Origin of the sequence: Streptomonospora salina, assembly GCF_014204715.1 — a bacterium.
Classification (GTDB): Bacteria; Actinomycetota; Actinomycetes; order Streptosporangiales; family Streptosporangiaceae; genus Streptomonospora; species Streptomonospora salina.
The window spans coordinates 2,412,711-2,640,649 of the sequence record NZ_JACHLY010000001.1; the positions used below are offsets into that span (position 1 = coordinate 2,412,711).

The following is a 227,939-nucleotide window of genomic DNA, read 5'->3' on the forward strand; positions in this document are numbered from 1 at the left end:
GTCAGGGTGGCGGCGCGCAGGATGTCGTCGGTGCGCGGTCCCCAGGAGTGGGCGTAGATGCGGCGGAAGATGCCGACCACGGAGTCGGCGATGAAGTCGGGGTCGCCGCCGTGCAGCAGGTTGAGGCGGGGCGGGACGGCGTTGTCGTCGGGATCGAACAGCACCACCTTGTCCGCGGCCTCTGCGGGCAGGCGGGCGAGGACGTCGGTGACGAGGTCGCCGCGCGGGTCGATGACCAGTGCGGCCCGGCCCGCGTGGGCGTCCTGCAGCACCTGGTTGGCGATCAGGGTGGATTTTCCCGAGCCGGTTTTACCGAGGATGTGGGTGTGCTGGCGGGCCTCGGGCGCCCCGAGCGCGATGGGGCGTGGGCTCCCGGCGTCGGCGTCGCCGAGCACCCGGGTGGCCTCGCCGCCGGTGGGAACCGCCGGGGTGGGGGCGATGCGCCGGGCTCCGGCCCGGGGCAGGCCCGGCACCGCGGTGTCGGTGGGCAGGTGGGCCAGCGCCGCGAGTTCGTCGGTGCTGAGCAGGTAGCCGCGGGAGAGGTAGCGGCGCCCCAGCCACACGGCCGGGGCCGTCATGCGGCGGCGCTTCAGATGGTTGGTTCCCGAGGTGAGGGTGGCGAAGGCGGCGGCGGTTCCGTGGGCGCGCCCGCGCAGCGCTTCGGCGGCCGGCGGGCCGTCGGTGTCGGTGGTCAGGTGGTAGCTGACCTGGCAGGCCAGGCGGGGAGCATTGGCTTTGGCCAGAATCTGGCGGATGTTGTCGCCCGCGTCCGGCGAGGTGGCGCTGTTGCGGCCGCGGGTGGGGGCGAGGGCGTCGGCGAGCAGGTCGGTTGTGCTGGCGCCGCGGATGCGGGCGGCCGTCTGGCGGGCGCGGTGGGCGCGGGTCCCGCTGGCGGGGCGGGCGCAGACGCGCACGCACACGCGCTGGCCGGGTTCCAGGTCGCCCAGCGCGCCGAGGAGGCCGCGCATCGGGTCGTCACTGAACCGGGTGCGCAGGGGGTAGGCGTCGTTGCGGGCCAGGGTGAGCCATCCGCCGGTGTGCTGGGCGCCGGGGCGCACGGCCGGGGCGGGAGCACGGGTGCGGGTGGTGGCGCCGGGCCAGCTCGCGGCGACGGCGCGTTCGACCACGCCGGGCGGGACGGTGCCGGGCACCCAGATCTGGATGCCGATACCGGCGGCTGAGGCGGTGTATTCCCAGGCCAGGTGGGGTTGCAGGAAGATCCGTTGCCATCGGGGTTTGAGCAGGCCCAGGGTGTGGGTCCAGAACGCCTGGGCGCCTTCCAGAGTGGCTTCGGGAGGCGGGAGCACGTCGATGACGCGGGCGCCGGGCTCCTGGCAGCGATAGCGCAGAACCCGTGCGGCGAACACGCCCAGGACGTAGAGCACGGCACCGGCCGCAGTCGCAGCGCTCAGCAGCGGGGCCGCGGCCAGGAGAGCGGCGGTGTCGGGCGGGGTCACCATCCGCGCTGCTCGGCCGCGTCGTCGCTGTCCTCGCCGGCGTGCTCGTCGCCCCGGGCTGTGTCGGGATCGGTGGTCGTCCTCGGGCCGTCGCCGGGCGGCTCGATGGCGCCGGTGCCGTCTGCCGCGGACCGATGTGCCCCCGTAGCGTGGTCGTCGGCGCTGGTTGCGACCTCGGCCGGGGCGCTGGTCACCAACTCGTCCTCGGCAGGGGAGGCCAGGGCGCACACCCCGGCGCGGCGCTCCCCCGACAGCAGCAGGGCCTGTCCCCGCGATGCGGTGCTGACGATCTGGCGCTCGCCGTGGGAGAGGCCGAAGGCTTCGGCGAGTGCGTCGAGGTTCTGCGGGGCCTGGCGCAGCAGGAGGCTGGTGGCGGCGTTGGCGACGATCGCCCGCCCCAGGTCGGTGGCGAGCACGTCGCCCACGTCCTGGGTGATGAGCGTGAGTCCGCACCAGCGTTTGCGGCCGGCTTTGGCGAGTTTGTAGAGGTAGCGGGCGCCGATCGGGTTCTGCAGCAGCACCCACCCCTCGTCGACGGTGATGGTGCGCGGGCGCGCTTCTTCGGTGTCGATGCGGTTCCAGATGCGGTCCAGGGCCAGCAGCATGCCCACGGTGCGCACCTCTTCGGGGAGGTGGCGCAGGGTGTAGACGGTGAGGTGGGTGGAGGTGGGTGCGGTGGTGGGCCCGTCGAACAGGGTGGCGGCGGGGCCGGTGACGTAGCGCCCCAGTTTCACTGCGAGGTGCGTCCCGGCCTGTTCGTCGTCCTCGCCGAGGGCGGTGACCACCTCGGCCAGCAGTGGGGCGGGCCGGTTCCAGGTGGCGGGGTCGCGGGTGATGCCCGCGCGGGCGTAGGCGGTGACGACCGCGCGGTCCAGGGCGGCGGCCTCCTGCGGGCCGAGGTCGCCGACCATGGCGGCGATCAGGGTGTGGGCGAACAGGCACCGGTGGGACAGCGCCCGCTCGTCGCCCGGCGGAAGGTCGAAGGGGTTGATGCGGCCCTCGGGTGTGCCCAGGGGGATGCGGGTGCCGCCCACGGCGGAGCACAGCCGGGTGTATTCGTCCTCGGGGTCGATGACCGCGGCCTCGATCCCCACCAGCAGCGAGCGCAGCAGTTCGAGTTTGGCGGTGTAGCTCTTGCCGGCGCCGCTGCGGGCGAGCACCACCATGTTGTGGTTGTCCAGGTCCGGGGAGAAGCGGTCCCAGTGCACCAGGGTGCCGGAGTGGATGTTCTCGCCGTAGACCACCGAGGTGGAGGCGAGTTCGGCTTCCAGGTCCGGGGAGGCGAAGGGCAGTGCGGCGGCGATGGCGTCGGTGTCCATGGTGCGGGCCTGGGCCAGGGCGTCGGTGGCCAGCGGCAAGGTGGAGAGCCATCCGTGCAGGGGGCGGAAGGTGGCCGGGTGGGTGTCCACGAGCAGCCCGGCGGCCAGGGCCCGCAGGTTGGCGACCTCGGCCTCCAGGTGTTCGACGGTGCGGGCGTGCACGGTGAGGTAGAAGGACACGCGGAACAGGCGCGCCTGCCCGGTGGCCACGCGGGTGGCCAGCTCGGTGGCGTCGTGGGCGGCCGCGGCCTGGTGCGGGTCTTCGACCCGGCCTCCTTCGGCGTCCAGGCGCCCGGCCGATTCCAGGCGGGCGCGGCGGCGCCGCAGCCGGGTGGCGGCCAGCGGAGCGGGCACCGGGTCGATGTGCAGGGCGACGTCGACGCGGCCGGGGTAGGACAGCAGCGGTTGGGCCCAGCCGGGTCCGGCCTCGCGGGGGTAGCCGGTGACCACCAGGGTCTGGCAGCAGGCGCCCTCGATGTCCAGGCGGCGCGGATGCAGGCGGACGGACGGTCCGTCGAGCGCGCGTGAGCTGCCTTCGCGATGTGGTGCGGTGGGACGCACGGGTCCTCCTGAGTGGTGGGTGAAGACGCGGATCCGGGGCGATACGGCGGCCTGCGTGTCCCGTCCCGCCTCACGGGGGCGGACAGGTCTCCGCTTCGTCGCCGTCGGGCTCGCGGGGACGCGCGGGCGCGTCACGCCAGGGCTCCATGGCCTCGCCCAGCAGCCACCGGGTCCATCCGCCGTCCAGGCGGCGGGCGGTGACGCCGATGCCGCCGAGCTGGGTGGCGACCTCCTCGGCGATACGCACCACCGGCGCCGGGCCCTCGGCCGCGCCGGGGCGGGCGGTGACCACCAGCACCATTTGGCGCCGGGTCAGATCACACCGGGAGCGCAGGGTGTCGAGGAAGTCGGCGTGGGCGCGGGCGGCCTCGGCCAGCGCCGGATGCGCCAGTCCGGCCGCGTTGTCGCGCAGCATCGTCGTGTAGGGGGCCAGGTCCAGGCTGCGGCCCTGCAGCAGGATCTGCACCGGGTGGGTGAGCGAGTCGAGGACGGCGGCGAAGGCGCCGATGGCCGCGTCCTGCTCCTCCTGCGAGGCCAGGTGGACGTTGACCGTGGTGCAGGCGATGAGAACCGCCTCGCGCCCGTCGAGGGAAACCACGCCGTCGGCGCTGATGGCCGAGGCCGGCAGCCGCAACGGCGCCAACCGGGGATCCCGGCGCGTGCGGGGCGCCCACGCCGGCAGGCGCCCTGCGATTCCGGATCGGGCGCCGGTGCGGCGCTTGGGCACCCGAGCCCAGGAGGCCGCGGCCAGGGCGAAGGCGTCCAGCCCCATTCCGTCGCGCTGTCCCAGGGCCAGCACCAGCGCCACGGCGGCGAGCGGCACCGCCGCCCCGGCCAGTGCCCACACCGGCACGGTCTCCTTCAGACCGAGGAACCCGCCCCACAGCACCAGTACGGCGGGGGCGACGATGAGCAGTTGGCGTCCGGTCAGCCCGAAGGCCACCGGTTCGGGGCGGTCGATGTCAGCAGGGATACAGGCGCGCCAGCGCGCCGCCGGGGTTTCCGAAGCCACCGCGTGAACCTCCTATTTCCTGCGGCGAGGCAGTCCGGGCAGGGGCAGGCCGCGCTGGACCCAGCGCTTCTTCGGGTTGGCGAACAGGGACAGCTGGCCGCGCACCCGCCGCTGGGGTATCGGCTCTCGCGCATCCAGCAGCTCGCCCACCCGCGGGGCGGTGCGGCGGCCGGGCGCCCGCTCGGGCGGCGGCGTGGGCAGCACCCCTTGGCGCCACCGGCGCTGGGGCGGCGCGGACCCCGTTTCCGGCGGCGTGGCCGGAGGCTGCGGGCGGAAGAGGTGCTTCTGCTCGGTGCGCGGGCGCCGCGGGAAGCCGCCGTCGCCCACCGCGGCGCGCGCCGGATTGTCCGGGTGCGGGCGCGCAGGCGGCGGGCCGGGCAGCGGACGCGGCCCCGGAAGCCGGCGCGGGCCGGCCTCAGGCGGCTGGGGCGGGAGCGGGCGCGGGCCGGGGCCGTCGCTGCCGGGCCCGGGCGGGGGCAGTTCGCGGCGCCCGCCGGACAGTTCCCCGGCCGGACGTGCGGGCCGGTCGCGGTACCACCACGCGTCGGGCTGCACCGGCGCCACCGTGCCCGCGCTGCGGCCGGGCCCGCTGTCGGATGCGGCCGAAGCCATCGTGGACGGGCGGCGGGCGGGCACCACCGTGCCCGGCGACGGCCGCCGCGGCGGCGCGGCGGAGGCGGAGAACGGCTCGCTCTTGGACAGCCGCAGGCCCCGCAGGCTCCGGTAGAGCACCATCATCGCCACGACCTTGGCGGCGCCCATGATCGGCGAGGCGCCCGGGTGCGGCGACCACACCAGCTTCATCACCCAGAACGGGATGCGGATCTGGACGTAGACCAGCACCAGGAACATGATCAGGTCGTAGAGGAGGTTGTTCTCGCCCTCGGGCACCTGTTCGCCTGGGGAGACGGTGCCGTTGACGTGGCCGAAGAGGGCGAACTGGCCCTCGAAGAACAGCCGCATCATCGCGATGAAGGCCAGCGACTGCAGCACCGGCATGGCGCACAGCCCGGCCATGCTGCGCCACCACAGCGCGGCCAGCCGGTTGGTCTGGGGCAGGGCGTGGAATGCCAGCAGCAGCGGGGCGGCGATCACCAGCACGATCGACATCACCACGCGCACGACGTCGGTGACGACCCAGACGACGAGCATCACCACCAGCGCCACCAGCAGCAGGACGGTGAAGACCACGCCCTCGGCCAGAACCCATTCGGCGCGGTCGCGCAGGTTGGCCACGGCTTCCCCGGTGTCGATGCCCATGGCGCCGACGGCTTCGGCGGTGCCGTTGGCGGCGCGGAACAGTTCCCGGGCGATCCACAGGCTGGAGTTGGCGGCCACGCCGGCGAAGGCGAGCCGCCCCAGGATCTCGCCGAGACCGTAGCGGGTCTGGGCGGTCTCGCGTGCCATGAGCACGGCGCCGCCCGCGGCCACCAGCAGCACGAACAGCAGGTTGGTGGTCACCAGGACGCCCGACCACAGCCCTTCGACGCCGTGGCCGGGCTGGGGGACGCGGAAGGCGATGCCGGCGATCCAGCCGAACAGCGGGTTGAGCGCGCCGGCGACGAGGTCGCCGAACCACGCGGTCACGTGGCAGGAGACCTCCATCATCCCGCACTCGCCGCCCGCTGCCCCGCCTTCCGGATCCGGGCCGGCAGGGGTATCGGGCGCCGCGGGTTCCTCGGGTTGGAGGTCGGGATCGGGTTCGGGAGGCGCCGGGCCCGGTGCGGGCTCCGGCGGCCCGGACGGCTGCGGCTGGGGTTCGGGCGCATCGGGCGGCGGGGCGCCCGGCGACGGTTCGGGCGGGCGCGGCCGCGCAGGCACGGCGGCCATGGTCAGTTCCCGCCCTGGACGATGTAGTCCAGCACCGCCATCAGCACCGTGGCCAGGATCGCCACCGCGTATCCGATGCCCGCGCCGCTCATCGCGCGCTTGGCCGCCTCCACCTGGGACGGGTCTCCCCCGGCCAGCATCCACCGCAGCCCGGCAATGGTCAGAAACAGGGTGCCCACGGCCGAGGCCAGGGCGACGATGACGTTGCGCAGGCGGTTGACGACCTCGCGGACCTCGGCGGTGGAGGCCTCGGCCCCCTGGGCCCAGGCGGCCGTGTCCCACCCGAGCAGGGCGGCCGCGGCCAGCACCGCGGTCCCGGCCGCCGCGGCCGCCCCCGTGGCCACGGCTTGCCACCGTTCCCGCCACGCGCCTGGGTTCCTGGTTTCGGCCACGCTGGCCCTCCCCGCACCGTCGACTCCGGTTGGTGGGAGCCGGGCGCACCAGGGGCGGGCGGGGCGGGCGGGCTTCCCCCTCTCTCTGCGTGTTCGCAAGCCCGCTGCCCGGTTCCTCTGTGCGTCAGGGCGAGTGACGAGAGAACCCCGCCCGCCACCCGGGTGCGCCCGGACTCACCCCCTAAAGAGCCAGGGCCCAGCCCGGATTGGACACCGCCCGCACACGCAGCCGTGACGTCGCGGTCGCATCCGCGGAGCGGTTGGCCCCGGTGGGTGCGGGGCCGGGGGCGAGATCCCCGGCGGCCAGCGCACGCAGGAGCCGCTCCTCGGCGCGCGAGCGGCGCTTGGCCAGTGCCCAATACCCGCCCTCCTGCTGCGCAGCCAAGGTGCGCAGGGAGGTCTCCTCCAGCCGACTCGCTCCGATCAGTTCGGCCTCGGCCCCGGTGAGCACCCCGCGCTCCACCGCCCGCTCCAGCACCGCATCCGGATGCCCGCCCCCGCCGCGGTCGGTGACGGCGGCGGGGGCCGTCTCGTCGCCGGCGTCGTCGACCGGCACCAGGGCCAGGTGGTTTCGGCGGGCGCGCAGCCCGGCGCGCTGGGCGCGGCAGCGCAGGTACCAGGCGAGGTTGGCGTAGTCGGTGTTGATCGCCCGCACCGCGGCGAGGAACCCCGCGAGGATCTCGGCGTCGACCTCCTCGACCCCCTCGGCGCTCAGCCCACGCGAGCAGCGCCGCGCTACCGCCTTCAGCGCGGGCATGGCCAGCCCGACGGCGCCGCACATCCAGTCCTGCGACATCCGCGCGCGGGCGATCACCGCCCGCCACACCGCGTCCTTGCTCGCCCGGTCGGTGCCCGGCGCCAGCAGCAGGTCACGGGCCGAGAGCAGGTCCAAGGGCCAGCGCGCCCCGTCCAACACGGCCCCGGCCGGATTCTCGGCGTCGGGCGGCGCGACGTCGCCGCGCTCCAGCTCCAGCGGGTCGGGCACCAGCCGCACGAACTCGCGCTCGGCCACCTGCAACGCAGCTGCGGAATGCATCAGCGGTCTCCCCCTTCGGTGAGGCGTCCATGACGCCCACCACCGAAAGAGCCGCCGTGATCACACCCCGCTCAGACCGCGATCCCCCGGCACTCACACCGCGCTCCCGCCGCACTCGCAGCCAAGAAATTTCGCGCCGCCACACGGTGGCGGGTGCGGCCCGAACCGGACCGCACCCGCCCGCAATCACCGCCATTGAATGCACGGTTAACTGGAAAAACGCTTCCGTCTCAGCGGTATTCAGGTTCCGGCGCCACCTCCAGCACCCGCGTTCATCACCGGCGACTCGTCCCCGGCACCGAAAAAAATCTTCGCCGCGCTGCACCGCCTGCCCACTCAGGCGCGCTCAGCGGCGGTGATCACCGCTGCTCCACTTCCGCCGCCAGCCGCCGAGCCGCACCCACGGCGTCCTCCGCCGACCACCACACCGCCCGCCCGTCCGCGTCACGCCAGGTGAAGGCCCCGGCCACCACCCACACCGTCACCCCGGCCGGAAGCGACAACACCGACATCTTCACGTCTGCCGAGCCGTAGACCCGCCGCATCCCCAGCCGCCGCAGCTCCCCGAACAACGCCTGGACCGCCGCCCCCGCATCCCACCCGGCCCGAGCCCGCCCCGCGGGCGCCGCCTGGGGCCCGGGCCGATCGGCGGGCGCCGCCCCGGCCCCCGCGCGGCTCCCGGCCGCCGTCGCCGCTGTGGGGCGTTCAGCGGCCCGCTGCCCGCAAAACGCCCGCCGGGGCGCCCCCGACCCGCGCGGTACCGGCCGCATGAGCCCCAACGGGCCCGTGTCACCAACCGCCCCCGTCGTGGTTACCGCCATGAGTCCACCTCCCGATCCGGCGCCGCCGTCTGCGGCGCGACCAGGACCATGAACGCGTTACTCCAGGTCAGCCAGCAACACAATCACGAAAAGAACCTTTTCCCACGCGGGCCCCACAGACCTGGGCCGCCAGGCGGTCCGCGAGCACTCGATGCCGCCCTTGGCGAAGCCCTTGTGGTTGTTGCGATCCTCGGCCGCCGCTCACGGCGACCGCCACGGATGCGCGAGATCAGCGTCCAGGGCTGGATGGCCGTTGCGATCCTCGGCCGCCGCTCACGGCGACCGCCACCTTCGGCGTGTCGGTGGTGCGCGCGAAGGGCCGGGTGTTGCGATCCTCGGCCGCCGCTCACGGCGACCGCCACCTTCGGCGTGTCGGTGGTGCGCGCGAAGGGCCGGGTGTTGCGATCCTCGGCCGCCGCTCACGGCGACCGCCACCACCCCGAGGCCACGCACTTCCTCGGAGACGTCCAGTTGCGATCCTCGGCCGCCGCTCACGGCGACCGCCACCGCCGAGCACCACCGCTACCGGGCGCTGGTCGTGGAGTTGCGATCCTCGGCCGCCGCTCACGGCGACCGCCACGACGCCACCGGCCAGATCCGCTGGTGCGACACCCACGTTGCGATCCTCGGCCGCCGCTCACGGCGACCGCCACCTCGCCGACCCCGAGGTCGCCGCCGCGCTCGACGCGTTGCGATCCTCGGCCGCCGCTCACGGCGACCGCCACGTCCAGGATGCGCTGGTTGGGCGGGGTCTGTGACACGTTGCGATCCTCGGCCGCCGCTCACGGCGACCGCCACATCGGGGTGAGGTCGGACACCAGCCCGCCGCCGGGGTTGCGATCCTCGGCCGCCGCTCACGGCGACCGCCACAGCGCCTGAGCAGGCGAAACGCTCATACGATCCCCGCGGAACAGCGCAACGAGAACAGACATACTCACCCACTCAGGCAGGAACCTACCTCGGAACCTCCCCGGAAAACCATGAGAGCTTCCGGTTCCGAAGCCCGCCACACGGCCGACCACAACGCCCCCAGACTACTGGCCGCCCCGCTCCCCTTCCTGCCACACATCTTCAACACGGTTCCGATTCCATAGCCCACCATCAGCAGGCTGACGGTAGAGGCGCTCCGAGATCGGTGACCGGGGTGTCGATCCGCCGGATCCGAACCGGCGCGGTCTGGGCATAGGACGACAACGCCAACGACAGCTTCGGCTCGTCAGCCGTCCCACGTGGGCACCGGTATGCGTGCAGGTAATCCAGGAACGCGCGCCCCGCTCGCACCCGCCCTTCCAGCAGCGCGAGGTTTCCGCTCCCGTGACGGGTTTCCAGTTCCTGAGCCGTTGGGCCGTCGGGCTTTTCCACCACCCGCAGCACATAGCCGTTGTCGCACACCAGCACACCGCGCCGGGCGGCTTGGTCGCGCGTGTACGGGCGCGCGATCACCGCCGTCTCGGCTGCCGACCCGCGCAGCAAGCGCACCGGGTTCGCGTCGGGGTAGAGGTTGTCGGAGTACAGGACATAGAGGGCGCCAGGGCGACCGAGGTGGTCGTCGGCGTTGAGGACGGAGGTGATGTCGCTGTAGGGACCATGCTGGGCGATGAGGTCCACGCTGATCCGAGTGGACGTCCGGGTCGGGCGCGCGGCGCCGGTCATGCGGTCGTAGGCGTCGGGCATGTTCAGCACGCGGCTCGCCCAGGCCGCGAAGGGAGAGTAGTAGGGGTGGTGCACCATCGCGGCCTGCACGTTGCCCAACTCGGCGACTTCCTCCAGCAGGAGGACGATTCCCGGCCTCCCCTCGACTGGGAAATACTCTTTGGGAAGATAGCGGGACCAATCGGATCTCCTGGTCCCCAGACCGCCGGCAGCGATCGCGGCGAAATACGGTTCATCCTCAGTTGATTCCATTCATTCATCTCCGTTCGCTAGGGTGCCGGTATGGATACACGAGTGACGGGCCTCCTCGTGGAGGACGGGCACGTACTACTCCTCGACCAGGACACGGATGGCCCTCGGAGGTGGAGCCTGCCCGGAGGGCGGGTCGAGGAAGGCGAAGCGCTTGCCGATGCCCTTGTTCGCGAGATGCGGGAGGAAACAGGCGTCGACGTCGAGGTCCAGCGTCTCCTCTATGTGTGCGACCACATCGTTCCGGAGAAGGGCGTCCACGTCGTGCATATGACATTCGAGGTGCATCGGGTGGGCGGAACCCTCGGCGATATCTCCACGGGAATCGACACCCGCCCGATTCGCGGTGTGGAATTCGTGAAGACGGGAGAGTTGCCGCAGCTCGGGTTCAGTGAGCGCTTCGCCCGGCTGGTCGAGGACGGTTTCCCCGGTGCCGGGTCCTATATGGGGCCGAAGGTGGCCATCGGTCTATGACGTAGGGGCCAGAAGCGCGACGGCCTCGCGGTCGAGGTCGGCCACCCGGCGTGGCTCTTCGCTCATGCGGGTGAGCCACCGGTTCACCCGATCGGCGATCTCCTCCGGCGAACGGCGACGGCCGGTCGCGGAGTCACGGACCAGCCGCACTCCCACGCCGCGGGAGGCGCCCATCAGGTGGCGCGAGCGCCTCCTCGTGATCTCCTGGCGGGACGCGGGTGTGTTCCATGCCGCTCCGTGCAGGTACCGCGTCACCGGCGCCTGCTTCCCCGCGTCTGCGGGCCCGTCGCAGCACCACACCTGGAGATTGCCGGCTCGGTGGTGGACGGCCTCGGGCCCCAGATCCGGCTCATGGACACGGTCGACGTCGCCGACCCGGTACTCGGCGTTGCCGACGCGGGCGCCCGCGGTGAACGCATCCAACTCTCCGCTCGTCGGCAGTCGCGCCCCTTCCCACAGGGCGTAGGCGGCCGCGCCGATCCAGGTGACCCAATAGGCGGGATGGTGCTCGTAACCCGAGCTCACTCGCCACCCCTCAGGAAAGGGACGCAACCGTCCGCCCCGACCGTGCGGCATCGGGATCGCTAGCAGGTGCACGCCGTGGAGGGTGTTGGCCAGGCCGGCCTCGGCGAGGGCGTTGAGGAACGCCGCCATTTCGGCGTTGGATACCAGGAGGTTGCGCCACTGGAGACCTTCGGCCGTCGGCCTCAGGTAGGACGGATCGTTCCGTGGGCGACGCGCACACGGAGGCGCCGTCGGGGGCGGGGGTTCGGCGGTGGCGGTGGCAGCGAGCGTGTAGGCGTCGTTTCCGGCCAGCCACCGCTCCACCGTCGTGGAGGTCGCGGGTGAGGCGATGGTGCGGACGAGCTGCAGGCAGCGCGTTGTCTCCGAGGCCACCAGGTCGGCGGTTTCGCGCGTCAGATGGGCGATGATCCGGTTCTTGCTCTGGGTGGTGGCGAACGTGCGGTCGGCGGAAGGCGGCTCGCTCGAAACGGCCGGGAGGGCGGTTCCGGCGTCGGGAACCAGCCGGGTCAGGGGTTCCGTGGCGGTACGGCGATCGGCGACCGCGGCTTCGTAGGACACGTGCGCGTGCTCGCGGTCGCCGAGGGCCTCGGCCAGCAGCGCCGCGTTCAGCACGGCCAAGCAGGTGAGGGCGACCGGCGTCGGTGGGGCCTCGTCAGCCAGGAGCGCTGCCCAGCGGCCGTGCTCGTACTGACGCGTCATCGCCGCGACGCGGCCGTAGGTGTCTGCGTAATCCCACCGCTTCCACAGCGCCCCGCGGATGAAGGAGCTGGCCACGCCGACGGGTGCGCGGGTGAGCACCACGACGGGAGCGTCGGGGAACAGCTGCAGAAACGGTGCAGCGGTGAAGTACAGGTTCGTCTCCTTGATCACATGCTGGCCGCCGTAGTACGTGCTGTGCTGGAACGCGGTGACCCGGTAGGAGGCGAGCGGGCCGGTGGCACTCGCTTCGGGTCCCGGGGCCGTGGCCATGGGGGAGAGTCGGTGGTCTCGCCCGAGTTGCTGGCGCACGGGTTCGTTGTGCTGGATCGTGGCGTGGCGCAGGGAGTCGAGGGCCCAGTTGGATCCCACGCGCTCCGAGGTTCCGAGCACGAGGATCGGCGGTCGTTTGGCTGTGGCCATGGCTCATGCCTCCTGGGGCGGTGCGGGGGTGCGAGGGGCTGCGCCCGGCGGTCGGGCGAACCACAAGGCCAGCCGGCGCGGAACGAGTCGGTGCTGGAGGTGAGCCTCGGTGCGGAGCTGCTGCGCGGCCTCACTGACATCCGGGGCCATGGCGTCTCACCCGTCGCGGCGAGGTTCGCGGTCGAACAGCGCCCAGACCGTGGTGGGAAGACCGGTCGTGCCGTAGTAGCCCCAGGCGCAGCTGATGGCCTGGATCAGGGCCAGTCCGCGTCCGGCCTCGTCGATGTCGTCGACGGAGGAGGCGCAGGGCTGTGGCCGGGTGGGAGGTTGTTCCGGCCGCTGTCCGTGGTCGGTGACGGCCAGGTGGACCGACTGGGGCAGCAGGGTGATGTCGATCCGCACCCGCCCGCCGGGCAGCCCCGAGACCGTGTGTTTGATCGCGTTCGAGTGGAGCTCCGACAGCGCCAGCATCATCGGGTGTGCGCGATCGTAGGCGCGGCCGGTCACCCGCCACGCCCAGCTTCGGGCCCCTGCGACCTGCTCCGGTTCCCAACCGAAGGACGCGCTGTGCACACCCGGGTCGCTGGAGGGGATCCGGCGCGGCAGCGACAACACGGTCGCGGCCGGCTCCGCTGCCACCGGGGGTGTGTCGTGCTCGACTGGCTGCGCCCGCGTGCGTCCTGCCCTCACCTGCATCACGTCCCTCTCGCGCCGACTGCGACGCGTCACGGCGGTGTCTCGGTGCGCAACACCATGGAGGCTTCCGGACAGGGCCGCTAGGCAGGTCACCACATCGTCACGATGCGGTCATGCCGGTGGAGATTGGAAGCACCATCGCGTTGGATCGGTCGTGTTGGTAGACCTCGCGGTGGACTTGGAGCTCGGATGGACCGCACCCCCAACCCCGCGTGGCGGCGCCTGGGCACAGCGATCAGGAAGGCACGCAAGGACGCCAGAATGACGCAGGTCGAGGTGGGACAGGCGATGCGCGTCGTGCCGTCGACCGTCTCGGCCTGGGAGTGCGGCACCCGCGGTCTGCAAGAAGCTGGCGCGCGCGAACTCGACCGGATCTTCGGCACGTCTGGTGTTGTTCTGCGTGCATGGAACACGGCGAACACCCCGACAGCCGTGCCCGAGTGGTACGAAGAGGTCGGTCAACTGGAGCGGATGATGTCCGAGCTCCGGGAGTACCAGAGTCACGTGATTCCGGGGCTCATCCAAACACCGGAGTACGCGCGGGCCACCAACAAGGACACCGCGCCCTGGGTGGCGTCGGCGGAGCTGGACGAGATGGTGACGTCGCGGATGAAGCGCCAGGCAATCCTGGAAAAGGACCCGCAACCGCTGATCTACGTCGTGCTCGAGGCGACCGCCATCACCCGGGTGATTGGGAGCCGCACGATCCTGTGTGGTCAACTGGAACGCGTGCTTGGCCTGATCGAGACCGAAGTGGTGCGGCTCCAGGTCGTCCCCTCCAACCCGGGGTGCCATCCCGGCGCCTCCGGAGCCTTCCGCATCTACTCGTTCGCGACCCGGCCCATGGCGGCATCGGCGGAGCACCAGCAGGGCGAGATCTTCATGGACGACCCTGTCAAGGTGCAGCACTGCCTTGCCATCTTCAGCGCTGTCCAGGCGGAGGCCATGTCTCCTCGGCAGAGTGCCGACTTCATCAGGAAGGTCAAGGAAGAACTCGATGACACCGCAGCATGACCCCCAGTGGCACAAGAGCAGCTACAGCACCGCCCAGGGAAGCTGTGTCGAGGTCGCCGAAGGCGCCGACGTCCTTATGCGCGACACGCAGCACCCGGAACTGGGCCATATCGGCTTCACGGCAGAATCCTGGGCGCAGTTCCTTCATGAACTCAAGGTGCGGCGAGACTAAGCAATCCCGGCTCATAGGCTCCACCGGCACCGAGCCCCTGAACGCGGATGATTCAGGGGCTCCCGGGCACTGAACGCCGTTGGCTACCCGCCTCGATCGGCCGGCGCGGACGGCGACCGCCACCTGGCTCATCTTGCGGGGCCGCTTGGGCGGGTAGCGGTTGCGATCCTCGGCCGCCGCTCACGGCGACCGCCACCTCGCCCTTGGGCGCGGGGGTGACGACCGGGCCGAAGTGTTGCGATCCTCGGCCGCCGCTCACGGCGACCGCCACATGGTGGTGGCGTGCGCCCCCATGATCCGGCGGGAGTTGCGATCCTCGGCCGCCGCTCACGGCGACCGCCACAGCGCCCGACCTGGGAAAACACCCGAAGGCCATGCGCCCAACCAAGCATGGGAACCGGACAGGAAAACCCAAGACACCCCAAACATCCTTAGGAACCTCCCCGGCATCCCATGAGCACTTCCGGTTCCCAACTACAGCACCAGCGCATCATCATGCGGCAGCCGGCGGGCCCTCCCCAAGATCGTCACCGACTTGAACGACCCCCGATCCATCCGATACACGCGGATACTGTCGTCCTCATCATCGATGATGCGCTGGAACGCATTGTTCAACCGCACCCAGTCGGCATCACTGCACACCACCTCGAAAACCGACTTCTGCACCCGCATCCCATACCCCTCGCACAGCTTCGCGACCTGCCGCAGGCGCTGGGCTCCCTCCGGGGTTGTAGTGGCGACGTCGTAGGTGACCAGCAGTTCCATCTCACACCGTCCAGGGCAGGTATCCGGGCAGTTCCTCGCGCAAGGTCCGCGCCATCAGCCGGGACTGGACGAACGGCACCAGCCCGTGAGCCACACGCCGTCCCAAGACCGGGTGGGGCCGCTCTTTCTGCCGGTGCTGCTGCCATGCGGTCAGCACCGTCTTGCGCCCGTCTTCGGTCAGCTGCACCGCACCGCCCTCCAGCTGCTCGAAGTCGTCCGCGCTTACCTGGCGCCGGTTGATCAGCGTCAGCGCCAACCGGTCCGCGATGGCCGGGCGGAACTCCTCCATCAGATCCAGCGCGAGTGCGGGCTTGCCCGGCCGAATGCCGTGCAGGAACCCGACGTAGGGGTCCAGCCCCACCTGTTCGCAGGCGCCGTGCACGCTCGAGCGGACCAGCCCGTAGAGGAACGACAGCAGCGCGTTGACGCCGTCGGTGGGCGGGCGTTTGATGCGCCCGGGAAACGACAGCCCGGAGTCCTTGCGGATCATCATCGCCAGCGCTTCGAAGTAGGACCGCGCGGCCGCACCCTCGACACCCATGAGGACGTCGAGGTCCTCGGCCGCACCGGCGGCGGCCAGCGAATCTTCCAGATCCGCGGCGATGCCGCGCAGCGCGTCCTTGGTATCGCCCGCATCGCGGGCGCCTTTGAGGACGACCTGCCGGCAGTTCTGGATCTTCCCGGCGACACACGCGCGTGCGATCGGCAGCCGCACCACCGGGTCGGCGTGGGCCAGGTGCTGGGCGTGGCGCAGCAGCACGTTGCCGCGGGTGGGCCCGTCCAATCGGCAGCGGAAGCGGCCGCCCCGGCTCATCCACACCACGGCGCGCCCGTCATCGGCGCAGCGCGACAGCAGCGGCGCGGAGACGCTGATGTTGCCCAGCAGCACGATCGACTCCAGCCGCAGCAGCGGCAGGGTGCGGCGCGGTCCCCCGCCGTCGGGAAGAGCGATGCGTACGGCGTCGCCGTCCAGATGCAGGGAGGCGCCCGGTGTCTGCACGTAGAGCGTGTTGAGGAGTTCAGTCATCCCAGTCCGTCTCGTGGGAAGGGGTGTACAGCTCGGCGAGCAGCCGGTTGTAGCGGCGGGTGCCGGCAAGGACCTTGGGCATGCACCCGGTGTTCATCGAGCAGCGGCGGCACCGCTGATCGGCCGCCGGGGCGGGCAACTCCTCGCGGGCCATGACGGCGCGCACGGCCTCGGCTGTGGCACACACCCGCTCGCGCAGGGAGGCGTCAACGGCCAAGGTGTGGCGGCGGCGGTCGGCCATCGCATAGATCGCGGCGGTGGGCACGGCGGTGTCCATGCGCTGCTCCAGGCACATCGCCTGCGCGGCGACCTGGACATCGGCGGGACCGCCCGGCGTGTAGGAACCGGACTTGTGCTCGACGGGCAGCACGGTGCCGTCGGGGTGGACTTCGACGACGTCGCACACCCCGGTCAGTCCGAGTTCGTCGTGCCAGACGGGCAGCGCCCGCAGGGTGCGCACCTGCGGGCGCTTGTCATGTCCGGGGTCGTGGATGCGGTGGTGGGCCAGGGTGCCGCGCACGGTGGCGGCGTCGTCGGCGTAGGCGTCTTCGAGCAGGATGAGGCCGGCCTGGCGGGGGCAGTAGGCGTAGTGCTCCAGCGCCGACAGCGGCACCGGCCACGGGTCCTCGGCACCCACTGCTGTCACCCCACCAGGGTGGTCAGGCTGGTTCCGTCCGGGAGGCCCGCCTCGTCGACCGCGACCTTGTAGTTCCCGAACGAGCGGATCGGGCCGCCGTGCTCGGGGTCGGTCCAGGTGACATTGAGGCGGTCGAAGAGGGTGTGGGCCGGCGCCTTGCCGAAGGCGTCGTCGTGGGTGAACACATACAGCCCGCGCAGAGCCATCTCCCCGCGGGAGGCGGCGCGGTCGTGCTCGAACATCATGGTCATGGCCCGCCAGAACGCCTCCAGATCGGCGGAGGTGACACCGGTGCGGCCCGCCAGCGGGGCGCTGAAGTGGCCGAATCCCCGGTAGAGGCCGTAGGGCACGGTGTGCTTGGCGCCCATCTCGGTCGTCTCGCCCTGCTCGGTGTCGGCCGTGCGGGTCTGGGTGATGCGGGTGATGCCGTGCTCCTGGTCCAGCACCCGGTGCAGGGAGCGGGAGAAGGTGAGTTGCAGCGGGCCCTGCACGCGCCCGGCGGGTTTGTCGCCGGTGCTCATCACGGCGCCGAACATGCGCACGTCGAAGAAGGTCTCGCACATCCAGTCGCGGGCGCGGGGCTGGTTGCCGGCGGTCTGCTTCTTGTCCGTCTTGTCGCCCTGCAAGCCAAGGGCGGTGTAGGCGCGTTCGTGCTGGGAGTTCAGCGATACCCCGGCTTCGACGTAGATGTCGTAGCCGGGCTCTCCGTCTTTGAGCAGGGCGATGGTGTTGCGGATCTTGCGTTTGATGGCCACGTCGGTGACGAGGCCGTGGCCGGTGTCGGGGTCGGTGCGGGGTGCGCCGCCGGCGTCGGGGTCGCCGTTGGGGTTGCCGTCGCACACGTCGAAGAGGAAGACGAAGTCGTGCTTGCGGGCGGGGTCGAGGTGGGCGGGGGTGGTCATGACTGGTCCTCCTGGGGGGAGCCGTTGGCGTGGGCGCGGCGCTGGCGCTGGTCGTGGGCGTGCTGCTGGTAGTAGCCCAGGCTGAACAGGGACTGGCCCTCTTGGTCGAGGACGTCGGGCAGCGGCCCGTCCAGCAGGTCGTGCAGGTCGCAGATGGTGCGGAAGTAGGCGGTCTGGGCGCCTTTGTCCTTGGGGCGGCCGCTGGTGCGCAGGCGGCGGAGGTGGGCTTGGGACTTGTCCAGCAGGGGTTCCATGCGGGCGCGGGGGGTGGCTTTGGCGGCCGAGAGCATCTTGTCGGCGATGGTGCTGTTGGGTCCTTCGCCGGTTTCGGGGTTGCGCAGGGCGCGGTACTGCAGGGACTCCAGTACCGCGAACAGGCGCCCGGCCACATAGGCCGACTCTGTGCGTTCCTCGTCGAGCACCGGGGGCACCTTTCCGTGTTCGGTGGCGAATGTGCGGTTGTAGGCCAGGCGCAGCAGGGCGGCGCGGGCGTGGTCGATGCGGCCGTCGGCGCCGATGCGCTGGTGGAGGTGGGTCAGCAGCGCGAACGGCGGAGGTGTGGTGTGCAGGGCCGCGCCCAGTAGGCGCCGGTGGGCGTCTTGGGGTTCGGTGTCCTTGGTGTAGCGCCATCCCTCGTTGGTGTCCTGGCCCCGGCCCAGGCAGCGCGCCATCAGCCACACGGGCACCGGACGCGGGGCGTCGCTGCGCCAGGGCTGGATCTCGTGGTCGCGGAACCAGGCGGCCACACGCTGCAGTGCCTGTTCGAGGGCGATGTCGATCCACTCGCGCACCACGACCCGGCTCTGGTTGGCCGCGAGTGTGGCGGCGTAGAACCGGTTGGCCTCGATGTCCTCGGCGCTGCGGCCGCGCCGGGGTTTCTCGAGTTCGGCGAAGACGGCGGCCACGTCTTGGGGTTCGGCGTTGAGCAGCACGTCCATCAGCGGCAGCTCGACCGGGTCTTTGAGCCACCACACGATGACCGAGTCGGGCATGCGGTAGCGGTGGGAGCGCTCGGCCAGCAGGGCGTTGAGCACGGCGGTGGAACGGGCGCCGCACTCCTCGCACAGGGGGATGTCGGCGAGCTGGATGCGGCCGCCGCGGCCCTGGGCGGAGGTGTTGACCGAGACCAGTTGGGCGTCGCGCCCGCGGCCGGTGGCCACCGGGATGAGCCCGGCCTTGACCGGTTCGGGCAGTGAGTCCAGCAGCGGGCGCTCGTGTCCGCAGGACAGGCACCTCCCGCTGCCGGCGCGTCCGCTTTTGCGGGCGGTGACGGTGGCGCGCCAGGCTTCCTGGGCGGCTGCGCCCAGGTGGGGCCAGTCGTGGCCGTGGACGCTGACGGCGACCACGTCGGAGGGTTTGGCGCCGTCGGGTAGGGCCACGGTGCGGTGGCGGCCCTGGTCGAAGCAGGCCAGTACCGCGCGGGCGGCGGGATCGTCTCCGGCGTCGCGGGCCCAGGCGCGCAGCAGGTCGATGTAGGCGTCGTTGCGGCGCAGCGCCTCTTCCTGGGCTTTGGGGGTGGTGTTTTTGGCGGCGGCGACGACGTATTCGAGGGTGTCGACCAGCAGCATGGGCGGGGGTTTGGCGCCGGAGCGGTAGACGTAGGGGGCGTTGAGCACGATGCCGTTGCGGTGCTCGGCATCGGCCAGGTCGTTCAGCTGCGGGCGGCCGTCGGCGCCGCGCAGCACGGGCTCGCCGTCGGTGTCGATGGTGAGGCACCAGCGCACAGTGCGGGGCCGGTAGTTGGTCGGGGGCAGGTCCGCCATGTGGGGAGCGTGGTCGGCCAGGGCTTTGAGTAGCACGTCGTTACCCCCGTCCGCCGGTGCGCGCGGCCGGGGAGCCGGGCAGTTCGGCGCCCTGTTCGGGGACGTGGACCACGCCCTCGACCATGGAGGCGTGGAACCAGCGGTAGGTTTCGCGTTTGCCGGAGTAGTCGATGCTGTGCAGCATCACGCCCAGGTCCTCGCTGTCGGAGATGGGCGCACGGTCGCCGGGTTTGGCGAAGGCGGCGGAGAACTCGCGCGTGCCCAGGAACGGCTGGGAGAAGCAGGCGCCGCGCTCGACGCGGCGGCGGAACTGGTCGCGGTACTTGGCCGGGTGGGCGTCGGCGTGGGGGTTCAGGCGGATGTCGGTGACAATCCGGTAGGCCACGTCCCGCAGGCCTTTCATGTGGCGCTGGTCGCGGTTGGCTTCGGCGTCGAACCGGGTGGCCGGGTCGGTCATGGCGCGGCGCACCCAGTCGCCCGAGGTGGTCTGGTCGACCTCGTTGCGGCGCACGGAGAACCATTGGACGGGTTTGAGGACTTCGATGCGCTCGATGCGGTAGGTGAACTCCGGCTTCCAGAAGATCGCCTCCAGCAGCCCTTTGGCCGCCGAAGGCGTCATGACGGGGTAGCTCAGCCGTTCGGTCTTGAACTCGGGGCGGGTGAAGCAGGCGAAGGGGCCCTCCACCTCCACCGCCAGCGGCGGTGTCCCTGCGGGGGGTGTGGTCAAAACTGGCTCTCCTTGGTGTCGGCGATTTCGATGCCGCGCTGCTTGTCGTAGTCGCCGATCCACTCGTACAGGTCGCCGACGACAGGAACCATGAGTCCGGCGGCTTTGCCGGTGACGTAGCCCCGGGGCAGGGTCGCCATGTAGGGGCGCAGTTCGCGCATCAGGTGCCCGGCCGGTGCTCCTTCGCGCAGGGCGCGCAGGATGCCGCCGATGCGTTTGCGCTCTTGGGCGTAGCGGTCCGGCACGCAGACCACGGGCACGGTCACGTCGCGGATCATCTCGAACAGCTCGGCCACGCGGGGGAAGTCGCCGTCCTGGCGGGCTTTCTGGATCTGCCGGCCCTTGGTCTCGACGTTGGTCTGCTTGAACCGCTCGACGTAGTACTCGTGGAGCGCCTCAGGGTCGTCCGGCCAGGCGAGTCCGTCGCCGAAGAACATGCGGGTGATCCCCAGCAGGGGTCCGTAGATGAACTCGCCGCCGCTGGACTGGCCGTCGCCGTCGTCGTGGGCGAGTTCGAAGATCGTGACGGTGCCGCGCTCGCGTCGGCCCGACCGGTTGCAGCGGCCGGCGGCCTGCTGCAGCGCCTCGGCGGGGGCATAGGCGCGAAAAACGTCGGGGAAGTCCAGGTCGACCCCGGCCTCCACCAGTTGGGTGGAGACTACCGCGACCGGGGTTGCGGTGCGGTTGAGTTCGGCGATCTCGGCGATGGTCTCCCTGCGGTGGCGGGCGACCATGCGCGTGGACAGGTGCCGCACCGGCTCGTCGCCGTCGCGGTGCTCCTGGACCAGGGTGTGGATCCGTTGCGCCTGGGTGGTGGTGTTGCAGACGGTCAGCACCGCGGGCTTGCCGGCCACGGTGCGGGCCAACTGGTCGGCGGTGGGGGCCGGATCCGTCCACCAGCGGTAGTTCACCCGGGCCAGGCGGTTATAAAGCGGCTTGGGCTCGGCGATCACCTCGCGGGCGGCAATGTCCTTCAGCGGCGACAGCTCGAAGAACGCCGGCTGGGTGGCCGAGGCCAGCAGCACCGTGACCCCGAAGTGGTCGGTGAGCGTGCGCAGCATCGACAGGATCGGCACGAGCATGGCGTCGGGCAGGGATTGGACCTCGTCCAGCACGATCACCGAGCCCGCCAGCCGGTGCAGGCGCCGCATCGCCTCGGGGCGGCGGTCGAACAGGGACTCGAACAAGCGCACTGTGGTCGTCACGACGAAGGGGGCGTCCCAGTTCTCCGCGGCCAGCTTGGCCCACCGGCGCCCCGCGGCGGCTTCGGCGTCCAGGTCGATTCCGCTGTGGTGCTCCAGAACCGCAGGCGGTTCTCCCTCGGCTTCCAGCAGGCCGCGGTAGACGTCGGCGTTCTGCTCGGTCACCGTCATGAACGGCACCGCCACGATCACCCGGCCCAACCCGTGACGGCGGGCGTGGTTCAACGCGAACCCGCCAGCGGCGATCGTTTTGCCCGACCCGGTGGGCGCGGGCAGCCGGTACATGCCCTGCGGGCCGTCGGCTGCGGAGACGGCCCGCTCGTAGACGTAGGCCCGGTCGCCGTCCACGGGGGACGGCGACCGGTCGGCAAGCAGTTCTTGGCGGGCCTTCTCGAAGCGATCGGCCAAGTCGAGGGCCGCTACCGGATGATCCGGGCGGGCGAGACCGTCTATGTGCTCGGCGGTGTCGAGCCGGTCGGCATCGACCACCGCGCTGAAGACCATGCGCACCAGCACGTCCAGCACCAGCGGGTCCTGGGCGTAGGCGTCCCGGACCCAACCGGGCAGGCCGGGCCCGTCGAGGATCTCGGGCATCACCTGGGCGACTCGGTCGATGGCCTCCTGCACCGAGGCCGCATGCTCTCCGTCGCCACGGGCCGCCTGCAGCTCTTCCTTCAGGCCAGGTCGGGAGACCAGCCCCCCGTGGTGGCCGAACACCACACCGGCCAGCGGACCGAGGCCCGCTTGCTGGGCCAGCAGGGTGCCCGCGTGCTTGTGCGGAATCCCCACACGGCCGTTGGTCGGCTCAGCACGAAGAAGCCCGTCCTGCCAGGCGCAGGTCCCTTTGCCGACGTCGTGAACACGGCCGAGGTAGCCGGCGGCCTCCCCCGCACCGAACCGGTCGCCGTACCGGTGGGCCCGCAGCTCGGTTCCGCGGAGATGATCGACGAGCAGGTGGCGCTGCCCGTCGCCGTTGGCGCTGTGGCCGAGAAGGTCCATGAGCCCGCTCTGAATCGCTCGTGTGTTCGATCGACCGGAACAGTAGCTCAGGCCGCAGGCAGCCGCTGGTGTTTACTCAAACTCGCCTACAACCTGGGAATTTGCGGGCGACCCCACCCATAGTGAAGCCGCCCGCCCATGCGCTATCGCGCCTCTGCACTCATCAGAGTTCCGATCCTCTGCGGCACCTGCACCCTGAGGATGGTCCGTGGCGCCGCAGCCCTTGGGGCGACAGTAGCAGGACTACCTCTTCTCTGAAGAGTGATGCGAAGAACGGCTGTTGGCGCTAGAGTCTCGGAGTCACCCCACCGGGCTCCATCCCTTGCACGGCGGGGCATCAGGACGGCCGTAGGGGCCAGCCAGAAACGGCGACGGCCCCCCGCTGCAACGGGAGGCCGTCCTTACCTCGAAACAACAACCACATAGGAGGTTGCAGGTGAGATGGAGTCTAGCCATTCCGCCTGGATCAGGACACGATCCCTGGGACGCCGGTCTCGTGGCAGGGGAGACCAAGCCCGTCATCGCTGACTTGGCGCTCGCCCATCCGATGTCCGGCAACTGGTTAGGTCTTACCGGCTACGCCGTCTTCGTGACCGTGTTGGTCTTCTTCGGTGTAGTGATGCCGGCGGTCTGGTCGCGCAAGGCCACGCGCCGTAGCGCGGCCCTGCGCGTCCTCGACCGCCTGCTGCCGCTGTTCCGCCGCTGATGGTTCTCCGCTTCTCGCCGCACTACTGCAGGGCGGCGAGAAGCGGAACTCTGCTGCCGCGGACAGCTATCACCACTGCTTGCGTAACCTGTCCGCGGTGGTCGTAGATGTGGTGCGATCCTCCCGCCGCGGACGGCGACCGCCACCAGCAGCGGGCCCGCGAGGTCTACGCCCAGAACCCGTTGCGACCCTCGGCCGCCGCTTACGGCGACCGACACAGCGCCTGAACAGGCGAAACGCCAATACGATCCCCACTGCACAGGCCAACGGGAACGGACATACTCACCCACTCAGGAAGGAACCTACTTCGGAACCTCCCCGGAAATCCATGAGAGCTTCCGGTTCCGAAGCCCGCCACACAACGGGCCGCGCCGACACCTCAGCCTACCGACCGGCCCACCCACCTCCCCGCCCCACGCATGGATCCCCGCCGACGACCCCGCAAGCGATCGGACGGCCCTGCAGGCCCCGGGGCGCCGGCAACACCGCCGGCCCGGAGAACCTTCGAGAACCTCAGAGGTTCTTCCCCCGATTCCCTCCGCATCCGCGCCGCCCCGAAGGAGGGGCGCCCCATGGCAATCATCGAAAAGCGCCGCCTGAACAGCGGCAACACCCGGTACTGGGTCAAACGGCGCGCTCGGGAGGATTCGAACTCCCAACCTTCTGACCCGCGGCCGCCGCGGACGACCGGCAACCGCCCACGCCGGGCTCGATGTGGCCGGACGGGTGATCAGCGCCGATGCTCTGCACACCCAGAGGCCCACCGCCGAGCATCCGGTCGGGCGCGGCGCGGACTATCTGCTGACCGTCAAGGCCAACCAGCCCACACTGTTCGCCCGAGTCAAGGCGCTTCCGTGGGCGCAGGCGCCGGTGTTGGAGGCCACCCGCGAGCGCGCGCACGGCAGAACGGAGGTGCGTACCGCCACGGTGCTCACCGCGCCGCGGATCGCGTTCCCCCACGCTGCGCAGGTGGTGCGGGTGCACCGGTGGGTGCGCACCGCCTCCACGGGCCGGGTGAGACGCAGCTATGCCTACCTGGTCACGAGCCTGTCGGCCGAGTGCGTCACGGCCGGGGAGTTGGCGCACTCGGTGCGCGGCCACTGGCGTATCGAGGCCCGCCACTACATCCGCGACGTGAGCTTCGGTGAGGACGCCTCGCGGGTGCGCACGGGCAACGCACCGCAGAACATGGCGCTGCTGCGCGATCTCGCGATCGGCCTGCTGAGCGGGCTGGGGTTCGCGAGTGTCCCCGCGTCCTACCGGTGGGTGGGCTACGACTGCTTCACCCGCCCGCTCGACCTCCTCGGGATCGCGTGACCAGTACCTACGCCAGCCGGTTCAGAGAATGAAATCGCCCTGGTCGCGAGGGGGCGCTGTTTCCGGGCGGCAGAGGCGGCGGGGCGATAGCGCGATTCCAGCGATGGCGGACGTGGCAGATTGGAACCGCAACGGAGTCCCTTGAAAGTCAGAGATGTAGGAGCCCCTGTTCTTCTAGTGGCTCCGTTGTTGCGTTTTCGGGCATTTCCTGCACCGCTATGATGCTGTGACCAGCGTTGCCCTCACCTATCCCGAATTTGAAACCACCCTGGCAACAACCTGAGCAAAGTCACCGTTCCCTGCCAAACGCCTCGAAATCCCAAAAGAGAAGCCAATGAGACCAGTTAGCCTAGAACCCCATTAATCAAGGATTTGTCGCACGGGATCAAATTGGCCAAGTCCTCGTTTGTCGAACTCCACCAGCATCCTGCTATATCTCTCTTCATGGTCTTCAAGACTTGGATTCTGCCCACCCGAAATTTGACTCCAGTCGGGAATGTGCTTCCACCCTAGCGCAGGACTGGGCTGCGGGTTCATCCAATACTCTGATGTAATTACGCGACACCTTCCATCACCTTTATCATATTGCAAAGCTTCACTGCACTTGTCCGACGCTTCTCCCGATCCAAGAATAATAGAAGGTGAGTCAAAAAGGTTTGCAATAACACGTAGCTTATCAACCTCCCCCTGGATTAGTTGGCGCCCGCTACGCTTTACTTCGACGGGCACAACACGACCATCCGAAAAGAGCAATACAATATCGGCCTCACCTATCAGCTTTCCATTATCGTAAAAGTTTACTCCTGGATGAGCACCCACAAGCTCCCCGTTCCCCGCCTGATAGATTGCAACGATCCAGCGCATTATTAATGAGTGGTAGATCGAGTCATCATCGATCGAACGGCGCAGCGGCTCTGCCAATGAATAGTGAAACGCGAGTCCGGTAGGACCGAATGGCCTGCTTACTGACCTGCCACATATCATGCAAGTGACAGGAAGCGGCGTTTGCTCCAGGTACCAGCGCATTTCGTATCGACAATGTTCACATTTAATCTTCCCAAGGCGTCTTATCATATTGCTCGTCTCAGCCCAACGGAGCCAAGCTTCTGCTGTATTTTTATCACCTAACGCCTGACAGATCTGGCTGTATGTGAATGTTCCGGATGTTTCAGAGTCGTGGGATACATTAACCTCTCCGATCAGCTGCTTCAATTCCTCCATTGCACTGTTGGGATCTTCCTGAGCGTTCGCCACAGCTTGTGCTTGCTGGAGCGACCTTTTTTTCCACCAACTCATCGAAGTACTAGCAGCAGTGTCCGTGAGCAATTTTAAGATCTGTCGATGGCACAACCACCGCAACCCGCCGGGCCCTCCAGCTAGCCTAATTAGCGCGAGAGCATTGCGCCCGTTATCTGACTCCTCAACCTTTATCCCATGTTGGTTCGCTACAGCTTCCAGCATGGTCCATTTGTGTGGCCATACGACTCTGGTAACCTCGTCCTTGATTGCCGACACGATTACTCCGGATCCACCGTATCGGTACAAGTTTCTTGGGTTTCTCAATACCACCGAAGACGGAATCGGGTGATTCTCTATTCGGACGTTGAGCTCCAGAGGTACGCTCCGCTGCCTACTTACTCGCAGCCATTCCCTGTCTTCCTCAGTGCGTGTCGCGACCAGGGATTGGCCATTCTCTAATGTTAGCGCGGCAACAGAGTCCCGTGATGCTGGCGAACTCTCGATAAGAGCTTCGTCGGCAGGACGAAAATCGACGCTAACGCCACGGCTGTGGATTTCTCTAGCAAGATTTCCAAGCTCATCGCTAGAAATGCTCCAGGAGGATACAGCCAACTCAGGAAGAAAATGTTCCATTTCCGTTGTAGCCTGATTGATTAACCCTGCCACCTCATCCACGTCTACGCGTCCATCACACCCCCTCACGTATGGGATTCCAATGGGGAATCCCGGAGGCCAGCCGAGGACTCCTCTCAAATTCCAGAGTAGACATGCGTCATGAATGTTGTGCTCTTCATATAGAACGATCCAATCCAGCGTATTTTGTCGTGCCCATATAGCACGTTCCCTCAACCAGCCATCTAGGGCGTTTATCCTCCTAGACCGAGAATGTCGAGCTAGTCCTAAAAGGCTCAAATCGATGGGTGATGGTTCCCGGAGACGGCGTGCCAGATCTACAATACCTGGATCTTTCACCACCTCACGGGAGACGCCTATGCAGTCATCGAATGAAAGGTCTTCTCTAAGAGAGAATATGGAGAGTGTTTTTGAGTCCGGCTTCGCAGGCAACCGGCCGCAAGAAACGAGATAGGAAAGGGACCATCGGTCGTCCTGAGTAGTCGATGAAGTGATTGAACTGAGGCGTTCGGGGCCGCGTGATGCAGCTACAGCCAGGGCTGGATACTTAATTGTCCTGGTCGTTAGAGGAAGCCTTGTGTCCTCGCTCAAGGACTCTAATGAAGCGTGAGAGTCGCTCGCTAAAGAGACGTGCTTAGGGCGTATGAGGGTTTCCAATTCGCTTTGACAGAGAATTCTTCGATACGAACTAGGGACATATCCGTCTTCACAATCGAATGGCACAAATATGTCACTGACTCCGCCCCATGCTTGGCTTAAGTATTCAATCAAAGACTCCAAGTATGGCCAGTCGCCTTCAGGAATTAGCCATGCCGCACGTTGGGGTCTTAGCTGCAAAGTTCCGCTTCTGGATCCCTTTAGCGGATCACTGTCGAGAACGCTGTCCACGGTCTTCCTCTCTGACTGATTAGTTCCGCAGTTTCTTATATCAGTGGGAAGCCCCAGAGGTAACGCGATCGCGCTCGTGGTGCAACCGTGCCAGGCTGGCCAGATGACCGCAGTCGGATACCGGGGAGGGTGGGCCGGCAAGGTCCCCCTCTTTCCGGAGACCGGATACCTGGCTCGGATCAGGCTCGGGGCGGTGTCATCGATGTCAGATGGCCTGTCTCGGCGCTGTCGAGCCTCCTCGTACTCCTCTCAGGGGACATGTCGCCGAGTCTCCTTCCTGCACACGCCGAATACCAACACCAACCTTGGGGCAGCCGCCGCGGACAGCGACCGCCACCGGACTTGGTTTCGTTGGTGGGGTCGTTGCGGTTGGCGTTGCGATCCTCGGCCGCCGCGGACGGCAACCGCCACACCCGAGCCGGGGCGGGGAGGCGGGCACACCCCCGAGTTGCGATCCTCGGCCGCCGCGGACGGCAACCGCCACAGCGCTTGAGTAGGGAAAACACCAATACCCTCCGCACCACGCGGTAAAGAAAGAACGGACATACCCACCCACTCAGGAAGGAACCTACTTCGGAACCTCCCCGGGAATCCATGAGAGCTTCCGGTTCCGAAGTCCGCCACACAACGGGCTGCGCCGACAGCCCAGCCTACTGGCCGACCCGCCGTGTGGCGCTGCCATGCCAGCGATCATCCAATATGACCCCGAGGCGATCGAAGGGCTGGTGCACCCGGAGGGTGCACGAGGTCGGAAAAGGTCGTGCACCACCAGGGTGCACATCTCGCTATCCATCCCGGCGCAACCGCGCACAACTCGGACCGCGCCTCGCCCACAACCTGGGGATACTCGAATACTCGCAGGTCAGCGCATTCCCCCTGCAGTCTTCGATTCCCGTCATCCGCTCAGATCATGCGAAAGGCCAGGTCAGACGGGATTTCCCGGGGGCCTGGCCTTAGCTTTTGGTAGGGCTGGAAACGGGCCGCGTGCCAGTTTCTTGCCAGAAGCTCAGACGGGCGCCCCGGCGGTCGGCGGATCGCCGTCGTCACTGTCGGTCGATCCGTCAGGGTCGCCGGAGTCGCCCGAACGCTTCAGCTCGTCGGCTGCCCGCTCCCCCAACGCGTCGGCGATGTCCCGAGCGCGTCGGGGACGGGATCCACGCCGAGCGAGTCCAGGACCCACCGCAGCCGGTCCGCCCAGGCCGAGCAGGTGACGCCCCGGATCTGGGGCAGGTACTGGCTTCCAGGTAGGACTCGGCCAGGCCGGAGACGACGAGGACGGGTTGCCAGTGGCGGCGGTAGATCCAGAACCGGCGCCAGGTCGCCAACGCCCGCAGCGCCACGTGCGCCTTGAAGGAGCCCGGCCGGCGCCGCCACCACGCCAGAAGCCCGAGGTCGGCCACCGTCCACAGCACCGCCACCCCGACCCATCCGATCAGCACGTAGGCCGCAACCGAGCAGGCCACGACGGCGACGGAGACGGGGAACTGGAGCGGCAGCAGCACGAGAGCCCGCAGGAAGCGCCAGAGCCACCCGGTGAAGATGCCCGGCGTCTCCACGACCGGACGCTTGGTCTCGAAGTCGGTGATCTGCTCAACGCCGAGCGCGTAAGCGCCGTGCGGGAACACCGTGCCGAACTCCACCGGCAGCGCACCCTGAATCGCCATCGTGTTTCTCCTGTTCATAGACCCGACTGCGGGACAGCGACGTTCGCCGCCCGCAGGAGCGTGCAGCCCTGCGAACGAGAACCGAGACATGTATAGCATGTATCGATCTCAGTATGCGAGGGATAGCGCATCGCTCATGTCTCCTCTGCGGATCGGTCGCTTCTCGGCCCCGGTCGGCCGGTACCTTCAGACGTGTACAAGCATCCGGCACACGCCCGGGACGGGATCACTACATGGCTGGACGTGTTCGGGACGTCTCGGTACTGTGAGCGCGTCCTTAGACGTCCTGCGAACACGGGGCACATGCCGAACGAGAGGTTGCGCGCCGCGCTGCTAGAGCGCGGACTCACGCCCGCAGATCTGGCCGAGGACGTCGGCGTGGACGCCAAGACGGTCGAACGGTGGATCGGCCGCGACCGCACCCCGTACCGGCGCCACCGCTACGACGTCGCCGCCCGCTTGGGCGTGGACGAGACGTTCCTCTGGCCCAAGGCCCTCAGCCCCGAGCAGACCGCCGAGGCGTCCGAGAGCGAGATCCTCACCGTGCACCCGCACCGGTGGACCGTGCCGCGCGACGCGTGGAAGCGGCTCTTCGAGCGCGCGCAAGAGGAGATCGGCGTCCTGGTCTACAGCGGCTTCTTTCTCGCCGAGGACGGCGACATGCACCGCCTACTCAGGCAGAAGGCCGAGGCCGGCGTGCGTGTGCGGTTCCTGCTCGGCGATCCCGACAGCCCGGCCGTGGCCCAGCGCGGCGCGGACGAGGGCATCGACGAGGCCATGGCCGCCAAGATCCGCAACGTGATCGTCCTGTACAAGGAGCTGCGCAGCGTGGACAACGTCGAGTTCCGGCTGCACCGGACCACCCTGTACAACTCGATCTACCGCGCCGACGAGCAACTCCTCGTCAACACCCACGTCTACGGTGCACCGGCCGCCAATGCGCCGGTCTTCCACCTGCGCCACATCGCCGGCGGTGGCATGGTGAGCACGTACCTGGAGAGCTTCGAGCGCGTGTGGAGCGAAGCGACACCGCTGGACTGAGGGAGGCCACCACCCATGCCCAAGCGGATCGACTACTACGACGACCCGCAGGCCCCGCCCCCGAACAGCCTCGTCCCCTCGGTGAACGTGATCGTCGCCAACGAGCGCGACGAGGTGCTGATGATCCGCCGCACCGACAACGGCAACTGGGCGGTACCGGGCGGCGCGATCGATCTCGGCGAGTCCCTGCCCGAGGCCGCCGTGCGCGAGACGCGCGAGGAGACCGGCATCACCTGCGAGATCACGGGAATCTCCGGGACCTACACCGACCCGAGGCACGTCATCCACTACACCAGCGACGACGAAGTCCGGCAGGAGTTCTCGATCGTGCTCACCGCGCGGCCGGTCTCGGGCGAGCCGACCCCGAGCAGCGAGTCCCGCGAAGTCCACTGGATCCCGAAGGCCGAGCTGGAGGGGTACGGGATGGACCGGTCGATGAAGCTGCGCATCAGGCACTACGTGGAAGGCCGGACCGCGCCCTACGTCGGGTGAAATCCGGCCCTCGTCGTAGGGCTACCAGGCTTCGACCCTGCGGACCGCCTTTTCCAGGTCGGGGCGGGAGCGTGTGATCGCACGGTGCACGAGGTCATCGGGCTTGTAGCGCTGCAGGATCTCGTCGAGGCGCCGCTCGGCGGGAAGGTGCGTGCCGTCGGGGCCGGTGGTCATGTCGGAGTAGGTAAGCGCGTTAAGCAGATCGGTCGGCGGAAGCGCGAACTCATCAGCCAGCTCGGCGTACATCCCGCGTTCGTCGGCCTCGACCAGGGCGCCGGAGTGGTGCGCGACCAGCGAGCACAGCGTCTCGTCGACCTGCTCGACGTCGCGCAGGTACCGGGCACCGTCGAGGGGATGGAAGCCGGTCTTGGCGAGGTCGGGTGAGTATCCGATGTCGTGCAGCCACGCGGAGGCTGTGACCAGGTCGGCGTCATCGCCGAGGGCATCGGTCAGTGTTTCGGCTTGCTCGGCTACGCCTTGCGTGTGTGCCCACCGTCGGGGCAACGGCTCTTCCAGAAGGTTCCGCGCGAGATCCCGCGCCCACAGAACATGTCCCACATGTTCAGGCTAACGTGGCGGGCTTTCAGCGCCCCGGTCGCGGACGAAGCGGCCCTTGCCGTGGACGGAAACGACCAGGCCCGAGCCTTCCAGGTCGGACAGGGCTTGACGCGCGGTTCCGCGCGAGACGCCGTAAGCGTGGACCAGCGCGGACTCGCTCGGGAGCGCATCACCAGGCGCCAGATCCCCGAGATCGATCCGGTGCCGTAGTTCGTCGGCGATGCGCCGGTACTGCGGTTGGTGCCCGGAGGAGTCGCCGGCCCCGGCCTCGTCGGGATCGCAGACGACCCGGCCGGTACCGGGAAGCGTGCGGATCAGCCGATCCGCCTCCAGAGCGGCGAGAGCACGGCGAATGGTGCTGCGTGCGACGTGGAACTCTTCGCCGAGCGCAGCCTCAGAGGGCACCGAGGCACCGGGAGCGAGCGCACCGCTGGTGATGCGTTGCCGCAGCGTCTCGGCGATCTGGCTATAGGTGCCCCAAGGGGTTGGTCGAGCGCTCACGTCAGCGGACTCCTCCGGCGGCTAGCTTCACGGACATCCACGAGAGGACATTGGTTCGGCAAGAAGCAGCAGCGATGTCAATCGGCGCTTGCCATCGATTGACATCGCTAGGCAAAGGTTCGCATGGAGTTCGCAAATGTTCGCAGTTGGTGAGCCGCGCGGCCGGTGTGGGAAGGACCAGACGGGCCACCGACCGCGCGGCGGTCTGATCACGTCATCAGCGGTCGTCGAAGCGGTAGCGTCCATCGCCGAAGACGCGCGCTCGGGCGCGGAACCAGCCCGCGGACAAGAGAGAGCGTCCTGCGCCGGGAGGCGGGTCCTCAAGCTGGCGGACGAACTCCTCGATGTCGGGCTCGACGAGCGTCGGCGCGTGGTCGGCGTCGGGCCGACGAACGGTCGCGATCCACAGACTCTCGGTACGCCGGATACTCCAGCGTTCGCCGTACCGGTCCTGGAGCAGCCGCAACAGCGGGTTCTCGTTGGAGGTCACGCCGTCACCGCCTCAGTCCGAGCGATGTCCAGGAGCACCGCCATGCCGAGGCGGTTGCGGTCCGCACGCGCCGCTCCCTCCGCAGTTCCAGGTGCAGCACGTAGGGACGCACCATCGCCGCACGAGGAGGGACAGGGTAGGCCGGCGGATCCGGCGTGACGGGGACCGGTGCGTACGGACGAGGCCGTGCCGCAGAGCGCCGTCGATGCCGTGGACGAGACCGCGCGATAAGGTTCCGCATGTTCCACCTGCTCTCGTCAGGTCGGGACCACGCCCCCGGAGTGTTCGCCGCACTCGCGGGGGTCTTTACCTGCGGAAACCTTCGCTGGGACGAGCGGACATGTGTACCACGTATCGGACTTCTCAAGGGACGTCTTGGGACGTCTTCTGCTAACGTCGGTGTCCCCGAGCCCGGAGGTTGACGCCGTGAACGAGGCTCTGCGCCAGGCCCTGGCCCGATCCCGCCTCACCGACACCGACGCAGCGGCCCGCTTGGGCGTCGACCCCAAGACCGTCCGCCGCTGACTATCCGGCCAGAAGCCCTATGCCCGCCACCGCTGGGCTATGGCCGACCTCGTCGGCGTGCCCGAGGAAGAACTCTGGCCGGAGGTCAGGAAGCGCGACGAACCAGCGGCATCCGCGCTGCCCGCCGGCATCAAGAAGGTCTATCCGCATCGGTGGGAGGTGCCGCAGTCGGTCTGGCGGCAGTTCTTCGAATCCGCCGAGCGCGAGATTGGCGTACTCGTCTACAGCGGCTTGTTCCTAGCCGACGACACCGGAATCCTGCGGATCTTCGAACGCAAGGCAAGGGAAGGAGTCAAGGTCCGGCTCTTGCTCGGTAACCCCGACAGCCCGCACGTTGAGGAGCGCGGACGGGAGGAGGGCATAGGCGAAGCCATGTCCGCCAAGATTCGCAACGCGCTCGTCCTCTACCGGCCGCTACTCAAGATCGGTGGAATCGAATTGCGACTACACGGAACGGTTCTCTATAATTCGATTTATCGAGCAGATACGGAAACTTTCATCAACCCGCACGCATACGGGACTCCAGCCTCGTCAACCCCAATTTTTCACCTCGAAGGTGACTCCAATATAGGCCGCGTCTACCAGACAGCCTTCGAAACGATATGGAACACCTCTTACTAAAATAACCGAAAAAATTTCAGTCTCTAAAGCGCACAGTAATGCATACTTGTTCTCAGTGCGAACGTGTAGGTTCTCGCCCCTCTAGCCAGAAAGCTGATCTTTCCCCCACTCCCTTGAAGCCTGATATGTAAAGCCCTTGAGAAGAGATCAAATACTCCGACCCAACGTGTTGTGGCCCTGCAGTGTGCGATATTCCAAACAAGGCACATGGATTGTCTGGATACAACTCCTCATGAACCCTATCGTCTTTATCGTAAGTCAAAAGCCAATATGCAGGGTTCCGAGTTAGCGCCTTTGCCAGGCGGACATGGTCTTCCCAACTTAGGGTGTTTAGGTAAAGCCTATCCCCTTGCCCTAGATAAGGCGGATCTATATAAGAAAATGTATCCAGAGAGCGTTCCGTAAACTTTTCTACAACCTGCACCCCCTCTTCTTCGCGGACCTCTACTCGGTGACGGTAAGAGCCAACTTTTATTAGCCTTTTTGCGAGTCCTGTTGGATTATATCTCGCATCAATCTTCCATCTTCCCGACTGATCCATCCCACCAATCGGGCCGGCATCGAATATCCCGGATCGGTTGGTCCTGTTCAGGAAAAAAGTGGCGAACGCCAGACCGATTCCACGCGAGTCTGGATCCTGGTAAACCTCACGTTGACGGAACCATTCCTCAACGGTCGGCTTCGTCGCTAACACAAGATCGACGAACTCCTCTGTATCATGAAAAACCGAGCGCCAGAACTGAGCTATTCCACGATTCAGATCGTTCAATACCACGTGGTCTACGACCTCATTGAAAAGCAGGGAAAGCGCCGCTCCCGCGCCTCCTGCATATGGCTCAACATAAACGGTTGGTCTTGGCCGCTGCTCAGAGATGATGCTCTGGAAAATCGGAGCCATCCGCGCCTTACCCCCTGGGTACCTCAGAGGACTAAGATACCTCACCTTCCATCCCCCATTTCTTCGTCGAGCATGGAAAGGAAATGAACATACTTGTCAGAAATGGCGACCAGTTCCGCCACTGTGGGAAAATAATGGTAATTGTGCAGAAACGCGTTCATCGTATTCGCGGAGATCAACGAGTTCCTAGTATCAATCTGGTTTCGTATGTCCTTAAGCTTCACCTCATTATTTTCTGGATCAATATTCGCAAGACACGTCCTGATTCTTTCCTTTAGTTCCTGTCGCTCCTTTGACTTCCAACCATTCGTCTCAATGGCTTCCACTACTACCAACTCTACAACCATACGCGTCAACGCAGCCGCGCTATTCTTGAAGCTCTCTAGCTCAAGCCGTTGTGCCTCCCTCAAAACGTCTTTCGTCCGCCTAGAAGCGTTCTTCAGGCGCAATCCATGAAAAAGTTTAGTTGGCCGAGCAGGCTGGTTCCTCTTTGATCGCTTCTTCCCATTCTGCTGCGGTTTTTCCGGCGGGGCGTCGGGTTCCTCTTCGGTATTTTGTCCACCACTATGGCCACCACCGTACTCTTGCTCCTGAGGTGGCTGCTCCGGTGCCGGATCATTCCGAGCGCCGACGTCGTCGGGGGAAACGGATTTATCTCCGTACTTGTTGTCTCCTTCAGCTCCACCCCCGTCCTTCGGGCGAACCCGACGTTCTGATTCGCCAGTGAGGCTGCCATCAGACTCTTCGGCGTTGTCCGAGTCTTCACCAAGCTCGTTTCGAATTCTTTCGATGTACGCTAGACGCTGCTCTTTCTGTTTAACCTGAGTGACCGTCAATCCGCCAATTAGATCGTCGACTATCTTCTTTAGCCTTACGAGAACCAGCTCAGCCCGATCATGTGTAACGATTTCTGTGCCGTCGATAGAAAACTTGCAATAGGACCTTATGTCTGGGTCCACAATCAAGCGCGCAAACGTAGTTATCTTCTCGTCGACAACCTGCTCAATTCTATTGTACAGCTGGGGATTAGATCCATTTTCTGTTTGCTCAAATAGCCAGTTAATTACTGCGAGTGCACGATATTCACTTGTGCCAGCTTTTGCTTGCCTTCTGATCCGCATGCCCGAGCTCCAGCGGACGATGCCCCGCCCGTCAAGCTCACCACCATGGCGAAGGGTAAGCCAATCTTCGGCTTCTTCTCTACTTTGAACCGCCACACAATTGATTTTACTGACTCGCCCACTAGGAACGCTTTCAAATTTTCGCTTCCATTGCGGGTCCTGACACAGAGCAGGATTATCCGTTAGTTTGATCGCTGCTATCCGCCGGTTCCCCTCCAGTACGACATATCCGGCATCAGACCTTACAACAAGTATGCGATCAAGGGGGTTCAATCCCTCTTCAGAAATACTGACAGCCAAATTATGTATTTTTTCTGGATGTCCACCCAAGAGAGCGGCAATTGCCTCATTCTGTCCTTTGGTTGCCCGGTGACGGGGGTTCCTCGTATCCAGCAGTAGGCTCGAAACTGGGATTTCTACTTCTTCCATTATTCACTTTCGCTGCTGGGGGGCTTCTGCATCCAGGGTAAACTAACACCCACCGCACATAAAGCTCGACAACATGGTACGTCTGATTATATTGCCGAGTTGAGCCATATGGGATCAAGGCGACGGCACTTCGCGCCGTCGCGTCGGCTTGCTGGGGTGTGCTCGGGCTGCGGGCTGGCGCCCGGTCCCGAGCACACCCCAGCCGCCGCACGGCTGACGTGTTAGGACGAACGCCCGCGTCATAGACGCCACAGGCCACGCCATACCTATTGCGACGCGCGGCACTGACAATCCGTTGGCTTCTGGGAAAACTCGCATACCTGACGTTCTGGTCCCCGAGGCACTCGGTCGCGCGACCCTGCCTGTCTTGGGTGGCCGGCACCAACGCGACCGAGCACCTCGGACCGGGGCCGTGGTTGCTCTCGCCTTGGGTTACTGCACTGGTGGTTACGCGCTGCAACAGACGGCGGGCACTCCCGGCGTGCCAGATTCGTGCCAGTCGTAGCGGACGATCATGGGGACTCACGGGGACTCATCCGACGAGCGCGCGCTCCTGCGCAGGTCAGCGAAGCGGCACGTCAGCCGCCAGCCATCGCCTTTGCTTCCCAAGCTGATAGCGCGGGTTCGATTCCCGTCATCCGCTCTGTACGAAAAAGAGCCCTGACCTGCGATATTGAATCGAACGGGTAGGGCTTTTCTCATGCCCAGGGTGCACGCGAGGGTGCACGGCCTCGCGCCGGCGGCCCGCTGTGCAGACTCCATCCCGTCATCCGGCCCCGCGGCGAGGGTGCACGGGACGGCCCCGCCGGCCCCGTGAGCCTTCGGAACTCGCCCCGCACCTGGCTCGCTGGCGGCGCCGCCACCTGAACAGCGCCGGATGCGGGTGGCGGCCGCCGCTCACGGGGGCAGCAGGTCCAAGGCCCGCAGCGTCTGGTCCTTTGATCCGGTCGCCAACCTCGTCCCGTCCGGTGACCAGGGCACCTGAGGGACTCCTGATCTAAGGCTGGGGGGCGCCATGCCGTCGGCCGCCGTCTCAAGCAGGAGCCCGGAGCCGATGACTTTCCGCCTCCGGCAGAGTCACCCCCATGAGCCCCAGCCTCACAGTCGCCCGTTGCAGCTGCTGGACCCCGCAATACCCGATAGGAGAAGGAGCCAGGGATGGCGAAGTTCATCACGATCGGATACGGCGATCGCGCCGGCTACGAAAGCACGGCGGAGGTGGTGCGGGAAGCGGCCCACACCCACGACGCACGACTGCGAGAGGCCGGCGCGGTGATGGGCGCCGCCGGTGATCCGGTCCGAGTACGGAACCACGACGGTGCAGGGACGCGAACGGACGAGGGGCCGTATATGCGCTCGGACCTGCCGGTCGCAGGGTTCGCGTTGATCGAGGCAGCCGACATCGGGGAAGCGACGCGACTGGTCTCGCAGACGCCGTGTGCGGTGGCCCAAGGCGTAGTCGAGATTTGGCCGCTGACCGCGCCTTGACCGGCTTCAGTCCTCGGCCCGGAGAACACAGCCGGGTGCCTCGGCGAGGCGGGCGCGGCGTCTGGCCGGTTACGGTTGTGCGATGACGCCACGGACAGAGCCCATCCGCGTCGCCACGTCCGCCGACGCGGGCGAGGTCGCCGAGCTCCTCGATCGCTTTCAAGCCGAGTTCGACGAGTACACGCCGGGAGCGGCCGCGCTGGCACCCCGCGTCCGCGCACACGTCGAAGACGGACTCAGCGTGTTCCTGGTGGCCGGGCCGCCGCACGTCGGCGTGGCCCAGTTGCGGTTCCGCGAGTACCTGATCACCGGCACCCCGGTGTGCTATCTGGAGGAGCTGTATGTGGTGCCCGACCGCCGCGGGCAGGGCCATGGCCGGATGCTGATGCAAGCCGCGGTGGCCCTCGCCCGCAGACGGGGCGCCACCACGATGGAGTTGGGCACCGCTGCCAGCGACACCGCGGCTCGTTCGTTGTACGAGAGTTTCGGGTTCACCAACCTGGAGCGGGCAGACCGGCCGGAGACGCAGGCGCTCTACTACGAACTCGACCTGTGACGCGTTCACCCGGTCTGTGAACCGCGACCGGATCGCCCCGAATTCCCGCTCCTCTGCGAGTCGCGAGCGGCGGTTGGAAGCGGTCGTTATGGGATCGGTCGGCCTGCGCCCACCCATGCGTCGACGACCTCTTACGCTACGGCCCTCGATTCGAAGGGGCCACGTGATCGAGGAGTTCCTCGCCCAGCGTCCGGTGCGGCCGTTCGATCTCCGTCCAACTGCTGGAGTCGGCGCCGCACCTGTGTGCGTCTCAGCGGCCAGTATACGCAGACGGCCTGGACAGATTCAGGAAACAGGCGGAACACCAGGGGTAGATGCATGATCAGTAGGGCTTTGCTGGGAATCACCGCCGGCACGGTCAGTGGGATTGTTTTCGTGAACTCTGTTTTCGTGTTGGGATGGATTTCAGTCCATACCGGACTCGGTGGAGTTTACCATTCCCCCTTGTTCAGCCTGACCCACCATCCGTCTCTGGGGCATCCTACCCATATCTCGATTCATCCGGTTCCGATCTTCCTGTTCCTTGCTGGAATGGGAGGGGTCGGGTGCGTCTTGGGGTTGACGTTCGGAAAAATAAGGGCAACCGCACGCGACCGCACCAGATCCCGGTGATTCCTTCCGGGCGGTCATGTCGAACCCGGCGAACGGGTGGAGGCCGTCCTCGTCCGCGAATCGAACGAGGAGATCGGGGCAGCGGCCGGAGTGGGAAGGTTCTTCGCTTCACAGGTGTTCCTGTGCAGCCACACCGCCGAGGGAGGCGTGGCGCGGAACTATCCCGGACCCGCCGACAGTGCACCCGCCTCGCCCTCCACGAAGGCCCGAGGCTGAAGAGTCCTGGCGTACGCGGCGATACGGGCGTTCCTGGCGTGGATGAACTCCATGCTCGCCTCCATGAAGCGGCGGTACGTCGCCAGGTCCTGCGGCACTGCCGGGCCGTCGAACTCGTCGAACGGCATCGCGAACCGGACGCGGCCTCCATCGAGCAGATCGTGGAGGAGGAAGTGGTCGATGAACCCTTCGAAGGTCTCGAACAGGGCGAAGAAGTCGGTGTACCGGCCGAGAACGCCGCTGAGTGGACTCGATTGACCTGCGTAGTGGCGGCGGACGCACTCGACTGTGAGGTCGAACCGGTCGGCGATCCGCGGGTGGAAGCCGCGGGCGCCGTTGATCGTCTGCTTGTTTCCGATCTTGTTGCCCGGCCAGATCATCATCCCGCCGATGGTGTAGCCCAGGGTGTGGAACTCCTCGAACTCGCCGTCGCCGAGCTTCGCGACGATGTCCCCCGCCTTGTGCGGGAACGTGGGGATGACGGCGTCGCTGGTGAGCCAGAACCGTCCGTGGTCCGACTCGTGGTCGAGGTAACTACCCGGTCTTCCATCGGCGAGGTCGAAGCGTGTCCCGTCGGGCAGCGTTTTACTCCAAAGCGCTCGGTGGTAGCGGTGCAGTGTGTCGCTGTGGGCATCGGGGTCTTTGCCTGGGGGCGTGTCGGTCTGGACGTCATACGTCGTGTCGATCACGCGGTCGTCCAGCGGGCGCGACCTGCTCGGAGGTCGCGTCGCAGGTCCGGAGGCGCTGCGTGCGGCCTCGGCACGGGCGAAATGGTCGGGGCAGTAGATCCGTAGATGCCCCTTCGGTTGCCCGGCGTTCCGGTGCTTGATGACCATCAACCGGTCAGCGGGAAGGACGGCGCTGCATGTGGAGCACTTCCGGTACTCGGGGTCGTCGGCGTTCCGGTCGGGGATGACCTCGCCCAGGACTCGGGGCTCGTTGTAGGCGATCAGGTCTCGCTCGTCGTCCATGCCGGTGCTCCCCTTCGATTTCGCTCGGGCCTCAGTGTTCCGGAGGGCGGCGCCATGGTCGTGTCCACTGTCACTTGTCGTCGTCCGGGGCGCTGCCGGTGATCCGCGATGCCGGCCACGTGTGCGTGCGTCGCATGCCCTCGATCCGGACCACGCCATCGGGATGTCGGCTGTCGGGGACTCAGGCGGGGGTCGGCTCCGGCGCGGTAGTGCCGAAGGGGCCGTAGGTTTCGCCGCCGATTCGTGCGGCTTCGTCGATGTAGCGGGCCAACGCCTCTCGGGAGCGGGTCAGTGTGTCTACCCGCTCGTCCAAGCGGCTCAGCCGGGTCCGCATGGCCGCCAGAAGCTCCGGGCAGCCGACGAGATCGGGGGTTTCCCCGGTTGCGCACGGCAGCAGGTAGGCGATGTCGTCGGTCGACAATCCGGCGTCGAGGAGGTGCCGGATCTGCTTGACCTTGACGACGTCCGCCTGGCCGTACACCCGGTATCCGGCCGCGGTGCGGTCCGGCTCCAGCAGTCCCTGTGCTTCGTAGTACCGCAACTGATGGGCGTTGGCCTCGGTCTGGCGACTCAACTCTCCGATGTGCAACGTTCCTCCTTGACCTTCAGACCGGTATCAACGTTCACCATGCCGCTATGACTTCGCAACCGGATTCCGACGTGACGATCATCGGCCTCGGTCTCATGGGCAGGGCGCTGGCAGGCGCGCTTCTCAAGGCGGGAAACCGGGTCACCGTGTGGAACCGCACGGCCGCCAAAGCAGAGGGGCTTCTGGCTCAGGGGGCGCTGCTCGCCGACTCCGCCGGAAACGCGGTCAAGGCGAGCCCGGTGACCATCGCGTGCGTCTCCGACTACCGGGCACTGCAGCAGGCGTTCACTCCGGACTCCGCTGAGCTCGATGGTCGGCTCCTGGTCAACCTGGCGTCGGGCGATTCGGCGCAGGCCCGCGAGATGGCCCGATGGGCCGAACGACGTGGTGCCCGTTATCTCGACGGTGCGATCATGGCAGTCCCGGCGACCGTCGGCACCGCCGAGGCGGTGATTCTGCTGAGCGGCCCCAAGACCGCCGTGGACCGTCAGCGGGCCGTCCTCGACACGCTCGGAACCGCCACCTATCTCGGTGCGGACCACGGCCTGTCCGCTCTGTACGACGCCGCCGGCCTGAGCATGATGTGGGGCGTCCTCAACGCCTGGCTCCATGGCGTCGCCCTGCTTGCGACCGCTGACATCGCCGCCGCCGCCTACACCCCGTTCGCGGTGCAGATGGCGCACGGAACCGTCGGGTGGCTGGCAGGTTATGCCGACCAGGTCGACAGTGGAACGTACCCGCCCGACGACGCGACGCTCGCCACCCATGCGGGAGGAATGGCCCATCTCGTCGAGGAGAGCGAGAGGCTGGGCGTCGACGCGAAACTCCCGAGGCTGTTCATGTCGCTGGTGGACCGGGCGATCAGTGCCGGCCACGCAGGGGAGAGCTACCCGGCTCTGATCGAGCAGTTCGATCAGGGAGCGGGCATGACAGGCGACACGGATGGCCCGGGCGGCTGCGCCGCCGACCTGCCGGCGGCCTACATCTCGATGTGGAACGAGCGGAACCCGCGATCCAGACAGTCGATCGGTGCCGAGGTCTTCACCCCGGACGCGTACTACGTCGACCCCGATACCTCGGCCCAGGGCAGGAGGGCGATCGACACCTATGTCGCAGGCTGGCAGGAGCGGTTCCCCGGTTTCGTCTTCACCCTCGGCGAGGTGACCGGCCACCACGATGTCGCGCACTTCGGCTGGACCTTCGGGCCGCCTGGCGGGCCGCCGGCAGCCTCGGGCGTGGACGTACTGGTCATCGAGCAGGACCGAATCAGCAGGGTCTGCGGCTTCTTCGACTAGAAGCCGGGGGGACGAGAACGGCGTGGCCGGAGGGCCGGTCCCGGGTGTGTCCTCGGCGCCGCCTCGGCGGCGGGGACGCTTCCGAGGAGACGGGCGGGGTGTCCTCGGCCGGGTTCGGGGCGGGGTGAGGCGTTCGTCCCGCCTCTCGGCCCGCCCCCGTCAGACGGCGCTGTCCAAAGCTGTCCGCGCCCGGCGCCGCGCCCACCAGGCCAGGGCCGCCGTTCCGGCGAGCAGCCAAAGCGCAGCGGTCCACGGCTCGTCCAGTGCACCCGAAACGGTGGGCCAGGCGAGCGCCACCAGGCTCGCCGGCCCTGCGGCGTGCCAGAGCAGTATCTGCACCGGAGCGCTGTTGCCGAAGGGGGTGTCGTAGCCCACCGCGAGGTAGAGCGGCAGCGTCCCCCGGTACACGCTGACGAGTGCGGCGGCGACCGCTGCGAGGGCCAGGAGCACGGCGCGGACGGCGAGGTGGCCGTCCGTGTCCGACGCGACGGCCGCGGCGGTGCCGGACAGCGCGGTGATCGCCACGAGCAGCGCCGAAGGCACGAGCCCGTGCAGGAGACCCAGTGCGCCGGGTGTGCAGGGGAAGTACCGCGCCAACCGCGGATCGGTGGCCTCCGCCCGGGCGGCGCCCAGGAGCTGGGATGCGGCCGCGTAATGCAGTGCCGGAACCGCAGCGGTCAGCACGAGGCCGACCGTCGAGACCGGATCGGTCGGCGCGTGCGCCACCGCGACCGCGGCCGCGGACAGCAGGCAGGCGCGCAGCAAAGCGATCGGTGACCGGAGGGCGGCGAGTGCGTCGCGCCAGGGCACGGTCAGCCACGTGCGCCGCGGCGGGGGCAGGCGGATCCGGTAGCGGCTGCTGACGTGCGAACCCGCGAACGTCGTATGCAGCAGGTTCGGGTCGACGACCCAGAAACCGCTGCGCACGCCCATCGCCGCGGCGGCGTGGGCCTTGAGCTGGCGGCGGTGGGCACGACGCGGCAGGGTGCGCATCGACCAGACCAGCGTGCCGGCGACGAGCGCGGCCAGGAGCAGCAGCGCCGGCCAGGGCGCTGCGCTCCCCGACACGGCCGGGGGCGAAAACGCCTGGGACGCCCATCCCCAGGGGCCGGACCACAGGACGAGACCGGTTGCCGATGTCGGCCCCGGGCTCGCCCACGCCTGCACGCCGGCGCCGCAGAACAGCAGCAGCACCAGGTAGTAGAACGGGCGCAGCGCCGCGAGCGCACGCCGCCGACACACGGTGGCCGCCGCTCCCGATGTCGCGGTAAGCGCCCCGGTGAGTGCTCCGGCCAGCGCTGCCCGGGCCAGGGGCGCGACCGCGCCGTCCACAGGAGCGGGGACCGCGAACCGCCATAGCCCGATGATCGCTGCGAGTCCGAGTACTGCGCCGAGGGCGGTTCGCGCTGCGACCGTGCGCCACAGTGCCGGGCGCAGCACCGCCGACCGGTCGACGGGCTGTGTGAGAACCCAGTCGATGACGGCCGGCTCGATGCGCACGGCGCCCCGGACCGTGGCGTCGTAGACCGCGCTCCACAGCACGAGAAGAAGCGCGGCGGCGGCGAAGAACGGCAGGGCGAACACCGGATCCGCCGCCCGCTCCGGCGGGGCGGCGCCGGAGCGCAGCGTCTGATGAACGGCGGTGGCCAGGGGAACCGCGATCAGCGAGCCGCCGACGACCGCCAGGTATACCCGGTAAGCGATACCGCCGCTGCGCTCGGAGGGCCGGGCCGTGCGACGGCGCCGAAGCGTGCGGAGGACGGTTCTCGTGCGCCGGCGCCGTCCCGACGCCCGCTCCTTCGGACCGGCCTCCGGAATCCGGCTACTCACCGCCGGTCCCGCCGTCTCCGCGGGACCCGTCGCCGCTTCGCGGCTCCCCTTCGTCCAACTCGACGGTCCGGTCCGCCAGCCGATCCGCCAGGGAGCTCTGGTGCGTCGCCAACAGCACGACTCCGCCCTCGTCCTTGATGCGTTGCAGGGTGGCGCCCAGCCATGTCCGAGCGGGGCCGTCGAGATGGCTCTCCGGTTCGTCGAGGACGAATACGCGCGGCTGCGGCGGTAGCAGCATGGACGCGATCGCCAGCAACTGCCGCTGGCCGCGGCTCAGCGTCCGGGGATTGGCTCGGGCGTGGGCGTCGAGCCGGCACCGGGCGAGGGTCTCGGAGATCCGGGCGTCGCCGCCTCGGCCCAGACCATGCCCGGCCGCCACCAGTTCCAGGTGCTCACGCACGCTGAGGTCGGGAAAGTAGCTGAGCTCCTCAAGGACGAAAACGGCTCGCCGGAACTCGGGGTCGGTCGGGCGGGGCGGCGCCCCGAGTACGGAGACGCTCCCCGCCGTCGGTCGGTCCGTGCCGGAGGCGACGCGCAGCATCGTCGACTTCCCCGACCCGTTGGCGCCCACCAGTGCGACGCATTCGCCGGCGTCGGCACGGAGGTTCACCGGGCCTATGGCGTGGGCCGGACTGTACGCGCGCACGACGTCGTCGAAGAGCACCGCCGGTCGGTCGTGGGACGGCAATGGGGCGGATCCTTACTGGAACGGCGAGTGGGGCGCAGCGGGCCGGCCGGCGGGAGCGTCCGTGTTTCGTTCCGGCCCCGGCTTGCCGCGTCCATGCCGGGTCGGTGAAGCAGGCGCCGACCGATTATCCCCGATCCTCCCGACGGTGCCGGTGGCGCATCCGGCTCGACGGTCGGGGCGGACCTGTCTTGGCGGCGACGCCCACGCGGAGCGGCCGCATCACTCGCGGCCCCTCCGCGCAGCCGGTCCTGTGCAGCGCCGCCGAGGACCCGCCGCCACGTACGGCTCCACCCGCCGCCTCACTGAGCAGCGCGTTGAGGATCCGCGATTGCCGTGCCCCGGTATCCGATGGGCCCCTCGTTGTGCCGCTGGTAATAGCCGAGGAAGCCTCCGGCGCCCGGCTCGAACGCGACGGATCCCGAATTGCCCTGCTGGTCGCGCCAGGTGATCCGCTCCACCGGCGTTCCCGAGTCGTCGACGAGCAGCCGCAGCTCGCCGGAGCGGTGCCAGCCGCCGCCCCAGCCTTCTTCGGTGCGGAAACGGTGCAGCGCAGCGCTTCCGACACCGTCCTGCAACGCCCACCTCTCCGACAGCCGGCCGCGGTATTCGGTCAGGCCGCCGTGGGGATCGCGGTGGTAGCCGTGGAAGTCCTCCATCGCCGACTGGAAGCTCACCGCCGACTCCGAGCCGTCCGCGCTGCGCCAGGAGATCTGCGCGGGCAGTGACCGCTCTCCGCGGTCGACGTGGATCACCAACGACCCGGTCGACTGGGGTTCCCAGTCGGCGTCGCTGCCCTTCCTTCTTGTCGTGTAGCGCAACACCGACTGCTCGGCCGCCGCCGCGGCCATCGCCCGCTCCGACCGGCCGCGCTCATATACCGGATCGAGGGTGATGCGGTACAACCACAGCTCCGTGCGGGACTCGAGGCTGCTGCGGACCTCCAATCGGTTGGTGCTGCGCCGCAACCATCGTCCGGGGACGGCGAACACGCAGGTCTGCGGCAGGTCACCGCCACCGGGAACGGTGAGGTGGGACGTGATCGGCTCGCCGTTGACGAGGACGGTCATCGGTGCGTGTCCAGGCGACGGTCCGGCCTTGGACACGAGCGCGGTCACCTTGAGAGTCACCTCCCCGATGTCGGCGCAGCCGTCGTCGTCTTCGTCCGCGTCCGCGTCCGCCGTGAAGGACAGCGCGACGTCCCCTCCCGCATCGAGTGCGAGGTGGTTCTGCCGGAACGTGCAGCGGCGGTACTGCACAGCGGCGTTGCCCAGGTGCGGTTCATCGACGGAGAAATCGGCGAACGTGGGTTCCAATGGGGCTCCCGGGGGGGTGTGAGAGGGCCGCCGCTCCGACGTGGAGCCGACGGCTGAGGGGGTGAGGACGCGCGGAATGTATCGAGCCGGTCCGACAAGCAGCACGCGGTCAGCGCGGTGCTCGACGACTACATCCCCCTTGCCGACGGCGATCCGTCGTCTCTCCAGCGCAGAGCCGCGCTGTGCGCTCGGTGCGTGGGGTGTTCGCGCACGCGTCGCGACCGGACTCCGGAGAGCACTCCGGACGTTCCGCGGTTTTCGGTGGTGGCGGGTGCCGCTTCCGCGTGCGGCGTGCGCTCGGCGGCAAGCCGGCCCACGCGCTTCGCGCATCGGCCCCAGTGCCGCGACTCTTGTGCGGCGTCGCGCGTGGTTTGCGAGGGTGCCTTCGTGTCCGCGGGGGGGGATCAGCGAACTCCCACCACCGATTTCAGGAGACGGGGGAACGAGACCGCATCCTCGGGGTAGCGGAATTGTCACCATAAGTGTTCTTATGGTCTCCACCGACCTGACAGGGACTCTTCATGCCCCGCCATCCCCTCTGGCGCGGTTCCGCCCCTCGTGGCCCCTTCCGCGTGGGTGCTTCAGCTGCGCGTCGCGCTGCTCTGGTCGGCGCGGCCACCGACGGCCGTCGACAGCTGCCGAACTCCCGCGGGGCCGCTCGCGCGGCCGGTTCCGGACGCAGGGTCCCGCGGTCGCGGTGCGATCCCCCATCGGCGCGGAGCTTGCCGTGCTCGGCCTGACGAGCGCCGCCGAAGCCGCCGCGCCGGCGACGAGAGGAGAACATCCCCCATGTCCCGCGAAACCGCCACCGACAGACCCGCACCGGACGCGCCGGCGCCGGAACCCTCCGGCCGCCGCCGGGCGTGGGCGGCACTGCGCCCGCTGGTGCTGCGCCTGCACTTCTACGCCGGGGTGTTCGTCGCCCCCTTCATCCTGGTCGCCGCCGTCTCCGGGCTGCTGTACGTGTGGACGCCCCAGATCGAAGAGGCGGTCTTCGCCGATCAGCTGCGTGTGGAGCCCGCCGGGACGTCCCTGCGGCTGAGTGAGCAGGTGCGGATCGCCGAGGAGGAACTTCCGGACGCGGAACTCGACGCGGTCCGCCCGGCCACCACGGACGAGGACTCCACCCGGGTACTGTTCGACGTCCCCCGGTTCGAGGGCAGCCACCGGATGACCGTGTTCGTCGACCCCCACGGCGGCGAGGTGCTCGGTGTGATGGAGACCTACGGCACCAGCGGCGCCCTCCCGGTGGCCACCTGGATCGACACGCTGCACCGCAGCCTGCATCTGGGCGACGTGGGACGCCTGTACAGCGAACTGGCGGCGAGCTGGATGTGGCTGGTCGCGCTGGGCGGCGTCGGGCTGTGGGTGTCGCGCAAGCGGAGCTCGGGCTCGTCCCGAGAGTCGGACTCCTCGCGCTCCTCGCGCTCCTCGCGCTCCTCGCGCTCCTCGGGCGGCCGGGCGCGCCGGTTGCTGCTGCCCGGGGCGGGGACCTCGCGGGGGCGCATGCGGTCGATGTCGGTGCACGGCGCCACCGGCCTGTGGCTCGCCGTGGGGCTGCTGTTCCTGTCGGCGACCGGGATGACGTGGTCGCAGTACGCCGGCGCCAACATCAGCGAGTTGCGGGAGCGGCTGTCCTGGAGCACCCCGGCCGTCTCCACACAGGCGCCGACGGACCCGTCCGGTCCGCAGGACGCGGCGGATCCGGGCTCCGGCGCCGGGGTCGACGCGGTGCTGGACAGCGCGCGCGAGGCCGGGTTGGACGGTCCCGTCGAGGTGGTCGTGCCCGACAGCGCCACCCCGGTCTACGTGGTGGACCAGGTCGACCGCAGCTGGCCCACACGCGTGGACTCGGCCGCCGTCTCGGCGGAGACCGGGGAGGTCACCGACGTCGTCCGCTTCGAGAACTATCCGCTGATGGCCAAGTTCAGCCGGTGGGGCATCGACGCCCACATGGGCGTGCTCTTCGGCGTAGCCAACCAGCTTGTGCTGACGGCGCTGGCCGGCGGGCTGATCACCGTGGTGGCCATGGGCTACCGCATGTGGTGGCAGCGGCGGCCCGCCCGGGCGGGCGCTGCGGCGGTGGGGCGCCCGTACCCGCGCGGCTCCTTCCTGGCCCTGCCCGTGCCCTACAAGGTCGCGGTCGCGGCTGTGCTGGCGGTGGTCGGCGTGGCCGTGCCCCTGTTGGGCGCGTCGCTGCTGCTGTTCCTCGTCGTGGACGCCCTCCTGGGGTGGCGGGCGCGCCGGAAGGGCCGGGATCCGCGCGCAGCGGGACCGGACGCGCCGCGTGCGGCCCCCGAGGGGCGGCGGGCGGCCGCGGATCCGGCGGCGTCCGACCCCGGATCCGCGCGGCGGTGACCCGCGGGGCGGGAGCGGAGCGACCGGCCCGCGGCCGCTGCACGCCGCGGAGCCGGCGCCCCCGTCCGCTTCCGCGGCCGCCGCGGCCGCTCGCGGAAAAACCCGCTGCGGTCTCCGGGCGCACGCGCTAGCATCCCGGCATGTACTTCCGCCAGATCTACGAGTGAGGGAAGCGGCGCGCATCGCAGGCGCGGCGGCGCAGCCCGCAGGCTGCGCCCGTCGGCGGCACGGTGTCGACGCGTCCCACCCCCAGTAGCCGGCCCCGCAGCCCCCTCGGATCCGAAGGACGTACCCATGCCCCAGCGCGCCCATATCGCCGTGGTCGGCGTGCCCGCCGTCAGCCACGTTCTGCCCGGTCTGGAGATCGTCCGCGAGCTGGTGCGGCGCGGCCACCGCGTCACCTACGCCGACGATCCCGTGGTGGCCGACCTGATCACCGGTGTCGGCGCCGAACTGGTCCCGTTCACCACCACCCTGCCGCTCGACGACGCGGAGTGGCCGGACGACCCCGTCACGGGGATGGACATCTTCCTCGACGACGCCATCAGCAGCCTGCCCGTCATCCGCGCCGCCTACGAGAACGACCGCCCGGACGTGTTCCTCTACGACATCGGCGGCTACTCCGCCCGGGTGCTGGGGATCGACTGGGACATTCCCGCCGTGCAGCTCTCACCTTCCTATGTCGCGTGGGCCGGCTACGAGGACGACGTCCTGCCGTGGTTGCGCGCGCAGCCGGGCGCCGAGGAGCACTTCGCGAAGTTCGAATCCTGGCTGGCGGAGAACGGCGTGCACGGGCTGGATCCCACCTCGTTCGCCGGCAGGCCGGATCGGGCGCTGGCGCTGGTCCCGCGCGCGATGCAGCCCCACGCCGACACCGTCGCCGACACCGTCACGTTCGTCGGCCCCTGCTTCGGCGACCGCACCGACCAGGGATCCTGGAACCGTCCCGAGGATGCGGAGAAGGTGCTGCTGGTCTCACTGGGGTCGGCCTATACCAACCGGCCCGAGTTCTACCGCCGGTGTCTGCAGGCTTTCGGGAACCTTCCGGGCTGGCACGTGGTGCTCCAGATCGGAACGTATGTCGACCCCGCGGAGCTGGGCGAGATCCCGGGCAACGTGGAGGTCCGCTCCTGGGTGCCGCAGCTGGCCGTGCTGCACGAGGCCGATGCGTTCGTCACCCACGCCGGGATGGGCGGAGCAGGCGAGGGCCTGTACACCGGGACTCCGATGATCGCGGTGCCGCAGGCCGTCGACCAGTTCGACAACGCCGACCGGCTCCAGGAACTCGGTGTGGCACGCCGCATCGACACCGACGACGCCGCTCCCGAGGCGCTGCGCTCCGCGCTGCTGGAACTGACCGCCGACCCCGAGGTCGCCCGGCGCCTGACCGGCTTCAGCGCGGGTCTCCAGGCCGGGGGCACCGCTTATGCGGCCGACCTCATCGAGGCGGAGGTGCCGGGTCTTCAGCGGTGACGGGGTTCTGGGCCGGCTGCGGGGGTGACTCGGGCGGACTCGTGCGGCGCCGGGGTGTCGGGACTGCAGGAATCGTGCGGCGCCGGAGCACGGCCGCGTCGCCTGAGCCCTCGTGTTCAGGACGGGCTCGCGTGCTCCGGGAGGTCGCCCGCGAGGTAGTGCTGGAGGTTGGGCGCCAGCAGCGCCACGAGGTCGTCGAAGGCGAGTGAGGCCATGGGGTCGACGCGTACCACGTGCCGGGCCATGGCCACCCCGACGAGGTGGGTGGCCGCCAGCTCGGCGCGCAGCCGGGGCCGGTCCGCACCGAGTGCCGAAGCCACCTGTTCGACGATGCGGGTCTGCAGGAAGTCCCGCATCAGCCCGGTGGCCTGGTCGCTGGTCAGGGCGGTGCGCATCATCGCCATCAGCGCGGGGCCGGTCTCCGGGTCTTCCCAGAGCCCCAGGTAGATGCGGACGAAGTGCTCTCCCAGGTCGCCGGGGTCGCAGTCGGGGAGCAGCTGGAGGCGGGACAGTACTGCTTCGGGAAGGTACAGCGTGGCGGCGAAGAGCCGGTCCTTCGTGCCGTAGAAATGCCGCACCAGGGCGGGGTCGACGCCGGCGTCGGCGGCGATGCCGCGGAAGGTGGCGCCCGCGTAGCCCTTGGCGGCGAACTGCTCGCGCGCCGCGACCAGGATCGCGTCTTTGGTGCCGCTCCGCCCGGGTCTGCGTCCGCCGGGCCGCCGGTCTGCCTCGTCCGTGTCCTCCGCGGCCATGGCGCCCCCTCCACTCAATTCCATGCACGGGGAATTCTATCCCCGCCCGGGAGCGCACCGGCCTGCGCGCAACCCCGCGCCCCGACGTCGACTCCACAGCCGTTGACATCCACACACGTGGAATTCTACGTTTGTGGAGATCAGTGGACGCCGGTCGGAGGCGTGCCGGACGGCACGAAGGGGAACACGCCCCGCATCGGGAACGAAGGAGTCCGACGATGGGCGACACGACCACCTGCGCGATCATCGGCGGCGGACCGGCCGGAATGATGCTCGGCCTACTGCTGTCCCGCGCCGGAGTGCAGGCCACCGTGCTGGAGAAGCACGCCGATTTCCTGCGCGACTTCCGCGGCGACACCGTCCACCCGTCCACCCTCGGCCTGCTCGACGAGCTGGGCCTGGGCGAGCGCTTCGCCGCCCTGCCCCAGAGCAGGGTCGAAAAACTGACCGTCGCAACCGGCGACGGGGCGATGCTGACCGTGGGCGACTTCCGCCGCCTGCGCCGCGCCCATCCCTACATCGCCATGGTTCCGCAATGGGACCTGCTGAACCTGCTCGCCGACGCCGGCCGGGACGAACCCTCCTTCACGCTGCGCATGAGCACCGCGGCCACCGACCTGATCCGGGAGAACGGGCGCGTGGCCGGGGTGCGCTACGACGGCCCCGACGGACCCGGCGAGCTGCGCGCGGACCTGACCGTGGCCTGCGACGGCCGCTCGTCGATGGTCCGCGGCCCGTCCGGTCCGCCCGTGCGCGAACACCCGGTCGGCTTCGACGCCTGGTGGTTCCGGGTGCCCGTCCGCGGCGCCGTGGCGCCGTTCCTGACGCCCCGCGCGGGCGCCGGCAGGCTCGCCGTCCCCATCCCCCGGACGGGCTATCTGCAGATCGCCTACCTGGGCCCCAAGGGCACGGACCAGGCCCTGCGCGCACGCGGCATCGAGGCGCTGCGCCGCGACATCGTCGAACTGATGCCCGAACTGGCCGACACCGTGGACGAGTTGGCGTCCATGGACGAGGTCAAGCACCTGGACGTGCGGTTGGACCGGCTGCGCCGCTGGCACACCGACGGCCTGCTGTGCATCGGCGACGCCGCACACGCCATGTCGCCGATCGGCGGGGTGGGCATCAACCTCGCCGTCCAGGACGCCGTGGCCACCGCGTCCCTGCTCGCCCGGCCGCTCAGGGACCGCCGGGCCACCGGCGCGAAGCTGGACGCCGTCCGCCGCCGGCGGCTGCTTCCCACCGTGGTGACCCAGGGCCTGCAGCGGATCCTGCACAGGCGGGTCGTGGCACCGATCCTGTCCGGGCGGCGCCCCACTGCGCCCCGGCTGCTGCCGGCCGTGGTTCGCACGCTCCCGCAACTGTCGGCCGTACCGGCCTACCTGGTCGGCGTAGGCGTCCGCCCCGAGCGCGCCCCCGGCTTCGCCCGGCGCGCTCCGCAGTCGGCGACGACAGAGGGAGACGGCGTCGGCCCCTGAGGCTCGGACCGGGCGGCGGACCCACTCGTCCGCCGAGGTCTCGCCGCGTGTGTCTCTGGAGCCGCTCTCGGCGCCGCAGGTGGCTCCGCAGAAACGCTCGGCGCCCGCGCGGCGCGCGGCTCTCCGGAACGTCACCGGGCCTGACTAGTGTGACCGGATGAGCGACGATCCGCCCGCATGGGCGCATGAGCGGGCCGAGGTGACTCCCTACGATCCGCAGTGGCCCGTACTGGCCGGTGCGCAGCGCGAACACCTGGCCGAGCTGTTGGCGCCGTGGCTGGTGGGCGGGGTCGAGCACGTCGGCTCGACGGCCGTGCCCGGACTCGCCGCCAAACCGGTGATCGACCTGGCGGCCTCCGTCAGCGACCCGGACGCCGTGGTCGAGCGGGTCGGAGAGCGACTGGCCGCGGACGGCTGGTGCCACGTGCCTCCGGAGCTGGACGCCCGACCGTGGCGGCGCTTCTTCGTCAAGCCCGACTCCACCGGGCGGCGGCGCGAGGCCCATCTGCACCTGATCCGCGCGGGCCACCCCCGCTGGGCCGAGCAGATCCGGTTCCGCGACGCGCTCCGCGGCGACGACCGGCTCGCGCAGCGGTATGCGGAGCTGAAGCACCGGCTGGCGCGCGAGTGCGGCGGCGATCGCGAGGCGTACACGAAGGGCAAGGAGGAGTTCGTGGAGAGCGTTCTCGGCGAGCAGGGTGATTCCGGCGGCTCGCACGAACGGGCGGCCGGCGGCGTGCGGCTGATCCGCGACGCGGAGCTGACCGCCGCGGTGGACTACGCCTACGCCGCTGTCGCCGATCTCGCCGGCGCGGCGGACCGGCCGGTGCGCGCCGTCTGGACCGCGGGCGCCTGCCCCCTGGACACCGACGGCCGCACGGTCGCGCCCGGCGACGTCGCCGCCCAGGCCCGCCAGGTGATGGGCAACCTGCGCCAGGCGCTGGGCAGCGCCGGGGCCTCGCTGGACGACGTCGCCAAGACCACGGTCTACGTCGCCTCATCGGACCCGACCGACCTGGTCCGAGCGTGGGAGGTCGTCCGCGAGCACATGGGCGACCACGACGCCCCCGGCACCCTGCTGGGAGTCGCCGTCCTCGGCTACCCGGACCAGCTCGTCGAAGTCGAGGCGGTGGCGGTCGTCGCCGGGGCTGCGGCCGGCTGAGGGACGCGCCCGGCCGATCCGCTGGCGGCACGGCATGCCGGATACAAATTGACAGTGTTTTCAGTTATTGGTGTACTGAATATGCTTTCATATGTCGGCCGAGGGCGTGTCGGCGACTCCGGTGAGTGCGGGCTGTTGCGGCTCCGCGCCGACCGGCATGCCGGGCCCCTCCCTTCGGAGGAATGAACATGAGATCCCCCTTAAGCCCGGCGCTCGGCCTCGTGGTCGTGGCCGCGTTGTCCGCCTGCTCCCCCGAAACCACTGCGACCGCGGACGGCTCGTCTCCCCGGCCGTCCCCCGAACCCTCCGCTCCGGCCGCTGCGAGCGAAACACCCTCGCCGAGCCCCGAATACGACGAGGGGACGTTCGAGATCGAGTGCTACTACGCGGACTCCAGCTCGGCGGAGGAGTTCACCGACGTCGGCGACGCCTGGGAGGAGTCCGACGACATCGCCGGCTGCAGTGCGGACTATCTCGGCGGCGACTTCACCGATAAGCAGGACGACGCCTACGAGGCCGCCGGGTACGGAAACCGGCACGACCTCGCCACCCTCTACGAGCTCTGCGCGGAGCCCGGCGGCCACGTCGACACCCTCGGCGGGACCGACGGCGGCCTCGCGCCGGACCAGGTCGAGGAGTTCGACGGCATGCTCGTCCTCTGCCCCGACCACCCGCAGGCGGACGCGATCCGAGAAGCGCTGGACACCGCCCGGGCCGACGCGCAGCTGGAGGAGGAAGGCCGCAAGTTCGATTCCGGCACGTTCCTCGTCGGCGACGAGATCCAGCCGGGCACCTACTACTCCGAAGGCCGCCTCGACGGGTGCTACTGGGAGCGCACCGACAGCGCCGGCGAGATCATCGACAACAACTTCATCTCCAGCGGCCGCCGGGTCCAGACCACCGTCGCTGCGTCCGACTACAGCTTCCACAGCAGGAGCTGCGGCACCTGGCGGCCGGTCTCCTGAGGGGGACCCGGCCGCGAGCCCGGGGGGTGGCGCGGGGTCACCGGCCCGGCGGCCCGCCCGGCACGGGCCCGACCACGGGAGCCACAGCCCATCCGGGGGGGGGAGGGGGTCAGTCGTCGGGGGCGGCGCGCCGGATCTCCAGACCGCAGGCGGCCGCCGCGTTGTCGGCCAGCGCGATGGCGGTGGCCTCCTCGTCGGCGGCGGTGTGCTCGGCGGAGAACAGCTGCGCCAGGACGTAGAACGCGCCGGTCAGCCACACGCTGATGCGCTCCTCCAGGTTGTGGGGGGCGCTGGTGCCGCGCTCGGCGTGGGTGGCGCGTGCGCTGTCGGCGATCGTCCGGGTCCAGGACTGCAGGATGCCGATCCACTCGCGCTGCAGCGCCGCTCCTTCCGGACCGATCCGGTCCAGGTGGAGCGTGGCCAGCCACACCGCGGTGTGCCGGCGCCACTTGTCCAGCAGCGCACGCACGCCGCGGCGCAGGTAGGCGTCGGTCGCCTCGCCCGATGCGGGCAGGGTGACCGCTCGCATCTCGTCGCTGCGCTGCTCGACGAGTGTGCGGATCAGGTCGGTGACGCCCGCCGGGAAGTGCCGGTAGAACGTCTTGCGCGACTTGAGGCCGGCGCGGTCGGTCACCGCTGTCACGGTCATCTGGCTCAGGGAAAGGTCCTCGTCCAGCAGCCCCTCGGCCGCGGCGAGCAGCTTGGCGCGGGTGCGCTCCAGTTTCCGCCGGTACTGCCGCGTGTTCGGGGCGGCGTCCGGATCGGCCGCGGGACAGGACATGCCCGGTACTCTACTACAAAGACACACTGTGTTGCTTTTTGCGGGCGAAGATGGGCAGAATCAGCACGACCGGACCCCACGGACCGGCCGCATCCCCGCGTTCACGGAGGGATCCGCGTGACTGCCACTCCCCCGGCACTCGGCCCCGCCGACGCCATGGCCGGTGTCCTCGACCACGGCAACGCCGCCCCCTATCCCCTGTACGCCCGCCGGAGTCGAGGAGATCCTGCCCTATGAGCCGCCCGTCCACATCGACCTGCGGGTGACCACCGAACCGGTGGTACTGGGCGGGACCGCGATCGATGCCGGGCAGCAGGTGTTCCAGATTCTGCCGGCCGCCAACCGCGATCCCCGCGTCTTCGCGGACCCGGAGGCCTTCGACCCGTGGCGGACCGACGCCCGGTCGCACATGAGCTTCCTGTCCGGGCCGCACCACTGCATCGGAGCCGGTCTGGCCCGCCTGGAGGGCGAAACCGTGTTCACGGGCCTGCTGGAGCGCTTCCCCGGCCTCCGCCCGGCCGGCGATCCGGTGCGCCGCACCCGCGACACGTCCACTCGCGGTCTGGGCACCCTGCCCGTGCGGCTGTGACCCCGAGCCGCGAGACGGCTCGGCAGGCGCGCCAGGACGGGGCGCGCCGACACCGTACTTGTGGCCGGTCTCGCACACCGGGATCGGCCACAAGTACGCGAGCGGCGGGATCCTCCGAGGAGGGCGCTCAGCACATCGCCCCGCCGGACGGGAAGAGCGCCCCGTCGGCGCTCGACGGCGCCGCTGTCGGGACGAGGCGGGACGGGCGCGCCTGCATGGGCACCGGCGCGCGGACTCCCGGGGATGCGCGGGTGGTCGTGCCGTCCGTCTTCGGTGAAACGGCTGCGGCAGGGGTGGCGGTAGCGGTAATGTCCAGCATCGATTCCCTTTCTGCGGAAGGGGTCAGGGGGGAGATGCGGCCCCGGCGCCCGGCGGGGGACTACGGGGCCGGGGCCGCGTAGTCGCACGCCGGTGTCGGCGCTTGGGGCCGGGGGGCTCAAGCGCCGAACCACCGACCCCCGGTCAGGTCGCAGGCCGGGTGGAACCGCACGCGGCGGTGGGCGGGCAGGACATCGTCGCCCCACGGTGTCCGGATCCGGCCCCGCGGCGGGCCCCGGCGCGATGCCGGACCCGCCGCCGTTGCGCAGGCCAAGGCGCCCGCCGGCGATGCGGTCCACGCGCAGCGCCGTGCCGCCGCCGGGTTCGCCGCAACCGGACCGGCGCCCGCTTTCTCCTGCGACGCTCCGCCGTGCGGAACGGCGCTGCCCCGGCCTGCGGCTCTGCACTGCCGCACCCCGCGTCAACCCGCACGGCTCCGAACCGTGCGAACCACGGGGGCCGGTGCGGCTCCGGGACGATAACCGCCAGTCGGACCTGCAATTAAAAAACCGGCGCCGAGAATGAATCGGCGTAGAACCGGCGGAACGGCAAGATCACGAAACGGGTTCCGGAACAACCTGCACAGATTGACGCGTCCTCGTGCGGTATGGAAGGTTGCCTTCGACCGGGGGATCCGCCGGAAACCGAAAGGCCGATTGTGGACACCTCTGCAACTTCGACGAGCCCGTCGAGTCCACGTACAAAGTGAAGAAGACGTTCCTGGCCGAGGGGTTTCTCGCGGTATTCGCCGAGCTCGCCGCGACACCGGCGATCGGATACCTCAACGTCAACGCGGGCGACGTCTACCAGGACATCCACCCCAAGCGGGAGCTCCAGAGCAGCCAGTCGCAGAAGGCGCTGAACGAGATCCACTTCCACAAGGATCTCGCCAACCGTTTCGTGCGCCCCGACCAGGTGTACATGGTCGGCATGCGCAACGACCCCGCCAACGCGGTGTACACGACCTTCGTACGCAACATCGACGTGACCGCGGCGTTCACCGATGCGGAGATCGCGGTGCTGCGCATCCCCGAGTTCCACACACCGTTCGACGACCCGACCGTCAAAGGCGGGAGCCTCGAACTCGGCGAGGCCGACAAGCATCCGGTCCTCAGCGAAGAGCACAACATCCGCATATTCGAGAACCGCACCGTCGGCACGACCGACCGGGCGAAGGCGCTCGTACCCAAGATCATCGAGGTACTGCACCGCTGCAAGCAGCGGGTATTCATCGAACCCGGAGACTTCGTCATGACCTACAACAACCACACTGTGCACGCGAAAGAGGTCGTGGCGGTCGGCGACGCCGAAGCGCTGCGCACACGCTGGATCATCAAGACCGTCAACGTGGACGACCTCGACCCGCACCGGCCGCATATCATGCCGGGAACCGATCACCTGGTCGTCGGCTGAATCCCTACCCCGCACTCCCCCCGCTCCCGGCAGCCCGGCACCGGCAACTGGGGTGCGAGGTCAAATTCGACCTGATGGGCTACCTCAAGCGCTGCGACGGCCGGATCTGGATCGAGTTCCAGACCCGCCGGGAGCTGATGGACCGGCGGCGGCTCGAAGACACCGCCGCCGACCTGGTCGACCGCGTCCGGGAAGGGGTGCGGCCATGACGCACACGCTGCCGGTGTGCTCCGGAAAACGCCGCGTGGCACCGGAGGTGCTGCGCCACCCGGCGGTGGGCGCGCTCAGTGTCGTGACCGAGACCGGACACCCCGACATCTACGAGGGCGCCGCGGTCGAAACCGTCGCGAGCATCGAGGACTACGAAGCCGTGCTCGCCGCAGGCGCTGCGCATCAACCGCGACCGGCCGATCGACGACGTCCTGACGCCCTATGAGACCGGGCTGCCGGCCGGCGCGTTCGTGCGCACCGTGCTCGGGTTGCCGGGCGTCGGCTTCCACACCGCCACCGGGTTCACCGACAAGTACGCGATGAAGCGGCGGCTGGCCGCCGCCGGGATCGACGTCGCCGGGCACCGGCTGGCCCAGGACCGCCCGCACGCGGTCGAGGCCGCGCACCGGCTCGGGTTCCCCGTCGTCGTGAAACCCCTTTACGGGGGCGGCAGCATGGGCGTCGCCGTGTGCGCGGACGCCGACGAGGTCGAACAGTGGTGGGACCGCTTCGCGGCGGGCAAGCACCGCCCGGCCGCGCTCGTGGAACGGCGCGCCGACATCGTCGCCGAATACCACCTGGACTCGATCGTCCTCGACGGCCGAGTGCGGTTCTCGGTCGCTTCGCGCTACCTCGAACCGATGCTGGAGACCGCCCGGGTCCGCCACCCGTACGCGTCCTACCAGCTTCCCGGCGACCACCCCGACAGCCGGGAGGTCACCGCCCTGCACGAGCGCGCCGTCGCGGCGCTGGGGCTCGGCTCGGCCGTCACGCACATGGAGGTGTTCAAGACCGACGACGGCTGGCTCGCCTCCGAGATCGCGTGCCGGGCCGCCGGAGGCGCCATCCCCGAGGCGATCGCGATGCGGCACGGGCCCGACCTGTTCGACACCGCCATCGGGCTGTCGCTGGGCAGGACGCCCGACGTGACCGGGCCGGCCCCGTACGACTACGCCTACTTCGGGCACGTCGCCCTCGGCGTCCGTCCGGGCACGGTCACGGCCATCTCGACCGAGGAGGCCTTCGCCGGCGTTCCCGGCGTGGTCGCGACCGACATCCGCGCCAAAACCGGCGACACCATGCCCGAGGCGTTCTACTCGGCGACCGCGTCGCGGTTCTCGACTCCCGACGGCCCGACCTGCCCGAGCGCACCGCCCACCGGGCCGCCGCGGTACGGTTCCTGACCGTCGCGCCCGGAACCGTGACCGCCGTCGACGACGCCAACCGCCCCGGTGACTACGAGCAACTGCGGATCGGCGCCGAGGTCGGCGACGAGGTCGCCGACCTCACGAACTCCTGGCGCCGGACCGGCCACGCCGTCACCGTCGGCGCCGACGCCGACGAAGCCGCCGCCCGCGCCCGCGCGGTCGCCGACCGGGTCACCGTGACCACACGCCCCGGCGGGGCGGCGGATGCGTGACCGCCTGCCCGCGTGGGTCCCCCGGGACCGCAACGCCGTCATCCTGGTGGCCGCCATGCTGGTGGGCACCTTCGGTACCGGCATGTTCCTCGCCGGTTCGGCGATCTTCTTCACCACCACCGGCGGGCTGACCGAGATCGAGTTCGGCACCGGCCTCGCCGTCGCCTCCGTCGCCGGGCTCGCGGCCGCGGTCCCGATCAGCTCCGTGGCCGACTGGGCGGGCCCCAAGCGGGTCCTGGTGATCGTCTACCTGTGGCGCTCGGTGTGGTTCGCGGTGCTGGCGTTCACGTCGGGCCCGTTCGGCTTCGCCGCGGCCGCCTCCCGCCCAGGCCGCCGCCCAGCAGTGCTCCACCCCGATCCTGCAGGCGCTCATCGGTCGCGCTGCTGCGGGTGCCCGACGACGCCCGCGTCACCGCCAAGAACCCCTTCCCGGGCCTGACCGCCATCACCGACTGGCGCTACCTCGCCATGGCCGCGTCCAACGGTGTCCTCGCCCTGCACATGACCCTGCTGGCGGTCGGCGTGCCGATCTGCCCGCAAGCAGGGGGATCAGGGGGATATCGCCGAAGGCGGCACCGCGCCAGAGTGTCCGAGGTGGGTAGGACACCGGGTGCGACCGCGAACGACCGGGCGGGTCCGGGAGCGCGCAGGCCGCCGGGTGTGGTCGGCTGCGGGGGCAGCGGCCGTCCGGGCCGGCAGTGGGGGCCGCCGGTGGGGGCCGCGGTGAAGGGAGAGAGCCCATGGGTGCACGCGGCGAGGACGCCGACGCCGAGGCGCGGATCCAGGCCGTGGCCGGGTTGGCGCTGGGGGCGTTCGGAGCGGCGGCGCTGTACACGGGCATTGCGCGCGCCGAGTCGCTGCTGGCGGCCGCCGGGGTGGTGGCCGGTATGCTGGCGATCGGGTTCGTGGCGTTCTCCGCGGTGCGGCTGCGCCGCATCCGCCACGGAGCGGACGGCGCCGGGGCGGCCGACGATCCCGAGGACACCGCCGCGCCCGCCGGGGATCCGGACGACGCCGGCCTCCCGTGACCGGCGAGTCCGCAACGGACAGCGGGGCACGGGGCTGATGCCGGGCCGAGGCGGGGCGCAGAAGCCTGCGGCGACCGGACGGCGCGTCCCCGCGGGGCGGCCGCCCGAACCGTGCGCGGATCCCGGCCTCCCGACGGGCTCCGGCGGCTCCCCTGTGCTGGATCCGCCCCGACCCCGAGTGGTACACCCACACCCCTCGGGTGCTGACTCCGTAGACGGCGACGAACCGGACATGTGCCGGGATCGCGGTGCCTGTCAGGCGTGCGGGCCTACATCCGTTATCGGGTATCTATATTAACGTTGTATTTTACTCATGTTCGGCGCGTATATTCAGGCGCCGTCGAGTCGCCCGTGCCCTCAGCATCACCGTGCCGTGTCCGGCTCGGGTCGGACGCGAGTGATCCGCGAGGAAAGGACGTCGAGGGCTGATGGGCAACGTGCGGTCCGGTATCAAGCGCAGGACGCGACTGCTGGCTGAGGCGCTGGGCCCGCCGAAGTCGCGCGCGGCGGGCGGCGGTGCCGCCGCGTCGGCCCCCGCGAAGAAGCCCGCGGGCGCCCAGCCGGCGAAGAAGCCGACCGGCGCCCGGGACCAGGGGGTCACATCCGCCAGGCCGCCCAAGCGCACGGTGACCTACGAGTACCAGGTGCCGACCGTGCCCCGCCAGGTCGATGCCCCGGTCTTCGTGATCAGCCCGGTGCGCTCGGGATCCACCCTGCTGCGGATGCTGCTCAACAGCCACTCCCGCGTCCGCGCACCGCACGAGCTGCACCTGCGCACCGTCGAGGTGCAGCTGGCCGAGGACTTCTCCGCCAAGTCGATGAAGGAACTCGACCTCGACCGGCTCGAACTCGAGCACATGCTGTGGGACCGCATCCTGCACCTGGAACTGGAGCGCACCGGCAAGGACGTCGTCGTCGACAAGACGCCGGGCAACGTGTGGGCGTGGGAGCGGCTGAGCTACGCCTGGCCGCACGCCAAATTCGTGTTCCTGCTCCGCCACCCCGAGGCCATCATCAGCTCGCTGGCCGGCCGGAAGAACAACACCGCCACCCGGGAGCAGCTCGACGCCAACGTGCTGAAGTACGTCGAGCCGCTGGAGCGGGCGCGGGACGCCGTGGGAGGCCATACCCTCCGCTACGAGGACCTCACCGCCGACCCCGAAGCGACGCTGCGCAAGCTCTGCGTGTACCTGGACGTGGACTGGGAGCCGGGCATGCTCGACTACGGCGAGTTCGACCACGGCACGATCGGCGCCAACCTGGGCGACCGCAGCGCCAACATCCGCTCCGGCCGGATCCAGACCCCCGCCGAATCCCACACCTCCGCCGCGCTCTCGCCGGAGCTGGCCGAGTACGCGGCGGCGTGGGGCTACGACTGAAGGATCGCTTCTACTCTGCGCCGAGCTTGCGGCGGCGGGCGTTCATGCCGAAGACGGTGCCGGCCACCGCGCAGGCCAGGATCATGAGAGCGACGCCGGGAGCCTGGGCCGCGCCCTCGAAGGTGATGCTGCTGGCGAAGCCGGCCATGAGGACGACGACGAGCAGGGCGAGCGCGGACTGGTCGCTGATGCGGATCCGGGCGGGCTTCGCGGACACGTGGAACCTCCAGGATGATCACGGGCTTCTGCCACACGCCGTTGTACCCGATCACCGTTGTGGAACCCGTGCGGGATCCACCGGGCCGCCGACGCCGCGCCCGGCGTCGGCGCAGGCCACCCCACCGGTTCCGCTGCCGGAGGCGCCCGGCGGCCGGATGCGGCCGATCCGGCGCGCGCAAACCCGACCGCACCGGCATTTCAACCGGGTCCCTGTCATAGCCCCCCGGTACATTCGGGTGCGTGCTAACCGTGAGTCGCCTCGCCGACGCCCTGAACCGCCAGACCGACGGAGTCCTCGCCCTCGCCCGCGGCGCCGATCTCGACCGGACGGTGCCCACGTGCCCGGACTGGGACCTGCGTGACCTGCTGCACCACCTCGGGCAGGCCCACCGGTTCGCCGCGGACACGGTCCGGCGGCAGGTGCTGGAGCCCGGCGACCTGGCCGGTCCGGCCGACCTTGCTGCGCCGGACGGTACGGCGGATCTGCAGGAATGGCTCGCCGCCGGCCCCCGCGAACTCGTGGAGGCCGTAGACGCCGCCGGAGCGGATCAGCCGGTGTGGAACTGGAGCGGAGAGGACCAGCGGGCCGGGTTCTGGCTGCGCCGTATGGCGCACGAGACCGCCGTGCACCGCGTCGACGCCGCCTTGGCGGTCGGCGCGCCCTACGAGACCGACACCGAGCTCGCCGCCGACGGCATCTCCGAGTGGTTGGCGCTCGTAGCCAGCCCGGGCGCCGCCGCGGGGCGTCCGGAGATGATCGGCCGGCTGCGCGGCCAGGGGCAGACCCTGCACCTGCACGCCACCGACTCCCCCGGCCCGGACACGGCCGGGGAATGGCTCATCCGGCGCGGAGAGGACGCGGTCACCTACACCCACGAGCACCGCACGGCCGACGTCGCCGTGCGCGGCCCGGCGGGCGACCTGCTGCTCGCGCTCCTCGGCCGGATCCCGCCGGACGACGAACGGATCGACGTCCTCGGCGACACGGCCCTGCTCGACCACTGGCAGCGCAACGCGGCGTTCTGAAGCGCGGCCCGGCGCCTATCCCGACCGCACCGGGCCGCGTGGCGCGCCTCGGCGCCGGCGTATCGCACCCGGCGCTTCCGGGCAGTACTCCGCACGACGGGTGCAGCGCGGCGAAGGGCGGGGACATGGCCGAGTACGCGGGCAAGGGTGCAAGCAAGGGCGGATCGAACCTGGTCCTGCGGATGGGCGACGAGGAGCTGGTCGTTCGGCGCCGTTACGAGGCGGCCAGCATCGCCAACGACATCCTGATCGCACTGTGGTTCATCGTCGGCAGCGTCATGTTCTTCTCCTCGGCCTGGGAGACCGCCGGCACGTGGTGCTTCCTCGCGGGAAGCGCCGAGCTGCTCATACGTCCGCTGATCCGGCTGGCCCGCCTGGTGCACGTGCGGGGCGTGCGCTCGCGCGCGGCTGCGAACGCCCCGGGCGAGCTTCCGCACGAGTCGTCGCAGGATTTCTAGGGCCGCATCAAGCAACGTCGGCCCGGGTGGAGCCCCGGTCCGCACCGAGCGCGGGGTTTTCACCGGCACAGTGCTGGAGAACGGTTGAAACCCCGCGCTCGTTTTCGGCGAACCCGATGCCCGACGCCGCGCCGCCGTCTCCAGCCACCTTCGCGTGGTCCCGTCCGCTGCCCGGTCACGCTCATGTGACGTCTCGGGTGGCGAGTCGCCAATAGGCCGCATATCCGGCCAGCGCCAGCCAGCCGGCGATGACCAGGAGCGCCCAGGGAACCGAAAGCGCCTCCTCCTTGCCATCCAGATACACCGAGCCCATCGAGAGCTGCATCGTGAACTTTCCGACCTCGGGGACGAAGGCGAACAGCGTCTCGTCGACGAAGAGGGTCACCACGAGCAGCGTGGCCACCGCGGCGGCCTGGTGGCGGATGACCCAGCCGAGCAGCACGCCCCACGGCGCGGCCAGCGCGATCACCGAGGAGACACCGATCAGGGTGCGTGTCGCTTCTCCGGTCCACTGCGGCTCGACCCCGAACACGGCGAAGAATCCCCACACCGACAGCGGCGCGAGGACCGCGGTGAGCAGTGCGAAAAGTACGCCTATCCCCGTACCGACGGCTGTCTTGGCCGCCAAGAGCCGGACGCGCCCTCCGCTCAGCAGAACCGATCGGCTGATGGCGCCCGAACTGTACTCGCGCGTCACGAATATCGCGCCGAACAGCATGGCGGGAAGAAGAATGGCGAACCAGGACCGGATCACTTCAGCGGTGGCCGCCGCGGTATCGGTCATGCCGTCGCCGATCTGCTGGCTCATCGTCGAGGAGGCGCCACTGCTCCCCAGCAAACCGATGAACAGCGCGACCGCGGCCATGATCCACCAGGTACGTCCGCTCCATGCTTTGAGCCACTCGGCACGCAGCACCTTAGGCATCGTTCTGCCCTCCTGTCGCCGCACCGACGAGGTCGAAGAACCGGTTCTCCAGACTCTCCTGCTTCTGCGAAACCAATTCATCGAGCGGACCGCTGTAGCGCAGCGTGCGCTGCAGGATGACGACATCGTCCACGGTCTGCTCGACCTCCGCCAGCAGGTGGCTGGAGAGCAGGATGGTACGTCCCTCGTCGGCGAGGGAGCGCAGGAAATCACGCAGCCAGCGGATGCCGTCCGGGTCCAGCCCGTTGGCCGGTTCGTCCAGGACCAGCAGTTCGGGGTCGGCGAGCAGCGCGGCCGCCAGCGCATGGCGCTGGCGCATACCCGTCGAGTAGCCGTTGAGCTTGCGGTTCGCGCTCCCGGCGATCCCGACCTGTTCCAGTACCGCATCGACCCGCGCGCCGGGCACACCCAGCATGCGGGCCCAGATCAGCAGATCGCGGTATCCCGTAGTGCCCGGGATCGGGGCGACGCCGTCCATGCTGACGCCGACCCGGCGAGCGGCGTCAGGCAGCTCCTGATAAGGACTGCCGAACACCGTGGCCTTGCCGGCGCTCGGCTGCGCGAGCCCCAAGAGCATGCGCAGCGTGGTCGTCTTACCCGCGCCGTTGCGGCCCAGCAGCCCCGTGATACGGCCCGGCCGCACGCTGAAGGAAACGTCCTCAACTGCGGTGACGTCACCGAACCGCTTGGTCAGACCGCGGAATTCCGCTGCTGTCGCGGTACTCACCCTTGCCCCTTACGGCGATTCCGGTTTGCTTGGAACGCGCAGAGATACACGATAGCCACCAGTGCGACCACAAGAACCCACCACACGACCCCGTCAAGCAGGGGAGCGACATACAGGAAGATTCCACTGGCCAACGTAAGGATAACGATTATGGGTGTGTTCGATATTTCTTTGTCTTTATTTCTCGACATGCAAAACCCCGTTTCAGCGGATACGCAGGAGCACGGAATACGCGCTTAGGTATTTCATGCTCCGAAAGTTACCCTCGGTCAGCCGCACGGGCAATACATAGCCGGGTGAGGTCGGTGGAATACCTGGTCGCGGACCGATGACGATCACCGGCACGCGCTTAGCACAGCAGAAGCGCCCTGCACAAGGGCGGGCAGACCTGACAAGCCTGCTACTACGCGGACCGCGCCGCCGGCGAGGACTCCGCCGAGCTGCCGGCGGCCGTGGACGCGGCCTCCACCCGGCGGGGCCGACCGGCTCCCGGATCCCCGCCGCTGCGGGGATCACGCGCGTTGGCGCAGGTCGGAGCGGGCCGCGACGCGCACCCCTCGGGGGGAGCCGCGAAGGTGCTCCGGAAAAGCCGAACAACCGGTTTACACGCGGGGGTGATCTGGTTACCGTATTGGGAGCGCTCCCAAGCGTGACGCACATCATGACAACCAGAACCGCCTCCGCCCACCAGGCGGAACACCGGCGCGACCAGGAGACCTGGGAGCGCTCCCAATCGATCACGCATCGAACCCCCGCCCGCGACACGGTCCCCTCCCCCGATCCGAGCCCCCACTCGATCCGCCATCCCCCACGACCGTCACCGCCCACGCACCGGCGCGCCCCGAGGGCCTCGCAGCCTCCGACTGCACACCGAATCCGGCCGGACCCGACAACCGGCCCATGCGACTACCCGGCGTAGTCGCCCGAGCACTGTACCCACCGCCTGTTCGCACACCCGTCCGCGGGTGCATCCCCCACGTCCCCGCCGCTCGGGCGGGGGCTTGCAAGGAACTGGAGGTACTTCGTCACCATGGATTCCGGGACATCGACCCGATGGCCGCTCACGCGGCTCTTAGCGGGCGGAGCGGCAGCAGGACTCGTCGCCGCCCTGGCGCCGGCGACATCCGCGGCCGCAGCCACGGAATGCTCCGTCGACTACGAGGTCACCAACGACTGGGGCAGCGGCTTCACCGCCGACGTCACCGTGAACAACGAGGGCGACCCGGTCACCGACTGGGCCCTGGGCTGGACGTTCCCCGACGGCCAGCAGATCACCAACGGCTGGAGCGGCGACTTCAGCCAGGACGGCGACCAGGTCACCGTCACCGGCCCCGGCTGGGCGTCCGACCTGGACAGCGGCGAGTCCGCAACGGTCGGATTCCAAGGCGGCACCAGCGGATCCAACGGCGTGCCGACCGAATTCACCCTCAACGGAACCGTCTGCGGCGGCGGTGGCGGCGACCCCGGGAACACCCCGCCCGACGTCAGCCTGACCTCTCCCGAGGACGGCGCGACCTTCCTCGCGGACGAGGACATCGAGCTCGCCGCCGAAGCCTCCGACAGCGACGGCTCCGTCGAGCAGGTCGTCTTCGAGGCCGACGGCACCGAGATCGGCACCGACGGCTCCGCGCCCTACACCGCCACCTGGTCCGGTTCCGGGACCGGCCCCTACTCGGTGACGGCCACCGCGATCGACGACGCCGGCGCCGAGACCTCCTCCAGCCCGATCGCCGTCGAGGTGATCGACCAGCCGGAGATCGTGGCGGCCCCCTCCGGGGTCAGCGTGCGCCAGGGCGGCGAGGCGACCTTCGACGTCTCCCTGTCCAACGCGCCCGACTCCGCCGTGGACGTCGGCGTCGCGCGCAGCGAGGGCAGCCAGGACCTCGGCGTCTCCTCCGGCGGCGAACTGACCTTCACCGCCGACGACTGGGACGCCGAACAGGAGGTCACCGTCTCCTCCGCCGACAACGGAGGCTCGCTGGGCTCCGCGGTCTTCACCGCATCGGGCGCGGGCTACGGATCGGCGACCGTCGAGGTCACCGAGATCGACGCCGCCACCTCCGACTACGAGGCGGCGTTCCTGGATCAGTACGACAAGATCAAGGACCCCGACAGCGGCTACTTCCGCGAGTTCGACGGCGGCCTGGTGCCCTACCACTCGGTCGAGACCCTCATCGTCGAGGCGCCCGACCACGGGCACAACACCACGTCCGAGGCCTTCAGCTACTACCTGTGGCTGGAAGCCGAGTACGGGCGCGTGACCGGCGAGTGGGAGCCCTTCAACGACGCGTGGGCGTCGCTGGAGGAACACATCATCCCCGGAACCGCCGACCAGCCCACCAACGGCTCCTACGACCCGTCCTCGCCGGCGACCTACATCCCCGAGCAGGACACGCCGCAGGGCTACCCCTCGGCGCTGGACGACAGCGTCGAGTCCGGCGAGGACCCGCTGGCCGACGAACTGAGCAGCACCTACGGGACCGACGAGGTCTACGGCATGCACTGGCTGCTCGACGTCGACAACACCTACGACTACGGCTTCTGCGGCGACGGCACCGATGAGGCCCCCGCCTACATCAACACCTTCCAGCGCGGGTCGCAGGAGTCGGTGTGGGAGACCGTGCCGCACCCCTCGTGCGAAACCATGGAGCACGGCGGTGAGAACGGGTTCCTCGACCTGTACACCGACGACGACTCCTACGCCGAGCAGTGGCGCTACACCAACGCGCCCGACGCCGACGCGCGCGCGGTCCAGGTGGCCTACTTCGCCAACAAGTGGGCCGAGGACCAGGGCAACGGCGCCGCCGTCGACGACGTCGTCGCCGACGCCACCAAGATGGGCGACTACCTGCGCTACGGCATGTTCGACAAGTACTTCAAGGAAATCGGCGACTGCGTCGGCGCCCAGGAGTGCGCGGCCGGGCAGGACAAGAACAGCGCCCATTACCTGATGTCCTGGTACTACGCCTGGGGCGGCGCGATGGAGTCCGCGGAGTACCCGTGGGCCTGGCGCATCGGCGGCAGCTCCGCCCACCAGGGCTACCAGAACCCCATGGCGGCCTACGCGCTGTCGGAGACCTCGGACATGCAGCCGGAGTCGCCCACGGGCGCCGACGACTGGGGCACCAGCATGGAGCGCCAGCTGGAGTTCATGGAGTGGCTGCAGTCCTCCGAGGGCGGCATCGCCGGCGGCGCGACCAACAGCTGGGCGGGCAGCTACGACCAGCCCCCGTCCGACGTGCAGCAGTCGCAGTTCTACGGCATGTTCTACGACTGGCAGCCGGTCTGGCACGACCCGCCGTCCAACAACTGGTTCGGTTTCCAGGTGTGGGGCATGGAGCGCGTCGCCCAGCTGTACCAGGAGACCGGCAACGAGCGCGCCGAGGAGATCCTGGCGGACTGGGTGCCCTGGGCCGTCGAGAACACCGAGCTCAACGGCGGCGGCGACTTCGCGGTCCCGGCGGATATGAGCTGGTCCGGCCAGCCCGACACCTGGGACGGGTCCTCCACCGGAAACCCGGACCTGCACGTCGAGGTCGAATCGCACGGCCAGGACGTGGGTGTGGCGGCCGCGCTCGCCAAGACGCTGCTGAACTACGCGGCGGGCTCGGGCGACACCGAGGCCCGCACCACGGGTGAAGACCTGCTGGACCACCTGATCGCCAACGAGGACGACATCGGCATCGCCGTCGAAGAGAGCCGCGGCGACTACGACCGGTTCGACGACGAGGTCTACGTCCCCGAGGGCTTCTCCGGAACCATGCCCAACGGCGACGCGGTCGAGCCGGGCTCGACCTTCACCTCCATCCGCTCCTTCTACCGGGACGACCCGCAGTGGGACAAGGTCCAGAACTACCTGGACAACCCCGACGGCGAGGCTCCCACCTTCACCTACCACCGGTTCTGGGCGCAGGCGGAGATCGCTACGGCCTTCGCCACCCACGACAACCTGTTCGGCTGACCCCGGCGGGCGGCGCGGCGGTCCGGCCGCGGCGCCGCCCGCCCCCACCGCACGGAACCGCGATCGGACGAAGACGAGGACGAGGAGGGCGACGATGCGACCACAGCACCGGACCGCGGCCGCGCGCTCCGCTTCGCCCGTCCCCGCGGCGCCGCGCTCCCAGACATCCGGACCGGACGGACCTCGTGCTCGGCGTCGCTGCGGCGGCGGAGCGTTGAAGTCCGGTCCGGACCGGCCGCCGGAAGTCCGGCTTCCGACGGCCTTCGTACCGGGACCCGCGCGCGGGTCCCGGTGCACCGCCCTCCCCATCCCCATGGGGCCCGCGACGCCGGAATCCCCCGGTCGCGGGTCGAAAACAAGGAGGACCGATGAGAGCAGAGCCCCAGAGCGGGCGCGCCCGATGGCGGTCGGGCAAGGCCATCGCGGGCGTATCCGCCCTCGCCTTGGGCGCGGGTGCGCTCGGTGTGGCGCTCCCCGCCTACGCGGCCGAAGGCTGCGAGGTGGATTACACGGTGGCCAACGAGTGGAGTTCCGGTTTCACGGCCAACGTCGAGGTCACCAATCTCGGTGACCCGGTCGACAGCTGGGAACTGGTCTGGGAATTCCCGGGCGACCAGCAGGTCTCCAACGGCTGGAACGCCGATCTGAGCCAGTCGGGCCAGACCGTCACGGCGTCGGGATCCGGGTGGAACGGTTCCATCCCCACCGACGGCAGCGCCCAGTTCGGCTTCAACGGCGACGGCAGCGGTGAGATCCCCGGAGAGTTCACCCTCAACGGGGTGGTCTGCGACGGCGGTACGGACGAGCCGGACCCGGAGCCGACGGACGACCCCGATCCGGAGCCGACGGACGACCCGGACCCGGAGCCGACGGACGACCCGGACCCGGACCCGGAGCCGGGTGAGCGGGTCGACAACCCCTACGAGGGTGCCGACCTGTACGTGAATCCGGTGTGGTCCGACAACGCCTCCGGCGAGCCCGGCGGCGACGCGATCGCCGACGAGCCCACGGCCCTGTGGCTGGACCGGATCGGCGCGATCGCGGGTAACGACAGCCCGACCACCGGCGACATGGGGCTGCGCGACCACCTCGACGAGGCCGTCGCACAGGCCGGCGACCGACCGATGAACATCCAGGTGGTCGTCTACAACCTGCCGGGCCGCGACTGCGCAGCGCTCTCCTCCCACGGAGAACTCGGCCAAGAGGAGATCGGCCGCTACAAGACGGAGTACATCGACGTCATCGCCGACATCATGGATGACGAGAAGTACTCCGACCTGCGGATCTCCACGATCATCGAGCCGGACTCGCTGCCGAACCTCGTCACCAACGTGGGCAGCCGCGACACGGCGACCGAGAACTGCGACACGATGCTGGACAACGGCAACTACGTCGAGGGTGTCGGCTACGCGCTGAGCGAGCTGGGCGAGATCCCCAACGTGTACAACTACGTCGACGCCGGCCACCACGGCTGGCTCGGCTGGGACACCAACCTGTCCCCGTCCGTGGAGGTCTTCCACGAGGCGGCCAACACCGCCGGCGCCACCGTCGACGACGTCCACGGTTTCGCCGTCAACACCGCCAACTACTCGGCGCTGGAGGAGCCGCACTTCGACGTCGACGACACGGTGAACGGCCAGCAGGTGCGCCAGTCCGACTGGGTCGACTGGAACCAGTACGTGGACGAGCAGTCGTTCGCGCAGGCGCTGCGCGACGAGGCGGTGTCGCAGGGCTTCGACTCCGACGTCGGCATGCTGATCGACACCTCGCGCAACGGCTGGGGCGGCTCCGAGCGGCCCACCGAGCCGAGCTCGTCGGACGACCTGAACACCTTCATCGAGGACAGCCGCACCGACCGGCGCATCCACCCGGGCAACTGGTGCAACCAGTCCGGTGCCGGGCTGGGCGAGCGTCCCGAGGCCGCTCCCGCCTCCGGTATCGACGCCTACTCCTGGATCAAGCCGCCCGGCGAGTCCGACGGCAACAGCGAGCCGATCGACAACGACGAGGGCAAGGGCTTCGACCGGATGTGCGACCCCACCTACGAGGGCAACGTGCGCAACGGCAACAGCCCCTCGGGCGCGCTGCCGAACGCTCCGGTCTCGGGCCACTGGTTCTCCGCGCAGTTCCAGGAGCTCCTGGACAACGCCCACCCTTCGGTCCAGTAGCGAGAGGATGATGCACACGAGCTAAGAGCTCACTGCTCGCACAGCAGGCTGTGCCCCCGGGTCGGTGCCATCCCGGGGGCACGGTGCTGTCCGGGGGCGGGGCGGGCGACGGCGCCGCGCTGACGCGGCGGGCCCCGGCCCGAGCGCCCCGAGAGCTCAGCCCCGCTGCGGCCAGGCCGTGGGCACGCCCTCGGCGCGGGTCCCGCGCCGGTCCGCCTCGGAGGCGGCGGTGCGCCGCCGGTCCGGGGAGAAGTCCTCGGCGCCGGGGCCGATCCCGCCGGGGGCCGCCTGCTGCGGCGGCTGCCGGGGCTGCTCCGTCGCCTGCGTCGCTTCGGTGGAGAGGCCGTTGCGGGCGGCGGTCTCGGCGGTGTACTCGCTGAGCCGGGCGATCTCCTGGGAGAAGGCGTCACTGGCCGCCTGCATCTGCACCTGCACCGCCCGGCAGAACGTCTGGACCCAGGCGATGCGGCGCTCCATCTCTTCCAGATCGGCGTCGTAGGACGGGCCGGCGCTCTTGCGGTAGCCGCGCGCGGCCTCCTCGGCGGCGGCGCCCGCCTGATCGCGCGCTTCGACCAGGATGTCGTCGGCTTGTTGGCGGGCCTGATCGGTGAGTTGGCGGCAGTAGTCCTGCGCCTGGGCGACGTAGGCGTCGGCCTGCTGCTGGGCCGCGGAGAGCAGGTTGACGGCGTCGGCGGGCGGCCCGTCGGCGTCGGCGGGCGAGTTGCTCTGCTCGCGGTAGCGCCTGCGCAGCCGGTCGATCTCGGCGCGCAGACTGGCCTTCTCGGCGTCGCTGGCGGCGATGTCCTCGGCGACGCGCCCGACGAACCCGCGCACCTCTTCCTCGCTAAAGCCCCGCCGTCCGATCGGGGTTCGCGAGAATTCCTGCGCACGGATGCGTTCCGGACTCAGCCTTCGGTGGGATCCGTTCGATCCCGGGTCCTCGCGTGCGGTCACGGATTTCCTCCGCTCGTGCTGGTGGTGTCGAAGTCCTCATAGCGGATGCGCTCCGCCGGGATGCCCGCCTCCGCCAACCGCTTCAGGGAGCCGTCGACCATCTCGGGCGAGCCGCACACGTACACGTCTTCCTGCGACCAGGGCCCGTAGCGCAGTGCCACGTCGACGGCGTCGCCCGCCTCGGCGCCCGGCCGCGCGGGTTCGCGGGAGACGCACGGCACCACGGTCAGCCAGGGGCACTGCCCGGCCATCTCGTGCAGCGCGGGGTAGTCGTAGTGGTCGCGGGCGTAGGGGGCGCCGACGAACAGGTGCGCCCGGCGCCGGGGCCCGCCTTCGGCCGCCTGCGCGCGCATCGATTCGAGCACGGCCTTGAACGGGGCCAGGCCGGTGCCGCCGGCGACCATGAGCACGTCGCGCCCGCTGGAGGGGGTGAGCCGGTCGCCCACCGGCGCGCCCAGGCGCAGCGTGTCGCCGGCGGCCACGCCCTGGACCAGGGCGGTGCTGACCGGTCCGCCGCCGACCAGGCGGACGTGGAGGTCGACGGTGCCGTTGCGGCGCGGCGCGTTGGCGGGCGTGAAGTACCGCCACACGTTGGGCCGCAGCCGCGATTCGACGGCCACGCTCTGCCCCGGCGTGTAGTCCAGCTGGTATTCGGGCTGCACGCGCAGGGCGGCGATGTCGGCGGTTCGGCGCTCGTGCCAGACGACGCGCGCGTCCCACCACGGCGGGGTGGTGGCGGCGGCCTCGTCTGCGGCCTCGGTCATCACCTTGGCCACCAGGCCGTAGGCCTCTTCCCAGTCTTCGGCCAGGTCAGGCGTCCATTCCGGTCCGAGGAAGTGCGACAGCGTGTGCAGCAGCGCCTGGCCGACGGCCGGATAGTGCTCGGCGACCACGGCGAATTTGCGGTGGTCGCGCCCGAGCTGCTGCAGGAAGGGCAGCAGTTCGTCGACGCGGTCGACGTCGGAGACGATCCTGCCGAGCGCCGCCACCAGGCGGTCGCGCTGGGCCGACATGCTCACGGGGAACAGCCGGCGTGTCTCGGGATGGGTCAAGAACAGTGTGGAGTAGAAGAACAGCGGCACTTCGTCGCCGTAGGCCGCGACCTTCTTCCAGCTGTCCTTCAGCCGCGTGACATCCACGTATCAGATCCTTACGGAGTGCACTCGGCGGCCGGTGTGCGCCCGGTCCCGGGCCCGCGCCGACGGGGCGGCCCGCGGGCGCGGGACGGCGCGGTGCCCGGCCGTGGCGGGCGCGGGCCCCGGCGGCCCGCCGCCGGAGTGTCGGTGCGGGGTGCGGCCCTGTCGGCCGCAGCGGATGCTAGGTGTGCGTTCCCGGCACGATGGCGCCGGACAGGGGCGCGACGACACCGATGATCTCGTCGACGGTGTCGGCGTCCACGCCGGCGCCCTTCAGCGACGCGACGAGGTGGTCGGCGACGAGGTCGAAGTGGTGCTGTTCGATGCCGCGGCCGCGGTGGACCTCGTCCATGGCTCCGCCGTCGTAGGCGTCCGGGCCGCCCAGGGCGGCGCTGAAGAACTCGACTTGGCGGCCCTTGAGCTTGGTCAGATTGGTTCCGGTGAAGAAACCGGCCAGCTGAGGGTCGTCCATAATGCGCACGTACAGATCGTCGACCACTGCGGCGATCGCGTCGTGGCCTCCGATGCGCTCGTAGATGCTGACGGAATCGTTCGTCACGATGGGCACCTCAAATAAGTATGGGGAGGGAAGGAGATGCGCGGGAGAACTCGGTGGGGAACACTACAGACACCGTTACCGAATCGTCAAAGCATGTCGTGTTTGTCGGTGTTCTCCATGCGCAGAGGAGACGTCGCGGATGCTGCGCGGATAGGTAAGCAGAGGATAAGGAATGCCGAATTGAGGCGGTTCGTCCGACTTGAGAGTTTCTACCGGTGCACCGGATCCGTCCGCGCACCGGACCGGCACCGCCCTCCGCATGAGCACGCACGGCCCCGCGTGCGGAGAATGCGGCGACGGAATGCAGGCATCCCGCCCGGCACACCGATTACCGTTCGTATTCTTTCCGAAAGGGTCGAGTTTTCCCCTCCGGCACCGCACGCACCGCTCCGTGCCGCGACCACCCGGATTCCGTATCGCGGAGAACCGGACGCACCGGCGCCGCGGCGTCCGCGCCCCGGACCAACGGCCGGACCGGCGGATGCGTCCCCCGCGCCGCTCCGCTGTCCGGCCGGGATCCCGGGCCGCGCAGGGTAGCCGCCCTGCGGCACACCCGCGGTTCCACCCGTCACCCGATGTCACCGCCGGTGACGAACGGTGCGTGTCAGTCCGCCCCGCTGCGACCGTCGGCGTGATGGCCGAGGAAACCGGGGGCCGCCAGCCCCAGACGGGCGGTCTGCCGGCGGTACAGCCCCACCAGCTCGGCCATCGGGACGGGGCGGCGTGCGGTGTAGGCGATGCCGCCGTACTCGTGGGCCGACCACAGGCACGGCTCCACCGCGATGGCGTGGGACAGCTCCACCCCGGCGACCTCCTCGCGCCAACCGGGCCAGCGCAGACTGCGGTAGAAGCGCTCCAGCCCGCCCGCCAGCAGCCACGACAGCCAGGCGCCGTGGCCCAGCTCCAAGGGCTCCCACTCCAGGGTGTCGGGACCGAAGTAGGCGATCTCGCCCGGATCGCCGGGGCGCCCGAGGTCCTCGGCGTCGGGGCCGTTCACCGCGAACACGCCGCCGAGCACGTCGTGGGCCACGACGAGGCCGCCCTCGGGCCACCAGTCGGGATCGGGCTCGGTGGGGAAGCCGTTGACGCGTGCCAGGCCGGGCAGGGCGTCGCGGGTGTCGGAACCGGCTCCGCCGAAGACCCGCAGCCATCCCGAGTCCATCAGCAGACCGCCGGAGTGCAGGGCGACGGCGCCCAGCGCCGAGGTCACGGTGAGCTGCAGCTGCAGCAGGCACGCGCGCCCGCGGCGGGGCCGTTCGGCCGGCAGCACGTCCACGGGCACGCTGCTGCGCGTGAACTCCTCCTCCAGCGCCGGCCAGGCGGACTCGTCGACGTCGACGAGTTCACTGAGCGCTCGCATGTGCCCATAGTCCCATCACACCCCGCGCCACGGCAGGGGGTAGCGACGCCGAATCACTCCTCTGACCGGCGAAGACGCGCGGGAGCGCTCCCCCGGCGCGGAGCAGGATCCGCACCGGGCGCACCCGCCGGGAACCGGCGGGGCCGCAGTGGTGGGGCACAACCGCCGGAGCCGCCGCCGGCGTGCAGAACCCGGGGCCTTCTGTGCCGCCCGCAGCGGCTGCTCCACGGAAAACCGTCGCGTGCACGGATCACCGGTTTCCACGATTCGCCGGTTTTCCGCCCAAACGGTGCAGCATTTCGACGCGCGGGCTGCGGATACGCCCCGCCCGCCCTGCCCCGGATATGCCATGATCGCACTCGGACGCACGCGAGGGCCTGATCCGACGGCCGGCGCAATGCGTATCGGCCCTTCGTCCGCACTGGTCACACGGGACGGGGACGGCGCAATCCTCCGGTGGCCAGATGAAAGGAGAATCCGATGCTGCAGAATCTCAGCCGCAGGCTCGGACTCGACACGAATCCGTTCATCTTTTCGGTTGCCGCGGCCTTGACGGTGCTTTTCGTCGTCGCGTCGATCGTGTTCACCGACGCCATCGACGCCCTGTTCGGCCGCGCATCGGGGTGGATCCTCACCAACCTCGGCTGGTTCTACATCCTGGGCGTCACGACGTTCCTGATCTTCCTCATCGCACTGGGTCTGACCCGGTACGGCCGCGTGCGGCTGGGCGGCAGCGACGAACGCCCCGAGTACAGCACGGTCTCGTGGTTCGCCATGCTGTTCGCGGCCGGTATCGGGACGATCCTGATGTTCTGGGGCGTCGCCGAGCCCATCAGCCACTTCGCCGAGCCGCCGCAGGGCGCCGTTCAGCCGGAGTCGGTCGCGGCCGCCGAGCAGGCGATGGGCTACACCCTGTACCACTTCGGCCTGCACACCTGGACGATCTTCTGCCTGCCCGCGCTGGCGTTCGCCTACTTCATCTACAAGCGCGGTCTGCCGGTGCGGGTGAGCTCCATCTTCCACCCCTTCCTCGGCGACCGGATCAACGGTCCCATCGGACGGATCATCGACATCACGGCGGTCATGGGCACCCTGTTCGGCGTCGCCGTCTCGCTGGGCCTGGGCACGCTGCAGATCAACAGCGGGCTGTCCGCGCTGTTCGGCACGGCCGAGTCCAAGACCGTGCAGGTGATCATCATCGGGGTGATCACGGCCATCGCCGTCACGTCGGTCTCCCTCGGTCTCGACCGGGGCGTGCGGCGCCTGTCGAACATCAACATCCTGCTGGCGATCGGCCTGCTGCTGTTCATCGTCGCCACCGGATCGCCCCTCTACCTGATCCGGGGGGTCGTCGAGAGCGTCGGCATCTACGCCAACTGGCTGGTGCCGCTGTCCTTCTGGAACGACACGTTCGGCCACAGCGGCTGGCAGGGCGACTGGACCGTCTTCTACTGGGCGTGGACCATCACCTGGTCGCCGTTCGTCGGCATCTTCATCGCGCGCATTTCCAAGGGGCGCACGCTGCGCCAGTTCGTATTCGGCGTACTCGGCCTGCCCACCGCCTTCACCGTCATCTGGTTCAGCGTCTTCGGGCTCTCCGCCTTCGACATCCAGATGAACGGCACCGGCGGGCTGGTGCGCGAGGTGGTGGAACAGGAGGACATCCCGGGCGCGCTCTTCGCGTTCCTGGAGAACTATCCGCTGACCACGCTGATCTCCGGTCTGGCCGTCGTGATCGTGGCGATCTTCTTCACGACCTCCTCCGACTCCGCGTCCTTGGTGATCGACATGCTCTGCTCGGGTACCGAACAGGCCGGGCCCGTCCGCCAGCGGGTGTTCTGGGCCGTCACCGAGGGCATCGTGGCGGCGACACTGCTGGCGGCCACGGGCCAGAGCGGGCTGGACGCGCTGACCACGGTCATCATCGTGGTCGGTCTGCCGTTCTTCGTGATGGGCTTCCTGATGATGGTCGCGCTGATGAAGGCACTGTCGGAGGACTGCCGGCAGCCCCGGAGCCCGGAGATCACGGCCTGACACCGAGCCGGCGGGGCGGACCCCTGCCGTGGCCGGGTGCGGCAGGTCAGGACATCGAGTGCTGGGCCGGGCGCACGACGGCGGGGGCGCGCACCGCCGTGGTGAAGTCCGCCCAGGTGATCATGGGTCCGACGTACTCGGATGCTTCCGGGTCGCCGCCGGTGTCGAAGATGCTGGTGTAGCCGCGCTCGGCGTAGCCGGGGCCGCCTGTGGCGGGCAGCCGGCCCCACTCCTTGGTCAGGGCGGCGGCGATGAAGAGCCCGCGGCCGTCGGGGCGTTCGAGGTCGGGCGAGACCACGCGGGCCGCGGTGCGCGGGGCGTCGCTGAGGGGCCCTTCGTCGTGCACTTCCAGGTGCAGCGCACCCGAGACCAGGCCGACGAGGCTGATGAAGACGGTGCCGCCGCGCCCGCCGGAGGCGCTGTGCTTGAGGGCGTTGCCGAAGAATTCGCTGACGACGAGCTCGACCGCGTCGGCGACGTCGGGAAAGGGGCGCATGCGCGTGCGCGCCCAGAGCCGGGCCTCACGGCACTCGTCAGGCGTACCGGGGAACGTGCGGAACGCCTGGAGGGTGTAGATTCCGACGTCGTCCGCTCCGTCGCACTGGGCCATGCCGGGCCACCGCCTTAGAGTGCTCGTCGATCCCCGGGCAGGGAGGCGCCGGATGCCCGTGCGGGCCGCCGGGGCCGCCGCACCCGATAGGCCGGGAACGGATCCGCGCTTGCTCCGGCCTCGGGCGGCGACGTGAACGCACCCGCCCCAGGGGAACCACTATCCATCGTCGAATGATGCCGCACCGGCGGCTCTTCGACAACCTTCTCTTCGGATTGTATACAGAATTGTACTGGTCGGCGGCCGCGTCCGGCATTGCACCCGATCAGGCTTCCGGCCTGCTTCGAGTCTACTCGGGAGCGCTCCCAAACGGCAGCCCGATGGATCAAGATTTACCTGAAGTCGGACATGCACGCTATCCGGCATTTCACTGGCTGCGCTTCTCCGGACGCACGGACGCCTTTGTGTCGCATTCCGTGCCGCACGGCGGGTCCGGCACGCCGACGGCGATCCCCGAGAATGGAACCCGCCGCGCAACCGTCCGCCTCCGAACCGCCGGGAGCCGCCATGCCAGTTCCGCTCGTCATCGACACCGACACCGCCCAGGACGACTGCATCGCCCTGCTGGCGGGACTGCTCGATCCCCGCGCCGACCTGCGGGCCGTCACCATGGTCGCGGGCAACGTCGGATTCCGGCGCCAGCTCCGCAACGCCTTCCTCACCCTCAACGCCGCCGGGCGGCTGGGCGACGTTCCCGTGCACGCCGGCTGCCGCCGCCCGCTCATGCGGCCCTGGACCGGAGCCGAGAACGTGCACGGCGACGGGGTCGGCGGATTGACGATGGACGACACCGACCAGGCCGCCGAAGACGAGCACGGAGTGGACGCGCTCGTGCGCCTGGCAGCCGAGCACCCCGGCGAGCTCTCGATCGCGGCGATCGGCCCGCTGACCAACATCGCCTCCGCCGCCCTCAAGGACCCCGCGTTCGCCTCCAACGTCGGAACCCTCTACGTCATGGGCGGCTCGAACAACGGGCGCGGCAACATCACCCCCGCCGCCGAGTTCAACTTCTACGTGGACCCCGAAGCCGCCAAAGCGGTCTTCGCGGCGGGTTTCGAGATCGTCGTCGTGCCGTGGCATCCGCTCACGCTGGAGCGCGCGGTCTTCGGGCCGGACACGCTCACCGCGATCGAGGAGCTGGACACTCCCCTGGCGCGGTTCTTCACCCGGGTCTGCGGGCCCACCCTGGAGTTCGACCGCAGCGTGGGCATCGACGGCACCACCCATCCCGACTCGCTGACCGCGGCGCTGGCGCTGCACCCCGAGCTTCTGCGCGCCGGCGGGCGCTACAACGTCGACGTCGAGACCAGCGGGGAGATCACCCGCGGGTACGCGGCGATGTCGTGGGGCGTGCACGGCCTGGAGCCCAACGCGACGGTCGTGGAGGACGTCGACGCCCAGGCGTTCCGGGACTACCTCACCGGCCTCCTCGCCCGCCCGGTAGAGCCCCGGCGTCCCATCGCCGGCGTTTAGGCACCTGCGGGCCCGGTCGTGCCGCCCGCCCCGGCCCTCGGCGGCCCCCGTCCGCGTTCGCGGGGTCAGGTCATGCGCACGGCCAGGCCCTCATAGTCGACCACGAGGCCGTCGCGGTCGACCGACAGCACGAACGCACCGTCGGCGCCGTCGCGGTATTCGTAGCGTTCCCGGCCCTGGGCCGGGTACAGGCGGGTGTAGCGCTGCCCCAGGCGCCGCACCCGCAGGCTCGGCACGTCGACCCATACGGCCCAGACGTCGCGGTACTCGCCCGGCCCGAGCCCCAGCCGGCGGATCGGCAGCGTATTGGTCAGGGGCGTGGCGGCGACGTCCACATCCAGGCAGCCGTCGAGCTCGGGGACCCTGCTCCCGTCGACCGACCAGCCGCCGGACCGGCGCTCCAGCACGACGGTGCTCGCTCCGGCGGCGGAGAGCACCTCCACCCGCGCGCTCCGGCTCGACCAGGCGAGATCCGCGTGCACGGTGACACGGGTGGAGAAGCGGCCCCGGTCACCGGCGACGGTCTCGCCCGCTTCCAAGCGGAACCCGCCGGGTTCGGCGAACAGGGTGCCGACACCGAGCCCGGCCGAGACGTCGACACGCGACCAGGCGATCGGATCCGCGGCTGTGGAGGACATGCCCCCGTTCTACCGGTACGCCCGGTTACACGCCAGAGGCCCGCTGTCGTCGGGCCGCGGGCTCCGAGCACGCTCCTCGGCGCCGGGCCTGCGGGCGGTCGGGCCCGAGCGGGAGCGATGCCGGGACACGCACTCCGACCGGGCCCGCACCGCGTCTTCCGGTGGCCGGACCCGGACGCGCCAACAGCGGTTCCCCGGGATCCGGTCGGGAACAGCGCCGCGGCGGCCTTTCCACCGGACGGCGGCGGCCGCACACGCCGAGCGGGGGGCGTGTGCGGCCACCGCAGGCGGCCGCGGCGCGGCGCCTCAGCGTCCCGCGGGCGCGGTTCCGGGGGAGCGGAACTCGCGCTCCACCCGGTCGAAGTCCGCCTCCATCTCGGGCGTCGCCCGCCCGAAGCGCTGGAAGACGACGATGCAGACCACGCTGACCAGCACTGCCGGGACCATCGCGTACAGGCCGGTTCCCAGAGCGTCGAACGCGATCGGGCCCAGGCTGATGCCGTCGGTGTCGAACACGTCCCACAGGATGGCGGTCGCACCGCCGCCGATCATGCCCGCCAGTGCCGAGGCGCGGTTCATCCTGCGCCAGTAGAGGGAGTACAGGATGACGGGGCCGAACCCGGCACCGAACCCGGCCCAGGCGTAGCTGACCAGGTCCATGATCGTGTCGTTGCCCGACAGCGCGATGGTGGCCGCCAGGATCGCGATCACGATGACCGCGGCGCGGCTGGTCCACACCAGCGCCATAGCCGACATCCGGCCGCGCAGGAACAGGCGGAAGCCGTCCTCGGTGACGGCCGAGGCGCCCACCAGCAACTGGGAGTCGGCGGTGCTCATGACGGCGGCGAGGATGGCCGCGAGCAGCAGGCCGGCGACCCACGGGCTGAGCAGCGCCTGGATCAGCTGGGCGAAGACCTGCTCGGGATCGTCCAGCGGAGCCTGGAAGTAGACGGCTCCGGTGAACCCGAGCACCAGTGCCATGGCCATCGCGGAGACGGCCCAGGTGACGCTGACGGTACCGGCTCTGCGGACGTCGGCGGCCGAGCGGATGCCCATGAAACGCGCGAGGATGTGCGGCTGGCCGAGATAGCCGATTCCCCAGGCCAAGCCGGAGATGATCACCATGGGGGCCAGCGCGTCGCCCAGGCTGCCTTCGACGCCGCCGAGGATCTCCGCGAAGCTCCCGGTCTCGCGCCCGGTGTCGCCCCTGATGGCGACGATCCCCACGATGGGGACGATCAGCAGCGCGATCCACATCATCACGGCCTGGAGCACGTCGGTGAGGCTGACCGCGAGGAACCCGCCGAGGAAGGTGTACAGCACCACGATCGAAACGCCGATGATGATCGCGGTGTCGCCGGGCATGTCGAATACCTGGTCGAACAGGCCGCCCATGGCCTTGAGGCCGGAGGCCACGTAGAAGAGGTAGAACACCAGGATCAGCACCGCCGACACCAGGCGCAGCGCGCCGCTGCGGTCGGCGAAGCGGTTCTCCAGGTAGGACGACAGCGTCAGCGAGTCGGAGTCGCCGCCGCCGCGGGCGTCGGTGACGCGCTCGGTGTAGATGCGCAGGCGGCCCGCGATCAGCCACCAGCTCGCGGCGAAACCGATACCCAGGCCCACCGCGATCCAGGCTTCGCCCAGCCCGGAGAGGTAGACGGCGCCGGGCAGGCCCAGCAGGAGCCACCCGCTGAAGTCACTCGCGTTGGCGCTCAGCCCGGCGACCCAGCTGTTGAGCCTCCGGCCGCCGAGCACGAAGTCGGATTGCGACCTCGTCCGGTTGTACACCCCGATACCGATGGCGATCATGACGACGAAGTACGCGGCGAACGTGGCGGTCGACGCCAGCGTCGACGTATCCAATCGGCTCTCCTTTCTGCGCTGTCCGGTGGGCGGGCGATAGACGGATACTCGCGGCCGGTCCGGTCCCGCGGCAATATCCGCAGTGAACTAGAGCTGCGTTCGATACCGCGCCGAGTCGTTCTCCGGGCACACTTGTCCGATCGCCGCACCGGGGCCGTCCGGGATTGTCGAATCGGACATACAGCATCCGCGACCCGAACAAGGCGAACACGACAGAACGCACGGGGTGCTGCGGATCACGCGGCCCGGCGCCGAACCGCACGGCCGGACGGAACCGGCGGCTGCGCCCCCGGAAAAGACGGCGACGCCCCATTCGCGCGGATGGTAGGACGGGTGCCATGACATTCCTGCACGTCTTCGACATGGACGGCACCCTCATCCGCGGCACCAGCGCATCCGTGCAGGTCGCGCGCACCTGCGAAACCGAAGCCGAACTGGCGGACCTGGAACGCGCGTTCAGCGCAGGAGAGATCGACACCAAGGCGTTCGCGGCGGCCCTGCACGCGATGTGGTCCGACGTCACCGAAGAGCACGTCGACCGGGCCTTCGCCGACACCCCCTTCCTCGACGGCATCGCCGACGTGTGCGCCGACATCCGCGAACGCGGCGAGCGCTCGATCGTCGTCACGATGTCTCCGGACTTCTTCGCCCGCAGGCTGCTCGGCTTCGGCTTCGACGACGTCGCGGCCTCCCGCTTCCCGGCGCTGCCCTTCGCCCGCCCGCTGGACCCCGACGCGATCCTGGTGCCCCAGGACAAGGTGCGCATCGTCGAGGAGTCCCGGCAGGCGGCCGAGATCCCGGTGGAGCGGTGCGTGGCCTACGGCGACTCCATGTCCGACGCCCCGCTCTTCGGCCACCTCGCCCACAGTGTCGCGGTCAACGCCGACCACCACCTCGCCGGCATCGCCGGGGCCGAATACCGCGGCACCAGCCTCCTGGAGGCCTACGCCCGCGGGCGCGAGCTGGTCGCCGCGGCCTGAACCGAAGGAGGGGCGGGACCCGTTCCTCCGCCCGATCACATCGGCACCGCATTCATCCGGCCTCTCGTCCGGTCTCCGTCGCCGTCCTGAGCGCCCGCACCGTCCCAGCCGACCGGAGAGCGCACACGGTCAGGGCCACGACGGCGACCGCGGCCAGCAGCGCCGCCGCGTCCGGCGCCCACAGGAAGGCACGGCGCAGGTCGGCGCCGGCGAGACCGGGGACGACGACGGCCGCCGACCAAGCCGCGGCCAGGCAGCCGATCGTCCAGGCGGCCGCCGCGGCGCGAACCCGCCACCGGGGCACCGCCGCGGGGCGGTGACGCAGTCGGCGCAGCGACACCGCGACCAGCACGGCCCCGGCGACCAGCACCGAACACAGCCCGGCGAGCAGCGCAGGATACTCCCACGACGGATCGGGCGCGCTGGGCGGCGGCGCTCCGGCCGCGATCCGGGCGGCGCCGAACCCCACCGCGACCAGTTCGGCGTCCTGCATCGCTCCATAGGCGTTCTGCACGACGACGACGCCCTTCCGCGCCTCCGGCAGCAGAACCACCATGGCCTGGTACCCGTTGACCGCGCCCGCGTGCCAGACCGTGGCGGTGCCCAGGTCGCGGTTGCGCTCGTCGACGCGCCAGCCCAGGCCGTAGTCCGTCCCCGCGGCGACTTCGGCCCGACCGGTCTGCATGCGGGCGGCGGACTCCGCCGAAAGTACGCGGGAGTCGCCATAGGCGCCCTCGCCCAGCTGGGCCGCCGCGAAGCGCGCGAGGCCGGTGACCGAACCGCCGAGGTAGCCGTAGCCGACCCCGGCCGGGTCGTAGGGCGCGTCCATGGCGACCGGGCGTCCGAACATGTAGCGGTGTCCCGGCGGAAGCCGGTTCCGCGCATCCTCGGGAGTCGTGACGGCACCGCCGATACCCAGCGGCCGCAGTACCCGTTTGGCGACGACGCCGGTGAAGGGGCGGCCGGTGGCCGCTTCGACGACGGCACCGAGCACGAGGTAGTTCGCGCTGGCGTAGACGTGCCGGTGCCCGGGGGCTGCCACCGGGCGGACGTCGGCGAGGTCGGCGACCGCGCTGCGGTAAGGCCGACCGGCCTGGTCGAACCTGTCGGTCACGCCGGCGCCGCCGGGAATGCCGCTGGTGTGCTCCAGAAGGTGACCCACGGTGATCCCGCCGCCGGCTCCGCCCGCCAGCGTGAACGACGGCAGGTGGCGGCGCACCGGGTCGTCGAGGGAGAGCGCTCCTGACTCGGCCAGGCTGAGCACGACCGTGGCCGTGACCGGCTTGGACACCGACCCCCACAGGAACGGGGTGTCGGCTGTGACGGGCTGCCCGTCGCCGTCGCGGCCCCGCGAGGCGACGTGCTCGACCTCCTCCGGCCCGACGAGAGCGTAGGCCAGGCCGGGGGTTTCCGTGGCCGCCATCCGCTCGGCCACGTAGGCCTCGACGCGGTCGGCGGTGCCGCCGGGCGGTGCCGCTTCGACCGGGGCCGCCGCTGTGCCGGCGACGAGTGCGGCGCACAAGGCCGCGGCAGCGAAACGGGACAGGCGCAGCGGGACGTGCATGGTTCCTCCGGAACTCCGATGATCACGCGACATAACCGTACATCCATACGATTATCGAGTAACCATACACTGATACGGTTTTCGTGTGCCACGAGTCGCCGACCACGACGCCCGCCGCCGGCAGATCGCCGAAGCCGTGCGCGCGATCGTTTCCATCGAAGGACTGGACGCCGCGACGGTCGCCCGGGTCGCCCGCGAGGCCGGGTTCTCCGTCGGCCTGGTCCAGCACTACTTCCCCGGCAAGGACGCGCTGCTGCTGTTCGCCTACGAGCACGTGATGGCGCGCATCGGCGCCCGCACGGCCGACCGGATCGCCGAGGGAGAGTCCGCGCGCAGTTCCATCGGCGCGGTGGTCCGTGCAGCGCTGACCGAACTCCTCCCGCTCGACGAGGAGCGGCGCTCGGAGTACCGCGTCGTCCACGCCTTCGCGGGCCGCTCCCTGGAGCATCCCGGCTTCGTCCGGACCGCGGCGGCGACCTCGGCCCGGCTGCGCAGCGAACTGGCCACCGCCGTGACCAACGGCAAAGAGTGCGGCGAGGTCGAACCGGAGACGGAGGCGCAACGTGCGGCGGCGCGCATCCTGGCCGTCGGCGAAGGGCTCGCCGCCCAGGTGCACCGCGATCCTAAGGCGGCCGTGGGCGCCACCACACTGGCCGACGCGGCCGACGACGTCCTCGGCCCGGTCGTGGACGGAGTCTTCTCCGGCGAGTGCCGCCAGTACCGCCGCTGATCAGCAGTGGCAGGGGCCGCGGTGCACCGAGCGCACGTCGGGGTTCGACCTACCCGGGACCCGCCCTCGCGAGGAGGGGCCTGCCGGAAGCGCGCGGGCGGTGTCAGGGGCCGTCGGGGTGGCTGGAGGGCTTCCATTCGTCGAGGAGGCGGTCGAACCCGTCCTCCTCCAAGCCCAGATCCACGCGGATGCGGAACCGGGCGCGCAGCAGTTCCAGCAGGAGGTCGTGGACGTAAGCCGTGACGCCCTGGTGGCGGAAGCGCTCGATGCCCCGGGTGGCCCAGGTGTGGGCGCCACTGAGGTCGCCGTGGGCCTGGAGGGTCTCGGCGATGTGGATGACCGTCGGCAGGTTGCGCGGCCCTTCGGCACGCACCCGCTCCAGTTGGGCATAGGCGGAGTCGATCATGTCCAGCTCCAGCAGTGCGCCGGCGTGGAGGGCGCGCGCGTCGATGATCGTGGTTCCGCCGTCGTCGATGGCGCGCTGGTAGGCGGCCGAGGCGCGCTCGAATTCCTGGGCCATCTCCCACTGCTCGCCGGCGCGCACGAAGATCTCCGCACGCGAGATCTCGCTGTCGGAGTCGGCGGTGTTGGCCAGGCCGAGAAGCTCCAGGGCGACATCGACATGGTCGCCGGACTGGACGGCGTGGAATTCGAGCCGGTCGAGATCGGCCGTCGTCACGCGAGCCACTGCCACCCTCCCTCGCTCCCCGACATCGTCGATCCGCGGTGGGCGCCCTCGGCGCTCATCCTCGGGCGGCGCGTTCCAGCGCGCCCCAGAATCCCTGCCGCAACGCCTCCCGGACCTCGTCGCGGAGCAGGAAGTCGATCGGCAGCGCCGAGCCCTGCAGCAAGCGCGCTTCCAGGTCGGAGGGCATACGGGGGCGGCGGACCAGAACCGCCTCCATCCACAGTGCGGGGGCGTCGCGCGCGATCGACTCGGCGAAGTCGTTGCCCTCGCGGTGCGCGACGTTCACCGCGTCGTCGATGGTATTGGCCGGAGCCCGCCCGCCGGCGGGCGGCGGGCCCAGGCTGGGGGTGGGGTCGGTGGACGGGCCGTGCTGCATGCGGTGGTCGGGCTGGGGGCCAGTACCCCCGGCGGAACCGGACCGGGCTCCACCGGGACTCCCGAAACGGGAGTCAGTCTCCGTACTGGCCCCAACCGTAGGGTTTGGCCCGCTGTTACCTCCGTACCCCGGGTTCTCGCCGGTGTGCCCGTACCGGGGGTCGGCACCGGGTGGCGGCGTGTTCCGGGACGGTGGTGGATTCTCGCGGTCGTACTGGTGGGCGGCCATCGAGGGGTGCCCGCCGGTGGGATGGCCCTGGGCCGGGTAGCCGCCGGTGGGATACCCCTGAGCGGGGTACCCGCCGCTGGGGTGGCCCTGCGCAGGAGGCCCCTGCGGCGGGTACCCGCCGTTCGGGTTCTGCTGGGCGGGGTGGCCCGGCGCGGGGTGACCGCCGGTCGGCGGGCCCGGCTGATGCTGCGGTGGCGCCTGGCGGGCCTGCGGCGGCTGGCCATAGGGATCCTGCGCGCCGTAGGGGTCCTGCGCGCCCCGCATGCCCGGGTGGCCCCCGGTGTTGCGCGGCGGCTGGTAGCCGGATTCGGCTCCCGGCGGCTGCGCCCCGGCCATCCCGGCGTGCGCACCCGTCCCCCCGGCGTGCGGCGGCGTCTGGCCGCCCGACGGGAAGCCGTTGGCGTCGATGGGGCCCGACGGCGCGTTCCGCTGGGGTTCGGCGCCGCTCTGCGGGGCGAGGTGGTCGCCGCCGCCGCGCTGCTCGGCGATGCTCTGCTGCATCGCGCGCAGCTGGTCCATCGCGCTGCCCGCCATGGCGGGCTGCCCGCCGGTTCCGGCGAATGCGGGCTCGTAGCCTCCCGAGGGCGCCGCCGCCGGCTCGACCCGGCCCGGCTGCGGGTTGGAGGCCACCGGGCGGCGCGGCATCTCCGGCGGGGTCTGCGCACGCCCGTTGCCCATCGGCGCGGTGGTCTCGGCCGGGTCGTCCTCGCCCGTCCCCGTCAGCGGTGTGACGTGGGGGCGCAGGTGGCCCGCACCGATTTCGATCAAGTCGTCGCACTCGCGGCGCAGCGCCCGCGAGATGGTCCAGTTCCCCTCGACCGATATGTGCACGGCGGTGACACGGACACCGAGGTCCTGCACGTCCGACACCACCTGTGCCATGTCCTCGTCACCGCTGACGAGGACCGCTTCGCACAGCACACCTGTGCGCGCGAGGGTGGTCAGGTCCCGCTGGACGTAGCTCTCGACGCCCTCCCGTCTGCCCGGACGGATTCGCGCGCCCCTGAACTTGATGCCGGGAATGTCCGCGATTCCGTCCTGCTCCTGGCTGCGGCGGCCGTCGGTGGTCGCCTCGTACCAGTAGCAGCGCAACAGCGGGAGCTGTGTGCGGTCGCGCGCCACTTCGTTGAGGAGTTGCACGAGACCCGCGTAGTCCCATGACACGGAATCGCGGTTGCGGGTTCCGTGCACTGCCATCGCACCGTCGGCGAGGAGGTAGCCGGCGTCTACGAATAGCGCGCAGCGATCCACGCGACACCGCCCCTTCCCGTTTCTTCGTCTGCCGGGGCGATATCACCGCTCCCGGTCCTGCCGGCGTTCGGCATCGGGCCTATAGGTAGGCTGCGCCACAGCCTAACCAAGTCTGCACGGCTTTGTATGCCGCCCCACCACCCACCGTCGCCCCGCGGATACGCGTCGGCCCAGGCAGGCGCCGCGCCATACGCCGCCTGCGTGCCGGCGAACCGGGCGGCCCGCACCGGGGCGGCGCCACCGACACCCCCCGCCCGGGGCTCGGCGAAGGCCGCCGGGCCGACCTGGCCCGGCGGGTCGGGGGCTCCCTCCCGGGCGAGGCCGGGCGGCCCCTGCCCCGGTCCGCCCCCGCCTGCGGGCGGACCGGCGGGCGGCGGCTGCGCGGGCGGATCGCCGGCGCCGGGCGGATCGAACCCGGGCTGGTCGAAAGGCGGCGGATCCGCGGGAGGCTGCACACCGCCGGGCGGGTCGAACGCCGGCGGATCAGGAGGATCGGGAACGTCCGGCACGTCCGGGACCTCGGGGGCCTCGGGCACGGGAGGTTCCGGAGCCTCCGGCGGGTCCGGCGGGTCCGGCGGGTCCGGCGGGTCCGGCGGGGATCCGGGCTCGGGCGGCGGTTCGGGGGCGGGCTCCTGCTCGGGCGGGGGCGAACTGCCGGCGGCCTCCCGCGACGGAGGCTCCCGGTCGTCCTGCTCCGGCGCGGCGGGCGGATCGTCGGGCTGGGGCGGTTCGGGCTGGGGCGGTTCGGGTTCGGGCGGTTCGGATTCGGGGGCCGGCGGCTCCCCCGCGGCGGCGGGCGGGTCGCCCGACGGGGCGTTCTCCACCGGCTCCTCGTTGCTCACCAGCGCGAACGCCAGCGCAGCGGCCGTCGCCGCAACGGCCGTGCCCCCCGCCGCGGCCTGCTGCGCGCGCTTGGGCATGCGCTGCCACCAGCCGAAGGCGCCGACGGGAACCCCGCCTGTCGCGGCCAGGTAGCTCGCCGCGGCCGGTCCGGCCACCAACGGCAGCACGATCCCCCGCAGCCCGACGTTGACGTCCATGAGTTCGGCGTAGACCTCGCGGCAGTTGCCGCAATCGTCGAGGTGGCGATCCACCGTGGAGGCCTCCCGCTTGGCGAGCCCGCCGCGCACGTAGGCGCCGAGCTTGCCGACGGTGGGCCGGCAGGCCTCGGCGGCGCCGCCGGACAGGTGCATCTGCAGGTAGGCCTGGCGCAGCCCTTCGCGTGCCCGGTAGGCCAGCGCGGCGACACTGTTGGGGTTCATCCCGAGGGTCGGGGCGGCGTCGGCGGGTTTGCGGCCTTCGATCTCGGTGTGCCACAGGACCGCCTGCCAGCGTTCGGGCAGCGAGAGGTAAGCGCGGGCGATCAGCGAGCGCTCCAGCCCGGCCACCGCCGGGTCGACGAAGGGCTCGCCGGAGTCGAAGACCTCTATGTCGTCGGTGACGACCTGCCGCTTCTCACCGCGGAACCGGTCGTAGACGACATGGCGCAGCGCCGTCAGCAGGTAGGGCCGGAACCCGTCGGTGGGACCTCCGCCGCGCCCGAGCACGGCCAGTACGCGCGCGAAGGTCTCGGCGACGGCGTCGTCGACCTCGCTCTCGCCGCGTACGAGCTGGCGGGCGAGCCCGCGGGCGGCGGCGATGTGGCGCGTGTACAGCTCTTCGTAGGCGTGGGTGTCACCGTCGCGAACCCGCGCGAGTAGCTCGCCGTCGCCGACGAGCAGCTCTGCGTTCTCGCTTTGGGGTTCGGTCATGGGCCGCTCTTTCCGCATTGCGGTCCGCTACGTGCGAAGTGCCCCGGGCGATCGAGGCGCACAGCGGGGGCTGTCGAGTGCTGAGCGGGTCCTGCTCCGCGGGCCTTGCGGGGGAGCGTGCGGCCGCGGGAGGACTCCGTAGAAAAAATGTTCCCGCACTCGCGTCATAGCCGCCACCCAACTCCGTGAATAAGGGTGAAGGCGCCGCACGCGGCGCCGCACCCGGACGAGGGAGCAGAGCACAGATGTGGGGACGCGACACCGGCGGCTGCGGCGTGGACGGCGACCCGGCGACGGGTCGCCGGCTGCGGGAGTTGTGGGCTCAGCGCAGTCGCGAGCGGCGCGGCGAGCCGCACGACGACTGGTGGACCCCGGCGGTGGAAGCCGTCTGCACGGCGATCGTGCGCGGCGACGGGCTGGCCGACGCCTGCGAGCGGCTCGGACAGGCCCGGGCACGCGCGGACGTGTCCATCGGCGACACGCTGGCCGACCTCGCCGCCCTGTTCGACGCCCTCGGCGGCTCCGATCCCCCGTTCGACCTGATCACCGCGCTGGCGTCCGGGTGGGTCGACGGCGGCCGCTCGCGGGAGGACTGCACGGACCCGCTCACCGGTCTGGCGTCGGCCGCCTATCTGCGCACGCGCATCGGCGAGCTGTACCGGGATTCCGGGGGCCTCTCCGGGGCGGCCGAGCACCGGCTGGTGGTCGTGGGGCTGCCTGAAGGACTGGACCCGTGGCGGCGCACGGCGCGGCTGATCGTGCTCGGCCACGACCTGAGCCGCTTCTTCACCGACGGGGAGTCGCTGGCGCTGCTGAGCCGCAGCCGGATGGCGGTACTGGCGCCGTCCGGCACCGGCGGCCAGGACCGGCTCGACCGGCTCAGCTGGGAGGTGTGCGCCGAGCACGGCGCCCGAGTGTGGAGCCTCGCGTTGCCGCCCACCCGCGGTGAAGCGTTGGCGCTGATCGGCGACCTGGGGAGACCGCCGAGCCGATAGACCTTGCGAAGCGCCGCCGGTCTGCGCGCGGTCCCGCTTGAGGGGGCGGGACCCGATCGGCGGCCCCCGGCCGACGCGCCCGTTGAGGGGCGGGCGCACAGGCCGGGTCGCCGGAGCACGGCTCCGGCTCAGTCACCGGCCAGGCGGCGGCCTTCTGGCCCCGAAGAGAAGGGCGGCCGCACTCGCCGGCCGGTGGCTGGGGGCGCACAGCGCCCCGGGGAGGCGCGTCCGCATGGGGAGGCGGGCGCGCCTCCGACTCCGTTCGGCGCAGGCGGCGCGCAAGCGGAGGCGGTCGCCTCAGAGCAGGCGCAGCAGCTCCACCAGACCGGCCGCCACGAGCTCGGGTCCCGCCGTCCCGGTTCCGGAGCGGTCCAGTGCCGGCCAGCCGCGCAGCCGGGCCAGGCGCGGGCCGGCGGCCGGGCCGTCGCCGGTGCGCAGGTAGCCGCAGGGCGCGTCGGGCCAGTCGGTCGCCATCGGCAGCGGTTCGGCGGCGAACGCGGCGGGGCGTTCGCGCGCGGGTCCCGGCGCCTGCGGTACCGGTTCCCCGGCGCCGAGTTGGGCGCTCCGCAGCTCGGTGCGGGTACGCGAGCCGGGTTGGGGCAGCAGCGCGTCGATGAACAGGTACCCGCCCACCGGACGGTGAGCGGCGCGCAGGGCCGCCCCGATCTGCGGGAGCAGAGGGCCCGCTTCGCCGTGCGCGACCGGAACCACCGGGGCCGGCGGGGCGTGCCGGCGGATCTCCAGTGCCGCACGGGCGATGTAGCGCGCAGCGTAGGGCGGCTGGTCGTCGTCGGTGATCTCGGCCAGGTCCGCGTGCACACCCGAGCCGCGCAGCGCGTCGCGCACCCCGCGCAGCGCGTCCGGCTCCTCCAGCGGACTGTGCAGCAGGACGAGGCCGGCCTGCGGGGCGGTCAGGGCCGGGTCTCGTCGACGAGCCAGTCGAGGTAGGCGGGGTTTCCGCCTTCGACGGGTACGGCGATGATCTCGGGGACGTCGTAGCGGTGCACCGATCGCAGGTGCTCGACCAGGTCGGGGAGGCGGTCGCGCGGCGTCTTCATCACCACGCGCCATTCCTGATCGGCGCAGACTTCGCCTTCCCAGCGGTAATAGCTGGTGATGGGAGCCTCGACCTGGGCGCAGGCCACCAGGCTCCGGTCGACCACCGAGCGCGCGAGGCCGTCGGCCGACTCGCGGGTGTCGCTGGTGGTCTCCACGCGCACGCTCGCGCCCGCGTTGTCGCGATCCTCGGCCATCAGGGGTGCTCCGATCCGCTGCTCGCCTCGTCACCGCCGCCGCGGCCGAATCCGCCGCCCGGACGCTGCGAGCGGTGGCCCGGGCGCTCTAGGCTCGGTGATCATGAGCGACCGCGACGAACTCCTTCGACACATCAACGATAAGGCCGTGGTGCACGGCCGGGTCACCCTCTCCTCGGGCAAGGAAGCCGACTACTACGTGGACCTGCGGCAGGTGACCCTGGACGGCGCGAGCGCGCCGCTGGTGGGGCGGGCGATGCTGGAGGCCACCGCCGACCTGGACTACGACGCGGTGGGCGGGCTCACGCTGGGTGCCGATCCGGTGGCCACGGCGATGCTGCACGCCGCCTCCGCGCACGGGCGCCGCCTCGACGCGTTCGTGGTGCGCAAGGAGGGTAAGGCGCACGGCCTGCAGCGCCGGATCGAGGGGCCGGATGTGGCCGGGCGCCGCGTGCTGGCGGTGGAGGACACGTCCACGACGGGCGGTTCGGTACTGACGGCGGTGGAGGCGCTGCGCGAAGAGGGGGCGCACGTGGCCGGGGTCGCGGTCATCGTCGACCGCGGGGCCGGAGAACGCGTGGCGGCGGAAGGGCTCGACTACCGGGCGGCTTTCCGGCCGGAGGAGCTGCGCGTCTGACGGCTCGCGAGGGCTGGGACGTGCGCGGGGCCGGAGGGGGAGGCGCGGGTGAGGGAGCCGGGAGGCGGCGGAGCCCTCAGGGTTGGACGGAAAAGCTGTATCCCGGGTCCTCTCCGGCGAGGTCCCGGAGTTCGCCGTGGACGTAGACCTCGACTTCGCCGGGCTGTCCGATGGTCACGTCCATCGGTTGTTCCTCGTCGAAGCTCAGGTATTCGTCGGTCTTGAGGGTGGTGTCCGCGAGGACGTCGCCTCCGGGAACCCGCACGACCACGTCGCTGGAGTCCCCGACGACCCGGACGTAGAGCACACCGGTCTCCACGTCGTCGGCCTGGGGGGCGGCGGTGGTACCGGCGCTTTCGGGGACCGCGGCTTCGTCGTCGGATGGCAGCGACCGGTAGAGGAAGTACCCCCCGAGGACCACCAGGGTGACGAAGAGCACGATTACGCCGCCGATGGCCACCATCTGGGCTATGCCCCGCGGATCATTGCGATGTCGTCCCACGGTGCTGAATGTAGCGTGTACCACCGTCGACTTTCGACGGTAGGAGGGCGGATATATGCCCGATCCGGGCGAGGGGCCGCATCCGGACTGGTAAAAACACGTACAGTGACCTTATATGACAGACCGCCCTGAGACCCCGTATCGGTCGATCGGGCATGCGTCCGGAGGTGTCGGGACCCGCCGCACACCCCGCAGTTTGGTCTAGACCTTTCGTTACGCCGCGGACTTCGCGATACTTGCCCCGGCAACCCACTGGGTATTCCCGCAAGAAGCGCGGCCCCGCGGAGACCGCCGGGGCCGCTCGTACGACACTCCAGGCCAACCAGGGAGTCAACACCATGCCTATCGCTACCCCCGAGGTCTACACGGAGATGCTGGACCGCGCGAAGTCGCAGGGCTTCGCCTACCCGGCCATCAACGTGACCTCCAGCCAGACCCTCCACGCCGCCCTGCGCGGCTTCGCGGAGGCCGAGAGCGACGGCATCATCCAGGTCTCCACCGGCGGCGCGGAGTTCCTCGCCGGTGCCACCGTCAAAGACATGGTCACCGGTTCGATCGCCCTCGCCGAGTACGCCCGCATCGTCGCCGAGAAGTACTCGGTGAACATCGCACTGCACACCGACCACTGCCCCAAGGACAAGCTCGACAGCTTCGTCCGGCCGCTGCTGCGCGAATCCTCCGAGCGCGTGGCCCGCGGGCAGCAGCCGCTGTTCCAGTCGCACATGTGGGACGGCTCGGCCACGGAGCTGGAGGAGAACCTGCAGATCGCCGACGAACTGCTGGCCGCCTCCAACGCCGCCCGCACCATCCTGGAGATCGAGGTCGGCGTCGTCGGCGGCGAAGAGGACGGTGTCGTCGGAGAGATCAACGAGAAGCTCTACACCACGCCCGGCGACGCGCTGCGCACCGCCGAGGTGCTGGGCACCGGCGACAAGGGCTACTACATGACCGCGCTGACCTTCGGCAACGTGCACGGCGTCTACAAGCCCGGCCACGTCAAGCTGCGCCCCGAGGTCCTCAAGGAGGCCCAGGAGGCCGTGGCCGAGAAGCACGGCACGGCCAAGCCCTTCGACTTCGTCTTCCACGGCGGCTCGGGCTCCACGCTGGAGGAGATCCACGCGGCCATCGACTACGGCGTCGTGAAGATGAACATCGACACCGATACGCAGTACGCCTTCACCCGGCCGATCGCCGACCACATGTTCACCAACTACGACGGTGTGCTCAAGGTCGACGGCGACGTCGGCAACAAGAAGTCCTATGACCCCCGCGCCTACGGCAAGGCGGCCGAGGCCGGCATGGCCGCGCGCGTGATCGAGGGCTGCCGGCAGCTGAAGTCCGCGGGCACCAAGATGAAGTAGCGGCCCGCTGAGGCCGGTCCCTGGTTCCCCACGAATCAGGGACCACCGCGTGCCCGGCCGCCAGACATCCATGGGCGGACGCGGGCGGCCGGGCACGCACCCCCGCGACACCGCCGCCGCAGCCGCGGGACGCTGGCAGGATGGGGGCATGGACCTGCAACAGAACCTGCTCGGCGAGCCGCCCGCCACCCACCTTCCCGAAGAGCCCGAGGCCGCCCAGGCGCTGGCCGAAGGCACCGACCCGGCCGACGTCGCCGCCCGCTTCCCGGCCTACCCCGCCGCATGGGCCGCTCTGGCGGAGCGCGCTTTCGAAGCCGGCGAGGACGTCGCCGCCTACGCCTACGCGCGCACCGGCTACCACCGCAGCCTGGACCAGCTCCGCGGCGCCGGCTGGAAGGGCCACGGGCCGGTCCCGTGGGAGCACGAGCCCAACCGCGGTTTCCTGCGCTCGCTGCACATGCTGGCCTCCGCGGCCGCGGCGATCGGCGAGTCCCCCGAGGCCGAGCGCTGCTCGACGTTCCTGCGCGAAAGCAGCCCGACCGCGGCGCGGGAACTGGGCGCCTGACCCGGCGGCGCTGAGGCCGCCCCGCGAACCCGCGGGCCCCGGTCCGCCCGTGCCGCGGGCCACGGTCCCTTAACGGTCCCGCGCGGGTCGTGTACGCTCAATACGCAAGGGCCCCTGTCGCTTGCTTGCGCCAGGGGCTTGCTCATGTGCGGTGCACCGCGATCATCCACACCCGGTCGGACGAATGAAGAGGTAGACCCGGATGCCGGCGATCACGCTCGTTGGAGCCCAGTGGGGAGACGAGGGCAAGGGCAAGGCCACAGACCTGGTCGGCAACCGGGTCGACTACGTGGTCCGCTACCAGGGGGGCAACAACGCCGGACACACCGTGGTCATCGGCGACCAGAAGTACGCCCTGCACCTGCTGCCGTCGGGCATCCTCTCCCCCGACGTCGTCCCGGTCATCGCCAACGGCGTGGTGATCGACCCGGCGGTGCTCTTCGAGGAGCTGCGCGGCCTGCGCGAGCGCGGCGTCAGCACCGAGCGGCTGCTGATCTCCGCCAACGCGCACATGATCATGCCCTACCACCGGGCCCTGGACAAGGTGACCGAACGGTTCCTGGGCAAGGGCCGCATCGGCACCACCGGGCGCGGCATCGGCCCCACCTACGCCGACAAGATCTCGCGGACCGGCATCCGCGTGCAGGACATGTTCGACCCCAAGATCCTGCGGCAGAAGCTCGAACTCGCGCTGCACGACAAGAACCAGGTGCTGACCAAGGTCTTCAACCGCCGCGGCGTGGAGCTGGAGCAGGTCTTCGACGAGTACATGGAATACGCCGAGGAGCTCCGCCCCTACGTCGCCGACACGTCGCTGGAGCTCAACCGGGCGCTGGACGCGGGCAAGACCGTGTATCTGGAAGGCTCCCAGGGAACACTCCTGGATATCGACCACGGCACCTACCCGTTCGTGACGTCCTCCTCGCCGACCTCCGGCGGGGCGTGCTCGGGCGCGGGGCTGGGCCCCACCCGCATCGACAAGGTCGTCGGCATCGTCAAGGCCTACACCACCCGCGTGGGTTCGGGCCCCTTCCCCACCGAGCTGCACGACGAGTGGGGCGAATGGCTGCGGCAGAAGGGCGGCGAGTACGGCGTGACCACCGGGCGCAACCGGCGATGCGGCTGGTTCGACGCCCCCGTCGCCCGCTACGCCACGCGCATCAACGGCATCACCGACTTCTTCCTGACCAAGCTCGACACGCTGTCGGGGCTGGAGCGCATCCCGGTGTGCGTCGGATACGAGGCCAACGGCACCCGCCACGACGAAATCCCGATGACCCAGACGGAGTTCCACCACGCGGTTCCGGTCTACGAGTACCTCGACGGCTGGAACGAAGACATCTCCCACGCGCGAGCGTTCGAGGAACTTCCCAAGACCGCCCGGGCCTACGTGCGTACTCTGGAGGAGATGGCCGGAGCCCCGATCTCCGCGATCGGGGTCGGTCCGGGGCGCGAGCAGACCCTCGAACTCCGCTCCCTGGTCTGACCCCCGCGATCCGTCCTCTGCTCTCCCCACGACAAACAAAGGGGCCGTGAAGTGAAAGCCCTGGTCCTCGGCGGCGGTGGCCGCGAGCATGCCCTGGTCCGCGCGCTGTCCCTCGATCCCGGGGTGACCGACCTCCACTGCGCCCCCGGCAATCCCGGCACATCCGAGCACGCCGACAACCACGTGATCAACCCCGTCGACGGTCTCGCGGTGACCGAGCTCGCCTCGCGGATCGGCGCCGAGCTGGTGGTCGTCGGCCCCGAGGCCCCGCTGGTGGCCGGCGTCGCCGACGCCCTGCGCGACCGCGGCATCCCGGTCTTCGGACCCGACCAGCAGGCCGCCCGGCTGGAGGGCTCCAAGGGCTTCGCCAACGAGGTCATGGAGGCCGCCGGGGTGCCCACCGCGCGCTCCCGGCTGTGCCGCTCCCCGGGCCAGGCCGCTGAGGCGCTGGACGCCTTCGGGCCGCCCTACGTCGTCAAGGACGACGGCCTGGCCGCGGGCAAGGGGGTCGTGGTCACCGAGGACCGCGCCGAGGCCGAGCGCCACGCGCGCGAGTGCGGCCGCGTGGTGGTCGAGGAGTACCTCGACGGCCCCGAGGTCTCGCTGTTCGTGATCAGCGACGGCGTCCACGCGCTGCCGATGCTGCCCGCCCAGGACTTCAAGCGCGCCTTCGACGGCGACCGCGGCCCCAACACCGGCGGCATGGGTGCCTACACCCCGCTCGCCTGGGCTCCCGAGGGCCTGGTCGACGAGGTCATGGAGACCGTCGTGGGCCCCACCCTGACCGAGATGGCGCGGCGCGGCACGCGCTACCAAGGGCTGCTCTACGTCGGTCTGGCGCTGACGTCCGAGGGCCCGCGCGTGGTGGAGTTCAACGCGCGCTTCGGCGACCCGGAGTGCCAGGTGCTGCTGGACCGGCTGGCCACCCCGATCGGCGGGATGCTCCAGGCCGCCGACGTCGGCGGGCTGAGCCCCAGTACGAAGCTGGAGTGGCGCGGCGGTGCGGCGGTGACCGTCGTGCTCGCAGCCGAGAACTACCCGGCAGACCCCGCCAAGGGCGACCCGATCACCGGCATCGAGACCGCGTCGGCGCTCGACGGCGCCTACGTGCTGCACGCCGGAACCGCGTGGAGCGGCGTGCGCGACCTCACATCCGCCGGCGGGCGGGTGCTCAACGTGGTGGGCACCGGCGACACCCTCGCCCGAGCCCGCGAGCGCGCTTACGAGGCGGCCCGCCGCATCGAGCTGCGCGGCTCGTTCTACCGCACCGACATCGCCGAGCGGGCCGCCGCCGGATCCGGCTGAAGCGCCGTGCGCCCGGACGGGTGCACGGCTCCGGCTCTGGCGCACACCTGCGAAACTGAGCGGGTGATCGAGCGCTATACCCTTCCGGAGATGGGGCGGGTCTTCTCCGACGCCCACAAATACGAACTCTGGTGCCGGGTCGAGACCCTGGTACTGGAGGCCCACGCCGACGACGGGACCGTTCCCGCCGACGCGGTGCAGCCGGTGCGCGACGCGCCGCCGCCCACCGCCGAGCGGGTCGCCGAGATCGAGGCGGTGACCCAGCACGACGTCATCGCGTTCCTGACGGCTTGGGCCGACAACACCGAACCGCGCGAGGCCGCGGCCTGGGTGCATTTCGGCATGACCTCCTCGGATCTGCTGGACACCGCGCTGGCCGCCCAGTTGGTCGAGGCCACCGACATCCTGCTGGACAAGGCCGACACGCTGGTGGCGGCGCTGCGCGACCACGCGCTGGAGCACAGGGCCACCCTGCGCGTGGGCCGTACGCACGGCATCCACGGCGAGCCCGACGTGTGGGGCCACCGGGTGGCCGACTTCGCGTTCGGCCTGGCCCGCTCCCGCGACCGGCTGCGCCGCGCCCGCGAAGCGGTGGGCGTGATGGCCGTCTCCGGCCCGGTGGGGACCTACTCCAACATCGACCCGCGGGTGGAGGCCTACGTCGCCGAGCGCATGGGGCTGCGCCCGGCCGACGTGTCGACGCAGGTGGTGCTGCGCGACGGCATCTCCGAATGGGTGTCGTGCCTGGCGATCACGGCCAGCGTGTGCGAGGCGGTCGCGCTGGAGGTGCGGCACGGCCAGCGCACCGAGGTGCGCGAACTGTGGGAGCCCTTCGGCAAGGGCCAGAAGGGCTCCAGCGCCATGCCGCACAAGAAGAACCCGATCCTCTCCGAGCGGATCTGCGGTATGGCGCGCAACGTGCGCGCCCAGATCGTGCCGGTGATGGAGGGCATCCCGCTGTGGCACGAGCGGGACATCTCCCACTCCTCCACCGAGCGGATCTCGCTGCCCGACGCCGCCGTGGCCACCGACTACCTGCTGCACCTGACCACCCGGCTGGTCGACGGCCTGGTCGTGGACACCGGCCGGATGCGCGCCAACCTCGACTCCACCAACGGGCTGATCTACTCCTCCACCGTGGTCTCGGAACTGATCGAGACGGGCGCTTCGCGCGAGGACGTCTACGCCCTCGTCCAGGCCGCCGCAATGCGCACGTGGGAGGCGGGCACCCCCTTCCGCGAGACGCTGCGCGAGGAGGCCGCCTCATACGGCGTCGCTCTGGACGAGCAGCGGCTGGACGAGGTCTGCCGGCCCGAACGCTTCGTGCAGCACCTGGACGGGCTCTTCGACCGCGTCGCGAAGCTGAGCTGAGCCGCGCCGGGCCCCGGCCCGCCGGATCCCGCGCGGAGCCGGCGGACCGGGGCGCGGGATGCGGGCGCGGGCGGTGCGCGCGCATGTGCAGGCGTGCGTACAACGGCGCGTGCAGGCGTGCGCAGCGCCGCCCCGGACCGTCTCCCCCGGCCGCCCGGTCGGGGCGGGTGCGCAACTTTGAGCGGCGCTTGACCGCCGCCCGGCGCCCGCCCGGGGCCGCCTCCCCCGCTGCGGCGATGCGGTACGGCCCACAGTCGCGGCCGGATCCTGCCGCCCGGCGGCATACCGGCCGCACGAATTCGCCGGTCACCGGATCGCGGCGGCCGCACCTCGGACGCGGTCCTGCGCGGCGCGCAGGTGATCCGCACCACGGTGTGAGCGAACGCAACACGCAGGACATACAGTGGTATCCGCCCTTTGCCCGGACGCCGGGAAGCCCCGCACAGCGCAAAGGGCGCCCCAACAACCAGCCATTTCCGGAATCGGCTGCGCCGACACGGTGCACCGCCCGACTCGCCGCGATCGGCATGACTACCGCTCAACCGGGCACACGACCGGTAGTGCCAGTCAGCGCCATGGCCCCGAGCCCGGACACCCTGCGATGGCTATCAGGTTGAGCCCGCCTTGTCGGAACGCTCCGCCTGCGATCCGCGTCTGAGAGCGCACCATCCGACGAGACGACACCCACGCCTACACCGACACCGCCTCACGAAGGAGCACATGAGCATGGGCCAGGAGGTTCGTTACCGCGTCCGCGGCGGCCGTCCCCTCAACGGGACGGCCTTCATCCAGGGCGCGAAGAACGCCGTGCTGCCGATGATCGGCGCCGCCCTGCTCGCGGCCAAGGGACGCACGGTGCTGCGCAACGTCCCGATGATCGAGGACGTCCACCGGGCGCTGGAGCTCGCCGAGCAGATCGGCGCCAAAGTGGAGTTCCACGAGGCCGAACGCACGGTGGTGATCGACGCCTCCCAGCTCAACGACCCCGAGCGCGCCGTCCTGCCGGCGGACGTCGCCTCCCGGTTCCGCGGGTCGGTGCTGTTCGTCCCCGCGCTTATGCACCGCATGGGCCGCGCCAGAATCGAAGGCGTGGGCGGCTGCAACCTCGGCAGCCGCAAACTCGACTTCCACTACCGGGGCTTCGCGCGCCTGGGCGCCGAGGTCACCGAGGACAACGAACGCAACCACATCAACGTCGACGCCGGCAATCTGAGCGGCGGCCACCTCTACCTGGACACCCCCTCCCACACCGGCACCGAGAACCTCATCATGGCCGCCGTGCTGGCCAAGGGCACCACGGTCATCGAACACGCGGCGCTGGAGCCCGAGGTCCTCGACGTCATCGAGTTCCTGTCGCGCATGGGCGCCAAGATCAGCGGCGGCGGCACCGGCTTCATCACCGTCGAAGGGGTCGACGAGCTCACCGCGGTCGAGCACACGATCATGTCCGACCGCATCGACGCGGGCGTCTTCGCGATGATGGCCGCCGCCACCGGCGGCGAGGTCAGCCTCGTCGGCGCGCACCTGGAGCACCTGGGTGTCGCCCGCTGGAAGCTGGAGCAGATGGGCGTGGAGTTCGCCCAGCAGGGCGCGGTGCTGCACGTGCGCCGCGACGCCGGCTCTCCGCTGCGGCCCATCAACGCCGTCACCTCGCCCTACCCCGGCTTCGCCACGGACCTCCAGTCGCCGCTGATGGCGCTGGCGACCATGGCCGAGGGCGAGAGCTACCTGCACGAGGCCATTTACGACGGCCGGTTCGCGCTGGCCGACGAACTGACCAAGATGGGTGCGAAAATCGAGGTCGACGGCACGCGCGCCATCGTCCACGGCCACACCGCCCTGCGGGGCACCCCCGTCGTCGCCCACGATCTGCGCACCGGTGCCGCACTGGTGCTTGCCGGACTGGTCGCCGAGGGGGAGACTGTGATCGCACCCGGTTATCTGGTCGACCGCGGCCACGCTCAGTTCGCCAAGCGCCTCGCGGCTTTGGGTGCCGACGTAATGCGCGAAGGCACCGAATAATCCCGAAACCGCAGTTCAGCCGGGGTGGGAGCAGAGGCTCCCACCCGGGCTTTCGGTGTTCTGTGTGAAACGATCTTCGTTCGCCCCGCACAATGGGTACGATCTCGGCAACCATGCCGTGACAGGGAACAGGTTCGGGAAATCCAGTGGGCGCACATAGTGAAGAGCGTGGAATGGTAGCGGGGAGCAGCCCGAGGTGAGTGCGCAGCGAACTGGCGATCTGACGATTGGTGTCATCGGTCCCCATGAAGTCGTCGAGCGCGTCATGCTCATGGGACCGGGGTCCACGGGACCGCTCAACGCCAGACTGATCGCCGCCGCGTATCGAGATGAGCAAGAGGCGACCGACAAGGTGCTGCGCCTGGGTTCGGCGATCGACGCGTATCTGTTCGCCAGCCCCGTCCCTTACGAGTTCGCACGGAAGGCCGGCGTGCTGACCATGCCCGCCACGTACGTGCCCCTGGGCGGAGCCAGCCTGCACGAGGCCCTGCTGCGGGCCACTCTGGACGAGCGGCTCGATCCCACCCGGGCCAGTCTCGACGTACTCAGCCGGTCCGACGTCGTCGAGGCCTACTCCGAGGTCGATCTCCCCGTCGACGGCATCCACGTCCACGAGGAGCTCACCAGCGTCGCCCAGCTGACCTCGTTCCACGAAGGACTGTGGCGGCGCAAGTCCACCCGGATGGCGATCACCTGCGTGCGCGGGGTCGCCGAGCGGCTGGAGTCCATGGGCGTGCCGGCGATCCGGCTGCGGCCCACCAACGCCGGAGTGCGCAGCGCGCTGCAGACCGCCGGACTGCTGGGCGCCCACCACCGGTTGGAGGAGGCGCAGCTGGGTGTGGTCATCGTCGACGTCCCCACCCTGCGCGACTCGTCGCGCCGCTCGACGCCGCGCTACTGGCGCGACGAGCTGCGGCTGTCGCTGCAGCGCCTGCTGCTGCAGGAGGCGCACCGGATCAACGCCACGGCGCATCCGGTCGACGACCACACGTTCATGGTCACCGCCACCCGCGGGTCGCTCGTCAGCGCGACCGAGGGCTTCCGCCAACCCCCGTTCGTCGAACGGATCAAGGCCGAGTTGGGCATCTCCATCGAGGTCGGCATCGGCATGGGCCGCACCACCCAGGACGCCGAGACCCACGCGCGCGCGGCGCTGAGCCGCGCACAGGCCACGCGGCAGAGCTTCGCGGTCGACCGGGAGGGGCGGTCGCTGGTGCCCGCGCAACGTGCGCCTCAGCGGCAGTCGGCCGAACCTCTGCGCACCAAGGGCCGCGAGACCCTGCTGCGCCTCTCGGAGAAGATCGCCGAGGAGGACGGCCCGCTGGTGGTCGACGCGGAGAACGCCGGGCGCATGCTGGGCGTCACCCCGCGCACGGCCCGCCGGCTGCTGCGCACACTGGTCGAGGAGGGGCTGGCCTGGCCGCTGCCGCCCAACCGCACCCTGCAGCCGGGCCGGCCGCGCCAGCTCTACCGGCTGATCCTGGAGAAGTTGGACAAGGACAAGGCGGGCAAGTAGCCGTCCGCACCCCGCGGGGCCGGCGCCGATTCCTGCGGTGCCGGCCCCGTCCGCGTCTCCCGGGACATCACATCCAGCGGGCCGCGCTGCGGCCGCCGGTGCGGGCCGGGCGGCGCGTCAGTCGCGGTTGCGGTGCGGGAACTCGCGGGCGGCTTCGAGGAAGGCGTCGTTCTCCTCCGGGGTGCCGATGCTGATCCGCAGGCCCTCGCCGGGGAACGCGCGCACGGCCACCCCCGAGGCCTCGGCCGCGGCGGCGAAGGACGCGGTGTGCTCGCCCAGCCGCAGCCACACGAAGTTGGCCTCGGTCGAGGGCAGTTCCCAGCCGTCGGCCAGCAGCGCGTCGCGCACCCGCTCGCGCTCCTTCACAGTGGCGGCGACGCGCTCCAGCAGTTCGTCCTCTGCGGCCAGCGAGGCCACTGCGGCGGCCTGGGCGACGTGGTTGACCGCGAACGGCACCATCGTCTTGCGCACGGCGGTGGCGATGTGCGGCGGGGCCACCATGAACCCCACCCGCAGCGCGGCGAGCCCGTAGGCCTTGGAGAACGTGCGCAGGACGGCGACGTTGGGGCGGTCGGCGAAGGCCGCGATCCCGTCGGGGACCTGCGGGTCGCGCACGTACTCGCGGTAGGCCTCGTCCAGCACCACCAGCACGTGCTCGGGCACCCGGTCCAGAAACGCCGTCAGTTCGGATTCGCGCACGGCGGTGCCGGTGGGGTTGTTCGGGTTGCAGACGAACACGGCGCGCGTGCGGTCGGTGACGGCCTCGGCCATGGCGTCGAGGTCGTGGGTCTCGCCGCGCAGCGGCACGGCCACCGGGTCGGCTCCCGACAGTCCCGCCAGCAGGGGGTAGGCCTCGAAGGAGCGCCACGCGTAGACGACCTCGGTGCCGGGTTCGGCGACGGCTTCCAGGATCTGCTGCAGCAGCCCGACCGACCCGGCGCCCAGGGCGATGCGGTCTTCGTCGACCCCGAAGCGGTCCGCGAGCGCTCCCGTGAGCTCCGTGGCGGCGGTGTCGGGATAGCGGTTGAGGTCGGCAGCCGACCGGGTCACGGCCTCGATCACGGAGGGCAGCGGGCCGTACGGGCTTTCGTTCGAGGAGAGCTTGACCGAGCGGCCGCTCGGCGAGGCCGCCTTCCGCCCGGGCTTGTAGGCCGGGATGGTTCCGAGCACGTCCCTCAGATATGGCGAATTCGGCTCAGCCACCGTTGTCCTTCCTCGATACTCTGTGCAATATCCAGGCTACTTTGGGCGATGATCGCTCGGGAGCAGCCCCTGCGGAGCGCAGCGGCAATATCGCACAGAAGAGGAAACAGCACCATGGAGCACCCCCTTCCGGCACGCAGGGCGACGTCATTGGCACTCGCCGTGTTCGCCGTCTCCGCCGCGGCCGCCTGCGGCGGCGGTGGCGGCACCCAGGGCGAGGAGGAGGACGGCGGCGGCGCGTCCGGCGCCCAAGCCGCCGAGCGCCTGCACGAGGCGCAGATGGCGCAGTTCGGGGACGCCAAGGTCGTGCCCGACCGCAGCGAGCTGGGCGTCTACTCCCAGCTGAGCACCACGCGGCGCACCGACCGGTTGCGCGAATCCTCCGACCTGGACAAGCCCCAGTGCATCGACGCGGCCAACCAGTGGGGCGAGCTGCCCGCGGTGCGGGACGCGCCGACCTCGCTGGCCACCTTCGCGCGCGGCGACGACACCATCACCCACACACTCGTGCAGGTCCCGGAGGAGACCGCCGAGAAGGCCGTCGCCGCCGAACCGCCCGAGGAGTGCGCGAGCTACGAGGTGACGATGGAGGACGGGTCGACGACGTCCTACCGCCTCGAAGAGATCGACGTCGAACAGGTCGCCGACGGTTCGCGCGCCTTCGCCGTGGAGACCGAGATCGACGGCGACACCGTGTGGCTCTACAGCCTCGTCTACCGCAACGGCGGCTACCTGGGCACCACCACCGTGCTCGGACCGAACGCGGACGAGGACTACCGGGAGACGGTCGCGGCCTTCACCGAGAAGGCCGTGGAGCGCGAGCAGTCCGTGCTCGCCTAGCCGATCGGGGCGAGCGGGCGGGTGCGGCGCGCCGGCGGGTGCGCGGCGAGGGCACGGACGCGCAGGCCGGCGCCGGGGCGTGGACGTTCGTGCACGATGCACCGCACGGCGGGTGGCGCCACCCGCCCGCCGTCCATTAGAGTCCTCTGCATCGAACTCGTGTTCGATTCGGGAGTGGGGGAGTGACCACGGCAGCGCACGTCCCCGGTCGGACCGCGCCACGGCCCGCCGGGCTCGGGCGCGCCCCCACTCCCGGTTCCCCCGGCTGAGCCGCGGGACCGCCACTGCGAGCGCGGCCGGTCCGCCGACGCCTGCGACCCGGCGCAACGCCCGCGCGGCCGCGTGGTTTTCACCGTTCCGGAACTCCCGGGCAGACGGGCACGGAACGTCCCATTTGTACAGAGATAAGGCTGGTGAGAGCTGGCGATTACTCCTGTCGTGCCACAGTGAAAGCACGATGACGTGGTGAAACGCACGGTTCGCGCCCCGCCGGCAGTTCGCGTGCGCACCAGCGAACCCGGGTCGGTGATCGCGTGACGGGAACAGCACACAGGTCCAGGTACGAGGAGTTCTCCGAATACGTCAGCAGCCGCGGCCCCGCGCTCCTGCGGATGGCCAAGTCGCTGGCCAACAACGGCTCCGACGCCGAAGACCTCCTGCAGGCCGCCCTGATCAAGACGTTCTTCGCCTGGGACCGGATCGCCAGCCCCAGCGCACGCGACGGGTACGTGCGCCGCGCCATGGTCAACACCCAGATCTCCGAATGGCGCCGCCAGCGCATGGCCGTCTACCCCACCGCCGACATCCCCGACCAGCGCGTGGACGATCCGACCTGGAAGACCGACCTCACCGACACCGTCCACCGCGCCATCGCCCGCCTCCCCGACCGGCAGCGGGCCATGGTGGTGCTGCGCTACTACGAGGACCTCACCGAGGTCCAGATCGCCGATCGCCTGGGCGTGACCCTCGGCACCGTGAAGAGCACGCTCTCCCGCGCCGTCACCAAACTGCGCCAGGACGCCGACCTCACGATCGACCGCGCCACCACCTGACTGCGGCCGCCACCGCCCCGCCACTGCCCCGCCGCCGAGCCGCCCGGCGTTCGTTTTGCACAGTGGACCGCGCGGTCGGTAGTGTTGTCTCAGCCAGGAGGCTTCGCCTAGTCCGGTCTATGGCGCCGCACTGCTAATGCGGTTAGGGTTCACGCCCTTCCGGGGTTCAAATCCCCGAGCCTCCGCAGGTGAGAGGGGGTCTACCGTCCCGCGGTAGACCCCCTCGTTTTTATGCCGGGGGTGGGATTCGGGGCGCGGTCCACACCGCTCCGCCCGCCCCATGCGTCATCCGCGGATCGCGGCGCACAGCGCTTTCCGCTGCCGGAACACCCGCCCGCCGCCGGTCCGCTTCAGGCAGCGGGCTCGGGTCATGGCTGCTGCCACCGGTCCCACGCCCGGTCCTGGCCCATGAGCCAGTCGGCGACCGCCTGAGGCCGGGCGTAGCCCTCCCAGGCGTCGACCAGACCGGCGGCGGCGCCGCCCGGCGGCACCGGATGGCGGCGGGCCAGGCGCCAGTGCCAGTCCCCGCCGGGCACCAGCACGCCGCGGATGCTCCAGGTGTCGCGGTAGAACCCGGCGAGGTCGCCGGCCGGGTCCCAGGTGTCGGCGGTGATGCGCGGCGGGTGTCGGCGGGTCATTGCCGCGGCACCTCCCCCGCGATGTGGGTGCGCGCCATGGTCACCGCCGTGCAGCGGCCGCGGGTCGCATCGACCTCGGCGAGCGCGCGGGCGAGGTAGTGGCGCTGGACGGGCTGGTCGTCGGGAGTGGCCTGAATGGAGGCGTGCAGCAGCCCGGCGACCTCGGCGAGGCGGGCCTCGTCGCGCAACGACAGGCGGGTCGTGTCGGTGTCGGTGACCGGGGGCGTCATGGTCACACCCCCGCCAGGACGCGCTCGCCCGCGTCCGCCTGGGCGCGCCGGGCCTCCCAGACGAGGACGTAGGGCCGCACGGGCGAGGGGTCGAGCCCGCCGGCCTCGGCGAGCGGCTCGGACTCGGGCGGCGGCTCTTCCACCGGCCGGTGGGTGACGTAGGGCCGGACACGGGCCGCGGCGTGACGGCCGCTCGGCGGCGGCATCAGCCGGTCCCGCCACTCCTGGACGATCTCGGACAGCGTGCGCATAGCTACCCCCTGCGGGGTCGGGCCGGATGGGAGATCCGGCGTTGTGCTTCAGGTCCCCCCATCGTCGCGTCCAACCATCGAATCTGCAAGACCAACTTTTAAATTAGTGCGAGAATCGATCACTACTGAACCCACAAACGTCCTGGTGATGCACCGAATGTCTGAAAACTTGGAGTGCCCTCTACCATCAGGGGCGCACGCGCACCGCCCCACGAGGAGCACCGACCCATTGGCCAGCAGCCCCACACTCCGCCGGCGGCGCCTCTCCTGGCGGCTACGCGAGCTCCGGGAACAGGCCGGACTGACCGCGGACGAGGTCACCGACCGTGCCCACCAGCGGGGCGCGCAGCGCTGGTCACCGTCGAAAATCACCCGGATCGAGCGCAACGAGTGGATCCGACCCAAGGTCGAGGACGTCGAGATGCTCCTGGACATCTACGAGGTCACTGACCAGGACGACCGCGACGCCTGCGTCGCGCTGGCCAAGCAGGCTCGCCGGCGCGGCTGGTGGGTCGGATACTCGGATGTCCTCGGCCGGGGCGCACTGACCGGGCTGGAGGTCGAGGCATCGGTCATCCGAACATTCGAGCTGGCCGTAGTCCCCGGACTACTGCAGACCGAGGAGTACGCCCGAGCGATGATCCGGGGCGGCGGCATCACCGACGAGGACGAGGTCGAGCGCCGCGTGGAAGCGCGGATGATGCGCCAGCAGATCCTGTCTCGGGCGGATGCCCCGAGATACTGGGCGACGATCGACGAGGCGGCACTGCGGAAGATCCCCGCGGCCGCCCTTCGGGAGCAGGTCAGTCACCTGCTGCAGGTGCAGCGATCTACCCTGAGAGTGCAGGTACTCCCTGATGCTGCAGGGCTGCACGCGGGAATGATGGGTCCGTTCGTGATCATGGATTTCCCGTCCGACCCGATTGTGGTCTACATCGAGGGGCACACCTCACAGACTTTCCACGAGGAACCCGAGGATGTGGAGCGATACAACCTGCTCTACACCTACGTGCAGGCGGCCGCGCTCAGCGTGGACGACTCGACCGCGTTCCTCGAAAGTTTGCTGGAGTCCCACCCGTAAGGAAAGCGATGCCGAAGCCGTCCCAGTCCGAGTTGATCTTCCACACGTCCAGCTACAGCGGACCCAAGACCGAGAACTGCGTCGAGGTCGCCGAGGGGCGCGAGACCCTCGTCCGCGACACGCAGCACCGCGAGACCGGCCACCTCGGTTTCCCTGCCGAGGAGTGGCAGGCATTCCTCGACGAGGTGAAGGCCAGCCGCCTGTAGCTCTGGGTATGACGAAGGCCCCGGCGGACGGATCCGTCGGGGCCTTCATCGTGCTACCTGAAGCACTTCCCGAGCCGAGTGTAGCGCCTGTCGGAAACGGGCCGCCATGCTCGGTGAGCGGTGCCAGTGGCCGGACTCACGCCTTGCCAGCGGCGTGCTCGACGGAGGCGGGCGCCGTGGAACGGCTGGCGCGCCGGTCCACGGCGACCGACAGCAGAGCCAGCCCGATGGCCCCGACGGGCAGGGCTGCGCCGACCCAGTTGGGGGCGGTGAAACCGAGCCCCAGGGCGATGGCGAGCCCGCCGAGCCATGCACCCAGGGCGTTGCCCAGGTTGAAGAATCCGATGTTGACCGCCGAGGCGAGGTTCGGGGCGCCGGCGGCCTTGTCCATGACCCGCTTCTGCAAGGGCGGCACCGTGGCGAATCCGAATCCCCCGACGAGGAAGATGCACACGGCCGTAGCGAGCTTGCTGTGCGCGCCCCACGTGAAGGCGAACAGGGTGAGGGAGAGCGCGACCAGCGCGACGAACAGCATCGGCATGAGGGCCTTGTCGGCGAACCGGCCGCCCAGTGCGTTGCCCGCGACGAGTCCCAGGCCGAACAGGACGAGCAGCCAGGTCATCGCGGACTCGCTGTAGCCGGCGACCTCCATCGCCATCGGCGCCACGTAGGTGATGGAGACGAACACGCCCCCGAACCCGAGCACCGTCATCCCCATCGCCAGCAGCACCTGGGGATTGCGGAGCGCGGCGATTTCCGGGCCGAGGCGGGCGCCCTGGGGTTTGGCGGCGCGGGGGACCAGCGCGAGGACGCCGATCAGTCCGATGACGCCCAGTACGGCGATGATCCCGAAGGTGACCCGCCAGCTCGTGTGCTGGCTGAGCACGGTCCCGGCCGGGACACCGACCACGTTGGCCAGCGTCAATCCGCTGAACATGAAGGCGATCGCGCTCGCCCGCTTGGTGGGCGCCACCAGGTCGGCTGCGACGACGGCACCGATGCCGAAGAACGCTCCGTGCGTCAGCGACGCCACGACGCGCCCGGCGAGCACTGTGCCGAACCCCGGGGCGAAAGCGGTCAGCAGGTTGCCGACGATGAACAGCCCCATCAGGGTCGCGAGCATCCGCTTGCGTTCGACCCGGGTGCCGATGGCCGCCGTCAGGGGCGCGCCGACGAACACCCCGATCGCATAGACGGTGGCGATGTATCCGGCTGTCGACACGGTCACGCCGAACTCGTCGACGACTCCCGGCAGGACACCGGCGACCACGAACTCCGTGGTCCCGATCGCGAAAGCACCGATGGCCAGCGCCCACAGTGCGAGTGGCGGCATGAGGGTCCCCAAAACGTGTACACGATAATTACCGTCCGCCAAAATAATTGCACTGTGCATCTATTGCAATATGCGGTAGTTGCCAAGGGCGCTACCCTGGACGGAGTCCGGCCCGGTACCGAACGGGTCGTGAACGCGCGGGAGACTCGCCATGGAACATTCGGCCGTCGACGAGGCCGTGGGCGCGGCGCCGGCCCAGCGGTGGTGCGCCCTGTCCCTCCTCCACAGCACCATCGAGGCGCACATCGAGCAGGCGCTGCAGAGCGCCCACGACCTCAGCGTCCGGGAGTTCTCCGTCATCTCCGCGCTGAGCGAGCGCCCGGACGCGAAGATGCGGATGAGCGAGCTCTCCGAGGCCGTGGTCCTCAGTCAGAGCGCGACCACGCGCGTGGTGGGCCGGCTGGAGTCGCGCGGGGTGCTCCAACGGGTCATCTGCGACACCGACCGGCGCGGGATCTACACGGCCGTCACCGCGGCGGGCCATCGCCTGCTCGCGCAGGCGCGGCCCACCAACGACACGGCCCTGGACGAGGTCCTGCGCACCGCCGAGGAGGATCCCCGGCTCGCCTTTCTGGTCGACGCCCTGCGCCGGCAGGACCCTGCGGCGTGACCGCGGGACCCGGCGGCGGGAGCGCAGGCGGAGGCGACCGGGCTGCCGGGACGCGGCTGCCGCCGCAGCCCGCCCCGAACCGGCCCACCGTGCACCGCCCCGCGGGGGCCTGAGGCACCGGCCGGACCTCGTTGAGCAGGCGCCGGGTCTTGTCGGGGGTGGTGCCCCGGTCCTCACCGAGCGCGGGGTTTTTACCGGCTCAGTGCCGGAAAACGGTTGAAACCCCGCGCTCGTTTTCGGCGAACCCGACACAACGGGCACACCCTGCGGGCCGCGACCCGCCGTCGTGTGCGGAGTCCCGCCGAATCCGCAGCGGAGTGCGGTCGGCCCCCTCATCCGCCGCCTCCGGCAGCGCGGAACGCCGGCGAGAAGATAGCGTTTTCCCGGCCGAGTGTCGCGTGGCTCACATTCCGGATTGCCGCAAGATCAATTCCGAACGGGAACAACCAGGCGTAGCCCCGGAATCACCCTTCGTCTCCGACCTACTCAAGTCGCTTCCTGCCGCACACGTTCCCTGTTCCGCGGGGCGGCCGGTGAAATACGTTTTTCGGCCGATGGTGTGGCTCGGCGAGGTGTCCTTCGGGTTCTACCTGATCCAGGGTGTCAGCATCTTCTATGCCAGCTCACTGCTGAACGGTGCGACGTTCGGCCTCGTCGGGGGGCTGGCGGTGATCGCGGGCTACTTCGCCGCCACCATGCTGGGGGATGGCTGCTGTACCGGTTCGTCGAGATGCCGGCCATGCGGTACATCGCCAAGAGCCGTTCCGAGCGCACCGCTGCCTCCAGGGTGTGACCGCGGGCGTGTTCGGGGCTCCGGCCCCGAACACGCCCGGCGCAAGCGACGGCCGCGGGAGCTCAGGAAGGCCCCTTCGCCAGGCCGAACGCCTCTGCCAAGAGTTCGTACATGCGTATACGCTCCACGGGCCCGCGGGTGACGGTGTTGATCATGATCTCGTCGGCGGAGAACTCCTCGGCGAGGGCGATGAGGGTGCCGCGGACGTTCTGCGGTGTGCCGACGACCAATGCGGGACGGCGCAGCCGAGCCTGCCGGCGTTCCTCCGCGGTCCAGGCCGCGCTCCGGGCCTCCTGCACCGACGGGATCGGCAGGTCCCTGCCCACGTCTTTGCGCACCCGCCACAGCAGCACCGCCTGCGCCAGCTCGTCGGCCTTCTCCGCGGTGTCGGCGGTGACCACCCGTACGGTCAGCACGCTTCCACGGGAGCGTTCGCCGGTGGCCTGCAGGCAGCTCTGCCGATACGCGTTGAGGCTGCTCTCGGCGGCTTCGGGGGCGAGGAAGTGCGCGAACGCGAATCCGCTCCCGAGCAGGCCGGCGATCTGTGCCGAGTCCCCGCCGCTGCCCAGCAGCCACAGCTTCGGCGGGACCGCTGGAGCTACGGCCAGCCGCCGATCCGGTGCGCCGCCGGATCCCCCCTCCAGCAACCGGAGAAGATCGGCGAGCTGCTCCGGGAACCGGTGCGCGGACGCGCCCGCTCGCCCGATGCCCATGTCGACACGTCCGGGGTACAGGTTCGCCAGCGTCGCGAAGATCTCCGCGACCTTCTCCGCCGGGTACCTCGGCAGCAGGACGCCACCGGTCCCGATCCGGATACCGCTCGTGCGCGCGAGCATGGCAGCGGCCAGGACTTCCGGGGCGACGCTGGCGAATCCGGGAGAGGCGTGGTGCTCGGCGACCCAGTAGCGGTGGTAGCCGAGCCGCTCGGCGTGGCGCACCGCGTCGACCGTCGATGCGAGCGCCTCGGCGGCGGTGGCGCCCGCTCCGATGGGCGACTGGTCCAGGATCGAGAGCGAATACGGGGATGTCATGTCCGACCCCTGCCTCTCATACATCGCCGACGATGGCGGGAACGATGCGGTAGTCGCGCTGGAACACCAGGTTGTGCAGGTCGCCCGCGGCGATGGCGCGCATCATCGGGATCTCGCCTCGGGCCTGCTCGTCGGTGAACACGTTCAGCGGCCACTCGCTGACCGTGGCGCCGCGCAGATGGGGGTGGTGGAAGCCCGCGCCGTAGTGGGCGATGAGCGATACCGGCCGAATCCCCGCCTTCTGCTGCTCGGGCCAGGTCAGCGCCCAGGTGGCGGCCATTCCGCCGTCGGAGGTGCGCCGGGGACCGTTCGCCTCGACCCGTCCGCTGTCCAGCAGCATGCCGTGGTCGAGTTCCGTGAGCACCATCCGGGCGTGCGGGTCCAGCAGCTTCGCCGCCGCCTCGAACAGCTCCTCCTTCTCCCCGCGTTGGCGGGCGCCACCGTGAGTGCCGTCCCGCAGGTCGCCGAAGTGCCGCTTGAGCGTGTCGATATACGCCCGGTCGGGGGCTGTGGAACCGGTCATGTCTACTCCTCGGGAATGTCGGTATCGGACGCTGGGATCGCGGCTCCGGGCGGAGCCGGGTAGGGCCGCTCTGCCGGCGGCGTGGCCGGCGAGGCGGCCGCCGAGCCGTCGCGGGGGCTCCGGATGCTCATCGGTGTGCGCCTTCCGCCGATCCGGCGAACAGCGCGTGCAGCGCGGCTGCCAGCCGGCTCCTCAGCCGGGCGACGCTGCCGCTGGGAGCGAGGAATACGCCGTGGCCGGTCGCGGGCAGGACGTGCAGGTCGACTGCGGCGCCCCAGGTCCGCAGGAGCCGGGCGTAGCCGGTCACGTCGCCCAGCACCGGGTCGTCGGCACCCACCGCGAGGATCGCTGTGGCCACCCCGGTGAGGTGGTCCGTGTCCAGCGGGGTGGAGTGCAGCGTCCGGTCACGCCGGACCACGGTCGGCGACGACCCCCGGTACCCGCGCCACGAGGCGCGCAGCCACTCGGCGCCGGGAAACGCGTCGGATCCCCGGTAGGACTCGGCTCGGCACTCGGGGTCGAGAGGCGGATAGGCCAGCACCTGCGCATCGAGGCGCTCACCTCCGTCGCGCGCCGCGAGCGCGGCGGCGGCCGCGATCGTGCCGCCCGCGCTGTCTCCGCCCACCGCTATGGGCGCGGGCGTGCCGTCCTGCTCCGCCCGACCGCGGACCCATGCGAGAGCGGCCAGGACGTCGTCCACGGGGGCGGGGTGGGAGTGGTGCGGAGCGAGCCGGTAGTCGACGCTGACCACGACGCACTCGGCGAGCTGCGCGAACTCGGCGGTCGCATGGTGCCATCCTTTGGCCGACCCGCCGTGCCAACTCCCGCCGTGCGCCCAGACCAGCCAGCCGACGGGGGTGCGACGCGGCATGTGCACGCGCGCCGGCACCGGCCCGTCCGCCCCGGCGATCTCGACGGTTTCCCAGCCGCCGCCCCCGACCGGCATGGCCCGGTCGGGGGTGCGGCCGCCGGGGTGTCCCTGCGTCACGCGGCGGCCTTCTGCTTGCCGCGCAGGAAGAACGCACTCGCCAAGACGCCGAGGAGGACGATCGTCGCGTTGGCGGCGATCGCGACGCTCAGGCCGTCCAGGATCGCGACGACCCCGGCGCCGACCATCGCCGAGTTCGCGATCGCGCTCATGATCGGCGTTCCCATGGTGATTCCGACCTGCTGGGTCATGGTGGCGAGCCCGGTGGCCAGCCCCTGTTCGTGGTCCGGCAGGCCGGAGGTGGCGGTGACCATGAACCCGACGATCACGAACATGTTGCCCACTCCGCCCACGAACGTGCCGAGCAGCAGCAGCCACATCGTCGCCTGGTCGGTCCCCAGCGCGAGCAGGGCGAAGGTCGCGGCGGCCTGGACGATGCCGCCGATCAGCAGGGTGCTCTTCGCAGACGTCCATCCGATGACCCGGGGGGCGAACACACCGCCGAGAACCGTTCCCAACCCGAGTACCGCGAAGGACAGGCCCGCCGCCATCGGGGTGAAGCCCAACACGTTCTGCAGGTAGAGCGTGAGCAGGAAGACCAGTGAAGTCTCGGTCAGGAACGCGACGAGGCCGGCGATGTTTCCCCAGGCGACCGTTCGCCGGCCCAGCACCTGAAGGGGCACGAGGGGTGCGGCGACCTTGCGTTCCACGGCGTAGAAGGCCGCGAGCAGCACAGCCCCGAGCGCGAGTGAACCCAGCGCGACGGTCGATCCCCACCCCGCTTCACCGGCCTGGGTGAGGCCGAAGACGACGGCCAGCAGTCCGCCGGTCACCAGCAGCGCGCCCGGCATGTCCAGCTTGGGCCGGTCGTTCATGCGGGAATCGTTGATCACGAGAGGCGCGACGATCAGCACGACCACGACGACGGGGACGTTGATGAAGAACGCCCAGCGCCAGGACAGCAGGTCGGTCAGCAGCCCGCCGAGGATCGCGCCGCTGGTGAAACCGGCCGACATCAGGGCGCCGTTGAGGCCGAGTGCCTTGTCCCGGAGCGGTCCCTCCGGGAAAGACGTGGTCAGCAGCGAGAGGCCCGCCGGAGTCATGGCCGCGGTCGCCAGCCCTTGGAAGACGCGGGCGGCGATGAGGACCTCAGGGGTGGGCGCGAAGCCGCCGACGAGGGAGGAGATCCCCAGGACGGCCAGGGCGCCCAGGAACAGCCGCTTGCGGCCGAAGAGGTCGGCGACCCGCCCGAACAGCAGCGTGAACCCGGCCGCGCACAGCGCGAAGGACGTCGTGATCCATTGGAGGTTCGCCAGGGTGAACCCGAGGCCCTCGCCGATGATCGGCAGTGCCACGTTCAGGATGGAGAAGTCCACGGCGAGCATGAACTGCGCGGAAAGCAGCACCACCAGGATGACCTTCATCCTGGGTGTCATCCGCGTGGGGGGTGGTTGCTGGACGCTCGTCGCGTCCGTCTCGGCGTTCACCGACATGGCGGCGGTGGTCCTTTCTTCGTCCGTTCTTGGCAGGAGAAACCCTGCGGGACGATCCGCCGACGAGCCAGAACCCCGTTCCGAGCAGTGCGCGCGAGGGTAGTCATGACAGGACCAGGCTGTGCCGCCGATCGCGGGATGAGCCGACGCTCCGAGAACGTTGGCGACTGAAGAGGCTCGGGTCGTCCGGGCCGGACCGGCTTCACACCCCCATCGCCAGGACCGGGAGATCTCGGATGCCGTCAGAACTCGGCGACTTCCTCAAAGGCCGGCGGGCGGCCCTGCGCCCCGAAGACGTCGGATTGGCGGCGTACGGCGAGCGGCGCCGCGTTCCGGGACTGCGCCGGGAAGAGCTGTGCATGCTCGCCGGGGTGAGCGTCACGCACTACACGCGGCTGGAGCAGGGCCGCACCAACAGCGCGTCCCCGGACCTCCTCAACGCGATCGCCCGAGCCCTGCGGCTGAACGAGGACGAGAGCGCCCACCTGAGGAACCTGGCCTCTCCGCCTCCCGCCGTCCGGCCCGCGCCGTCCCGCCCCGAGCAGGCCAGCCCTTCGGCCCGGCAGCTGATCAGCGCCATGGCGGACGTGCCGGCGCTGGTGCTCGACCGGCGCAACGATGTGCTCGCCTGGAACTCCCTCGGGCACGCGCTGCTCGCCGGCCATCTGGAGTTCGGATGCGTGAAGGTGTCCGCGCAGCGGCCGAACCTGACACGTCTGCTCTTTCTGGACGAACACTTCCAGGACCTGTACGTCAACTGGGCCGAGGAGGCCACCCTCGCCGTCGCGTCGCTGCGGCTGATCGCCGGACGCCACCCCGACGACCGGCGGCTCGCCGAGCTCGTCGGCCAGCTCACCATGCAGAGCCACGCCTTCGCGGAACGGTGGAACCGCCATCCGGTCCGCACCTGCACCTCCGGCGCCAAACGCATGCACCACCCCAGCGTCGGGCGGATGGAGCTCGCCTTCGAGACACTGCAGATCCCCGGCAGCCCCGGGCAGCGCATCATCGCCTACAGCGCCGAGCCGGCCAGCGGGTCCGAGGCCGCCCTGCGGCTTCTCGCCTCCACCGTGGCAGACGCCGCACAGGACGGGCGGACGCGCGACGGGTCCAGGAATCCGGAAGCGGCCCGGCGGCGGTGACGGCGGATCGTCGGGCCTGCCGACGGGCCCGGGACTACACGGGCTGCGGACGGGGGTCGGGAAGGCTGTCGAAGCAGTAGGCGGCCGACACCAGTGTGGCGTGGTGGTGCCAACCGGGGAATGTGCGCCCTTCGAAGTCCAGGAGCCCGAACCGCCCTGCGAGGTCGTCGACGGTCCGCACCGCCTGGCCGTGGACCCCGCCGAGCCGGAGCAGGTCGGCAGGGGGGTGCGCCATGTTCGTCAGCCACGCGCTCGGCGGCCGGGCCGCTTGCGCGTCCGGATCGGCGATCAGCCGGAAGCTGCCGGAGACCGGTGATCCCTCGCGGGTGCCGGTGACCCGGACCGGTGCCGACGCCAAGCGCCTCGGGCCCTCGGCCGCGCCCGAGGCGGCCGGGCGCGGCCGGACGCGGACAGGCTCGGCGAGCACGTCGGCCGCCGACCGCCCCGCCGACGCGCTGTACGTCCGGGGACGGAGCCGGGCAGGAGCGTGGTCGAAGAACGGGCTTCGGTCGGGCACCGCGACCAGGAAGTCGGCGCCCCTCTCCGCGAGACCGGTGACCAGGCCGCGGGCGTCGGTGGGCGTGCACACCTTGGCGACCACCGGCACGCCGGCCGTCGCACCGCTCTCCGCCAAGGCGTCGGTGAGTTGCAGCATGCACGACCACAGGGGAAGGTGGTCGACGTCCTCGGGAATCCGTGCCCGGGACCGGAGGCCAACACCGTTGTTTTAGGGTGTTTTCGCTGGTGGGGTGAGGCGCCAGATGTGGACGCGATGTCGGGTTCTACCCGAGGCGGGTGTGGCGCGCTTGCGGGTGAGGAACCGGAAGGAGCGCCGGGTGACCTCACGGGGTGCGGACCGCCGGCGCCGCCGGGGCAGCAGGTCGTCCCAGAGCTCGTCGAAGGCCCACACGTCCAGTACGGCCAGGTCCTCAGGGGGAAAAACGCCCACCGGTCCGGTTGACCGAGCGGCGGGCGGTGTTGAGCGCGGTGGTGAAGCTGATGCGGTCGGGATCGAGCTGTGCGTACCCGGCGGCGCGGGTGATCAGGTCCGAGACCGCCTGATAGACCAGCAGCAGCGCCCAGGCCTCCTGACGGATGAGGTCGGGACTCTGGGAGCGGAACCGCACCGTCGTTCCGCCGCGCAGTTCGGTCTTGACCGCGTCGTAGAGGATCTCCGATTCCCAGCGGGCCGCGTACAGCCCCGGGAAGTCGGCGATGGGGTGGAGCACCGGGTCGATCAGGCTGGTGACCAGGGTGATCGTCTCCCCGGCCGTGGTGTGGCCGCCGTGTGCGGTGACGGTGTCGGTGTAGACGGTGTACTCGACCACACGCACCAGCGGACCGCCCTTGGACAGGTGCGCGGTGTAGGAGCCGTCGGCCAGGACCTCGACGGGGGCCAGGGCGAACTGGGCGCCGGCGCGCATGATGACCTGGGCGCCGGTGGCGGTGATCGTGCAGTACAGGTCGCTGCCGCAAAACCCCGAGTCGAAGACCGTGAGCATGTCGGGCGCGAACGAGGCCGCCATGCGCTCGCACAGGGCTTTCTCGCTGGTGGTGTAGGCGTCGAAGGACGCGTCGATGAGGCAGCGGGTGCCGATCTCGCAGTGGGCGACCAGACGCAGTTGAGGGAAGGCCCCCTCAGAGGGGCCGCCGAACGCGGCCCGGTTCGCGGTGGTGTCGGGGGTGTCCAGGCAGGTGCCGTCCACCGCAGTCAGGCGGTAGCCGCGCCACCATGCTCCCGGGGTGTCGCTCTCGGCCAGGGGCCCGGCGGTGCGGGCGAAGAGCAGCGTGAGGGGTTCGGTGCCCAGCCGCTGCCGGGCCCGGCTCACGCTGGAGGCCTCGGGCGCGCCCGAGGCCGGCACGGCCAACTCCCGGGCCCCGCCGCTGAACGCGCAGCCGTCAGCCAGCCTGCGCCAGACCTCTTTGTAGGAGAGGTTGCGCCACAGCCACAGCGCCAGGACCAAGTACAGGGTCAGCCGTGCGGGCAGCTCGCGCCGCCGTTGCTGGAGGGCGCCGCCCCGGGTGGCCACCTCCTCGACCAGGTGCGGGTCGAAGGTCTGGGTCAGCACCCCGAAAGAGGCGCGGTCAGCCGCGTTCGTCACGCCATCGAGTATCCCGCGGGTAGAGGCGGCCGCGAACCCTCGGTGCCAGGCTCGCACCACCCCGAGGCCCTTACCAGCGAAGATGCCCTAAAACAACGGTGTTGGGACCGGAGGCCGCCGTCCTGGATCCACTCGCGGGGAAGAACCAGGCGCCAGTCGACGGGAATGGTGCGGCCGGCGGCCGCGAGGAACAGGCCGATCCCGATCTGGCAGTTCATTGTCCGTTCCTTAACCGGAACGAAAGCTTTGTGTACGCCTACCGACATCGCTCCGCGTTTCGGCATGAAAACCGGAGCGAAAACCCAGGCGCGGACACTCTCGACCCGTTCGATCCACCGGACGATCTCGTTCCGGACACCGCCCCAGTCCCACGGGCTGTCGTTCACGAAATGGCGCAGGGAGTGCCGCGCCGTCGCGGACAGCCCGAGCGACTCCCCGATTCGGTTGATCGACTTCCTGCCTTCGGTGGTGAGGACCCCGCGCAGGTAGGAGGCGGCCGACATGCGCTGCTCGATACACGGGAGACCACGGAACACCTGGTCGACGAATACCGTGAAGCGCTCTTCGTCCGCCTCCGAGCTACCGCTGAACGGTCGGATACCGTGCACATCCGGTTGGCGATACTGAAAGATCATCAATTCACTCATTCAGTCATTTCGTTCGCAATCCGACGCCGGACATTAACACCCGGACACCGATCGAACAAGAAGGAAAACCACCGCATTCGACCTGCTACCCACCGTGAAAAATCGAGGCCAGGGCCCCGTGAACAAGAATCCGCCCGACACCGCGGAACCAAACCCCCTGATCGCACGACATGCGCGGCGAATTCCGTCCGTTCGGCGGCCGGCAGGCTGATTCCGAGCGCCGAAGGACCGGCGCCCCGCACGCGACCGGCGGTTCCGCTCCGGGCGACCGCCGCGGAGCGGAACCGCATGTGCGACATATCACCCGGCGATCGATCATTCAGCTCGATCGCACCCCGCCCCTGATCGGGACATCCGATGTGCGGTCCCGCATCGCCGCGCGGATCGGCGCCGCAGCGCCGGACGGCCAGGCTCCGAACACGTCCGCAGCGACCCGCGGCGGCACGGTCCCGGACGTGAACGGCGATCGGGTGCCGAGCGCCCTGGCGGCGGAAAAAGACGTGGCCGGACGGCACCGGGCGTCGGCATGATGGTGGCGATGAAGCGAGCAGAGCCCGGGTCCGTCGCCGAGCTGCGCGAACGGGCCGCCCGGGGCGAACGCGTGAAGTACCTGTTCTTCTGGGGCCACCGGCCCCGGCGCGACGGGTCGCCGGGGGCGGAATGCCTGAGCCAGTGGTGGAGCGGCGGGTTCGACGTCGACGGCGTGCACTACCCCGCCGCGGAGCATTGGATGATGGCCGAGAAGGCCCGCCTGTTCGGCGACGCCGCCGCCGAACAGCGGATCCTGGACGCCGCGAGTCCGGGCGCTGCCAAGAGCGCGGGCCGGGAGGTGCGCGGCTTCGCGCTCATGCGTGCCCGCGCAGAGCTGGGTCCGGCGCCCTAGAACCTCGGCCGCGGCCCCTGTTCGAACCCGGACTCGGGCGGGGGCCCGGGAGGGGGCCTCCGCCGCCCGGCCGGTCTCAGCCAGCGGCCGTGCACAGGCGCACGGAGCCGGTTCCCTCCATGATCTGCCAGGATCCCGCCAGCATCCGCGCGAGCGGCACGAACTCGCGCTCAGCCGGGGTCGTGATCTCGCTGTCGGAGTCGAGCGCCGCGAAAACGCACCATCCCTTGCCCGCGACCGTGCAGGACCACGGCGCCAGCTCCGCCGGCAACTCCTCGGGCGGGGCGGAATCGGGCTCCAACTCCAGCGCGATGCCGCGCCGGTCGGCTTCGCGCTGCATGACGCGGGCGGCGTGCTCGCCCACTGCCAGGTGCGTCACTGGTCACTCCTTCGAGCGTCGCGCCACGGCTCCGGCGTCCCCGGCACTCGTGCGCTCGCACCGGCGGGCACGTCCGGTCGTGGCACGACGATAGCCGTTCCCCCGGCCCGCCGGTCCCGCCGCACCCGTCGCGCGGGGCGGCGCGAGGCGCGGGGCGGATATGCGGTCACCCGGGGGGTGCGGCGTCGGCGAGGAGGCGGGCCGCCAGGTCGCGGGCCGTGCGCACGCGCAGTTCCCCTTCGTCGATGCCGCGGTGGGCGATGGCGCCTTCCAACAGCAGGAAGACGTGTTCGGCCAGGTCCTCGGCATCGGCCCCGGGCGCGTCCTCGGCGATCAGTTCGGCGATGCGGGCTCGGACCGCCTCTTTGTGCTCGCGGATCGTCTTCCACCCCGCATGCCCGGCCGGGAGTTCCGCGGCCGCGTTGATGAAGGCGCAGCCGCGGCCGACTTCCAGCTCCGGGTGGGAGAGGTAGGCGTCCATCAGCGCGAGCGTGCGGGGCGGCGGCGCCGCGTCCAAGCGCTCGTCGAGGTGGGCCCACCAGTTCTCGTGCCGGCGCCGCAGGTAGTGCACGACCAGCTCGTCCTTCGAGCCGAAGCGGTCGTAGAGGGTCTTCTTCGTCACGCCGGCCGTGTCCGACACCAGTGCCACCCCGACCGCGTTGATGCCCTCGCGGTAGAACAGGCCGCCCGCGGCGTCGAGGATGCGGCGCCCGGCCGGCGTCGTGTCCGCTCGTGTCTCCATGCCGTGATTATACCCACCGGTGGGTTGACCTCACCCGGAACGACGCACATCCTGGAAACTAAACCGATCGGTATACATTAGGGAGGGTGTTCATGACACGGCATCGCACCGGCGGCGCCGGCCCGGCGACACGGGCTCCGTCCGGCGCAACGGCGACCGCCGCTGTGCCCGCCGTGCGGCTGGCCGCCGCCGGAATCTCGCTCATCGCGGCCTGCTACGGCCTCGCACGCTTCGCCTACGGCCTGTTCGTACCGGTCCTCAGCGCGGAATTCGGCCTCAGCGCCGCCGCGGCGGGCACCATCGCCTCGGCGAGCTACACCGGCTACTGCGTCGCGGTCCTCGCCGCGTCCGCCGCCACCCCCCGCTGGGGGCCGCGCGCGGTGGCGGTCGCAGCGGGAACCGCCGCGACGTCGGGAACCGCGCTCATCGCCGCGGCCCCCGCCGCCCCGGTCCTCGCCGCCGGAGTGGTCTTCACCGGAATCAGCAGCGGCGCGGCGTCGCCGCCGCTGGCCGGGGCGGTCGCGCGCTGGGTGGCGCCGGAGCGGTCCGCCCGCGTGCAGAGCGTCGTCAACGCCGGCACCGGCCTCGGAGTCATGGTGTCCGGCCCCGTCGCGCTGCTCTTCGCCCAGGAGTGGCGGCTGTCCTGGGCGGCGTTCGCCTGCGCCGCAGCCGCCGCGACACTGTGGGCGGCAGCCGTGATTCCGGCGCACCGTCCCGGCGGCGCCGACAGCGACGGCCCGCGGCACTCCCCCGCCCTGCTGCCCTCCGGGGCGCTGCGCCTGCTCGCCGCCGCAGGCGCCATGGGCGCGGCCAGCTCCGCGGTGTGGACCTTCGGCCGCGACGTCGCCGTCGCCCAAGGCGCGAGCACCACCGCCTCCACCGTCATGTGGATCGCCCTGGGCGCATTCGGCCTGTTGGGGAGCCTGACCGGCGACATCGCCGCGCGCGCGGGACTGCGCAAGGCGTGGGCCGGCGGGATGCTCGGGCTGGCGGCCGCCACCTTCGGGCTGGTGCTGGCGTCGGGCGCCGCGCCCGGCATCCACGTCGCCGGAGGCCTGTTCGGCGCCGTCTACATCGCGCTGACCGGGGTGCTGCTGCTGTGGGGCACGCGGGTCTACAGCACCGTACCCGCCTTCGGCGTCGGCGCCGCGTTCCTGGCGATCGCGGTGGGCCAGGCCGCGGCGTCGCCGCTCGTCGGACTGCTCAGCGACGCCTTCGGCCCGACACTCGCCTTCGCGGCCGCCGCCGCGCTGTCGCTCGCCGGCGCCGCGCTCGGACCCGCGGACCGCACCCGGCGCCCCCTCGGCGGCCCGGCAGGCGAATCCCGGCCGCCTGCCGCACAGCAAGGACCGGTGCCCTGCGGGCGGTGAATGCGGACCCGCTTCGCCGTCGTGCCGTTCCGGGCACCGCCTATCCCGAACGCAGCAGCCGGGCCGTGTCGCGCCCGAACGACCACAGCAGCAGCGCCAGCGCGCCTGCGGCCACGGCCGCGGCCACCGGGTACGGCAGCACTCCCGGGGCGAGGGCGACCAGCGCGAGCCCCTGCAGCGCGGCGACGACCCGGCGCGCGTCGGACGGCGGGAGCGGCGCGCGCAGGCGCGGAACCAGCCGCCCCGCAGCGGCGAACACGTAGCGCATGAGGCCGATCGCGAGCACCCACCAGCCCAGCACCGCAGCGGCCGCGTGCACACTGAGCACCAGCAGGAGCAGCGCGTCGGCCTCCATGTCGAACCCGGCACCGAGCTCGGAGGCCGTCCGGGTGCGGCGCGCCACCGCACCGTCGACGGTGTCCAGCGCCAGCGCCGCCGCGGCGAGACCGGCCGGCCACCAGCTCGGCGACGCGCCGGGGACGACCAGTCCGTCGGCCACCAGGGCGGCGACGCCCGCGATCAGTCCGGTGCGCGCCAGCGTCACCGCGTCCGCCGGACTCGCGGGACCCGCCCGATGGCGGTGCTGGGCGGCGGTGTAGGCGAACCAGGTGGCGGCGATGCACACCGCCCCCGCTATCCACCCGGCCGCGCCCATCCCCGTTCCGGCGGACAGCGCGGCCAGCAGCGCGAACGACGCGACAGCGGCCACGGTCTGGGCCCGGGTGCGCCGCAGCGGTCCGTGCGCGGGGGGCGCCGGCGCGGATCCGGCGGGCTCGGCCGCTGCGCGAGCGCGCGGGTCCGCACCCGCCGCCCAGGCACCGCCGCGCCGCCGGTATCGGTCCCCCGCAGTCCGCATCAGTGCAGCCTTCCCCGCTGAGCACCGCGCCCCGCCGCCCTGTCCAGGGCCGCGCGTACCGGGTATCGTACCCGGCGTCGCCCCGACACCGGCCGGGAGGAAGCGTGGCGCGCTCGGCATCGGCTTTCTGGATCACCGAACCCGGCGCCGGCGCGATCCGGCACGCCGAACTCCCGCCGCCCGGTCCCGGCGACGTCGTGGTGCGCACCCGCTACTCGGCGGTCAGCCGCGGCACCGAGGCGCTGGTCTGGCGCGGCGGCGTCCCCGAGAGCCAGTACCGGGCCATGCGGGCGCCCTTCCAGGAAGGCGGATTCCCCGGCCCGGTGAAGTACGGCTACCTCAGCGTCGGCCGCGTCGAGGAAGGGCCGGCCCACCTGCTGGGACGCACCGTGTTCTGCCTCTACCCGCACCAGACCCGCTACACGGTTCCGGCCGAGGCGGTCACGCCGGTACCCGACGACGTACCCGCCGGGCGCGCGGTACTGGCCGGGACCCTGGAAACCGCCGTCAACGCGGTGTGGGACGCCGCACCGCTGGTCGGAGACCGGATCGCGGTCGTCGGAGGCGGGATGGTCGGCTGCGCGGTCGCGGGCGTACTGGCCGGGCTGCCCGGCGCGCGCGTGCAACTGGTCGACACCGACCCCGACCGCGCCGCCACCGCGGCGGCGCTCGGCGTCGGCTTCGCGTCCCCGGAAGACGCCGCACCGGGCTGCGACGCCGTGGTGCACGCCAGCGCGACCGAGGCGGGGCTGGCCCGATCGCTGGAGCTGCTGGCGCCGGAGGGCACGGTGGTGGAGCTGAGCTGGTACGGCGACCGCCGTGTCAGCCTCCCGCTGGGCGAGCGCTTCCACGCGCAGCGCCTGACCGTGCGCGCCAGCCAGGTCGGAACCGTCTCCCCCTCCGCCGGCGGCAGGCGCGGCTACGCCGACCGCATGGACCTGGCCCTGCGGCTGCTCGCCGACCCCCGGTTCGACGCGCTCGTCACCGGCGAGAGCCCGTTCGCCGACCTCCCGGAGACCCTGCCCCGCCTCGCCGGCGGCGACCCGCCCGCGCTGTGCCACCGCATCGCCTACCCGGACGCACCGGGCTGAAGCGGCGCCGTGCGGTGCGGGGATGCGACAATGGGAGTGTGGACCTGCGCGAAGCATGTCGCGCGGCGGGCGTCGGTGTCGTCGCCGCCGACGAGCACACCGGTCCGCCCCGCGTGCACCGGGCCGTGCCGGCCCTGTCCGCACGGCTGGTCGTCAGCCTGGGCGCCCCGGTGGAAATGCGCTACGACGGGCGCGAACGCACCATGCAAGCCGTGGTCGCCGGGCTGATGCGGCCCGGAGTGCCCACTCCGGCCCTCACGCTGCTGCCACGGCAGCCGACGGTGTACGTCGAACTGTCCCCCGCGGCGATGCAGCGCCTCACCGGCGTTCCGCCCGGCGACGTGGACGCCGGCGGCGTCAGCGCCGACACCCTCCTGCCGTGGCTGGACCGGCTGAGCGAGGAACTGGCCGACCACCCGATCGGCCGGCGCGAACCGCTCATGCGGGCCCGGCTCCTCCAGCGCCTGGACCGGGCCGGCGATGCCGGCGTGTCCGACGACGCCCTCGCGGCGCTGGAGATCGTCGGAGCGAGCGGCGGCCGGGTCTCCGTCGAGGAGCTGGCGCGGCGGACGCACCTCAGCCCCCGTCGCCTGCGGTACGTGATGCGGCGTGCGCTGGGGATCGGGCCGAAGTTCGCGTCGCGCGTCGCGCGGTTGTCGGCCGCGATCGGCCGGGTCGGCGACGGGCCCGGATCCTGGGCCCGGATCGCGGCGGAGAGCGCCTACCACGACCAGAGCCATCTCGTGCGGGACTTCACCGAACTCATGCGCACGACGCCGACCGCATGGCTGGCGGAAGAAGGCCGAAATCTCCAAGCCCGGCGGCGCCCGCCCCCGCGATCATCGGGGCATGGACAGTGAACTCCACCCGAAACTGCTCGTATCCGACGCCGACGCGGCCATCGCCTTCTACACCGAGGCGCTCGGAGCCGCACTGAACTTCCGCGCGGCCGATGACCACGACGTCGTCAACCACGCCGAACTCACCCTGGGATCGTCCGTTTTCGCTCTGGCGCAGAGCGTCCCCGAGTGGGGCTGGCACGATCCCCGTTCCGTAGGCGGCTCACCCGTACTCGTCACCGCCCACGTGCCCGACCCGGATTCGACGGCGGACCGCATGGTGCGGCTGGGGGCCGAACTCGTCATCCCGATCGACAACCGCCCCTACGGCAAGCGCCAGGGCAGGGTGCGGGACCCGTTCGGACACCTGTGGGTGATCAGCGGCGAACTCCGCTGACCGGCGGGAACGGAGCGCGGCGGAACCCGGCCCGCCGGCGTTCTCCCGCCGGACCCGGGTCCGGCGCTGCCGCGCGGCATACCCGACGCGTTTCCCGGGGATGAGACCACCCGTGTTCAGCGTCACCGTCCGCGACCACGCCATGGTCGCCCACAGTTTCCGCGGCGAAGTCTTCGGACCGGCGCAAGCGCTGCACGGCGCCACGTTCACGGTGGACGCCTCGTTCCACCGGTCCGAGCTGGACGCCGACAACGTCGTCGTCGACATCGGCCGGGCCGCCGCCGAACTCGGCGACGTCCTCAGCGGTCTGAACTACCGCAACCTCGACGACGAGCCCGCCTTCGCCGGAACCAACACCACGACGGAGTTCCTCGCCAAGGTCGTCGCCGACCGGCTGGCCGAACGCGCATCCGACGGCCGCCTCGGCGAGGGTGCCCGCGGTCTGGAGCGGATCTCGGTGACGCTGCACGAGTCGCACGTCGCCGGAGCCTCCTACGAGCGCGCGCTGTGACCGCTGCGAGCCCCGCCCGCGGGCAGACCGGCCACCCGGCCACGGTGCACGCGGTGCTGCCCGGCGGAGTCGACGACGCCACCCGCCCCAGCGGCGGCGACGTCTACGACCGCCGCATGTGCCGCGGTCTCGCGGCGGCGGGCCGCCCGGTCGCCGAGATCGCCGTACCGGGCGCCTGGCCCCGGCCCGCCCCCGCCGCCCGCGCCCGGCTCGCACGATCCCTGGCGGCGCTTCCCGACGGCGCCCTGGTGCTCGGCGACGGCCTGGTGTGCTGCGCGGTCCCCGGGATCATCGCCGCACACGCCCGCCGCCTGCGCCTGGCCGTCCTGGTCCACCTGCCGTTGGCGGCCGAAACCGGACTGAGCGACCAGGAGGCGGCCGACCTCGACTCCCGGGAGCGCGCCGCCGTCCGGGCCGCCGGCGCGGTCGTCGCCACGAGCCCGTGGGCGGCACGGTGGCTGGCCGACCGCCACGGCCTGGAGGACGGGCGGACGCACACCGTCGAGCCCGGTGCCGACCCCGCGCCGCTCGCGACGGGCACCGACGGCGCCACGCGGCTGCTGTGCGTCGCGTCGCTGACACCGCGCAAGGGCCACGACGTGCTCGCGGAGGCTCTGGCGTCGCTCACCGACCTGGAGTGGACCTGCACGTGCGCCGGCCCCGCCGATCGCGCACCCGGGCACGCCGCCGACGTGCGGCGCCGGCTGGTGCGGAACGGCATCGCCGACCGGGTGCACCTGGCCGGACCGCTCGCCGGCGCCGAACTGGAGGCCGCGTACGCGGCCGCCGACCTGGCCGTCCTCCCGTCGCGCTGGGAAACCTACGGCATGGCCGTCACCGAGGCGCTGGCGCGCGGCGTCCCGGTGCTGACCACCGACGCGGGAGCGCTGCCGTCCACACTGGCGCCGCCGCCCGGCGGGGAGGCGCCGGGCATGACGGTGCCCGCCGGCGACCCGGCCGCGCTCGCGTCGGCGCTGCGCGACTGGTTCGGGGCGGAGCAGCTGCGCGACCGGCTGCGCAGGGCGGCGCGGAGGAGCCGGCGGCGGCTGCGTCCGTGGCCGGAGGCGGCCGCGCGTATGGAGTCCGTGCTGGGCGCGCTGGAGCGGGAGCCGCGGTGAACGCCCACGGGAGCGGCGCTTTCGCGCCGGACTGGCTGGCGCTGCGGGAACGCGCCGACGCCGCCGCCCGCTCGGCGGAGCTCCTCGAACCGCTGGAGGCCGCCCTGCGCACCCGGTCGGCCGGCGAACCGCGGATCGTCGTCGACCTCGGCTGCGGCACCGGCGCGATGGGGCGCTGGCTCGCGCCGCGCCTGTCCGGCCCCCAGCACTGGGTCCTGCAGGACCGCGACCCGGCACTGCTCGTCCGCGCCCGCGACGGCCTGCCCCACCGCAGCGCCGACGGCGGCCCCGTCACCGCCCGGATCCGCCGCGGCGACCTGGCGCACCTGAGATCCGCCGACCTCGCCGGCGCCTCGCTGGTCACGGCCTCGGCGCTGCTGGACCTGCTGACCGGAGAGCAGGCGGCCGGGCTCGCGCGGGCGTGCGCGGCCGCCGGGTGCCCGGCCCTGCTGACGCTGTCCGTTCAGGGCCGGGTGGAGCTGGATCCCCCGCATCCGCTGGACGGCGCGATCGCCGCCGCGTTCGACGACCACCAGCGCCGCGGCTCACCGGCCGGGCGCCTGCTCGGCCCGGACGCACCGGCGGCCGCGGCCGCCGCGTTCGAGCGGTGCGGCGCACGCGTGCAGGACCGCCCCAGCCCGTGGCGGCTGGGCGCCGGCGACGCCGCGCTCACCGCCGAGTGGCTGCGGGGCCGGGTCGCCGCCGCCGTCGAGCAGCGCCCCGGACTCGCCGGAGCCGCCGGTGCGTACCTGGACCGGAGGCTGGAGCAGTGCGCCGCGGGGAGGCTGCGCGCCCTGGTCGGCCACCGCGACCTCCTCGCGATCCCCGCCGGTGCCGACGCCGCCGCGCACCGCCGGTAGACGGGCGGCGGCGAGGCGCGGACGGCGGCGCGCAGGGGTAGGAGAAGAGGGAGGACGACGCGGCTGGTCCGCGGTGGGGAGGACGATGCGTGCAGTCGGGCCGTGGGTGCGGGTACTGCTGGGAGCCGCCGTGCTGGGGCTGCTGGTGCGGACGTTGGGCGCGGGGCCGGTGCTGGACGGTCTGGCGACGATCGACGGTCCGGCTCTGCTCGCCGCGGTGGGGATCGGCGCGGCGACGACGCTCGCCGCGGCGGGGCGGTGGGTCGTCGTGGCCCGCGGCATGGGGCTGCGACTCGGTCCGGCGCGGGCCGTGGCCGACTACTACCGGGCGCTGCTGCTCAACGCGGTGCTGCCGGCGGGCGTCCTCGGCGACGTGCACCGCGCGTTCGAGCACGGCCGCCGCGCCCGCGCCGCCGACTCCGCGGAAACGGGTGGATCCGGCGGCGCCGGCGGGCGGGCGGTGCGCGCGGTGGTCCTGGAGCGCACCGCCGGGCAGGCGGTGCTGATCCCCGCCGCGGCGGCCGTGCTGCTCGTGCGGCCGGACCTGCTCACCGCCGCCGCGCGGGCGCTGCCCTCGGCCGGGGCGGTGGGACCGGCGGCGGCCGTGCTCCTGGCGGCGGTCGGCGCGGCGGCGGCGTGGCTGCTGCGGTCCGCGGGCGGGCGCCGCCGGCTGCGGCGCGCGCGGGTGTGGGCGTCGGAGGCGCGTTCGGCGGTGCTGACCGGCCGGAGGCTGTCGGCGGTGGTACTGCTGTCGCTGGCCGGGCTCGCCGGGCACCTGTCGCTGTTCGTCGTCGCGGCGCGGGCGGCGGGGGCCGACGCGCCGGTCGTGGTGCTGCTTCCGCCGCTACTGCTGGCGCTGGTGGCGATGAGCGTCCCCGTGGGTGTCGGCGGGTGGGGGCCGCGGGAGTCCGCTGCCGCGCTCGGGTTCGCCGCCGTCGGCCTCGGTGCCGCGACCGGGCTGAGCGCCGCGGTGGTCTACGGGGTGCTCGCCCTGGTCGCGAGCCTTCCGGGGGTGCTCGTGCTGCTGCCGCTGCCCAGGCCGCTGCGCCGGAGCGCCGAGGGGCGTCCGCAGGATCGTGCGGAGACCGACGGCACGGCCGCCGCGCGCCCGCGCCCGGTCGGGACGCCGACGGAGGACGGCACGGCCGCCGGCCGGACGGGCTGACGGCCTGTGCCGACCGGGGTCACACGCGCCGGATGCGGGCCAGCCACGCCGCCTGGTCGACTTTGCCGCCGCGCTCGGCTCCCAGCGCGGCCGCCATGCCGTCGTCCACGACGGTGCAGCGGTACCGGGCGGCGCGCAGGTCCTCCAGGTCCCAGCCGGTGCCGAACGCGTCGCGGATGTCGCTCTCTCCGACCCGCGGGCCGACACCCGGTTCGGCGTCGGAGAGCGCCAGGACGTGCACCAGCCCGCCGGGGCGGCAGGCGGCGTGCAGGGCGGCGACGTAGGCCGCGCGGTCGTCGCCGCCGAAGACGTGGAAGAGCGCGCTGTCGACCACGGTGTCGTAGCGGCGGTCGTCCTCGCCGAGAGCGAAGGCGTCGGCGACCGCGAACTCCGCTTCCGCTCCCTGCTCGGCGGCGTTGGCGCGGGCCGCCTCGACGCCGCGGGTCGAGAAGTCCACGCCCCGCACGGTATAGCCCCGGAGCGCGAGGTGGACGGTGTTCTCGCCGGTGCCGCAGCCGGGGTCGAGGACCGATCCGCTGATCCAACCGTCCCGTTCCAGAGCCGCGACCTCGGGTTGGGGCTCCCCGATCACCCAGGGCGCCGTGTCGTTGTCGTAGAGGGAGTCGAACAGCGACTCCGACGGTGTCGTCATGGTGGGCCCTTTCGAGGTCGATCCGGTACCGGCGGGTGCGGACTCCGCGCGGGGCCGCGGCGTTCGCGCGCGGCCGCCGGAGCGGTCGGAGCCCGCCCCGATCGTCACTCTGCTACCTCAAGTCTGGTCGAGGTCAACCGGATTCCCCGCGCAGCGGCCCGGTGGGCGCCGCGGCCCGGATCGCCGGGCGGCCGGCGCCCGAGCGCACCGGTTCTGTGACGTGGACCCCATTCATACCTACCGGTCGGTATTCTTCTCTGCGACTATGGCATCCGACATACGACGCACCGGTGCCCCGCACGTAGGAGGACCCCCATGCTCAATCTGGCGATCGTGCTGGAGGACAGCGCCCAGAAGTACCCGGACCGCACGGCCCTGGTCCACGGCGACATCCGCATGCCCTACTCCATGCTCGACGGGCTCGCCGGCCAGGTGGCCAACCTGCTGGTGGAGCGCGGCGTCCGCCCCGGAGACAAGATCGCCCTGGCCTGCCCGAACCTGCCGTACTTCCCGATCGTCTACTTCGGCGCGCTCAAAGCGGGCGCGGTGGTGGTGCCGGTGAACGTGCTGTCGCAGTCCCAGGAGCTCGCCTACTACCTCGACGACGCCGAAGCCAAGGCGTTCTTCTGCTTCGAGGGCACGCCCGAGCTTCCGCTGGGCGAACGCGGCAAGGAGGCCTTCGACGCCGCGCCCGGCACCGAGCACTTCTTCGTCCTGCCGGGCGCCGCCCTGGCCACCGAGTCCTCCATCGAGGGGGCCCAGACGCTGTGGGCCGCGCTGGAGGGGGTCTCCGACCGTTTCGAGTCGGTGCAGACCGCCGCCGACGACACCGCCGTCATCCTCTACACCAGCGGCACCACCGGCCGCCCCAAGGGCGCCGAGCTGAGCCACCAGAACATGCTGATGAACGCGATGGTCAACGACGAACTCGTCCCCGGCTACGACGGCGAGGACTCCACGATGGCGGTCCTGCCGCTGTTCCACTCCTTCGGCCAGTCCTCGATCATGAACGCGGCACTGCGCCGGGGCGCCAAGCTCGTGCTGATGCCCCGCTTCGAGCCGGTCGAGGCGCTGAAGCTGATGCGCGACGAACACGTCACCCTGTTCGCGGGCGTGCCCACCATGTACTGGGCGCTGCTGTCGGCGGTGCGCGCCGGCGGCCTGGAGGTTCCCTCCAGTCTGCGTTCGGCGGTCTCGGGCGGGTCCGCCGCGCCGATGGAGGTGCTCAAGGAGTTCCGGGAGCTCTTCGGCGTGGAGATCCTCGAAGGCTACGGGCTCTCCGAGACCGCGCCGACGGCCAGCTTCAACCAGCTGCACCGCCCCACCAAACCGGGCTCGATCGGGTTCCCCGTGTGGGGTGTGCAGATGAAGCTCGTCGACGGCGACTGGAACACGGTCGAAGGCGAAGGCCCGGGAGAGATCGCCATCCGCGGCCACAACGTCATGAAGGGCTACTACAAGCGCCCCGAGGCCACGGCCGAAGTGATGCGCGACGGGTGGTTCCGCACCGGCGACATCGCCCGGCGCGACGACGAGGGCTACTACTTCATCGTCGACCGCGCCAAGGACCTGATCATCCGCGGCGGCTACAACGTCTACCCGCGCGAGGTCGAAGAGGTGCTCATCGCGCACCCGTCGGTCTCGCTGGCCGCCGTGGTGGGCGTGCAGCACGACACCCACGGCGAGGAGGTCGCGGCGTTCGTCGTGGCCGAAGAGGGCACCGAGCCCACGGAGCAGGAGCTGATCGACCACTGCCGCGAGCAGCTTGCCGCGTTCAAGTACCCGCGCTCGGTGGAGTTCCGCGACGCCCTGCCGATGAACGCCACCGGCAAGATCCTCAAGCGCGAACTGAAGTAGCGCGGGCCGGCCCCGCGCGCGGCGCCCGAGGAGCGCTCCGGCGCCGCGCGGCGCGGCCGCCGAGAACCGGTCCCGGACCTCGACGGCCCGGGACCGGCCACGCGACCGGTGTGCGGCGCGCCCTCCCCTCATCGGCGCCCGCCGCCGGTCCGTCCGCCCCCGCGGTCCATCGTCCAGCGGACCGGTCGCGGGGTTCTTCGGAGACGATCTCGTGCGCGCAAGTCCATATTCGCGGCCGTCGACGTGTCAAGGGCGGCGCCAGCCGCGACGCGCGGCACGGCGCGCCGTCCGGGCCGCCGCCTCCTCCCGGGCGCCCTCGGGGCGACGGTGCACGAACTTGACAACACGCACCGCGTTCGCGAATCCTCACGGATCACGCGAAGCCGTACAGAACGGCACGCTCCCCGCTCCCCCTCGGAGGTCTTCCGTGTACGACATGCTGCTCGTCCTGACGGGCGCCGGCATCAGCCTGGTGACCAGCGTCGTGGTGACGTGGGTCCAGGGCCGGCAGGCCCGCAAGGGCGAGAACCGCGTCGCCGCCCGCGAATCGACGCGCGAGCTGACCGGGCTGTTCATCGCCGAACGCGAGGGCGCCGCGGAGAACGGCGGAACCGAACCGACGCCCGCTCTGGCCGAGGCCGAGATGATGTCGGTGGCGATCACCGACCGCCGCACCCGCGAGCGGATGCGGGCGGTCATCCGCCTGCTTCGCGAACTGCGGCTGCCCGAACTCCAGGAACTCAGCGGCGCCAACCCCGCGGTCCTCCGGCCGCTGCTGTGCGACCACGCGCTGGAGGTGCTGGGCTCCCACTTCCGCAACGAGCGGCTGCCCGCCCTTCCGCAGAGCGTGCAGAAGATGCTCGACGTCGAAGACGAGGCGCTGAACATCCACGCCGGCGGCGCACCGCGCAACGTCGCCTCCGCGATCAAGACCTCGGACGCGACCGCCGGTACGGGCGCGGGCGCCGATGCGGGCTCCGCGCGCCCGTCCGGCTCCTCGGGCAAATCCTCTCCGGCCAAGGGCTCCGGTTCCTCGTCCAAAGGCTCCGGTTCCTCGTCCAAGGGCGCCGGGGCGTCCTCAGCGGGCACGTCCGGCTCCGCGACCGACAGCGGCGAAGCGCCGGCCCCGCGCGGACGCATCCGCCGCAAGCAGGGGTCCGGCGAGGAGTCCGACGCGTCGGCGCGCCGCTCCAAGACCGACAAGGGCGCCGACGCCGACGCCGAGGAGCACACGTCCTTCTGGAAGGACGACGACGCCTGACATGTAGTGCTCCCGCGCGAAAAGCGCCACGCACACAGGCGGGCGGCCCCGGTGCAGACAGGTGCACCGGGGCCGCCCGTTTCATGTGTCGGGGGTGTCGGGGGTGCGGCCGGGGCCGCTCGGGTCGGTCAGCGGATCAGGCCAGCGTCAGGTTCCACTGCTGCAGGATCGGGTTGACCTCCTGGTAGTAGGTCGTGCCGCCCCAGGTGCAGTCGCCCGAGCCGCCGGAAGTGACGCCCTGGGCCTGGTCGCCGCTGATGAACGAGCCGCCGGAGTCGCCGGGCTCGGCGCAGACGCTGGTGCGCGTGAGCCCGTAGACGGTGCCCTGGGGGTAGCGCACCGTCTGGTTGCGGGCCTCGATGGTGCCGCAGTGCCAGCCGGTGGTCGAGCCCGAGCGGCAGATCGACGAGCCCACGGCGGCCTGGCTGGAGCCGTTGACGGCCACAGTGCCACCGGAGTAGTCGTTGACGCGCGGGGTGGGGTTCCACCCGCTGGTGCGGACGTAGGCCATGTCGCGGGTCGGGAAGGTCGAGCCCGCGAAGGTGCCGCTGCCGCCGTCGGCGCCGGAGACGGAGGCGCCGCCGCTGCCGCAGTGGCCCGCGGTCACGAATCCGGTGGTGACGGCGAAGCCGACGGAGCACCGGGAGCCGCCGTTGATGTAGTAGGCGTTGCCGCCGACGATGTCGGCGAAGGTCTCGGGCTTCTCGGAGCTCTCCTTCACCTTGACGGCCGACCTGTCGACGCCGGCGTCGGCGAGGAACTCCTTGCCGTCCTTCGCCTGGCCCCGGTCGACGGTCATGACCACACGGTCGGACTCGACGTCGGCGTACCAGCCGGTCACGCCGGATCCGGCGTCCTCGGCATCGGCGTTGAGGTTCTCCACGACCTTGTCGAGGGCGTCCTGGCCGTGGGTGACGACCTCGGCTTCGGCACCGGCGTTCTCGACGGTGCCGACCGCATCGGAGTCGGTGACCGAGACGGTCAGTTCGCCGGATTCCGCGTCGAAGACGGCGCCTCCGAAGTCGGAGCCGAGGTCGGCGCGCAGCTCGTTCTCGACGGAACGGGCCTGGCTCTCATCCTTGAGCAGCTGTCCGGCCTGGGACTCGGTGAGCCCGAGGTCGCGCTGCATGGCGTCGAGCTGCTCCGGCGCCGCCGTCGGTGCGGGATCTGCCGCCACGGCGGTGGTAGCCGCTGCGATCAGCCCTGCGGACAGGGCGATGCCGCCGAGTGCCTTGAAGTGGGGGGATTTTCGCACGTGCCTCTCCTTGAGCGGGAACGAAAGGGCGCTACGCCCGGCTCGGGACCGGGCGCGTATCCCCGGCGGGCTGGACCTTGTGGGTCCGTCCCGCCGATTCACCGACGCGTTCGGTGAATGGAACGAAACGATAAGTGAAGATCACGGCGCGCAACAGACTTGACACAGAGCGGTGGTTTTCGGCAGTCGCGCGCGTGCTGCGAGGTGCCGGCCGGACCGGCCGTCCCGCACGGCTCGCCTGACGTCGGAATTCACAAATGCGAAATGACGACCGGAACACTCATGATCACCGACACAAGGGATGATCTTGGCCGGATTCGGTCAATTTTTCCGCGCCCCTCAAGACGGACGGGGACGAATCAACCGACGTGCGAGACGCCCCGCGCCGCGAAGGGACGCTCGTTGGACGGAAGGGCCGGACTGCACGTGCGCTCCGGACGTATCCACGCCCTCGGCGTTCGCACTCCGGGCAGCGGACCTCAGCGGCACGGCGCAGGCCGACGCAGGCCGGCGGGCCGTCGGGCCGCGGACCGCCGGGGAGTCGGGGAGCCGGGGAGCCCGAGGCAGTCGGAGACGGTCTGAACGCATCCGGCCGCGCTTTCGGGAAACAGGTACCAGTGACGGACTACCGATCCGAAGGGGGGCCGTCATGGAGGTCACCGGTATCTTCACCGCGATCATCATCGGGCTGATCATCGGCGTACTCGCCCGCATCATCCTGCCCGGCAAACAGAACATCCAGGTCTGGCTGACGATCCTCGTCGGAATCGTGGCCGCCCTGGTCGGCACGGCGATCGCCGGCTTCGCCGGTTACGCGGACACCCCCGGCATCGACTGGTGGGAGCTGATCACCCAGGTCGTCCTGGCCGTGGCCGGAGTCGGCCTGGTGTCGGGCATGCGCAGCGGCAAGGGCTCCTGACCGCAGCTCGTACCCGCGAGTGCGGCGCGAGTGGGCCACGGCGCGGCCCGGATGCGCCCCTGCCCGATGGAGGCCGGACGGGGGCGCAGTGCGGCCGCGCCGACGACGAATCCGCCCGCCCTCAGCGTTGATCTTGTAGCTATCGTCATAGAAACCGGTTTCTAGTGACGGTAGCTACAAGATCAACGCGGTTTCGCGGCCCGGTTTCGCGGCCCGGTTTCGAGGCCCGGTTTCGCGGCCCGACGGCCGGTCGTCCTCCTGCCAGGACCCGCCCACCCCCGACCCGGGGCCGCCGACCGGAGGCCGATCGCACCCCGCCCTTGGTTACGGTCATGGAAACCATGGCTGTCGGTGGAGCAGAAAACACCACCCAATTTTCCGGCATACGTGACGAACACCCCCAAGTCACTCGCGCCGCATCGCCGCCGATCTCGTAGGATCCCCCTACCGCTGCGGTCACCCGGTGCGCCTCGGCCGGACCCCCTCATCACGCTGCTTTTCAGCGGGTCCGCCTTCGCCTGCCCGGAACCGGCGCAACCCCGCCCTCGGCACGAAGAGACCCCTCAATGCCCGACGACGCCCCCGGCTCCGATTCCGACGGCGCAGCTTCCGCCCCGCCGGAGGACTCCGGATCCGGCGGAACCGATTCGGCCGATACCCCGTCTACCCGGTCCGCGGCCGACGGGGCCGCCGACTCCGACGGGGCCGACACGGAAGACGAGCCCACCGGTACCGGCGGCGAGGCGTCGACCGGCGGCGACGCGGACGACGGCAAGGCGGCCGCCGACCCCGGCGGCGCACGGGGAGACGCCCACGGCGCTCCCGCGGAACCGGACGGTTCCACCGACCCCACCGGTTCCGCCGACTCCGCGGCCACCGCCGGTAGCGGCCGGCGCAGGCGCCGGGCACTCGGGTGGACGGCCGCGGCCCTGGTCCTCGTGCTCCTCGCCGGAGTCGGCACCGCCTACGGGTACTACCGCTCGCTGCAGGGCGACATCGTCCGCCACGATCTGGACACCGCCCTCGACGAAGCGGACCGCCCGGCCAGAATCGGCGACGACCTGAACATCCTGTTCATCGGCTCCGACGGCCGCGAGGGCGGCAACGCCGCCTACGGCGGGCGCGACTTCGTCGGCGAACGCTCCGACGCGCTGATGCTGGCCCATATCTCCACCGACGGCCGCGTCACCGTGGTCAACATCCCGCGCGACTCCCTGGTCGATCTGCCGGAATGCGATCCCTACGGCGAGACCGAGGGCACACCCGCCCACCACGGGATGATCAACGCGGCGCTGTTCCACGGCGGACCACCGTGCGTCGTCAAGACCGTCGAGTCGCTCACCGGCATCCGCGTCGACCACTTCGCGCACCTGACCTTCGTCGGATTCCGCGAGATGATCGACGCGATCGGCGGCGTGAACATGTGCATCCCGCAGCCGCTGCACGACGATCGGGCCAAGCTCGACCTCGACGCCGGCCGGCAGCGGCTGGACGGTGAGGAGGCGCTGTCGTTCGTCCGTGCGCGCTACGACATCGGCAACGGCGGCGACATCGGGCGCATCGACCGCCAGCAGATGTTCCTCGGCGCGCTGGCCGACGAGACCGCGGGAAGCGACCTGCTCACCCGCCCGAGCCAGGCGACCGGCATGCTCCGCGCGCTCTCCGAGCACACCGGAACCGACGACGGCTTCACCCTGCCCACGATGGTCTCGATCGCCTCGACACTGGCCGGGACCGACCTGTCCGACATCGCGTTCTACACGGTGCCCTGGCAGCGTGCGCCGTCCGACGCCAACCGCGTCGTCTGGGACGAGGACGCCGCGGCGCGGCTGTTCTCCGCCGTCCGGCACGACCGGCCGGTGCAGGACCGGCTGCTGGTGACCGGCGAACAGGACTCGGGGGACTCGGGGGACTCCGGGGACTCCGGGGACTCCGGCGGCGACGGCACCGCGAGCGGGGCGAACGACGGCGACGCCGGGGAGGCGGACGCCGCCTCGCCGACGAACAGAGCGGGGTCCGGCACGGGCACCGCCGGCGCTTCGCCGGACGCCGGCGGCGCACCGGCCAAGCCGATCACGGGACGCGACGCGACCTCCAACCCGTGCGCCAACGGTCTGGGGCAGGGCACGCAGAGCGATGAAGAGAACGGTCCGGCGCAGCCGTGACGGCGACACACCGGGTGCGGGCGCGGTTCCGGCCCGCCGGCACGGCCGCCCCGATCAGCGCCGTCGCTGATCGCGATGGGTTTTACGAGGAAAATCTGTGATTTGTGCGAACCAGGTACCGGGGTTCGCACGTCCCACGTAGCGGGTAACGAACACCCGCACTGCACTGCGGCCGACACACCCCCCGTCGCCAAGCCCCGGTGGCATTCCCTCCTGCCACGCCCGGGACCGTGCCTGCACCCCGACGACCTGGAGGACTCCCGAAGTGACATCCCGCTTTCCACGCCGGCCCGCGGCCGGGCTGGGCGCCGCGGCCGTCGCCGTCCTGATGGCGACATCGGCATGCAGTACCGACGAGGGCGACCTGGCCAACGAAGAGCCCTCCGTCGACGCTGCCGAGGTCGCCATCACCCCTGAGGACGGCGGCGCCGAGATCCGCCCCGACTCCCCCGTCGTCGTGAGCGCGGACAAGGGCGAGATCACCGATGTGCAGGTCGAGCAGCAGCTCTCCGAAGGCGAGACCGACGAGAGCATGACCGGCAGCTTCAACGACGACAAGTCCGAGTGGGTCAGCGACTGGACGCTGCATCCCGGCAGCGATGTCACCGTCACCGCTGTCGCCGAGAACAGCGAGGGCGAGAGCAGCGAGGCCATCAGCGAGTTCTCCACCGAACCGCCGGTCGAGGGGCAGCGCCTGGAGATCGAGTCGATCAAGCTCGAACCCGACAGCACCGTCGGCGTCGGCATGCCGATCATCGTCGATTTCGACATGCCGGTCGAGAACAAGGCCCAGGTCGAGGCCGCGATGGAGGTCTCCTCCGAGAAGCCCGCCATGGGCGCCTGGAACTGGTTCGGCGACAAGCGGGCGGTGTTCCGCACCGAGGAGTACTGGGAGCCCGACCAGAAGGTCGACGTCGACCTGAACCTCGCCGGTGTGGCCGCGTCCGAAGGCGTGTGGGGCATCGAGAACCGCAGTTTCGGGTTCGAGGTCGGGCGCTCGCAGATCACGACGATCGACGAGAACGAGCACCACATGACCGTCGAGCGCGACGGCGAGACCGTCAAGGAGTTCCCGGTCAGCCTCGGCGACGCCTCGCAGCGGAAGTACACCACCACGACGGGCACCCATCTGACCATGGGCTTCCACACCGACTACCGGATGAGCAACGACACGCTCGGCGTGGACGAGGACGCCCCGGAGTACTACGAGGTGTTCGTCGACTACGCGATCCGCATCTCCAACTCCGGCGAGTTCCTCCACGAGTTGAACGACAACCCGATGCTGGGCGAGGCCAACACCAGCCACGGCTGCGTGAACATGAGCCGCGCCGACTCGCGGTGGTACTACGAGGAGAGCCTGCTCGGTGACCCCGTCGACATCACCGGCACCGACCGCGAGCTGGAGGTGACCAACGGCTGGGGCTTCTGGCAGCGCTCCGCCGACGAGTGGATCTCCAACAGCGCCACGGGCGAGGCCGACGACACCTCCGAGCCCGGCACCCCGGGTTCCCCGCACCACGAGCAGTGAGGCCTCCGGCCCTTCGGGTGTGAGCCGCACCGGCGCCTGATCGGTCGGGTGTCCGCCCGGACGCGGCAGCCGACATGAAACGGGGCCCGTCCCCACCGGATCCGGTGGGGACGGGCCCCGTTTCGTGTGCCGGGGCGCTCCCAGGCCCCCTCGTTCCCGGGAGCGCCCCGCAGCGTCGCACCCCGTCCGGTCCGGCACGGACGCGCTGCACCGAATCCGGTTTCGCACACTCCGCCTGCCGCGGGTCGAACCGACGGCGGGACGGTGCGGAATGCGAAGGCGCGGGGTGCGGCGAGGCCCCGGAAGCGGGGATCCGGCCCGGAGTTCCGACCTGGGAACCCCCACAGTTCCCAGGGCGGCGCATCCGGCCGGTCCCCGGCGTTCCCGGGGCCGGGGTGCACCGCGGCTCCGGCGGATCAGCCGCGGTGCACGGTCTCGGAGTCGGCGCGGCGCTCGGCGGCCGGGCGCCGCGCCGACCGGCCGGCTTACAGCACCGGCGTGTTGACGCCCTCGGCGACGTCCAGAGCGCCGGTGGCGCCGGCGCCGCCGGCGGCGGCCTCGGCGACATCGCCCGTCGCGTCGCCGACGTCGGCCCGCTCGGTCACCTCGTCCACGGGGGAGGCCTGCTCGTCGACGTTCTCCGCGGCGTCGGCGATGCGGTCGCCACCGGGGACGGCGGACTCGACGGCCCCGGTGTCGAGGCCCTCGACGGAGGCCGGGGTCTGCGGCAGCTGCTCCTGGACGGCCCCGGTGGAGGGCGCCGGCAGCTCCTCGGCCGCTTCGCCGACCTGCTCGGTGGTGTTGGGCAGCACCGCGCCCGCGGCGTCCTCGACCGTCTCGCCGACCGCCGTACCGGCTTCACCGGCGATCTCGGCGGGCCGGTTCTGCACGGCGGGACCCGACTGGGGCACCTCGTTGCTCAGCGGCAGGGTCTCGGCGCCGCCGGCGGGAACCATCGAGGTGAGGTCGCCGCCGCCGACCAGGCCGAGCACGTCGCCGGTGGGCAGCATGCCCAGAGGGTCGCCCTGCTGCGGCACGGTTTCGTCGGCGGGCAGGGTCGTCGCGGCGCCGCCGACCTGCTCGGCCTGCGGAACGGTCTCGCCGCGCAGCGGCAGAGTGCCGGCCCCGCCCAGCAGCCCTTCCACAGCACCGGTCGGCAGAATGCCCACCGGACCAGCCTGCGGAACCGTCTCGCCGCGCAGCGGCAGAGTGCCGGCCCCGCCCAGCAGCCCTTCCACAGCACCGGTCGGCAGAATGCCCACCGGACCAGCCTGCGGAACCGTCTCGCCGCGCAGCGGCAGAGTGCCGGCCCCGCCCAGCAGCCCTTCCACAGCACCGGTCGGCAGAATGCCCACCGGACCAGCCTGCGGAACCGTCTCGCCGCGCAGCGGCAGAGTGCCGGCCCCGCCCAGCAGCCCTTCCACAGCACCGGTCGGCAGAATGCCCACCGGACCAGCCTGCGGAACCGTCTCGCCGCGCAGCGGCAGAGTGCCGGCCCCGCCCGGCAGGCTGGGCACCGTGCCGTTCGACACCGGCAGGTCCTGACCGGACAGCAGGTCGCCGCCCGGCAGCGTCGAGGCGGCGCCGCCGACCGGGTTCGCCTGGTGGACCGCGTTGCTCAGGCCGACGGTGTCGCGGGTCCCGTCGACGGTGTCGTGGACGGTGCCGAGGCCGGACTGCGCCTGCGGGCCGACACCGGACATGTCGCCGGCCGGGGTGCCCAGGTTGGCGGTTCCGGGCGCGGGCTGCACGGTGCGCAGGTCGGCGTCCTTCAGGCCGGAGACCAGCGAGTTCGCGCCTCCGCCCAGGCCGGCGGGCAGCCCTGCGGTGACCGGGGAGGAGGTCGGCACGGAGTCAGTTGCGCTCAGCGCACCCAGGTCGTCGGCTCCGGCGGCACCTGCGCCGAGAGCGGCGACGCCTGCGGCACCGGCCGCCACGAGAACGGCCTTGGCGGACTGGCGAGCGAACTGGAACATGGAACGTCCTTCCGGATCGTCTGAATTTCGGTTGCTTCGGGGATGGACTCTGATGTGTCCGTATTTCCGCTAGCGGGCCCTGGCCAGGGGCGCCACAGCGGTTCTGGGATGACTTCGGGGACTTCTCCCGGGCTCTCCGCGTCCGTGCGTGGCAGGCACGGACGATGGATGCCGGGACCAACCTGAGGATCTGGCGGACCTCGGGCTGACGTGAGCCTCGTGGCGGAGGCGAGCGGACTCGCTGCCGATCACGGACACGGGGCTCACGTCAGCCCCCAGTGGGCGATGCCGCTGGACCGATGGGCCGGGTGCCAGTCAGGGTTCGCGCGCAGTCGCGCCGCGCTGTGCGGGGCGAACGCCGCGTCCCGGGCGTGCGGTCCTAGTCGGGAGAGAAGGTCGGCTTCTCGCCGAGGTCCCGCGGGACGTCGGCGAGAGCCTGGCGGGCGCACTGGAGCGAGCCCGCGGCCGGGGCGGCCGATGCCGCCGCCGGAAGGTACCCGGCGCACATGCCGCCGGACTGGGGGGTGTTCGCGCCGGAGCCGACCGCGGAGGCCGCCTCGGGGACGTCGGCGGCGTCGGCACGCGGCGCGGAGTCGCCGTCGGCGACGTTTCCGGCGGTGGAGCCGCCGTAGGCGGCGAATCCGGCGGTGTCGCCGACGGGAGCGGAACCGGGGAACGCTTGGGGGCTTTGCCCGGCTTCCGGCGCGGAAGCGGTCCCGCGCGCCGCCGGTGCGCCGGGGTCCTGCCCGCGGTCGGCGCCGGATCCGGTGTCGTCGTCGCCGGCGCCCGGGTCGGCGAGGACCGAGGCGCCGTCGAGGCCGGCCGGGGCGAACCCGGTCGTACCCAGTCCCGGGAAGCCGTCGGCGGTGCCGGCGGCGGCTCCCGGCACGGCCGCGGCCGCACCGGAGGCAGCCGGGGAGGCCACGGAGGCGGGCACGGTCCGGCCGACGTCGCCGACGGCCGCCACGGTGCCGCTGATCCGCCCCGTCGCCGACGTGTGCCCGTCGGACTCGGGCGACGTGTCGGAGGCGGCGGCCTCGGAGCCGCCGCCGGTCTCCCGGGAACCGACCGCCTCGGTCGCGACCGCGTCGACGCCGTCGTGCACGGCGGTGCCGACGCCGCCCTCGGGCGGGTCGGGCCGGGTGCCGCCGGAGCCGTCGGCGTCGGAAGGGGCGGCGGATCCGGCCGTCTCGGCCGACCCGCTCCCGGCGGATGCGCCGGTGCCGGCGGCCGCGTCGACGCTCTCTGCCGCCCCCGCTGTCTCTTCGACCGGGTCCTGGCCGCTCTGAGCGGCGCTTTCCCCGGTCCCGGCCACCGCGGAACCGGCCACTCCGGCGACGGCGGTGTCGTCGGCCGCCGCGTACGCAGCACCGGCGAACCAGGCGCCCGAGAGCAGCCCGGCGACCACCAGCCACCGGCGCGCTGAGGGCCACGCCCCCGGGGAGCGCCGGTCCGCGCGCACAGCCGCTGCGACGCGTACTCCGCGTCGCGAACGGTCTGTGCGCTGCATGGCGATTCCCTTTCGCGAGGCCGCTACAGAAGTCGTGGCGGTGCGGGCTGTCCGGGCGGATGCCGCCCCACCGCTCCCCTGATTACGGAAGCGGTTCCCCACACCGACCGGTAACCCGAAACCCGGGACCGGTCCGATTGGGAGTGACCGTAGCACGATCACTACAGAACGCAACCGTCCAATCACACGATCCGCGCGTCCGGCGCCCCCGGATATCCGCTTTTCGACCGGTTCGCCCGAGCGGTGGTTCCGGGCGTTCGGCCGGCCATGCACGGGCGCGTCGCCGCGGCCGCCCGCAAGCGGCGGTGCGTGCACCCGCGGCGCCGTCCCGAGCGGAGCGCGCCCCTCGGTCGCCCGTGCCTTATCCTGCCGAGGACCGGGCTTTACGTACCCCGGCGATCCGGGGGCGCCGGTCGACCGCGCCGCTCCGGCGCGGCGGCGGGGAACTCCCTCATCTTCCCGGTCGTGCCGATTCCGGCCACGGCGATCGCCCTCCGCGATAACGTATGCACCCGGAGGTGTGCATCCGATGCCCGACATCCCGGAACACTCACTGCTCCCCAAAATGCGGCTCGACGAGCTCATCTCCGAACTCCACATCCGGTTGGAGTCCGCACTGTCGACCCGCGACCGCGTGCACTCCCTGCTGGAAGCCGTCCTGTCCATCGGCAGCGATCTCGACCTCGCCACCGTGCTGCGCCGGCTGACCGAGGCCGCGGCGACCCTGGTCGATGCGCGCTACGCGGGACTGGGCGTACTCGACGACGAGGGCAACTTCGCCGAATTCATCCCGGTCGGGCTCACATCCGAGCAGTCCGCCGGCATCCACGTCTTCCCCCTCGGCGCGGGCATCCTGTCGGTCCCCACGCGCGACCGTGCCGCGCTGCGGCTTCGCGACGTCTCCGAACACCCGGAGTTCCACGGGATGCCGCCGGGCCACCCGCAGATGCGCTCGTTCCTCGGCGTGCCGATCCAGGTGCGCGACGAGGTGTTCGGCAACCTCTACCTCGCCGAGAAGAGCAACGACGGGGAGTTCGACGAAGAGGACGAATCCATCGTCACCGCCCTGGCCACGGCGGCGGGCGTGGCCATCGAGAACGCGCGGCTCTACGAGGAGACCCGGCTGCGCGAGCGGTGGCTGGCCGCCTCCACCGAGATCACCACGCGGCTGCTCTCCGGCGCCGACAGCGGCGAGGTGCTCGGCTACCTCGCCCAGCAGTCCCGCGAGATGTCCGACGCCGACGTCGCGATCGTGCTGCTGCCCGACTCCCGCGACCGCGACCTCGTCGCCGAGTTCGCCGACGGGCCCGTGGCCGACCAGGTGATCGGCACGACCATCGGCATGTCCGATACCAAATGCGGCTGGGTCTACCGCAACGGCGAGCCCGCCACCGTCTCCGACCTGCGCCGGGCCAACTGCCCCATGCTCACCCACCGCGGCTTCGGCCCGGGGCTGCTGGTACCGATCGGCACGCCCGACCACACCCGCGGTGTGCTGCTGCTGGGCAAGATGAGCGCCAGATCCCCGTTCAACGAGGCCACACGCCGGATGATCGACTCCTTCTCCGCGCAGGCCGCGGTGGCGCTGGAACTGGCCGAGGCGCGCCGCGACGCCGAGCGCCTGGTGGTACTGGAGGAACGCGACCGCATCGCCAAGGACCTGCACGACGTGGTGATCCAGCGGCTGTTCGCCTCGGCCATGACGCTGATGAGCACGGTGCGCCTGATCGGCGACGCCGAAGCCGTCGACCGGGTGCAGCGCACCATCGACGACCTGGACGAGACCATCCGCGAGATCCGCTCCACCGTGTTCGCGCTCCAACTGCCGTCACAGCCGCAGCACACGTCGCTGCGCGACCGCATCCTGAGCGCGTCCGAGAGCGCGGCGCGCTCGCTGGGCTGCCAGCCGGGCGTACGCCTGGAGGGGTCCATCGACACCTCCGTGCCCGAGGACGTCGGCGAGCAACTGCTGGCCGTGCTCGGTGAGGCGCTGTCCAACGTCGCCCGCCACGCCGACGCGTCCGAGGTGCACGTTTCGGTGCAGGCCGACGAACGGCTCACCCTACAGGTCGACGACAACGGCCGCGGCATCCCCCGGAACGGCCGCCGCAGCGGGCTGCGCAACCTGGACGAGCGGGCGGTGTCGCTGGGCGGCGAGTTCAGCACCGAGGCGCCGCCCGCCGGCGGCACGGCGCTGCGCTGGAGCGTACCGCTGCACGGTGGCCGGGACGGCGACGGCGACGAGGACGAAAACGGACACGTGCCCACCTGATCCGGCCCCTGTTCGCCCCCGTTCGCCCCGGATCGCTCTGGATCGCCCCGGCAGGCGCCGGCGGCCGTCAGCGCCGCTTGCTGCGCAGCTCCGCGACGAGGATCGCCGCCTGGGTGCGGCGTTTGAGATCGAGTTTGGACAGCAGGCTGGACACGTAGTTCTTCACGGTCTTCTCGGCCAGGTAGAGCCGTTCGCCGATCTGGCGGTTGGTCAGCCCTTCGCCGATCAGATCGAGGATCTGGCGCTCCTGGGGGCTCAACTCCGCCAACGGGTCCGGCTCCGGCGCGCTCTCCCGCAACCGCTCCAGCATGCGCCCGGCGCTGGCGGGGTCCAGCAGCGATCCGCCGGCGGCCACGGTGCGCACGGCGCCGACGAGATCGGCCCCGTGGATCTGCTTGAGGACATAGCCGGCCGCGCCGGCCATGACCGCGTCGTAGAGCGCGTCGTCGTCGGCGAAGGACGTCAGCATCAGGCACGCGATCGCCGGGTGGTCGGAACGGATCTCGCGGCACACGCTCACTCCGGACCCGCCCGGCAGCCGCACGTCCAGGATCGCCACATCGGGCGCCGCGAGCGGGATGCGGGCCAGGGCCTGCTCGGCGGTGCCGGCCTCGCCCACGACCTCCACGTCCGGTTCGCTCTCCAGCATCGCGGCCACACCCCGCCGGACGACCTCGTGGTCGTCGACGAGGAAGACGCGAATGGACTCGGCCCCCGACCCTGCGTCGGCACCTGCGGTCGTCATCGGCGCCTCGTTTCGCTAGCGACACTTGCCCGGATACGACCGTAGCCGCCCGCGGCGCCGCAAGCACCGCCGAAAGCCACGAAACGTACGGGCCGAAGGTCCCGAACGCCTGCCGTCGGCCGGCGCCGCGCGGACGGAGGTCCCGGGTGGTGCGGCCCAGCGTGCTCCCCGGGATCTCCGCCCGCATCCGTGCATGCGCTCCTCAGGCGAGCCGGGGGGCGGGACGTGCGGTCTCGAAGGCGTGGCAGGCCGCCATGACGAGGGCGTCGCCGTGGCGCGGACCGACGACCTGCAGGCCCACCGGCAGGCCCGCCTCGGTGAAGCCGCAGGGAACGCTGGCGGCGGGCTGCTGGGTCATGTTGAAGGGGTAGGAGAAACCCGCCCAGCTCGTCCAGCGCCGCTCACCGGAACCGGGCGGGACCTCCAGTCCCGCGTCGAAAGCGGTGATGGGCATGGTCGGGGTCAGCAGCAGGTCGTACTCCCGGTGGAAGCGCCCCATCGTCTCGCCCATCGCCATCCGGGTGGCCATGGCGGTCAGGTAGTCCTGCGCGGAGTAGGTCTGCCCTTCCGCGACGATCTCCCGCAGTCCGGGGTCGAGCCGGTCGCGCTGGGCGTCGGTGAGGTGCTCGGTCGCCTTGGCGGCACCCGCGTACCACAGGATCTGGAAGTGCTCCCGCGACGGGGGGATCGGCGGGTCGGTCTCTTCGACGACCGCGCCCAGCTCCTCGAAGGCCCGGGCGGCCTCGGCGACGATGCGCGCCACCTCGGGGTCGACGGACAGGTGTCCCAGCGCCGGGCTGTAGGCGATGCGCAACCCGCGCGCCGGCATGTCCAGGGACTCGGTGAAGGAGTAGGAGGGAGACGGCAGCCGTCCCCAGTCGCGGGCGTCGGGGCCGGTGATGACGTCGAGCATGAGCGCGGCGTCGGCGACCGTGCGGGTCATCGGACCCGAGTGGGCGAGGCTGCCGAAGGCGCTGGCCGGGTAGTGCGGAACCAGCCCCCATGTGGGCTTGATCGCGAAGACGCCGGTGAAGGCGGCGGGGATGCGCACCGATCCGCCGCCGTCGGTACCGGTGGACAGCGGCCCCATGCCTGCCGCGACCGCGGCCGCGGCGCCGCCGCTGGAGCCGCCGGGGGTCTTGCTGAGGTCCCAGGGGTTGCGGGTGACGCCGTAGAGCGGGCTGTCGGTGACGCCCTTCCAGGCGATCTCGGGGGTGGTGGTTTTGCCGACGAACAGCGCGGCGTGCTCGCGCAGCCGCGCCACCACCGGGGAGTCCTCGGTCCAGGACTGCTCCGCGGCGACGTTGAGGGATCCGCGCAGGGTGGGCCAGCCGCGGGTGAGCATGATGTCCTTGATCGAGGCGGGCACCCCGTCGAGGCGGCCGGCGGGCTCGCCGCGGTTCCAGCGCTCCTCGGATTCGCGTGCGGCGGCGCGGACCCCGTCCGGGTCGACGAGGCAGAAGGCGTTGAGCGCGGGGTTGTCGCGCTCGACGCGCTCCAGTACGGCGTCGGCGGCGTCGACGGGGGAGAGGTCGCCGCGGGCGTAGGCGCCGAGCAACTCGGTGGCCGACATCCAGGCCGGGGAATCGGCGGGCGCGGAGGTGTCCGCGTCCTGCTGCTCCCGGGCGCCTCCCTGGTCCAGCCCCTCGAACTTGGTACTCACACTCGGTCCTTCCTGGTGTCGGCACGGGGTGGGCTCGGCGCGCGCCCCCGGCCTCAGGGCCGAGGGCGCGGGCGGGGCGGGGTCAGGGACCGGACACGTAGCCGCGGTGCTTGTCGACGACGTTGCGCAGTGCGGTCCCGTCGAGGTAGCGGTCCAGGTTGCCGGCGAACAGGTCGACCAGCTCGTCGCGCCAGCCGACGACGTCGCCGGACATGTGCGGGGAGACCAGGGCGCCGGGGGCGCTCCACAGCGGGGAGTCCTCGGGCAGCGGCTCGGTTCGGGCGACGTCCAGTGCCGCCGCGGCGAGTTCGCCGGCGTGCAGCGCGCGCACGAGCGCCTTCTCGTCGACCAGCTGGCCGCGGCCGACGTTGATCAGCCGGGCGGTGGGGCGCATGCGGGCGAGGAAGCCGGTGTCGGCGAGGTCGCGGGTGGCGCCGGTCAGCGGCGCGGCCAGCACCACGTAGTCGGCGCGCGGCAGCGCCCCGTCCAGGCCGGGGGCCGAGGTCTGCAGGGAGGCCTCGACCACGGTGCCGAAGTCGGAGTCCGCGGTGCGCGCGGTGCGGCCGGCCCCTTCGACGGTCATGCCCGCGGCGCGCAGCCGGCGGGCGATGGCGCGGCCGATGGGTCCGGTACCGACGACCAGGGCGTGCTTGCCGCCGACGCGTTCGGTCTCGCGGTGGCGCCATTCGCGGCGGCGCTGGTGGTCGAGTGTGGCCGCCAGGTCTTTCGCGAAGGCGATGACCAGGCCGAGGACGTATTCGGCGATGGGTTCGTCGAATACGCCGCGGGAGTTGGTGACGACGACGTCGCTGCCGACCAGGTCATCGAACATGAGGTTGTCGACGCCGGCGGTGGCGGCGTGCACCCAGCGCAGGCTGTCGGCCCCGGGCCAGGCGGCCTGCACCGCCTCGGAGAACAGGTCCCACACGAACAGCGCGTCGGCGCCGGGCAGGACGTCGTGCAACTGATCGGCGGTGGCGTAGCGGACGGCGGCCAGCCGCGGGTCGGCCTCGATGCGCTCCCTGCCGGGCGGGAGGTCGCCTCCGTGGAGGACGGCGAGGCGGGTCTGCGGCTGGTGTGCGGGTGTCACTGCGTGCGGCTCCGGGTTCACAGACGTGGGCGGCCGATGCTGTCCTGCTCTTCCTCCCCCGATCACTGCCGTCCGATAGCGAGGTACCGCGAAGCGGTAGAAACGCTAGACAGGGTTCGTAGGATTGTCAACAATGTTCGGGCGAGCCGCACCGCCCCCGGGGCGCGTCCCCGTCCGGTCGCCGCAGCCTCCGGGAGGACCCGCGCGGACGCCGCTCTCCTGAGCCCGCGCACGTTGCCGTTCCGGGCTTCGCACTCGTATGATTGTTGACAATCAGCACCGTTGATCCCGGTGCCACCCGTCTCCCCTGGCACCGGGAATCCAGGGGTTGAGCGTCGACAACCACACGCCTCGCGACACCGACACACCGGCAGCACCCCGCAGGCGGCTCCGGTCCAGCCCTACCGCCCGCCGGCACGACCGGTCCGGCATCGGCCGCGCCCCCTCCCCCGGGAGGCCCGGCGCCCCGACTCCGCGCCGACCGGCCCGGCCCCGCCCCGCCACCGCCCGGTACACGCACGACCCGCGGCGGAGCACGACGGTGCCCGGTTAGAAAGGCCCATTCCGCCGATGCCCCGCTATATGACCATCAGCCTGGAGAAGCGCGGCGTCTCCTGCGTGGCCGAACTCCTCGACGAGGACGCCCCCCGCACCTGCGACACGGTCTGGGAAGCGCTCCCCCAGGGCGGCGACGTCTACCACGCCAAGTACGCCCGCAACGAGGTCTACGCCATGGTCCCCCGGTTCGCCGCAGAGGAACCCGGCCAGGAGAACCCCACGGTCACGCCCATCCCCGGCGACGTCGTCTACTTCTCCTTCCCCGGCGGCATGCTCGACCGCCGGTTCAAAGAGGAGAAGGGGATCGACCACCTGCCCGGCGTCATCGACCTCGCCGTCTTCTACGGCCGCAACAACCTGCTGCTCAACGGCGACGTCGGCTGGGTGCCGGGAAACGTCTACGCCACCATCGTCGACGGTCTGGGCCCTATGGCCGAAGCCTGCAACGACGTCTGGCGCGCCGGCGCGATCGGCGAACGCCTCCTGTACCGGCGGTTGGACGAGTAGCTCCGCCGCACAGCGGGGCCGCGGCCCCGCACCCGACCAGAACCGCTGACCCGCAGAGAAGGAGGTGAGTGACCGATGCGGACCGATCGAACCGCCGGAGCACCGGTGAGCGGCGGCGACCGGGAAGAGCCGGCCCTCCACCCGGCCCCCGGCCCCGCTGAGGACGCACACGCGGCCCCGACCGACGTGGTGGAGATCTCCGCCCTGGCCGAGACCCCGTGGCAGTCCGGCGTGGGGATCGTGGCGCCCTACGACTTCGCGCTGGACCGCGAACTGTGGCGCTGGGCCCCCGACGACGTCTCGCTGTACGTCACGCGGCTGCCGTTCGTCCCGGTCCCGGTTACCGTGGACCAGGCCGCGGCGCTGAGCGACGGCGACGACGTCGCCCGCGCCACCCGCGACCTGCTGGCCCCCGAGCCGCTGGTGGTGGGCTACGCGTGCGCCTCGGGCAGTTTCGTCCACGGCGCCGAGGGCCGGCGCCGGCTGCACCAGAGCATCCTGGACGCCGGCGCACCCGCGGCGGTCACCACCTCCGGAGCGGCGATCCAGGCACTGGAAGCGCTGTCCGTGCGCCGCATCGCGGTCGTCACGCCCTACGTCGACAGCGTCACCGACCGGCTGCTGGAGTACCTGGCCGAGCACGGCGTGGAGACCGCCTCCAGCGTCGGCCTGGGCCTGCTGGGCCACATCTGGAGAACCACCTACGCCGAGGTCGTCCAGGCGGTGCGCGACGCCGACCGGCCCGACGCCGAAGCGGTGTTCATCAGCTGCACCAACGTGCTCACCTACGACATCATCGCGCCGCTGGAGCGCACGCTCGGCAAACCGGTGATCGCCGCCAACCAGGTCACCATGTGGGCCGCGCTGCAGGCGATGGGCCGCCGACCCGTCGCCCACGGACAGCACCTCGTCGACGCCACCGCGGAACGCACCGCCGCATGACGGCGGCGGACCCCCGAACCCCTCGAAAGGGGAGGTACACGCAGATGACCGGTGTCGGGTTCCTCTACCCCGGCTACAGCGCCGAGGACGACTACCCGGTGTTCGAGCGGAAGCTGGGCGGCGGCGTCCGGCTGCACGTCGTCCACACCCTCATGCGCGAGGACGCCCACCGGGTGGACGCCCTCCTGGACGTGGGCGGCTCCGACGTCCTGGGCGAGGGCGCGCGCGAGCTGCGTGACCTCGGGGTCGACGCCGCCGTGTGGGCCTGCACCAGCGGCAGCTTCGTCTTCGGCCCGGACGGCGCCCGCGCCCAGGCCGAGGCGGTCGGGCGGGAGGCGGGCGCACCGGCCTCCAGCACCTCGTTCGCGTTCGTCAACGCACTGCGGGCGCTGGGAATCGACCGGGTGGCGGTCGCCGCGAGCTACCCGGACGACGTCGCCGAACGCTTCGTGGAGTTCCTCGGCGCCGCCGGCATCGGGGTTGCGGCCTGGTCGGGGCGCGGGATCGCCACCGCGGCCGAGGTCGGCACCCTGCCCGGCGAGGACGTGCTCGACTGGGTGGCGGCGGGCGACGCCCCCGGCGCCGAGGCCGTCCTGGTGCCCGACACCGCGCTGCACAGCGCGGCCGTTCTGGACGCTTTGGAGGATCGGCTCGGCAAGACCGTGCTGACCGCCAACCAGGTCAGCGTGTGGGAGGGGCTGCGCCTTGCGGGTGCGGCCGCTCCCCGCGACGGGCTGGGCACACTGTTCCGTGCGGGCACCCCGGTGTCCGCACCGCCCCGGCGCTGACACCATGAGTGCCCGTTGCGGCGCCGCGGCGGACACCGCCGTCCACGGCACGTATAGGAGGACGAGAGGAGAACGGCTGCCATGAGCTCCAACGGCGGACTCGAACCCGTGCCGCGACGGTCCACCGCCGCGCTGATCGCCGACCAGCTCCGTTCGGCGATCATGTACGGCCACTTGGCGCCCGGCGACCAGCTGGGCGAGACCGACATCGCCGCTCGGCTCGGGGTCAGCCGCGGCCCCTTGCGCGAGGCGATGCAGCGGCTGGTCCAGGAAGGGCTGCTGCGCAGCGAGCGGCACCGCGGCCTGTTCGTCCGCGAGCTCGAAGCCGCGGACGTACGCGACATCTACGTAGCGCGTCTGGCGGTCGAGCGCGCCTCGTGCGAACTCGTCATGCGCGGCAACCGGGGCGAAGCGCTGGCCCGCCTGACGGCCTCGCTGGACCGGCTGGTCGAGGCCGCCGAGACCGGCGACCGCACCGAGATGAGCGACGCCGATCAGGCGTTCCACCAGACACTGGTGAGCTGCTCGGGCAATCGCCGACTGGAGCGCATGGCCCAGACCCTGCTGGTGGAGACCCGCATGTGCCTGACGGTGATGCAGGACGTCTACCCGCAAGCCTCCGAACTGGTCGACGAGCACCAGAAGCTGCTCGACGCCATAACCGACGGCGACGAGGCGCAGCTGCTCGCCCTCATCGAATCGCACATGCTCGACACCGTCGAACGCATCAACGGCACCGGACCCGCCGACCCCCCGGCGGTCGAGGACCCGTCGACCACCCGCAACTGACCCGCGCACGGGTCCGGGCGGCGGCGCGCGCCGGCCCGCGGTGCCCCTTCCCCGGGGGCGCCGCGGGCCGGTGCGCCCGGTTCGGCGACCGGCGCCGAGGACGCCCGTCCGCCCTCCCACGCACAGCGGACGGGCGCCCGGCCGCGCCGCTGCGGGGTGTGCGGCCGGAGCCGCCCCGCAGCGGAGTCAGACTCCGCCGACGCCGATGTACTTCGTTTCGAGGAACTCGTCGATGCCGACGCGGCCGCCCTCGCGCCCCAGCCCGGAGTGCTTGACACCGCCGAAGGGCGCTGCGGGGTTGGAGACCACACCCTGGTTCAGCCCGACCATACCGGTCTCCAGCTCCTCCGACACGCGCAGCGCGCGGTTGAGGTCGCGGGTGTAGACGTAGCTGACCAGACCGAACTCGGTGTCGTTGGCAGCGGTCAGCGCTTCGGCCTCCGTGTCGAACGCGATGATCGGAGCGACGGGGCCGAAGATCTCGGTCGAGGACAGGTCGCTGGACTGAGGCACGTCGGCGAGGACCGTGGGCCGGTAGAAGTAGCCGTCGCCGTCTCCGGCGGAGCCGCCGACGAGCACACGGGCGCCCCGGTCGACGGCGTCGTCGACCAGGCTCTGCACCTTTTCCCGCGCTTTGGCGTCGATCAGCGGGCCGACCTCCGAGCCCTCCTCGGTACCGCGGCCGAGCCGGAGCGCGCCCATGCGCTCGCTGAGTTTGCGGGCGAACTCGGCGGCGACGCCCGACTGCACGTACAGGCGGTTGGCGGCGGTGCACGCCTCGCCGATGTTGCGCATCTTGGCTTGCATGGCGCCGTCGACGGCGTCGTCGAGGTCGGCGTCGTCGAACACCAGGAAGGGGGCGTTGCCGCCCAGCTCCATGGAGGTGCGCAGCACCTGCTCGGAGCTCTGCTCCAGCAGTTTGCGGCCGACGGGGGTCGAGCCGGTGAAGGAGACCTTGCGGATGCGCCCGTCACGCAGCAGCGGCTCGGTGATGCCGCCGGCGTCGGAGCTGGGCACGACGCTGAGGACGCCGTCGGGCAGGCCGGCTTCGCGCAGGATGCCGGCGAGCGCGAGCGCGCACAGCGGGGTCTGCTGGGCGGGCTTGAGGATCATGGTGCAGCCGGCGGCGACGGCCGGGCCGATCTTGCGGGCCCCCATGGCCATGGGGAAGTTCCACGGCGTGATCAGCATGGAGGGCCCCACGGGCTGGCGCATGATCAGAAAGCGCGCCTGGCCGTTGGGCGCGACGGAGTAGCCGCCTTCGATGCGCACTGCCTCTTCGGAGAACCAGCGCAGGAAGTCGGCGGCGTAGGCGATCTCGCCCTTGGCTTCGGAGTAGGGCTTGCCCATCTCCAGGGTCATGAGCAGCGCGAGGTCGTCCTGGCGCTGCATGAGCAGGTCGTAGGCGCGGCGCAGGATCTCGCCCCGCTCGCGCGGCGCGTACTTCGCCCACGCGGGCTGGGTCGCGGCGGCGGTTTCGAGCGCGGCGAAACCGTCTTCGGTTCCGGCGTCGGCGACCTCGCAGAGCACGGACCCGGTGGAGGGGTCCTCGACCTTGAGCGTCGCGCCGCTCTCCGCGTCGCGCCACACGCCGCCGATGAAGAGCTGCTTGGGCACGCGCTCGACGACCTGCGTCTCCCGTTCGGCCAAGGTCATTGCGTACATCCCCTTCTGGGCTGGGTGGGTGACGGTGCGCTCGCCGGACACGCGAAAGGCCCCGGCGGTCGCCCCGCCGGACGCCTTCCCCGCAGTGCGCGCAGGCTAACCGCCGCCGTCGGTGTGTTCGTGCGAGCGGCGATGCCCGGACCCGCCCGGGGGGTGTGTGTACGGACCTGGACACCGCGTCATGTGGGATGATTCCATAGCTCTGTCGATTGTCAACAATCCTACGGAAGAGGTCTGAGCATGGCTGAGCAGTCGGCCGCGCTTTCCCCCCTGCTCAAGCAGGCCACGCCCGTCCATGCGGCGCGCGGAGAAGGCGTCTACATCTACGACGAGGACGACCGCCGCTATCTCGACTTCACCGCCGGAATCGGCGTCACCAGCACCGGCCACTGCCACCCCCGGGTCGTCGACGCCGCGCAGCGCCAGGTCGCCACCCTCGTGCACGGCCAGTACACCACGGTGATGCACCGGCCGCTGCTCCAGCTCACCGAACGGTTGGGAAGCGTGCTGCCCCAGGGCCTGGACCGGCTCTTCTACGTCAACTCCGGCAGCGAAGCCGTCGAGGCCGCGCTGCGGCTGGCGCGCCAGGCGACGGGGCGCCAGAACGCGATCGTCTTCCAGGGCGGCTTCCACGGACGCACGATGGCGGCCGCATCGCTGACCACCTCGGGCACCAAGATCCGCGCGGGCATCGGCCCGCTGATGCCCGGCGTGGTGGTCTCCCCGTTCCCCTACGCCTACCGGCTGCGCATGAGCGAGGAGGAAGCCACCGACTACGCGCTGCGCGAGCTGGACTACCAGCTGGCCACCGTCAGCTCCCCGCAGGACACCGCGGCGATCTTCGTCGAACCCGTGCTGGGCGAAGGCGGCTACGTCCCCGCTCCGGAGGCGTTCCTGCGCGGCCTGCGCGAGCGGGCCGACCGGCACGGCATCCTGCTCGTCGTCGACGAGGTCCAGACCGGCTTCGGGCGCACCGGAAGCTTCTGGGGCCACGACCCCTCCGGGATCCGCCCCGACATCCTCATCACCGCCAAGGGCTTGGCCAGCGGCTTCCCGCTGTCGGCGATCGCAGCGCCCGAATCGCTGATGGAGCAGGCCTGGCCCGGCTCGCAGGGCGGCACCTACGGCGGCAACGCGGTCGCGTGCGCGGCGGCACTGGCCACCCTGGACGTCATCGAGGACGAAGGGCTGGTCGCCAACGCCGCCGGGATGGGCACGCGCCTCCAGCAGGGCCTGTCCGGCGTCGCCGCCGACCACCCGGTCATCGGCGACGTGCGCGGCCGGGGGCTGATGATGGGCAACGAGTTCACCGGCCCCGACGGATCCCCGGACGCCGCCACCGCCGCCCGTGCCCACAAGGCCGCGGCGGACCAGGGGCTCCTGCTGCTCACCTGCGGCCCGCACGGCAACGTCGTCCGCATGATCCCGCCGCTCATCGTCACCGCCGACCAGATCGACGAGGCGGTCGACCTCTGGTCCCAGGCGATGAAGGAAGCCGCGGGCTGAGGGTTCCCCACCGGCGAATCCCCACCGCACACGGCTTACACTACCCACCCGGGTCGGCCCCCGCAGTCCTCGGTCGACGGGGGCCGACCTGGGATCTCGCTCACACACGGCGCTCCCCGGCGGATCATGCGGCAAAACCGCGCTTCCTCCCGTGGTAGAGTCATAAACGTCTTCCGCAGGGAACACCCCGGCGGGAGCCGCACAACCGAATCCGGCGCTCGTAGCTCAATGGATAGAGCATCTGACTACGGATCAGAAGGTTGGGGGTTCGAATCCTCCCGAGCGCGCAGAGCTGAGACAGCTAAGAGAAGGCCCGACCTGCACAGACAGGCCGGGCCTTCTTCTTTGTGCGGGGACGTGCGGGAGGCTCCTGAGGGGCCGCGTCGCACATTCATCGCACATGCTTCTACTCGGCGGTGCGAGCCGAGTCCCCCTCGTCGGCCGCAGCCGTCGCCTTGACCCGAGCGGCGTCCATCGCTTCGGCCACCTCGTCTAGGCGGTCCGGGAACAGGTGCCCGTACCGGTCGAGGGTCATGGTCGCAGGGCGGCTCCGCACAGGTTCAAGCGACGCCATCACCGCCGAGCGCGACCCGCCCCCTGTGCGTCCACGACGGACCGTGCGGGGTCCCCAGCCACACCCGGTGCGCCCCTGCTGCATCGACGCTGAGCCCGTAGTCGGTGACGCCCGGCCGGTCGTCACCGACCCATCGCCGGTGGGCCTCGATCAACTCGTCCCACAACCGTCGCGGCCCGCCCTGCTCAACGCGCCCATCACCGTGCAGCCGCGCCCACGACGGTCCGGTCGTCGCCGACAACCATACGTACTGGTCACCACCGGGCTCATAGACCCGGATCCCTCCCCGCCACCCGGGTACCGTCAACGCGAGCGCGGGACCGGTGTCCTCGTCGAGCACTACCTCGCGAGGGTCACCCTTGAAACGCGTTGCCACGTCAGGGGCGCCGTCGAGGTCGTGGGGTGCCCCACCCTGCCAGCGGTGAGCGCGCAGCATCATGAACGACGTGTGCCCGACGAACCTCCCTGCCGCCACGCCATCCTCGACCGTAAGCCGGGTAAGAAATCCACCGGGAAGCTCGGCAGACGGTTTCCACGGCGCCACGATCACCGCGCCCTCGGCCGCTTGGGCGATCCACGGGGATGGGATGCGCGTCACCGAGCACGTCGCTATGACCCGGTCGTAGGGGGCGCCTGGTGCGTATCCGTGCTGGCCGTCGCCGGTGACCACCGCCGCAAGGGCGTCCACAGTGTTCAGATTGGCACGGGCCCGGTCGGCTACCACGGGATCGACCTCGCTGGTGGTGACCGATCCGGACCCACCGACCAACTCGGTCAGTACCGCGGCGTTATAGCCGGTTCCCGTTCCAATCTCCAGCACCCGGTCTCCGGGACGCGCGTCCAACGCTTCCAACATCTCCGCCATGACCGCCGGCGAGGACGACGACGAGGACGGCCGCCCTATACCGCCGCTCCGACCATCGTCGACCTGAGTGACGATGGATTCGTCGGAGTACACGAGGTCGGCCCACTCCTGGGGGTTATCGGTTCGGTCCAAGGGCGGGCCGAGCGCAACGGGCCAGATGCGGTCGGGGATGAAGCGTGCTCGATCGACCGCGGCGAATGCGCGCCGGATGGCAGTCACTGCTTGCCGGTTCCCTTGCATCGGGGGCACGTCACCGCCTCCTTTGACTTCCATCGTTCACCTTGACGTCCATCGGTCTCTACGAAGACGACTCCGGTACCGCCGCAGGTGCTGCACTGTGCCATCACTGCTGCCCTTTCAGTGTTGACGGTAATTCGTGGGCCGAGCTCATCCGCATCAGGCCGGAGTTCGCAGAAGCAGGCGTGCGGCCCAATCCGGGGAGGGGATACCGGACCGCACGCCCCAACGCGTGGTCGGTGGGAAGGCCGTTATCAGGGCTACCGGCCGCGCGGGCTCGGCCTACGCACGGGGCGGGAAATCCTGCCAGTAGACGCCGTCGCCGACTTCGACGAGTTGGTCGGCGATCCAGGGCGCGGAGATCGGCCGCCGGCTCGTGCGGGCGGGTCTTCCATCTGCTGGACGAGTCGTTTGACGTCGGGTTCGATCAGCGTCGGTGCGTGGTCGGCGTCGCGGTCGAGGGCCGTCGCGATCCACAGGTGTTCGGTGCGGCGGATGGACCACCGTTCGCCGTAGCGCGAACGCAGCAGCGCGAGCAAGGCGTCGTTCGGGGCGTTCATGCGAGCGCCCCCGTACCGGCCAGGGCGACGGCGGCCGCGCGGCGGCGTTCCTCGCGGCGGACCCGTTCGGCCGATTCGCGTTCGCGCATGCGCCGCTCGTGAGCGAGCACGTAGGGCCGGACGTAGGAGGGCCGAGCGTACCGAGGGCGGCTGTCGGACGGAGAAAGCGGCGTTAGCCTTGTCATCGTTCCACCTGTCTTAGTCAGGTTGGGACCACGCCCCCGGAGTGTTCGCCGCACTCGCGGGGGTCACTTGTAGGAGCTACGCGGCGGCAGCCATGCCGATACCGGCGCAGGGGACGATGCGCACCACGGCCGAGGTGCCGGACGCGGGACCGACCACGACGAGCCGACGGGGACGCACGGTCGTACGCCCTCGTCCGCGGCAGGAACGGCACTGGTAAACACGTCGCGTGTCACTCATGGATCAAGCATCCAGGGGAGTCGGGGACCTTTCCCATGTCCCGACGCTGCCTCAGTGCTGAACTTTCACTGCACTTAGACCCTGTGCTCGCGGCAAAGCCGCTGCCAAACTGTGGCTATGGCACAACTCAACGGGGCGCCGGCCACTCTCAGCGAGCTACAGACACTCGCGCTGGTCAACTACGGGCACTTCACGTCCATGCGCGTGGACGACCAGCACGTTCGGGGACTTTCACACCATCTGGACCGACTCGTCAAGGACTGCCGGAAGGTGTTCGGTGCCGAACTTGACCGCGAGCGTGTGCAGCGCTTCGTTCGGGAGGCTGTAGCGGACGAGGGCGGCCCGTTCGTCGTTCGGGTCACCATCTTCGACCCCGCGTTGGAAATGGGGCACCCCGGGAGCGACGCTGAACCGCACGTGCTCGTGACCACTAGACCGGCCGCAGCACTCCCGCCATCACCGATGCGCGCCCAGAGCGCCGTCTACACCCGCGATATGCCGTTGGTGAAGCACATCGGATTGTTCGGTCAGCTCCGCCACCGCCGCACCGCGCAGCGCAGTGGATTCGATGACGCGGTGTTCACCGACTCATCCGGATTCGTCTCCGAAGGCGCGACCTGGAACATAGCTTTCTTCGACGGCGAAAACGTCGTGTGGCCCGATGCGGAAGTTCTTCCCGGCGTCACGATGCGGCTACTCCAGCAGGTACACGAGCAGACGATCACCGCGCCCGTGAACCTGACGAACCTCGACGGCATACAAGCGGCATTCGCCACCAACACGAGCGTCGGCGTCCGCCCGGTGACCGCTATCGACGGGACCGAGTTCCCGAGCGATCACCCTGTATTCACCGAATTGCGCAAGGAATACGAGGAGATCCCCCCGGAACGACTCTGACCGATCCCTTACCCCCTGGAGGATCGATGGCCACCCCGACCATCAAGATATGGTCCGGCCGTGAGGTCCGCGCACTTCGCGAGGCAAAGAGGATGAGCATTCGCGCATTTGCGGGCCACCTCGGCGTGAGCGAACGCATGGTGTCGAAGTGGGAGAAACACGGCGAGGAGATTCACCCTCGTCCGGTGAATCAGCAAGCCTTGGACACCTCGCTAGCGGCATCCGGTGCAGACGTTGCAGCTCGATTCGAAAACTTGATAGGCCCGCTCGACGCCAAGCCCCAGACCGACGCGGAGCCCAAGGAACCGGCCCGCGCGGACTCCGCTCCCCTGCCGGTGAACGAGCCCCATCAAGTGCGGCACCCGGTAGACGGAAAGCTCATGGCCTTGGTGGAGGCCGGTGTCTACCTCGCAGGTGATAACAACGAGCCGGTGTTCCTACCTTCGTTCTATATCGACGTCTTCCCGACGACCAATGCCGATTACTCGCGATTCATCGCCGCAACGGATCATCCGACACCGCAGCACTGGGACGACGGAAAACCGCCGGCCGAATCGAACGACCATCCCGTCGTGTTCGTCACATGGAAGGACGCGGCGGCATACGCGAGCTGGTCGGCGAAGGCCTTACCCACGGCTCAGCAGTGGGAGAAGGCCGCACGCGGCGCCCGAGGCGACGTCTACCCATGGGGCAGCCAGCGCACCCCCGCCAAGTGCAACGTCAGGGAGAGCGGACTCCGCGCCACGACGCCCGTCAACCGCTACCACAGCGGCGTCAGCCCCTACGGCATCTACGACATGTGCGGCAACACCTGGGAATGGTGCTCCACGGAGTCCGAGCCGGACCGCTACGAACTCAAGGGAAGCGCTTTTACAAGTCCATTTTTCCGAGCCACGCCTTCAGCGTTTAATGATGCTACCGTAACCATGAAGGATGACGATACGGGCTTCAGATGCACGACACCGGAAGAGACGATGAAGGAACTTCTGCGGCGAACAAAAAGCTCGTAGTTCAAGACCCAATTTACAGGTAAGCCGCAACTGACTTGCGCAGGACATGATCAGATGATCAACAATATTCGATTTCGCAACTTCAGGGCATTTGAAACTTTCTCAGTAACCTTGAGAAAGAAAAACTGCCTAGTTGGAGTCAACAGCGCAGGGAAGAGTACCGTACTCACTTCCCTTCGGTTAGCCGACGCATGCCTAAGATCCGCTCGCACTAGGACCGCGTCTCAATACCCGCGGGGAGACATCCAGGTCTACGGAAGCCCAATTCCCGTTCGAGATTTTGAAACCTTAAACGAAAGCGTCCGCCACAATTTCTTGAATAATGATACAAACTTTGAAGTAAGGTGGTCTTCCGGTGCAATATTCCGGGCAGCGTGGCCTCCTCAGAAAGAAGATTCTCAAGCACGACAGGAACCTTTTTTCTGCCTATACGACTCAAACGGCACCAATGTGCGGTCGTTTAAGAAATTCGTCGACTCGCATGACACGATAGGGATAGTTCCGACACTTTCCCCGATTGAACACGAAGAGGGTATTCTAAGTGAAAAATACGTAAGGGCAAACCACTCTTCGAGACTTAGCAGTCGCCACTTCAGGAATCAACTTTATCAACTTGTAAACAATGGAAAATGGGAGGGATTTGTAGAGTTCTGCACACCGTGGATCCCAGAGCTTGAGCTAAGAGAACCGGTGCTCAACTATTCGGGATCCGATGTCACCATTGATGTCTATTACCGTGAACAGGGCAGTAGGTTTGAGAAAGAATTAGTGTGGGCTGGGGATGGTATCCAAATATGGCTCCAGATCCTTTTGCATGTATACAGAAATTTCGAGTCTTCTACCCTGGTTTTCGATGAGCCCGAAGTGTTTCTCCATGCAGATCTTCAAAGACGACTTGTCAGGTTAATAGATAACTTGAGCAGCCAAGTCCTGTTGGCAAGTCACTCAAGTGAGATCCTTGCTGAGACGGACACTCGCGCCATAATTTGGATTGACAAAAACCAAAAGAAGGGCATTCGTACACCCACAGACGACGTTCTCTCCGACTTGACGGCATCGCTAGGAACAGCCTACAACCTCAGCTTAGCACGAGCTCTACGCGCGCAAGCAGTCCTCTTTGTCGAAGGCAATGATTCGCGCATTCTACGAATTCTATCCCGGAAGATGCAACACGTAAACCTTGAACGAGAAACATCGTTGGCTGTAATTCCAATGGGCGGCTATTCAAATTGGCCTAACACTGAGCATTTCAAATGGCTTATCGATGATTTTCTTCAGCGTTCCATTAAAAGTATGATTCTATTGGATCGCGACTACAGAACAGATGACCAAGTATCCAGTACTTCGGAACAGCTAAATCAAATATTTGACAGTGTTCATATCTGGCACTGCAAAGAGATCGAGAATTACCTCATTATCCCTGAGGTCATCTCGAGAGTTTCAGGGGCAGACTTTGACGACATACGTGAATATATAGACTCAGAATCAGAAGGCATGAAATCCCGAGTTTTCGCTCGGATGTTGGAGCAAAAGACATTAAATGAGAAATCCGCATCGAACCACGCGGTGTCCATCTCAGAAGAATTTCATAGATCATTCCCACATGCCTGGAGTGATCCTACGTACCGTGTATCCGTTTGCCCTCCCAAGGATCTATTGTCAGGAATCAACAAACACCTTCAGAGCAACCGGAAAAAGACGGTATCCTTTGAAAAAATTGCTCACAATATTCGAGCGAAAGAAATTCCGCTTGAGATGCGAAACGTACTCCAGCAGATTGAAGATCTTTCTTAGTGTTCTTGGAATATCCACTCCGACCACGCCATTTTCCGCGATCTGCCGAATTGAGCCGTATGAGATCAAGGCGACGGCGCTCCGCGCCGTCGCGCCCGGCTTGCCGTCCGCCGCTCGGGCTGCGGGCTGCCGCCCGGTCCCGAGCGGCGGACGGCCGCTGCATGGCGTGGGGTTAGCGGCGTGGAGACCGACGGTCCCACTCCGCCAAAGCCTTCACAACAGCGGGGATGTCGGGACGCTCGGCCCGTTTAAGGGCCACAAGGCTCACCACAAGTCGCACTGACAGGCGAAGCATTTGGAGTACCACCACAGCAACTAGAACATGCGTCAGGTGGTGCGATCCACTATCGACGGCGGCCCAGAGGAATCCAGACATGACGGACTGCACCTTTCGCAAGGATGCAGTCCCGAGATCAAATTTGGCGACGCTTGCGCCAGGCGCACCGGGATCTACATAGCAAGCCGTTGGGGCTCACCGAAGCTGTCGGATCTAAGAAGTAGCGTCTCGCGAGTGTAGCGCACCTTCCCCTCGCTGCCTCGCCCGCGCTTCCTGGGCATAGGCGCCGGAACCTCCAGGGGTCACTGGCGTTCTGGTCCCGAGGCACTCGATCGCGCGACTCTGCCTGTCTCGGGTGCCGGCACCGGCGCGACCGAGCGCCTCAGACCGTGGCCGTGGTTGCTCGCGGCTGGGGTTGCTGGGGCGGCGGCACCGTCGGCGGTCAGCTCGACGCCGACTATGGTCGGCCTATCGGGTAACCGCCCATGTCGACGTTGCATACTGCCGAATGAGCACCGACCGTCGCGTACCGAAAGCGCTGGTGAGCCCCAGGCTGGCCGCCTGCCCGCATCGCACATTCATCGCACATGGCGTCAGGACGCGGCCGGAAGCGCCGGGAACCGGCGAGCACTCCCCGCCCACGTCAGCACGCCTCCCGCCGCTCCCCCGCTGCTCACACACCTCAGCCGTTACAACAGAAGGTTGGGGGTTCGAATCCTCTCGAGCGCACTCCAGGTCACAGACCCGAGCGAAGGCCCTGAGCAGGGAGAACCCGGCTCAGGGCCTTCGTCGTGGTGTACGCCTGCATACGGCCGGAGCCGGCCGGCTACCGCTGTCTGTGTCGAATCCCGTCCGCGCCCAGACCACCCGCCGGCTTCAGGCCCCAGCGGGCACGGGTACTACGCGCCGCTTACGCCGACCCGCGCGGGTGAGCACACCCGGCGTGCTCAGCTCGTGGACTCGCGGCGCTCATCCGCCGCAGCCGCCTCACGGTCGCCGGCTACGCAGCGCCAGTTCGACGAACCGTCGCGGCGCTTCCGCCTCCTGTCCGGGGGGAGTTGGCGATGACCCCGGCATTCTCCTTGAGGATCAGCAGCACATCATGGACAGTCACGTCATCTCGCAGGGCGCCGTCGGCTTGTGCGTGTGTCATCAACAGCGCGAGGGCGTCGAGGATCGGTTGGCGGACCGACGGCTCGGATGGGGCGGACAGGATCTGCGCGATGGATCCGGCTAGGCCCTGTTTAAGAAGCCCTGGTTGATCGGGCTTGCCCGGCATGTCGGGACTGCGCACAAGCGAGGTCTCCGGTAAATGGAGCAACGACCAAGCAGCCCATCTACACGGAGACCTCGGTGGCCAGGGTACCGATCGGAGGACGTAAAGACCTGACCGACAAGCAGTGGCGGGCCCTGAAACCGCTGCTGCCCCCGCGACCCGCAGGCGGGAGGCCGCCGACATGGACGCGGCGCCAACTGCTGGACGGCATCCGCTGGCGCACCCGCGCCGGTGTGCCCTGGCGCGACGTGCCCGAACGCTACGGCCATTGGCAGTCGGTCTACCATCTGCTGCGGAGCTGGCAGCGCGCCGGGATCTGGGCGCTGATCGCGGCCAAGCTGCGGGCCTGGACCGATGCCGCCGGGCTCATCGGCTGGACGGTCGCGGTCGACTCCACCACCTGCCGTGCCCACCCCCACGCCGCCGGGGCGCGCCGCCGTCCCGGCCGCCAGGCCGAGCCGCCCGGCGACGAACCCGGCGACCACGCGCTGGGGCGTTCGCGCGGCGGGTTCTCCACCAAGCTCCACCTGGCCGGAGAGCAGCACCGCAAACCGCTGTCGGTGGTATTGACGGCGGGCCAGCGCGGTGACAGCCCGCAGTTCGCGCGGGTTCTGGAGCGCATCCGTGTGGCCCGCTCCGGGCCGGGGCGCCCGCGTATTCGGCCCGAGCGGGTGTTGGCCGACAAGGCCTACTCCTCGCGGGCCAACCGGGCCTACCTGCGGCGGCGCAAGATCCCGGCGACCATCGCCGAGCCCCGCGACCAGCGGTGCCATCGCAAGGCGAAGGGGTCGGCGGGCGGCCGGCCGCCGAGGGTGGACCGACAGGCGTATAAGCAGCGCCACGTGGTGGAGTGCGGGATCGGGCGGCTCAAGCAGTTCCGTGCTGTGGCCACCCGCTTCGACAAGCTCGCCCTGCGCTACGAGGCCACGATCCAGGTCGCCGTGATCGACATCTGGCTGCGCGACCTCGCAGCGACACCTTCTTAAACAGGGCCTAGGCCGGGACTCGCCGCTCGAAGTCGGCCTCGATCCGCCTCCGAGCGAAAGAGAGGCAGGCGATGAGCACGATGGTCAGCGGATGGCTGTATATCGCCGCAGGAGTCACGTGGGCAGTAGCCGCGGCCCTGCACTACGTCGGTGGATCGCTTGCGCCCGGTGTGCTGATGACCTTCGCGGCCCTGATGTTCCTCGCCGGAGGGGCGGTGTGGCTGGTGCGCTACTCCCGTGACCGGAGACAGCGGTCCGACCACGCCTCCCCTCCGCCGAGGGGCATGCGGAATGCGGATGAGCCCCGGACATACGGTCGATTCCGGTATCGGTGACGAATGCGGCCCGCGCTCGCACCGGGACCGGCGATTCTTCCAGCTTCACGAAGGCGACGCCGGGCAAGTCGGGGTCGATCAGGTGCGCATTGCCGCCGCGATCCCTGCCCCTGACCCGTGCACCATGCCGGACCGGCTCACCTCGTCCGGACGCGGGACGGTCGTGTCGGGGAACAGGTTGCGCAGGTGGGGTGTACCGCCTGAGCAGGAACGGGAGTGTGCGGTGCGCGGAAGGCCGGATTCCGTTGTCGGATTCGTCCTGCAACACACGGGTTCCATATCGATGCTTGCTTCGGTAGCATTCCAGCCGTTTCGCCCTCATCTCGACGCGGCGGATCCCTCTGGCGCCGTACCGCTGATCCGTGTTTCGGCCCGCCCGCTCCGGTCGGCGACCGGAGCCGATCTGTGTGACCGGTCGCGGAGCCCGGTGTGGAGCGGCGTGCGATCTGCCGGGCTGATGCTCCCCGTCCGAAACGAAAGATCCCCGTGCCCCGAAAGCGCGACACACCACGCGTCGCCGACGGCGCTCGGCGCCGCTCCGAGAAGGCGCCGCGACGGGCGCCCGCGGATGGAGCGGCACCGCGGCGCATGTCCACCGGCGGCTGGGTCGCCTGCGTGCTGACCGCCCTGCTCATCGCGGGCAGCCTGAGCGCCTATTCGGCCTACTACAGCATCACGGGCAACATCGACACCGCCCAGGTGGACACCGACGGATGGGACCGGCCCACAGACATCGAGGGCATCCACAACATCCTGATCATGGGCGCGGACGTGCGAACCGGCGAGAACGCCGAATACGGAAAGGTCGCGGGCATCCGCCCCGACGTGACCGCCGTCGCCAGCTTCAACGCCGACAACGGCGCGGTCACACTGGTCAATCTGCCGCGCGACCTGATGGTCGACATCCCCCGGTGCGATCCCGCAGGAGAGGACTTCCCCGGTACCCCCGGCCGCTTCGACCAGATCAACCACGCCATGGCCTACGGCGGCGCGTCCTGCCAGTGGAAGACGGTCGAGGAACTGACCGGCGTCCATCTGGACCATTTCACGCTCGTGGATTTCGTCGGTTTCAAGGACATCGTGAACACGATCGGCGGCGTGCCGATGTGCATCCCGGAGCCCATCGACGACCCCAAGGCCAAGCTGCACCTGGAGGCCGGCGAACAGGTCCTCGACGGCGAGCAGGCTCTGGGACTGGCGCGTAGCCGAGACAGCACGGAGTTCGGCAGCGACCTGGGCCGGATCGACAACCAGCAGCGGATGATGGGCTCCATCGTGCGCACGGTGACCGGTGGGGACACCCTGTCCCGTCCCACGACCGTGTACGACTTCCTCGGCGCCGTCACCGACTCGCTGAGGACCGACGACGAGTTCACGGTCGAGGCGATGGCCGATCTCGCGATCGCGATGCGGGATGTGGACCTGGACCGGATCTCCTTCGTGACTCCGCCCGTCGTGGAGTATCCGCAGAACGAGAACAAGGTCGTCCTGAAGGAGCGGCCGGCCTCCGAGCTGTTCGAGGCCGTCGCGGCGGGCGAGGTCCTGCCCGGGGAAGCGGAGGAGGAGAAGGAGGACGGCTCCGACGACGACGGCGGCGATGGCGGGTCCGGAGAGGGCGACGGCGGCGTCGACCCGGCGGATGTGTCGGTGAGCGTGCTGAACAATACGGCGCGATCGGGTCTGGGGGCCGAGACCGGCGACGCGCTGGGCGCGCTGGGCTTCACCGTGGCCGACGTCGGCAACCCGGTCGCGCGCTTCCCGGAGGCGACCACCGTCTACCACGGTCCGGGCCGGAAACCCCGGGCCGAGGCGCTTTCCGCGGTCCTCGGGGCGGCGGCGACGGAGGAGGTCGCGGGCATGAGCGGCGGTGTCGAACTCGTCATCGCCGACGACTGGGCGGGCGTCGAGGGCGGTGGCGCAGCCGGCGAGGGCTCGTCGGCCTCTGCAGAAAGCGCGGGGGACGAGGAACAGGACACCTCGGTCGCCGAGGAGCTGGGCGGCACGACGGCCGCCACCGACGAGAAGGCCCGCACCTGCGATTGACGCTGTGGCGGGGCGGGCGGCCCCATGCGTCGCGGGTGTGGCCGCGGGCCTGGCCTAGGCGATGCTCGTCGGGTACGCGCCGCATTTCGCCCGAGCACCTTCAGGGCACAGCGATCGCGCTCGTCATGGCGGGGATTCCGGCCGCACTCTCGCTCGGAGTACCCGCAGGTACGTTCATCGGCACCTACCTCGGCTGGCGCGTGACGTTCACCTTCATGAGCCTGCTCGCCGTACTCGTCATCGGCTGGATCCTCCTGCTCGCTCCCGAGCGTCCCGGGCAGCAGCCGGGCGGCCGAACGCCGGTCCTGCGAGCGCTCACCATCCGCGGTGTCGTGCCCATTCTGTTCGTCACCCTGGCCTTCGTGCTGGCAGGGCGCGGAGCAGCACCGATCAGCCGCCGGACGGGTGCGGATCCCGGTTACCGGTGCGGCTTCTTCGCACCGTGCACGGCGGTGTGTTCGGCGGCGAGCCACGGCCCCAGGTCGTCGATGAGCATACCGATGACCTCGGGATCGCTCGTGGGCGTGCGGGCGGTGGCGGCGGCGATCCGCATCTGCCGCGAACGCTCCGGGTAGTAGTGGCCGAACAGGGCCGCCGAGCGGTAAAGGTCGCTGGTCCAGCCGCCCCAAGCGGGCATGATCAGGGTGAACCCCGTGCGGACGATGCGCCGGGCGACGGTGCGGGACAGCGCGAGCCGTGCATCGGCGGTCGTGGATTCGGCGGCGCGCGCGCTCCACCGCATGAGCACGGCAGCGAGGTCGCCGTTGGTGTCGCGGGCGATCCGGCCGGTGGGACGGTACCGCGGCAAGTACCGGGCGAGGTCTTCGCCGAGCAGCGGCGTGCACAGGCACGCGACGAAAAAGCCGTCGTCGTAGCGTTCGCGTTCGCTGAGCAGGGCTCGGGTGCCGTCCACCAGGATCCCGGCTCCCTGGATCTGCGGGAAGCCGCGATCGAGTTCCGCCCCGATCGCCTTCGCGGTCGCGAGATCGGCGTCGGCGGGCTCGTCGCGGAGGGCGATCAGCATATCGAGATCGGATACACCGGGTATCGCGCTGCCGCGGGGGACGCTGCCGTAGAGATAGGCGCTGTGGAGCCGGCCGCCGGAGAACGCCGCGGCGATACGAGCCCGAGCGGCGTCGACGACGGGGGTGAACGCTGCGGGCACGCGGTCCAGGGCGCCTTCCCGAGCGACGGTTCCGTCCGCAGCGAGTCCCCGATCGTCCATAGCGGGCATTGTGACCGGGGTGTACCGTGCTGTCACCTGGTTTTCGGGCGGTCGGGAGGCGGACGGATTCGCCGGGCACCGGCGAGCACGGGCTACCTGCCCGCGCTCCTACGTCACGTTTCGGCCCCGTCCCAGCGGCCTACGCCGCAGACGGCCCAGACCTGCTCGGGTTCGTAGTGCGGCTCGTCGGAGCGGGGGCGCCAGTCGGCGAGGTGGACCACGCCCGGTTCCAGCAGGGTGAGGCCGTCGAAGAAGCGGCGGATCTCGGCCCGGGTGCGGATCCGGCCGGAGGAACCGGTCGACGGGTAGAGCTTCTCGATCTCTTCGGCCCGCTCGGGGTGGGTGTCCTTCTCGGCGTGGCTGATGGCCACATACGACCCGGCGGGCAACCGCTCCAGGTAGCGCCCCACGAGTGCGTAGGGTTCCTGTTCGTCGTCGAGGAAGTGCAGCATCGCCACCAGCAGCAGCCCGACCGGTCGGGAGAGATCCAGGCGCTCGGTCACCGCGGGGTGGCCGACGACCGCTTCGGGGTCGCGCATGTCGGCCTGGACGACCCCGGTGACGGCGGGCCGGTCGGCCAGAAGCGCTTCAGCGTGCACGCGCACCATCGGATCGTGGTCGACGTAGACGACACGGGCGCCGGGACGGTGGCGGCGGGCCACCTCGTGCACCGGGCTTTCGGCGGGCAGGCCGGCCCCGATGTCCAGGAACTGGTCGACGCCCCGGTCGCACATCGTCTCCACGGCCCTGGCCATGAAGGCCCGGTTGGCGCGGGCCCACATGCGGATCTCGGGGAACACGGACAGCATCTGCTCGGCTGCCTCGCGATCGGCGGCGTAGTTGTTCTTACCTCCGAGGAAATAGTCGTAGAGCCGGGCGGGGCTGGGAACCGTGGGATCCACGCCCGGGAGCGTACCGGGGGCGGGAGCGGCGTCGTCGGCCATGAGCGCCTCAGAGGTCGGGGGCGGTGCTTGCCGGGCGTGCGCCGTCGACGGCGCACGCCCGGGAACGCCCCGACTCTAATCGGTGCCGGTGTTGTGCAGAAGGGGCCGCAGGGCGCCGGTTCTCCCCATGTGCGGTCGATCCGGGCTTCGGTCGCGATTGCGGGACCCGGTCCGCGGTTCCGGCGGCGCGTGCGGCGCGGCCACCTCGGCGCGCGGGCGGCGAGTCTGCGCAGCGGCCGGCGAGCACCGGTGCGCGGGCGGCACGGGCCGGTCGCGGGACCTGCGTCGCCGGCGGACGCTGTTACAGCCGCTGCACGACGTGGGTGAACTCGTCGGGGGTGAGGACGCCGCGGTCGCGCAGGATACGCACGAGTTCCGACGACGGCACCTGCGGCAGCGGGTCGGCAGGCGCCTGCGGCTGGTGCTGCTCGAAAGCCGCCGGCGGCGGCGCGGCCACCTGCGCCGCCGGGGGCGTGCCGCCTGCGACGGCGTTGTCGACGGCGTCGACCAGCGCTTTGCCGTCGTCCTTGAGCACCTTGTCGAAGGCGGCGCCGGCCCCGGACGCGTCGACGGTGATCTCCCCCGACATGATCCCGCTCTGCCACCGCACGGACGAGATCCGCTCCAGATCGAACGTCTGCGCGGCTTCGGCCCCCCGCTCTTCGTCGATGAACAGCAGCCGCCGGTTCGTCAGGGCGAGCAGGCCCGCCGAGTCCTCGTACCGCCCGCCCGCGAGGCGGGAGACCTGTTCGCCGTCCCGGAGGTGGTCGGCGAGCGCCGCGATCTCCCGGTTGGGGCGGTAGCTCAAGCGCTCCCGCGCGGCGCGGATGTCCGGTCGCAGCTCCTCGTCGGCCATGGTGTGACTCCTCATGGGATGGGGGGATGCGAGCAAGGTTACACACGGGCCCGGCTCCCCCGGCGGCAGCCCCGCGGCGGAGCCCGGAAGCGGCAGGCGGGGGCTCGGCGCCGGGGCGGCTCCGCCCTCGGACCCGCCTGGGGGCCCGGCTGGAACCGGGCGGCCCGGTTGTACCGACCGTCATCTGCGGACTTGCCGGAACATCTGCGCGAGCGCCCGGCTGGATGCCAGGGTTTTCGCATGTCACAGGTCCACATCATCGAACGGCCCCAGTGGGGGGCGCGCGCTCCGCGCAGCCGGGACTACGTCCCGTGGGACGCGCGCACGGAGTTCGTCGTGCACCATTCCGCCGGGCCGCCCTCGCAGACGGTGCGCTCGATCCAGGACTTCCACTTGGACGGCCGCGGCTGGTCCGACGTGGGCTACAACCTGCTCGTCGACGACGACGGCAACGCTTATGAGGGCCGCGGTTGGCTCGTCGTCGGCGCCCACGCCGTCGGCCACAACACCTCGGGCATCGGGGTCTGCTACATCGGCCAGGACAACCCGGCCCCGGAGGCCAAGGCCACGATCCGCGCGCTGTACGACGAGGCGTGCGCGACGGCGGGGCGGACGCTGGAGCCCAAGGGCCACCGCGACGTCAACGAGACCAGCTGCCCCGGCGACCACCTGCACACCTGGGTCCACGACGGCATGCCCGCAGACGGGCTCGACGGAGGAGACGAGATGTCTTTGATCAACCTCAAGAAGGGCGACGGCGCGTCTACGGGCAAGGAGGAGCACGTGATCGCGCTGCAGGCGCTCATCGAGCGCGCCGGGGTCGAGCTGGCCGAGTACGGCGTCGACGGCGACTACGGCGACGAGACCGCCGAAGCGTTCCGGCGGGTGCGCGAGAGCGTCGGGTCCAAGGCGCTGGAGGGCTACGGCGACCGTGTCAGCGGCTGGGGCTACGCCCAGCTCATGCAGGCGGTGGCCCGCCACCAGGACTGATACGGGTGAGCGCCCGCCCGGCTGCGGGCGGGCGCTCACCACCGGGCGGGGCCGGGGATCAGGCGTCGCGGACGGCCGGTGCGCCGTCGCGGCTGCGGGGCACGCCCAGCGGGTTGGCGTCCTGCAGCGCCTCGGGCAGCAGGGCGTCGGGAAGCGACTGGTAGGTCACGGGGCGCAAGAACCGGTCGATGGCGGCGGTGCCCACCGACGTGTGCAGCGGCGCCGACGTTGCCGGGTACGGCCCGCCGTGCTGCATCGCGTGCGACACGGCGACCCCGGTGGGCCAGCCGTTCCACAGGACGCGTCCGGCGCGGTCGGCGAGTTCGTCCAGCAGCTCGCGCACCGGGCCGGCGTCCGCTCCGGCGTCGGCGTCGGTGCCCTGAACCGTTGCGGTGAGCTGGCCCTTCAGCGCCCGTGCCGCCTCGGCCAGCTGGTGTTCGCCGTCGTAGGCGACCAGCAGCGAAGCCGGGCCGAAGCACTCGGTGAGGAGGTCCTCGCCGTGGCGCAGCAGGTCGTCGGCGGTGGTGGTGAACAGCGACGGGCTGCGCTCGCCCGCTGCGCCGGTTCCGGCGACGGCGGTGTGCACCGCGGGGTGGCCCGAGAGCCGTTCGACGCCCCGGTCGAACCCTTCGGCGACACGGTCGTTGAGGAGCGGGGCGGCCGCCAGACCGCGCACCCGTTCGGCGACGGCCTCTTCGAACCCGGCGCCGGCGGGTGCGAACAGGATCCCGGGTTTGGTGCAGAACTGGCCGACGCCCAAGGTGAAGGAGCCGACGTAGCCGTCGATCACGTCGTCGCGCCGCCGGCGGGCGGCGTCGGCGGTCACGAAGACCGGGTTGAGGCTCTCCATCTCGGCGTAGAACGGGATGGGTTCGGGGCGTGCGGCCGCGATGTCGGCCAGGGCGCGGCCTCCGGCCAGGGAGCCGGTGAACGCGCCCGCCGTGATCCGCGGGTCCTGCACGGCGGCGCGGCCTGCCTGTTCGCCCCGCACCAGGGCGAAGGCGCCCTCGGGCGCTCCCGCGCCGGTCACGGCGGCGGCGACGATCCCGGCGGTGCGTTCGGAGAGTTCGGGGTGTCCCGGGTGCGCCTTGACGACGACGGGGCAGCCCGCGGCCAGGGCCGATGCGGTGTCTCCCCCGGCGACGCTGAACGCGAAGGGGAAGTTGCCGGCGCCGAAGACCGCGACGGGTCCCAGGGCCGCCATCATCCGCCGCAGGTCGGGGCGGGGTCCGGGCGGCCACTCCGCGTCGGGGGTGTCGATGGCCGCCCGCAGGAACCCGCCGTCCTCGACGGTGTCGGCGAACAGCCGCAGTTGGAACGTGGTGCGGGCGAGTTCTCCGCGCAGCCGCGGCTCGGGCAGGTGCGACTCCCGCCGGGCGATCGGCACGAGCTCGTCGCCGGCCGCGTCGAGGCCGTCGGCCGCGGCGCGCAGCGCGGCGGCGCGGGCGTGCGGCCGCATCCGCCCGAAGGCGCGGGCGGCGCCCTGTGCGGCGGCGAGGATCTCCTCAAGCCGGTCCGGCTCGGTGGCGGTTTCGGGCCCGGTGTTGCTCACGTAACGTTTCCTTCCTTCGCGCGTGCGGTGGAGGCCGGATGTGGCGGCGGTCGCGGTGGCGTCCGCGTCCGCCGGGGGGTCACCGCGCAGGCTCGGCGAACGCCAGCCCGTGCCCCGGCGGGGTGTCGCTGGTGGCTCCCGCCGCGCCGACGGACACGCCGGAGGGCCGCTCCAGGGCGCCGAGGTCGGCGAAGGACGCCTGCTCGATGTCCTCGACCATGGCCACGGCGGGGACGCACTGCGCCAGCTGCGCGGACAGGTCCGGCAGGAGGTGGGGGGCGACGGGAACGCTGAACGCGGCGGCGAGGTCGGCGATGCGCAGGAAAGCCGTGATCCCTCCGACGCGCACCACGTTGGGCTGGGCGACGTCGCAGACGCCGCCCACCAGGGCGTCGCGGAAGGCCCGGACCGTGCGCAGGTTCTCGCCGACCGCGAACGGCACGGTCGTGGTCGCACGCAGCCGGGCGTGGGCGTGGAGGTCGTCGGCCGGCAGCGGTTCCTCGATCCAGTACGGGTCGAACCGGCTGAGGGCCCGCATCGCGTCGATGGCGCGGGGCAGGTTCCAGCGCTGGTTGGCGTCGATCATGAGCCGGCCGCCGGGACCCAGGAGCTCGCGGACGCGGGCGACCCGCTCCGTGTCGCGTTCGAGGTCGGCCGAACCGACCTTCATCTTGACGGCGGTGTGGCCGGCCGCGGTGAACCGGCGCACCTGCTCCAGCAGCTCGTCCAGGTCGCGGTCCAGGTTGACCCCGCTGCCGTAGCAGGGGGCGCTGTCGCGCCGGCGGCCGATGAGGTCGACCAGGCTCAGTCCGAGGCTGCGGGCGCGCAGGTCCCACAGCGCGATGTCGACCGCGGCCAGCGCCATCGCGCTGATGCCGCCGGGGCCGGCTTCGTGCAGGTGGGCGTAGAGGTCTTCCCACCGGGGCGCGGGGGCGGGGTCGCGTCCGTGCAGCAAGGGGGCGCAGTCGTGCTCCACGACGGCGCGCACCGCCTCGCCGCCGACACGCGGGGTCCAGCCGAACCCGGTGCCCTGGTCCCCGGTGTCGGCGGTGACCGTGACGACGACGCAGTCGTGGGAGAAGACTCCGCCGTCCCAGGTGTCGTGCAGCGGGAACCGCCGCACCGCGCACTCGGCGCCGGCGATGTGCATCAGGCGGCTCCCCCGGCGACGAGGCCGAGCCCGTGGCGCGTCACCCGTTCGAGTTCGGCGGTGTCGTCGGCGGAGGGCTCGACGAAGGGCGGGCGCACCGGCCCCGGGTCGGTGCCGCGCAACCGCAGTCCGGCCTTGATGAGTGCGACCGCGTAGCCGGGTGAGCGGTCGCGGATGGCGGCCAGGGGGCGGTAGAACTCGTCGAGCAGCCGCTCGGCGAGCGGGTCGCCGGCGCGCCACGCCCGGTAGAAACCGGCGGCGATCTCCGGGGCGAAGGCGAACGCCGCGGAGGAGTAGAGCTCGACCCCGATTCCCTGGTAGGCGTGCACGGTCAGTTCGGCGGTGGGCAGTCCGTTGAAGAACACGAAGTCGTCGCCGACCCGGGCGCGGACGGCCATCACGTTCTGCCGCATGCGGTCGAGGTCGCCGATTCCGTCCTTGATGCCGACCACGCCGGGCAGCGCCGCGATCTCGGCGGCGGAGGCGGGGCCGAGTGCCATGGTCGAGCGCTGGTAGACGATCACGGGGAGGTCCGCGGACTCGGCGACCGCCCGGACGTAGTCGATCAGCCCTTGCTGCGGGGCGCCGACCAGGTAGGGCGGCAGAAGCAGGATCCCGTCGGCGCCGGCGGCGCGGGCCGCGGCGGCCTGTTCGACGGCGGTGCCGAGGCTGCCGCCGACACCGGCGACGACGGGGACGCGGCCGCCGGTCTCGGTGACGGCGGTGCGTACGACCGCCTCCTGCTCGGCGGTCGAGAGGGCGTGGATCTCGCCGGTGCCGCACGCGGCGAATACGCCGCCGGGGCCGTGTTCCAGCCGGGTGCGGATGTGGTCGGCCAGGGCCGCGTGGTCCACGGCCCGGTCGCTGCCGAAGGGAGTGACGGGGAAGAACAGGATGCCGTCCAGGTTCATGGTGCTCCTCGAATCGTGCGGCACGGGCGGGGTCAGCCGAGTTCGGTGCGCCAGGATCGGCGCGGGCGCCAGCCCAGCAGGTCCTGTGCCTTGCGGCTGGAGAATGCGGGAGAGCTCCCGTCCAGGCCGGCGGCCGCCTCTTCGGAGATCTCGGTGTAGCGCGGGAGCAGTTCGCTCAGCGGAGCGTCGGCGAGCGCGTCGTCGGCGCCGACGAAGAACGTCTGGCCGTTGGGGACGGTGTGCGCGCGCTCCACGAGCAGACCGGCGAAGTCCGCCGCGTCCCGGGCGTCGACGTAGTTGAACAGCGACACCGCCGCGGATTCGGGGCGCTCCAAGCGGTCGCGGATGGTGCCTCCGCCCTGGACGGGCGCGCCGTTCCAGTCGTCCTCGGCGACCACGAAGCAGGGGCGGAACGCGTGGAAGGCGCCGTGTCCGCGGGAGGCGAAGCCCTGGACGACCTGTTCGGCCGCCGCTTTGGAGACGCTGTAGGAGTTCCACGGCCGGATGGGGTGGTTCTCGTCCAGCGGCAGGTACGAGGGCTGCCAGCCGGCGGGGTTGCCGTACCCCACGACGGTGGGGCTGCTGGCGATCAGGACCGTTCCCACGCCGAGGTCGAACGCCGCTTGGCAGAGGTTGAACGCCAGGCGGCTGTTGGTTTCGAAGGTGGCGACGTCGCTGCGCTGGAACGGCGCCGGTACGGCGGCGAGGTGGACGACGGCGTCCGGGCGGAAGTGCGCCAGGACCGAATAGCATTCACCGGCGTCGGCGAGGTCTGCGGGCAGGAACGGGAAGTCGGCGTCGCGCGGCGGGGCCGCGTCGGCGCAGCAGACCTCGTGTCCGCGCTCGGACAGGCCGCGCAGGACGTCGCGTCCGAGCCGGCCTGATCCTCCGGTCACTAGCACACGCATTCGTGCTGACTCCTCGTCTCTCGGGGCGGGGCGGGGCGGATCCGCACCGCACCGTGTTCGGGCTGCTCGAGGGCGGGCGGCGTCGAGCGCGTCGAAGCTGTCGCCGACGTCGTCTTCGTGGGCCGTACCGGACGTCTCTTTCCGGGGTTCGCGGAAGGGCTGGTGGTCGTCGGTCCCGGTCGCCTCGACGCCCGCGCCGTCGAGCACGCCGCGGCTGCGTCCGACGTCGTCCGCACACGGTTCGTGTTGCTCGGCGATCGTTAGAAACCGGTTTCTAACCTAGCGAACGTGACGTGCGTGTCAACCCCGAATGCGTGCCGTCACCCTGGGCGTCCGGGGCGGAACCGGCCGGGCGGTCGCGGCACGACCAGCGGGGATGCGGAAACGGCGACTGCGCGGGCGTCCGCGGTCCGTGCGCCCGGCCTGCGGTGGTGCGTGCGGGCGCGTCGTGCGTTAGCGCGCCGCGGGACCGGTGCTCTGGCGCACCTCAAGGCGCGGTGTGAAACACACGTCGGCCGGCGGCGCCTCGTCGCGGAGCATGGCGGCGAGGCGCTGCCATGCCTCGCGTCCCAGTTCCTCCTGCGGGATCGCGACGGTGGTCAGGCGCGGTGCGGTATAGCGCGACAACGGGATGTCGTCGAACCCGACCACGCTGACCTGGTCGGGGACGCGCACCCCGATCTCGTTCAGCTTGCCGTGGGCCCCCAGCGCGACCAGGTCGTTGTAGCCGACGATCGCCGTGGCCCCCGTGGCCAGGGCCCGGTCGGCGGCGTCGAACCCGTCCTCCAGCATCGACCCGCATTCGACGACGTGCAGCTCGAAGCGGCCCTCGGCCGCCTCTTGCAGTGTTTCCCGGCGTTCCCGGTTGGGGATGCTGGCGCGCGGCCCTTCCAGGTAGGCGACCCGGCTGTGGCCCAGCCAGGCCAGATGGGCGCACACCGCGCGCATCCCCGAGGCGTAGTCGACCGAGACGGTAGGCGCGTCCAGGTCCGCGACACTGCGGTTGACCAGCACGAACGGCTCGATCGTGTGCGCCAGTTCCGCCAGCTCGCGCTCGTGGCTGCGGGGAGAGCACAGGACCAGGCCGTCGGCCCTAAGCCTGCTCTCCTGGGCCAATACCAGCTCTTCCAGCGGAAGTTCGTGGCTGTCGGTCACCAGCAGACGGTAGCCGTCCCGCCCCGCGGCCCGGCTGAGACCGCGCAGGACCGACTGGAACATGGGGTTGCCCAGGTCGGGAACGGTGATCGCGACGAGTCCGGTGCGCCCTCGGGCGAGGCCCTGCGCGACGGCGCTGGGCCGGTACCCCAGGGAGGCGGCGGTCTGCTGCACCCGCCGGGCGAGCTCCGGGGCCACCGACTCGCGGTTGTTCATCACCCGCGAGACCGTCGCCGGCGAAACCCCGGCCGCCTTGGCCACGTCCCGGATGGTGACGGTCTGGCCGCGTCCGCGCTGCGCAGCGCCGATGTCCAGCGGATCGGCGTCAGATCCGCCGACCTCACCCGCGTCCACGTCGACCCCGATTCCGTCGTGCTGCATCGTCCGTCGCTGCGCCCATTGCCTGGAAACCGTTTTCTATCAGTCAGGATACCGGAACCGCCCGGCACCGCCGATGGTACGGGGTGAGCTCACACGCTCTGGGACCCGCGGACGTTCCCGAACGGCGCCACCCGGGCTGAGTACCCCGTTCCACGGGAGGTGACCGGGGCTCCGGCGGGAGTCCTGCGGCGGAACGGTCTGCCCGGTCCCATTCTGCGCCCTCGGCAGTATGGGAACATATCCAGCCGATGCTAGAAACCGGTTCCACGACTCTCCCGACCACCACGGCGCCACTATAGCGACCGGAACCGACGCACCGGTCGCGCAAAATCCGCTGCACACGGATATGCATAGGGCATCTGCGGAGTCGACGCGCACTCCGGCGGCCGGGTACCAGCGGTCGGTCCGCCCCTTTCCTGTTTCCGGGGAATCGCCGTCCCGGGGCGTACCCCGCCCAGCGTGCCCGGGGCCTGCCTAGAGTGGGGTGCATGCTGCTGGAGGAGCTGGCCGCCGACGCGACCGGGATGGCCACACGGACCGCATCGCGGGACTTCCTGGGACTCGCCGGGCCGCCGGGCGCGGGAAAGTCGGCGCTGGCGCGCTACCTCGTCCACGAGGTCTGCCAAGGCCTGGGAGCCGGCGCCGCGGCGTATCTGCCGATGGACGGATTCCACCTGTCCAACGCGCAGTTGGACCGGCTCGGCCGCCGCGACCGCAAGGGGGCGCCCGACACCTTCGACGTACGCGGCTACCTGGCGCTGCTGCGCCGCCTGCACTCCGTCGGCGTCGGCTCGGTCTACGCGCCGGACTTCGACCGCACCCTCGACGAGCCCGTCGCGGCCCGGCTGAGGATCGGCCCCGGAGTCCGCCTGGTGGTGACCGAAGGCAACTACCTCGCCGAGGACGCCCCGCTGTGGCGCGAGGTACAGGCGCTGCTGACCGACCTGTGGTATGTCGACGCCGACGACGACACCCGGGAAGCCCGGCTGATCGACCGCCAGCTCGACGGCGGCCGCAGCCCCGAGGACGCGCGGGAGTGGGTGCAGCGCAGCGACCGGCCCAACGGGGAGATCGTCAAGGCCACGCGCGAGAAGTGCTCCCGGATCGTCCGGCTCCAGGACAGCCCGCGGCTGCAGTGAGGGATCGCCCGGGCACGCGCGGCCGGGCCGCTCTCGCCGCCGCGTTCCGCTTCCCTCCCGGCCTCCGCCTCCGCCTCCGCGGCGTAGCGCGGGAACCGACCGCGGTGTACACCGCCCCGGAGAACGGCACCGGCCGAACGATCCGCCCGGCCGATGACAGGATGTTTCCATCCCTTTACACAGCGCTTCGCCTCCATTAAGGTCCGTCGGTATATGGGAGCGCTCCCAATGCCGTGGGCGCCTTCCCTGTCCACGGGGGCCGCGCAACGACATAAGGACTTCGTGCAATGTTCCGAAAATCCGTGCGCCCGATCCTCGGCGCCGCGCTCATCACGGCCGCGGCGGTGGCGGCCGGCCCGACGCCCGCTTCGGCCGCAGAGTCGGAGTTCTACGTCAACCCGGATACGGCCGCGGCCCAGTGGGTCCGCGACAATCCGCAGGACTCGCGCGCCGACGTCATCGCGAACCGCATCGCCGACGTACCGCAGGGCACCTGGTTCACCGAGTACAACCCGGACTCGGTCCAAGGTGAGGTGGACGCTCTGGTCGGGGCGGCCGAGTCCGACGGCACGACGCCGATCATGGTCGTCTACAACATCCCCAACCGCGACTGCAGCAACCACAGCGGCGGCGGCGCACCCGACCACTCCTCCTACCGCGACTGGGTCGACCAGGTCGCCGCGGGACTCGACGGCCGCCCGGCCACCATCGTCGTGGAGCCCGACGTGCTGTCCCTGATGAGCGACTGCATGGACCAGGGCCAGCAGAACCAGGTCATGGACTCCATCGCCTATGCGGGCAAGACCCTCATGGCCGGCTCCTCCCAGGCACGCGTCTACTTCGACGCCGGCCACTCCGGCTGGCACTCCCCCGGCGAGATCGCCTCGCGGCTCAACGGCGCCGACATCGCCAACAGCGCCCACGGCGTCGCCACCAACACGTCCAACTACAACCGGACCGACGACGAGGTGTCCTACGCCCGCCAGATCGTCGACGCCACCGGCCACTCCGACCTGCGCGCGGTCGTCGACACCAGCCGCAACGGCAACGGCCCGCAGGGCTCGGAATGGTGCGACCCCGAGGGCCGCGCGCTCGGCACCGAGAGCACGACGGACACGGGCAGCTCCGTCGTCGACGCGTTCCTGTGGGTGAAGCTTCCGGGCGAGGCCGACGGGTGCGCCGCGAGTGCGGGCGAATTCGTGCCGCAGCTCGCCTACGACATGGCGATGGCCGCGGATCCCGAACCGGAACCGGAGCCCAGCCCCGACCCCACGCCCGACCCCGAGCCCACGCCTGAGCCGGGCCAGGGCTGCGAAGCCGACTACTCGGTGGCCAACGAGTGGTCCAGCGGTTTCCAAGCCGACGTGACGGTCACCGCCGGCTCCGACATCAGCGGCTGGGAGGTCACCGTCGAATACCCGGACGGCCAGTCCGTCGACCGGGTCTGGAACGGGGAGTTCTCCGGCGGCTCCGGCACCTACACGATCAGCGACGCCGGCTACAACGGCGCCCTGGACTCCGGCGAGAGCACCGGCTTCGGCTTCTCCGGAACGCACAGCGGCGCCAACGGCGAACCCGAGGTGACCTGCTCCGCGGCCTAGCGCACCAGCCCCCTGCACCGTCGAGCGCAGGGGCGCGGCGACAGGAGAAGGGGGAGGGCGCACCCGGCGCCCTCCCCCTTCTCGCCTGCCGCGGCACGGGTGCCGGGAGCGATCAGTCCCGGATCCGGCGGACGGGACGCAGCCACGATCCGACGAGCACGATCAGGACCAGCACCACCAGCAGCAGCGCCGCGGGAACGTGCAGGGCGAGCATGAGGTGGCTGCCGAAGTAGGCCTGGGCGAAGCCGGTGCCGAAAGCCGCGGCGCTGAGGACGGCCGGCCAGACGGGGCCGTTGCCCGGGCGCACGAGCAGCACCGCGGCCAGCACCTGCGCGCCTCCGGCGACGTGCACCGCGACGGCGGCACCCGAGTGCAGCGGCAGGGCCGACAGCTCCTCCCCCAGCAGCTCCTGCATCAGCAGCTGCCCCGCCGTCAGGAACTCCACCGCGATCAGCGCCGCCTGGACCAGGGCGGTGATGCGCAGCCCCCACAGGTAGGGCGGCGCCGGTTGGTGCTGAGCCATGCTGCTGCCTCCGATGCCCGACGAATCGGACCGCCGCGCCCGGCGGCCTCGGGCGAATGCTACTCATGCCCGCGCGCACCGCCGGAACATCCACACCTTGTGGAAACCCGAAGCCCGGTCCGGCCCGCGCGCCGCCGGGAAGCCGGCGCGGCCGGGTCAGCGGGCGAAGGCGACCTCCACGCGGCGGTTCTCGGCCCGTCCGTCCGGGTTGTCCTCCCCGTCGACCTCGTTGGGCGCCACCGGATCGGCCGAGCCGTGCCCGGCCGTCTCGAAGGTGATGTCGGCACCGTCCAGCAGCGAGGACAGCTCCTGCTCGACCGCCGCGGCCCGGTCCTCGGACAGGGACCGGTTGTAGGACTCCTCGCCCTTGGAATCGGTGTAGCCGTCGATGCTGACCGTCTTGCTCGGCGCGTCGTCCCGCAGGATTTCGGCGGTGTCCTCCAGCGTCTTCCGGGCGTCGTCGCTCAGTTCGGCCTCGTCGAAGGCGAAGAGGACGTCGGCGTCCAGGGTCACGATCCGCTCTTCGGCGTTCTCGGAGTCGGTCATGGAGCCGTCCTCGGTGGACGTGCTCAGGGTGAGGTCGTCGACGCCGCCCGCGAGGTCCTGAGCGGGGAGGGTGAGGTCGTGGACCGGGGCCGAGTCGACCTCGGTGCCCGCCTGCTCGGGTACGTACTCCTCCGCAGCGGCCGACTGCGGGAGGGCGACGAGCGCGGCGGCCAGGACGCCGGCGCCGGCCGCGGCCCTAGCTGAGCGGGACATCGTTGAAAGTTCCGGCACGGGGGATACGCACGCCCATCTTCTCGACGCCCTCCGGCGGGGCCGCGAAAGTGGCGCTCAGCAGGGCGGAGTCGTCCGGGGACAGCACGATGCCGTTCAGATCCCCGGAGCACACGCAGTGGCCGTCCCCGTCACGGGCGACCGGGTGCACCTTCGCGTTCTCGGAATCGATCAGCTCCACGGTGGACAGTTCGTTCTGGAGCGCGGACGAGGGAGTCAGAAAGGACAGGGAAGGGTCGCTGTCGCTGTCGCCGGTCCGGGTGATCGAAAAGGTGAGTTCGACGGTCTCGCCGCGGCGGGCGAGTTCGTGTACCGCGATGTGCAGATCCGCGCCGTCGACGCCGATGTCCTGGCTGGCGAGGGTCTCGCGGGACTCGCTGTCGCCGGGCTCGACCTGGCCGGCGTTCACCGGCTCCTGGCCCCCGCCGCCGTTCGCGCCACCGTCGGCGCCGGAGTCCCCGCCGCCGAACACCCCGCCGCCGAACACCCCGCAGCCGGTGAGGAGCAGCCCGCCGACGACCGCGATGATCGGGAGACGCCGTGCCCTGAGGGGAGATGCCATGGCCGAACAGTAGCGCCGCGATCCCGCGCTGTGCGGTGATCCGCCGACGCAAACGACTGACCGGATCCGGCCCGCACCCCGCGACCGGATCTCCGTGCAGGTCGCCGGGAACGCGTCCCGGATCCGGGGCGGTCCCCCGACGCCCGATGCACGACCGAATCTCTTTCGGCGCTGTGCGCACCATCCGCGCGGCGCCCGGGCACGGACCGGTTATGTCCGACCGGTACCGGGGTTCCTTCCGGCGCCGTGCGCCTCCGTCCCCGCGGCGCGGCGGGACCAGAACGAAGCGAGCAGGGCGCCGGAGACGTTGTGCCAGACGGAGAACAGCGCCGCCGGCAGTGCTGCCAGCGGCGCGAAGTGGGCGGTGGCCAGCGCGGCGGACAGGCCGGAGTTCTGCATCCCGACCTCGATGGAGGCCGCGCGCCGCGACGACTCCGGCAGCCGCAGCACGGCGCCCGCCGTGTAGCCCAGGGCCAGGCCGAAGACGTTGTGCAGGACCACGGCGAGCACCACCAGAGCGCCCGTGGACAGCAGTGCGTCGGCGTTGGCGCCCACCACGGCGAACACCACGACCATGATCCCCGCGACCGAGACGAGCGGCAGCACCGGCAGCACCTTCTCCACGGCGCGGGACAGCAAAGCCCGAACCACGATGCCCAGGACCACCGGAACCAGCACCACCTGCAGGATCGAGACGAGCAGGTCGCCGGCGTCGACCGGAAGCGTCGAGCCGGCCAGCCACAGCACCAGAAGCGGGGTGGCGAAGGGGGCCAGCAGCGTCGAGACCGACGTCATGGCCACCGACAGCGCGACGTCGCCGCGGGCCAGGTAGACGATGACGTTGGAGGCCGTGCCTCCGGGTGCGGCGCCGACCAGCACCATGCCGACCACCAGCAGCGGGGGCAGCTGGAGCGTCTGGGCCAGCGCCCAGCCGGCCACCGGCATGATCGTGAACTGGGCGAGCAGCCCGATCAGGACCGCCTGCGGCCGGGTGAGGACGGGGGCGAAATCTGCGGGCCGAAGTGTCAGGCCCATGCCGAACATGATGACGCCGAGCAAAGCGCTGATCCAGGGCGTGAGCTGAGCCGCTTGGTCGGGAACGAGCAGGCCCAGCAGCGCACTCGCGAGGATGAGCAGGCCGAACCAGCGTCCGGCGAACGCCGCGGCCGTAGCCAGAATCCGCATGGCCGACATTCCAGCACCCGGGATCCGTGCGGCGGACAGCGGGGCCGTGGCAGCGGGTGGCGGCGGGGCGCGGCGCGGGCGTCGCGGGAGCGCCGATCCGGAGGCGTCCGGGCCGGTTCAGCCGTTCGCGGCGGCCGTCGCGCGCAGCGTGCGCACGGCCGCTGTGACGGCGGGGCGGCGTGCGGCGTCATGGCGCCAGAACGCGAAGACCTGGCGGGTCAGCGCCGGCTGCACCGGAACCAGCCGCACCCCGTCGGGAACCGGCCCCAGGCCGAGCCGCGGTATCACCGCCGCGCCCAGCCCCGCGGCGATCATGGCCAGCTTGGTCTGATGCTCGTCGACGCTGTGGGCGATGGTCGGCTCGGCGCCGCGGGCACGCAGCACCCCCTGCAGCCAGTCGTGGCAGATGGACCCCGTTCCCCAGCTGATCCACGGTTCACCGACGACCTCGTCGAGTTCCAACAGGTCGCGGTGGGCCAGCGGGTGGCCGGCCGGCAGCGCGACGTCGGCGACGTCCAGCATGATCGGGGCCTTGACCATGGACTTGGGCAGCCGGATGGGCGAACCCTCCCAGTCGACGGCCAGTGCCATGTCGGAATCGCCGCGGGCCACGGCCGGGATGCTGTCGTCGGGTTCCATCTCGCGCAGCCGCACCCGGAGCTTGGGGTGTTCGTGCGCGAGCATGTCCAGTGCGGGCGTGACCAGGCCGCGCGCACCCGAGGCGAACGACGCCAGCTCCAGGGTCCCGCTGATCTCGCCCCGGTGGGACTCCAGTGCCGCTTCGGCCTGCTGCACCAGCGAGATGATCTGCCCGGTGTGCTCGACGAGGATCTGCGCCGCCTCGGTCAGCCGCACACCGCGGCCGTTGCGCTCCACGAGGGCCTGGCCGACCTCGCGCTCCAGTTTGGACAGCTGCTGAGAGACGGCGGAGCTGGTCACGTGCAGCGCTTCGGCGGCCCCGTTGAGCGAGCCGTTGGCTGCGATCGCGTGCAGGATGCGCATCCGGTCGAGGCTGAGCATGTAAGCGATGGTAACCCGCTCAAAATGGACGCTGAAGGCAGGCTAACCCCCGGTGCGGAACGCGGTACACGCGAGGAGGGCCCGGTACAGCGAACAGGGCGCTCTTCCCGCCCCATCAGGCCGCCGCCGAGAGGCGGATGCCGACACCGGGTTCGGCCCGCGTCCCACGGGCGCGCGGGCGGCGGTCGGCCCCACAACAGGTACCAGCCCTCGCCGGCCTGCACCGCGACCACCGCGACGCGGCGCCCGCCGCGGACGGTGTAGGGGACGGGGTGGTCGGACTCGGCGAGCGCGACGAGAGCCGGAGCACCGAGCTTGCGCAGCTCGGCAGCGAGGGAGGCGAGGTGGGAGCGGCGCGTCGCCCCTGTGTGTACTGCAAGACATGCTGGAGACCTCCAGTCGGATTCCTTGGACGAAGCGGTCCTCCGCCGCCAGGTGGGCGGCGCATCGGTCATGGAGAAGCAGCTTCGACACCTGGTCAGGCTGAGCGAAATCAGCCATGTGACGATACGCGTCCTGCCGTTCTCCGCAGGAGCGCACGCCGGACTCGACGGCGCGTTCTACCTTCTGGAATTTCCCGACCAGGAAGATCCCGACGTCGTCTACCTGGAGCAAGCGACCAGCGGACTCGTCCCGGAAGCCCCCGAAGAGGTCCGCCGCTATACGCTCATGTTCGGCACTGTGCTCGCCAAGGCGCTTTCGCCAGCGGAGTCGACCGCGCTACTGGCCTCGATGGCAGAATGAATGCCGACGTATCCCCCACGAGAGGAAGCGCGGGATGAGCGATCCCAGCGCCCGCGCCGGTTGGCGCACGAGCAGTTACAGCACCAACGGCGGTGAATGCGTCGAATGCGCCGTTCTCGCCGAGGACACGGCCGTGCGCGATTCCACGCGCCCCCACCACGGGCACCTCTCGTTCACCCGGACGGAGTGGGCCGCCTTCCTCACCGCCGTGAAACACTCCGCGCTCGGGGCCTGACCCGCGCCGGCAGGCCGCGGCCGAGGGGCACCCGCCGACATGTGCGCCGGGCGGCGCTGGCTATGCTGTCGCGAAAGCCGGTGCACCGGAATCGCCCCGGTGCCGATCGTTCTCCCGTCCGGACCGTGCGCCCCTCCCCTCGCTTTCGCGGCGCCCTGAACGGATCCCCGCAGCGGTCGCGGCGGCCCTGCCGCCGACCGCCGGGGACGGCGCCGGAACCGGCCGCCCCGACGCACACTCGCGCGCACAGCACGGCGGCCCGTCTGCGGCCGCACGGACACGTGAACGAGATCCGACTCTGCCAGACTCGCGTGGGTCCAGTGCTGTGTGTCCTGATTCGGGAGTTGAGACCTGATGCCTGCGTGGACCTCCCAAGTGCCGTGGTGGGTGATCGCCGCGGCCGCGCTGCTGCTGGTGATCGTCGCGCTCTCCGGCCTGCGCACCCTGCTCGCCCGGCGGCCCTCCAGGACCGCCGACTCCGACTCCGGCCTGCACAGCGGCTACCTCGTCGCCACCGTCCTCATCGCCGCCTCCGCACTGCTGCTCATCACCGTCGCCTTCACGATGAGCTACGCCGCGCTGTACGACTCGGCCACCTGGCTGGAGCGCACCCAGCTCACCGCGATCAACGGCGGCGACCTGCGGTTCCTGTTCCCGCTGGGCATCGACGCCGTCATCGTCTACTTCCTGGCGATGGACCTGGTCATGGAGTGGCAGGGCCGCCGCCACCCCCTGAACCGCTGGTCGGCCTACGGGCTCTCGGCCATCACCATCGTGCTCAACGTCTCCCAGGGTGAAGGGACCACGTCGTCGTACCTGGGCCACGCCGGGCCGCCGGTGGTCATCATCCTCATCGCCGAAGGCGTGGCCGCCTGGGTCCGCCACCTGGCCGGGCTCGCCCACGGCACGTCCGCCGACCGCATCCCCGCCGGACGCTGGATCGCCCATCCGCTGTCCACGCTCAAGGTCGCCCGCCTGATGCTCGGATCGGGCCTGACCTCCTACCCCGATGCGCTGGAACGCGAGCAGCAGCGGCAGTTGGCCTACGCGATGCTGCGCGAGCAGTACGCGCGCCGATGGCGCCGCGCCACCCCGCACCACCTGAAGTGGATGCTGGACAACGGCTACGACCTGCCCGCCGCCTTCCGGATCATCCGCGCGATGACCGCCTCGCGCGTCGCGATGACCGCCGACGAAGCTCGTGTGCTGCAGGGCGACGCGGTCCCCGCTCCGGCCGCCCCGGACGCCGACGGTGCGCAGTGGCGCGCCGTTCCCATTCACGGCACCGGCGAGGCGCCGAACAGGACCGGCACGACCGCCGACGGAGGCGCCGGGAGCCGGGAGAGCGACGCGGCGGCCGCGGCGGCCGGAGCCGGCGACGACCACGCCGAACGCGGCCACACCCCGGTGTTCCAGGCGCCCGGGCCGGCATCCGGCTTCGCCGCCGAGCACGAACCGGAGTCGGCGGCGACGGAGGCCGCCGTATCCCCGGCCGCCGGGACCGCCTCCGGCCGCGACGGAACCGGCGAGCCGGACACCGCCGGCGCGGTCGGCGAGCCGGAGCCGGCCCCCGAGTCGGCGACCGGATCCGCACCCGCCGCTGAGCCCGAAACCGATCCGGTACCGCAATCGGACCCCGCTCCGACCGCTCCCGTGGAGATCGGTGCCGAACCGCAGTCCGACGCGGAACCGGAACCGGCGGCTACCGATGCGCCCCCGCGGCGCAACGCGCGTTCCCTGCCGAGGGCCAGTTCGCAGGAGAAGCGCCAGCGGGTCCGCCAACTCATGGAGACCATCCCCGACATCACCGACGAGGAGATCGCCGGGCAGATCGGCGTGGCTCCCCGGACTGCGCGGCGCTACCGCAACGAGATCCTCAACAGCGCCGCTGCCAGCAACGGCGACGTCCGCGTCGAGGAGTCCGAGGACGGCCGGCCGCGCCTGGTGAGTACCGCCTACGGGGAGTGAGGGCCGCTCTCGGCAGGCAGGCGGGGTCGGGAGCCGTGTCAGGGCTGATGAGCGTCCGTATTCTGCCGGACCAGCTCCTGCGTGCGCCGCAGCAGCGCCTCTCGGCCAGGAGAGCTCGGCCGGGCTGGAGTTCAGCCGCCTGGACGACTACCGCCGCCCGACCTGGCCCGATCCCGAGCAGGAGAAGCAGGCCCGCATCGAACCGAGCGTCGACGACGTGGACGCCGCCCAGCCCGGGATGTCGGCGCTCGGTGCCGCCGAGCCCTGGTTCCAGCCCGATCCCGACCGGTGGCGGGTGCTGCTGGACCCCGCGGGCCGCCCCTTCTGCATCACCGTCCTGGCCTGAGGCGCCCGCGTATCCGCCCGGCGGGCGGGGTGCGCCCGCCGGCGGCGCATGCCCTCTGGTCACCTCGGGTAGCGGCGACGCGGTTGCGACGTCGTTCGATCCGCGGGAAGGCACCGGCGGCCGCGTGCGGGACGGTGGCCGGCCGGCCGCCGTTGCCGGGGTGGGGGAAGCATGTTGATCGGCTACAAACTGTTCGCCGAGGGATACTCGCCGCAGGAGATGGTGCGCCAGGCCGAGCGCGCCGAGGAGGTCGGCTTCGACTTCGTCGAGATCAGCGACCACTACCACCCGTGGCTGCGAAGCCACGGGCATTCCGGCTTCGCCTGGTCGATCCTGGCGGCCATCGCCGCGCGCACCCGGCGCATCGGCCTGGCCACCGGTGTCACCTGCCCGTTCATCCGCTACCACCCTGCTGTGATCGCCCAAGCCGCGGCGACGACGGCGCTGCTGTCCGACGGCCGCTTCGTGCTGGGGGTCGGGGCGGGCGAGCAGCTCAACGAGCACGTGGTCGGCAAGCCGTGGCCTTCGGTCGGCGAGCGCCACGAGATGCTGCGGGAGTCGCTGCAGATCATCCGGCTGCTGTGGCGGGGCGGCAACCGCTCATTCGAGGGCAGACACCTGCGGCTGGTCGACGCCCAGGTATACGACCTACCCGAAACCCCGCCGGAGATCGCGGTCGCGATCAGCGGCACGTCGTCGGCACGGGTGGCCGCGGAACTGGGCGACGGCGTCTTCGCCACCCAGCCCGATCCCGGACCGGTGCGCGCCTATCGCGAGGCCGGCGGCAGCGGACCATGTTACGCCGAGGTGCCGCTGTCCTGGGCAGCCGACGAGGAGACCGCCCTGGAGTCCGCGCACCGGATGTTCCGCTTCGGCGTGACGGGCTGGAAGGTGCAGGCCGAACTGCCCGACGTGGTGAACTTCGAGGCCGCGACCGCCTTCGTCCGCACGGAGGACATGCGGTCGGCGTTCGGCTACGGCCCCGATCCCGAGCGCCACGTGGCCGCCGTCCAGGAGTTCGCCGACGCGGGGTTCGACCGGCTCGCTCTGGTCAACGCCGGACCCGACCCCGACGGCTTTTTCGACTTCTACGCCGCGGAACTCAGCGGCCGCCTGCGCGCGATCGCGCCGGCCGGGTGAGGACGCGGGGCGTCCCGGCGCGACGTCCGGACCGCGGGGCGCCACCGCGACGAGATCCTCCCCACAGCCCACGGCAGCGGAGCCGACCGCAGCGAGGAGGGCGAGGGCGGCCCCCGCGACCGGTGCGGGCCGCCCACGCGATCCGACGAACGGACCGTCCCAGGTCAGCACCGGCCCGGCGCGCCACCGCGTATCGCGCCGGGCGCACTCCGGCGCCTCCCGCCCGGCCCGAGACAGCAACACTTAAGTTTCACTAACCACAAGATTAAGAAGAATCAAGTAGACCTAACCGTGCGGGCGACGATACCCCTTGAGGCATGAGCCTCGATCCGTCCCGGCGCGACTCCACCGGAACCGCCGCATCCCCCGCCCCGCCCTCCGATCCGATCGGCACGGCGCCGGAGCCGTCCGCCGGGGGCACGGCGCCGCGGGCCGCGGTCGACTGGCGGCTGAAGTTCCTGCTGCTCGCGCTGGTCTGGGGCACCAGCTTCATGTTCATCGGCATCTCCGGGCAGTACCTGGAGCCCGTCCAGATCACGCTGGGCCGCATGCTCACCGGCGTCGTCCCGCTCGCCGGCTTCCTGCTGTTGAGCGGCAGCCGCCTACCGCGCGGCGCGCGGATCTGGTTCCACCTTTCGGTGACCGCCTTCATCGTCAACCTGGTGCCGTTCACGTTCTACGGCTACGCCGGGCAGCTGATCCCGTCGGCGGTCAGCGGAATCGTCAACGCGGCCACACCGCTGTTCGTCGTACTGTTCTCACTCCTGCTGCTGCCGGACGAGCGCCCGACACGCACCCGCACGGCAGGACTGCTCGTCGGCTTCCTCGGCGTACTCGTCGTCTTCGGCGTCTGGACCGGCTTCGCGGGGGCGAGCGCGGCCGGTCTGCTCATGGCGCTGGGCGCCACCGTCGGCTACGGGATCGGCACCCCCTACCTGCGGCGCTTCGTCGCGGGCAGCGGGTACTCGTCGCTGGAACTGGTCACCGCGCAGTTGCTGACGGGGACCGTGCAGATCGCGGTCGTCGCGCTGGTGTTCACCGACGCCCCGCAGGAACTGCCCCCGCACGCCGTCGCCGCAGTCACGGCTCTGGGCGTGTTCGGTACCGGGGCCGCGTTCCTGCTGCAGTACGGCGTCATCCGCGAGGCGGGGGTGACGGTGGCTTCCACCGTCACCTACCTGGCGCCGATCGTCGCCATCGGAGCGGGCGTCCTCCTGATGGGCGAGCACCTGGCCTGGAACCAGCCGGTCGGTGCCCTGGTCGTCATCGCCGGCGCCGCGCTGGCCCAGCACCACCGCCGTACCGGAGCGCAACCGCCGGGCGCCGCAGGAGGGGCACCGGCCGGGACACGCGCGCCGGGGCGCTGACGGGGGCGCCTACAGGTCGTCGGAGCCGTCGGGATCGCCGCCGCCGGCCCCGGGTCGGCTCCCACAGGCTGTGGTACACGATCAGCGACACCAGCATGACCAGTATCGATCCGACCACGGCCGCGGCCAGCCGGGACGCGCCCACGGTCGTCGCCAGCTCCCACACCGTGGTGGCGATCGTGTCGAACGCGCTGAGCGAAGGCGCCCACCAGCGGCCCGGTCAGGCCGAACACCAGTTGCCAGGGCCGGTTGTTGCGCACCATGCCCACCAGCAGCCGCGCCCTGCCGCGGGAGGCCAGAATGCGCGTATCGATGCCGGGCTACTCGGGTGCGATGCGGCGGAAGCGGCGCGACAGGGCGGGCAGGCGGCGCCCCTTGGGTACGGGACGGCCGCGCATCCTGACGCGGACGTCGGACGTGAGCATGTCCGCGATGAGCTGGGCGACGACGCCGCGCACGTTGCGGCCCAGCGCCGCCGATAGCCGGAATGGACACGACGCCGACCGTGGTCCTCGCCTTCGTCTTCGCCCGCTCGCTGTCGTCTGATCCCATGCCCAACCCGATTCCGTTCCGTTCCCGCCCCGTGCCGCTCCGCTCTGCGAGCGCAGCGGCGCGGGCCCAGCGCCCGGGCAGCGGGTCACCTACCGCCTAACCACCGTCCGTGCGGACATGTGCGCGGACGTCGCCGGAAGCGGCGCGCGGCGGCAGTGGAGCGAGCCGGGAATCCGGCGTCAGCGCACGTCCATGTCCACCACCCAGGCCCCGTCGACGTGGTAGAAGACGAAACCGTCCGCCTTCATCCCCGTTTCGTTGTCCACACCCTCGGGATAGACGATTTCGGCGTGGGCGGCGGGCGCGTCGCGCGGGGTCTCGCCGTCGACCGGAACCGTCACCTCGCCGACCTCCATGCCGCCCACGTGGGCCCGGTCGGCGGCGAAGGCCGCGAAACCGGCGGCGCAGGAATCCCGCCCCTCCTCTTGTGCGGCCAGATCCGCGAGGGCCGCCCGCATCTCGGCGGAGACGACGCCGCACCCGGCTTCGCCGTCGCCTGCCTCCATGGCGGCGACATACGTCCGGGCCGTCTCCGCGGCGGCCTCTTCGGCCCCCGGGCCGGAACTCGGCTGCGCGGTCGGCGACGGCTGTTCGGCACTGCTCGTTTCGGCCGATTCGCCGGCGGAACAGCCGGTTCCGGCGGCGAGGACCAATGCGAAGGGGATGAGGGCTCGGTAGAGCGGTCGCACGTGCAGACTGCCTTCCTGTTGCGATCGTCGGGGCACCGGTCGCGTTCCGGTGCCGCACTGCCCCGTGTGACGACCGTTCCGGAGCCGCGGTTCACCGGAAAACCGGCGAATCCGACAGATTCGGCAGACGTGACCGCGGTTGCGCACGCGCCGCGCACGCCGCGGAGGCAGCTCGGGAACCGCGAGTCGGCCCCCGCCGCAGGGCGGCGGGGGCCTCTCCCGGGTCGGCCGGAATGGGGGATGCGGACCGGCCGATCCGGTGGTCTCCGTGCCCGGCCCCGGCACCGGTCACTGCCGGTACCGGCGTGGCCCGGGCGGGGTCGGGGCTAGGAGACCGAGCAGGATTCCCCGTTGAGGGTGAAGGAGTCCGGCTCGGCGCTGCTGCCGCTGTGGTCGGCGTTGAAGCCGATGCTCACCGACTCCCCGGCCGGTAGGCTGCCGTTCCAGTCCGTGTTCGAGGCCGTCACGGTGGAGCCGGACTGCGACCAGTCGGCGCTCCAGCCGTTGGTGATCTGCTGCCCGCCGGGGAAGTCGAACTCCAGGTCCCAGCCGTTCAGCGCGGAGCCGCCGTCGTTGGTCACGGTGATCTGGCCGGTGAAACCGGATCCCCACTCGTTGGCGACGCTGTAGGACACGTCGCACGGCCCGGAGGAGGGCGGCGGGTCCTCGTCACCCGGGTCCTCGTCACCCGGGTCCTCTCCGCCGGTGGATCCGCCGAGCGCCTCGTGGACGGCGTCGTAGGCGGGCTTGCGCTGGTAGTTGTCGTCGAACAGCAGCGGGGCGCCCTGGCCGTCGAAGGTGTCGGGGACCCAGGAGTACTGGTCGGAGACACCCCAGACGGTCACGGCGACACAGCCGTCGACCGCGCCGCAGGCGTCCATGACGGTGCGGTAGTCCTGCGCCTGCTGCTCCAGGTCGCTCTGGTCGGCCGGCATGTCGATGCGCACGTCCAGCTCGGTGATGGCCACCTCGATGCCGAGGTCGGCGAAGCGCTGGATGTTCTGCTGCAGGTCGCCCGGAACCTGACCGTTGATCAGGTGCGCCTGCAGGCCGATGCCGTCGATCGGGACACCCTGGGACTGCAGGTCCTGGATCAGGTTGTAGTAGGCGTCGCTCTTGGCGTTGATCCCGTCGATGCTGTAGTCGTTCAGCCACAGCTCGGCGTTGGGGTCGGCTTCGGCGGTCATGCGCAGCGCGTCGGCCACGAAGTCGGGGCCGAGGGTGTCGTAGAAGACCGAGTTCCGCCACGAGCCGTCGCCCATGAAGATCTCGTTGGCGACGTCCCAGTAGGCGATATCGCCGGCGTAGCGGCCTGCCACCTCGTCGATGTGGTTCTCCATCACCGAGCGCAGCTCACTCTGGCTGAAGTTGCCGTTCTCCACCCACGAGGGGAGCTGGCTGTGCCACACCAGCGTGTGCCCGCGCACCTTCTGGTCGTTCTGCTGGGCGAAGTCCATGAAGGTGTCGGCGTTGCCGAAGTCGAACTGGCCGCGGGACGGCTCGGTGGACTCCCACTTCATGGAGTTCTCGGGCGTGGCGGCGTTGAACTCCGAGCCCGCCAGATCGGCGTACTGGCTGTCGTTTTGCAGATGGTCCGAGGCCAGCGCCGCTCCGATCTCGAAGCCCTGCTGAGCGGCGTGGTCCCGGAGCGGGGAATCGGCGGCCGCCGGCGCGGCCGGCGCCAGAACCGCCGCCCCCAGGAACGCCGCGAGCGCCGCGCCGGTGACCCGCCGGGCGCTGCCCGCACGGGTGCGGCGCGGGGTCTCGTGACCCCCGTGTCTGTCGAGTCTCACGTCAGGCACCTCCAGGTGCGCGAGTCCGATGGAATCCGAAGGTGGGAGCTCCCCCGCTCATGAGCGTGATGAACGTAACACCGGTTCTGAAGGCTCGAAAAGAAGAGATTCCGGACCAATCTGACCCCGCAATTCACGCGAGCCGCACACCAGGAACTTCGCTATGTCTCGACTGTGAATTCGAAACTATCGGATCGTCGACCCCCTATTGGGACGAACCGAAACCGTGCACACGTGCAGACCTTTACCCACGTACTCGCGATCGCACCACGCAGCGATCACGGGAACGTGAGACGTGAATGCGATCGCTATCCGATACTTTCGAACCCACTGTCGCAATACAGGCCGACCACATTCCGGGCTAAGCGATCGACCGGAAAACGCCTCACCGGTGGTTCACGGTCGGCGGTGCGACACCGGGCCGCGAACCTGAGCTGCGAGGCGCTCCAACGCGTCCAGATGGCGCAGCAAGGCGGACCGGCCCTGTTCCGTCAGCCGGATCCACGTGCGGCGGCGCCGGCGCTCGGTCATCTTGCACACCTCGGTGTAGCCGGCCTCCTGCAGCGCGCTGACCTGCTTGGACAACGCCGAATCGCTGCACCCGACACTCTGGCGCACCTGAGTGAACTCGACCCAGCCCCCGCGCGCGAGCCTGACCAGGATGGTCAATCGCGGTCGGACGTGGATGAAGTCGTCGAACAGGGTGTCGGTGATCGGCATGTGCTGCCTCCCTGGCGTGGGAGCCGCTCCCCCGCCCGAGCCGGGTCGGGCGGCGCCCGGCGCCGCGAGGTCGGGCGCCCCGACCTGCGCGTTCTCTCCAGCCGAACACGCGCCGTCGCGCGGGCGTCGGTGCCACGCCGGATCCGGGCGGGCCGCCGCGCCCCGCCGGTCGGCCTCACGGGCGCAGCAGGGTGCGCTCCCAGGCGCCGGCGGAGGTGGCCGTGTAGCGCAGCCGGATGTGGTTGCGGTCCTTGGCGCCCTGCCAGAACTCCACATAGTCGGGGCGCAGCGTGTAAAGCGTCCACTCGGGGGCGACGAGCTCGGGGTCGGCGGCGAGGCGGGCGCGGGCCTCGGCCAGCTCGCGCTCGTGGCGGGCGACCGAGTCCATCGGGGCGCTCTGCCCGCCTACCAGCGCTTCGGCGCGGGCGTCGGGTGAGCGGGCCAGGAAGTCGGCGGCGCTGGTGCGCGAGCTCTCCGGTGCCGCGGTGCCGGTGATGCGGACCTGGCGCCCCACAGGCGGCCAGTAGCAGGAGAGGGCTGCGCGGGCGTTGTCCTTCAGATCGCGCCCCTTGGGGCTTTGCGCACTGGTGGCGAAGGACCACCCGTGCGGTCCGACGTCTTTGAGGATCAGGAAGCGCGAGTCGACCCGGTCGGCCGCGTCGGCGGTCGCCAGGTTCATCACGTGCGGCTCGGGAACGCCGGCGTCCACAGCGTGGTCGAGCCACTGCGCGAACAGCTCGACCGGGTCCTCGGGAGCCGAGTCGGGGTCGAACGAGGGGATCGCGCCGGCGAACACCGGGATCCTCCGCAACCGATCGCGCATGGGACCGCCGAGGGCGTCCTGCGCCGGTCCCGATTCCGCACCGCCGGGATCGCGTTCCACCTGAACTCCCCTTCTTCGTCCGCCGCCGACCGCTGAATCCCGCCCACCGGAACCGGCGGACCCGAGGATCAGCATAGGCGCTCGCCCGATCCGGCGGAGTTCCGGTGATCTCCCGCACGCCGCGAACCGGGTGGACCGGGCACCGGAGCGCCTGTTGTACTGGGCATACGCGTGCTCCCAGGGGGAATGCGGGAAACACTCGGGAGCGCTCCCATAAATGTTCGGAACCGCCGTGCACAACCGTCGACAGTCCCTTGCCGTATTCGATCGGCCGCCAGTACGTTCCCGGAAGAACCCGGCGAATTCGCCGACGCGACGCGGGCCCGCCCCGCCCCTTCCGCTGCCGCGTGATGCACCCGCGACACGTGCCCCTTGGAGCCCTCATGTCCGACTCCGTCGTGATCCCCGCCTTCCCGGTCCCGCTGCGCCGGCTCAACGCCCCTGAGCCCTGCGAGGCCGACGGATACGACCGGCTGGTGGTGGGAGCCGCCGCAGGGACCGACCTGTTCGTCGATCCCGCCGACGGCGCGCGCCGCGACACCGCTCCTGCGCTCGTGGGCGGTCTCGACGGCGACTTCCGTGTCAGCGCGCTGGTGCGTGCCGGAATGTCCGCCGCATTCGACGCCGCGGTGCTACTCGTCTACGCCTCCCCCGACGCCTGGGCGAAACTGTGTCTGGAGTCGTCCCCGCAGGGCCGGCCCACGATCGTCTCGGTGGTCAACCGCGGGGTCAGCGACGACTGCACCTCCTTCGCGGTCGATCCGCGCTCGGAGGACGTGCGGCTGCGTGTCAGCCGGCTCGGCTCCGCCTACGCCTTCCACGCGCGGGTCGGCGAAGGCCCCTGGGAACTGATCCGCTATTTCGCCCTGTGCGAGTCGGCCGAGGTCGGCTTCAGCGTCCAGAGCCCCACCGGTTCGGGCGCCACCGCCCGCTTCGAAGAGATCGCCTACTCCGCCGAACGCCTCGCCGACGTGCGCGACGGCAGCTGATCCGGCGCGCCGCCGCGACCGGGCGGCCGATGCGCGCCCTCGGCCCCGGGGAGCCGCAGCGGTCAGCCGCTCCCGGCCGAGGCGCCGGTGTCCTCGCCCGACCCCCCCGCGGCGGAACGGCCTTCTCCGTTCCACCGGCTGCGCCCGTACCAGGGCCACCAGTAGACCGTGCGCCCTTCGGGGATCAGCCGGTCCAGCCGGATGGTCAGCACCAGGGCGAGACCGCCGGCGACCATTCCGGTCATCAGGTCGGTGAACCAGTGGAAATGCAGGTATACCGACACCATCGCCTGCAGCACCGCGATGCCCACGATGCAGTACCCCAGCCGGCGCACGATGTTCGGCCGCGCAGCCCGGTAGCGGATGATCAAGAACAGCACCAGGCCGTAGATCAGGATGGCGTTGGCGCCGTGCCCGGAGGGGAAGGAGACCCCGGAATCGTCGAAGAACGACGGGTCGCCGGTGCGCGGGTGGCTGCGCATGAACAGCAGTTTCATCGACGCCACCAGGCACACCATGCTGAAGGGGCCGACGGCGCCCAGGATGATCGGCCGCCAGGAGCGGTGCCAGTAGGCCAGCTGCAGGCAGGTCACTCCCAGTACCGGAAGCGCGACGAAACGCGAGGCGACGGTGTCGGGCCCGAGGATGAGCGGCATCCGCAGCTCGTGCCAGAACGGCCGAGGTGCGTTGTTGATCAGATTGTCGATAGGGTGGAGCGGGCCGGCTGAGAGAACGGTCATGATGATCAGTGCCACAGCGAGCATGATCGCCGCCTTGTCGGAGGCCAGCCCCCATGCGATCTCGCTGACGCTCGGCCAGGCGCCGCGGGGATCCCCGGGGCGACGCCTGGACACGGCACCGCCGTCGGAGGCCCGGGACCCGGTTCCGGGCGGACGTCGGGCGGCCCACGACAGGGGCCTGGATATCCCGGCGTTCAGCGGCGGGTTCGGCCGGATCCGCAATGTATGCATCATGTGCTCAGTGCTGTCTCACGATTCGTGGGCTGGCCTGCGGCACGTTCGTGCGTCGGGGGACGGGCTCGCCGCTCGGTCTGGATCGGGCAGGGAACGTAGGCGCTGGGGCGTCGGGGACGCGATGGTCGAGGCCTCCCCGGGATCGGGACGGCCGCACCGCAGGATCGGTGCACACGGTCACGCTACCCAGCAGTCGAGGAACATTTCCGACCGCCGAGCATAGCGTCCCGCCACCTGGCGCGGCACTGACATTCGCACAGCGCCGCGCCGACGACCTCGGGATTCACCCGATCGTCAGCACACTCCCCGACACTGTTCACCCCGCTGCCGACCGGCGGCGGTCGCGCTGCGGAGGGGAGCCCGGCAGGGGTGTCGGCGGCGCCGCGTATGGCACGCTTCGTGGTGGCATCCCCCCCGACGACGTTCGATCGCGCGACGCCCTGCCCGGGGCTCTGAGCAGAAAGGCCGTTGATGGTCGACCTCCCCCAGTGGCCGGAGGACCCCGCCCGCTTGGCCCGGAACCCGTTGCGGGAACAGATCCGGCGCATGCTGGTGGACGGGCTGCTGTCGGGCCGCTGGCAACCGGGCGAGCGCATCGTCGAGCGCCGCGTGGCGAGCGAGTTCAACGTCAGCCAGGCGCCCGTGCGCGAGGCGCTGCGCGAACTGGAGAACCTGCGCCTGATCGAGTCGGTGCCCAACAAGGGCGCGCGGGTGCGCGACTTCGGCGTAGCCGACATGGCCGAGATCTACCCGGTGCGCGCGGGCCTGGAGCTGGTAGCGGCCGAGCTGGCGGCGCCGCGGCTGTCGGCCGATCCGCGTCCGCTGGAGCGCGAGGTCGAGTCGCTGCGGCGCGCCACCGCCGACGGCGACGTCGAGGAGCAGATCAAGCACAGCGTGGAGTTCCACCGCGAGATCGTCCGCGCCGCCGACAACAGTGTGCTGTCCCACACGTGGGAGTCGCTGGGGGTGGAAGTGTGGACCCGGCTGTCGGTGCGGTGGCTCAGCATGGAGCTGCACGCCAAGGCCGTCGACCACGCGCAGATCACTGACGCGTTCCGCAGAGGCGACCCGGACGTGGGGCGGATGGTGCGCGAGCACGTCCTCAACTACGTCGAGGCCGCCCTTAAGACGTCCGGACACGCCCAGTGACCCCGGCGGTGCGCACCGCGCCACCTGCCCGATTCGCCGTGCGCATCCCGTAAAGTCGTATTGATCGATCATCGATCAATACGTAGGGTGTGCCACGACACACGTCACACGCTATGTGGGTCGACGGAGCTACACGAGCCGACCGAAACGGGTGACCCGAGCCCGGAACCGGGGAAGGGTGACTCGGGAGGCGGGCGGACCGCGAGTCCAGCCACGAACAGCTACCAGCCACTTGCGCGCCCCGCCGATCGAGCCCGGCGTCGGCGCACCCTCTCCCGGGCCCCGGTTCCGACCGCGATCCCGGGTTGCGGCTCTCCCGGACCCACCGGCCCGGGAAAGCCGCCTCCGCACGTAGAAAGGCACCAGCATGGCTGACACGGCCAAGGCGAAGGGCGGCGGCACCGCTAAGAGCACGGGAGGCCGCCGGCGGAGCCGGAAAGACAGCACCACCCCGGCCGCCGGCGGCACCACCCCCGGTGTCGCCGACGAGAAACCCGACGTACTACTCGACTACTACCGGCGGATGGTCCTCGTCCGCCGGTTCGAGGAGCGCACGGGACAGGCCTACACCCAAGCCCGCATCGGCGGCTACTGCCACCTGAACCTGGGCGAGGAGGCCACGGTCGTCGGGCTCATGGACGCCCTCCGAGAGCGCGACTACCTCTACACCAACTACCGGGACCACGGCTACGCGATCCTCAAGGGCATGAGCCCGCGGCGGGTCATGGCCGAGCTCTACGGCCGCAGCGACGGCGTCGCCAAAGGCTGGGGCGGCTCCATGCACATGTACGACACCGAAGCCCGCATGCTGGGCGGCTACGGCATCGTCGGCGGCCAGTTGCCTCTGGCCACCGGCGCCGCGCTCGCCGTGACCTACCGCGGCGGCGACGAGGTCGTCATGTGCCAGATGGGCGACGGCACCACGAACATCGGCGCCTGGCACGAGTCCCTCAACCTCGCGTCGCTGTGGAACCTGCCCATCGTCTACACCATCGTGAACAACTTCACCGGCATGGGCACCTCGGTCGACGCTTCCTCGGCCGAACCCGACCTGTACAAGCGGGGTTCGGCCTTCCGCATCGAGGGCGTGCGCGTCGACGGCCGCGACGTGCTCGCGGTGCGCGACGCCGCCGCCGACGTCGTCGAGAAGGCCCGCTCCGAGCAGCGGCCCTACATCCTGGAGTGCACGAGCCACCGCCTCAAGGGGCACTCGGTGGTCGACCCCGCCAAGTACCGCACCGAGGAGCAGGTGGCCGAGGCCCGCGCCAACGACCCCGTCGCCGCGTTCGAGCAGCATCTGGAGAAGGCCGGCGTGCTGACCGAGGAGAAGAAGAAGGAGATCTCCGACGCGGTCAAGGAGGAGGTCGCCGACGCCGCCGACTTCGCGGAGAACAGTCCTTCCCCCGACGTCTCCACGTTGTTCGACTACACCTACGCCACCCCCGTGGCGAACGAGTCGCGCCGCATGCCCGCCGACCCGGTGTTCGCCGAATAGACCTCAAGGAGCGGGTACATGTCTGTGATCACTTACCGCCAAGCCCTGCGCGACACGCTGCGGGCGGAGATGCTCCGCGACGACGACGTGCTGCTTCTCGGCGAGGAGATCGGGCTCTTCGAGGGCTCCTACAAGATCACCGAAGGGCTGCTGAACGAATTCGGCGAGCAGCGGGTGCGCGACACCCCGATCTCGGAAGAGGGCTTCGTCGGCGCCGCCGTGGGAACGGCGATGATGGGGCTGCGCCCCGTCGTCGAGCTGATGACGATCAACTTCTCGCTGATCGCCGTCGACCAGATCATCAACCACGCCGCCAAGGTCTACGGGATGTTCGGCGGCCAGACCAGCGTGCCGATGGTGATCCGCACGCCGGGCGGCGGCGGGCAGCAGCTCGGCGCCACGCACTCCCAGAACATCGAGCTCTTCTACGCTTTCGTCCCCGGGCTGAAGGTCCTCGCCCCCAGCTCTCCCGCCGACGCCGCCGCGATGCTGCGCGCCGCCGTCCGCGACGACGACCCGGTGATGCTGCTGGAGAACCTGGGTCTGTACAACTCCAAGGGCGAGGTTCCCGACGGCGACGAATCGGTCGCCGAAATCGGCCGCGCCGCCGTCACCCGCGAAGGCAGCGACATCACCCTCATCGGGTACTCGCGCATGGCCGCCATGAGTCTGCGGGTCGCCGAGGAGCTGGCCGAGCAGGACGTCAGCGTGGAGGTCGTCGACCTGCGCAGTCTGCGCCCCCTCGACCGGCAGACCGTCGTGGACTCGGTCCGCAAGACCGGGTGCGCGGTGATCGCCGAGGACGACTGGCTGACCTACGGCATCGGCGCCGAGGTCGCCGCATCCATCCAGGAGGGCGCCTTCGACTACCTCGACGCCCCGGTGCGCCGGGTGGCCATGGCCGAGGTGCCCCTCCCCTACGCCAAGCCGCTGGAGAACGCGGCGCTGCCGTCGACCGAGTCGATCACCACCGCCGTCAAGGAGACCTTGAGCGCTGTGGGCAAGCGAGTCGGGTGAAGGGGAACCACACGATGTCAGAGATCTACATGCCGCGCCTCTCCGACACCATGGAGGAAGGCGTCATCAGCTCCTGGGTCAAGAACGTCGGCGAGGAGGTCGCCTCGGGCGACGTGCTGGTCGAGATCGAGACCGACAAGGCCGTCATGGAGTACGAGGCCTATGAGGACGGCTACCTCGTCAAACAGACGGTCTCCGAGGGAGACACGGTCCCGATCGGCGAGGTGATCGGCTACCTCGGCGACACGCCCGACGCGGTTCCCGAGGAGCCCTCCTCCGGGGGAGCGGCGGCACCCGCCGAGCCGGGGCCCGCCGAGGACGGCCGGTCGCAGGAGGGGGCCGGGGAGCCGGCGCAGGCGCCGCAGCCCGCCGCGTCCGGCTCCGACGCCAGCGGCTCCGGCGGCGAGGAGGGCACGCGCCCGCGCAGTTCCCCGCTGGCGCGCCGCCTCGCCCGCGAGTACGGCGTGGACATCGCGTCCATCAGCGGTTCCGGGCCCAAGGGCCGGATCGTGCGCGCCGACATCGAGGCCGCCGCCCAGCAGCGCCCGGCCGAGGCGCCGGCGGCCGCTGCGGCTCCGCAAGCGGCGGCGCCGGCGGCAGCCGCCGACCGGCAGGCCTACGACGACGGCCGGGACTCCTCCGAGGTCCAGGTGAGCAACGTGCGCAAGGTGATCGCACGCCGCCTGGTCCAGAGCAAGCAGGAGGCCCCGCACTTCTACCTGCGGCGCACGATCGACGCCGAGGCGCTCAAGGCGTTCCGGTCCCAGATCAACGCCCAGTTGGAGAGCACCGGCGACAAGATCAGCTTCAACGACCTGATCGTCAAGGCCTGCGCCACGACACTGCGGACCCACCCCGAGGTCAACCGGTCGTGGGTGGACGAGAAGCTGCTGCAGCACGGCCGCATCAACGTGGGCGTCGCGGTGGCCGTGGAGGCCGGACTGATCGTCCCGGTGCTGCACGACGCCGACAAGACGCCGCTCTCCGAGGTCGGCGCGCGCAGCCGCGAGCTCGCCGAGCGCGCCCGCGACGGCAAGCTGAAGCCGCAGGAGATGAGCGGCGGCACCTTCAGCGTCAGCAACCTCGGCATGTACGGGATGGACAGCTTCTCGGCGGTCATCAACCCGCCGGAAGCGGCGATCCTGGCCGTGGGCGCGATGAAGCGGCAGCCGGTGGTGCACGAGGGCGAGGTCGTGGCCCGCACCACCATGTCCCTGGAACTGTCGGTGGACCACCGCGCGGTCGACGGCGCGGTCGGAGCGGCCTTCCTCAAGGACCTCGCCGAGGTTCTGGAGAACCCGGTGCGGATCGTCGTCTAGCCGGTTCGCGCAACACGGCGGCGCCCGTCCCGTCCGCGGGGCGGGCGCCGTCGTGTGCCGGACCCGCCGCTCCCTCGCAGGAGGCGCCGCGCCTCGCCTTCTTTCGGGTGCCGCACCCCGTGCGGCGGCCCTGACCACGGGATTCCCGCGGAGTACCGCGGCAGGCGCGTGGCCGGTTTCACGTGGAACCGCGTGTGCCTGCGCATGCGCGGGACGCCGCCCCGATAGGCGCGGCGGGACCCCGCGGTGGCGTCGGCCTCGGTGCATGCGCAAAGCTGGGCTCCGCACTCGGCCTCAGCCGTCCCCCAGCGACGTCCAGGAGATCCCCCGCATGACGACCCCCGCCCGCCCTTCAGGCGCCCCCGCCCCGCTGCTGACCGCCGCGGCCATCGCACCCGGGCCCGATCGCACCCTGACCTTCGTGCTGCAGAACCGGGGCGTGTTCGCGGGCCACTGGCTGCTGCCGGGCGGACGCGTCCGGGAGGGCGAGAGCGCCGAGCAGGCCGCGCGCCGCGAGGCCGCCGAAGAGGCGGGGGTGATCCTGGGACCGCTGGCGCCCACCGGGATCTACGACATCCGCGGGCGCACCGGCGAAAGCGGGCCGTTCTGGTTCCGCATGCACATCTACCGGGCGCTGCGGCCCTGCGCAGTACCAGAGGGATTCGCCCCCGACCCCGCGGAGATCGGCGGTGTCTGCCAAGGGCACACGCGCGACGTCCTGCCCCACCCCACCGACATGGTCGTGCTCAACGAGGCCGGATTGGCCGACTACGACCCCGCGCTGGTGGACCGGCTGCTGACGGCCGACGGTGTCGCGATGGCGCCCGCGGACATGGCCGTGCCCCGCTGATCGCCTCCGCGCGAACGCCTCGATGATCGATTCGCGCACATCAGGCCCGCACAGGCTGCTTTACTGGAGATCATGGGTGAGCCTTGGCAGGAGCGGTTCCGCGCGGGCAGGGTCAGCCTTCCCTCGTGGGCGAAGGATGCGCCGGACCGTTCCCTTTTCCGGAGCAATATCAGCGGCACATGGGAGCTGCACGCCTGGGACCGCGCGACGGGCGGGCGGCGGCAGCTGACCGAACGCCCCGCCGGCACCGGGGCCGGTGCGCTCGATCCCGAGGGCACCTGGGTGTGGTGGTTCGACGACACCGACGGCGACGAGTTCGGCGTCTGGCGCCGCCAGCCGTTCGCCGGGGGCACCGCGGAGACCCCGCTGCCCGGCCTCAGCCCCTCCTATATCGGCGGCTTGGCGCTGGGCAGGGACGGGTTCGCCGTCGCGGGCCGTTCGACCGACGCCGGCTTCAGTGCACACGCGGGCGCCGCCGGTGCGGCCGCGCGCACCCGCACCGTCTACGCGCACCGCTGCGAGGGCTCGGTGTCCGACCTGTCCGACGACGGGTCGCTGCTGGCGCTGGCCCACAGCGAGCACGGCGACAGCCGGAACATGGCGGTGCGCGTGCTGCGCCTGCACCGGGACGTGCTGGACGGGGCCGGCGCCGACGGCGGAGAGGACACGGACGCGGCGGAAACCGTCGCCGACCTGTGGGACGGCCCCGGACGGGATCTGACCCCCGTGGCCTTCGAACCCGGCGGCCGCCGGCTGCTGGTGCTGCACGAGCGCGACGGCCGACGCGCCCCGCTGCTCTGGGACCCGGTGACCGGCGCCGAGCAGGACATCGACACCGGGCTGCCCGGCGAGCTGGGCGCCGACTGGACACCCGACGCCGCGGCGCTGCTGATCTCCCAGGAGAGCCGGGGCCGTGTGCTGCTGCACCGCTACGAGCTGGCTTCAGGCACGCTCACCGCCCTCGACGTCCCACCCGGGGTCGTTTCGGCCGCTGCGGCACGCCCCGACGGCACCGTCGAGTACGCGTGGTCCGACTCCGCGCACCCGCCCGCCGTACGCTCGACCTCCGGGGACGTGGTGCTCGAACCAGACGGCCCGGCGGCTCCCCCGTCGGTTCCCGTGCACGACGTGCACGTGGACGGCCCCGGCGGGAGCATCCACGCACTGGTCTCCCTGCCGGAAGGCGAACGCCCTCACCCGACCGTCTTCGTCGTCCACGGCGGCCCGGAGGCCCAGGACTGCGACGCGTTCATGCCCGACGTCGCTGCGTGGGTCGACCACGGATTCGCGGTGGTGCGCGTCAACTACCGGGGCTCCACCGGATACGGCGCCGCCTGGCGCAACGCCCTGGAAGGCCGGGTGGGCGTCACCGAGCTGGAGGACATCACCGCTGTGCGCGACTGGGCCGTCGGAAGCGGCCTGGCCGACCCCGAACGGCTGATCGTCGAAGGCGGATCCTGGGGCGGCTATCTCGCACTTCTCGCGGTCGGCCGCAGGCCCCGCGACTGGAGCGCGGGTATCGCGGCGGTCCCCGTCGCCGACTTCGAAGCCGCCTATGCCGACGAGATGGAGGCGCTGCGCGCCTTCGACCGATCGATGTTCGGCGGCTCTCCCGAGGAGGTACCCGAGCGGTACCGGACCTCTTCGCCCATCACCTACGCCGCCGACGTCCGCGCGCCCGTGCTGGTGCTGGCCGGCGAGAACGATCCGCGCTGCCCCATCCGGCAGATCGACAACTACCTCTCCCGGCTCGCCGAGCTCGGCACGCCCCACGAGGTCTACCGCTTCGACGCCGGGCACGGATCGTTCGTCGTGGAGGAGAGCATCGGCCAGATGGCGGTCGAGCTCGACTTCGCGCTGAGAGTCACCGGCCTGCGGGAAGGCACGGCGCCGGGAGCGTCGTAGCCGTGGACGGGCGACCGCGTTACCAAGGCGTAGCCGACGTGGTGCGCAGCAGCATCCTCAGCGGCGAGTTCGATCCCGGTTCGCGCCTGCCCTCGCGCACCCGGCTGGCCCGTGCCCACGGGGTCAGCGAGCAGGTGTCCCGGCACGCGCTGCGGCTCCTGGTCAGCGAAGGGCTCGTGGAGGCCCGGCCCGGGTCGGGGTACTACGTGCGGTCGGTGCCGCAGATCCACCGGTTCTCCCGTACCGACCGCGCATCGGGGTCCGGGGTCGATCCGCTCCGGCACGAGGACATGGGCACCGGCACGGAGGCCGCGTGCGGCCTCGTCGCCCGGCGGCTGGACGTGCGCGACGGCGTACGCGTCTTTCGCACCCGCTGCCTGGGCACGGCCGACGGCGTTCCCGTGGCGCTGCACACCGCATGGGAGCCGGCCGCACTTACCCAGGGCACGCTGCGCACTCCCGCCGACGCCGATCCGGGTTCCGGTGTGCTACAGCGGCTGGCGGCCGCGGGAGTGACGATCGACCGGGTCGTCGAAGAGGTGGGCGTGCGCCCGCTGCGCGATCCCGAGTCCAGCCTGCTGAAGCTGGCGCCGGGGCTGCCCGTGCTTGTGGTGGAGCGGACCCATTACCAGGGGCGGCGCCCGGTCGAAACCTCCGACTTGGTCGGCTCGACCGACCACTGCCGGCTGATCTACCGCCTCGGCCTGGCGCGCTCGCCCCGCCAAGAGACACGCTAGCCAGGCCCTGCTTTCCGTGCCGGTCGGGCCGGTCAACGGACGTCCCCGGCCCGGGGGGGCGTCCGCGCACCATCGCCCAGGTCAACGGGCGCACTGCGGCGGCCGAACGCACCGGCGTTTCCCTCGCCCGCGCCTTGACGACCGCCGACATCAACGCCGTCGCCGCGGCACTTCGGGAGTATCCCGCGGCTCGGAGGCGCCGACCCCCGTGGCGCGCGACGGTCGGCCGCCGTACGCGCGGCGGCCGACCGTCGGTACGGCGGATCGCGTCAGGAGCCGGCGAACTCCGCGGCCACGACCTCGGCGATCTGCGCGGTGTTCAGCGCGGCGCCCTTGCGCAGGTTGTCGCCGCACATGAACAGCTCCAACGACGCGGGGTCGTCCAGCGAGCGCCGGATGCGGCCCACCCACGTGGGGTCGGTTCCCACCACGTCGGCCGGCGTGGGGAACTCGCCGGCGGCCGGGTCGTCCTGGACGACCACGCCCGGCGCCGACGACAGCACCTCGCGGGCGCGGTCGGCGTCGACCTCGCTGTCGAAGGACGCGTGCACGACCAGCGAGTGGGTGGTGACGACGGGGACCCGCACGCAGGTGGCCGCCACCGGAAGGTCGGGCATACCCAGGATCTTGCGGGACTCGTTGCGGACCTTCAGCTCCTCGGAGGCGTAGCCGTCCTCCTTCAGCGAACCGGCGAAGGGCACGACGTTCAGCGCGAGCGGAGCCGGGAACGGGCCCTGGTCGCCCACCGCCGCACGCACGTCTCCGGCGCGGCTGCCCAGTGTGCGGTCGGTGGCCGCCTTCTCGATCTGATCGTGGAGGGTGTCGATCCCCTCCTGACCGGAGCCCGACGCCGCCTGGTAGGAGGCCACCACGAGAGAGGACAGGCCGTAGGCGCGGTGCAGCGCGCCCATGGCCACGATCATCGACAGCGTGGTGCAGTTGGGGTTGCTGACGATACCGCGGGGGCGGTTGCGGGTCTGGTCGGCGTTGACCTCGGGCACCACCAGGGGAACGTCCGGATCCATCCGGTAGGCGCCGGAGTTGTCCACGGCCACCGCGCCGCGCTCGACGGCGACGGGCGCCCACTGCTTGGAGACCTCGTCGGGCACGTCGAACATCGCGACGTCGACGCCGTCGAAGACCTCCGGTGCCAGCGCCTGGACCTCGACTTCCTCGCCGCGGACGGTGAGCCGCTTGCCCGCCGAGCGCGGCGACGCGACGAGGCGGATCTCGCCCCAGACGTCCTCGCGGGTGGAGAGGATGTCGAGCATCACGGTGCCGACGGCGCCGGTGGCACCGACGACGGCCAGGGTGGGGCGGCGTTCACTCATCGTCCGGTACCTCCGTACACAACGGCTTCGACCTGCTCGGCGTCGAGCTGGAATTCGGAATGGGCGGCCGCCACGGCGGTGTCGACCTGGTCCTGCTCCACGACCACGGAGATGCGGATCTCCGAGGTGGAGATCATCTCGATGTTGGTGCCCGACTTGGCGATGGAGTCGAAGAAGCGTGCGGTGACGCCGGGGTAGGAACGCATGCCCGCCCCGATCAGCGAGACCTTGCCGATCTGGTCGTCGTAGCGCAGCGACTCGAAGCCGACCTTCTCCTGGACCTTCTTCAACGCGGACAGCGCGGTCTGACCGGCGTCCATCGGGACGGTGAAGGAGATGTCAGTGCGCGACGTCGAGGCGGCCGACACGTTCTGCACGATCATGTCGATGTTGATCTCGGCGTCGGCGAGGACCGAGAACAGCGTGGCCGCTTCGCCGATCCTGTCGGGGACGCCCACGACCGTGATCTTGGCTTCGCTCCGGTCGTGTGCGACACCGGAGATGATCGGTTGTTCCATGCCTTCGGATTCCTCAACTTCTGAAACGACCCAGGTGCCGGGCTTCTGACTGAACGACGAGCGGACATGCAGCGGGATCCGGTACCGGCGGGCGTACTCGACGCAGCGCAGGTGCAGGATCTTGGTGCCGCAGGCGGCCATCTCCAGCATCTCCTCGTAGGAGATGCGCGGGATGCGCCGGGCGTTGGGCGCGATCCGCGGGTCGGCGGTGAACACGCCGTCGACGTCGCTGTAGATCTCGCAGGCGTCGGCGTTCAGCGCCGCCGCGAGGGCGACTGCGGTGGTGTCGGAGCCTCCGCGGCCCAGGGTGGTGATGTCCTTGCTGTCCTCGGAGACGCCCTGGAAGCCGGCGACGATGCAGATGGAGCCTTCGTCCAGGGCTTCCTGGATGCGCCCGGGAGTGACATCGATGATCTTGGCGTTGCCGTGGATGGACGTCGTTATGACGCCGGCCTGCGACCCGGTGAACGAACGGGCCTCGTAGCCGAGGTTGCCGATCGCCATGGCCACCAGGGCCATGGACATGCGCTCACCGGAGGTCATCAGCATGTCCAGCTCGCGACCGGGCGGCAGCGGCGAGACCTGCTCGGCGAGGTCGAGGAGCTCGTCGGTGGTGTCGCCCATGGCCGAGACCACGACGACGACGTCGTAACCCGCCTTTTTCTGAGCGACGATCCGTTGGGCCACTCGCTTGATGGCGTCTGCGTCGGCGACGGAAGACCCACCGTACTTTTGCACGATCAGAGCCACGGTCGTTGCTCCTGAGGGTTCGGGATCACGGTAATCAACTCGAAAGTGTAGCTAGCGGAATGTCGCGGATGCCGTCTCACCTGCGCAACCGTCGGGGCCGGAAGGCGGCGGGTCGCACAATACCGGCACGGTGGCATACCCCGTGCGTGGTCGGATACTCGCGTTCTCCGCGAAGTCGTGCCGCCACCTCGGAAAACGCCGGGCACCGTGCGGAACCTTCCCGCCGAGCGCCCGGCCGCGGACGTGTGAGCTAAAACTCCAAGCTCCGCCGGCCTTCGAAGGCCCGGCCGAGGGTCACCTCGTCGGCGTATTCGAGGTCGCCGCCGACGGGCAGCCCGCTGGCCAGCCGGGTGACTTTCAGCCCCATGGGTTTGACCATCCGCGCCAGGTAGGTCGCGGTGGCCTCCCCTTCCAGATTGGGATCGGTGGCCAGGATGAGCTCGGTGATCTGGCCGTCGGAGAGCCGGGACATGAGCTCCTTGATGCGCAGGTCGTCCGGGCCGACGCCCTCGATCGGGCTGATGGCGCCGCCGAGGACGTGGTAGCGGCCGCGGAACTCGCGGGTGCGCTCGATGGCCACGACGTCCTTGGACTCCTCGACGACGCAGACGACGGCGGAGTCGCGCCGGGCGTCGCGGCAGATGCCGCATTCGGTCTCCTCGGAGACGTTGCCGCATACATCGCAGAACCGCACCCGGTCCTTGACCTCGATCAGCGCGTCGGCGAGGCGCCGGACGTCGGCGGTCTCCGACGCCAGCAGGTGGAAGGCGATACGCTGCGCGCTCTTGGGACCGACGCCCGGTAGCCGCCCGAGCTCGTCGATCAGATTCTGAACCGCGCCTTCGTACATAGCCCATCCACGTGTGTGATCGCTGCGCTTACCACGGTAGCCCAGTCGGCGGCGGCCTGCCGCCACTGGCGGGCGCCCCGGGCGGCCGCCGGTGGCGGCCCCGGGGGTCGCGGCCAGGACCGGAATCCCGCGGGCGCGCACGCGTTCACGCCCGCCGCTGCGCGCAGCGGGAAGTACCGCGCCGCCGGCGGGAGCCGCGCCGCCGGCGGGAGCCGCGCGGGCGGCGGCCGGACCCTAGAAGCCCGGAAGCCCCGGCATGCCGCCGCCGCCCGGCATTCCGCCGGGCATGCCGCCGCCCAGGCCTTCGGCGAGCGGGCCCATCTTCTCCTGCTGCAGCTCCTCCACCGAGGACTCGGCGTCGCGGATGGCGGCCAGCACCATGTCCGCGACGGTCTGCGCGGTCTCGCCGGCGTCTTCGGCGTCGATGGTCTGGGGATCGATCGTGATGTCCTCCACCGAGCCGCGGCCGTTGACCGTGACCTTGACCAGACCGCCGCCCGAGGTGCCCTCGACCTTGGCTTCGTCGAGCTGCTGCTGGGCCTCCATAAGCTGCTGCTGCATCTGCTGAGCCTGCTGCAGGAGGGCCTGCATGTCCATTCCGCTTTCGCCGCCAGCGTTCACTGCATCTCTCCTTGCCTGCGCTGTCCGTGCTTGCGAGCGTATCCGCTATAGGCACCGCGGTCCGCGTGTGCGCCCGGCGGTGCCGGTGGTGCCTGAGGCGCACCCGGCCGCGGCGGCGGTAGGAGCGGCGGCCCCTGGCCTGCCCCGGCCGCGGGGACGGTATGCGGGTGTGCCGCCGGTTCGGGCCGACGCGCCGACGCGGGGCGGCCCCGCGCTCACTCGGCGGTGTGGTCGATCTCGTTGATGATCTTGCCGCCGAGTTCGGACTCGATCAGCGCGAATCCGGAAGACCCGGATCGCGGGGCGGTGCCGCCGTCCGCCGGACCGGGCGGCGACGGCGCCGGTGCGGACTCGGGAACCGGCGCGGGTTCCGAGGCCGGCGCGGAGCCGTCGCCGCCCCCCGGCCCGGGCCCGTGATCGGGCTGCGGAGCCGGGACGGGACTCTCAAAAGGGTCGGGCGGCGGGGCCTGTGCATCCTCGAACGGGTCGGGCGGCGGTTCCTGCTGGTGCGGCATGGCGGGCGGCCCCGGCGCGGCGGACGCCCGCGGACCGGCACCGCCGCCGTGCGTGTCGGGTTCGTCGGCAGCGAGGGCCGCCGACGGCGAGGGCCCCGGCCCGTGATCGGGCCGCGCAGCCGCGGACGTGTCCCAGTCGGCGGGCTCGGGGGCCGCCGCCGGCGGGGACGGCTGCGGGGGCGCCGAGCGCTGCGGCGCCTGGTTGGCCGCGATCCCGCTGACGCGCGCGTCGACGCCCAGGACCTGGCGGACCGCCTGGACGACCACCTGGTCGTTGCCGCTGCTGGCCAACGCCTTGGCGTCGTTGGCGCGGGAGAACCCGAGTTGGATGGTGCCGTTCTCGGCCGCGACCGGTTTCACGTCCATGCCGCTGAGCCATATCCAGACGGACTTCTTGACTCCGTAGACCGCCTGCATGATCCGGCCCCAGGCTTCCTGGACCGTCGCGAGGTCGAGGGCACCGCCCTGCTGCGCCGGCGCGTCGGCCGATCCCGCGGGCGCGGCGGGCGCCGGGTCCGGCTGCGGAGCGGGTGGCGCCGCCTGGCCGGAACGGCCGGCTGCGGGGCCGGGGCCCGGGTCGTCGGGCACGCCCCAGTCCGCATCGGCGGCGGGGGCCGGCCGGGGTTCCTCGTCCGCCCCGCCCGCCGCGGCGGGCGGGGCGGACGGCTGCCGCTGCGCGGGACCGGGCTCACGGCTCGGGGCGGGCGAGGGGTCCGGCGCGGAAGGCGCCGCGGGCTGCGCGGGCGCCGGCGACGGCACGGCCGCCTGCCCGGAGGACATCCGCCGCTCCAGCTGCTCCAACCGGGCCACCAGCGCACCCGAGTCGTCCCCGCCCCCGCCGGCGGCACCCGGCAGCAGGATCCGCGCGCACGTCAGCTCCAGCAGCAGGCGCGGCGAGGTGGCGCCGCGCATGTCGGTCAGGCCGTCGTTGAGGATGTCGGCGGCCCGGGTGAGCCGCGCCGCTCCGACGCTTCGGGCCTGCTCGCCCATGCGCTCCACAGCGTCGGGCGCGACGTTGATCAGGCCTTTGTCCAACGCGTCGGGCACCGCGGCCAGCACCACAAGATCGCGGACCCGCTCCAGCAGGTCCGCGGTGAACCGGCGGGGGTCGTGGCCGCCTTCCATCACACGGTCGATCAGCCCGAACACCGCGGCGCCGTCGGCCCCGCCGAGCGCGTCGACCATGTCGCCGAGCAGACCGGAATCGGTGAAGCCCAGCAGCCCCACCGCGCCGTCGCGGGTGACGCCGTTCTCGTCGGAGCCCGCCAGCAGCTGGTCCATGATGGACAGCGAGTCGCGCGCCGAACCGGCGCCGGCGCGCACCACCAGCGGCAAAGCTGCGGGATCGAAAGCGACGCCCTCGTCGGTGAGGATCTCCTCGATGAGCTCGCGCAGCGTACTCGGCGGGATCAGCCGGAACGGGTAGTGGTGGGTGCGCGAGCGGATGGTGCCGATGACCTTGTCCGGCTCGGTGGTGGCGAAGACGAATTTCAGGTGGGGCGGGGGCTCTTCGACGAGCTTGAGCAGCGCGTTGAAACCCTCGCGGGTCACCATGTGCGCCTCGTCGATGATGTAGACCTTGAAGCGCGAGTTCACCGGCGCGAAGAACGCGCGCTCGCGCAGGTCGCGAGCGTCGTCGACACCGCCGTGGGACGCGGCGTCGATCTCGATGACGTCGATGCTGCCGGGGCCGTCGGGCGCCAGCGCGACGCAGGCCTCGCATTCGCCGCAGGGATCGGGCGTGGGGCCCTGGTCGCAGTTGAGCGACCGGGCCAGGATCCGCGCGCTGGACGTCTTGCCGCAGCCCCGGGGGCCGCTGAACAGGTAGGCGTGGTTGACGCGGCCGTTGCGCAGCGCCTGGCGCAGCGGTTCGGTGACGTGCTCCTGCCCGCGGACCTCGCCGAATGTCGCAGGCCGGTACTTGCGATACAGCGCGATGCTCACGGCGCGCTCACTGCTCCCTCCGCGGACCGGCACGGTGCGGTAGTCCGGGGCGACCGATCGCCCCCGGCCGTGTCCGCGAGTCCATTCAACCCTGTACCTGCGACAGTTCGCACGGAGCGGCGCCGAAGAGGCGGGGGCGAAAAAGGCCTCCCGAGAAAGAGAAGGACCCCCCGCGCACCCGCCAGAGCTTACTTATCCTTGCTGCCTTCCGGCCCTGGGGAGGTTCATAAGGTGACGCCGCACGAGGGGTCTGCCCCCTACTGTATCGGACGTGCGCGCCTTGGCGAACCCGTTCGGGCCGTCGCCCGGTGACGGTGCTCACGCATGCGAAGAGCGCCCCTCCCCGGCCGGCGCGGACACCGCGCCGGCCCGTTCCCGCCGCGGCGCGGCGGCGGCCGCGCCGGCGCGGGCCTGCCGGTCCCGAATCCGGCCCAGCCAGAGCTCGGCGACGATCAGGTTGACCACCCAGCTCATCCAGGCCGACACCCCGACCGCCTGCCTGAGTGCCTCCAGGTCGGGTCGGCCGCCCGTGAGGACCTCGGGCGCGAAGACCGCCATGGACAGCATCAGCCAGATCCGGTTGGCGACGATGGAGAACGCCAGCGCGAAGCTGCGCACCATCCACTCCCGATGCCGGGTGAAATCGCGCCGGCGGGCGGCGCGGTAGCCGAACACGGTCGAGGCGATCCACAACGCGGCCGCCACGGCATTGCCGACCTGCTGGTTGGGGCCCATCTGCACGTAGGGGGTGATGGCCAGGACCGCGATCCCCGTCGGCAGGGCCGCGAGCACGTAGATCCGTCCGCTCCACCGGTGCACGGCGGGCAGGCGGACCCGCAGCCGGGGCCAGACCTGCAGGCACGCGGTGACCAGCGCGACCGCGCCGAGGAAGATGTGGGCGACCAGCACGGGGTAGTAGTACGGCGGCGCCGACTCCGGGACCGCGTTGCGTGCCTCGCCGGGATCGAGGCCGACGTAGGGCGGCAGCGCATGCAGCAGGAAGACGGCGGTGACCAGCGCCAGCGGGCCGATCCACGGACGGGCGGGCAGGGGGCGGACGCGGGACGGTGCGGTCGGCGGCGGATCAGGGCTCATGGCGGTCCTCTTCTGCCGGTTCTTCGGGCTGGGACGTTCATCGTCGCCGCGCGCCGCCTGCGCGTCTGGAGTGCTGAGTCGAAGCCCGGGGTGGTGCCGCCCCCACGGCGCCCGTAGCAGCGCTCCCCCGGTGCGGACGGCGGAGTCCACCACGCACCGGACCGCCGCCGATGGTCACAGCACTGGACCGCGTCCTGTAGAGTCGTCGGTGGAGGATTCGCCTAGCGGCCTAGGGCGCGCGCCTGGAAAGTGCGTTGGGGGCAACCCCTCACGAGTTCGAATCTCGTATCCTCCGCCGCCTCTACGAAGGCAGTACGAAGGCCCCGACCGGGTGCGCGGTCGGGGCCTTCGTCGTTTCCGGCCCCGCGCCCGGAGGTGCGGGGCGCCGGATCGGCCGGAACCGGTCGGACGGTTTCGTTCCGCGCCCGTTCCGGGGAACAGTGGGGGTGCCGCGGGCGCGTCTTCGGTCCCTGCGTCCGCCTGTCCCCCACCGCTGCGAGGAGAATCCCGGATGCACGACGACGGCAGTCTCGTGCTCGACCGCTTGACGCGCTACTACAAGCGGGTACGCGCACTGGACCGACTGTCGATGTCGGTCGGTCCCGGCGAACTGTTCGGGTTCGTCGGCGGCAACGGCGCGGGAAAGACCACCGCCATGCGCATCGTGCTGGGCGTCCTCGCAGCCGACAGCGGAACGGTGTCCTGGCAGGGGCGCCCGCTGGATCTGCCGACACGCCGGCGGATCGGCTACATGCCCGAAGAGCGCGGCCTCTACCCGAAAATGGGCGTCCGCGAGCAATTGGAGCACCTCGCGCGGCTGCACGGTATCGACCCCCCCGGCGCCCGGCGCCGTGCCGACCACTGGGTCGAGCGGTTCGGCCTCACCGGACGCGCCAGAGACGAGGTGAACAACCTCAGCCTGGGCAACCAGCAGCGCGTCCAGCTCGCCGCGGCTCTGGTACACGATCCCGTGCTGCTGGTGCTGGACGAGCCCTTCTCCGGGCTGGATCCCGAAGCGGTCGACATGATGAGCGGGGTACTGCGGGAACGCGCCGCCGAAGGTGTGCCGGTCCTGTTCTCCAGCCACCAGCTGGAGCTGGTCGAGCAGCTGTGCGACCGCGTCGGAATCATCAAAGAGGGCGCCCTGATCGACGAAGGCGACGTGGACGGACTGCGCGACCGCGGCCCCCGGCGCTACGCCGTGCGCGTCGACGCCGAGGGCGCCGACGAAGGCGCCTGGCTGTCCGGCGTCGCGGGCGCACGCGCGGCCGGCACCGCGGACGGCGCCCTCCTGGTCGAGCTGCCCGACGGCGCCGACGACCAGGACCTGCTGCGCGCCGCGCTGAGCGCCGGGCCGGTGCGCTCGTTCGCGCCGCACCGGCCGCGGCTGGCCGAGCTCTACCGCGAAGCCGTCGAGCCGTCCCGCGACGCCGCCGAAACCGAAGGTCCCGCCCCGGAGAGGAACGCGGCATGAACCCCGAGGACACCAGCGGCCCCGCAGCCGGGTCCGCTCCGGGCGGTGCCGGTGCCGAGCTCGGTTCCGGCCGGGCCGTGTGGCTGGTCGCCCGCCGGGAGATCCTGGCCCGCGTGCGCAACAAGGCGTTCATCCTCGGCACGCTGGGGCTGGTCGCCGCGATCGGGTTCGTGGGCGCGATCCCCGCGGTGATGAACCTGCTGTTCGACGACGACGCTGCGGCGCGGGTGGCGGCCGCGCCGCAGGCCCGGGAGATCGTGGACCGGGCCGGATCCGACGCCGGCGGCTCCCCCGGAGCGAGCATCGAGACCGTCCGGTGGCCGGGGCGCGATCAGGCCGAACAAGCCGTGTCCGACGGCGACCTGGACGCGGCGCTGGTGGCCGGGGACGGCGAGACCGTCCTGCTGCTGGTCGCCGACACCCCCGAGACCGGCCTGACCGGCCTACTGAACACCGCCTATGCCGAACACAGGACGATGGAGGCGCTGGAGGGCTCCGGAGCCGACACCCGGGCGGTCGACGCGGCCATGGACGCGTCGCTGACGGTGCAGCGGGTCGGGGGCGGCGACGGGGGCGAGGCCGCGTTCTTCACCCGCATGATGATCGGCTTCGGCGCGACCTTCCTGCTCTACATGTCCATCCTGGTCTTCGGCGTCTACGTGGCCCAGGGCGTGGTCGAGGAGAAGGCGAGCCGCGTCGTGGAACTGCTGCTGGCCACCGTGCGGCCCTGGCAGCTGCTCTTCGGCAAGATCGTGGGGATCGGGGCGCTGGGACTGCTCCAGGTCGGCCTGGTCCTGGTGGCGGCGGCGGGTGTCGGCGTGGCGACGGACTACTTCGCCGAGATTCCGGTCTCCCTGCCCGTCCTCACGGTCAGCCTCGTGGCCTGGTTCGTCGTGGGTTACCTGTTCTTCGCCTCCCTGCTGGCCGGGTCGGCGTCGCTGGTCTCCCGCCAAGAGGACGTGCAGTCGGCGATCCAGCCGGTCATCGTCCTGATCGCGGTTCCGCTCGCCGTGACGTTCATGACGTTCAGCGTGAACAACGCGGTCCTGGACGTCCTGGCGATCCTGCCGCCCTTCTCGCCGTTCATGATGCCGATGCGGCTGGCGATGGGCGAAGCGGCACTCTGGGAGAACCTCCTCGCCCTGGCGCTTCTCACCGCCGCGCTGATCGGAGCGGTGTGGCTGGCGGCCCGCGTCTACACCGGCGCCGTGCTCGGCACGGGGGCCAAGCTCAAGGCGACGGAGGCGTTCCGCGCCGGCTCCCGTTGAGCGGTATCGGCACGTCGGTCCGGCTACCGGGCCCGGCGGCCGGGTCCAGGTGTCGGCACGGCGCCGAAGCGACGTATCGACACGCCGCGCCGGGGTGCGGCGGCCGCCTGACCGGGGTGTTCACTAAGTGCAGGAGGTCCGGCCGTCCCCGCGCTGCGAGGGGACCGCACCCGATGCGGAGCCCCGCTTGCGTTCCGCGAAGCGCTCCAGCAGGCCCCGTTCCGCTTCGGTGCGGTCGCTGTGGGTGTACAGCAACCGGGTGAGTCCGGAGCCGTTCAGGATCCGCGCGGCCGGCGATCCGGCGCCCAGCACGAGTGAGAGTTCGATGCCGCGCGCTTCGGCGCGGGTGTGGACGCGTTCCATCGCCTCACGCATCCCGGCCGCACACGAGACCGTAAACGTGAAGTCGATCACGATCTCGCTGATGCGCTGGTCGAGCAACCACAGCAGTTGCTCGCGCAAACAGCGGGTGTGCCAAGGCTCGATGCTCTGCGGCACGGTGACGACGGCGCCGCGCCCGACGTAGTCGACCTTGGCGACGATCTGTGTGGGTTGCTTCATAGTCGTCCGACCGGAAGCCCGGCCCCTCCTAACGGGACCCCGTGTGCACGAATGCCCCCGCACTCAAGTGATCGGTGTTCGGGGGCGCTCTCGCTCCGCGCCTCCCGACCCACCCTGTCGCTTCCCCTCTGCACCGATACGCAAACCTGGAAATCGATCGACGCGTTACGGCACCAGAATGTGACGCTATGCCTGATGTGCGCAGAATGGCGGATACATAACTTCGATTTGCTCGGCGTTGACAGGGCGGTTGGTAGACATGATGCAGACCGCCGAGGACTCCCGGTCCGGCCAAGGGCCGCCTCACCGCCTTGGGTCCGAAGGACGAAGTCTTATGCGTACAGCCGCCTCATCGCCGGCCCGCTCCGCCGGCCGGCCCACCGTCGCCGCGATGCCCGCCGAGATCGACATCCACAATCGCGACGCCCTGGTACAGCGCATGTGCGGACTGCTCGACGCGGCATCCGATGTCCTCGTCGTGGACATGACCGATACGACCTTCTGCGACTCCTCCGGCGTGCACGCACTGCTCAGCGTCCGCCGCCGCGCTCTGGAACACGGCAAGCGGATCCGCGTCGCCGCACCCGGCCACAACGTGCGGCGGGTGCTGGAGATCTGCGGAATCGCCAAACTGATGCCGGTGCACGCGAGCATGGCGGACGCCCTTTCGGACCGCCCTTCTACGGGGGTATGAGAGCCGGCGCCTGAAGGGCCGTTCCCGTCGGCGCCGCCGTTCCGTCGGAATCCGGCGGTGCGTTCGGGTATCCGGTCCCGGGAACGAACGACGATCCGTTTGCGGCCCAGATCCGAAACGGATTTCGTCGCGTTGGGACGAAACGGCAGGTGGAGCACAACGGCCGCGCCGACCGCCCCGACTCCCCCGGCGACGGGGATCGTCCACCCGCGCCCCGGGGTCGCGGCCGATGCGACGAAACCCGGGCGCTACCCCGGCGGGGAGGCTGCCGCCGAGCGCACGCGGGGTACCCGAGCGGGGCGGTCACCCCGGAGTCCCCCCGGCACCGGATACGCCTGCCGCGCCGGATACGTCATGGAGGGCGTGCCGGAGCCACCGCGGACTCCGCGGATCCCGCAGGACGCTGCGCATCGCCGTGCGCAGCCGGCGCCGGTTGCGTCCGGAGGCCACCTCCTCCAGCATCGCGAGCACGCCTGTCAGCGCCTCCTCGCACGCGCGCCATGCACGCGCCCGGGCGTAGCACTCGACGAGCGACACCTGGAAGTACAGGCCGCCGCGCGCATCGGCGCGCGAGGCCGCCAGGTGCGCGGCGTGTTCCACGCGGTCCGCCGCTTCGGCGGCGTCGCCCTGCGCGAGGAGGACCGCGCCCTCGTGCGCGCCCAGCTCGCACTCGTCGACCCACCAGGTCCACGCCGGGTCGCGGGGCGAAAGCGAGTCCGCCACCGCCGCCCGGGCGGCACGCAGATCGCCCGCGGCGGGCGTCCCGGCGCCCAGGTCCGCGAGCGCGCGTGCCCGCCGGATGCGCGCCAGCGCCGCCACGCGCGGCGGGATCCGCGGCCGGGCGAGGATCCCGTCGGAGATGCGCAGTGCCTCCCCGGACCGCCCGACCTCCACATCCTGCATCGCGAGATTGGTCAGCGCGAAGCGCTCCGTCGACCGGTCGCCGGCACGGCGCGCCAGCCTGTAGGCGTGCAGCGTGGCGGTGCGGGACCCCGGCTGGTCGTCAGCGTCGAAGAGCAGCCATCCGGCGAGTTCGGCGGCCTCGGCTACAGCGGCGCGGAGGTCGTTGCGGCGCGCGCCGGGCACCCGGCCGCTGCCCAGGCGCCGCTGCGCCCCCCACCAGAGCCCGACCGCGGCAGCGGAGATCGCATCGGCTCCGTAGCGGCCGTCGTGGGCGACGAGCGAGCCGATCGCGGCGCCGATCCGCTCGATCTCGGCGTCGACGTCGGGATCGCCGCCGCCGTCGTCCGCGCATGCGAAGGGCCGACCCCCGGATCCCCGGAGACCGGCCCTCGCGACCGCGGTGGAGGTGGGATTCGAACCCACGGAAGGTTTCCCTTCACTCGCTTTCGAGGCGAGCGCCCTCGGCCACTAGGCGACTCCACCGCTGAGTACTCTACCGGATACGGCGGAGTGAGAAGAACTCGGAGAGGATCGATCCGCACCGAGCGGCCAGATCCGGGGAGACGAGGTCGGGCGGGACCACCTCGGGGCGGTGGTTGAGCCGGGGGTCGCGGACCACGTCCCACAGGGATCCGACCGCTCCCGCCTTGGGATCCCGGGCGCCGTAGACCAGCCGGTCGACACGGGCCTGCACGAGGGCTCCGGCGCACATCGTGCACGGTTCCAGGGTGACCGCCAGGGTGCAGCCGCTCAAGCGCCACTCGCCGCGGTGGCGGGCCGCGGCGCGCACGGCGAGGATTTCGGCATGGGCGGTGGGGTCGCCGACGGCTTCGCGCTCGTTGCGGCCGGTCCCGATCACCTCGTCCGCGGCGTCCACGACGACGGCCCCCACGGGAACGTCGCCGCTTCCGGCGGTGCTCCGGCTCTCCTCCAGGGCCCGGCGCAGCGCCGCGTCGATCCGGGCACGGCCCATGGGAGCCGGGTCGTTCCCGGTCACCGTCACAGCCGCAGCGCTTCCAGCGGCTCGCCGAATCCGGCGCGTTCGGCGACGTCGGTGAGGACGTCGCCCGGCAGGAGCCCTTCGCTGGTGGTCAGCGCCTCCAGATCGCTCGCCGGTGTGCCGAGGTCGTCGAGCAGGCGGGAGTCGCCGCCGGGCTGGGGATAGGGTTTCTGACCGGTGCCCTCCGCCTGCTCCGGCGCCTCGATTTCGCCGCTGTCCAGCAGCAGCGCCGCGACCTGGCTCTCATGCACGACGCGGACGTCGGAGAGGAAGACCCGGGGGTCGGCGTGGTCCTCGACGCGGACGACGGCGAACCATTCGTCGTCGGCCTCCATCACCAGAACCATCGTGCCCTCGGCCGCACCGCCGCAGGCGTCGCGCATGGCGTCGGCGACATCGTCGATGGTCGCCGCGTCGTCGAGCTCCGTCTCCGTACCCGTCCACTCGTCGGCGACGCGGCAGAAGACCGCTGAGAAGATCGACACCGAACGCTCTCCCGTCCTCTCTCGCGGGCGACGGGCCGGCCGTCGGCCTGCCTCGAATGATCGAACCGGGGATCCTTACCCCATCGAGTCCACGGCACGCTGGAACGCCTGATGGAATCCGACACGCTCGGCGATGCTGGCCAGGACCTCGTCGGGGTAGAGGTCGAGGTCGCCGGCGAGGGCGCCCAGTTCCATCTCGTCCAACCCCAAGTCCGCCAGCACCGACATGTCGCCGGCGGGCAGAACCTGGTCCAGGTCCTCGTCATCGGGCACGGAGATGTCGAGGTACACCAGCACGTCGCGTGCGACCTGCCAGTCCACAGAGGCCGTGACGTCGGAGAGGAACGCGCTCACATCGTCGCCGTAGACCCGCACGATGACGAAGAAGTCGTCGCCGATCGCCAGCATGCCGATGGACCCGCTGATGCTGGGTTGCTGCCGCAACGCGTGCAGCAAGCCCTTGAAGTCCCGAGTGAGGGCTACCGGAAGCAGGTAGAGGTCCCAGAAGTCCTCCTCGCGGTAGGCCACGGCGGCGAAGTCGCCGCCGTCGTCCTCGTCGAGTTCCGTCATCGTCACCCCACCAGCCCGGCTGTGATCGGGCCAGGATCGCAGATCGTCCGGTGCGGCGTCATCGTAGCGGCCGCGGTCGCCCGCAGCCCGGTTTTCCCAGAGGGAATCTGCCTCGTGATAGAAGTCGGCGCTCACGCCCCCTATTACATCGGACGCCCGGGTCCCAGCAGAACACTACGGACCACCCGATCTGTTTACGGATACGTCGCCTGGCTGCGGGCAGCGCCGAATCTCCCGCCGTACGCAGGCATCGGGCCGCTGCGGCGCGGATAGACTCGGACGCCGATTTCCCATCGTTTTCCCAGCTCAACCGGAGTACTCAATGGAGACCCTGGTCGTCGACCACCCGCTGGTCGCGCACAAGCTCACCACGCTGCGCGACGCGCGCACGGATTCGCCTACGTTCCGCCGGCTCACCGACGAGCTCGTGACGCTGCTCGCCTACGAGGCGACCCGCGACGTGCGCGTGGCCGACGTGACCGTGGAGACGCCGCTGATGCCGATGGAGGGTACCCGGCTGACCCGGCCGACACCGCTGGTGGTCCCCATCCTCCGGGCCGGTCTGGGCATGCTCGACGGGATGACGCGGCTGCTGCCCACCGCCAAAGTCGGCTTTCTGGGCATGGCGCGCGACGAGGAGACCCTGCAACCCGCCACGTACGCCGACCGGCTGCCCAACGACCTGTCCGGCCGGCAGTGCTACGTGCTCGACCCGATGCTGGCTACCGGCGGCACACTGGCCGCGGCGCTGCGCCTGCTGGTCGACCGCGGCGCCGACCACGTCACCGCTATCTGCCTACTGGCCGCCCCCGAGGGTCTGCATACGCTGACCGAAAATCTGGGTGAACGGACCGACGCGACGCTGCGGGTGGTCACCGCGGCCGTCGACGACCGGTTGAACGAGCAGGGCTTCATCCTGCCGGGCTTGGGCGACGCCGGCGACCGGCTCTACGGCTCGGTCTGAACCCGCCGCAGAAATCCGTCCGAACCTGAGCGGGGTTGCGGGCATCCGACCCGATGACGGTGGTTGTCCCGGTGCATGCGGCGCCGGCGGCATCCGCTGCGTGCGGCGGGCCTCGCCGGACGGACCGGGACGAACAGGACGACACCAGACTTTTTTGTATCAATCCGGATCATGATGATTGGACGTCCGAAAACAGGGAACGACGCCAGAGTGCTCGACCACTCGCCGGCATTCTCCCTGGGCGGGCGTTCTGAGCACGCAGTACATGCCGATTTGCGGAGGCCGAATTCAGACTGAGACGGAGTCGTGACACATAAGGCCGATCATGGTGCACAGTCGTCCGATCGACCACAGCCGAACAGCCCCACCCGCCCCCATCTCCACCTACTGACCACCATCGGCCTTATGCCTGACCCCTAGACTGACCCTGAGGGCGGTTACGAAGCGACTGCTTGTGGGTACACAGCGCAACCGGTCACCCTTTTCCCTCGAAGGAGTGAGATGCCCGAGAAGACCACCACACCGCGCGACCTCTCCCCCGTCGTCGACCGGCTGAACACCGAGTTCACCGGTGTCCACGACGCCGCCACCGTCACGCGATGTGTGGACGCGGCCTACCAAGGCGCTCTCGACGTCACCGGCCGGGCCGGCCCCGAACTCGTGGAACGCATCGCGCGCCAGCACCTGCAGGTACTCGCCCTGGCCTTCTCGGAACGCCGCTGACCGACGACCCGACCCGCCGGCCGAGGGTGATCAGGTCCACACCGCGCTCACCGGGAACGCCACGCCGGTAACGGTGATCTAGCTTTACGGGCCCGTATGTCGGTGTAACAATCACCTTGGGTCAGTGGGTCATCAGCATTCGTGGGGAGTCGGTCATGGCGAGGTTGAAAAAGTGGACGGGGTACGCCCTCATCGCTTTCGTCGCGTTCTATCTACTGACACAACCGGAAAGCGCTGCCGGAGTCATCCAGACTGGCGTCGGAGGACTCATGTCGGCCGCCGAATCACTGTCTCGATTCGTGAACACCCTGGGCGCATAGGGGCCATCCGGCCATGAGGCTCGTCGCACCGCCGAACCAGGCACCGGCATCGGTCAACCGCTACCTGCTGCCCTACGAGCAGGACGTCGTCACCATCCGGCGGCACCCCGCAGTGCTGATCGGCCCTGTCGCCGCAGTGCTCGGCGCACTGATCTTCGCGGGCATCCTCAGCAACACCGCCATCGCCGCGAGTGCGGCCGCCCTGGCGGTCATCTGGTGGGTGTGGCTGCTGATCCTGGTCTGGTTCGTCTGGCGCGTCGCCGAATGGTCGGTCGACTATTTCGTCATCACGTCGCAGCGCCTCCTGCTGACCCAGGGCCTCATCACCCGCCAGGTGAACATGATGCCGCTGGGCAAGGTCACCGACATGCGCTTCGAGCGCTCGATCCTCGGGCGCTTCCTCGGGTTCGGCACCTTCGTCATGGAGTCGGCGGGTCAGGACCAGGCGCTGAGCCGGATCCAGTTCGTGCCCTACCCGGAACAGCTCTACCTGGAGGTCGTCGGGCTGATCTTCAAGGATCCCAACGAATAAGACGACGGCCGGGCCGGCGCGCACCACTGCCGACACCCGGCGACCAGGTTTCGTCCACGACGACACGGCGAGGGCCCGGCCGCTGCGGCCGGGCCCTCGCCGTTTGCCGTGTCCTCCGTGCTGCCCCCGGCGCGCTCCCCCGCCTCTCCGACCGTTCGACCTCCCGTTCGGCCGGGCGTTCCGTCTGTTCACCTGACGTTCACTTTCGTGGCGCCACGCCAGGTGGGAGCCATGGCCATTCAGGGCTCTCCGCGGACACGCGGAGCATCGAGATTGACTTCAAGGTGAACGAAGGGTTAACTGTAGTCTTCACGAAGGCGAACAAAGGGGTGCCGAAATGAACCGACCGGTGATCCCGGCGCCGCTGAAGACGACCCGTCGACGCACGCGCAAGACGGCACGGCGCGCGACCGGCGCACCCGCGCCCGCCGCACCGCGGCCGCGCGCGGCCCCGGAGGCCGCCGCCTCCGACCGACCACTGCTGACCTGGGTGCTGGTGACCGACGACAACGGACGCACGCGCCCCGAGGCCCGCTGGGTCTGAGACCGGCGTCCCCGGATACGCCGAGGGCCGACCGCGTTCGCGGTCGGCCCTCGGCGTATCCGCCGCACCGCTCCCTCACTGTCGACACGTCGACCGGCGGACATGCCGCCGTGTCGACCGATCGGTTCGTCGACAGGACACCGCGGGCTCCGCCACCGGCCGCCCGCGTTCCCGGAGATCTCTCTTGCACGACCGCCCGCGACCGCCCCGGGGTGCTACGCGGTTCTGCCCTCGGCGCGCGCCCGGATACCGCGCAGGGTGATCTCCATACCGGTGCGCAGCTCGTCGAGCCGGCCGATCACCAGCTGCTCTTCGAGATCGGGCATGCGGTCGATCGCGGCAGTGAGCCCGGAGCGGCCCGGTCCCAGCCGCACCGACTGCAGCAGCACGGCGCCGCCGTCCTGCGGCTCCACCGAGTAGCGCCACACCGCCATCGGGTGGGCGGGATCGTCGGAGGGCGGGCCGAAGCGCCCGTCGGCGTCGAGGACCGCCCAGCCGAACACGCGCTCGGGAACGAACTCGACCACTTCGGCGACGGTCCGCCACTCACCGAGGTGGCGGTTGCGGTTGTGCCCGGCGAAGCGCGCTCCCAGGGCCGGAACCCCCGCAGGGGTGAGCCACTCCGCACGCATCAGCTCGGGACTGAACTCGGCGGCGAGCCCGATGTCGGTGACCAGCTCCCACACCCGTGCCGGGGCAGCGTCGACCTGCGTCGCGCTCTCCGTCCCCGGTCCGTCCGCCAGACGCATGCCGATTCCTCCTTCGCTCGCAGCTCCGCCTGCCCCGGACCGCAACCGGCGGACCCCGGAACCGGCACGTCGTTTTGTCGACAAATCGGCCCCTCGGTAGTCGGCCTTGCGGAGGGCCGAAACAAGGGATCGAAGGAACCGGCCGACGGACGGGGCGCCGACCGGGCGGGATCCTCCGTGTCGGCCCGTCATCCCGGAGCCATGTCGACGAAACGACTGTAGTGGCCCTGGAACGCCACGGTGACCGTGGCCGTGGGGCCGTTGCGGTGCTTGGCGACGATGATGTCGGCCTCGCCGGCGCGCGGGGACTCCTTGTCGTGGGCGTCCTCGCGATAGAGCAGGACGACCATGTCGGCGTCCTGCTCGATGCTGTTGTGGACGTTGATCCCGCCGGCCACGAAATTGTGCGTCCCTGCGACGGTGGCGTCGAAGACCTCCTGCTCGCCGAGCGGCTCGATCTCGGCGATCTCGTCCCAGAAGACATCGTTGGTGGCCAGCATCTCAAGGTCCGAGTCGTCGAGGACGGCAGCCACCCGCTGCAGCCGCGGACGGCTCGGCGCCGTCGTCCGCAGCGCGCTCCCGCAGTGCTGCGTCTCGGTCTGCGCCGCGTACTCCCGGTGCGTCATCCCACGCTCGGACAGGGCCGTCCCCACTCGGTCCCACACCTGTACAGGAACCGTATCGAGGTTAGTGTCGTCCTGCGTTCCGCTCACCCGCTCCAGGCACGAACGCGCCTGCTTCCCGCGTTCGCCGTAGACGCCGACCTCCTCCAGAAAGCGCCTCTGGGCGTCCGGTCCGTCGACCACAAGGCGGTAGCCGGGCCGATCCCCCTCCTCGGCGACGGTTCGGATGCGCGTCATGATCCCGAACCGCAACAGCAGGCGAGAGACGTCGTCCACGAGCCGCCGACTCGTCGACGCGTAGCGGATCCGGGCGTGGCCCGCCTTCTCGTCCCAGTGCGCACAGCCGTCCGTCGCCCAGAGGTGGTGCAGGAACAGGGCGATCTGCTCCTTGGGCAGATTCCACACCCCCTCCGGCACGAACTTCTCATGGCTGCGCAGGCCGAAGAGTCCGAGGCCGTCCAACCACTGCGCAACGGGGTCCGGGCTCCCGCGGCTCACGCGATACGGCTCCGGCAGGCGCAGCGTCGTGACGCGGGCCGCCGCGTCTTCGCCGCGCACCGGCGCCGCGCCGAAGTGAGCGGCAGCACGGGTGACGGCCTGCAGATTCGCTTCGTCTATCGACGCGTATCGAACAGGTTGTCCCCGCACGAACGCGCCCTCCCCGATGAGGTGCGCCAGAAGGACGACCTCGTCGTCGGGCCACGCGCATACGCGCTCGGGTTCGGGGACCCGCCGAGGCACGGAGAGCCGGTCTCCGGGCGCGAGCCGCTCCAGCGGTTTCCATCCGTCGTAGGTGAGGAACGGATGGTTCCCCGAAGCCGTGACTTCCCGTCCCGACGTCAGGCGCAAGCGGAAGGTCTGCTTCGTGCCGCTATGGAACACCCGTGTCATCGTCTGAGGGACCAGCCGCAGCGTTTCGTCGAGGGACCACACGGAAACGTCGCGGGCGCCGGAAGCGTACAGCTCGCCGATCGTGGTCTCGGCTCCCGTGTCGGCACGCAGAATCCGTGTGTCGGCGGTCAGGCACCCCGATTCACGGAGATCGCTGACTTGGGGCTTCTTGTCGGTTCGCTGCTCCGGTCCGCGGTTGAGCTGGGAGAGGGCGATGACCGGCACATCCAGCTCCTTGGCCAGCAGCTTCAGCGATCGCGACATCTCCGAGACTTCCTGCTGGCGGCTTTCCACGCGCCCGGCCGAGCTCATCAGCTGCAGATAGTCCACGACGATCAGCTTGAGGTCGTGCTGCTGCTTGAGCCGCCGGCACTTCGCGCGGATCTCCATCATCGACAGGTTCGGTGAGTCGTCGATGAACAGGGGCGCGCTGGCGACTTCGCCCATGCGGCGGGCCAGGCGCGCCCAGTCGTCGTCGGTCATCAGCCCCGACCGCATCGTGTGCAGCGCCACCCGCGCCTCGGCTGAGAGCAGGCGCATGACGATCTCGTTGCGCCCCATCTCCAGGCTGAAGAACACGCTGGTCAGCTGGTTCTTGATGGAGGCCGCCCGCGCGAAGTCCAGTGCGAGCGTGGAGTTGTGCGTGGGGATCCGCGCCCGCGTGGCCAGGTAGAGGCGGTCGGGGTGGTCGACCTGGACGCAGCGCACCGGAACACTGGCCACCCGCCGGGCGGCGATCACGCGGTGCGGAGCGCCGCCGCGCCCGGCGGATCCGTCCACAGGCTGGGGATCGAGCAGGGCCGCGGCGCCCGGAGTGCGGGCGGCCGCCGCTGCACGGCATCCGGATTCCGCGGCGGTGTTCTCCCCCGGACGCCGAGCGGCGATCGCGATGCCCGCAGGCCCGCCGCCGGCGGGCGCGTGCTCCAGCTCGGCGGCGAGTTCACCGGTGGTGGCCAGGCCGTGCACCGGCCCGCCCGACCCTTCCCGCAGCGTGGGCCACTGGTGCCGGGCGTCGGCGACCACCGCGGTGCCGTCGGCGAACTCCAGCTCGTAGCAGGGCCGCCCGCGCATCACCTCGGTCGCCGCGACCACCCGCGTGGGTGTGCCGTCGGCGGCCACGAGCTCGCCTCCCACGGCGACGTCGCCCATGGTGGTCCAGCCGTGCGGGGTGGGCAGCGGGGTGTCCAGCGCCAGCGCCTTGCCCACGGCCGGGCGTGCGGCGACGATGACCATCTGCCCCGGGTGCAGTCCGTTGGAGAGCTGGTCCAAGTCGGTGAACCCGGTGGGCACACCGGTCATGGAGCCGTCGTGGGCGGAGATCGCCTCGATCTCGTCCAGAGCCCCCGGCATGATGTCGCTGAGCGGCAGATAGTCCTCGCCGGTGCGCTTCTCGGCGACGCGATGGATCTCGGCTTGGGCGTGGTCGACCAGGTCGTCGACTTCGCCGTCGCCGGAGTAGCCGATCTGGGCGATGCGTGTGCCGACCTCCACGAGGCGGCGCAGCACCGCGCGGTCGGAGACGATGCGCGCGTAGTAGCCGGCGTTGGCCGCGGTGGGGATGGCCTCGGTGAGCGTGTGCAGGTACGGCGCTCCCCCGACCCGGGCGATCTCGCCGCGCTTGGTGAGCTCGGCGTTGACCGAGATGGCGTCGACCGGCTCGCCGCGCGAGAACAGGTCGACGGTCACGTCGAAGACGGTCTGGTGGGCCGGGCGGTAGAAGTCCGCGGACCGCACGATCTCGACGACCTGGGTGATGGCCTCCTTGGACAGCAGCATGCCCCCCAGCACGCTCTGCTCGGCCATGATGTCGTGCGGCGGTGTGCGCTCGAATCCGCTGCCGGTGTTCTCCGGCGGGTGTTCGGCGACGCTCACGTGGATTCCCCCTGCTTCACGATCGGCATGCCGTGCATGCCCGAGCTTGGATTCTCGCGACTGCGGGACCCGTAGCGCAAAGCAGCTTGTGGACGCAGCTGGGGAGATCCTGTGGACGAGTGGGGACATCCTGCGGATAGCTTGTGCACAGAGCTTGTGGATAACTCTGCACGTGTATGTCGATATCCCCTATGGCCAGCGGATACTCTGTGCACCGGCTGTGCGCGAAAGAAATTTCTGCCGCCCCTGTCCACAAGTTATCCACAAGCTCCCCCGGCAGTGGTGGACAACCCCCGCACACCCAGTCGAACACCTGTCCGCTAAGGTCGCAACGACATGTCCGCTCTCCTCTCCGCGCCGCCCTTCCGCCACCCCCACGACCGCGAGATCTTCCGGCTGGCCGTGCCCACCTTCTTCGCCCTGGTGTCCGAGCCGCTGTTCCTGCTCAGCGACACCGCCATCGTGGGCACCCTGGGAACGGCACCGCTGGGCGGCCTGGGTGTGGCCGGACAGATCCTGATGACACTGGCCAACCTGTGCATCTTCTTGGCCTACGGCACCACCTCGGCCGTGGCCCGCCGCTTCGGCGCCGGAGAGGCCGCCTCCGGACTCCGCAGCGGCATCGACGGGCTGTGGCTGGCGCTGATCATCGGCGCGGCCGTCCTGGCACTGGGGTACCCGGCCGCGCCGTGGCTGATCGAAGCCCTGGGAGCCTCGCCCGAGGTCGCCCCGCACGCCCTGACCTACCTGCGCATCAGCCTGCTCAGCGCACCCGGCCTGCTGATCGTCATGGCCGGCACCGGCGTCCTGCGCGGACTCCAGGACGCGACGACCCCGCTGGTCGTGGCGGTAGGGGCCAACCTGGCCAACATCGGGCTGGCGGCGCTGCTCGTGCTGGTCCTGGAACAGGGGATCGCCGGATCCGCATGGGCCACGGTCGTCGCCCAGAGCGCCGGCGCCGCCGTCTACGTCGCCGTGGTGCTGCGCGCCGCCCGCCGGCACGGAGTCTCCCCCGCTCCCAGTGCCGAAGGCCTGCGCTCGGCCCTCGGCGCCGGGGCGGCACTGTTCGTGCGCACCGTCTCGCTGCGCGCCGTACTGCTCGTATGCACCGCGGTCGCCGCCCGCCTCGGCGACCCCGAGATCGCCGCGCACCAGGTCGCCACGCAGATCTGGTCGCTGCTGGTCTTCGCGATGGACGCCATCGCGATCGCCGGCCAGGCCATCATCGGCCGCTACCTGGGCGCCTCCGACACCTCCGGTGCCCGCGCCGCGACCCGCCGCATGCTCGAATGGGGCGTTCTCTCCGGCCTGCTGTTCACGGTCGCGGTGTTCGCGGTGCGGCCGTGGGCGCCGCTGCTGTTCACCGACGACCCGCAGGTGCACCGCCTGCTGTTGGCCACGCTCGTCGTCGTGGCTCTCATGCAGCCGCTGAGCGGCGTCGTCATGGTGCTCGACGGGATCCTGATGGGCGCCGGCGACCAGCGCTACCTGGCGTGGGCGAGTTTCTGGACCATGCTGGTGTTCCTGCCCTGCGCCGCCGCGGTGCAGTACGGCTTCTCCGCGGAGTCCGATCCCGGCCTGGTGGCCCTGTGGTGCGCCTTCGCCGTATGGATGGCCGCCCGCGGAGCGACCCTGGGGCTGCGGGCCCGCGGGGACGCCTGGCTGGTGGTCGGCGCGGCACGGCCCTGACCGCCGCAGGCGGACCCGCAGGCCCCGCAGGGCCGCCGCGGCCCTGAGTGCCCTGCTCAGACGTCCTCAGACCCGATCGCGGGGCCGTGGTAGAACGGTGCCCGACGCTCGGAGTCGGGCACCTCGGGATAGGTGGGCAGGTGCTCGTCCGGTACATCCGAATCGTCGCGCAGTACGAGCCGCGCATGCAGGGTGCGCAGGCGCGAGCGGACGTCGGTGCGCAGCCCCGGCAGCATGCCGTAGAGCTTGTCGCCAGGGCAGTTGGTGGCGTTGAAGTCGCGGTGGCCCACGATGGCCGTCGCCGGGTCGAGCCCGTAGCCCAGGCACAACCACGCGCAGGTCTCGATGAGCGCGGTCATCAGCTCCCGCGGCGGCGTCTGGGACATGTAGGAGCCCTCGTTCTCGATGCCGATCGTGTGGGAGTTGTGGTTGGCCGTGTGGGCACCGACCACGTGGTTCTCGTCGCCGATCGCCTGCAGCGACCGGTTGCGGCCCTCCATGACGTGGCCACCACGGCTGATCGTGAGCTGCTGCCCGGTGTCATCCCAGCCGTTGCTGTCCATGTGGTAGTTCTGAATCGACCGCGACAGCCGGAACGCGTGGTCCCGGGAACGGTTGGAGCTGTTGCCCGTGGCCGTGTGGTGCACGACGATCCGGTCGGGCGGGGTCGAACGCACCGCGGCCCAGTCTTCGGGCTTGCGCGCGTTCCAATCGCCGCGGTTGTAGATCCGCGGCCGGGCGTCCGCCGCGGCCCGGTCGGGCGCGGCCAGGTCGATGGCACCGCCCAGCAGCACTCCCCCGGCGGCGACGGCCGCGGTGTGCAGGACACTGCGCCGCGCGACGCCGTCCCCGGTTCTCTCGCCGTCCCGACTGGACATACAGCCTCACCCCTCCCGTGGAGACTCGGACCCACAGGACAAGATAAGTCACGGTTTGTCGTTATAGCGTTACAACGAGTAGGCGTGTCGTGTGCACGCCCCGTACCGGCCGGACACGAAAAAGGCCCCGGCTCCCCGCAGGGAGCCGGGGCCGAAAAAGCCCGAGGCCTCCGGTCAGACGCCGATGACCTGGACCGCGATGGTGGCGCTGACCTCAGGGTGCAGACGGATCTGCACCTTGTGGTCGCCCACCGACTTGATCGGATTGCGGATCTCGATCCGGCGCTTGTCGACCTCCGGGCCGCCGGCCGCCTTCACGGCCTCGGCGACGTCGTTGGCGGTGACCGAGCCGAACAGCCGGCCGCCGTCGCCGGCGCGCTGGTTCAGCTTCACGCGCATCGAGTTCAGACGCTCCGCGATCTGCTGGGCGTCCTCCAGGCTGCGGATCTCCCGGGCCTGGCGGGCGCGGCGGATCGAGTCGATCTGCTTCTGCCCGCCGCGGGTCCACCGAATGGCGAAACCGCGGGGCAGCAGGTAGTTGCGGCCGTAACCGTCCTTCACCTCGGCGACGTCGCCCGGGGCGCCGAGGCCGGTGACCTCTTGGGTCAGAATCAGCTTCACGACAAAACCTCCCTCGGATTCCCCGTTAGCGAGCGGTGCTGGTGTAGGGCAGCAGCGCCATCTCGCGGGCGTTCTTGATCGCAGTAGCGACGTCGCGCTGGTGCTGCGTGCAGTTGCCGGTCACCCGACGGGCACGGATCTTGCCCCGGTCGGAGATGAACTTGCGCAGCAGAGTGGTGTCTTTGTAGTCGATGTAGGTCAGCTTTTCCTGACAGAACAGGCAAACCTTCTTCTTGGGCTTGCGCGCTGCCGGCTTCGCCATCGTGGTGCTCCTTTGCAAGAGCCCCGGATACTCCGGGGATGGTCAATCGGACAGGTGTGCGGACGTCCGCGGCCCGGAGCCGCTGCGCCCGCGTATTCGATCCGCGGCCTAGAACGGGGGCTCGTCGGAGAATCCGCCCCCGCCGCCGGTGGACCAGGGGTCCTCGGCCGGAGGGCCGGAGCGGCCGCCCTGGGAGCCGCCGAAGCCGCCCCCCTGGTTGCCGTAGCCTCCGCCGCCCTGCTGGCCGCCGCCACCGCCGCCGCCGAAACCGCCGCCTTGGCCGCCTTGGCGCTGCACCTTGGTCACCTTCGCGGTGGCGCTGCGCAGCGCAGGTCCGACCTCGTCGACGTCGATCTCGTAAACGGTCCGCTTCTCGCCCTCCTTCGTCTCGAAGGAGCGCTGCTTGAGCCTGCCCTGCACGATGACGCGCATGCCGCGCTGCAGGGTTTCGGCGACGTTCTCCGCGTACTGCCGCCAAACGGAGCAGGTGAGGAACATCGACTCACCGTCGCGCCATTCGCCGGCCTGCCGGTCGAAGATGCGCGGTGTCGATGCGACGCGGAAATTGGCGACCGCGGCACCGCTGGGAGTGAATCGCAGCTCCGGGTCGTCGACGAGGTTGCCGACGAGCGTGATCTGGGTTTCGCCTGC

General features: G+C 70.8%; 209 protein-coding genes, 4 tRNA genes, 1 other RNA gene, 6 pseudogenes and 1 CRISPR repeat array (2 of these 221 cut by a window edge). Of the genes and pseudogenes, 106 read left to right on the forward strand and 114 right to left on the reverse strand.

Annotated elements, in window-relative coordinates:
- The 8 genes from HNR25_RS11020 to HNR25_RS11055 all read right to left on the reverse strand — a co-directional run.
- Positions 1-1,460, reverse strand: the 5' portion of a protein-coding gene (locus tag HNR25_RS11020; protein WP_184634729.1) for a type IV secretory system conjugative DNA transfer family protein. It extends 847 nt beyond the left edge of the window; only the first 1,460 of its 2,307 coding nucleotides appear in the window; it begins with the start codon at positions 1,458-1,460; the stop codon falls past the left edge of the window.
- Positions 1,454-3,337 (reverse strand): VirB4 family type IV secretion system protein, encoded by a 1,884-nt coding sequence (locus HNR25_RS11025; RefSeq protein WP_184634731.1) that lies wholly within the window; start codon positions 3,335-3,337, stop codon positions 1,454-1,456. Before HNR25_RS11025 ends, HNR25_RS11020 begins: the two co-directional genes overlap by 7 nt.
- 70 nt (positions 3,338-3,407) lie before the next feature.
- Positions 3,408-4,349, reverse strand: a complete 942-nt coding sequence (locus HNR25_RS26835; RefSeq protein WP_184634734.1) for a PrgI family protein — start codon at positions 4,347-4,349, stop codon at positions 3,408-3,410.
- 12 nt (positions 4,350-4,361) lie between these two features.
- On the reverse strand, positions 4,362-6,179 hold the full coding sequence (locus tag HNR25_RS11035; protein WP_221457507.1) for a TrbL/VirB6 family protein: 1,818 nt from the start codon (positions 6,177-6,179) through the stop codon (positions 4,362-4,364).
- Positions 6,180-6,181: 2 nt separating this feature from the next.
- Positions 6,182-6,571, reverse strand: coding sequence for a pilin (locus HNR25_RS11040; RefSeq protein WP_312862486.1), 390 nt, complete (start codon positions 6,569-6,571; stop codon positions 6,182-6,184).
- A 181-nt stretch (positions 6,572-6,752) separates the two neighbouring features.
- On the reverse strand, positions 6,753-7,607 hold the full coding sequence (locus HNR25_RS11045; protein WP_184634738.1) for a sigma-70 family RNA polymerase sigma factor: 855 nt from the start codon (positions 7,605-7,607) through the stop codon (positions 6,753-6,755).
- 359 nt (positions 7,608-7,966) lie between these two features.
- The gene (locus HNR25_RS11050) at positions 7,967-8,179 is read right to left on the reverse strand and encodes a hypothetical protein (protein ID WP_184634740.1); all 213 of its coding nucleotides are present in this window, start codon (positions 8,177-8,179) and stop codon (positions 7,967-7,969) included.
- Positions 8,180-8,608: 429 nt separating this feature from the next.
- Positions 8,609-9,298: direct repeats of the CRISPR family, unit length 37 nt; unit sequence GTTGCGATCCTCGGCCGCCGCTCACGGCGACCGCCAC.
- A 231-nt stretch (positions 9,299-9,529) separates the two neighbouring features.
- Entirely contained in the window at positions 9,530-10,333 is an 804-nt protein-coding gene (locus HNR25_RS11055) for a sugar phosphate nucleotidyltransferase (RefSeq protein ID WP_184634742.1), read from the reverse strand.
- Between the two features lie 30 nt (positions 10,334-10,363).
- Between HNR25_RS11055 and HNR25_RS11060 the strand changes: the two genes are divergently transcribed.
- Positions 10,364-10,804, forward strand: coding sequence for an NUDIX domain-containing protein (locus HNR25_RS11060; RefSeq protein WP_221457508.1), 441 nt, complete (start codon positions 10,364-10,366; stop codon positions 10,802-10,804).
- Here HNR25_RS11060 and HNR25_RS11065 read toward each other — a convergent pair.
- On the reverse strand, positions 10,799-12,448 hold the full coding sequence (locus tag HNR25_RS11065) for an SUMF1/EgtB/PvdO family nonheme iron enzyme (protein WP_184634752.1): 1,650 nt from the start codon (positions 12,446-12,448) through the stop codon (positions 10,799-10,801). The two genes, HNR25_RS11060 and HNR25_RS11065, sit on opposite strands and share 6 nt — an antisense overlap.
- Positions 12,449-12,604: 156 nt before the next feature.
- The gene (locus HNR25_RS11070; RefSeq protein WP_184634755.1) at positions 12,605-13,087 is read right to left on the reverse strand and encodes an ATP-binding protein; all 483 of its coding nucleotides are present in this window, start codon (positions 13,085-13,087) and stop codon (positions 12,605-12,607) included.
- 246 nt (positions 13,088-13,333) lie between these two features.
- Here HNR25_RS11070 and HNR25_RS11075 point away from each other — a divergent pair, with 246 nt between their 5' ends.
- Both HNR25_RS11075 and HNR25_RS11080 read left to right on the forward strand, forming a co-directional pair.
- Positions 13,334-14,158 carry a helix-turn-helix domain-containing protein gene (locus HNR25_RS11075; RefSeq protein WP_184634757.1) on the forward strand — a complete coding sequence of 275 codons (825 nt, stop codon included), beginning with the start codon at positions 13,334-13,336 and terminating at the stop codon, positions 14,156-14,158.
- A complete protein-coding gene (locus HNR25_RS11080; RefSeq protein WP_184634759.1) occupies positions 14,142-14,330 on the forward strand; it encodes a DUF397 domain-containing protein in 189 nt (62 codons plus the stop codon). Before HNR25_RS11075 ends, HNR25_RS11080 begins: the two co-directional genes overlap by 17 nt.
- A gap of 474 nt (positions 14,331-14,804) precedes the next feature.
- On the opposite strand, the gene cas2 is transcribed toward HNR25_RS11080, so the two are convergent.
- From cas2 to cas3, 7 genes are read right to left on the reverse strand one after another with little or no spacing between them, the layout of a single operon-like run.
- On the reverse strand, positions 14,805-15,095 hold the full coding sequence (cas2, locus tag HNR25_RS11085) for a CRISPR-associated endonuclease Cas2 (RefSeq protein ID WP_184634769.1): 291 nt from the start codon (positions 15,093-15,095) through the stop codon (positions 14,805-14,807).
- A 1-nt stretch (position 15,096) separates the two neighbouring features.
- Complete coding sequence (gene cas1c / locus HNR25_RS11090; protein ID WP_184634771.1) at positions 15,097-16,122, reverse strand: type I-C CRISPR-associated endonuclease Cas1c; 1,026 nt, start codon at positions 16,120-16,122, stop codon at positions 15,097-15,099.
- Positions 16,115-16,768, reverse strand: a complete 654-nt coding sequence (cas4, locus tag HNR25_RS11095) for a CRISPR-associated protein Cas4 (protein WP_184634773.1) — start codon at positions 16,766-16,768, stop codon at positions 16,115-16,117. Before cas4 ends, cas1c begins: the two co-directional genes overlap by 8 nt.
- Positions 16,765-17,661, reverse strand: a complete 897-nt coding sequence (gene cas7c, locus HNR25_RS11100; protein ID WP_184634775.1) for a type I-C CRISPR-associated protein Cas7/Csd2 — start codon at positions 17,659-17,661, stop codon at positions 16,765-16,767. Before cas7c ends, cas4 begins: the two co-directional genes overlap by 4 nt.
- Positions 17,658-19,460, reverse strand: a complete 1,803-nt coding sequence (gene cas8c, locus HNR25_RS11105; protein WP_184634777.1) for a type I-C CRISPR-associated protein Cas8c/Csd1 — start codon at positions 19,458-19,460, stop codon at positions 17,658-17,660. Before cas8c ends, cas7c begins: the two co-directional genes overlap by 4 nt.
- Before the next feature lie 4 nt (positions 19,461-19,464).
- Positions 19,465-20,151 carry a type I-C CRISPR-associated protein Cas5c gene (gene cas5c / locus HNR25_RS11110; RefSeq protein WP_246463610.1) on the reverse strand — a complete coding sequence of 229 codons (687 nt, stop codon included), beginning with the start codon at positions 20,149-20,151 and terminating at the stop codon, positions 19,465-19,467.
- The gene (gene cas3, locus HNR25_RS11115; RefSeq protein ID WP_184634779.1) at positions 20,148-22,352 is read right to left on the reverse strand and encodes a CRISPR-associated helicase Cas3'; all 2,205 of its coding nucleotides are present in this window, start codon (positions 22,350-22,352) and stop codon (positions 20,148-20,150) included. Before cas3 ends, cas5c begins: the two co-directional genes overlap by 4 nt.
- A gap of 496 nt (positions 22,353-22,848) precedes the next feature.
- Between cas3 and HNR25_RS11120 the strand changes: the two genes are divergently transcribed.
- Positions 22,849-23,058, forward strand: a complete 210-nt coding sequence (locus HNR25_RS11120; RefSeq protein ID WP_184639731.1) for a hypothetical protein — start codon at positions 22,849-22,851, stop codon at positions 23,056-23,058.
- Between the two features lie 714 nt (positions 23,059-23,772).
- Positions 23,773-24,375: an ISAs1 family transposase gene (locus HNR25_RS11125; RefSeq protein WP_312862487.1), complete on the forward strand. Its 603-nt coding sequence runs from the start codon at positions 23,773-23,775 to the stop codon at positions 24,373-24,375.
- A gap of 360 nt (positions 24,376-24,735) precedes the next feature.
- Here the strand turns inward: HNR25_RS11125 and HNR25_RS11130 are convergent, their stop codons facing one another.
- Positions 24,736-26,289 (reverse strand): hypothetical protein, encoded by a 1,554-nt coding sequence (locus tag HNR25_RS11130; protein ID WP_184634783.1) that lies wholly within the window; start codon positions 26,287-26,289, stop codon positions 24,736-24,738.
- 2,396 nt (positions 26,290-28,685) lie between these two features.
- Positions 28,686-28,799, reverse strand: a pseudogene (locus HNR25_RS11135) (plasmid replication, integration and excision activator); the annotation flags it as partial.
- Positions 28,800-29,102: 303 nt separating this feature from the next.
- Here HNR25_RS11135 and HNR25_RS11140 point away from each other — a divergent pair.
- Positions 29,103-29,840, forward strand: a complete 738-nt coding sequence (locus HNR25_RS11140) for a DUF5919 domain-containing protein (RefSeq protein ID WP_184634785.1) — start codon at positions 29,103-29,105, stop codon at positions 29,838-29,840.
- Positions 29,841-29,855: 15 nt separating this feature from the next.
- Positions 29,856-30,332 (forward strand): NUDIX domain-containing protein, encoded by a 477-nt coding sequence (locus HNR25_RS11145; RefSeq protein WP_184634787.1) that lies wholly within the window; start codon positions 29,856-29,858, stop codon positions 30,330-30,332.
- 21 nt (positions 30,333-30,353) lie between these two features.
- Here HNR25_RS11145 and HNR25_RS11150 read toward each other — a convergent pair whose 3' ends face one another.
- The 3 genes from HNR25_RS11150 to HNR25_RS11160 form a co-directional block, all read right to left on the reverse strand.
- Positions 30,354-30,890 (reverse strand): HD domain-containing protein, encoded by a 537-nt coding sequence (locus tag HNR25_RS11150; protein ID WP_425579690.1) that lies wholly within the window; start codon positions 30,888-30,890, stop codon positions 30,354-30,356.
- A gap of 9 nt (positions 30,891-30,899) precedes the next feature.
- Positions 30,900-31,391 (reverse strand): GntR family transcriptional regulator, encoded by a 492-nt coding sequence (locus tag HNR25_RS11155; RefSeq protein ID WP_184634789.1) that lies wholly within the window; start codon positions 31,389-31,391, stop codon positions 30,900-30,902.
- Positions 31,392-31,608: 217 nt separating this feature from the next.
- Positions 31,609-31,881 (reverse strand): hypothetical protein, encoded by a 273-nt coding sequence (locus HNR25_RS11160; RefSeq protein ID WP_184634791.1) that lies wholly within the window; start codon positions 31,879-31,881, stop codon positions 31,609-31,611.
- Between the two features lie 564 nt (positions 31,882-32,445).
- On the opposite strand from HNR25_RS11160, the gene HNR25_RS11165 reads away from it, so the two are divergent.
- Positions 32,446-33,027 carry a phospholipase D-like domain-containing protein gene (locus tag HNR25_RS11165; RefSeq protein WP_184634793.1) on the forward strand — a complete coding sequence of 194 codons (582 nt, stop codon included), beginning with the start codon at positions 32,446-32,448 and terminating at the stop codon, positions 33,025-33,027.
- A gap of 52 nt (positions 33,028-33,079) precedes the next feature.
- Here the strand turns inward: HNR25_RS11165 and HNR25_RS11170 are convergent, their stop codons facing one another.
- Both HNR25_RS11170 and HNR25_RS11175 read right to left on the reverse strand, forming a co-directional pair.
- On the reverse strand, positions 33,080-33,970 hold the full coding sequence (locus HNR25_RS11170; protein WP_312862488.1) for a DNA adenine methylase: 891 nt from the start codon (positions 33,968-33,970) through the stop codon (positions 33,080-33,082).
- Entirely contained in the window at positions 33,967-35,475 is a 1,509-nt protein-coding gene (locus tag HNR25_RS11175; RefSeq protein WP_184634797.1) for a ParB/RepB/Spo0J family partition protein, read from the reverse strand. Before HNR25_RS11175 ends, HNR25_RS11170 begins: the two co-directional genes overlap by 4 nt.
- 1,158 nt (positions 35,476-36,633) lie before the next feature.
- Here HNR25_RS11175 and HNR25_RS11180 point away from each other — a divergent pair.
- The 3 genes and pseudogenes from HNR25_RS11180 to HNR25_RS25870 form a co-directional block, all read left to right on the forward strand.
- Complete coding sequence (locus tag HNR25_RS11180; RefSeq protein ID WP_184634799.1) at positions 36,634-36,963, forward strand: YciI family protein; 330 nt, start codon at positions 36,634-36,636, stop codon at positions 36,961-36,963.
- 82 nt (positions 36,964-37,045) lie between these two features.
- A complete protein-coding gene (locus HNR25_RS11185) occupies positions 37,046-37,519 on the forward strand; it encodes a GNAT family N-acetyltransferase (RefSeq protein WP_184634801.1) in 474 nt (157 codons plus the stop codon).
- Between the two features lie 627 nt (positions 37,520-38,146).
- A pseudogene (locus HNR25_RS25870) lies at positions 38,147-38,347 on the forward strand (hypothetical protein); the annotation flags it as partial.
- Here the strand turns inward: HNR25_RS25870 and HNR25_RS25875 are convergent.
- Positions 38,290-39,318, reverse strand: coding sequence for a DUF6994 family protein (locus HNR25_RS25875; protein ID WP_184634803.1), 1,029 nt, complete (start codon positions 39,316-39,318; stop codon positions 38,290-38,292). The pseudogene HNR25_RS25870 and the gene HNR25_RS25875 sit on opposite strands and share 58 nt — an antisense overlap.
- 181 nt (positions 39,319-39,499) lie before the next feature.
- Complete coding sequence (locus HNR25_RS11200; protein ID WP_184634804.1) at positions 39,500-39,907, reverse strand: MerR family transcriptional regulator; 408 nt, start codon at positions 39,905-39,907, stop codon at positions 39,500-39,502.
- Positions 39,908-39,954: 47 nt separating this feature from the next.
- Between HNR25_RS11200 and HNR25_RS11205 the strand changes: the two genes are divergently transcribed.
- The gene (locus tag HNR25_RS11205; protein WP_184634807.1) at positions 39,955-41,202 is read left to right on the forward strand and encodes an imine reductase family protein; all 1,248 of its coding nucleotides are present in this window, start codon (positions 39,955-39,957) and stop codon (positions 41,200-41,202) included.
- A 159-nt stretch (positions 41,203-41,361) separates the two neighbouring features.
- On the opposite strand, the gene HNR25_RS11210 is transcribed toward HNR25_RS11205, so the two are convergent.
- From HNR25_RS11210 to HNR25_RS11220, 3 genes are all read right to left on the reverse strand, one after another.
- Complete coding sequence (locus HNR25_RS11210; protein ID WP_184634809.1) at positions 41,362-43,032, reverse strand: DUF6297 family protein; 1,671 nt, start codon at positions 43,030-43,032, stop codon at positions 41,362-41,364.
- On the reverse strand, positions 43,025-43,720 hold the full coding sequence (locus HNR25_RS11215; RefSeq protein WP_221457510.1) for an ABC transporter ATP-binding protein: 696 nt from the start codon (positions 43,718-43,720) through the stop codon (positions 43,025-43,027). Before HNR25_RS11215 ends, HNR25_RS11210 begins: the two co-directional genes overlap by 8 nt.
- A gap of 299 nt (positions 43,721-44,019) precedes the next feature.
- Positions 44,020-45,033, reverse strand: coding sequence for a hypothetical protein (locus HNR25_RS11220; RefSeq protein ID WP_184634811.1), 1,014 nt, complete (start codon positions 45,031-45,033; stop codon positions 44,020-44,022).
- A gap of 789 nt (positions 45,034-45,822) precedes the next feature.
- Here HNR25_RS11220 and HNR25_RS11225 point away from each other — a divergent pair.
- Positions 45,823-47,391 carry a PepSY-associated TM helix domain-containing protein gene (locus tag HNR25_RS11225; protein WP_184634813.1) on the forward strand — a complete coding sequence of 523 codons (1,569 nt, stop codon included), beginning with the start codon at positions 45,823-45,825 and terminating at the stop codon, positions 47,389-47,391.
- Between the two features lie 294 nt (positions 47,392-47,685).
- Positions 47,686-48,864: a macrolide family glycosyltransferase gene (locus tag HNR25_RS11230; RefSeq protein ID WP_184634815.1), complete on the forward strand. Its 1,179-nt coding sequence runs from the start codon at positions 47,686-47,688 to the stop codon at positions 48,862-48,864.
- A gap of 116 nt (positions 48,865-48,980) precedes the next feature.
- Here HNR25_RS11230 and HNR25_RS11235 read toward each other — a convergent pair whose 3' ends face one another.
- Entirely contained in the window at positions 48,981-49,640 is a 660-nt protein-coding gene (locus HNR25_RS11235; protein ID WP_221457512.1) for a TetR/AcrR family transcriptional regulator, read from the reverse strand.
- A 194-nt stretch (positions 49,641-49,834) separates the two neighbouring features.
- Between HNR25_RS11235 and HNR25_RS11240 the strand changes: the two genes are divergently transcribed.
- From HNR25_RS11240 to HNR25_RS11255, 4 genes and pseudogenes are all read left to right on the forward strand, one after another.
- Positions 49,835-51,094: an FAD-dependent oxidoreductase gene (locus HNR25_RS11240; RefSeq protein WP_184634817.1), complete on the forward strand. Its 1,260-nt coding sequence runs from the start codon at positions 49,835-49,837 to the stop codon at positions 51,092-51,094.
- Between the two features lie 157 nt (positions 51,095-51,251).
- A pseudogene (locus tag HNR25_RS25880) lies at positions 51,252-51,770 on the forward strand (GrpB family protein); the annotation flags it as partial.
- A 66-nt stretch (positions 51,771-51,836) separates the two neighbouring features.
- Positions 51,837-52,256 (forward strand): RidA family protein, encoded by a 420-nt coding sequence (locus HNR25_RS25885; RefSeq protein ID WP_184639186.1) that lies wholly within the window; start codon positions 51,837-51,839, stop codon positions 52,254-52,256.
- A 188-nt stretch (positions 52,257-52,444) separates the two neighbouring features.
- Complete coding sequence (locus HNR25_RS11255; protein WP_184634819.1) at positions 52,445-53,221, forward strand: Rv1352/Rv1906c domain-containing protein; 777 nt, start codon at positions 52,445-52,447, stop codon at positions 53,219-53,221.
- A gap of 109 nt (positions 53,222-53,330) precedes the next feature.
- Here the strand turns inward: HNR25_RS11255 and HNR25_RS11260 are convergent, their stop codons facing one another.
- Positions 53,331-54,002 (reverse strand): TetR/AcrR family transcriptional regulator, encoded by a 672-nt coding sequence (locus tag HNR25_RS11260; protein ID WP_184634821.1) that lies wholly within the window; start codon positions 54,000-54,002, stop codon positions 53,331-53,333.
- Positions 54,003-54,165: 163 nt separating this feature from the next.
- Between HNR25_RS11260 and HNR25_RS11265 the strand changes: the two genes are divergently transcribed.
- The 9 genes from HNR25_RS11265 (at position 54,166) to HNR25_RS11295 (ending at position 60,359) form a co-directional block, all read left to right on the forward strand.
- On the forward strand, positions 54,166-54,591 hold the full coding sequence (locus tag HNR25_RS11265) for a cytochrome P450 (RefSeq protein WP_184634823.1): 426 nt from the start codon (positions 54,166-54,168) through the stop codon (positions 54,589-54,591).
- Between the two features lie 1,023 nt (positions 54,592-55,614).
- Positions 55,615-56,322, forward strand: a complete 708-nt coding sequence (locus HNR25_RS11270) for a hypothetical protein (RefSeq protein WP_221457518.1) — start codon at positions 55,615-55,617, stop codon at positions 56,320-56,322.
- A gap of 74 nt (positions 56,323-56,396) precedes the next feature.
- The gene (locus HNR25_RS26490) at positions 56,397-56,531 is read left to right on the forward strand and encodes a hypothetical protein (protein WP_281387496.1); all 135 of its coding nucleotides are present in this window, start codon (positions 56,397-56,399) and stop codon (positions 56,529-56,531) included.
- Positions 56,528-56,758, forward strand: a complete 231-nt coding sequence (locus HNR25_RS25360; RefSeq protein WP_221457520.1) for a hypothetical protein — start codon at positions 56,528-56,530, stop codon at positions 56,756-56,758. Before HNR25_RS26490 ends, HNR25_RS25360 begins: the two co-directional genes overlap by 4 nt.
- Positions 56,759-56,792: 34 nt before the next feature.
- Entirely contained in the window at positions 56,793-57,716 is a 924-nt protein-coding gene (locus HNR25_RS11275) for an ATP-grasp domain-containing protein (protein WP_221457527.1), read from the forward strand.
- 17 nt (positions 57,717-57,733) lie between these two features.
- Entirely contained in the window at positions 57,734-57,952 is a 219-nt protein-coding gene (locus tag HNR25_RS11280; RefSeq protein ID WP_184634825.1) for a hypothetical protein, read from the forward strand.
- Positions 57,945-58,391 carry an MFS transporter gene (locus HNR25_RS11285; RefSeq protein ID WP_184634827.1) on the forward strand — a complete coding sequence of 149 codons (447 nt, stop codon included), beginning with the start codon at positions 57,945-57,947 and terminating at the stop codon, positions 58,389-58,391. The genes HNR25_RS11280 and HNR25_RS11285 overlap by 8 nt, the downstream gene beginning before the upstream one ends.
- A gap of 301 nt (positions 58,392-58,692) precedes the next feature.
- Positions 58,693-58,980 (forward strand): hypothetical protein, encoded by a 288-nt coding sequence (locus HNR25_RS11290; RefSeq protein WP_184634829.1) that lies wholly within the window; start codon positions 58,693-58,695, stop codon positions 58,978-58,980.
- A 428-nt stretch (positions 58,981-59,408) separates the two neighbouring features.
- Positions 59,409-60,359, forward strand: a complete 951-nt coding sequence (locus HNR25_RS11295) for a sulfotransferase family protein (RefSeq protein WP_184634831.1) — start codon at positions 59,409-59,411, stop codon at positions 60,357-60,359.
- Positions 60,360-60,369: 10 nt separating this feature from the next.
- On the opposite strand, the gene HNR25_RS11300 is transcribed toward HNR25_RS11295, so the two are convergent.
- A complete protein-coding gene (locus HNR25_RS11300) occupies positions 60,370-60,576 on the reverse strand; it encodes a hypothetical protein (RefSeq protein WP_184634833.1) in 207 nt (68 codons plus the stop codon).
- A 242-nt stretch (positions 60,577-60,818) separates the two neighbouring features.
- Between HNR25_RS11300 and HNR25_RS11305 the strand changes: the two genes are divergently transcribed.
- Together HNR25_RS11305 and HNR25_RS11310 are read left to right on the forward strand one after the other, a co-directional pair.
- On the forward strand, positions 60,819-61,604 hold the full coding sequence (locus HNR25_RS11305) for a maleylpyruvate isomerase family mycothiol-dependent enzyme (RefSeq protein ID WP_184634835.1): 786 nt from the start codon (positions 60,819-60,821) through the stop codon (positions 61,602-61,604).
- Between the two features lie 125 nt (positions 61,605-61,729).
- Positions 61,730-62,062, forward strand: coding sequence for a YrhK family protein (locus HNR25_RS11310; RefSeq protein WP_221457528.1), 333 nt, complete (start codon positions 61,730-61,732; stop codon positions 62,060-62,062).
- Between the two features lie 181 nt (positions 62,063-62,243).
- On the opposite strand, the gene HNR25_RS11315 is transcribed toward HNR25_RS11310, so the two are convergent.
- Positions 62,244-62,987 (reverse strand): ABC transporter permease, encoded by a 744-nt coding sequence (locus HNR25_RS11315; RefSeq protein ID WP_184634837.1) that lies wholly within the window; start codon positions 62,985-62,987, stop codon positions 62,244-62,246.
- Complete coding sequence (locus HNR25_RS11320; RefSeq protein WP_312862490.1) at positions 62,980-63,714, reverse strand: ABC transporter ATP-binding protein; 735 nt, start codon at positions 63,712-63,714, stop codon at positions 62,980-62,982. The genes HNR25_RS11315 and HNR25_RS11320 overlap by 8 nt, the downstream gene beginning before the upstream one ends.
- Before the next feature lie 1,030 nt (positions 63,715-64,744).
- On the opposite strand from HNR25_RS11320, the gene HNR25_RS11325 reads away from it, so the two are divergent.
- Together HNR25_RS11325 and HNR25_RS11330 are read left to right on the forward strand one after the other, a co-directional pair.
- The gene (locus tag HNR25_RS11325) at positions 64,745-67,675 is read left to right on the forward strand and encodes a glycoside hydrolase family 48 protein (RefSeq protein WP_184634840.1); all 2,931 of its coding nucleotides are present in this window, start codon (positions 64,745-64,747) and stop codon (positions 67,673-67,675) included.
- A gap of 368 nt (positions 67,676-68,043) precedes the next feature.
- Positions 68,044-69,843, forward strand: coding sequence for a glycoside hydrolase family 6 protein (locus HNR25_RS11330; protein ID WP_184634842.1), 1,800 nt, complete (start codon positions 68,044-68,046; stop codon positions 69,841-69,843).
- 156 nt (positions 69,844-69,999) lie between these two features.
- Here the strand turns inward: HNR25_RS11330 and HNR25_RS11335 are convergent, their stop codons facing one another.
- The 4 genes from HNR25_RS11335 to HNR25_RS11350 form a co-directional block, all read right to left on the reverse strand.
- The gene (locus HNR25_RS11335; RefSeq protein ID WP_184634844.1) at positions 70,000-70,797 is read right to left on the reverse strand and encodes a DivIVA domain-containing protein; all 798 of its coding nucleotides are present in this window, start codon (positions 70,795-70,797) and stop codon (positions 70,000-70,002) included.
- Positions 70,794-71,936, reverse strand: a complete 1,143-nt coding sequence (locus tag HNR25_RS11340) for a globin domain-containing protein (RefSeq protein ID WP_184634846.1) — start codon at positions 71,934-71,936, stop codon at positions 70,794-70,796. The genes HNR25_RS11335 and HNR25_RS11340 overlap by 4 nt, the downstream gene beginning before the upstream one ends.
- A 178-nt stretch (positions 71,937-72,114) precedes the next feature.
- Positions 72,115-72,492: a group I truncated hemoglobin gene (locus HNR25_RS11345; protein ID WP_312862491.1), complete on the reverse strand. Its 378-nt coding sequence runs from the start codon at positions 72,490-72,492 to the stop codon at positions 72,115-72,117.
- Positions 72,493-73,096: 604 nt separating this feature from the next.
- On the reverse strand, positions 73,097-73,852 hold the full coding sequence (locus HNR25_RS11350; RefSeq protein WP_184634849.1) for a DUF2625 family protein: 756 nt from the start codon (positions 73,850-73,852) through the stop codon (positions 73,097-73,099).
- Between the two features lie 480 nt (positions 73,853-74,332).
- Between HNR25_RS11350 and HNR25_RS11355 the strand changes: the two genes are divergently transcribed.
- A complete protein-coding gene (locus HNR25_RS11355) occupies positions 74,333-75,886 on the forward strand; it encodes a BCCT family transporter (protein WP_184634851.1) in 1,554 nt (517 codons plus the stop codon).
- Between the two features lie 46 nt (positions 75,887-75,932).
- On the opposite strand, the gene HNR25_RS11360 is transcribed toward HNR25_RS11355, so the two are convergent.
- Positions 75,933-76,496 carry an ATP-binding protein gene (locus tag HNR25_RS11360; RefSeq protein WP_184634853.1) on the reverse strand — a complete coding sequence of 188 codons (564 nt, stop codon included), beginning with the start codon at positions 76,494-76,496 and terminating at the stop codon, positions 75,933-75,935.
- A 507-nt stretch (positions 76,497-77,003) separates the two neighbouring features.
- Here HNR25_RS11360 and HNR25_RS11365 point away from each other — a divergent pair.
- Positions 77,004-77,969, forward strand: a complete 966-nt coding sequence (locus HNR25_RS11365) for a nucleoside hydrolase (protein WP_184634855.1) — start codon at positions 77,004-77,006, stop codon at positions 77,967-77,969.
- A gap of 65 nt (positions 77,970-78,034) precedes the next feature.
- Here the strand turns inward: HNR25_RS11365 and HNR25_RS11370 are convergent, their stop codons facing one another.
- Positions 78,035-78,607 (reverse strand): putative glycolipid-binding domain-containing protein, encoded by a 573-nt coding sequence (locus tag HNR25_RS11370; RefSeq protein ID WP_184634857.1) that lies wholly within the window; start codon positions 78,605-78,607, stop codon positions 78,035-78,037.
- Between the two features lie 306 nt (positions 78,608-78,913).
- Complete coding sequence (putP, locus tag HNR25_RS11375) at positions 78,914-80,470, reverse strand: sodium/proline symporter PutP (RefSeq protein WP_184634859.1); 1,557 nt, start codon at positions 80,468-80,470, stop codon at positions 78,914-78,916.
- 338 nt (positions 80,471-80,808) lie between these two features.
- On the opposite strand from putP, the gene HNR25_RS11380 reads away from it, so the two are divergent.
- Positions 80,809-81,450, forward strand: coding sequence for an HAD family hydrolase (locus tag HNR25_RS11380; protein ID WP_184634861.1), 642 nt, complete (start codon positions 80,809-80,811; stop codon positions 81,448-81,450).
- Positions 81,451-81,502: 52 nt separating this feature from the next.
- Here the strand turns inward: HNR25_RS11380 and HNR25_RS11385 are convergent, their stop codons facing one another.
- Positions 81,503-83,014: a serine hydrolase domain-containing protein gene (locus tag HNR25_RS11385; protein ID WP_184634863.1), complete on the reverse strand. Its 1,512-nt coding sequence runs from the start codon at positions 83,012-83,014 to the stop codon at positions 81,503-81,505.
- Between the two features lie 85 nt (positions 83,015-83,099).
- On the opposite strand from HNR25_RS11385, the gene HNR25_RS11390 reads away from it, so the two are divergent.
- A complete protein-coding gene (locus HNR25_RS11390) occupies positions 83,100-83,744 on the forward strand; it encodes a TetR/AcrR family transcriptional regulator (protein ID WP_184634865.1) in 645 nt (214 codons plus the stop codon).
- 103 nt (positions 83,745-83,847) lie between these two features.
- On the opposite strand, the gene HNR25_RS11395 is transcribed toward HNR25_RS11390, so the two are convergent.
- The 3 genes from HNR25_RS11395 to HNR25_RS11405 are packed head-to-tail and all read right to left on the reverse strand — an operon-like array spanning position 83,848 to position 88,038.
- The gene (locus tag HNR25_RS11395) at positions 83,848-84,432 is read right to left on the reverse strand and encodes a hypothetical protein (protein WP_184634867.1); all 585 of its coding nucleotides are present in this window, start codon (positions 84,430-84,432) and stop codon (positions 83,848-83,850) included.
- A 55-nt stretch (positions 84,433-84,487) separates the two neighbouring features.
- The gene (locus HNR25_RS11400; protein ID WP_184634869.1) at positions 84,488-86,287 is read right to left on the reverse strand and encodes an NYN domain-containing protein; all 1,800 of its coding nucleotides are present in this window, start codon (positions 86,285-86,287) and stop codon (positions 84,488-84,490) included.
- Positions 86,263-88,038 (reverse strand): sigma-70 family RNA polymerase sigma factor, encoded by a 1,776-nt coding sequence (locus tag HNR25_RS11405; RefSeq protein WP_246463612.1) that lies wholly within the window; start codon positions 88,036-88,038, stop codon positions 86,263-86,265. The genes HNR25_RS11400 and HNR25_RS11405 overlap by 25 nt, the downstream gene beginning before the upstream one ends.
- Before the next feature lie 245 nt (positions 88,039-88,283).
- Here HNR25_RS11405 and HNR25_RS11410 point away from each other — a divergent pair, with 245 nt between their 5' ends.
- Positions 88,284-89,033, forward strand: coding sequence for a hypothetical protein (locus HNR25_RS11410; RefSeq protein WP_184634871.1), 750 nt, complete (start codon positions 88,284-88,286; stop codon positions 89,031-89,033).
- A gap of 297 nt (positions 89,034-89,330) precedes the next feature.
- Here the strand turns inward: HNR25_RS11410 and HNR25_RS11415 are convergent, their stop codons facing one another.
- Positions 89,331-89,879 (reverse strand): hypothetical protein, encoded by a 549-nt coding sequence (locus HNR25_RS11415; protein ID WP_184634873.1) that lies wholly within the window; start codon positions 89,877-89,879, stop codon positions 89,331-89,333.
- A gap of 65 nt (positions 89,880-89,944) precedes the next feature.
- Positions 89,945-90,286, reverse strand: coding sequence for a divalent-cation tolerance protein CutA (cutA, locus tag HNR25_RS11420; RefSeq protein ID WP_184634875.1), 342 nt, complete (start codon positions 90,284-90,286; stop codon positions 89,945-89,947).
- Positions 90,287-90,389: 103 nt separating this feature from the next.
- Here cutA and pyrE point away from each other — a divergent pair, with 103 nt between their 5' ends.
- Entirely contained in the window at positions 90,390-90,923 is a 534-nt protein-coding gene (pyrE, locus tag HNR25_RS11425; RefSeq protein WP_184634877.1) for an orotate phosphoribosyltransferase, read from the forward strand.
- Between the two features lie 76 nt (positions 90,924-90,999).
- On the opposite strand, the gene HNR25_RS11430 is transcribed toward pyrE, so the two are convergent.
- Entirely contained in the window at positions 91,000-91,425 is a 426-nt protein-coding gene (locus HNR25_RS11430; protein WP_312862492.1) for a RodZ domain-containing protein, read from the reverse strand.
- A 338-nt stretch (positions 91,426-91,763) separates the two neighbouring features.
- On the opposite strand from HNR25_RS11430, the gene fbaA reads away from it, so the two are divergent.
- From fbaA to HNR25_RS11465, 7 genes are all read left to right on the forward strand, one after another.
- Entirely contained in the window at positions 91,764-92,786 is a 1,023-nt protein-coding gene (fbaA, locus tag HNR25_RS11435) for a class II fructose-bisphosphate aldolase (protein WP_184634879.1), read from the forward strand.
- A gap of 148 nt (positions 92,787-92,934) precedes the next feature.
- Entirely contained in the window at positions 92,935-93,351 is a 417-nt protein-coding gene (locus tag HNR25_RS11440) for a DUF3151 domain-containing protein (protein WP_184634881.1), read from the forward strand.
- A 202-nt stretch (positions 93,352-93,553) separates the two neighbouring features.
- Positions 93,554-94,837, forward strand: a complete 1,284-nt coding sequence (locus HNR25_RS11445) for an adenylosuccinate synthase (protein ID WP_184634883.1) — start codon at positions 93,554-93,556, stop codon at positions 94,835-94,837.
- 51 nt (positions 94,838-94,888) lie between these two features.
- Positions 94,889-96,142 (forward strand): phosphoribosylamine--glycine ligase, encoded by a 1,254-nt coding sequence (gene purD / locus HNR25_RS11450; protein ID WP_184634885.1) that lies wholly within the window; start codon positions 94,889-94,891, stop codon positions 96,140-96,142.
- A gap of 63 nt (positions 96,143-96,205) precedes the next feature.
- On the forward strand, positions 96,206-97,513 hold the full coding sequence (purB, locus tag HNR25_RS11455) for an adenylosuccinate lyase (RefSeq protein ID WP_184634887.1): 1,308 nt from the start codon (positions 96,206-96,208) through the stop codon (positions 97,511-97,513).
- Positions 97,514-98,233: 720 nt separating this feature from the next.
- Positions 98,234-99,535 carry a UDP-N-acetylglucosamine 1-carboxyvinyltransferase gene (gene murA, locus HNR25_RS11460; RefSeq protein WP_184634889.1) on the forward strand — a complete coding sequence of 434 codons (1,302 nt, stop codon included), beginning with the start codon at positions 98,234-98,236 and terminating at the stop codon, positions 99,533-99,535.
- 265 nt (positions 99,536-99,800) lie between these two features.
- Positions 99,801-101,051: a transcriptional regulator gene (locus HNR25_RS11465; RefSeq protein ID WP_184639196.1), complete on the forward strand. Its 1,251-nt coding sequence runs from the start codon at positions 99,801-99,803 to the stop codon at positions 101,049-101,051.
- A gap of 117 nt (positions 101,052-101,168) precedes the next feature.
- On the opposite strand, the gene hisC is transcribed toward HNR25_RS11465, so the two are convergent.
- On the reverse strand, positions 101,169-102,254 hold the full coding sequence (gene hisC / locus HNR25_RS11470) for a histidinol-phosphate transaminase (protein WP_184634891.1): 1,086 nt from the start codon (positions 102,252-102,254) through the stop codon (positions 101,169-101,171).
- Positions 102,255-102,368: 114 nt separating this feature from the next.
- On the opposite strand from hisC, the gene HNR25_RS11475 reads away from it, so the two are divergent.
- From HNR25_RS11475 to HNR25_RS11485, 3 genes are all read left to right on the forward strand, one after another.
- Positions 102,369-103,094: a hypothetical protein gene (locus tag HNR25_RS11475; protein WP_184634892.1), complete on the forward strand. Its 726-nt coding sequence runs from the start codon at positions 102,369-102,371 to the stop codon at positions 103,092-103,094.
- A 533-nt stretch (positions 103,095-103,627) separates the two neighbouring features.
- Complete coding sequence (locus HNR25_RS11480; protein ID WP_184634894.1) at positions 103,628-104,146, forward strand: SigE family RNA polymerase sigma factor; 519 nt, start codon at positions 103,628-103,630, stop codon at positions 104,144-104,146.
- A gap of 96 nt (positions 104,147-104,242) precedes the next feature.
- Positions 104,243-104,331 (forward strand) — tRNA-Ser (locus tag HNR25_RS11485).
- Between the two features lie 183 nt (positions 104,332-104,514).
- On the opposite strand, the gene HNR25_RS11490 is transcribed toward HNR25_RS11485, so the two are convergent.
- From HNR25_RS11490 to HNR25_RS11500, 3 genes are read right to left on the reverse strand one after another with little or no spacing between them, the layout of a single operon-like run.
- Complete coding sequence (locus tag HNR25_RS11490) at positions 104,515-104,784, reverse strand: hypothetical protein (RefSeq protein ID WP_184634896.1); 270 nt, start codon at positions 104,782-104,784, stop codon at positions 104,515-104,517.
- A complete protein-coding gene (locus HNR25_RS11495; protein ID WP_184634898.1) occupies positions 104,781-105,014 on the reverse strand; it encodes a hypothetical protein in 234 nt (77 codons plus the stop codon). The genes HNR25_RS11490 and HNR25_RS11495 overlap by 4 nt, the downstream gene beginning before the upstream one ends.
- A gap of 2 nt (positions 105,015-105,016) precedes the next feature.
- Positions 105,017-105,265, reverse strand: a complete 249-nt coding sequence (locus tag HNR25_RS11500) for a hypothetical protein (protein ID WP_184634900.1) — start codon at positions 105,263-105,265, stop codon at positions 105,017-105,019.
- 229 nt (positions 105,266-105,494) lie between these two features.
- On the opposite strand from HNR25_RS11500, the gene HNR25_RS11505 reads away from it, so the two are divergent.
- Together HNR25_RS11505 and HNR25_RS11510 are read left to right on the forward strand one after the other, a co-directional pair.
- A complete protein-coding gene (locus HNR25_RS11505) occupies positions 105,495-106,346 on the forward strand; it encodes a helix-turn-helix domain-containing protein (RefSeq protein ID WP_184634901.1) in 852 nt (283 codons plus the stop codon).
- Between the two features lie 8 nt (positions 106,347-106,354).
- Positions 106,355-106,552 (forward strand): DUF397 domain-containing protein, encoded by a 198-nt coding sequence (locus tag HNR25_RS11510; RefSeq protein WP_184634903.1) that lies wholly within the window; start codon positions 106,355-106,357, stop codon positions 106,550-106,552.
- 136 nt (positions 106,553-106,688) lie between these two features.
- On the opposite strand, the gene HNR25_RS11515 is transcribed toward HNR25_RS11510, so the two are convergent.
- A complete protein-coding gene (locus HNR25_RS11515) occupies positions 106,689-107,885 on the reverse strand; it encodes an MFS transporter (RefSeq protein ID WP_184634905.1) in 1,197 nt (398 codons plus the stop codon).
- Positions 107,886-108,036: 151 nt separating this feature from the next.
- On the opposite strand from HNR25_RS11515, the gene HNR25_RS11520 reads away from it, so the two are divergent.
- Positions 108,037-108,495 (forward strand): MarR family winged helix-turn-helix transcriptional regulator, encoded by a 459-nt coding sequence (locus HNR25_RS11520; RefSeq protein ID WP_184634907.1) that lies wholly within the window; start codon positions 108,037-108,039, stop codon positions 108,493-108,495.
- Between the two features lie 855 nt (positions 108,496-109,350).
- On the opposite strand, the gene HNR25_RS11525 is transcribed toward HNR25_RS11520, so the two are convergent.
- The 4 genes from HNR25_RS11525 to HNR25_RS11540 all read right to left on the reverse strand — a co-directional run bounded on the left by HNR25_RS11525 (position 109,351) and on the right by HNR25_RS11540 (position 113,206).
- Positions 109,351-110,319: an MsnO8 family LLM class oxidoreductase gene (locus tag HNR25_RS11525; protein WP_184634909.1), complete on the reverse strand. Its 969-nt coding sequence runs from the start codon at positions 110,317-110,319 to the stop codon at positions 109,351-109,353.
- 16 nt (positions 110,320-110,335) lie between these two features.
- Positions 110,336-110,842: a hypothetical protein gene (locus HNR25_RS11530; protein WP_184634911.1), complete on the reverse strand. Its 507-nt coding sequence runs from the start codon at positions 110,840-110,842 to the stop codon at positions 110,336-110,338.
- Positions 110,843-110,969: 127 nt separating this feature from the next.
- A complete protein-coding gene (locus HNR25_RS11535; protein ID WP_184634913.1) occupies positions 110,970-111,830 on the reverse strand; it encodes an alpha/beta hydrolase fold domain-containing protein in 861 nt (286 codons plus the stop codon).
- Complete coding sequence (locus HNR25_RS11540; protein ID WP_246463615.1) at positions 111,827-113,206, reverse strand: MFS transporter; 1,380 nt, start codon at positions 113,204-113,206, stop codon at positions 111,827-111,829. Before HNR25_RS11540 ends, HNR25_RS11535 begins: the two co-directional genes overlap by 4 nt.
- Before the next feature lie 293 nt (positions 113,207-113,499).
- On the opposite strand from HNR25_RS11540, the gene HNR25_RS11545 reads away from it, so the two are divergent.
- Positions 113,500-114,405, forward strand: a complete 906-nt coding sequence (locus HNR25_RS11545; protein ID WP_184634917.1) for a helix-turn-helix domain-containing protein — start codon at positions 113,500-113,502, stop codon at positions 114,403-114,405.
- A 34-nt stretch (positions 114,406-114,439) separates the two neighbouring features.
- Here the strand turns inward: HNR25_RS11545 and HNR25_RS11550 are convergent.
- From HNR25_RS11550 to HNR25_RS11565, 4 genes and pseudogenes are all read right to left on the reverse strand, one after another.
- Positions 114,440-115,102 (reverse strand): annotated as a pseudogene (locus HNR25_RS11550) (transposase family protein); the annotation flags it as partial.
- 30 nt (positions 115,103-115,132) lie between these two features.
- Positions 115,133-115,354, reverse strand: a complete 222-nt coding sequence (locus HNR25_RS11555; RefSeq protein ID WP_184632921.1) for a hypothetical protein — start codon at positions 115,352-115,354, stop codon at positions 115,133-115,135.
- Positions 115,335-116,507: an IS4 family transposase gene (locus HNR25_RS11560; RefSeq protein ID WP_026129722.1), complete on the reverse strand. Its 1,173-nt coding sequence runs from the start codon at positions 116,505-116,507 to the stop codon at positions 115,335-115,337. The genes HNR25_RS11555 and HNR25_RS11560 overlap by 20 nt, the downstream gene beginning before the upstream one ends.
- A complete protein-coding gene (locus HNR25_RS11565) occupies positions 116,504-117,154 on the reverse strand; it encodes a transposase (protein WP_184634921.1) in 651 nt (216 codons plus the stop codon). Before HNR25_RS11565 ends, HNR25_RS11560 begins: the two co-directional genes overlap by 4 nt.
- A 290-nt stretch (positions 117,155-117,444) precedes the next feature.
- Between HNR25_RS11565 and HNR25_RS11570 the strand changes: the two genes are divergently transcribed.
- Both HNR25_RS11570 and HNR25_RS11575 read left to right on the forward strand, forming a co-directional pair.
- On the forward strand, positions 117,445-117,684 hold the full coding sequence (locus tag HNR25_RS11570) for a hypothetical protein (protein ID WP_221457529.1): 240 nt from the start codon (positions 117,445-117,447) through the stop codon (positions 117,682-117,684).
- Positions 117,685-117,692: 8 nt separating this feature from the next.
- Entirely contained in the window at positions 117,693-118,037 is a 345-nt protein-coding gene (locus tag HNR25_RS11575; protein ID WP_184634924.1) for an NADAR family protein, read from the forward strand.
- 76 nt (positions 118,038-118,113) lie between these two features.
- On the opposite strand, the gene HNR25_RS11580 is transcribed toward HNR25_RS11575, so the two are convergent.
- Together HNR25_RS11580 and HNR25_RS11585 are read right to left on the reverse strand one after the other, a co-directional pair.
- Positions 118,114-118,416: a hypothetical protein gene (locus HNR25_RS11580; RefSeq protein ID WP_184634926.1), complete on the reverse strand. Its 303-nt coding sequence runs from the start codon at positions 118,414-118,416 to the stop codon at positions 118,114-118,116.
- 166 nt (positions 118,417-118,582) lie between these two features.
- The gene (locus tag HNR25_RS11585) at positions 118,583-119,158 is read right to left on the reverse strand and encodes a TetR/AcrR family transcriptional regulator (protein ID WP_184634928.1); all 576 of its coding nucleotides are present in this window, start codon (positions 119,156-119,158) and stop codon (positions 118,583-118,585) included.
- Between the two features lie 92 nt (positions 119,159-119,250).
- Between HNR25_RS11585 and HNR25_RS11590 the strand changes: the two genes are divergently transcribed.
- Complete coding sequence (locus HNR25_RS11590; RefSeq protein ID WP_184634930.1) at positions 119,251-120,528, forward strand: MFS transporter; 1,278 nt, start codon at positions 119,251-119,253, stop codon at positions 120,526-120,528.
- A gap of 40 nt (positions 120,529-120,568) precedes the next feature.
- On the opposite strand, the gene HNR25_RS11595 is transcribed toward HNR25_RS11590, so the two are convergent.
- Positions 120,569-121,237 carry a CDP-alcohol phosphatidyltransferase family protein gene (locus tag HNR25_RS11595; RefSeq protein WP_312862494.1) on the reverse strand — a complete coding sequence of 223 codons (669 nt, stop codon included), beginning with the start codon at positions 121,235-121,237 and terminating at the stop codon, positions 120,569-120,571.
- Positions 121,238-121,488: 251 nt separating this feature from the next.
- Here HNR25_RS11595 and HNR25_RS11600 point away from each other — a divergent pair, with 251 nt between their 5' ends.
- The 7 genes from HNR25_RS11600 (at position 121,489) to HNR25_RS11630 (ending at position 127,365) form a co-directional block, all read left to right on the forward strand.
- The gene (locus HNR25_RS11600) at positions 121,489-122,475 is read left to right on the forward strand and encodes a zinc-dependent alcohol dehydrogenase (protein ID WP_184634932.1); all 987 of its coding nucleotides are present in this window, start codon (positions 121,489-121,491) and stop codon (positions 122,473-122,475) included.
- Between the two features lie 38 nt (positions 122,476-122,513).
- On the forward strand, positions 122,514-123,335 hold the full coding sequence (locus tag HNR25_RS11605; protein ID WP_184634934.1) for a helix-turn-helix domain-containing protein: 822 nt from the start codon (positions 122,514-122,516) through the stop codon (positions 123,333-123,335).
- Complete coding sequence (locus HNR25_RS11610; RefSeq protein WP_184634936.1) at positions 123,325-123,711, forward strand: VOC family protein; 387 nt, start codon at positions 123,325-123,327, stop codon at positions 123,709-123,711. The genes HNR25_RS11605 and HNR25_RS11610 overlap by 11 nt, the downstream gene beginning before the upstream one ends.
- Positions 123,712-123,823: 112 nt before the next feature.
- Entirely contained in the window at positions 123,824-124,222 is a 399-nt protein-coding gene (locus tag HNR25_RS11615) for a 6-pyruvoyl trahydropterin synthase family protein (protein WP_184634938.1), read from the forward strand.
- Positions 124,219-125,340, forward strand: a complete 1,122-nt coding sequence (locus tag HNR25_RS11620) for a glycosyltransferase family 4 protein (protein ID WP_312862495.1) — start codon at positions 124,219-124,221, stop codon at positions 125,338-125,340. The genes HNR25_RS11615 and HNR25_RS11620 overlap by 4 nt, the downstream gene beginning before the upstream one ends.
- Entirely contained in the window at positions 125,337-126,200 is an 864-nt protein-coding gene (locus tag HNR25_RS11625; protein WP_184634940.1) for a methyltransferase domain-containing protein, read from the forward strand. The genes HNR25_RS11620 and HNR25_RS11625 overlap by 4 nt, the downstream gene beginning before the upstream one ends.
- Before the next feature lie 85 nt (positions 126,201-126,285).
- Positions 126,286-127,365, forward strand: a complete 1,080-nt coding sequence (locus tag HNR25_RS11630) for a lysylphosphatidylglycerol synthase transmembrane domain-containing protein (protein ID WP_184634942.1) — start codon at positions 126,286-126,288, stop codon at positions 127,363-127,365.
- A 19-nt stretch (positions 127,366-127,384) separates the two neighbouring features.
- Here the strand turns inward: HNR25_RS11630 and HNR25_RS11635 are convergent, their stop codons facing one another.
- Positions 127,385-128,017, reverse strand: coding sequence for a class I SAM-dependent methyltransferase (locus HNR25_RS11635; protein ID WP_184634944.1), 633 nt, complete (start codon positions 128,015-128,017; stop codon positions 127,385-127,387).
- A gap of 315 nt (positions 128,018-128,332) precedes the next feature.
- Between HNR25_RS11635 and HNR25_RS11640 the strand changes: the two genes are divergently transcribed.
- Both HNR25_RS11640 and HNR25_RS11645 read left to right on the forward strand, forming a co-directional pair.
- Positions 128,333-129,874 (forward strand): long-chain-fatty-acid--CoA ligase, encoded by a 1,542-nt coding sequence (locus tag HNR25_RS11640; RefSeq protein WP_184634947.1) that lies wholly within the window; start codon positions 128,333-128,335, stop codon positions 129,872-129,874.
- Between the two features lie 436 nt (positions 129,875-130,310).
- Entirely contained in the window at positions 130,311-131,135 is an 825-nt protein-coding gene (locus HNR25_RS11645; RefSeq protein WP_184634949.1) for a hypothetical protein, read from the forward strand.
- A 136-nt stretch (positions 131,136-131,271) separates the two neighbouring features.
- Here the strand turns inward: HNR25_RS11645 and HNR25_RS11650 are convergent, their stop codons facing one another.
- Positions 131,272-132,390: a S1 family peptidase gene (locus HNR25_RS11650; protein ID WP_184634951.1), complete on the reverse strand. Its 1,119-nt coding sequence runs from the start codon at positions 132,388-132,390 to the stop codon at positions 131,272-131,274.
- Positions 132,391-133,039: 649 nt separating this feature from the next.
- Between HNR25_RS11650 and HNR25_RS11655 the strand changes: the two genes are divergently transcribed.
- From HNR25_RS11655 to HNR25_RS11665, 3 genes are all read left to right on the forward strand, one after another.
- Complete coding sequence (locus HNR25_RS11655) at positions 133,040-133,309, forward strand: GlsB/YeaQ/YmgE family stress response membrane protein (protein WP_184634953.1); 270 nt, start codon at positions 133,040-133,042, stop codon at positions 133,307-133,309.
- A 566-nt stretch (positions 133,310-133,875) separates the two neighbouring features.
- A complete protein-coding gene (locus HNR25_RS11660; protein WP_184634956.1) occupies positions 133,876-135,474 on the forward strand; it encodes an LCP family protein in 1,599 nt (532 codons plus the stop codon).
- Positions 135,475-135,739: 265 nt separating this feature from the next.
- The gene (locus tag HNR25_RS11665; RefSeq protein WP_376767493.1) at positions 135,740-137,002 is read left to right on the forward strand and encodes a L,D-transpeptidase; all 1,263 of its coding nucleotides are present in this window, start codon (positions 135,740-135,742) and stop codon (positions 137,000-137,002) included.
- 485 nt (positions 137,003-137,487) lie between these two features.
- On the opposite strand, the gene HNR25_RS11670 is transcribed toward HNR25_RS11665, so the two are convergent.
- The gene (locus HNR25_RS11670; protein WP_184634958.1) at positions 137,488-138,978 is read right to left on the reverse strand and encodes a hypothetical protein; all 1,491 of its coding nucleotides are present in this window, start codon (positions 138,976-138,978) and stop codon (positions 137,488-137,490) included.
- Between the two features lie 379 nt (positions 138,979-139,357).
- Positions 139,358-140,488 (reverse strand): hypothetical protein, encoded by a 1,131-nt coding sequence (locus HNR25_RS11675; RefSeq protein WP_184634960.1) that lies wholly within the window; start codon positions 140,486-140,488, stop codon positions 139,358-139,360.
- 529 nt (positions 140,489-141,017) lie between these two features.
- On the opposite strand from HNR25_RS11675, the gene HNR25_RS11680 reads away from it, so the two are divergent.
- A complete protein-coding gene (locus HNR25_RS11680) occupies positions 141,018-142,760 on the forward strand; it encodes a sensor histidine kinase (RefSeq protein WP_184634962.1) in 1,743 nt (580 codons plus the stop codon).
- A gap of 67 nt (positions 142,761-142,827) precedes the next feature.
- Here the strand turns inward: HNR25_RS11680 and HNR25_RS11685 are convergent, their stop codons facing one another.
- From HNR25_RS11685 to HNR25_RS11695, 3 genes are all read right to left on the reverse strand, one after another.
- Entirely contained in the window at positions 142,828-143,505 is a 678-nt protein-coding gene (locus tag HNR25_RS11685; protein WP_184634964.1) for a response regulator, read from the reverse strand.
- Between the two features lie 202 nt (positions 143,506-143,707).
- On the reverse strand, positions 143,708-145,147 hold the full coding sequence (locus HNR25_RS11690) for an amidase (protein ID WP_246464249.1): 1,440 nt from the start codon (positions 145,145-145,147) through the stop codon (positions 143,708-143,710).
- Between the two features lie 103 nt (positions 145,148-145,250).
- Positions 145,251-146,258: a D-2-hydroxyacid dehydrogenase gene (locus tag HNR25_RS11695; protein ID WP_312862496.1), complete on the reverse strand. Its 1,008-nt coding sequence runs from the start codon at positions 146,256-146,258 to the stop codon at positions 145,251-145,253.
- A gap of 582 nt (positions 146,259-146,840) precedes the next feature.
- Here HNR25_RS11695 and HNR25_RS11700 point away from each other — a divergent pair.
- The 4 genes from HNR25_RS11700 (at position 146,841) to HNR25_RS11715 (ending at position 149,842) form a co-directional block, all read left to right on the forward strand.
- Positions 146,841-147,323, forward strand: coding sequence for a DUF3830 family protein (locus tag HNR25_RS11700; RefSeq protein ID WP_221458549.1), 483 nt, complete (start codon positions 146,841-146,843; stop codon positions 147,321-147,323).
- 75 nt (positions 147,324-147,398) lie between these two features.
- Positions 147,399-148,265 carry a maleate cis-trans isomerase family protein gene (locus tag HNR25_RS11705; protein WP_184634971.1) on the forward strand — a complete coding sequence of 289 codons (867 nt, stop codon included), beginning with the start codon at positions 147,399-147,401 and terminating at the stop codon, positions 148,263-148,265.
- A gap of 44 nt (positions 148,266-148,309) precedes the next feature.
- Complete coding sequence (locus HNR25_RS11710) at positions 148,310-149,053, forward strand: maleate cis-trans isomerase family protein (RefSeq protein ID WP_184634973.1); 744 nt, start codon at positions 148,310-148,312, stop codon at positions 149,051-149,053.
- An 81-nt stretch (positions 149,054-149,134) separates the two neighbouring features.
- On the forward strand, positions 149,135-149,842 hold the full coding sequence (locus tag HNR25_RS11715) for a GntR family transcriptional regulator (protein WP_184634975.1): 708 nt from the start codon (positions 149,135-149,137) through the stop codon (positions 149,840-149,842).
- Positions 149,843-150,028: 186 nt separating this feature from the next.
- Here the strand turns inward: HNR25_RS11715 and HNR25_RS11720 are convergent, their stop codons facing one another.
- Positions 150,029-151,498, reverse strand: a complete 1,470-nt coding sequence (locus HNR25_RS11720; protein WP_184634977.1) for an NAD-dependent succinate-semialdehyde dehydrogenase — start codon at positions 151,496-151,498, stop codon at positions 150,029-150,031.
- A gap of 249 nt (positions 151,499-151,747) precedes the next feature.
- On the opposite strand from HNR25_RS11720, the gene HNR25_RS11725 reads away from it, so the two are divergent.
- Both HNR25_RS11725 and HNR25_RS11730 read left to right on the forward strand, forming a co-directional pair.
- A complete protein-coding gene (locus HNR25_RS11725) occupies positions 151,748-153,013 on the forward strand; it encodes an aspartate aminotransferase family protein (RefSeq protein ID WP_184634979.1) in 1,266 nt (421 codons plus the stop codon).
- A 214-nt stretch (positions 153,014-153,227) separates the two neighbouring features.
- Positions 153,228-153,300 (forward strand) — tRNA-Arg (locus HNR25_RS11730).
- A 119-nt stretch (positions 153,301-153,419) separates the two neighbouring features.
- On the opposite strand, the gene HNR25_RS26495 is transcribed toward HNR25_RS11730, so the two are convergent.
- From HNR25_RS26495 to HNR25_RS11750, 4 genes are all read right to left on the reverse strand, one after another.
- Positions 153,420-153,548: a hypothetical protein gene (locus tag HNR25_RS26495; protein WP_281387502.1), complete on the reverse strand. Its 129-nt coding sequence runs from the start codon at positions 153,546-153,548 to the stop codon at positions 153,420-153,422.
- Positions 153,549-153,573: 25 nt separating this feature from the next.
- Complete coding sequence (locus HNR25_RS11740; protein WP_246463618.1) at positions 153,574-154,725, reverse strand: methyltransferase domain-containing protein; 1,152 nt, start codon at positions 154,723-154,725, stop codon at positions 153,574-153,576.
- Positions 154,726-154,949: 224 nt separating this feature from the next.
- Positions 154,950-155,249 (reverse strand): hypothetical protein, encoded by a 300-nt coding sequence (locus tag HNR25_RS11745; RefSeq protein WP_246463620.1) that lies wholly within the window; start codon positions 155,247-155,249, stop codon positions 154,950-154,952.
- Positions 155,246-155,434 carry a hypothetical protein gene (locus HNR25_RS11750; RefSeq protein WP_184634981.1) on the reverse strand — a complete coding sequence of 63 codons (189 nt, stop codon included), beginning with the start codon at positions 155,432-155,434 and terminating at the stop codon, positions 155,246-155,248. Before HNR25_RS11750 ends, HNR25_RS11745 begins: the two co-directional genes overlap by 4 nt.
- Before the next feature lie 355 nt (positions 155,435-155,789).
- Here HNR25_RS11750 and HNR25_RS11755 point away from each other — a divergent pair, with 355 nt between their 5' ends.
- The 3 genes from HNR25_RS11755 to HNR25_RS11765 are packed head-to-tail and all read left to right on the forward strand — an operon-like array spanning position 155,790 to position 159,373.
- Positions 155,790-156,569, forward strand: coding sequence for an aminotransferase class IV family protein (locus tag HNR25_RS11755; protein ID WP_184634983.1), 780 nt, complete (start codon positions 155,790-155,792; stop codon positions 156,567-156,569).
- A gap of 26 nt (positions 156,570-156,595) precedes the next feature.
- Positions 156,596-157,579: an SUMF1/EgtB/PvdO family nonheme iron enzyme gene (locus HNR25_RS11760; protein WP_184634992.1), complete on the forward strand. Its 984-nt coding sequence runs from the start codon at positions 156,596-156,598 to the stop codon at positions 157,577-157,579.
- A 54-nt stretch (positions 157,580-157,633) separates the two neighbouring features.
- A complete protein-coding gene (locus tag HNR25_RS11765; protein ID WP_184634994.1) occupies positions 157,634-159,373 on the forward strand; it encodes an ATP-dependent nuclease in 1,740 nt (579 codons plus the stop codon).
- 1,277 nt (positions 159,374-160,650) lie between these two features.
- Here HNR25_RS11765 and HNR25_RS11770 read toward each other — a convergent pair.
- Positions 160,651-160,929: an SbtR family transcriptional regulator gene (locus HNR25_RS11770; RefSeq protein WP_184634996.1), complete on the reverse strand. Its 279-nt coding sequence runs from the start codon at positions 160,927-160,929 to the stop codon at positions 160,651-160,653.
- A gap of 74 nt (positions 160,930-161,003) precedes the next feature.
- Between HNR25_RS11770 and HNR25_RS11775 the strand changes: the two genes are divergently transcribed.
- The 3 genes and pseudogenes from HNR25_RS11775 to HNR25_RS25890 all read left to right on the forward strand — a co-directional run.
- Positions 161,004-161,912: an IS5 family transposase gene (locus HNR25_RS11775; RefSeq protein WP_184634998.1), complete on the forward strand. Its 909-nt coding sequence runs from the start codon at positions 161,004-161,006 to the stop codon at positions 161,910-161,912.
- A gap of 923 nt (positions 161,913-162,835) precedes the next feature.
- Positions 162,836-164,290 (forward strand): LCP family protein, encoded by a 1,455-nt coding sequence (locus HNR25_RS11780; protein ID WP_184635000.1) that lies wholly within the window; start codon positions 162,836-162,838, stop codon positions 164,288-164,290.
- Positions 164,291-164,415: 125 nt separating this feature from the next.
- Positions 164,416-164,592, forward strand: a pseudogene (locus HNR25_RS25890) (MFS transporter); the annotation flags it as partial.
- Positions 164,593-164,708: 116 nt separating this feature from the next.
- On the opposite strand, the gene HNR25_RS11790 reads toward HNR25_RS25890, so the two are convergent.
- The 3 genes from HNR25_RS11790 to HNR25_RS11800 form a co-directional block, all read right to left on the reverse strand.
- The gene (locus HNR25_RS11790) at positions 164,709-165,515 is read right to left on the reverse strand and encodes a nucleotidyltransferase domain-containing protein (RefSeq protein ID WP_184635002.1); all 807 of its coding nucleotides are present in this window, start codon (positions 165,513-165,515) and stop codon (positions 164,709-164,711) included.
- 113 nt (positions 165,516-165,628) lie between these two features.
- On the reverse strand, positions 165,629-166,417 hold the full coding sequence (locus HNR25_RS11795) for an SAM-dependent methyltransferase (RefSeq protein ID WP_312862497.1): 789 nt from the start codon (positions 166,415-166,417) through the stop codon (positions 165,629-165,631).
- 343 nt (positions 166,418-166,760) lie between these two features.
- The gene (locus HNR25_RS11800) at positions 166,761-167,315 is read right to left on the reverse strand and encodes a PH domain-containing protein (protein WP_184635006.1); all 555 of its coding nucleotides are present in this window, start codon (positions 167,313-167,315) and stop codon (positions 166,761-166,763) included.
- Positions 167,316-167,555: 240 nt separating this feature from the next.
- On the opposite strand from HNR25_RS11800, the gene HNR25_RS11805 reads away from it, so the two are divergent.
- Entirely contained in the window at positions 167,556-168,305 is a 750-nt protein-coding gene (locus HNR25_RS11805) for an N-acetylmuramoyl-L-alanine amidase (protein ID WP_184635007.1), read from the forward strand.
- 58 nt (positions 168,306-168,363) lie between these two features.
- On the opposite strand, the gene HNR25_RS11810 is transcribed toward HNR25_RS11805, so the two are convergent.
- The 5 genes from HNR25_RS11810 to HNR25_RS11830 form a co-directional block, all read right to left on the reverse strand.
- Positions 168,364-169,857 carry an aldehyde dehydrogenase (NADP(+)) gene (locus HNR25_RS11810; RefSeq protein WP_184635010.1) on the reverse strand — a complete coding sequence of 498 codons (1,494 nt, stop codon included), beginning with the start codon at positions 169,855-169,857 and terminating at the stop codon, positions 168,364-168,366.
- 79 nt (positions 169,858-169,936) lie between these two features.
- Complete coding sequence (locus HNR25_RS11815; protein WP_184635012.1) at positions 169,937-171,007, reverse strand: mandelate racemase/muconate lactonizing enzyme family protein; 1,071 nt, start codon at positions 171,005-171,007, stop codon at positions 169,937-169,939.
- On the reverse strand, positions 171,007-171,918 hold the full coding sequence (locus tag HNR25_RS11820; RefSeq protein WP_184635014.1) for a 5-dehydro-4-deoxyglucarate dehydratase: 912 nt from the start codon (positions 171,916-171,918) through the stop codon (positions 171,007-171,009). Before HNR25_RS11820 ends, HNR25_RS11815 begins: the two co-directional genes overlap by 1 nt.
- Positions 171,919-171,950: 32 nt before the next feature.
- Entirely contained in the window at positions 171,951-172,826 is an 876-nt protein-coding gene (locus HNR25_RS11825; RefSeq protein WP_184635016.1) for an NAD-dependent epimerase/dehydratase family protein, read from the reverse strand.
- Between the two features lie 453 nt (positions 172,827-173,279).
- The gene (locus tag HNR25_RS11830; protein ID WP_184635018.1) at positions 173,280-174,362 is read right to left on the reverse strand and encodes a LacI family DNA-binding transcriptional regulator; all 1,083 of its coding nucleotides are present in this window, start codon (positions 174,360-174,362) and stop codon (positions 173,280-173,282) included.
- Between the two features lie 491 nt (positions 174,363-174,853).
- Between HNR25_RS11830 and HNR25_RS11835 the strand changes: the two genes are divergently transcribed.
- Positions 174,854-175,501 (forward strand): nucleoside/nucleotide kinase family protein, encoded by a 648-nt coding sequence (locus HNR25_RS11835; protein WP_281387713.1) that lies wholly within the window; start codon positions 174,854-174,856, stop codon positions 175,499-175,501.
- Positions 175,502-175,788: 287 nt separating this feature from the next.
- Positions 175,789-177,102, forward strand: coding sequence for a glycoside hydrolase family 6 protein (locus HNR25_RS11840; RefSeq protein WP_184635022.1), 1,314 nt, complete (start codon positions 175,789-175,791; stop codon positions 177,100-177,102).
- Positions 177,103-177,214: 112 nt separating this feature from the next.
- Here the strand turns inward: HNR25_RS11840 and HNR25_RS11845 are convergent, their stop codons facing one another.
- The 5 genes from HNR25_RS11845 to HNR25_RS11865 all read right to left on the reverse strand — a co-directional run bounded on the left by HNR25_RS11845 (position 177,215) and on the right by HNR25_RS11865 (position 181,169).
- Entirely contained in the window at positions 177,215-177,625 is a 411-nt protein-coding gene (locus tag HNR25_RS11845; RefSeq protein WP_184635024.1) for a hypothetical protein, read from the reverse strand.
- 156 nt (positions 177,626-177,781) lie between these two features.
- A complete protein-coding gene (locus HNR25_RS11850; RefSeq protein WP_246463622.1) occupies positions 177,782-178,384 on the reverse strand; it encodes an OmpA family protein in 603 nt (200 codons plus the stop codon).
- Entirely contained in the window at positions 178,368-178,964 is a 597-nt protein-coding gene (locus HNR25_RS11855; protein WP_184635026.1) for a hypothetical protein, read from the reverse strand. The genes HNR25_RS11850 and HNR25_RS11855 overlap by 17 nt, the downstream gene beginning before the upstream one ends.
- A 210-nt stretch (positions 178,965-179,174) precedes the next feature.
- On the reverse strand, positions 179,175-180,149 hold the full coding sequence (locus HNR25_RS11860; RefSeq protein ID WP_184635028.1) for a bile acid:sodium symporter family protein: 975 nt from the start codon (positions 180,147-180,149) through the stop codon (positions 179,175-179,177).
- Positions 180,150-180,266: 117 nt separating this feature from the next.
- The gene (locus HNR25_RS11865; protein ID WP_184635029.1) at positions 180,267-181,169 is read right to left on the reverse strand and encodes a LysR family transcriptional regulator; all 903 of its coding nucleotides are present in this window, start codon (positions 181,167-181,169) and stop codon (positions 180,267-180,269) included.
- Between the two features lie 315 nt (positions 181,170-181,484).
- Between HNR25_RS11865 and HNR25_RS11870 the strand changes: the two genes are divergently transcribed.
- The 7 genes and pseudogenes from HNR25_RS11870 to HNR25_RS11900 all read left to right on the forward strand — a co-directional run bounded on the left by HNR25_RS11870 (position 181,485) and on the right by HNR25_RS11900 (position 187,451).
- On the forward strand, positions 181,485-181,913 hold the full coding sequence (locus HNR25_RS11870) for a DUF5753 domain-containing protein (RefSeq protein WP_221457539.1): 429 nt from the start codon (positions 181,485-181,487) through the stop codon (positions 181,911-181,913).
- A gap of 34 nt (positions 181,914-181,947) precedes the next feature.
- Positions 181,948-182,148, forward strand: a complete 201-nt coding sequence (locus HNR25_RS11875) for a DUF397 domain-containing protein (RefSeq protein ID WP_184635033.1) — start codon at positions 181,948-181,950, stop codon at positions 182,146-182,148.
- Between the two features lie 354 nt (positions 182,149-182,502).
- A complete protein-coding gene (locus HNR25_RS11880; RefSeq protein WP_184635035.1) occupies positions 182,503-184,116 on the forward strand; it encodes a DUF2637 domain-containing protein in 1,614 nt (537 codons plus the stop codon).
- A gap of 61 nt (positions 184,117-184,177) precedes the next feature.
- Positions 184,178-184,462 (forward strand): annotated as a pseudogene (locus HNR25_RS11885) (VOC family protein); the annotation flags it as partial.
- A 171-nt stretch (positions 184,463-184,633) separates the two neighbouring features.
- A complete protein-coding gene (locus HNR25_RS11890; protein ID WP_184635037.1) occupies positions 184,634-185,602 on the forward strand; it encodes a TIGR03557 family F420-dependent LLM class oxidoreductase in 969 nt (322 codons plus the stop codon).
- A 317-nt stretch (positions 185,603-185,919) separates the two neighbouring features.
- A complete protein-coding gene (locus tag HNR25_RS11895) occupies positions 185,920-186,969 on the forward strand; it encodes a DMT family transporter (RefSeq protein ID WP_184635039.1) in 1,050 nt (349 codons plus the stop codon).
- Between the two features lie 95 nt (positions 186,970-187,064).
- Complete coding sequence (locus HNR25_RS11900; RefSeq protein WP_184635041.1) at positions 187,065-187,451, forward strand: hypothetical protein; 387 nt, start codon at positions 187,065-187,067, stop codon at positions 187,449-187,451.
- Positions 187,452-187,700: 249 nt separating this feature from the next.
- Here the strand turns inward: HNR25_RS11900 and HNR25_RS11905 are convergent, their stop codons facing one another.
- The 4 genes from HNR25_RS11905 to HNR25_RS11920 form a co-directional block, all read right to left on the reverse strand.
- Entirely contained in the window at positions 187,701-188,210 is a 510-nt protein-coding gene (locus HNR25_RS11905) for a hypothetical protein (RefSeq protein WP_184635043.1), read from the reverse strand.
- A 326-nt stretch (positions 188,211-188,536) separates the two neighbouring features.
- Positions 188,537-190,003, reverse strand: coding sequence for an endo-1,4-beta-xylanase (locus HNR25_RS11910; RefSeq protein WP_184635045.1), 1,467 nt, complete (start codon positions 190,001-190,003; stop codon positions 188,537-188,539).
- Between the two features lie 396 nt (positions 190,004-190,399).
- Positions 190,400-190,723, reverse strand: coding sequence for a transcriptional regulator (locus tag HNR25_RS11915; RefSeq protein ID WP_184635047.1), 324 nt, complete (start codon positions 190,721-190,723; stop codon positions 190,400-190,402).
- 175 nt (positions 190,724-190,898) lie between these two features.
- Positions 190,899-191,606, reverse strand: coding sequence for a pyridoxine/pyridoxamine 5'-phosphate oxidase (locus tag HNR25_RS11920; RefSeq protein WP_312862500.1), 708 nt, complete (start codon positions 191,604-191,606; stop codon positions 190,899-190,901).
- A 383-nt stretch (positions 191,607-191,989) separates the two neighbouring features.
- On the opposite strand from HNR25_RS11920, the gene HNR25_RS11925 reads away from it, so the two are divergent.
- Positions 191,990-192,595, forward strand: a complete 606-nt coding sequence (locus HNR25_RS11925; protein ID WP_184635049.1) for a DUF1349 domain-containing protein — start codon at positions 191,990-191,992, stop codon at positions 192,593-192,595.
- A gap of 62 nt (positions 192,596-192,657) precedes the next feature.
- On the opposite strand, the gene HNR25_RS11930 is transcribed toward HNR25_RS11925, so the two are convergent.
- A complete protein-coding gene (locus HNR25_RS11930; RefSeq protein WP_246464259.1) occupies positions 192,658-193,359 on the reverse strand; it encodes a phosphatase PAP2 family protein in 702 nt (233 codons plus the stop codon).
- 681 nt (positions 193,360-194,040) lie between these two features.
- On the opposite strand from HNR25_RS11930, the gene HNR25_RS11935 reads away from it, so the two are divergent.
- The 7 genes from HNR25_RS11935 to HNR25_RS11965 all read left to right on the forward strand — a co-directional run bounded on the left by HNR25_RS11935 (position 194,041) and on the right by HNR25_RS11965 (position 202,041).
- On the forward strand, positions 194,041-194,718 hold the full coding sequence (locus HNR25_RS11935; RefSeq protein WP_184635051.1) for a GntR family transcriptional regulator: 678 nt from the start codon (positions 194,041-194,043) through the stop codon (positions 194,716-194,718).
- Positions 194,719-195,085: 367 nt separating this feature from the next.
- Positions 195,086-196,213 carry a pyruvate dehydrogenase (acetyl-transferring) E1 component subunit alpha gene (gene pdhA / locus HNR25_RS11940; protein WP_184635053.1) on the forward strand — a complete coding sequence of 376 codons (1,128 nt, stop codon included), beginning with the start codon at positions 195,086-195,088 and terminating at the stop codon, positions 196,211-196,213.
- A gap of 18 nt (positions 196,214-196,231) precedes the next feature.
- Positions 196,232-197,230 (forward strand): alpha-ketoacid dehydrogenase subunit beta, encoded by a 999-nt coding sequence (locus tag HNR25_RS11945; RefSeq protein WP_184635055.1) that lies wholly within the window; start codon positions 196,232-196,234, stop codon positions 197,228-197,230.
- 14 nt (positions 197,231-197,244) lie between these two features.
- Positions 197,245-198,549 carry a dihydrolipoamide acetyltransferase family protein gene (locus HNR25_RS11950; RefSeq protein ID WP_184635057.1) on the forward strand — a complete coding sequence of 435 codons (1,305 nt, stop codon included), beginning with the start codon at positions 197,245-197,247 and terminating at the stop codon, positions 198,547-198,549.
- 331 nt (positions 198,550-198,880) lie between these two features.
- Complete coding sequence (locus tag HNR25_RS11955) at positions 198,881-199,399, forward strand: NUDIX domain-containing protein (protein ID WP_184635059.1); 519 nt, start codon at positions 198,881-198,883, stop codon at positions 199,397-199,399.
- A 72-nt stretch (positions 199,400-199,471) separates the two neighbouring features.
- The gene (locus tag HNR25_RS11960) at positions 199,472-201,304 is read left to right on the forward strand and encodes a S9 family peptidase (RefSeq protein ID WP_184635061.1); all 1,833 of its coding nucleotides are present in this window, start codon (positions 199,472-199,474) and stop codon (positions 201,302-201,304) included.
- A gap of 2 nt (positions 201,305-201,306) precedes the next feature.
- Positions 201,307-202,041 (forward strand): GntR family transcriptional regulator, encoded by a 735-nt coding sequence (locus tag HNR25_RS11965; RefSeq protein WP_184635063.1) that lies wholly within the window; start codon positions 201,307-201,309, stop codon positions 202,039-202,041.
- 269 nt (positions 202,042-202,310) lie between these two features.
- Here HNR25_RS11965 and HNR25_RS11970 read toward each other — a convergent pair whose 3' ends face one another.
- The 7 genes from HNR25_RS11970 to HNR25_RS12000 all read right to left on the reverse strand — a co-directional run bounded on the left by HNR25_RS11970 (position 202,311) and on the right by HNR25_RS12000 (position 209,665).
- Positions 202,311-203,372 carry an aspartate-semialdehyde dehydrogenase gene (locus tag HNR25_RS11970; protein WP_184635065.1) on the reverse strand — a complete coding sequence of 354 codons (1,062 nt, stop codon included), beginning with the start codon at positions 203,370-203,372 and terminating at the stop codon, positions 202,311-202,313.
- Positions 203,369-204,640: an aspartate kinase gene (locus tag HNR25_RS11975; RefSeq protein WP_184635067.1), complete on the reverse strand. Its 1,272-nt coding sequence runs from the start codon at positions 204,638-204,640 to the stop codon at positions 203,369-203,371. The genes HNR25_RS11970 and HNR25_RS11975 overlap by 4 nt, the downstream gene beginning before the upstream one ends.
- 250 nt (positions 204,641-204,890) lie before the next feature.
- Positions 204,891-205,490 carry a recombination mediator RecR gene (recR, locus tag HNR25_RS11980; protein ID WP_184635069.1) on the reverse strand — a complete coding sequence of 200 codons (600 nt, stop codon included), beginning with the start codon at positions 205,488-205,490 and terminating at the stop codon, positions 204,891-204,893.
- A gap of 234 nt (positions 205,491-205,724) precedes the next feature.
- Positions 205,725-206,087 carry a YbaB/EbfC family nucleoid-associated protein gene (locus HNR25_RS11985; protein ID WP_184639216.1) on the reverse strand — a complete coding sequence of 121 codons (363 nt, stop codon included), beginning with the start codon at positions 206,085-206,087 and terminating at the stop codon, positions 205,725-205,727.
- 239 nt (positions 206,088-206,326) lie between these two features.
- Positions 206,327-208,570, reverse strand: a complete 2,244-nt coding sequence (locus HNR25_RS11990) for a DNA polymerase III subunit gamma and tau (protein ID WP_184635071.1) — start codon at positions 208,568-208,570, stop codon at positions 206,327-206,329.
- A 158-nt stretch (positions 208,571-208,728) separates the two neighbouring features.
- An RNA gene (gene ffs / locus HNR25_RS11995) (signal recognition particle sRNA small type) lies at positions 208,729-208,824 on the reverse strand.
- A 64-nt stretch (positions 208,825-208,888) separates the two neighbouring features.
- Positions 208,889-209,665: a DUF2306 domain-containing protein gene (locus HNR25_RS12000; protein ID WP_184635073.1), complete on the reverse strand. Its 777-nt coding sequence runs from the start codon at positions 209,663-209,665 to the stop codon at positions 208,889-208,891.
- A 210-nt stretch (positions 209,666-209,875) separates the two neighbouring features.
- On the opposite strand from HNR25_RS12000, the gene HNR25_RS12005 reads away from it, so the two are divergent.
- The 3 genes from HNR25_RS12005 (at position 209,876) to HNR25_RS12015 (ending at position 212,407) form a co-directional block, all read left to right on the forward strand.
- Positions 209,876-209,960 (forward strand) — tRNA-Ser (locus HNR25_RS12005).
- A 216-nt stretch (positions 209,961-210,176) separates the two neighbouring features.
- On the forward strand, positions 210,177-211,139 hold the full coding sequence (locus tag HNR25_RS12010; RefSeq protein ID WP_184635076.1) for an ABC transporter ATP-binding protein: 963 nt from the start codon (positions 210,177-210,179) through the stop codon (positions 211,137-211,139).
- Positions 211,136-212,407 (forward strand): ABC transporter permease, encoded by a 1,272-nt coding sequence (locus HNR25_RS12015; protein WP_184635078.1) that lies wholly within the window; start codon positions 211,136-211,138, stop codon positions 212,405-212,407. The genes HNR25_RS12010 and HNR25_RS12015 overlap by 4 nt, the downstream gene beginning before the upstream one ends.
- A gap of 123 nt (positions 212,408-212,530) precedes the next feature.
- Here the strand turns inward: HNR25_RS12015 and HNR25_RS12020 are convergent, their stop codons facing one another.
- On the reverse strand, positions 212,531-212,968 hold the full coding sequence (locus tag HNR25_RS12020) for an STAS domain-containing protein (protein ID WP_184635080.1): 438 nt from the start codon (positions 212,966-212,968) through the stop codon (positions 212,531-212,533).
- Between the two features lie 334 nt (positions 212,969-213,302).
- On the opposite strand from HNR25_RS12020, the gene HNR25_RS12025 reads away from it, so the two are divergent.
- Positions 213,303-213,662 (forward strand): STAS domain-containing protein, encoded by a 360-nt coding sequence (locus tag HNR25_RS12025; RefSeq protein ID WP_184635082.1) that lies wholly within the window; start codon positions 213,303-213,305, stop codon positions 213,660-213,662.
- Positions 213,663-213,965: 303 nt separating this feature from the next.
- On the opposite strand, the gene HNR25_RS12030 is transcribed toward HNR25_RS12025, so the two are convergent.
- The 5 genes from HNR25_RS12030 to HNR25_RS12050 all read right to left on the reverse strand — a co-directional run bounded on the left by HNR25_RS12030 (position 213,966) and on the right by HNR25_RS12050 (position 216,620).
- The gene (locus tag HNR25_RS12030; protein ID WP_184635083.1) at positions 213,966-214,988 is read right to left on the reverse strand and encodes an NsdA family TPR-like regulatory protein; all 1,023 of its coding nucleotides are present in this window, start codon (positions 214,986-214,988) and stop codon (positions 213,966-213,968) included.
- Positions 214,964-215,048: transfer RNA gene (locus HNR25_RS12035), tRNA-Ser, on the reverse strand. The genes HNR25_RS12030 and HNR25_RS12035 overlap by 25 nt, the downstream gene beginning before the upstream one ends.
- A gap of 10 nt (positions 215,049-215,058) precedes the next feature.
- Positions 215,059-215,538, reverse strand: coding sequence for a nucleoside deaminase (locus HNR25_RS12040; protein WP_184639218.1), 480 nt, complete (start codon positions 215,536-215,538; stop codon positions 215,059-215,061).
- Between the two features lie 26 nt (positions 215,539-215,564).
- Positions 215,565-216,050, reverse strand: coding sequence for a tRNA adenosine deaminase-associated protein (locus HNR25_RS12045; protein ID WP_184635085.1), 486 nt, complete (start codon positions 216,048-216,050; stop codon positions 215,565-215,567).
- 75 nt (positions 216,051-216,125) lie between these two features.
- Positions 216,126-216,620: a tRNA adenosine deaminase-associated protein gene (locus HNR25_RS12050; RefSeq protein WP_184635087.1), complete on the reverse strand. Its 495-nt coding sequence runs from the start codon at positions 216,618-216,620 to the stop codon at positions 216,126-216,128.
- 322 nt (positions 216,621-216,942) lie between these two features.
- Between HNR25_RS12050 and upp the strand changes: the two genes are divergently transcribed.
- From upp to HNR25_RS12070, 4 genes are all read left to right on the forward strand, one after another.
- Positions 216,943-217,584, forward strand: a complete 642-nt coding sequence (gene upp, locus HNR25_RS12055; RefSeq protein ID WP_184635089.1) for a uracil phosphoribosyltransferase — start codon at positions 216,943-216,945, stop codon at positions 217,582-217,584.
- Between the two features lie 501 nt (positions 217,585-218,085).
- Entirely contained in the window at positions 218,086-218,307 is a 222-nt protein-coding gene (locus HNR25_RS12060) for a three-helix bundle dimerization domain-containing protein (RefSeq protein WP_184635091.1), read from the forward strand.
- Between the two features lie 333 nt (positions 218,308-218,640).
- Positions 218,641-219,159: a PH domain-containing protein gene (locus tag HNR25_RS12065; RefSeq protein WP_184635093.1), complete on the forward strand. Its 519-nt coding sequence runs from the start codon at positions 218,641-218,643 to the stop codon at positions 219,157-219,159.
- A gap of 337 nt (positions 219,160-219,496) precedes the next feature.
- Entirely contained in the window at positions 219,497-219,703 is a 207-nt protein-coding gene (locus HNR25_RS12070) for a hypothetical protein (protein ID WP_184635096.1), read from the forward strand.
- Positions 219,704-219,918: 215 nt separating this feature from the next.
- On the opposite strand, the gene HNR25_RS12075 is transcribed toward HNR25_RS12070, so the two are convergent.
- Entirely contained in the window at positions 219,919-220,452 is a 534-nt protein-coding gene (locus tag HNR25_RS12075) for an SRPBCC family protein (protein WP_184635098.1), read from the reverse strand.
- Between the two features lie 188 nt (positions 220,453-220,640).
- On the reverse strand, positions 220,641-223,838 hold the full coding sequence (locus HNR25_RS12080; protein WP_312862502.1) for a replicative DNA helicase: 3,198 nt from the start codon (positions 223,836-223,838) through the stop codon (positions 220,641-220,643).
- A 336-nt stretch (positions 223,839-224,174) separates the two neighbouring features.
- Here HNR25_RS12080 and HNR25_RS12085 point away from each other — a divergent pair, with 336 nt between their 5' ends.
- Positions 224,175-225,527: an MATE family efflux transporter gene (locus tag HNR25_RS12085; protein WP_184635100.1), complete on the forward strand. Its 1,353-nt coding sequence runs from the start codon at positions 224,175-224,177 to the stop codon at positions 225,525-225,527.
- A 56-nt stretch (positions 225,528-225,583) separates the two neighbouring features.
- On the opposite strand, the gene HNR25_RS12090 is transcribed toward HNR25_RS12085, so the two are convergent.
- The 4 genes from HNR25_RS12090 to HNR25_RS12105 all read right to left on the reverse strand — a co-directional run.
- Positions 225,584-226,405: a peptidoglycan recognition protein family protein gene (locus tag HNR25_RS12090; RefSeq protein ID WP_184635102.1), complete on the reverse strand. Its 822-nt coding sequence runs from the start codon at positions 226,403-226,405 to the stop codon at positions 225,584-225,586.
- 174 nt (positions 226,406-226,579) lie between these two features.
- Positions 226,580-227,026: a 50S ribosomal protein L9 gene (gene rplI / locus HNR25_RS12095; protein WP_184635105.1), complete on the reverse strand. Its 447-nt coding sequence runs from the start codon at positions 227,024-227,026 to the stop codon at positions 226,580-226,582.
- A gap of 25 nt (positions 227,027-227,051) precedes the next feature.
- The gene (gene rpsR, locus HNR25_RS12100; protein ID WP_040273181.1) at positions 227,052-227,288 is read right to left on the reverse strand and encodes a 30S ribosomal protein S18; all 237 of its coding nucleotides are present in this window, start codon (positions 227,286-227,288) and stop codon (positions 227,052-227,054) included.
- A 108-nt stretch (positions 227,289-227,396) separates the two neighbouring features.
- Positions 227,397-227,939, reverse strand: the 3' portion of a protein-coding gene (locus HNR25_RS12105; RefSeq protein ID WP_184635107.1) for a single-stranded DNA-binding protein. It continues 3 nt past the right edge of the window; only the last 543 of its 546 coding nucleotides appear in the window; its start codon lies off the right edge, out of view; the stop codon is at positions 227,397-227,399.

Bases quoted from the DNA above. Each gene is read 5' to 3' on its own strand.
- HNR25_RS11700 (WP_221458549.1), top strand. From the start codon at position 146,841: ATGACCATCAGCCTGGAGAAGCGCGGCGTCTCCTGCGTGGCCGAACTC.
- HNR25_RS11235 (WP_221457512.1), bottom strand. From the start codon at position 49,640: ATGGAATTGAGTGGAGGGGGCGCCATGGCCGCGGAGGACACGGACGAG.
- HNR25_RS11035 (WP_221457507.1), bottom strand. From the start codon at position 6,179: ATGGCCGCCGTGCCTGCGCGGCCGCGCCCGCCCGAACCGTCGCCGGGC.
- HNR25_RS11240 (WP_184634817.1), top strand. From the start codon at position 49,835: ATGGGCGACACGACCACCTGCGCGATCATCGGCGGCGGACCGGCCGGA.
- cas7c (WP_184634775.1), bottom strand. From the start codon at position 17,661: ATGACCACCCCCGCCCACCTCGACCCCGCCCGCAAGCACGACTTCGTC.
- HNR25_RS11515 (WP_184634905.1), bottom strand. From the start codon at position 107,885: ATGCCGCCACTCGCACTGTGGGCGCTGGCCATCGGTGCTTTCGCGATC.
- HNR25_RS11815 (WP_184635012.1), bottom strand. From the start codon at position 171,007: ATGCACATCGCCGGCGCCGAGTGCGCGGTGCGGCGGTTCCCGCTGCAC.
- HNR25_RS11705 (WP_184634971.1), top strand. From the start codon at position 147,399: ATGCGGACCGATCGAACCGCCGGAGCACCGGTGAGCGGCGGCGACCGG.
- fbaA (WP_184634879.1), top strand. From the start codon at position 91,764: ATGCCTATCGCTACCCCCGAGGTCTACACGGAGATGCTGGACCGCGCG.
- HNR25_RS11780 (WP_184635000.1), top strand. From the start codon at position 162,836: ATGTCCACCGGCGGCTGGGTCGCCTGCGTGCTGACCGCCCTGCTCATC.
- HNR25_RS12060 (WP_184635091.1), top strand. From the start codon at position 218,086: ATGCCCGAGAAGACCACCACACCGCGCGACCTCTCCCCCGTCGTCGAC.
- HNR25_RS11365 (WP_184634855.1), top strand. From the start codon at position 77,004: ATGCCAGTTCCGCTCGTCATCGACACCGACACCGCCCAGGACGACTGC.
- HNR25_RS11575 (WP_184634924.1), top strand. From the start codon at position 117,693: ATGAAGCGAGCAGAGCCCGGGTCCGTCGCCGAGCTGCGCGAACGGGCC.
- HNR25_RS11750 (WP_184634981.1), bottom strand. From the start codon at position 155,434: ATGACAAGGCTAACGCCGCTTTCTCCGTCCGACAGCCGCCCTCGGTAC.
- murA (WP_184634889.1), top strand. From the start codon at position 98,234: ATGAGCATGGGCCAGGAGGTTCGTTACCGCGTCCGCGGCGGCCGTCCC.
- HNR25_RS11145 (WP_184634787.1), top strand. From the start codon at position 29,856: ATGCCCAAGCGGATCGACTACTACGACGACCCGCAGGCCCCGCCCCCG.
- HNR25_RS11295 (WP_184634831.1), top strand. From the start codon at position 59,409: ATGGGCAACGTGCGGTCCGGTATCAAGCGCAGGACGCGACTGCTGGCT.
- HNR25_RS11080 (WP_184634759.1), top strand. From the start codon at position 14,142: ATGACACCGCAGCATGACCCCCAGTGGCACAAGAGCAGCTACAGCACC.
- HNR25_RS11355 (WP_184634851.1), top strand. From the start codon at position 74,333: ATGCTGCAGAATCTCAGCCGCAGGCTCGGACTCGACACGAATCCGTTC.
- HNR25_RS11855 (WP_184635026.1), bottom strand. From the start codon at position 178,964: ATGGCATCTCCCCTCAGGGCACGGCGTCTCCCGATCATCGCGGTCGTC.
- cas2 (WP_184634769.1), bottom strand. From the start codon at position 15,095: ATGGAACTGCTGGTCACCTACGACGTCGCCACTACAACCCCGGAGGGA.
- HNR25_RS11405 (WP_246463612.1), bottom strand. From the start codon at position 88,038: ATGACCGAACCCCAAAGCGAGAACGCAGAGCTGCTCGTCGGCGACGGC.
- cutA (WP_184634875.1), bottom strand. From the start codon at position 90,286: ATGGCCGAGGATCGCGACAACGCGGGCGCGAGCGTGCGCGTGGAGACC.
- HNR25_RS11205 (WP_184634807.1), top strand. From the start codon at position 39,955: ATGACTTCGCAACCGGATTCCGACGTGACGATCATCGGCCTCGGTCTC.
- HNR25_RS11915 (WP_184635047.1), bottom strand. From the start codon at position 190,723: ATGCCGATCACCGACACCCTGTTCGACGACTTCATCCACGTCCGACCG.
- HNR25_RS11900 (WP_184635041.1), top strand. From the start codon at position 187,065: ATGACCAGTATCGATCCGACCACGGCCGCGGCCAGCCGGGACGCGCCC.
- HNR25_RS11060 (WP_221457508.1), top strand. From the start codon at position 10,364: ATGGATACACGAGTGACGGGCCTCCTCGTGGAGGACGGGCACGTACTA.
- HNR25_RS11875 (WP_184635033.1), top strand. From the start codon at position 181,948: ATGAGCGATCCCAGCGCCCGCGCCGGTTGGCGCACGAGCAGTTACAGC.
- HNR25_RS11950 (WP_184635057.1), top strand. From the start codon at position 197,245: ATGTCAGAGATCTACATGCCGCGCCTCTCCGACACCATGGAGGAAGGC.
- HNR25_RS11985 (WP_184639216.1), bottom strand. From the start codon at position 206,087: ATGGACATGCAGGCCCTCCTGCAGCAGGCTCAGCAGATGCAGCAGCAG.
- pyrE (WP_184634877.1), top strand. From the start codon at position 90,390: ATGAGCGACCGCGACGAACTCCTTCGACACATCAACGATAAGGCCGTG.
- HNR25_RS11955 (WP_184635059.1), top strand. From the start codon at position 198,881: ATGACGACCCCCGCCCGCCCTTCAGGCGCCCCCGCCCCGCTGCTGACC.
- HNR25_RS11945 (WP_184635055.1), top strand. From the start codon at position 196,232: ATGTCTGTGATCACTTACCGCCAAGCCCTGCGCGACACGCTGCGGGCG.
- HNR25_RS12040 (WP_184639218.1), bottom strand. From the start codon at position 215,538: ATGGGCCGTGCCCGGATCGACGCGGCGCTGCGCCGGGCCCTGGAGGAG.
- HNR25_RS11465 (WP_184639196.1), top strand. From the start codon at position 99,801: ATGCTCATGGGACCGGGGTCCACGGGACCGCTCAACGCCAGACTGATC.
- HNR25_RS11960 (WP_184635061.1), top strand. From the start codon at position 199,472: ATGGGTGAGCCTTGGCAGGAGCGGTTCCGCGCGGGCAGGGTCAGCCTT.
- HNR25_RS11805 (WP_184635007.1), top strand. From the start codon at position 167,556: ATGTCACAGGTCCACATCATCGAACGGCCCCAGTGGGGGGCGCGCGCT.
- HNR25_RS11645 (WP_184634949.1), top strand. From the start codon at position 130,311: ATGCTGCTCGTCCTGACGGGCGCCGGCATCAGCCTGGTGACCAGCGTC.
- HNR25_RS12085 (WP_184635100.1), top strand. From the start codon at position 224,175: ATGTCCGCTCTCCTCTCCGCGCCGCCCTTCCGCCACCCCCACGACCGC.
- HNR25_RS12010 (WP_184635076.1), top strand. From the start codon at position 210,177: ATGCACGACGACGGCAGTCTCGTGCTCGACCGCTTGACGCGCTACTAC.
- HNR25_RS11845 (WP_184635024.1), bottom strand. From the start codon at position 177,625: ATGGCTCAGCACCAACCGGCGCCGCCCTACCTGTGGGGGCTGCGCATC.
- HNR25_RS11525 (WP_184634909.1), bottom strand. From the start codon at position 110,319: ATGACATCCCCGTATTCGCTCTCGATCCTGGACCAGTCGCCCATCGGA.
- HNR25_RS11715 (WP_184634975.1), top strand. From the start codon at position 149,135: ATGAGCTCCAACGGCGGACTCGAACCCGTGCCGCGACGGTCCACCGCC.
- HNR25_RS11360 (WP_184634853.1), bottom strand. From the start codon at position 76,496: ATGGCCCAGTGCGACGGAGCGGACGACGTCGGAATCTACACCCTCCAG.
- cas3 (WP_184634779.1), bottom strand. From the start codon at position 22,352: ATGGACCTTCTCGGCCACAGCGCCAACGGCGACGGGCAGCGCCACCTG.
- HNR25_RS11490 (WP_184634896.1), bottom strand. From the start codon at position 104,784: ATGACCCGCCGACACCCGCCGCGCATCACCGCCGACACCTGGGACCCG.
- HNR25_RS11165 (WP_184634793.1), top strand. From the start codon at position 32,446: ATGGCCGACCTCGTCGGCGTGCCCGAGGAAGAACTCTGGCCGGAGGTC.
- HNR25_RS11180 (WP_184634799.1), top strand. From the start codon at position 36,634: ATGGCGAAGTTCATCACGATCGGATACGGCGATCGCGCCGGCTACGAA.
- rpsR (WP_040273181.1), bottom strand. From the start codon at position 227,288: ATGGCGAAGCCGGCAGCGCGCAAGCCCAAGAAGAAGGTTTGCCTGTTC.
- recR (WP_184635069.1), bottom strand. From the start codon at position 205,490: ATGTACGAAGGCGCGGTTCAGAATCTGATCGACGAGCTCGGGCGGCTA.
- HNR25_RS11670 (WP_184634958.1), bottom strand. From the start codon at position 138,978: ATGTTCCAGTTCGCTCGCCAGTCCGCCAAGGCCGTTCTCGTGGCGGCC.
- HNR25_RS12090 (WP_184635102.1), bottom strand. From the start codon at position 226,405: ATGTCCAGTCGGGACGGCGAGAGAACCGGGGACGGCGTCGCGCGGCGC.
- HNR25_RS11285 (WP_184634827.1), top strand. From the start codon at position 57,945: ATGCGTGACCGCCTGCCCGCGTGGGTCCCCCGGGACCGCAACGCCGTC.
- HNR25_RS11520 (WP_184634907.1), top strand. From the start codon at position 108,037: ATGGAACATTCGGCCGTCGACGAGGCCGTGGGCGCGGCGCCGGCCCAG.
- HNR25_RS11890 (WP_184635037.1), top strand. From the start codon at position 184,634: ATGTTGATCGGCTACAAACTGTTCGCCGAGGGATACTCGCCGCAGGAG.
- HNR25_RS11540 (WP_246463615.1), bottom strand. From the start codon at position 113,206: ATGACACCCAGGATGAAGGTCATCCTGGTGGTGCTGCTTTCCGCGCAG.
- HNR25_RS11825 (WP_184635016.1), bottom strand. From the start codon at position 172,826: ATGCGTGTGCTAGTGACCGGAGGATCAGGCCGGCTCGGACGCGACGTC.
- HNR25_RS12050 (WP_184635087.1), bottom strand. From the start codon at position 216,620: ATGACGGAACTCGACGAGGACGACGGCGGCGACTTCGCCGCCGTGGCC.
- HNR25_RS11590 (WP_184634930.1), top strand. From the start codon at position 119,251: ATGACACGGCATCGCACCGGCGGCGCCGGCCCGGCGACACGGGCTCCG.
- HNR25_RS11765 (WP_184634994.1), top strand. From the start codon at position 157,634: ATGATCAACAATATTCGATTTCGCAACTTCAGGGCATTTGAAACTTTC.
- pdhA (WP_184635053.1), top strand. From the start codon at position 195,086: ATGGCTGACACGGCCAAGGCGAAGGGCGGCGGCACCGCTAAGAGCACG.
- HNR25_RS12015 (WP_184635078.1), top strand. From the start codon at position 211,136: ATGAACCCCGAGGACACCAGCGGCCCCGCAGCCGGGTCCGCTCCGGGC.
- HNR25_RS11325 (WP_184634840.1), top strand. From the start codon at position 64,745: ATGGATTCCGGGACATCGACCCGATGGCCGCTCACGCGGCTCTTAGCG.
- HNR25_RS11410 (WP_184634871.1), top strand. From the start codon at position 88,284: ATGTGGGGACGCGACACCGGCGGCTGCGGCGTGGACGGCGACCCGGCG.
- HNR25_RS11930 (WP_246464259.1), bottom strand. From the start codon at position 193,359: ATGCTCGCTGTGGCACTGATCATCATGACCGTTCTCTCAGCCGGCCCG.
- HNR25_RS11065 (WP_184634752.1), bottom strand. From the start codon at position 12,448: ATGGCCACAGCCAAACGACCGCCGATCCTCGTGCTCGGAACCTCGGAG.
- HNR25_RS11820 (WP_184635014.1), bottom strand. From the start codon at position 171,918: ATGAACCTGGACGGCATCCTGTTCTTCCCCGTCACTCCCTTCGGCAGC.
- HNR25_RS11860 (WP_184635028.1), bottom strand. From the start codon at position 180,149: ATGCGGATTCTGGCTACGGCCGCGGCGTTCGCCGGACGCTGGTTCGGC.
- HNR25_RS11510 (WP_184634903.1), top strand. From the start codon at position 106,355: ATGCCGAAGCCGTCCCAGTCCGAGTTGATCTTCCACACGTCCAGCTAC.
- HNR25_RS11055 (WP_184634742.1), bottom strand. From the start codon at position 10,333: ATGGAATCAACTGAGGATGAACCGTATTTCGCCGCGATCGCTGCCGGC.
- HNR25_RS11385 (WP_184634863.1), bottom strand. From the start codon at position 83,014: ATGCACGTCCCGCTGCGCCTGTCCCGTTTCGCTGCCGCGGCCTTGTGC.
- HNR25_RS11315 (WP_184634837.1), bottom strand. From the start codon at position 62,987: ATGCCTAAGGTGCTGCGTGCCGAGTGGCTCAAAGCATGGAGCGGACGT.
- HNR25_RS11075 (WP_184634757.1), top strand. From the start codon at position 13,334: ATGGACCGCACCCCCAACCCCGCGTGGCGGCGCCTGGGCACAGCGATC.
- HNR25_RS11045 (WP_184634738.1), bottom strand. From the start codon at position 7,607: ATGCATTCCGCAGCTGCGTTGCAGGTGGCCGAGCGCGAGTTCGTGCGG.
- HNR25_RS11865 (WP_184635029.1), bottom strand. From the start codon at position 181,169: ATGCTCAGCCTCGACCGGATGCGCATCCTGCACGCGATCGCAGCCAAC.
- HNR25_RS11830 (WP_184635018.1), bottom strand. From the start codon at position 174,362: ATGCAGCACGACGGAATCGGGGTCGACGTGGACGCGGGTGAGGTCGGC.
- HNR25_RS11800 (WP_184635006.1), bottom strand. From the start codon at position 167,315: ATGGCCGACGAGGAGCTGCGACCGGACATCCGCGCCGCGCGGGAGCGC.
- HNR25_RS25875 (WP_184634803.1), bottom strand. From the start codon at position 39,318: ATGGACGACGAGCGAGACCTGATCGCCTACAACGAGCCCCGAGTCCTG.
- HNR25_RS26495 (WP_281387502.1), bottom strand. From the start codon at position 153,548: ATGACCCTCGACCGGTACGGGCACCTGTTCCCGGACCGCCTAGACGAG.
- HNR25_RS25360 (WP_221457520.1), top strand. From the start codon at position 56,528: ATGACGCACACGCTGCCGGTGTGCTCCGGAAAACGCCGCGTGGCACCG.
- HNR25_RS26490 (WP_281387496.1), top strand. From the start codon at position 56,397: ATGGGCTACCTCAAGCGCTGCGACGGCCGGATCTGGATCGAGTTCCAG.
- HNR25_RS11225 (WP_184634813.1), top strand. From the start codon at position 45,823: ATGTCCCGCGAAACCGCCACCGACAGACCCGCACCGGACGCGCCGGCG.
- HNR25_RS11565 (WP_184634921.1), bottom strand. From the start codon at position 117,154: ATGAGTGAATTGATGATCTTTCAGTATCGCCAACCGGATGTGCACGGT.
- HNR25_RS11895 (WP_184635039.1), top strand. From the start codon at position 185,920: ATGAGCCTCGATCCGTCCCGGCGCGACTCCACCGGAACCGCCGCATCC.
- HNR25_RS11530 (WP_184634911.1), bottom strand. From the start codon at position 110,842: ATGACCGGTTCCACAGCCCCCGACCGGGCGTATATCGACACGCTCAAG.
- HNR25_RS11740 (WP_246463618.1), bottom strand. From the start codon at position 154,725: ATGGAAGTCAAAGGAGGCGGTGACGTGCCCCCGATGCAAGGGAACCGG.
- HNR25_RS11185 (WP_184634801.1), top strand. From the start codon at position 37,046: ATGACGCCACGGACAGAGCCCATCCGCGTCGCCACGTCCGCCGACGCG.
- HNR25_RS12000 (WP_184635073.1), bottom strand. From the start codon at position 209,665: ATGAGCCCTGATCCGCCGCCGACCGCACCGTCCCGCGTCCGCCCCCTG.
- HNR25_RS11840 (WP_184635022.1), top strand. From the start codon at position 175,789: ATGTTCCGAAAATCCGTGCGCCCGATCCTCGGCGCCGCGCTCATCACG.
- HNR25_RS11495 (WP_184634898.1), bottom strand. From the start codon at position 105,014: ATGACGCCCCCGGTCACCGACACCGACACGACCCGCCTGTCGTTGCGC.
- HNR25_RS11760 (WP_184634992.1), top strand. From the start codon at position 156,596: ATGGCCACCCCGACCATCAAGATATGGTCCGGCCGTGAGGTCCGCGCA.
- HNR25_RS11655 (WP_184634953.1), top strand. From the start codon at position 133,040: ATGGAGGTCACCGGTATCTTCACCGCGATCATCATCGGGCTGATCATC.
- HNR25_RS12075 (WP_184635098.1), bottom strand. From the start codon at position 220,452: ATGCGTCTGGCGGACGGACCGGGGACGGAGAGCGCGACGCAGGTCGAC.
- HNR25_RS11770 (WP_184634996.1), bottom strand. From the start codon at position 160,929: ATGCCGGGCAAGCCCGATCAACCAGGGCTTCTTAAACAGGGCCTAGCC.
- cas1c (WP_184634771.1), bottom strand. From the start codon at position 16,122: ATGACTGAACTCCTCAACACGCTCTACGTGCAGACACCGGGCGCCTCC.
- HNR25_RS11675 (WP_184634960.1), bottom strand. From the start codon at position 140,488: ATGCAGCGCACAGACCGTTCGCGACGCGGAGTACGCGTCGCAGCGGCT.
- HNR25_RS11755 (WP_184634983.1), top strand. From the start codon at position 155,790: ATGGCACAACTCAACGGGGCGCCGGCCACTCTCAGCGAGCTACAGACA.
- HNR25_RS11255 (WP_184634819.1), top strand. From the start codon at position 52,445: ATGAGATCCCCCTTAAGCCCGGCGCTCGGCCTCGTGGTCGTGGCCGCG.
- HNR25_RS11290 (WP_184634829.1), top strand. From the start codon at position 58,693: ATGGGTGCACGCGGCGAGGACGCCGACGCCGAGGCGCGGATCCAGGCC.
- HNR25_RS11635 (WP_184634944.1), bottom strand. From the start codon at position 128,017: ATGACGACACCGTCGGAGTCGCTGTTCGACTCCCTCTACGACAACGAC.
- upp (WP_184635089.1), top strand. From the start codon at position 216,943: ATGGAGACCCTGGTCGTCGACCACCCGCTGGTCGCGCACAAGCTCACC.
- HNR25_RS11310 (WP_221457528.1), top strand. From the start codon at position 61,730: ATGGCCGAGTACGCGGGCAAGGGTGCAAGCAAGGGCGGATCGAACCTG.
- HNR25_RS11720 (WP_184634977.1), bottom strand. From the start codon at position 151,498: ATGACCTTGGCCGAACGGGAGACGCAGGTCGTCGAGCGCGTGCCCAAG.
- HNR25_RS11440 (WP_184634881.1), top strand. From the start codon at position 92,935: ATGGACCTGCAACAGAACCTGCTCGGCGAGCCGCCCGCCACCCACCTT.
- HNR25_RS11610 (WP_184634936.1), top strand. From the start codon at position 123,325: ATGGACAGTGAACTCCACCCGAAACTGCTCGTATCCGACGCCGACGCG.
- HNR25_RS11935 (WP_184635051.1), top strand. From the start codon at position 194,041: ATGGTCGACCTCCCCCAGTGGCCGGAGGACCCCGCCCGCTTGGCCCGG.
- HNR25_RS11725 (WP_184634979.1), top strand. From the start codon at position 151,748: ATGGCTGAGCAGTCGGCCGCGCTTTCCCCCCTGCTCAAGCAGGCCACG.
- HNR25_RS11630 (WP_184634942.1), top strand. From the start codon at position 126,286: ATGCGTGCAGTCGGGCCGTGGGTGCGGGTACTGCTGGGAGCCGCCGTG.
- HNR25_RS11175 (WP_184634797.1), bottom strand. From the start codon at position 35,475: ATGGAAGAAGTAGAAATCCCAGTTTCGAGCCTACTGCTGGATACGAGG.
- HNR25_RS11230 (WP_184634815.1), top strand. From the start codon at position 47,686: ATGCCCCAGCGCGCCCATATCGCCGTGGTCGGCGTGCCCGCCGTCAGC.
- HNR25_RS11475 (WP_184634892.1), top strand. From the start codon at position 102,369: ATGGAGCACCCCCTTCCGGCACGCAGGGCGACGTCATTGGCACTCGCC.
- HNR25_RS12070 (WP_184635096.1), top strand. From the start codon at position 219,497: ATGAACCGACCGGTGATCCCGGCGCCGCTGAAGACGACCCGTCGACGC.
- HNR25_RS11925 (WP_184635049.1), top strand. From the start codon at position 191,990: ATGTCCGACTCCGTCGTGATCCCCGCCTTCCCGGTCCCGCTGCGCCGG.
- HNR25_RS11640 (WP_184634947.1), top strand. From the start codon at position 128,333: ATGCTCAATCTGGCGATCGTGCTGGAGGACAGCGCCCAGAAGTACCCG.
- HNR25_RS11445 (WP_184634883.1), top strand. From the start codon at position 93,554: ATGCCGGCGATCACGCTCGTTGGAGCCCAGTGGGGAGACGAGGGCAAG.
- HNR25_RS11545 (WP_184634917.1), top strand. From the start codon at position 113,500: ATGCCGTCAGAACTCGGCGACTTCCTCAAAGGCCGGCGGGCGGCCCTG.
- HNR25_RS12020 (WP_184635080.1), bottom strand. From the start codon at position 212,968: ATGAAGCAACCCACACAGATCGTCGCCAAGGTCGACTACGTCGGGCGC.
- HNR25_RS11350 (WP_184634849.1), bottom strand. From the start codon at position 73,852: ATGCGAGCGCTCAGTGAACTCGTCGACGTCGACGAGTCCGCCTGGCCG.
- HNR25_RS11790 (WP_184635002.1), bottom strand. From the start codon at position 165,515: ATGGACGATCGGGGACTCGCTGCGGACGGAACCGTCGCTCGGGAAGGC.
- HNR25_RS11585 (WP_184634928.1), bottom strand. From the start codon at position 119,158: ATGGAGACACGAGCGGACACGACGCCGGCCGGGCGCCGCATCCTCGAC.
- HNR25_RS11745 (WP_246463620.1), bottom strand. From the start codon at position 155,249: ATGAACGCCCCGAACGACGCCTTGCTCGCGCTGCTGCGTTCGCGCTAC.
- HNR25_RS11880 (WP_184635035.1), top strand. From the start codon at position 182,503: ATGCCTGCGTGGACCTCCCAAGTGCCGTGGTGGGTGATCGCCGCGGCC.
- HNR25_RS11140 (WP_184634785.1), top strand. From the start codon at position 29,103: ATGCCGAACGAGAGGTTGCGCGCCGCGCTGCTAGAGCGCGGACTCACG.
- HNR25_RS11370 (WP_184634857.1), bottom strand. From the start codon at position 78,607: ATGTCCTCCACAGCCGCGGATCCGATCGCCTGGTCGCGTGTCGACGTC.
- HNR25_RS11680 (WP_184634962.1), top strand. From the start codon at position 141,018: ATGCCCGACATCCCGGAACACTCACTGCTCCCCAAAATGCGGCTCGAC.
- HNR25_RS11685 (WP_184634964.1), bottom strand. From the start codon at position 143,505: ATGACGACCGCAGGTGCCGACGCAGGGTCGGGGGCCGAGTCCATTCGC.
- HNR25_RS12065 (WP_184635093.1), top strand. From the start codon at position 218,641: ATGAGGCTCGTCGCACCGCCGAACCAGGCACCGGCATCGGTCAACCGC.
- HNR25_RS11330 (WP_184634842.1), top strand. From the start codon at position 68,044: ATGAGAGCAGAGCCCCAGAGCGGGCGCGCCCGATGGCGGTCGGGCAAG.
- HNR25_RS11380 (WP_184634861.1), top strand. From the start codon at position 80,809: ATGACATTCCTGCACGTCTTCGACATGGACGGCACCCTCATCCGCGGC.
- HNR25_RS11660 (WP_184634956.1), top strand. From the start codon at position 133,876: ATGCCCGACGACGCCCCCGGCTCCGATTCCGACGGCGCAGCTTCCGCC.
- HNR25_RS11850 (WP_246463622.1), bottom strand. From the start codon at position 178,384: ATGTCCCGCTCAGCTAGGGCCGCGGCCGGCGCCGGCGTCCTGGCCGCC.
- HNR25_RS11970 (WP_184635065.1), bottom strand. From the start codon at position 203,372: ATGAGTGAACGCCGCCCCACCCTGGCCGTCGTCGGTGCCACCGGCGCC.
- HNR25_RS11260 (WP_184634821.1), bottom strand. From the start codon at position 54,002: ATGTCCTGTCCCGCGGCCGATCCGGACGCCGCCCCGAACACGCGGCAG.
- HNR25_RS11500 (WP_184634900.1), bottom strand. From the start codon at position 105,265: ATGCGCACGCTGTCCGAGATCGTCCAGGAGTGGCGGGACCGGCTGATG.
- HNR25_RS12025 (WP_184635082.1), top strand. From the start codon at position 213,303: ATGCGTACAGCCGCCTCATCGCCGGCCCGCTCCGCCGGCCGGCCCACC.
- HNR25_RS11710 (WP_184634973.1), top strand. From the start codon at position 148,310: ATGACCGGTGTCGGGTTCCTCTACCCCGGCTACAGCGCCGAGGACGAC.